194 protein-coding genes, 3 tRNA genes and 1 pseudogene (1 of these 198 running past the window's edge) are annotated in these 224,392 nt (G+C 67.2%); 79 read left to right on the top strand and 119 right to left on the bottom strand.

Translation table 11 applies throughout. From position 1 onward, the window contains the following. The first annotated feature begins 145 nt into the window (after positions 1 to 145). The 5 genes from AC5P9L_RS03210 to AC5P9L_RS03190 all read left to right on the top strand — a co-directional run bounded on the left by AC5P9L_RS03210 (position 146) and on the right by AC5P9L_RS03190 (position 4,323). Positions 146 to 559, top strand: coding sequence for a hypothetical protein (locus AC5P9L_RS03210; protein WP_141097972.1), 414 nt, complete (start codon positions 146 to 148; stop codon positions 557 to 559). Next, a complete protein-coding gene (locus AC5P9L_RS03205) occupies positions 556 to 900 on the top strand; it encodes a DUF596 domain-containing protein (RefSeq protein WP_024958502.1) in 345 nt (114 codons plus the stop codon). Before AC5P9L_RS03210 ends, AC5P9L_RS03205 begins: the two co-directional genes overlap by 4 nt. Positions 901 to 980: 80 nt before the next feature. Next, the gene (locus AC5P9L_RS03200; RefSeq protein WP_216655110.1) at positions 981 to 1,355 is read left to right on the top strand and encodes a hypothetical protein; all 375 of its coding nucleotides are present in this window, start codon (positions 981 to 983) and stop codon (positions 1,353 to 1,355) included. A gap of 210 nt (positions 1,356 to 1,565) precedes the next feature. Next, complete coding sequence (locus AC5P9L_RS03195; RefSeq protein ID WP_227416034.1) at positions 1,566 to 3,788, top strand: methyl-accepting chemotaxis protein; 2,223 nt, start codon at positions 1,566 to 1,568, stop codon at positions 3,786 to 3,788. 166 nt (positions 3,789 to 3,954) lie between these two features. Then, complete coding sequence (locus AC5P9L_RS03190) at positions 3,955 to 4,323, top strand: glycine zipper 2TM domain-containing protein (RefSeq protein WP_012479547.1); 369 nt, start codon at positions 3,955 to 3,957, stop codon at positions 4,321 to 4,323. A 128-nt stretch (positions 4,324 to 4,451) separates the two neighbouring features. On the opposite strand, the gene AC5P9L_RS03185 is transcribed toward AC5P9L_RS03190, so the two are convergent. The 5 genes from AC5P9L_RS03185 to AC5P9L_RS03165 all read right to left on the bottom strand — a co-directional run bounded on the left by AC5P9L_RS03185 (position 4,452) and on the right by AC5P9L_RS03165 (position 10,129). Continuing rightward, on the bottom strand, positions 4,452 to 5,579 hold the full coding sequence (locus tag AC5P9L_RS03185; RefSeq protein WP_227416030.1) for an ABC transporter permease: 1,128 nt from the start codon (positions 5,577 to 5,579) through the stop codon (positions 4,452 to 4,454). Beyond that, entirely contained in the window at positions 5,576 to 6,763 is a 1,188-nt protein-coding gene (locus AC5P9L_RS03180; protein ID WP_227416031.1) for an ABC transporter permease, read from the bottom strand. The genes AC5P9L_RS03185 and AC5P9L_RS03180 overlap by 4 nt, the downstream gene beginning before the upstream one ends. Further along, the gene (locus AC5P9L_RS03175; protein WP_005408651.1) at positions 6,748 to 7,761 is read right to left on the bottom strand and encodes an HlyD family secretion protein; all 1,014 of its coding nucleotides are present in this window, start codon (positions 7,759 to 7,761) and stop codon (positions 6,748 to 6,750) included. The genes AC5P9L_RS03180 and AC5P9L_RS03175 overlap by 16 nt, the downstream gene beginning before the upstream one ends. Further along, on the bottom strand, positions 7,754 to 9,154 hold the full coding sequence (locus tag AC5P9L_RS03170; protein WP_227416035.1) for a TolC family protein: 1,401 nt from the start codon (positions 9,152 to 9,154) through the stop codon (positions 7,754 to 7,756). Before AC5P9L_RS03170 ends, AC5P9L_RS03175 begins: the two co-directional genes overlap by 8 nt. A gap of 78 nt (positions 9,155 to 9,232) precedes the next feature. Then, the gene (locus AC5P9L_RS03165) at positions 9,233 to 10,129 is read right to left on the bottom strand and encodes a LysR family transcriptional regulator ArgP (protein ID WP_227416032.1); all 897 of its coding nucleotides are present in this window, start codon (positions 10,127 to 10,129) and stop codon (positions 9,233 to 9,235) included. 106 nt (positions 10,130 to 10,235) lie between these two features. On the opposite strand from AC5P9L_RS03165, the gene AC5P9L_RS03160 reads away from it, so the two are divergent. Beyond that, positions 10,236 to 10,850 carry a LysE/ArgO family amino acid transporter gene (locus AC5P9L_RS03160; protein WP_043035546.1) on the top strand — a complete coding sequence of 205 codons (615 nt, stop codon included), beginning with the start codon at positions 10,236 to 10,238 and terminating at the stop codon, positions 10,848 to 10,850. Here the strand turns inward: AC5P9L_RS03160 and map (AC5P9L_RS03155) are convergent. The 15 genes from map (AC5P9L_RS03155) to AC5P9L_RS03085 all read right to left on the bottom strand — a co-directional run bounded on the left by map (AC5P9L_RS03155) (position 10,847) and on the right by AC5P9L_RS03085 (position 23,492). After that, positions 10,847 to 11,629 (bottom strand): type I methionyl aminopeptidase, encoded by a 783-nt coding sequence (map, locus tag AC5P9L_RS03155; RefSeq protein ID WP_279915540.1) that lies wholly within the window; start codon positions 11,627 to 11,629, stop codon positions 10,847 to 10,849. The genes AC5P9L_RS03160 and map (AC5P9L_RS03155) overlap by 4 nt on opposite strands. 10 nt (positions 11,630 to 11,639) lie before the next feature. Further along, positions 11,640 to 11,852, bottom strand: coding sequence for a ParD-like family protein (locus AC5P9L_RS03150; RefSeq protein ID WP_005412680.1), 213 nt, complete (start codon positions 11,850 to 11,852; stop codon positions 11,640 to 11,642). Between the two features lie 68 nt (positions 11,853 to 11,920). Continuing rightward, the gene (locus AC5P9L_RS03145; RefSeq protein WP_043035544.1) at positions 11,921 to 12,280 is read right to left on the bottom strand and encodes a bleomycin resistance protein; all 360 of its coding nucleotides are present in this window, start codon (positions 12,278 to 12,280) and stop codon (positions 11,921 to 11,923) included. Between the two features lie 146 nt (positions 12,281 to 12,426). After that, complete coding sequence (locus AC5P9L_RS03140; RefSeq protein WP_062606834.1) at positions 12,427 to 13,311, bottom strand: hypothetical protein; 885 nt, start codon at positions 13,309 to 13,311, stop codon at positions 12,427 to 12,429. 3 nt (positions 13,312 to 13,314) lie between these two features. Next, complete coding sequence (locus tag AC5P9L_RS03135; RefSeq protein WP_062606836.1) at positions 13,315 to 14,379, bottom strand: GNAT family N-acetyltransferase; 1,065 nt, start codon at positions 14,377 to 14,379, stop codon at positions 13,315 to 13,317. Between the two features lie 29 nt (positions 14,380 to 14,408). Further along, entirely contained in the window at positions 14,409 to 15,809 is a 1,401-nt protein-coding gene (locus tag AC5P9L_RS03130; protein ID WP_062606837.1) for an aspartate aminotransferase family protein, read from the bottom strand. Between the two features lie 65 nt (positions 15,810 to 15,874). Then, a complete protein-coding gene (locus AC5P9L_RS03125; protein ID WP_062606838.1) occupies positions 15,875 to 16,591 on the bottom strand; it encodes an MtnX-like HAD-IB family phosphatase in 717 nt (238 codons plus the stop codon). A gap of 174 nt (positions 16,592 to 16,765) precedes the next feature. Further along, the gene (locus AC5P9L_RS03120; protein WP_005408665.1) at positions 16,766 to 17,968 is read right to left on the bottom strand and encodes a DegT/DnrJ/EryC1/StrS family aminotransferase; all 1,203 of its coding nucleotides are present in this window, start codon (positions 17,966 to 17,968) and stop codon (positions 16,766 to 16,768) included. Positions 17,969 to 17,978: 10 nt separating this feature from the next. Beyond that, positions 17,979 to 18,377: a DMT family transporter gene (locus AC5P9L_RS03115; protein ID WP_005408666.1), complete on the bottom strand. Its 399-nt coding sequence runs from the start codon at positions 18,375 to 18,377 to the stop codon at positions 17,979 to 17,981. Beyond that, the gene (locus AC5P9L_RS03110; protein ID WP_012479558.1) at positions 18,374 to 18,733 is read right to left on the bottom strand and encodes an EamA family transporter; all 360 of its coding nucleotides are present in this window, start codon (positions 18,731 to 18,733) and stop codon (positions 18,374 to 18,376) included. Before AC5P9L_RS03110 ends, AC5P9L_RS03115 begins: the two co-directional genes overlap by 4 nt. Before the next feature lies 1 nt (position 18,734). Beyond that, positions 18,735 to 19,571, bottom strand: coding sequence for an alpha/beta hydrolase (locus AC5P9L_RS03105; RefSeq protein WP_005412675.1), 837 nt, complete (start codon positions 19,569 to 19,571; stop codon positions 18,735 to 18,737). 79 nt (positions 19,572 to 19,650) lie between these two features. Continuing rightward, complete coding sequence (locus AC5P9L_RS03100) at positions 19,651 to 21,030, bottom strand: sensor histidine kinase (RefSeq protein ID WP_005412674.1); 1,380 nt, start codon at positions 21,028 to 21,030, stop codon at positions 19,651 to 19,653. Beyond that, a complete protein-coding gene (locus AC5P9L_RS03095; protein ID WP_005408670.1) occupies positions 21,027 to 21,710 on the bottom strand; it encodes a response regulator in 684 nt (227 codons plus the stop codon). The genes AC5P9L_RS03100 and AC5P9L_RS03095 overlap by 4 nt, the downstream gene beginning before the upstream one ends. Positions 21,711 to 21,841: 131 nt before the next feature. After that, positions 21,842 to 22,969: a metallophosphoesterase gene (locus AC5P9L_RS03090; RefSeq protein WP_062606839.1), complete on the bottom strand. Its 1,128-nt coding sequence runs from the start codon at positions 22,967 to 22,969 to the stop codon at positions 21,842 to 21,844. A 73-nt stretch (positions 22,970 to 23,042) separates the two neighbouring features. After that, positions 23,043 to 23,492 (bottom strand): winged helix-turn-helix transcriptional regulator, encoded by a 450-nt coding sequence (locus tag AC5P9L_RS03085; RefSeq protein WP_495230538.1) that lies wholly within the window; start codon positions 23,490 to 23,492, stop codon positions 23,043 to 23,045. A 75-nt stretch (positions 23,493 to 23,567) separates the two neighbouring features. On the opposite strand from AC5P9L_RS03085, the gene AC5P9L_RS03080 reads away from it, so the two are divergent. Continuing rightward, positions 23,568 to 24,785, top strand: a complete 1,218-nt coding sequence (locus tag AC5P9L_RS03080; protein WP_062606842.1) for an MFS transporter — start codon at positions 23,568 to 23,570, stop codon at positions 24,783 to 24,785. 82 nt (positions 24,786 to 24,867) lie between these two features. Here AC5P9L_RS03080 and AC5P9L_RS03075 read toward each other — a convergent pair whose 3' ends face one another. Continuing rightward, positions 24,868 to 26,283: a GGDEF domain-containing protein gene (locus AC5P9L_RS03075; RefSeq protein WP_062606860.1), complete on the bottom strand. Its 1,416-nt coding sequence runs from the start codon at positions 26,281 to 26,283 to the stop codon at positions 24,868 to 24,870. A 287-nt stretch (positions 26,284 to 26,570) separates the two neighbouring features. Here AC5P9L_RS03075 and AC5P9L_RS03070 point away from each other — a divergent pair, with 287 nt between their 5' ends. Beyond that, entirely contained in the window at positions 26,571 to 28,820 is a 2,250-nt protein-coding gene (locus AC5P9L_RS03070) for a TonB-dependent siderophore receptor (RefSeq protein WP_049397963.1), read from the top strand. Between the two features lie 45 nt (positions 28,821 to 28,865). Here AC5P9L_RS03070 and AC5P9L_RS03065 read toward each other — a convergent pair whose 3' ends face one another. Further along, the gene (locus AC5P9L_RS03065) at positions 28,866 to 29,792 is read right to left on the bottom strand and encodes a hypothetical protein (RefSeq protein WP_005408676.1); all 927 of its coding nucleotides are present in this window, start codon (positions 29,790 to 29,792) and stop codon (positions 28,866 to 28,868) included. 221 nt (positions 29,793 to 30,013) lie between these two features. Here AC5P9L_RS03065 and AC5P9L_RS03060 point away from each other — a divergent pair, with 221 nt between their 5' ends. Further along, the gene (locus AC5P9L_RS03060) at positions 30,014 to 30,994 is read left to right on the top strand and encodes a cation diffusion facilitator family transporter (protein ID WP_227416033.1); all 981 of its coding nucleotides are present in this window, start codon (positions 30,014 to 30,016) and stop codon (positions 30,992 to 30,994) included. A 222-nt stretch (positions 30,995 to 31,216) separates the two neighbouring features. On the opposite strand, the gene nfi is transcribed toward AC5P9L_RS03060, so the two are convergent. Beyond that, on the bottom strand, positions 31,217 to 31,891 hold the full coding sequence (nfi, locus tag AC5P9L_RS03055; RefSeq protein ID WP_049397958.1) for a deoxyribonuclease V: 675 nt from the start codon (positions 31,889 to 31,891) through the stop codon (positions 31,217 to 31,219). Between the two features lie 94 nt (positions 31,892 to 31,985). Here nfi and gpmA point away from each other — a divergent pair, with 94 nt between their 5' ends. Beyond that, positions 31,986 to 32,735: a 2,3-diphosphoglycerate-dependent phosphoglycerate mutase gene (gene gpmA, locus AC5P9L_RS03050; protein ID WP_138969740.1), complete on the top strand. Its 750-nt coding sequence runs from the start codon at positions 31,986 to 31,988 to the stop codon at positions 32,733 to 32,735. Between the two features lie 163 nt (positions 32,736 to 32,898). After that, positions 32,899 to 34,992: a M13 family metallopeptidase gene (locus tag AC5P9L_RS03045; protein WP_495230537.1), complete on the top strand. Its 2,094-nt coding sequence runs from the start codon at positions 32,899 to 32,901 to the stop codon at positions 34,990 to 34,992. Between the two features lie 762 nt (positions 34,993 to 35,754). Here AC5P9L_RS03045 and AC5P9L_RS03040 read toward each other — a convergent pair. The 4 genes from AC5P9L_RS03040 to AC5P9L_RS03025 form a co-directional block, all read right to left on the bottom strand. Continuing rightward, on the bottom strand, positions 35,755 to 36,372 hold the full coding sequence (locus tag AC5P9L_RS03040; RefSeq protein WP_005412694.1) for an HD-GYP domain-containing protein: 618 nt from the start codon (positions 36,370 to 36,372) through the stop codon (positions 35,755 to 35,757). A 44-nt stretch (positions 36,373 to 36,416) separates the two neighbouring features. Continuing rightward, a complete protein-coding gene (gene mfd / locus AC5P9L_RS03035) occupies positions 36,417 to 39,881 on the bottom strand; it encodes a transcription-repair coupling factor (RefSeq protein WP_062607465.1) in 3,465 nt (1,154 codons plus the stop codon). A 149-nt stretch (positions 39,882 to 40,030) separates the two neighbouring features. After that, the gene (locus AC5P9L_RS03030) at positions 40,031 to 40,576 is read right to left on the bottom strand and encodes a GNAT family N-acetyltransferase (RefSeq protein WP_004150340.1); all 546 of its coding nucleotides are present in this window, start codon (positions 40,574 to 40,576) and stop codon (positions 40,031 to 40,033) included. Positions 40,577 to 40,671: 95 nt separating this feature from the next. After that, the gene (locus AC5P9L_RS03025; protein ID WP_005408683.1) at positions 40,672 to 41,529 is read right to left on the bottom strand and encodes a 23S rRNA (adenine(2030)-N(6))-methyltransferase RlmJ; all 858 of its coding nucleotides are present in this window, start codon (positions 41,527 to 41,529) and stop codon (positions 40,672 to 40,674) included. 35 nt (positions 41,530 to 41,564) lie between these two features. On the opposite strand from AC5P9L_RS03025, the gene creB reads away from it, so the two are divergent. The 7 genes from creB to AC5P9L_RS02990 all read left to right on the top strand — a co-directional run bounded on the left by creB (position 41,565) and on the right by AC5P9L_RS02990 (position 49,407). Continuing rightward, positions 41,565 to 42,290: a two-component system response regulator CreB gene (gene creB, locus AC5P9L_RS03020; protein WP_227415598.1), complete on the top strand. Its 726-nt coding sequence runs from the start codon at positions 41,565 to 41,567 to the stop codon at positions 42,288 to 42,290. A gap of 3 nt (positions 42,291 to 42,293) precedes the next feature. Next, positions 42,294 to 43,754, top strand: a complete 1,461-nt coding sequence (creC, locus tag AC5P9L_RS03015) for a two-component system sensor histidine kinase CreC (protein WP_227415599.1) — start codon at positions 42,294 to 42,296, stop codon at positions 43,752 to 43,754. A gap of 81 nt (positions 43,755 to 43,835) precedes the next feature. Further along, positions 43,836 to 45,155: a cell envelope integrity protein CreD gene (gene creD, locus AC5P9L_RS03010; RefSeq protein WP_227415600.1), complete on the top strand. Its 1,320-nt coding sequence runs from the start codon at positions 43,836 to 43,838 to the stop codon at positions 45,153 to 45,155. A gap of 10 nt (positions 45,156 to 45,165) precedes the next feature. Continuing rightward, a complete protein-coding gene (locus AC5P9L_RS03005; protein ID WP_012479575.1) occupies positions 45,166 to 45,576 on the top strand; it encodes a hypothetical protein in 411 nt (136 codons plus the stop codon). 170 nt (positions 45,577 to 45,746) lie between these two features. After that, positions 45,747 to 47,324 carry a M20/M25/M40 family metallo-hydrolase gene (locus AC5P9L_RS03000; protein ID WP_049397508.1) on the top strand — a complete coding sequence of 526 codons (1,578 nt, stop codon included), beginning with the start codon at positions 45,747 to 45,749 and terminating at the stop codon, positions 47,322 to 47,324. Between the two features lie 153 nt (positions 47,325 to 47,477). Continuing rightward, positions 47,478 to 48,881 (top strand): glutamate--tRNA ligase, encoded by a 1,404-nt coding sequence (gene gltX / locus AC5P9L_RS02995; protein ID WP_012479577.1) that lies wholly within the window; start codon positions 47,478 to 47,480, stop codon positions 48,879 to 48,881. A gap of 34 nt (positions 48,882 to 48,915) precedes the next feature. Further along, positions 48,916 to 49,407 (top strand): Fur family transcriptional regulator, encoded by a 492-nt coding sequence (locus tag AC5P9L_RS02990; RefSeq protein WP_004150412.1) that lies wholly within the window; start codon positions 48,916 to 48,918, stop codon positions 49,405 to 49,407. A 111-nt stretch (positions 49,408 to 49,518) separates the two neighbouring features. Here AC5P9L_RS02990 and AC5P9L_RS02985 read toward each other — a convergent pair whose 3' ends face one another. From AC5P9L_RS02985 to AC5P9L_RS02970, 4 genes are all read right to left on the bottom strand, one after another. Then, positions 49,519 to 50,673 (bottom strand): HlyD family secretion protein, encoded by a 1,155-nt coding sequence (locus tag AC5P9L_RS02985; RefSeq protein ID WP_262101709.1) that lies wholly within the window; start codon positions 50,671 to 50,673, stop codon positions 49,519 to 49,521. Positions 50,674 to 50,683: 10 nt separating this feature from the next. Beyond that, positions 50,684 to 52,357 carry an MFS transporter gene (locus tag AC5P9L_RS02980; RefSeq protein ID WP_062607471.1) on the bottom strand — a complete coding sequence of 558 codons (1,674 nt, stop codon included), beginning with the start codon at positions 52,355 to 52,357 and terminating at the stop codon, positions 50,684 to 50,686. Continuing rightward, on the bottom strand, positions 52,357 to 52,923 hold the full coding sequence (locus AC5P9L_RS02975; protein WP_062607472.1) for a TetR/AcrR family transcriptional regulator: 567 nt from the start codon (positions 52,921 to 52,923) through the stop codon (positions 52,357 to 52,359). The genes AC5P9L_RS02980 and AC5P9L_RS02975 overlap by 1 nt, the downstream gene beginning before the upstream one ends. A 200-nt stretch (positions 52,924 to 53,123) precedes the next feature. Next, a complete protein-coding gene (locus tag AC5P9L_RS02970) occupies positions 53,124 to 55,331 on the bottom strand; it encodes a TonB-dependent receptor (RefSeq protein WP_005408693.1) in 2,208 nt (735 codons plus the stop codon). A gap of 136 nt (positions 55,332 to 55,467) precedes the next feature. Between AC5P9L_RS02970 and AC5P9L_RS02965 the strand changes: the two genes are divergently transcribed. Both AC5P9L_RS02965 and AC5P9L_RS02960 read left to right on the top strand, forming a co-directional pair. After that, on the top strand, positions 55,468 to 55,881 hold the full coding sequence (locus AC5P9L_RS02965) for a MerC domain-containing protein (protein WP_008264835.1): 414 nt from the start codon (positions 55,468 to 55,470) through the stop codon (positions 55,879 to 55,881). A gap of 110 nt (positions 55,882 to 55,991) precedes the next feature. Then, the gene (locus tag AC5P9L_RS02960) at positions 55,992 to 56,171 is read left to right on the top strand and encodes a 30S ribosomal protein THX (RefSeq protein ID WP_004150462.1); all 180 of its coding nucleotides are present in this window, start codon (positions 55,992 to 55,994) and stop codon (positions 56,169 to 56,171) included. Positions 56,172 to 56,274: 103 nt separating this feature from the next. On the opposite strand, the gene AC5P9L_RS02955 is transcribed toward AC5P9L_RS02960, so the two are convergent. The 3 genes from AC5P9L_RS02955 to AC5P9L_RS02945 all read right to left on the bottom strand — a co-directional run bounded on the left by AC5P9L_RS02955 (position 56,275) and on the right by AC5P9L_RS02945 (position 59,919). Further along, positions 56,275 to 57,525 (bottom strand): alkaline phosphatase family protein, encoded by a 1,251-nt coding sequence (locus AC5P9L_RS02955; protein ID WP_062607475.1) that lies wholly within the window; start codon positions 57,523 to 57,525, stop codon positions 56,275 to 56,277. 427 nt (positions 57,526 to 57,952) lie between these two features. Next, a complete protein-coding gene (locus AC5P9L_RS02950; RefSeq protein ID WP_021202265.1) occupies positions 57,953 to 58,444 on the bottom strand; it encodes a methylated-DNA--[protein]-cysteine S-methyltransferase in 492 nt (163 codons plus the stop codon). Then, positions 58,441 to 59,919, bottom strand: a complete 1,479-nt coding sequence (locus AC5P9L_RS02945; RefSeq protein ID WP_114618493.1) for a DNA-3-methyladenine glycosylase 2 — start codon at positions 59,917 to 59,919, stop codon at positions 58,441 to 58,443. The genes AC5P9L_RS02950 and AC5P9L_RS02945 overlap by 4 nt, the downstream gene beginning before the upstream one ends. 581 nt (positions 59,920 to 60,500) lie before the next feature. Between AC5P9L_RS02945 and AC5P9L_RS02940 the strand changes: the two genes are divergently transcribed. The 4 genes from AC5P9L_RS02940 (at position 60,501) to ubiM (ending at position 63,942) form a co-directional block, all read left to right on the top strand. After that, a complete protein-coding gene (locus AC5P9L_RS02940) occupies positions 60,501 to 61,664 on the top strand; it encodes a COG3904 family protein (RefSeq protein ID WP_005408698.1) in 1,164 nt (387 codons plus the stop codon). A gap of 58 nt (positions 61,665 to 61,722) precedes the next feature. Beyond that, positions 61,723 to 62,283: a DUF4019 domain-containing protein gene (locus AC5P9L_RS02935; RefSeq protein ID WP_043034835.1), complete on the top strand. Its 561-nt coding sequence runs from the start codon at positions 61,723 to 61,725 to the stop codon at positions 62,281 to 62,283. 11 nt (positions 62,284 to 62,294) lie between these two features. Continuing rightward, positions 62,295 to 62,684, top strand: a complete 390-nt coding sequence (locus tag AC5P9L_RS02930) for an MAPEG family protein (RefSeq protein WP_005412709.1) — start codon at positions 62,295 to 62,297, stop codon at positions 62,682 to 62,684. 79 nt (positions 62,685 to 62,763) lie between these two features. Further along, entirely contained in the window at positions 62,764 to 63,942 is a 1,179-nt protein-coding gene (ubiM, locus tag AC5P9L_RS02925) for a 5-demethoxyubiquinol-8 5-hydroxylase UbiM (RefSeq protein WP_495230536.1), read from the top strand. Between the two features lie 11 nt (positions 63,943 to 63,953). On the opposite strand, the gene AC5P9L_RS02920 is transcribed toward ubiM, so the two are convergent. Then, positions 63,954 to 64,175 (bottom strand): RNA-binding S4 domain-containing protein, encoded by a 222-nt coding sequence (locus tag AC5P9L_RS02920; protein WP_005408703.1) that lies wholly within the window; start codon positions 64,173 to 64,175, stop codon positions 63,954 to 63,956. Between the two features lie 267 nt (positions 64,176 to 64,442). Between AC5P9L_RS02920 and AC5P9L_RS02915 the strand changes: the two genes are divergently transcribed. The 6 genes from AC5P9L_RS02915 to AC5P9L_RS02890 all read left to right on the top strand — a co-directional run bounded on the left by AC5P9L_RS02915 (position 64,443) and on the right by AC5P9L_RS02890 (position 74,110). Then, positions 64,443 to 66,398, top strand: a complete 1,956-nt coding sequence (locus AC5P9L_RS02915; protein WP_262101706.1) for a DEAD/DEAH box helicase — start codon at positions 64,443 to 64,445, stop codon at positions 66,396 to 66,398. A gap of 218 nt (positions 66,399 to 66,616) precedes the next feature. Continuing rightward, a complete protein-coding gene (locus AC5P9L_RS02910; RefSeq protein ID WP_262101705.1) occupies positions 66,617 to 69,040 on the top strand; it encodes a putative bifunctional diguanylate cyclase/phosphodiesterase in 2,424 nt (807 codons plus the stop codon). 109 nt (positions 69,041 to 69,149) lie between these two features. After that, positions 69,150 to 70,814, top strand: coding sequence for a sensor domain-containing diguanylate cyclase (locus tag AC5P9L_RS02905; protein ID WP_262101704.1), 1,665 nt, complete (start codon positions 69,150 to 69,152; stop codon positions 70,812 to 70,814). Between the two features lie 34 nt (positions 70,815 to 70,848). Then, positions 70,849 to 71,571, top strand: a complete 723-nt coding sequence (locus AC5P9L_RS02900) for a pseudouridine synthase (protein ID WP_005408708.1) — start codon at positions 70,849 to 70,851, stop codon at positions 71,569 to 71,571. Between the two features lie 144 nt (positions 71,572 to 71,715). Next, positions 71,716 to 72,786 (top strand): sensor domain-containing diguanylate cyclase, encoded by a 1,071-nt coding sequence (locus AC5P9L_RS02895; protein WP_150359587.1) that lies wholly within the window; start codon positions 71,716 to 71,718, stop codon positions 72,784 to 72,786. A gap of 163 nt (positions 72,787 to 72,949) precedes the next feature. Beyond that, entirely contained in the window at positions 72,950 to 74,110 is a 1,161-nt protein-coding gene (locus AC5P9L_RS02890) for an AAA family ATPase (protein WP_150359588.1), read from the top strand. 45 nt (positions 74,111 to 74,155) lie between these two features. Here the strand turns inward: AC5P9L_RS02890 and AC5P9L_RS02885 are convergent, their stop codons facing one another. The 3 genes from AC5P9L_RS02885 to AC5P9L_RS02875 are packed head-to-tail and all read right to left on the bottom strand — an operon-like array spanning position 74,156 to position 76,396. Further along, a complete protein-coding gene (locus tag AC5P9L_RS02885; protein ID WP_012479593.1) occupies positions 74,156 to 75,103 on the bottom strand; it encodes a DMT family transporter in 948 nt (315 codons plus the stop codon). 34 nt (positions 75,104 to 75,137) lie between these two features. After that, positions 75,138 to 75,956: a DUF72 domain-containing protein gene (locus AC5P9L_RS02880; protein WP_262101703.1), complete on the bottom strand. Its 819-nt coding sequence runs from the start codon at positions 75,954 to 75,956 to the stop codon at positions 75,138 to 75,140. Next, positions 75,953 to 76,396 carry a VOC family protein gene (locus AC5P9L_RS02875; RefSeq protein ID WP_005408713.1) on the bottom strand — a complete coding sequence of 148 codons (444 nt, stop codon included), beginning with the start codon at positions 76,394 to 76,396 and terminating at the stop codon, positions 75,953 to 75,955. Before AC5P9L_RS02875 ends, AC5P9L_RS02880 begins: the two co-directional genes overlap by 4 nt. Before the next feature lie 110 nt (positions 76,397 to 76,506). Between AC5P9L_RS02875 and AC5P9L_RS02870 the strand changes: the two genes are divergently transcribed. From AC5P9L_RS02870 to agp, 3 genes are all read left to right on the top strand, one after another. Next, the gene (locus tag AC5P9L_RS02870) at positions 76,507 to 78,066 is read left to right on the top strand and encodes a serine hydrolase (RefSeq protein ID WP_099485267.1); all 1,560 of its coding nucleotides are present in this window, start codon (positions 76,507 to 76,509) and stop codon (positions 78,064 to 78,066) included. Positions 78,067 to 78,265: 199 nt separating this feature from the next. Then, a complete protein-coding gene (gene smrA, locus AC5P9L_RS02865) occupies positions 78,266 to 80,098 on the top strand; it encodes a multidrug efflux ABC transporter SmrA (protein WP_012479597.1) in 1,833 nt (610 codons plus the stop codon). Positions 80,099 to 80,165: 67 nt separating this feature from the next. Beyond that, positions 80,166 to 81,398: a bifunctional glucose-1-phosphatase/inositol phosphatase gene (gene agp, locus AC5P9L_RS02860; protein ID WP_262101702.1), complete on the top strand. Its 1,233-nt coding sequence runs from the start codon at positions 80,166 to 80,168 to the stop codon at positions 81,396 to 81,398. Positions 81,399 to 81,407: 9 nt separating this feature from the next. Here agp and AC5P9L_RS02855 read toward each other — a convergent pair whose 3' ends face one another. Next, positions 81,408 to 82,403: a polysaccharide lyase gene (locus tag AC5P9L_RS02855; protein ID WP_262101701.1), complete on the bottom strand. Its 996-nt coding sequence runs from the start codon at positions 82,401 to 82,403 to the stop codon at positions 81,408 to 81,410. Between the two features lie 145 nt (positions 82,404 to 82,548). Next, on the bottom strand, positions 82,549 to 84,357 hold the full coding sequence (locus tag AC5P9L_RS02850; protein ID WP_005408718.1) for a DUF885 domain-containing protein: 1,809 nt from the start codon (positions 84,355 to 84,357) through the stop codon (positions 82,549 to 82,551). 112 nt (positions 84,358 to 84,469) lie between these two features. Between AC5P9L_RS02850 and AC5P9L_RS02845 the strand changes: the two genes are divergently transcribed. Together AC5P9L_RS02845 and AC5P9L_RS02840 are read left to right on the top strand one after the other, a co-directional pair. Beyond that, on the top strand, positions 84,470 to 84,826 hold the full coding sequence (locus AC5P9L_RS02845; RefSeq protein WP_012479600.1) for a GFA family protein: 357 nt from the start codon (positions 84,470 to 84,472) through the stop codon (positions 84,824 to 84,826). 23 nt (positions 84,827 to 84,849) lie between these two features. After that, positions 84,850 to 85,638, top strand: a complete 789-nt coding sequence (locus tag AC5P9L_RS02840; protein ID WP_005412726.1) for a DUF4349 domain-containing protein — start codon at positions 84,850 to 84,852, stop codon at positions 85,636 to 85,638. A 31-nt stretch (positions 85,639 to 85,669) separates the two neighbouring features. Here the strand turns inward: AC5P9L_RS02840 and AC5P9L_RS02835 are convergent, their stop codons facing one another. Both AC5P9L_RS02835 and AC5P9L_RS02830 read right to left on the bottom strand, forming a co-directional pair. Continuing rightward, the gene (locus tag AC5P9L_RS02835) at positions 85,670 to 85,963 is read right to left on the bottom strand and encodes a hypothetical protein (protein ID WP_005408721.1); all 294 of its coding nucleotides are present in this window, start codon (positions 85,961 to 85,963) and stop codon (positions 85,670 to 85,672) included. Positions 85,964 to 86,031: 68 nt separating this feature from the next. Further along, positions 86,032 to 86,976, bottom strand: a complete 945-nt coding sequence (locus tag AC5P9L_RS02830) for a LysR substrate-binding domain-containing protein (protein ID WP_005408722.1) — start codon at positions 86,974 to 86,976, stop codon at positions 86,032 to 86,034. A 115-nt stretch (positions 86,977 to 87,091) separates the two neighbouring features. Here AC5P9L_RS02830 and AC5P9L_RS02825 point away from each other — a divergent pair, with 115 nt between their 5' ends. Continuing rightward, positions 87,092 to 87,964 (top strand): DMT family transporter, encoded by an 873-nt coding sequence (locus AC5P9L_RS02825; protein WP_099490393.1) that lies wholly within the window; start codon positions 87,092 to 87,094, stop codon positions 87,962 to 87,964. Between the two features lie 576 nt (positions 87,965 to 88,540). Here AC5P9L_RS02825 and AC5P9L_RS02820 read toward each other — a convergent pair. Beyond that, complete coding sequence (locus tag AC5P9L_RS02820) at positions 88,541 to 89,443, bottom strand: peptidylprolyl isomerase (protein WP_111117848.1); 903 nt, start codon at positions 89,441 to 89,443, stop codon at positions 88,541 to 88,543. A 136-nt stretch (positions 89,444 to 89,579) separates the two neighbouring features. Here AC5P9L_RS02820 and AC5P9L_RS02815 point away from each other — a divergent pair, with 136 nt between their 5' ends. Both AC5P9L_RS02815 and AC5P9L_RS02810 read left to right on the top strand, forming a co-directional pair. Beyond that, positions 89,580 to 89,945, top strand: a complete 366-nt coding sequence (locus AC5P9L_RS02815; RefSeq protein ID WP_005408726.1) for a PadR family transcriptional regulator — start codon at positions 89,580 to 89,582, stop codon at positions 89,943 to 89,945. Then, positions 89,942 to 90,931, top strand: a complete 990-nt coding sequence (locus AC5P9L_RS02810) for a sensor domain-containing protein (RefSeq protein ID WP_049395934.1) — start codon at positions 89,942 to 89,944, stop codon at positions 90,929 to 90,931. Before AC5P9L_RS02815 ends, AC5P9L_RS02810 begins: the two co-directional genes overlap by 4 nt. Positions 90,932 to 91,042: 111 nt before the next feature. Here AC5P9L_RS02810 and AC5P9L_RS02805 read toward each other — a convergent pair whose 3' ends face one another. Both AC5P9L_RS02805 and AC5P9L_RS02800 read right to left on the bottom strand, forming a co-directional pair. Continuing rightward, a complete protein-coding gene (locus tag AC5P9L_RS02805; RefSeq protein WP_005408728.1) occupies positions 91,043 to 92,350 on the bottom strand; it encodes a polyhydroxyalkanoate depolymerase in 1,308 nt (435 codons plus the stop codon). Positions 92,351 to 92,443: 93 nt separating this feature from the next. Continuing rightward, the gene (locus tag AC5P9L_RS02800) at positions 92,444 to 93,034 is read right to left on the bottom strand and encodes a class I SAM-dependent DNA methyltransferase (protein ID WP_005408729.1); all 591 of its coding nucleotides are present in this window, start codon (positions 93,032 to 93,034) and stop codon (positions 92,444 to 92,446) included. Positions 93,035 to 93,221: 187 nt separating this feature from the next. Here AC5P9L_RS02800 and AC5P9L_RS02795 point away from each other — a divergent pair, with 187 nt between their 5' ends. Then, positions 93,222 to 93,677 (top strand): CopD family protein, encoded by a 456-nt coding sequence (locus AC5P9L_RS02795; RefSeq protein WP_005408730.1) that lies wholly within the window; start codon positions 93,222 to 93,224, stop codon positions 93,675 to 93,677. Between the two features lie 173 nt (positions 93,678 to 93,850). Here the strand turns inward: AC5P9L_RS02795 and AC5P9L_RS02790 are convergent, their stop codons facing one another. The 24 genes from AC5P9L_RS02790 to AC5P9L_RS02675 form a co-directional block, all read right to left on the bottom strand. Further along, complete coding sequence (locus AC5P9L_RS02790) at positions 93,851 to 94,810, bottom strand: acetyl-CoA carboxylase carboxyltransferase subunit alpha (RefSeq protein ID WP_114618491.1); 960 nt, start codon at positions 94,808 to 94,810, stop codon at positions 93,851 to 93,853. 113 nt (positions 94,811 to 94,923) lie between these two features. Then, the gene (locus AC5P9L_RS02785; protein ID WP_106550365.1) at positions 94,924 to 95,793 is read right to left on the bottom strand and encodes a hypothetical protein; all 870 of its coding nucleotides are present in this window, start codon (positions 95,791 to 95,793) and stop codon (positions 94,924 to 94,926) included. A gap of 64 nt (positions 95,794 to 95,857) precedes the next feature. After that, entirely contained in the window at positions 95,858 to 99,448 is a 3,591-nt protein-coding gene (dnaE, locus tag AC5P9L_RS02780; protein ID WP_114618490.1) for a DNA polymerase III subunit alpha, read from the bottom strand. A 228-nt stretch (positions 99,449 to 99,676) separates the two neighbouring features. Further along, positions 99,677 to 100,348 (bottom strand): ribonuclease HII, encoded by a 672-nt coding sequence (gene rnhB / locus AC5P9L_RS02775; protein ID WP_087803316.1) that lies wholly within the window; start codon positions 100,346 to 100,348, stop codon positions 99,677 to 99,679. Continuing rightward, a complete protein-coding gene (lpxB, locus tag AC5P9L_RS02770) occupies positions 100,345 to 101,547 on the bottom strand; it encodes a lipid-A-disaccharide synthase (protein WP_043034888.1) in 1,203 nt (400 codons plus the stop codon). The genes rnhB and lpxB overlap by 4 nt, the downstream gene beginning before the upstream one ends. A gap of 53 nt (positions 101,548 to 101,600) precedes the next feature. Further along, entirely contained in the window at positions 101,601 to 102,392 is a 792-nt protein-coding gene (gene lpxA / locus AC5P9L_RS02765; RefSeq protein ID WP_005412736.1) for an acyl-ACP--UDP-N-acetylglucosamine O-acyltransferase, read from the bottom strand. Between the two features lie 16 nt (positions 102,393 to 102,408). Beyond that, positions 102,409 to 102,867 (bottom strand): 3-hydroxyacyl-ACP dehydratase FabZ, encoded by a 459-nt coding sequence (fabZ, locus tag AC5P9L_RS02760; RefSeq protein WP_005408737.1) that lies wholly within the window; start codon positions 102,865 to 102,867, stop codon positions 102,409 to 102,411. Then, positions 102,864 to 103,886 carry a UDP-3-O-(3-hydroxymyristoyl)glucosamine N-acyltransferase gene (gene lpxD, locus AC5P9L_RS02755; protein WP_005408738.1) on the bottom strand — a complete coding sequence of 341 codons (1,023 nt, stop codon included), beginning with the start codon at positions 103,884 to 103,886 and terminating at the stop codon, positions 102,864 to 102,866. Before lpxD ends, fabZ begins: the two co-directional genes overlap by 4 nt. Positions 103,887 to 104,326: 440 nt before the next feature. Further along, positions 104,327 to 106,690, bottom strand: a complete 2,364-nt coding sequence (gene bamA, locus AC5P9L_RS02750) for an outer membrane protein assembly factor BamA (protein WP_114618488.1) — start codon at positions 106,688 to 106,690, stop codon at positions 104,327 to 104,329. 74 nt (positions 106,691 to 106,764) lie between these two features. Further along, positions 106,765 to 108,123 (bottom strand): RIP metalloprotease RseP, encoded by a 1,359-nt coding sequence (gene rseP, locus AC5P9L_RS02745; RefSeq protein ID WP_005408740.1) that lies wholly within the window; start codon positions 108,121 to 108,123, stop codon positions 106,765 to 106,767. A 55-nt stretch (positions 108,124 to 108,178) separates the two neighbouring features. Then, positions 108,179 to 109,369, bottom strand: coding sequence for a 1-deoxy-D-xylulose-5-phosphate reductoisomerase (locus tag AC5P9L_RS02740; protein WP_005408741.1), 1,191 nt, complete (start codon positions 109,367 to 109,369; stop codon positions 108,179 to 108,181). Between the two features lie 2 nt (positions 109,370 to 109,371). Beyond that, entirely contained in the window at positions 109,372 to 110,208 is an 837-nt protein-coding gene (locus tag AC5P9L_RS02735) for a phosphatidate cytidylyltransferase (protein WP_005408742.1), read from the bottom strand. Next, the gene (gene uppS, locus AC5P9L_RS02730) at positions 110,205 to 110,972 is read right to left on the bottom strand and encodes a polyprenyl diphosphate synthase (RefSeq protein ID WP_005408743.1); all 768 of its coding nucleotides are present in this window, start codon (positions 110,970 to 110,972) and stop codon (positions 110,205 to 110,207) included. Before uppS ends, AC5P9L_RS02735 begins: the two co-directional genes overlap by 4 nt. Before the next feature lie 5 nt (positions 110,973 to 110,977). Further along, positions 110,978 to 111,532 (bottom strand): ribosome recycling factor, encoded by a 555-nt coding sequence (gene frr, locus AC5P9L_RS02725; protein ID WP_005408744.1) that lies wholly within the window; start codon positions 111,530 to 111,532, stop codon positions 110,978 to 110,980. A gap of 96 nt (positions 111,533 to 111,628) precedes the next feature. Continuing rightward, positions 111,629 to 112,357: a UMP kinase gene (gene pyrH, locus AC5P9L_RS02720; RefSeq protein WP_005408745.1), complete on the bottom strand. Its 729-nt coding sequence runs from the start codon at positions 112,355 to 112,357 to the stop codon at positions 111,629 to 111,631. A 121-nt stretch (positions 112,358 to 112,478) separates the two neighbouring features. After that, positions 112,479 to 114,017 carry a GGDEF domain-containing protein gene (locus AC5P9L_RS02715; RefSeq protein WP_005412741.1) on the bottom strand — a complete coding sequence of 513 codons (1,539 nt, stop codon included), beginning with the start codon at positions 114,015 to 114,017 and terminating at the stop codon, positions 112,479 to 112,481. 224 nt (positions 114,018 to 114,241) lie between these two features. Continuing rightward, complete coding sequence (gene tsf / locus AC5P9L_RS02710; protein WP_005408747.1) at positions 114,242 to 115,117, bottom strand: translation elongation factor Ts; 876 nt, start codon at positions 115,115 to 115,117, stop codon at positions 114,242 to 114,244. A 125-nt stretch (positions 115,118 to 115,242) separates the two neighbouring features. Then, positions 115,243 to 116,049: a 30S ribosomal protein S2 gene (gene rpsB, locus AC5P9L_RS02705; protein ID WP_005408748.1), complete on the bottom strand. Its 807-nt coding sequence runs from the start codon at positions 116,047 to 116,049 to the stop codon at positions 115,243 to 115,245. A 220-nt stretch (positions 116,050 to 116,269) separates the two neighbouring features. Beyond that, positions 116,270 to 116,968: a fimbrial biogenesis chaperone gene (locus AC5P9L_RS02700; RefSeq protein WP_062607492.1), complete on the bottom strand. Its 699-nt coding sequence runs from the start codon at positions 116,966 to 116,968 to the stop codon at positions 116,270 to 116,272. Continuing rightward, a complete protein-coding gene (locus AC5P9L_RS02695; protein ID WP_005412744.1) occupies positions 116,968 to 117,213 on the bottom strand; it encodes a hypothetical protein in 246 nt (81 codons plus the stop codon). The genes AC5P9L_RS02700 and AC5P9L_RS02695 overlap by 1 nt, the downstream gene beginning before the upstream one ends. Before the next feature lie 171 nt (positions 117,214 to 117,384). Continuing rightward, complete coding sequence (locus AC5P9L_RS02690) at positions 117,385 to 118,419, bottom strand: Csu type fimbrial protein (protein ID WP_150359597.1); 1,035 nt, start codon at positions 118,417 to 118,419, stop codon at positions 117,385 to 117,387. After that, positions 118,416 to 120,794 (bottom strand): fimbria/pilus outer membrane usher protein, encoded by a 2,379-nt coding sequence (locus tag AC5P9L_RS02685; RefSeq protein WP_150359598.1) that lies wholly within the window; start codon positions 120,792 to 120,794, stop codon positions 118,416 to 118,418. Before AC5P9L_RS02685 ends, AC5P9L_RS02690 begins: the two co-directional genes overlap by 4 nt. A 7-nt stretch (positions 120,795 to 120,801) precedes the next feature. Continuing rightward, positions 120,802 to 121,551 carry a fimbrial biogenesis chaperone gene (locus tag AC5P9L_RS02680; RefSeq protein WP_150359599.1) on the bottom strand — a complete coding sequence of 250 codons (750 nt, stop codon included), beginning with the start codon at positions 121,549 to 121,551 and terminating at the stop codon, positions 120,802 to 120,804. Beyond that, positions 121,551 to 122,081 (bottom strand): Csu type fimbrial protein, encoded by a 531-nt coding sequence (locus AC5P9L_RS02675; RefSeq protein WP_005412747.1) that lies wholly within the window; start codon positions 122,079 to 122,081, stop codon positions 121,551 to 121,553. Before AC5P9L_RS02675 ends, AC5P9L_RS02680 begins: the two co-directional genes overlap by 1 nt. Positions 122,082 to 122,320: 239 nt before the next feature. Between AC5P9L_RS02675 and map (AC5P9L_RS02670) the strand changes: the two genes are divergently transcribed. The 7 genes from map (AC5P9L_RS02670) to AC5P9L_RS02640 all read left to right on the top strand — a co-directional run bounded on the left by map (AC5P9L_RS02670) (position 122,321) and on the right by AC5P9L_RS02640 (position 132,434). Further along, on the top strand, positions 122,321 to 123,097 hold the full coding sequence (gene map / locus AC5P9L_RS02670; protein WP_010486307.1) for a type I methionyl aminopeptidase: 777 nt from the start codon (positions 122,321 to 122,323) through the stop codon (positions 123,095 to 123,097). A gap of 20 nt (positions 123,098 to 123,117) precedes the next feature. After that, entirely contained in the window at positions 123,118 to 125,727 is a 2,610-nt protein-coding gene (locus AC5P9L_RS02665) for a [protein-PII] uridylyltransferase (protein WP_446001643.1), read from the top strand. Beyond that, complete coding sequence (dapD, locus tag AC5P9L_RS02660) at positions 125,727 to 126,788, top strand: 2,3,4,5-tetrahydropyridine-2,6-dicarboxylate N-succinyltransferase (RefSeq protein WP_005408756.1); 1,062 nt, start codon at positions 125,727 to 125,729, stop codon at positions 126,786 to 126,788. Before AC5P9L_RS02665 ends, dapD begins: the two co-directional genes overlap by 1 nt. A gap of 433 nt (positions 126,789 to 127,221) precedes the next feature. After that, positions 127,222 to 127,593, top strand: a complete 372-nt coding sequence (locus AC5P9L_RS02655; protein ID WP_005412750.1) for an arsenate reductase — start codon at positions 127,222 to 127,224, stop codon at positions 127,591 to 127,593. Beyond that, complete coding sequence (gene dapE / locus AC5P9L_RS02650) at positions 127,590 to 128,717, top strand: succinyl-diaminopimelate desuccinylase (RefSeq protein ID WP_049395930.1); 1,128 nt, start codon at positions 127,590 to 127,592, stop codon at positions 128,715 to 128,717. The genes AC5P9L_RS02655 and dapE overlap by 4 nt, the downstream gene beginning before the upstream one ends. A gap of 537 nt (positions 128,718 to 129,254) precedes the next feature. Next, positions 129,255 to 130,946, top strand: a complete 1,692-nt coding sequence (gene asnB / locus AC5P9L_RS02645) for an asparagine synthase B (RefSeq protein ID WP_043034866.1) — start codon at positions 129,255 to 129,257, stop codon at positions 130,944 to 130,946. Between the two features lie 99 nt (positions 130,947 to 131,045). Beyond that, positions 131,046 to 132,434 carry a cation:proton antiporter domain-containing protein gene (locus AC5P9L_RS02640; RefSeq protein WP_043034867.1) on the top strand — a complete coding sequence of 463 codons (1,389 nt, stop codon included), beginning with the start codon at positions 131,046 to 131,048 and terminating at the stop codon, positions 132,432 to 132,434. 82 nt (positions 132,435 to 132,516) lie between these two features. Here the strand turns inward: AC5P9L_RS02640 and AC5P9L_RS02635 are convergent, their stop codons facing one another. After that, positions 132,517 to 134,844 (bottom strand): penicillin acylase family protein, encoded by a 2,328-nt coding sequence (locus AC5P9L_RS02635; protein WP_227415176.1) that lies wholly within the window; start codon positions 134,842 to 134,844, stop codon positions 132,517 to 132,519. A 124-nt stretch (positions 134,845 to 134,968) separates the two neighbouring features. Here AC5P9L_RS02635 and bfr point away from each other — a divergent pair, with 124 nt between their 5' ends. Further along, complete coding sequence (bfr, locus tag AC5P9L_RS02630; RefSeq protein ID WP_005408763.1) at positions 134,969 to 135,457, top strand: bacterioferritin; 489 nt, start codon at positions 134,969 to 134,971, stop codon at positions 135,455 to 135,457. 443 nt (positions 135,458 to 135,900) lie between these two features. On the opposite strand, the gene parC is transcribed toward bfr, so the two are convergent. After that, positions 135,901 to 138,144: a DNA topoisomerase IV subunit A gene (gene parC, locus AC5P9L_RS02625; RefSeq protein ID WP_227415177.1), complete on the bottom strand. Its 2,244-nt coding sequence runs from the start codon at positions 138,142 to 138,144 to the stop codon at positions 135,901 to 135,903. A gap of 59 nt (positions 138,145 to 138,203) precedes the next feature. Further along, positions 138,204 to 139,085: a helix-turn-helix domain-containing protein gene (locus AC5P9L_RS02620; RefSeq protein ID WP_005408765.1), complete on the bottom strand. Its 882-nt coding sequence runs from the start codon at positions 139,083 to 139,085 to the stop codon at positions 138,204 to 138,206. 172 nt (positions 139,086 to 139,257) lie between these two features. Between AC5P9L_RS02620 and emrR the strand changes: the two genes are divergently transcribed. The 4 genes from emrR to emrB are packed head-to-tail and all read left to right on the top strand — an operon-like array spanning position 139,258 to position 143,978. Further along, positions 139,258 to 139,701 (top strand): multidrug efflux system transcriptional regulator EmrR, encoded by a 444-nt coding sequence (emrR, locus tag AC5P9L_RS02615; RefSeq protein ID WP_005408766.1) that lies wholly within the window; start codon positions 139,258 to 139,260, stop codon positions 139,699 to 139,701. Next, positions 139,698 to 141,191 carry a multidrug efflux transporter outer membrane subunit EmrC gene (emrC, locus tag AC5P9L_RS02610; protein ID WP_062607513.1) on the top strand — a complete coding sequence of 498 codons (1,494 nt, stop codon included), beginning with the start codon at positions 139,698 to 139,700 and terminating at the stop codon, positions 141,189 to 141,191. Before emrR ends, emrC begins: the two co-directional genes overlap by 4 nt. An 11-nt stretch (positions 141,192 to 141,202) precedes the next feature. After that, a complete protein-coding gene (gene emrA / locus AC5P9L_RS02605; protein ID WP_005408768.1) occupies positions 141,203 to 142,384 on the top strand; it encodes a multidrug efflux MFS transporter periplasmic adaptor subunit EmrA in 1,182 nt (393 codons plus the stop codon). 7 nt (positions 142,385 to 142,391) lie between these two features. Beyond that, positions 142,392 to 143,978 (top strand): multidrug efflux MFS transporter permease subunit EmrB, encoded by a 1,587-nt coding sequence (gene emrB / locus AC5P9L_RS02600; protein ID WP_005408769.1) that lies wholly within the window; start codon positions 142,392 to 142,394, stop codon positions 143,976 to 143,978. Positions 143,979 to 144,089: 111 nt separating this feature from the next. Here the strand turns inward: emrB and AC5P9L_RS02595 are convergent, their stop codons facing one another. From AC5P9L_RS02595 to AC5P9L_RS02585, 3 genes are all read right to left on the bottom strand, one after another. Then, entirely contained in the window at positions 144,090 to 144,368 is a 279-nt protein-coding gene (locus AC5P9L_RS02595; RefSeq protein WP_049395927.1) for a hypothetical protein, read from the bottom strand. Positions 144,369 to 144,692: 324 nt separating this feature from the next. Continuing rightward, positions 144,693 to 144,777: transfer RNA gene (locus AC5P9L_RS02590), tRNA-Leu, on the bottom strand. Between the two features lie 50 nt (positions 144,778 to 144,827). Further along, positions 144,828 to 145,727 carry a LysR family transcriptional regulator gene (locus tag AC5P9L_RS02585; RefSeq protein ID WP_062607515.1) on the bottom strand — a complete coding sequence of 300 codons (900 nt, stop codon included), beginning with the start codon at positions 145,725 to 145,727 and terminating at the stop codon, positions 144,828 to 144,830. Between the two features lie 99 nt (positions 145,728 to 145,826). Between AC5P9L_RS02585 and AC5P9L_RS02580 the strand changes: the two genes are divergently transcribed. Next, entirely contained in the window at positions 145,827 to 146,573 is a 747-nt protein-coding gene (locus tag AC5P9L_RS02580) for a sulfite exporter TauE/SafE family protein (RefSeq protein ID WP_033834104.1), read from the top strand. A gap of 56 nt (positions 146,574 to 146,629) precedes the next feature. Here the strand turns inward: AC5P9L_RS02580 and AC5P9L_RS02575 are convergent. Next, positions 146,630 to 146,714, bottom strand: a tRNA-Leu gene (locus tag AC5P9L_RS02575). A gap of 205 nt (positions 146,715 to 146,919) precedes the next feature. Beyond that, positions 146,920 to 147,004, bottom strand: a tRNA-Leu gene (locus AC5P9L_RS02570). 128 nt (positions 147,005 to 147,132) lie between these two features. Here AC5P9L_RS02570 and rnr point away from each other — a divergent pair. The 3 genes from rnr to rlmB all read left to right on the top strand — a co-directional run bounded on the left by rnr (position 147,133) and on the right by rlmB (position 151,064). Then, positions 147,133 to 149,592, top strand: a complete 2,460-nt coding sequence (rnr, locus tag AC5P9L_RS02565; protein WP_062607517.1) for a ribonuclease R — start codon at positions 147,133 to 147,135, stop codon at positions 149,590 to 149,592. 94 nt (positions 149,593 to 149,686) lie between these two features. Next, positions 149,687 to 150,169 carry a GFA family protein gene (locus AC5P9L_RS02560; protein ID WP_005408774.1) on the top strand — a complete coding sequence of 161 codons (483 nt, stop codon included), beginning with the start codon at positions 149,687 to 149,689 and terminating at the stop codon, positions 150,167 to 150,169. Positions 150,170 to 150,320: 151 nt separating this feature from the next. After that, positions 150,321 to 151,064: a 23S rRNA (guanosine(2251)-2'-O)-methyltransferase RlmB gene (rlmB, locus tag AC5P9L_RS02555; RefSeq protein WP_005408775.1), complete on the top strand. Its 744-nt coding sequence runs from the start codon at positions 150,321 to 150,323 to the stop codon at positions 151,062 to 151,064. Positions 151,065 to 151,191: 127 nt separating this feature from the next. Here the strand turns inward: rlmB and AC5P9L_RS02550 are convergent, their stop codons facing one another. The 3 genes from AC5P9L_RS02550 to AC5P9L_RS02540 are packed head-to-tail and all read right to left on the bottom strand — an operon-like array spanning position 151,192 to position 155,827. Continuing rightward, positions 151,192 to 152,631 (bottom strand): efflux transporter outer membrane subunit, encoded by a 1,440-nt coding sequence (locus tag AC5P9L_RS02550; RefSeq protein ID WP_044569740.1) that lies wholly within the window; start codon positions 152,629 to 152,631, stop codon positions 151,192 to 151,194. After that, positions 152,628 to 154,586, bottom strand: a complete 1,959-nt coding sequence (locus tag AC5P9L_RS02545; protein ID WP_005412764.1) for a MacB family efflux pump subunit — start codon at positions 154,584 to 154,586, stop codon at positions 152,628 to 152,630. Before AC5P9L_RS02545 ends, AC5P9L_RS02550 begins: the two co-directional genes overlap by 4 nt. Further along, positions 154,583 to 155,827: an efflux RND transporter periplasmic adaptor subunit gene (locus AC5P9L_RS02540; protein ID WP_005408778.1), complete on the bottom strand. Its 1,245-nt coding sequence runs from the start codon at positions 155,825 to 155,827 to the stop codon at positions 154,583 to 154,585. The genes AC5P9L_RS02545 and AC5P9L_RS02540 overlap by 4 nt, the downstream gene beginning before the upstream one ends. Before the next feature lie 204 nt (positions 155,828 to 156,031). Between AC5P9L_RS02540 and AC5P9L_RS02535 the strand changes: the two genes are divergently transcribed. From AC5P9L_RS02535 to AC5P9L_RS02525, 3 genes are all read left to right on the top strand, one after another. Beyond that, entirely contained in the window at positions 156,032 to 156,760 is a 729-nt protein-coding gene (locus tag AC5P9L_RS02535; RefSeq protein WP_005408779.1) for a response regulator, read from the top strand. A gap of 6 nt (positions 156,761 to 156,766) precedes the next feature. Further along, entirely contained in the window at positions 156,767 to 158,176 is a 1,410-nt protein-coding gene (locus AC5P9L_RS02530; RefSeq protein ID WP_005408780.1) for an ATP-binding protein, read from the top strand. Between the two features lie 177 nt (positions 158,177 to 158,353). Further along, a complete protein-coding gene (locus tag AC5P9L_RS02525) occupies positions 158,354 to 161,380 on the top strand; it encodes a two-component regulator propeller domain-containing protein (protein WP_495230535.1) in 3,027 nt (1,008 codons plus the stop codon). 191 nt (positions 161,381 to 161,571) lie between these two features. Here AC5P9L_RS02525 and rnt read toward each other — a convergent pair whose 3' ends face one another. From rnt to AC5P9L_RS02450, 15 genes are all read right to left on the bottom strand, one after another. Continuing rightward, a complete protein-coding gene (gene rnt, locus AC5P9L_RS02520) occupies positions 161,572 to 162,222 on the bottom strand; it encodes a ribonuclease T (RefSeq protein WP_414486620.1) in 651 nt (216 codons plus the stop codon). A 167-nt stretch (positions 162,223 to 162,389) separates the two neighbouring features. Beyond that, positions 162,390 to 162,911 carry an HvfX family Cu-binding RiPP maturation protein gene (locus AC5P9L_RS02515; RefSeq protein ID WP_043034883.1) on the bottom strand — a complete coding sequence of 174 codons (522 nt, stop codon included), beginning with the start codon at positions 162,909 to 162,911 and terminating at the stop codon, positions 162,390 to 162,392. A gap of 26 nt (positions 162,912 to 162,937) precedes the next feature. Further along, complete coding sequence (locus AC5P9L_RS02510) at positions 162,938 to 163,693, bottom strand: HvfC family RiPP maturation protein (protein WP_279915920.1); 756 nt, start codon at positions 163,691 to 163,693, stop codon at positions 162,938 to 162,940. After that, entirely contained in the window at positions 163,686 to 164,561 is an 876-nt protein-coding gene (locus AC5P9L_RS02505; RefSeq protein WP_060380739.1) for an HvfB family MNIO-type RiPP peptide maturase, read from the bottom strand. Before AC5P9L_RS02505 ends, AC5P9L_RS02510 begins: the two co-directional genes overlap by 8 nt. Continuing rightward, positions 164,548 to 164,904 carry an HvfA family oxazolone/thioamide-modified RiPP metallophore gene (locus AC5P9L_RS02500; RefSeq protein ID WP_005408786.1) on the bottom strand — a complete coding sequence of 119 codons (357 nt, stop codon included), beginning with the start codon at positions 164,902 to 164,904 and terminating at the stop codon, positions 164,548 to 164,550. The genes AC5P9L_RS02505 and AC5P9L_RS02500 overlap by 14 nt, the downstream gene beginning before the upstream one ends. A 258-nt stretch (positions 164,905 to 165,162) precedes the next feature. After that, the gene (gene phoU / locus AC5P9L_RS02495; RefSeq protein WP_005408787.1) at positions 165,163 to 165,870 is read right to left on the bottom strand and encodes a phosphate signaling complex protein PhoU; all 708 of its coding nucleotides are present in this window, start codon (positions 165,868 to 165,870) and stop codon (positions 165,163 to 165,165) included. 65 nt (positions 165,871 to 165,935) lie between these two features. Beyond that, positions 165,936 to 166,766, bottom strand: a complete 831-nt coding sequence (gene pstB, locus AC5P9L_RS02490) for a phosphate ABC transporter ATP-binding protein PstB (protein WP_005408788.1) — start codon at positions 166,764 to 166,766, stop codon at positions 165,936 to 165,938. Between the two features lie 19 nt (positions 166,767 to 166,785). Next, positions 166,786 to 167,649 carry a phosphate ABC transporter permease PstA gene (pstA, locus tag AC5P9L_RS02485; RefSeq protein ID WP_005408789.1) on the bottom strand — a complete coding sequence of 288 codons (864 nt, stop codon included), beginning with the start codon at positions 167,647 to 167,649 and terminating at the stop codon, positions 166,786 to 166,788. Continuing rightward, a complete protein-coding gene (gene pstC, locus AC5P9L_RS02480) occupies positions 167,649 to 168,617 on the bottom strand; it encodes a phosphate ABC transporter permease subunit PstC (protein ID WP_005412771.1) in 969 nt (322 codons plus the stop codon). The genes pstA and pstC overlap by 1 nt, the downstream gene beginning before the upstream one ends. Before the next feature lie 82 nt (positions 168,618 to 168,699). Further along, positions 168,700 to 169,788, bottom strand: coding sequence for a phosphate ABC transporter substrate-binding protein PstS (gene pstS / locus AC5P9L_RS02475; RefSeq protein ID WP_111193295.1), 1,089 nt, complete (start codon positions 169,786 to 169,788; stop codon positions 168,700 to 168,702). A 489-nt stretch (positions 169,789 to 170,277) separates the two neighbouring features. Further along, positions 170,278 to 171,294 (bottom strand): phosphate ABC transporter substrate-binding protein PstS, encoded by a 1,017-nt coding sequence (gene pstS / locus AC5P9L_RS02470; RefSeq protein ID WP_005408792.1) that lies wholly within the window; start codon positions 171,292 to 171,294, stop codon positions 170,278 to 170,280. A gap of 222 nt (positions 171,295 to 171,516) precedes the next feature. Further along, positions 171,517 to 172,728 (bottom strand): OprO/OprP family phosphate-selective porin, encoded by a 1,212-nt coding sequence (locus tag AC5P9L_RS02465; RefSeq protein WP_005408793.1) that lies wholly within the window; start codon positions 172,726 to 172,728, stop codon positions 171,517 to 171,519. Positions 172,729 to 172,924: 196 nt separating this feature from the next. Continuing rightward, complete coding sequence (gene nth, locus AC5P9L_RS02460; protein WP_227415183.1) at positions 172,925 to 173,614, bottom strand: endonuclease III; 690 nt, start codon at positions 173,612 to 173,614, stop codon at positions 172,925 to 172,927. After that, complete coding sequence (locus AC5P9L_RS02455) at positions 173,614 to 173,967, bottom strand: hypothetical protein (RefSeq protein WP_005408795.1); 354 nt, start codon at positions 173,965 to 173,967, stop codon at positions 173,614 to 173,616. Before AC5P9L_RS02455 ends, nth begins: the two co-directional genes overlap by 1 nt. A gap of 4 nt (positions 173,968 to 173,971) precedes the next feature. Next, positions 173,972 to 174,754 (bottom strand): enoyl-CoA hydratase/isomerase family protein, encoded by a 783-nt coding sequence (locus tag AC5P9L_RS02450; RefSeq protein ID WP_227415184.1) that lies wholly within the window; start codon positions 174,752 to 174,754, stop codon positions 173,972 to 173,974. A gap of 167 nt (positions 174,755 to 174,921) precedes the next feature. On the opposite strand from AC5P9L_RS02450, the gene AC5P9L_RS02445 reads away from it, so the two are divergent. The 3 genes from AC5P9L_RS02445 (at position 174,922) to AC5P9L_RS02435 (ending at position 177,543) form a co-directional block, all read left to right on the top strand. Further along, positions 174,922 to 175,623, top strand: coding sequence for an FKBP-type peptidyl-prolyl cis-trans isomerase (locus tag AC5P9L_RS02445; RefSeq protein WP_005408797.1), 702 nt, complete (start codon positions 174,922 to 174,924; stop codon positions 175,621 to 175,623). Positions 175,624 to 175,840: 217 nt separating this feature from the next. Beyond that, complete coding sequence (locus tag AC5P9L_RS02440; protein WP_049395294.1) at positions 175,841 to 176,644, top strand: CoA pyrophosphatase; 804 nt, start codon at positions 175,841 to 175,843, stop codon at positions 176,642 to 176,644. Continuing rightward, complete coding sequence (locus AC5P9L_RS02435; RefSeq protein ID WP_227415185.1) at positions 176,641 to 177,543, top strand: sulfurtransferase; 903 nt, start codon at positions 176,641 to 176,643, stop codon at positions 177,541 to 177,543. Before AC5P9L_RS02440 ends, AC5P9L_RS02435 begins: the two co-directional genes overlap by 4 nt. A gap of 501 nt (positions 177,544 to 178,044) precedes the next feature. On the opposite strand, the gene AC5P9L_RS02430 is transcribed toward AC5P9L_RS02435, so the two are convergent. Next, the gene (locus tag AC5P9L_RS02430) at positions 178,045 to 178,611 is read right to left on the bottom strand and encodes an N-acetylmuramoyl-L-alanine amidase (RefSeq protein ID WP_133050721.1); all 567 of its coding nucleotides are present in this window, start codon (positions 178,609 to 178,611) and stop codon (positions 178,045 to 178,047) included. 72 nt (positions 178,612 to 178,683) lie between these two features. On the opposite strand from AC5P9L_RS02430, the gene AC5P9L_RS02425 reads away from it, so the two are divergent. Next, positions 178,684 to 179,211, top strand: a complete 528-nt coding sequence (locus AC5P9L_RS02425) for an alpha/beta hydrolase (RefSeq protein WP_133050720.1) — start codon at positions 178,684 to 178,686, stop codon at positions 179,209 to 179,211. 145 nt (positions 179,212 to 179,356) lie between these two features. Beyond that, on the top strand, positions 179,357 to 181,495 hold the full coding sequence (gene rlmKL / locus AC5P9L_RS02420) for a bifunctional 23S rRNA (guanine(2069)-N(7))-methyltransferase RlmK/23S rRNA (guanine(2445)-N(2))-methyltransferase RlmL (RefSeq protein WP_133050719.1): 2,139 nt from the start codon (positions 179,357 to 179,359) through the stop codon (positions 181,493 to 181,495). Positions 181,496 to 181,615: 120 nt separating this feature from the next. On the opposite strand, the gene AC5P9L_RS02415 is transcribed toward rlmKL, so the two are convergent. From AC5P9L_RS02415 to aptA, 6 genes are all read right to left on the bottom strand, one after another. After that, positions 181,616 to 181,945: a DUF3325 domain-containing protein gene (locus tag AC5P9L_RS02415; RefSeq protein WP_005408803.1), complete on the bottom strand. Its 330-nt coding sequence runs from the start codon at positions 181,943 to 181,945 to the stop codon at positions 181,616 to 181,618. Next, positions 181,942 to 183,579 (bottom strand): PepSY-associated TM helix domain-containing protein, encoded by a 1,638-nt coding sequence (locus tag AC5P9L_RS02410; RefSeq protein WP_227415186.1) that lies wholly within the window; start codon positions 183,577 to 183,579, stop codon positions 181,942 to 181,944. The genes AC5P9L_RS02415 and AC5P9L_RS02410 overlap by 4 nt, the downstream gene beginning before the upstream one ends. After that, on the bottom strand, positions 183,576 to 183,890 hold the full coding sequence (locus AC5P9L_RS02405; RefSeq protein WP_227415187.1) for a DUF3649 domain-containing protein: 315 nt from the start codon (positions 183,888 to 183,890) through the stop codon (positions 183,576 to 183,578). The genes AC5P9L_RS02410 and AC5P9L_RS02405 overlap by 4 nt, the downstream gene beginning before the upstream one ends. A 246-nt stretch (positions 183,891 to 184,136) precedes the next feature. After that, a complete protein-coding gene (locus AC5P9L_RS02400) occupies positions 184,137 to 185,423 on the bottom strand; it encodes a DUF445 domain-containing protein (protein WP_024958724.1) in 1,287 nt (428 codons plus the stop codon). A gap of 118 nt (positions 185,424 to 185,541) precedes the next feature. After that, positions 185,542 to 186,420 carry a ParB N-terminal domain-containing protein gene (locus tag AC5P9L_RS02395; RefSeq protein WP_111118093.1) on the bottom strand — a complete coding sequence of 293 codons (879 nt, stop codon included), beginning with the start codon at positions 186,418 to 186,420 and terminating at the stop codon, positions 185,542 to 185,544. 63 nt (positions 186,421 to 186,483) lie between these two features. Next, positions 186,484 to 187,836, bottom strand: coding sequence for an omega-aminotransferase AptA (aptA, locus tag AC5P9L_RS02390; protein WP_043034391.1), 1,353 nt, complete (start codon positions 187,834 to 187,836; stop codon positions 186,484 to 186,486). A gap of 103 nt (positions 187,837 to 187,939) precedes the next feature. Here aptA and AC5P9L_RS02385 point away from each other — a divergent pair, with 103 nt between their 5' ends. Continuing rightward, a complete protein-coding gene (locus AC5P9L_RS02385; RefSeq protein WP_111197316.1) occupies positions 187,940 to 189,436 on the top strand; it encodes an aldehyde dehydrogenase in 1,497 nt (498 codons plus the stop codon). Positions 189,437 to 189,551: 115 nt separating this feature from the next. Here AC5P9L_RS02385 and AC5P9L_RS02380 read toward each other — a convergent pair whose 3' ends face one another. Next, entirely contained in the window at positions 189,552 to 190,193 is a 642-nt protein-coding gene (locus AC5P9L_RS02380; RefSeq protein WP_111197313.1) for a hypothetical protein, read from the bottom strand. Positions 190,194 to 190,349: 156 nt separating this feature from the next. On the opposite strand from AC5P9L_RS02380, the gene AC5P9L_RS02375 reads away from it, so the two are divergent. Next, positions 190,350 to 191,642 carry an MFS transporter gene (locus tag AC5P9L_RS02375; protein ID WP_181453869.1) on the top strand — a complete coding sequence of 431 codons (1,293 nt, stop codon included), beginning with the start codon at positions 190,350 to 190,352 and terminating at the stop codon, positions 191,640 to 191,642. Here the strand turns inward: AC5P9L_RS02375 and AC5P9L_RS02370 are convergent. The 5 genes from AC5P9L_RS02370 to AC5P9L_RS02350 all read right to left on the bottom strand — a co-directional run bounded on the left by AC5P9L_RS02370 (position 191,623) and on the right by AC5P9L_RS02350 (position 198,295). Beyond that, on the bottom strand, positions 191,623 to 192,084 hold the full coding sequence (locus AC5P9L_RS02370) for a bacteriohemerythrin (protein ID WP_004151683.1): 462 nt from the start codon (positions 192,082 to 192,084) through the stop codon (positions 191,623 to 191,625). The genes AC5P9L_RS02375 and AC5P9L_RS02370 overlap by 20 nt on opposite strands. An 85-nt stretch (positions 192,085 to 192,169) precedes the next feature. Beyond that, positions 192,170 to 193,513: a diguanylate cyclase gene (locus AC5P9L_RS02365; protein ID WP_005408813.1), complete on the bottom strand. Its 1,344-nt coding sequence runs from the start codon at positions 193,511 to 193,513 to the stop codon at positions 192,170 to 192,172. Positions 193,514 to 193,609: 96 nt separating this feature from the next. Then, on the bottom strand, positions 193,610 to 195,163 hold the full coding sequence (locus tag AC5P9L_RS02360) for an MASE1 domain-containing protein (RefSeq protein ID WP_111193820.1): 1,554 nt from the start codon (positions 195,161 to 195,163) through the stop codon (positions 193,610 to 193,612). Positions 195,164 to 195,362: 199 nt separating this feature from the next. Further along, complete coding sequence (locus AC5P9L_RS02355; protein WP_227415188.1) at positions 195,363 to 196,967, bottom strand: MASE1 domain-containing protein; 1,605 nt, start codon at positions 196,965 to 196,967, stop codon at positions 195,363 to 195,365. A gap of 50 nt (positions 196,968 to 197,017) precedes the next feature. Then, on the bottom strand, positions 197,018 to 198,295 hold the full coding sequence (locus AC5P9L_RS02350) for an NAD(P)/FAD-dependent oxidoreductase (protein ID WP_012479655.1): 1,278 nt from the start codon (positions 198,293 to 198,295) through the stop codon (positions 197,018 to 197,020). A gap of 161 nt (positions 198,296 to 198,456) precedes the next feature. On the opposite strand from AC5P9L_RS02350, the pseudogene AC5P9L_RS02345 reads away from it, so the two are divergent. From AC5P9L_RS02345 to AC5P9L_RS02335, 3 genes and pseudogenes are all read left to right on the top strand, one after another. Beyond that, positions 198,457 to 199,214 (top strand): annotated as a pseudogene (locus AC5P9L_RS02345) (gamma-glutamyl-gamma-aminobutyrate hydrolase family protein). Beyond that, entirely contained in the window at positions 199,211 to 200,608 is a 1,398-nt protein-coding gene (locus AC5P9L_RS02340) for a glutamine synthetase family protein (protein WP_005408818.1), read from the top strand. The pseudogene AC5P9L_RS02345 and the gene AC5P9L_RS02340 overlap by 4 nt, the downstream one beginning before the upstream one ends. 91 nt (positions 200,609 to 200,699) lie before the next feature. Next, a complete protein-coding gene (locus AC5P9L_RS02335) occupies positions 200,700 to 201,809 on the top strand; it encodes a polyamine ABC transporter substrate-binding protein (protein ID WP_111193822.1) in 1,110 nt (369 codons plus the stop codon). A gap of 38 nt (positions 201,810 to 201,847) precedes the next feature. Here AC5P9L_RS02335 and AC5P9L_RS02330 read toward each other — a convergent pair whose 3' ends face one another. After that, complete coding sequence (locus tag AC5P9L_RS02330) at positions 201,848 to 203,248, bottom strand: flavin-containing monooxygenase (RefSeq protein WP_495230534.1); 1,401 nt, start codon at positions 203,246 to 203,248, stop codon at positions 201,848 to 201,850. 273 nt (positions 203,249 to 203,521) lie between these two features. Here AC5P9L_RS02330 and AC5P9L_RS02325 point away from each other — a divergent pair, with 273 nt between their 5' ends. The 4 genes from AC5P9L_RS02325 to AC5P9L_RS02310 all read left to right on the top strand — a co-directional run bounded on the left by AC5P9L_RS02325 (position 203,522) and on the right by AC5P9L_RS02310 (position 207,874). Next, on the top strand, positions 203,522 to 204,658 hold the full coding sequence (locus AC5P9L_RS02325) for an ABC transporter ATP-binding protein (RefSeq protein ID WP_005412791.1): 1,137 nt from the start codon (positions 203,522 to 203,524) through the stop codon (positions 204,656 to 204,658). After that, positions 204,655 to 205,587 carry an ABC transporter permease subunit gene (locus AC5P9L_RS02320; RefSeq protein WP_005408822.1) on the top strand — a complete coding sequence of 311 codons (933 nt, stop codon included), beginning with the start codon at positions 204,655 to 204,657 and terminating at the stop codon, positions 205,585 to 205,587. Before AC5P9L_RS02325 ends, AC5P9L_RS02320 begins: the two co-directional genes overlap by 4 nt. Then, on the top strand, positions 205,584 to 206,426 hold the full coding sequence (locus tag AC5P9L_RS02315; protein ID WP_005408823.1) for an ABC transporter permease subunit: 843 nt from the start codon (positions 205,584 to 205,586) through the stop codon (positions 206,424 to 206,426). Before AC5P9L_RS02320 ends, AC5P9L_RS02315 begins: the two co-directional genes overlap by 4 nt. 83 nt (positions 206,427 to 206,509) lie before the next feature. Next, positions 206,510 to 207,874, top strand: a complete 1,365-nt coding sequence (locus AC5P9L_RS02310; protein ID WP_005408824.1) for an NAD-dependent succinate-semialdehyde dehydrogenase — start codon at positions 206,510 to 206,512, stop codon at positions 207,872 to 207,874. A 189-nt stretch (positions 207,875 to 208,063) separates the two neighbouring features. On the opposite strand, the gene AC5P9L_RS02305 is transcribed toward AC5P9L_RS02310, so the two are convergent. From AC5P9L_RS02305 to AC5P9L_RS02270, 8 genes are all read right to left on the bottom strand, one after another. After that, the gene (locus tag AC5P9L_RS02305) at positions 208,064 to 209,086 is read right to left on the bottom strand and encodes a magnesium and cobalt transport protein CorA (RefSeq protein WP_076739110.1); all 1,023 of its coding nucleotides are present in this window, start codon (positions 209,084 to 209,086) and stop codon (positions 208,064 to 208,066) included. A 6-nt stretch (positions 209,087 to 209,092) separates the two neighbouring features. Next, a complete protein-coding gene (locus AC5P9L_RS02300; RefSeq protein WP_060380905.1) occupies positions 209,093 to 210,343 on the bottom strand; it encodes a lipoprotein N-acyltransferase Lnb domain-containing protein in 1,251 nt (416 codons plus the stop codon). After that, entirely contained in the window at positions 210,340 to 211,221 is an 882-nt protein-coding gene (locus AC5P9L_RS02295; protein ID WP_005408827.1) for a CorC family transporter, read from the bottom strand. The genes AC5P9L_RS02300 and AC5P9L_RS02295 overlap by 4 nt, the downstream gene beginning before the upstream one ends. Positions 211,222 to 211,285: 64 nt before the next feature. Beyond that, positions 211,286 to 211,873, bottom strand: a complete 588-nt coding sequence (locus AC5P9L_RS02290) for a hypothetical protein (RefSeq protein WP_172711786.1) — start codon at positions 211,871 to 211,873, stop codon at positions 211,286 to 211,288. Continuing rightward, positions 211,873 to 212,481 carry a hypothetical protein gene (locus tag AC5P9L_RS02285; RefSeq protein WP_114618479.1) on the bottom strand — a complete coding sequence of 203 codons (609 nt, stop codon included), beginning with the start codon at positions 212,479 to 212,481 and terminating at the stop codon, positions 211,873 to 211,875. Before AC5P9L_RS02285 ends, AC5P9L_RS02290 begins: the two co-directional genes overlap by 1 nt. Positions 212,482 to 212,556: 75 nt before the next feature. After that, a complete protein-coding gene (locus tag AC5P9L_RS02280; protein ID WP_049402731.1) occupies positions 212,557 to 213,165 on the bottom strand; it encodes a hypothetical protein in 609 nt (202 codons plus the stop codon). Positions 213,166 to 213,213: 48 nt separating this feature from the next. Continuing rightward, positions 213,214 to 213,699: an rRNA maturation RNase YbeY gene (gene ybeY / locus AC5P9L_RS02275; RefSeq protein WP_032966554.1), complete on the bottom strand. Its 486-nt coding sequence runs from the start codon at positions 213,697 to 213,699 to the stop codon at positions 213,214 to 213,216. Continuing rightward, on the bottom strand, positions 213,696 to 214,682 hold the full coding sequence (locus tag AC5P9L_RS02270) for a PhoH family protein (RefSeq protein WP_033834734.1): 987 nt from the start codon (positions 214,680 to 214,682) through the stop codon (positions 213,696 to 213,698). Before AC5P9L_RS02270 ends, ybeY begins: the two co-directional genes overlap by 4 nt. Positions 214,683 to 215,163: 481 nt before the next feature. Between AC5P9L_RS02270 and AC5P9L_RS02265 the strand changes: the two genes are divergently transcribed. From AC5P9L_RS02265 to AC5P9L_RS02255, 3 genes are read left to right on the top strand one after another with little or no spacing between them, the layout of a single operon-like run. After that, complete coding sequence (locus AC5P9L_RS02265; protein ID WP_049396220.1) at positions 215,164 to 216,120, top strand: HlyD family secretion protein; 957 nt, start codon at positions 215,164 to 215,166, stop codon at positions 216,118 to 216,120. 20 nt (positions 216,121 to 216,140) lie between these two features. Continuing rightward, the gene (locus tag AC5P9L_RS02260; RefSeq protein ID WP_109337215.1) at positions 216,141 to 217,064 is read left to right on the top strand and encodes an ABC transporter ATP-binding protein; all 924 of its coding nucleotides are present in this window, start codon (positions 216,141 to 216,143) and stop codon (positions 217,062 to 217,064) included. Further along, entirely contained in the window at positions 217,061 to 218,173 is a 1,113-nt protein-coding gene (locus tag AC5P9L_RS02255; RefSeq protein ID WP_109337214.1) for an ABC transporter permease, read from the top strand. The genes AC5P9L_RS02260 and AC5P9L_RS02255 overlap by 4 nt, the downstream gene beginning before the upstream one ends. Positions 218,174 to 218,491: 318 nt before the next feature. Here the strand turns inward: AC5P9L_RS02255 and miaB are convergent, their stop codons facing one another. Together miaB and AC5P9L_RS02245 are read right to left on the bottom strand one after the other, a co-directional pair. Further along, positions 218,492 to 219,910 (bottom strand): tRNA (N6-isopentenyl adenosine(37)-C2)-methylthiotransferase MiaB, encoded by a 1,419-nt coding sequence (gene miaB / locus AC5P9L_RS02250; RefSeq protein WP_005408836.1) that lies wholly within the window; start codon positions 219,908 to 219,910, stop codon positions 218,492 to 218,494. 148 nt (positions 219,911 to 220,058) lie between these two features. Further along, entirely contained in the window at positions 220,059 to 220,679 is a 621-nt protein-coding gene (locus AC5P9L_RS02245) for a glutathione S-transferase family protein (RefSeq protein ID WP_005408837.1), read from the bottom strand. Between the two features lie 80 nt (positions 220,680 to 220,759). Between AC5P9L_RS02245 and AC5P9L_RS02240 the strand changes: the two genes are divergently transcribed. The 4 genes from AC5P9L_RS02240 to AC5P9L_RS02225 form a co-directional block, all read left to right on the top strand. Beyond that, positions 220,760 to 221,728 (top strand): helix-turn-helix transcriptional regulator, encoded by a 969-nt coding sequence (locus tag AC5P9L_RS02240; RefSeq protein WP_033834738.1) that lies wholly within the window; start codon positions 220,760 to 220,762, stop codon positions 221,726 to 221,728. Between the two features lie 46 nt (positions 221,729 to 221,774). After that, complete coding sequence (locus AC5P9L_RS02235) at positions 221,775 to 222,695, top strand: lytic transglycosylase domain-containing protein (protein ID WP_049395455.1); 921 nt, start codon at positions 221,775 to 221,777, stop codon at positions 222,693 to 222,695. Between the two features lie 229 nt (positions 222,696 to 222,924). Next, entirely contained in the window at positions 222,925 to 223,545 is a 621-nt protein-coding gene (petA, locus tag AC5P9L_RS02230) for a ubiquinol-cytochrome c reductase iron-sulfur subunit (RefSeq protein WP_004151998.1), read from the top strand. Further along, positions 223,545 to 224,392: the 5' portion of a cytochrome b gene (locus tag AC5P9L_RS02225; RefSeq protein WP_005408840.1), read on the top strand. The gene runs 412 nt beyond the window's last position; the window shows 848 of its 1,260 coding nt (coding positions 1-848); the start codon lies at positions 223,545 to 223,547; the stop codon falls past the right edge of the window. The genes petA and AC5P9L_RS02225 overlap by 1 nt, the downstream gene beginning before the upstream one ends.

Below are 224,392 nucleotides of genomic sequence, written 5' to 3'. Positions count from 1 at the left end.
GCGGGCAACAGTGAACTGACTGCGGGCTCGCTGACATTCACCGACCTGCAGAACCACATGGACTATACGGCCAGCTCCGGCAGCATCAGTGGTGGTGCGGGCGGGCAGATGGATGGCTGGGCGCCCAAGCCGGGAACTGCCCGATTTGTCTCTCAAACAACCTGAATCCGTTCTTCAGGCGTACTCGCAAAAGCGAATTGATGACCTCGCACACCAATACAATAGCAAGTCATTGGATCCTAAGGATTTTCAGCTTAATCTTGGTTCAAAGGTCTTGAAGGCCGATGCTCAAGTCAGTACGGGTGCTCCGGTTTATATTGGTGCAAGCACATCCGATGTCATGCTGTATTTCAGACAGCTGACTGGAACTGATCGCATGCCTGTCGCGAAGGTCGTACCTGGAAAGGGTCTTCTTTATACGGCAACCACGAGCTCTGGTGCAAAGATAACTCTTAGAGATTTTTCAACGAGCGCGCAGAAGACTGGTGCTAGTTGGACAATTGATGTGCAGGATAAATCCATAAATAATGGAAAGCGAGTAGAGGTGAAGTTCAAATGAAAGACGGGATTCATTGTGCAGTGGTGACTTCTTCGTTTGGGTTATCAATGGGTGCCGTCTGGCAGCACATGACGATGGAAATGGGAGGTGTTGGGATCTCCGAAAGAAAAGACGCGTTCTTCGAGTTGATGGGTCGTTTGTTGAGGGAAGGGAAAGTGAGGCTTGCAACGGACGGGGTGTTCTTGCAAGGCGACTGGAGGGAGCAGCTGACGCTAATCTCAAACGCTTGGCCCGAAAATCCTGGTGAAGATGATATCGATGGATTCGGCCTCTGGTTCTTGACCGATGCTCCGGCGGGTCTGGTTTGGATCGGCGCAGATGGCCGTGAACAGTGGACGTAGTAGTCCGATTCATGTCGGTGGCGCCCGATGATCCTGACGAATGGGTCAGGGCTTGTAACGACACCGAGCTTTGATGAAGCTTGCTTGAGTCGAAGCCGGTGCCGATCTGGGTTTCGTGCTGCGCGCTCTGGACTCGATCCAGGCCGTACTCCGACGGTGCCGACGGCCTGCGTGGATATCTTCCAGCATCCAACACCGGCTTCGGATTCAGCATCGTCGACCCGCCGGAAGCTGTCGTTGCGGAAGGGATTGAAGCCAAGTGGCAGGTCGGCCTGCTCGGCTCGTTTCATTTCCGCGCGAGCGGGTTTGAAAGTGCCTGGGAGGAAATCTGCCGCTTCATCAATCGTTACGCTGCGGCGTGCGAGTTCCGGTTTGTGCTCTCCTTCCAGTTCGAGAGCATCTATGCGGCAAGGCTCGGGAAGGATCTGGTCTTCCCGGGGCCTGCTGCTCCGTAATGCTGGATGCCGGGGCGGCAGGCCCGGGCCTGATCCCATTCTCGGTACACATGGCGATATGCCTTATGGATATAACGCGTTCGTGGGTTTTCTGATTTCACACCTGTCTGCACAGTTCCAGAGTTTTAGATCGATATAATAATATCGACCCATAAAGTTTCCCCTGCCTGCGCCGCCATCGATCATACGGCCATGATCAAGGGAATTGAGATGCTCGCCTTACGCAACCTTCGAGTGGGATCCCGGCTGGGTGCCGGGTTCGGTTTGCTGCTGCTGTTCATCGTGGCCATCGTTGGCTTGGTGCTGTACGGGAATCACCTGAAGTCCGCCCAGTTCGAGAAAGTGGTGGACGTCAACATGGTGAAGATGCGGCTGTTGAACGACATGCTGGATACCAACAACGCGGTGCTGATGCATCGCCGGCTGATGGTGATCAAGCGCGGCGAGGATTTCGACAAGGATTATCAGAAGGCGCAGGAGCTGTCGCAGACCTACGACGGTATCTGGGCCAAGTACATCAAGATTCCGCGCGACGCCACCGGCGATACCCTTGTTGCGAAAATCGACGCGGCACGCAAGGCCACCGACGCCTCCACCCAGCATCTGCACGAGCGCATGAAGGCCGGTGATTTCGACGGTGCGGCCAAGGAACTGCTCGCCGAGCACGGCCTGGCCACCGCATGGAATGAGGCGATCTCGACCCTGCTGCGGCATCAGGAGACACTGACCGAGCGCAGCCGCGAGGAATACCGTTCAACCGAATCCTGGACCGGCACGCTGTCGATCGTGTTCGGCGTGCTGAGCCTGATACTGGGTTCACTGGCGGCGTGGGCCATCACCCGCAGCCTGACCCGCCCGCTGGAAGGTGCGGTGAAGCTGGCCGACGGCATCGCCAACGGGCGGCTGGACAGCAGCATCGACGCGTCCGGCAACGATGAGGTGACGCAGCTGCTCAGGTCGATGCAGCGCATGCAGGCGCAGCTGCAGTCGGTGATGGCGGCGCAGGGCGAGCTGGCCCGCCAGCACGATGCCGGCAGCCTCAGCTATCGCATGGATGAGAGTGCCTTCCCCGGCGACTACGGGCGCATGGTGCACGAGACCAATGCGCTGGTCGGCTCGCACGTGCAGGTGCAGAACCGGCTGATCGAAGTGATGAAGCATTACGCCCGTGGCGACCTGTCGGTGGACATGGATCCGCTGCCGGGCGAGAAGGCGGCGATCACCCAGGCAATGGACGAAACCAAGACCAGCCTGTCGGCGATCAACAGCGAGATCCGCCGGTTGGCGACAGCGGCCGCGGCAGGCGACTTCAGCCTGCGCGGTGACGAAGATCGCTTCGCCTACGATTTCCGCGACATGGTGGCAGGGCTCAATCGCCTGATGCAGACCACCGACCAGAACCTGGTGCAGGTGTCGAGCCTGCTGCAGGCGATCTCGCGCGGTGACCTGACCGTGCGCATGCAGGGTGACTTCCACGGCGTGTTCGCCCGCATGCGCGATGACTGCAATGCCACCGTCGATCAGCTCAAGCAGATTGTCGGCCGTATCCAGTCCAGCGCGTCCAGCATCAACCTGGCGGCAGGCGAGATCGCTTCGGGCAACACCGATCTGTCGCGTCGCACCGAGCAGCAGGCGGCGAACCTGGAAGAGACGGCGGCGTCGATGGAAGAACTGACCTCCACCGTGAAGCAGAACGCCGAGCACGCACGCCAGGCCAACCAGCTTGCCATCGGTGCGCATGGCGTCGCCTCGCAGGGCGGCGAGGTGGTCGGCCAGGTGGTCACCACGATGTCGGCCATCGAAGCCTCGTCGAAGAAGATCGCCGAGATCATTTCGGTCATTGATGGCATCGCATTCCAGACCAACATCCTGGCGCTTAACGCTGCAGTGGAAGCCGCTCGTGCCGGCGAGCAGGGCAGGGGCTTTGCGGTGGTTGCCAGTGAGGTGCGCACGCTGGCGCAGCGCTCGGCCGGTGCGGCCAAGGAGATCAAGGGCCTGATCGAGGATTCGGTCGGCAAGGTCGCCGATGGATCGGCGCTGGTTCGCCAGGCCGGCACCACGATGGGCGAGATCGTGGCCTCGGTGCAGCGCGTGACCGACATCATGGCCGATATCTCTGCCGCCTCGCAGGAGCAGAGCTCGGGTATCGAACAGGTGAACCAGGCGGTGGTGCAGATGGACGAGACCACGCAGCAGAATGCGGCGCTGGTGGAAGAAGCCAGCGCGGCGGCACGCTCCATGGAGGAGCAGGCCAACCTGCTGGCCGAAGCGGTGTCGGTGTTCCGCACCGGTGCAGCCGCGGCAGCCGTATCGGTCCCGCGCGCGCTTGCGGCGGTAGCGGCCTCGGTCACGCCGGTGAGACGCCCGGCGGTGCTGTCACCGCGCATCGAGCCGACGTTGGCTGCCAATGCGGGTGGCTGGGAAGAGTTCTAGCAAGGCAGCACGCCGGTAGGGAGACGGCGCCCATCACGATGGCTGATCGTGATGGGCGCGGATTCTCTTCCTGAACGCGCGATGGCCGATGAGGCGGTGGACACGCGCATTTCACTTCCGGTTGCCAACCGCAGGAGGACACTTGCGCCATACCGGAACTCAGGAGATGGCCATGAAGACCTCGACCCGATTGCTTGTGCTGGGCACGCTGCTGGCGGCTTCGCCGGTGGCCGGTGCGCAGACGTATGGGCCGCGCGATGAGGGACGCAAGTTCAATGACGGCAGCCGCGTGGTCTGCAAGAACGTGGAAGTGCAGCGCAACTCGCGCGATCCGAACCGCATCACGGGTACCGCTACCGGCGCAGTGATCGGCGGCCTGCTGGGCAACCAGGTGGGCGGCGGTAACGGCAAGAAGCTTGCAACCGTGGCCGGCGCCGTGGCCGGTGGCGCGGCCGGCCGCCAGATCCAAGGCAACCAGCAGCAGAAGAACGGTGACCGCGTGGTTGAACGTCGCTGCGAACGCGTCTACCGCTGATCGGTCACAGCCAGACCTCGTTTCCCCTTCCACACCGCAGTACCCGAACGCCGGCCCCACGCCGGCGTTCTTCGTTGCAGGAAAAAGGGGACGGAGGGAATTAAGTCGCAATCCCCCAAACCGGCCGTTTACGACTTAATCCCCTCCGTCCCCTTTTTTGCGAGGAGGCGCCAGGTGGCGAGGCTGCCGTAGAGCAGCAGCAGGACGGTGAGGGTGATCAGTTCGTGGCTGACGTCGGCCAGGCTGGCGTCCATCTGGTTCAGGCGCACCATCAGGTTGATACCGGAGGTGGTAGGCAGCAGCTGCGCCAGCCAGACCAGCGGTTGCGGCGTCATCACTGCCGGCCACGACAGGTTGGCCAGGAAGAACAGCGGGATCGAGGTGGCGATGATGTACTGGAAGGCGCGTTCGCGGGTGCGGAAGAAGCTGCCGACGAACAGGCCGAAAACCACGGTAGCGGCGATGAACAGGGTGCCGCCCAGCAGCTGGCCCAGTGGGTTTCCGCCGCGCGGATAGTCCTGCACCCAGGCGGTGAACCCGGCGTACCAGAACAGGCCGAACAGGCCGATCAGGCCGAAGCCCATCGCCATGCCGGCCAGGGTCGGCAGGTCGAAGCGCAGGCGCCGGCCGAGTGCAAGACGACGACTACCGAGCAGCACGCCGATGCCCATCAGCAGGGTCTGGTGCACGATCAGCTCGGCCACACCGGGCACGATGGCGCTGCCATAGCCTTCCTGAGTGTTGTACAGCGGGCGCTGCACCAGGGTGACCGGCGGCGCCTGTGGCGCGCCCATGAACGCGGCCTGGCCGACCACGGCGTCACGCCCGAACGCGCCCAGTGCATCGGCCACGCTGCCCAGCACCCAGCTGGCACGGCCCAGGTAGGCGCCGTTGCCGAGCAGCACCAGCTTGGCCGGGTGGCCGCGCAGGATGTCGCGCTCCAGGTTGGCCGGGATCAGCACGATGCCTTCGGCATGGCCGGCTTCCAGCTGCTGACGCGCACTGTCGATGTCCGCCGGTTGCCCGACCACGCGTGCAACGCGGAGCGCATCGAGCTTGCGCAGCAGCTCGCGGCTGGTCGCGCTGTGGTCTTCGTCCACCACCAGCACCGGCAGGTTGCCGGCCACCTGGTGACGGTACGCGGCCGGGTAGAAGAAGGAATACAGGATCACCGCGCCGACCATCACCACGATCGCGTAGCGGTCGCAGAGCACCGCCATCAGGGTCTGCCGCAGGCTGCGCCAGAGTGCGCTCATGCGTCGGCTCCCGCAGGCTGCGCGGCTTCCGGCCTGCGCGCGAAGGCGATCAGGCGCAGGCCGCCAATGCCTCCTGCCACCACCGCCATCAGCAGCAATGTGGCCAACGGCCACACCGAAACCTGCAGCGGCGAACCGATGAACTGCTGCTGGGTCTGCAGCTTGATGTAGGCGCTGAGTGGCAGCAGCTGATGCCAGATGCGGGTGAACAGGGGGCCATCCAGGACCGGGAAGGTAGCGCTGGAGAACGCCAGTGCGGTGCCGATGCTGAGGCCGACCGCGGACAGCGCGGTACCCATGTCGCGGGTGACGCCGACGAAGAACAATGCGTAGGCGGCCGTGGCCAGGTAGAACAGTGGCTGTGCGAGCAGCAGCAGGAGCACGCTGCCGGCCACACCATCGCCGCGCAGCCAGGCCAGGTAACCGATGCCGAGCGCGCCATACAGCGAAAACAGCAGGATGTACGGCGCGACCTTGCTGGCAATCGCCGACCACGGCGTTCGACCCAGCCAGGCGGGCAGGGTGCCGTCGCGGATCTCGCGGCCGAGGCTGCCGGCCACCGCAAGTGCGAGTACCAGCGACAGCACGGCTGGGAAGATCAGCGGCAGCAGGAACAACTCGTAGCTGCGCGCAGGGTTGTACAGGATGTCCGACTGCACCGCGATCGGTGCCGCACGCAGCTTGCCGGGGCCGACCTGCAGGCCGATGCGTTCGCGGAGCAGGCGTGCGTTCCAGGCCGAGACTGCGTCGCCGATATCGCGCGACGCAGATTGGCCGGTGGTCATGTAGGTGGCGTTGTAATAGGCGAACACCGTGCCCTGGCGTCCACGCAGCGCCTGCCGGGTGACATCGCGCGGCACCAGTACGATGGCAAACACATCCAGCCTGCGCAGCTGCGAACGCGCGTCCTCCAGGTCCGCCGGCTGGCTGGCGATGCGTACGCCGGGGCTGGCATCGAGCATGCGCAGCAGCAGGCGGCTGTCACTGCTGTGGTCGAGGTCGACCACGGCAATGGGGATGTCGCGCATCACCGACGGCGAGAACATCCACGCCATCACCGCCAGCATCAGCAGGGGCAGCACGGTGACCAGCAGCAGGTCGGCACGGTTGCCGCGCAGCGACTGCAGCTCGCGCCGCCACGAAGCAGCGAAGCCGTTGCGGTCCGGGCTCAGTGCTGGGGCCATGCGAACAGCACGCTCATGCCGGGGCGGAAGCCCTCGATGCGGCGTACCGGGCGCACCCGCACCTCGAAACTGCGGACGTCGTAGCCGGACGACTGGCGGGTGGTACGCCAGGTCGCATAGTCGCCGGCAGGGTTGATGAAGTAGACCTCGAACTCGCCGTCCAGGCCGAGTGCCGGCACGTTGCCCTGCAGCTTGCTGCCGACCTTCAGGCCCTGCATCTGTGATTCGCGCAGGTTCATCGCCACCCACATGCGATCAATGTCGACCAGGGTGAATACCGGGTAGCCGGCCGGCACCAGCTCGCCCGGGTCGGCCATGCGCTTGTTGATCTCGCCCGCCACCGGCGCGCGTCCTTCGACTTCGGCACGGGCGGCGTTGACTTCGGCCACCGCGCCCTGCGCCTGCTGCACCTGGCCCTGCGCGGCACGCTTGTCCTGCTCGCGTGCGCCGGCCAACGCCATGTCGTACTGCGCGCGCGCGGCACGGGCCAGTTCGCGCGAACTGGTGGCCTGGGCATGCGCTTCATCGCGCTTCTGCCGGGTCATCACCCCTTCGTTGAACAGGTTCTGCACGCGCTGGTAGGTGGCTTCGGCCAGCGTCGCACCGGCTTCGGCGCGCTTCCAGTTCGCTTCGGCGGCGCGGATGTCTTCGCTGCGCGCGCCTTCGTCGGCCTTGTCGGCCACCGCCTGTGCGGCGGCCAACGCGCCGTGGGCCTGCTGTTCCTTGGCGGCCACTTCGGGGCTGTCGAGCAGGAACAGCACCTGCCCGGGCTGCACGCGGTCGCCCTCGCGCACCTTCAACTCCGCCACGCGGGCGGTGATCTTGGCGGCCACGTTGATGGTGTCCGCGTCGGCCATGCCCTGGATCTGGTCGGCCGGGCTGCGCCAGGCCAGCCACAGGCCGAGCACCACCGCGACCAGCAGCGCCACTACCAGGATCGGGCCCAGGCGGCGCTTGGCCGGGGGTGTTGTCGCATCGTCGTGCAGCACATCACTCATGGTCGATCACCTCGTCCGCACGGCGCCGGAATTCTTCAAAACGGTCCATCTGTCCACTGACCTCCAGCAACTGTGCCAGCGCAATATCGTATTGGTAGGCGGCCTGTGCGCGCTCTACACGGGCACCGCCCAGGCCGAGCCGCGCGTCGATCACATCCAGCGAGGTGGCCTGGCCCTCGCGGAACGCCAGCTCCTGCAGGCGCAGGTTTTCCTGTGCCTGGGCAATGCTGCTGTCGAGCAGCACGTACTGCTGGCGCGCGGTTTCCAGTTCGTTCCAGGCCTTGCGCACGCCCAGCGCGACCTGGTTCTCGGCCTCGCGCAGGCCCGCTTCGGCCTGGTCCTGCTGCGCGCGCGCGGCGCTGATCTGCGCCGGCCGCGAGTTCGGCGACAGGAAGGTGTACTTCAGGCCGATGCCAAACGCCCAGTCCGGATCGGTCAGCATTTCGTCGCGGCGGCGGAAGTCGTACTGGCCGAAGGCAAAGATCTGCGGTTTCAGCTTGGCCTGCTGCACGCGCACGCCCTGTTCGGCCTGCGCCACCATGGCCCGCAGGCGTGCGATCTGCGGCTGGCGCGCCTGCGCAGTACGCTCGAAGCTGACCACCGGTTCCAGCGGCACGCGCTGCACGAACAGCGGCGAAACCGGCTGCACCTCGCCACCACTGCGCAGCAGCGTGGCCAGCGCGGCCTTCAGCGTTGCCAGGTCGTTCACCGTCTTCTGGTATTCGCGCTCGGCCTTGTCGCGGGCCACGGTGGCCTGCAGGCGCTGGGCGCGGGTGGCGAAACCCTCGCGTTCCAGCTTCTCCGCATCGGACAGGTGGCGGTTGAGGCCATCGCGCACGTCACGGCGCACGTCCACCGCCTGCTCGGCCAGGCGCTGCCCGAAGTAGGCCTGGGCCAGCTGCACGGTCAGCGATTGACGTTGTGCTTCGCGCTCGGCGCTGGCCTGTTCGTGGGCGGCACTGGCCGCACGCTGCGCGGCCGGAATCACGCCGCCGGTGTACAGCGGCAGCACCGCGGTGACCACTGGACGGGTGCGCCAGTCGCGCTCGGTGAACGACAGCGGCGAATCGATGCCGAAGGCTTCAGCCACCGGCGCCAGTGAGCCCAGCGGCAGAGTGAGCGTCTTCTGGAACTGCAGGCGGCGCACTTCGCCGGTGATCTCCGGCAGGCGCAGCAGCCGGGTGGCGTCCTGCAGGTCCTGCTTGTTGCGAACGGCTGCATCGGCAGCGGCCAGCGCATCGGAGACCTGCTCCAGGCGTTGCCGCGCCTGTTCCCAGTCCAGTGCGGGTGCATCGGCACTGCTCTGCGCTGCCGCCGCAAGCGGCATGCAGGCTGCCAGGGTCAACGCGACTTTCGCGCGGTGCATCCTTGTACGTCGGCCGATCACGCCCATGCCGTCCCAGTGGTAAAGAAGTGCGCAAACGGTAGTGCGCATGGTGTGAAGCCCGGGTCTGCGGTCATCGGTCTTTCCTCAACGAAGGGTGCCGCTGGCCGCAGTACGCAGCGCCTGGGTGATGTGCTGCAGCGTGCTTGAGCGCACGGCGGCATGCTGCCAGTACAACGGCACATCGAGCCAGCGGCGGGGTTCCAGTACCACCACGCGGCCGGCGAGCACAGCGGGCGCGGCCAGGGTTTCCGGGGCCAGGCCCCAGCCGAGTCCGCACGCGGCGGCTTCGACGAAACCGGTGGAGGAGGGCAGGTAGTGTAGCGGCGGCTGCAGCCTCGCGCGGGTCAGGCGACGCACGAAGCGCCACTGCAGTTCATCTTTGCGGTTGAACACCAGCATCGGTGCGCGTGCCAGCGCCGTGGCGTCCATGCCATCGCTGAAGTACTGGCGGGCGAAGCCGGGCGAAGCGATCGCTTGGTAGCGCATGGCGCCGAGCGGGTGCACGTTGCAGCCCTTCACCGGCTGGCTTTCGGCGGTGACCGCACCCAGCACGCTGCCGTCGCGCAGCAACCGCAGGGTGTGGTCCTGGTCGTCCATGCGCAGGTCGAACAGGTAGCCATGGCGCTGGTGCAGGTCGGCGATGGCCGGTACGAACCACGTATCGAGCGAATCATCATTGACCGCCAGCGGGATCGGGGTGCGCGCAGCGTCGCTGCTGCCACGCTCGGGTAGCAGCTCGGCCAATGCCTCGGCCTCCAGCGCCTGCATCGGTCGCACCCGGCGCAGCAGCGCCTCACCGGCGGCGGTGGGGCGGCATGGCGCCTGGCGCACCACCAGCACCTGCCCGAGCCGGTCTTCCAGAGCCTTGATCCGCTGCGACAGTGCTGATGGGCTGATCGACAGGCGGCGTGCCGCAGCCTCGAAGCTGCCTTCCTCCAGCACCGCGGCAAACGCGGCCAGTTGCGGGTGTACCAGGTCCATGCCGGTGCCTCTTCAGTTTTCCTGCACAGGATAAAGAAAAATCAGTTTGTCTAAACAAGGCTGTTGGCCGCACCCTGCGCGTCCCCTCGCTGCCTGGCCTGTCCCGATGTGGATTGCCGCTACCGTCGCCGGCCTCTTCGCGGGCGCCGGCCTGATCATCGCCATCGGCGCACAGAATGCCTTCGTGCTGCGCCAAGGCCTGCAACAACGTCATGTGGGCAGGGTGGTGCTGGCCTGCGCCGGCGCGGATATCGCGTTGATCCTGGCCGGCGTGGGCGGCATGGGCGCGCTGGTGCTGCAGTGGCCGTTGCTGCTGCAGGTGCTGCGCATCGGTGGTGCGGTCTTCCTGCTCTGGTATGGCCTGCAGGCCGGGATGCGTGCGTGGCGCGGTGGCAGTGCACTGGCGGCGGGTGACGTGGACGGTGGCGATCGACGGCAGGTGCTGCTGACCTGTCTGGCCTTCACCCTGCTCAACCCGCACGTCTATCTGGATACGGTGGTGCTGCTGGGCAGCCTGTCCACGCGCTACCCGGGCAATCTGCGCTGGGCCTTCGCCGCCGGTGCGTGCGTGGCCAGCGTGGCCTGGTTCTGCACATTGGGCTATGGCGCGCGCCTGCTGCAGCCGGTGTTCCGCAGGCCGGCTGCATGGCGGATGCTGGACACCGGCGTGGCGATCTTCATGTTCTGTCTCGCCACGCTGCTGCTGTTGCGCCCGCTCTAGGCCGCGTCCACCGCGCACTGCGGGGTTTCGCCGGGGCGCAGGGTCAGCACGCGCACGCCGCTGCGGGTGACCGCCACGGTGTGCTCGAACTGCGCCGACAGCTTGCCGTCGCGGGTGTAGACCGGCCATTCGTCCGGCTGCTGGCGGATCGCCGGCTTGCCCTGGTTGAGCATCGGTTCGATGGTGAACACCATGCCTTCTTCCAGCACCATTCCGGTGTTGGGATGGCCGTAGTGCAGGATCTGCGGTTCCTCGTGCATTTCCTGGCCGATGCCATGGCCGCAGTATTCCTTCACCACGCTGTAGCCGTGGCTGCGTGCGTGGCGGGCGATGGCGTGGCCGATATCGCCCAGGCGTGCGCCGGGGCGCACCGCGGCGATGCCTTTCCACATCGCCTGGTAGGCGGTCTGCACCAGCCGGCGCGCGGCGTAGTCGACCTCACCGACCAGGTAGGTGGTGCTGGAGTCGGCGATGTAGCCGTTCTTTTCCAAGGTGATGTCGAGGTTGACGATCTGGCCGTTGCGCAGCACGTCGGTGGTGCTGGGCACGCCGTGGCAGATGACGTTGTCGATCGAGGTATTGAGCACATACGGGAAGCCGTACTGGCCCTTGCTGGCCGGCCGTGCCTGCAGCTCATCGACGATCATGCGCTCGACGAATTCGTTGATCTCCATCGTGCTGCGGCCCTGCAGCGGCAGCTGGTCGAGCGCGGCGAACACCTGCGCCAGCAGGCGCCCGGATTCGGCCATCAACGCGATCTCGTCGGGGCGCTTGATGATGCCCATCGGCTCAGACCTGGCCCGGAGGCAACAGCGGCGGCTGCACGCCGGCCGCGCGCAGCTCGCTGGCGACGATGTCCTGGAAGCTCAGCGTCGGGTTCAGCTCGCAGAGCATGCCGACCCGGATCCAGAAGTTGGCCTGGGCGTTGATCGAGCGGCTGGAGACGGTACAGGCACGGCGCAGCTGGTCGTGCAGGGTGTCATCGATGTTGACGATGCCCATGGGTGGCCCTCGAAGTGTGAATATACGAATCGTATATGTTTCGTATATTCATCTCAAGCCGACGTCATTCAGTCCGTGTGGGTGGCGAAGCGCAGCCGGTTGCCGTCCGGGTCGCGCAGCAGCATTTCCCGGCTGCCCCATTCGGTGTCATGCGGGGGCTGCTCGATCGGCACGTTGGCGGCACTGAAGGCGCGGTGCAGGCTGTCGACGTCGTCAACGATGAAGTACACCGCGCCGCCGACCTCGCAGTCGCCGCTGTGTTCGGTGAGGAAGATCGTCTGGCCGTCGCGGGTGAGCTGGGCGAACAGCGGGAAGCCCGGTTCGAAGCGATGTTCCCAGTCGACCACGAAGCCCAGCCCCTGCACGTAGAACGGCAGGGTGGTGTCGGCGTGGCGCATGCGCAGTTGCGGGATGACGGTCTGGGGCATGGCGAGGGCTCCTGGGGTAGGCGCCCAGTGTAGTGCCGGCCGCTGGCCGGCATTGGTCTGGTAGATGCCAACCTCGGTTGGCATTGCCGGCCAGCGGCCGGCACTACCGAAGCCACGCCGGCCCGCGGCCGGCATTACCGGCGCGGTCAGCAGGCCGTCGGTACGGCGGCGATTGCCGCCAGCAGTTCGCGGTTCACCTGCTGGTGACGCGCCTGCCAGGCGGGAAGATCATCGGCGCTGATGTCCGGCTGGCCATCCAGCGACGACAGCCAGCGCTTGAAGCGGCTCTGGTAGGTGGCCAGCGACACCTCGCCGGTGATGTCACTGCCGACCAGGCCGCCGGCACGCAGCGCTTCGATCACCACCAGCGCGTCTTCCAGCTGGAATCGGCCCTGGTCCCAGTTGCTGCGCGCGACGTCCTCGGCGAACACGTCCTTGTCGATCGACAGGTAGGCCGGCTGCGGCGACTTGGCCTGTTCGGCAGCGAACGCGGCCACCAGCGCTTCGGGGTGCTCGAAGCGGCGGAACGCGTGGCCCATGCCGAGGCGATGGCCCCAGCTGACATCCACGTCCATGCACCAGTACGTCAAGCGACCGCCCAGCAGCGGGCGCCAGTGGTTCTCCCAGGCATGGCCGAGGCCGATGTCGCTGGAGGTAATGCCGAGCACATGGATGTGCGAGATCTGCGGCAGCTTGCTGGCTGCATTCACCCACGAGCCACAATGCATGCCGAACGGAAAACGCATGTTGTCCGGATGGTTGTCCAGCACTACCAGCTGGAACGGCGCCTGTGTGCGCATGCGGCACAACAGCGGCAGGCTGAGATGATGGAAGTCGCCACTGCCCAGCATCACGGTGCCGAGCTGCGCGGGCAGCGGCGCCAGCACTTCGGCGGCGAAACGGTGCAGGGTGGCAGTGCTGCAGGCGAAGCGCAGCGGGTCGTGCCACTGCGGCAGGGCCAGGGTCTGCGCCTGGGGCAGCGGCAGCACGCCACCGTCCAGGTCGAGGATCAACGGAGAACGCAACGGCATCGTTCAACCGCCTCCATCAGGTTCGCCCTGCAGATGCGGCGCCAGCTTGCGCAGGGCAGTGCGCAGCAGCGGGGAACGGGCGTGGATCGCGTGCCGGGTGGAGGTGAAGCGGGCGCCCAGTTCGGCCTTGATCCGCGAGTCGGTCCAGCCGGCCACGTAGTGGCTCAGGCCATGCAGCAGCGCGTACTCGAGGTTGTGCATCCAGCTCACCGCGTACAGGTTGTGCTCGCGTGACTGCGGGTAGGCCAGACCGATGTACTTGTCCACCAGCTTTCCGGCGTGGATGTAGCACAGGTTCCAGCCGATCAGCTGACCTTGGTGGCGGTACAGGAACATTCGTCCCTGGCCCTGGCTGTCGGCCAGCAGGTACTGGAAATAGGTCAGGTCGAGCTGGTCGAAATGCACCGCGCTCTGCGCATACACGCCCAGGTACAGCGCATACAGCTCGGCCTGCAGCCGTGGGTCGGCGAGGGCCGGATCGCCGGTGGCGATGCAGTCGATCTGCAGGTCATCACGCGAACGGAGCTTGCGCCGGATGTTCTTGCGGCGCGAGGGCGACAGGCGGCCGAGGTAGCCATCGAGCGAATCGAAATCGATCGCCACCCAGGCAAGCGGCATGCCTTCCAGTTCAACGAAGCCGCGCGCCAGCAAGGCCTGCAGGAACGCCGCGCTGTGCGCGTTGGCCGCGTCGTCCAGCAGCGGTGAATCGATGGCCAGGTCCTTGACCACCAGCAGCCGGGTATCGCCAATCGCGTGACGCGTCACGTCCTCGGCCAGCGCCTCCGGCGCCACGTGCGCCGGCAGCGGGGTGTACTCGGTGCTGGTGGCACCGACGAAACGGGTCTTCCAGGTGATCCATGGCCGCCACAGGCGCGACAGCGGCAGACCGAGCAGCTTGCTGCGCAGCGCGTCGTCCATCGTGGTGGTCAGGTCCAGCGGCGCACGGAAGGTCGGCAAGCCACTGGGAAGGCGGCCTGCCTCGAATCCGAGCGGCGGGTGGGCCAGGAAACCCTCCAGCAGCGCGGCCGGTTCCAGCGCGGTGCTGGATGCGCGTGACGTCATCTCCATCGGCACGGGAACCGGCAGCGCATCCAGCCTCAGCCCTTGGCCTTGGTCAGCGCCTGGTCGAGCAGGGTGATCGCCAGGTCGATCTCTTCGTAGCTGATGTCCAGCGACGGCGCGAAGGTGATCACGTTCTTGTACCAGCCACCCACGTCGAGCACGAGGCCCATGCGCTTGCCGTCGTGCAGGAGGTCACCGGCCAGGCCGATGTCGACCATGCGGTCCAGCAGTTCCTTGTTCGGGGTGTAGCCGTCGGCCTGGCAGATTTCGGCGCGCAGGGCCAGGCCCAGGCCGTCGACGTCGCCGATTTCCGGGTGGCGCTTCTGCAGTCCACGCAGGCCGTCGAGGAAGTACGCGCCCTTTTCCGGTACGATGCGCTCGTAGTCCATTTCCTTGCCCAGCTTCAACACTTCCAGGCCCAGGCGGGTGCCCAGCGGGTTGGAGTTGAAGGTGGAGTGGGTGGAACCCGGCGGGAACACGGTCGGGTTGATCAGCTCTTCGCGTGCCCACAGGCCCGACAGCGGGTTCAGGCCGTTGGTCAGCGCCTTGCCGAACACCAGCACGTCCGGGGTCACGCCGAAATGCTCGATCGACCACAGCTTGCCGGTACGCCAGAAGCCCATCTGGATCTCATCGACCACCATCAGGATGCCGTACTTGTCCAGCACGCGCTTGAGGCCGGTGAAGAAGTTGCGCGGCGGAATGACGTAGCCGCCGGTGCCCTGGATCGGCTCGACGTAGAACGCGGCGTACTCGGCCTGGCCGACCTTGGGATCCCACACGCCGTTGTACTCGCTTTCGAACAGGCGCTCGAACTGCCACACGCAGTGGTCGGAATACTCGTCCGGGGTCATGCCCTTCGGGCGACGGAAGGGGTACGGGAACGGGATGAACATCGCGCGCTCGCCGAAGTGGCCGTAGCGGCGGCGGTAGCGGTAGCTGGAGGTGATCGACGAGGCACCCAGGGTGCGGCCGTGGTAGCCGCCTTCGAAGGCGAACATCAGGCTCTTGCCGCCGCGCGCGTTGCGCACGATCTTCAACGAGTCTTCAATGGCCTGCGCGCCACCGACATTGAAATGCACGCGACCGTCGAGGCCGAACTTTTCGTGCATGTCCACGGCAATGGTCTTGGCCAGCTGCACGCGGGTCGGATGCAGGTATTGGCTGGCGACCTGCGGCAGGGTGTCGATCTGGTCCTTCAGCGCGTCATTCAGGCGCTTGTTGCTGTAGCCGAAGTTGCAGGCCGAGTACCACATCTGCAGATCGAGGTAGGGCACGCCCGCACCGTCGAACATGTAGCTGCCTTCGCCGCGCTGGAAGATCTTCGGCGGGTCGACGTAGTGGACGGTGTCGCCGAAGGAGCTGTAGCGGGCTTCGTCGGCCAGCAGCTGCGCATCGGAGGCAGCGGCGTCGGCGTTCTTGTCAAAAATGTTCATGCAGTTCGGTTCCGTGAAGGACGTTCGAAAGGGGGCAACGGGGGAGCGTGGCTGGAAGGGAGTGCTCAGGCGGTGGCCAGCAGCAGGGGCGGTACGGCGGGCTGCGGGGTGGCGTCGATGCGACGTGGCTGCAGCAGGCTGCCATCGAGCAGGCGCGGCAACAGTGCGACTGCATCGTGGAAGGTGTCGATGGCGGCATGCTCGATGCCGGCATTCGTGCAATGGGTAATCAGGCGGCGCTTGGCGAACACGAAGTCGGCGTCTTCGGACACGCAGAAATCCGAGCTGCCGTCACCGATCATCAGCACGCGCGGTGCTTCGTTGGCGCGCGCCTGCGCGGCGCAGGTGCACTTGCAGGTGCCACTGCGGCAGCCTTCGGCCTGGTAGGGCGACTCCAGTTCCCAATGGTCTTCGCACCAGCGCAGGTGGTTGGCCACCACCGGCAGCTGCGACAGGCCGTGGTTGGCCAGGATGCGGTGGATCGCATAGTCCAGGCCGTCACTGACGATGCGCAGCGGCAGGCCCAGCTGTTCGGCACGGCTGACAAAGGCGGCGAAGCCCGGATCGATCTGTACCTGGTCCAGATGGGCGTCGAGCGTGGCCGGGTCCAGCTTCAGCAGCCGCACCTGGCCCTGCATGCATTCACGCGAGCCGATCTTTCCCGCTTTCCACTGGTCTTCCAGTTCCTGCCAGCCCGGCTGGCCGTACTTTTCCAGCAGCGAGTCGATGACATCTTCGAGGCTGATGGTGCCGTCGAAGTCACACAGGATGCTCCAGTGCATGGGCAGGTCCGTCGATGAAAGAAACGCCCGGCCCGATGCCGGGGCAGGCTCAATGTAGGCAGGCCGCCTTTCTCGTTCCTTTCCTGTTGAAAGGCTCTTCTGACAGGCTGGGAAAACGTTCAGGAAGGTGCACGGATGAATGCGCGGAGGACAGGCCGCGCGTGCACGTTCGGGTCAGGCGCGGGCCAGGACCTGCAGTATTTCGGCAGTCTCTTCGCGGGTCTGCCAGGCGCTGTTGCCAAGGGTCAGCATGCGTGCGGCGAAGTCGCGTGCATTGGGCATGTCGTCCTGCGGCACGATGCCACGCAGGTACGCGTAGCCGGGCAGGGCATGGATGAACATGCGGCTGGCGCCGAGACCACGTGGCCACAGGTCCTTCAGCACGGCATCGCGGGCGCGCTGGCTGGGCAGGAGCAGCATCAGCAATGGCCAGGTGCCACCGCTACCGGCGAGGCCGTCGACCACCTCAACGGCTGGCAGCTGTGCCAGCTGCACGCGCAGCTGCAACGCACGCAGGCGACCGGCCTGCAGGAACGCCGGCAAGCGCCGCGCGGCATGCGCGCCGATGTTCTGCCGCCAGTGGCTGACCCGGTGCTGCGGTATATCAAGCGGGAAAATGTCGCCGACCGCTTCTTCCAGATCGTCGCGTTGAAGCGCACTGCGCAATGGATTGCCATACACCAGCGACAGCAGCGAAGGGCGATAGCAGGCAGCAAGGCCGATCAACTGCACGCTGCGCAGCAGCTCCCAGCGCAGGCTGGAGCGAACGTGCTGGACGGCATGTTCGGCCAGCGCAGCACGCAGTTCGTCGTCACGGCTGACCAGCAGGCCACCTTCATGCAGGCTCAGGCCCTTGCCAGCAGCCAGGCTGAAGAATCCGATGTCGCCACGCAGGCCGACACTGCTGTTGCCGACCCGTGCGCCGAGTGCCTGTGCGGCGTCCTCGATCACCCAGGCGCCGGCGTTGCGGGCGACTTCGCAGGCCAGTTCGACATCGGCGATGCGCCCGCCCAGGTGGGTCGGCAGGATCGCCAGCGTGCGCGCATCGGCCAGACGCCTGAGCTGGCCGGGATCAAAGTCGAAGTGACCACGACGGGTATCGCACAGTTGCACGCGCAGGCCCAGGCTGTGCACCGCGATCGGCACCAGCGGGCAGGTATAGGCCGGCATGATCACGGTGTCGCGCCTTGGCGCGCGCTTGCGCAGCGTACGCAGCGCGATCAGCAGTGCGTGCGTGCCGGAACAGGTCAGCTGCAGTGGCGGTGTGCCGAGCTGGCTGGCCAGGACTTCGCGCAGGTCGCCACCACCGGGCAGGAAATCGCTGGCCTGAATCGGCAGGCCAGCGGTAGGTGGCAGTTCGCGCGCGAACAGGCTCATCGCAGCCCACTCACGACGCGCTTTCGGCGGGACTGTGCGGGTCGTCCGCTTCAGCGCGGCCGAGGCAGACGATGCCGGCCACGATCAGTACCGCACCGAGCAGATGGTGCAGGGTCAGTGGCTCGTTCAACAGCCACGCCGACAGCAGCAGCACGCTGATCACTTCCAGGTGCGAGGCCGCGAACGCCGGGCCGATCGGCGCATGGCGCAGCAGGCTCATCCAGGTGAAGAACGCACCCACGTAGCCGAGGATGGCGCCATACACCCACGGCTGCGACAGCACGCGCAGCAGCCAGGCGGTGTTGGCCTCGACCGGCAGCGCGGCGTCACCGGCGTACTTGAAGCACAGCTGGGCCAGCGTGTCGAAGGCCATCAGCAGCGGGAAACCGATCACATACAGGCGCCTCATGAGCCGGCCCCCACCACCGCCACGCCCGCGGTGACCAGCAGCATGCCGGTCACCCGCAGCGGCGTGAGCTTCTCGCGGAACAGGAAACGACCGGCGATCATCAACGCAACGATGTTGATCGAGCCCAGCAGCACGCCCTTGGACAGCGGCACCAGCGACAGGAACGCAATCCAGGCCACGAACTCGAGCACGTAGCAGGCGATGCCGATCCACAGCCAGGGGCGGCTGAGCATGTGTTTCCAGCGTTGCAGTCCTTCGCCTTCCTGCGGATCGCTGGCGGCGGCCTTGAAGGCGAGCTGGCCACCGGTATCGAGTACCACATTGGCCAGCCACAGCAGGGTGGCGAGTGCCCCCATCTCAGGCCACCGCCTTGAGCACGCCCGTGCGTTCACCGATCTCGGTGAAAAAGCGCGCGCTGCGACGGATCACATCGCGGCGTTCGCGATCGATGGTGATCATGTGGTAGCTGTCTTCCAGCACCACCAGTTCCTTCGGGCCGCTGACCCGCGACATCACCAGCTCGGCGTTGCCCATGCTGGCCACATCGTCTTCGCGGGCGTGCATCACCAGGCACGGTGCGGTGACCTGGTGCAGGTGGCGGCGGGTCCAGTTGCTCAGCGCACGCATCTCGGCCAGCGCATGCCAGGGATTGCCCGGCAGGCCGGCAGCCGCGCTGTCGCCGGACAGCATTGCGGCGCTGACCTGCGCGCGCAGGCGCTCGTCGCGCAGGCCGTACGGCGGTTCTTCCATGAACATGCGGTCGCGGCCGATGTTGAAGCGCTTGAACCACGGCAGCAGGAACGAGAACCGGGCCACGGCGGGAATGTTCCAGCCGTCGTAACGGAAAGTGGCGCCGTACACGCCCACGCCGGACACCCACTCCGGGCGACGTGCCGCCAACGCCAGCGAAAGTACCGCGCCCATCGACAGTCCACCCACGAACAGCTGGTCGACCTTGCCGCGCAGGGCGGCCGCCGCATCTTCCACGCCCTGGTACCACTGTTCCCAGGTGGTCGCCAGCAGGTCATCCACGGTGCCGCAATGGCCGGGCAGCTGCACGCCGTGCACCGTGAAGCCGGCATTGTTCAAGCCCTTGCCCAGCATGCGCATTTCCGCCGGGGTGCCGGTCAGGCCATGGACCAGCAGCACGCCCTGGGGGCCACCGGGGAGGAAGAAGTCGTGCGATTCGGTCACCTGGCGGCTCCGGGACGGCAGTGGGGATGGCAGGATCGCAAGCGCGATTTTCACCAGCCTTTCAGCGCGCCGGGCCGGGTCAGGGGGCCTTCAGCAGCGGCAGCGTGATGGCGACCTTGAGCCCCCCGCCCGGGCGGTTGAGGAAGCTCAGGCGGCCGCCGAAGTGCTCTACCGCCTCGTGCGCGATGGCCAGGCCGAGGCCGGTGCCGCTGGCAGCGGTGCCCGGCGCCCGGAAGAAGCGCTCGCCCAGCCGTGGCATCACGTCGTCGGGCACGCCGGGGCCGTTGTCTTCCACATAGAGTTCGACATCATTGTCGTCCAGCGCGTGCACGCCCACCGTGACGGTCGCATTGCGGCCGGCATAACGCAGGGCGTTGTCGATCAGGTTGTCCAGCGCCTCCTGCAGCATGGCGCCGTTGCCAAGTACACGCAGCGGATGGGGGCTGCCGCGGTAGCCGAGGTCGATGCCATCGCGGATCGCCTCCGGCACGCGCATGCCAACCCACTGCGGCACCAGCTCGCACAGGTCCAGTGCTTCCACGGTATCGGGCACGGTCTGCGCCCGGCTCAGCGCCAGCAGCTGGGTGCTGACCCGGGCGGTGCGCTGGTTGAGCCGGCGGATGTGCTGCAGCGCCTCGCGCACCGTATCGGGGTCACCGTGTGCCAGCGCCTGGTCCACGTGCAGGGCCATGCCCGCCAGCGGCGAACGCAGCTGGTGCGCGGCATCGGCGATGAAGCGGTTCTGCAGGGTGATCATTTCCGCCTGGCGGGCAAACAGATCGTCGATGGTGCTGATCAGTGGCTGGATCTCCTCCGGTACGTCGGCATCGGAAATCGGTGCCAGTTCGCCACGGCGCTGCGCCAGGCGGGTCCTCAGCGGGGTCAGGATGCGCAGGCCGTAGGTCACGCCGAACCAGACCAGCGCTGCGGTGCCCAGCGCCAGCATGGTCATCAGCGGGATGATGATCATCAGGATCTCGCGCGCGCGCTGTCGGCGGTCGGCCATGCTCTCGGCCACGGTCACCGCCAGCTGGTCCTGCGGATCGTTCATCGCCTGCGTGCAGACCGTGGCCATGCGCACCTGCTGGCCATTGAGGTTGCCGTCGTACAGGGCCGGATGCACGCCGGTGCAGTCCTGAGAAGGGGCATACGGGCTGAAGTCGGCATTGCCGCTGAGCGTCCCCATGCGGCTGCTGTCGACATTGAAGTAACGATGGCCGTCGGGGTCGTACTCGATCAGGAAGCGCGCCTGCGGAGACAGGTCGCTGGTCACCGGCATGGTGCTCAGCATCTGCGCGAACGAATGCGTGTCGTCGATCAGGTTGCGGTCGTGGATGCGGTTGGAATAGTCCAGCGCAACGTAGTAGGCCAGGATCGTGTTGAAGGTGAGCAGGCCCAGCATCGGCAGCGCCAGGAAGGCGAGCAGGCGCCGGCGCAGGCTGGGCGGTCCACTGATCACGGGGTGCTGTCGTCCTGCGCGTCTTCCAGCATGTAGCCCAGCCCGCGCACGGTGCGGATGCCCATGCCGCCGGGCTGCAGCTTGCGGCGCAGGCGGTGCAGGGCGATGTCCAGGCCGTTGTCGGTCAGGTCCTGGCCCCAGTCGCACAGCGCTTCCACCAACTGCGCGCGTGACACGATTCGCTCGGCGCGCACTGCCAGTGCCGACAGCAGGCCGAACTCGCGTGCGGTCAGTTCCAGCGACTGGTCATCGATCCACACCCGATGCCCGGCCAGGTCGATGCGAAGGCGGCCGATGCGCAGGTCCGGGTTGCCATTGCTGGTGACCCGGCGCAGCTGGGCGCGCACGCGCGCTTCGAACTCGTCCAGCGCGAACGGCTTGACCAGGTAGTCATCGGCACCCAGGTCGAGCACACGCACGCGCTCGGCCAGGCCGTCACGGGCGGTCACCACCAGCACTGCGAGGCCATCACCGCGCTGGCGCAGGCGCTGCAGCACGTCGCGGCCATCCAGCTGCGGCAGCCCCAGGTCCAGTACCAGCAGCGCGTACTGCGTCGAGCCCAGTGCAGCATCGGCGTGCGCACCGTTGTCGACGTGGTCGACCACGTGCCCCTGCCGGCGCAGCGAGGCGCACAGGCCGGAGGCGATATCCGGGTCGTCTTCAGCAATCAGAACGCGCATGCGCGGGGCTCCTGTAACGGTCAGGCCCACCGGATGGACGGGGTGGGCCTCTCGGCTGCCGAGGGTAGCCGCAAACCGGCTGCAGGTGGAGCGCGCCGGCACCTCCCGGCACCGTCGCGCTGTCTCTCCATTCAGTCCTGCAGGCCCGGCTCACCGAGCGCCAGCGGCACCCGCGAACCATCCAGCAGGCCACGGCTGAGCTTGCCACCCTCGATGAACAGCAGTTCGCCGTTCTCGCCGTTCTTGATGCTGCTGTCGATGGCGATCACGCGGTCGCCGTGGAAGCTGCTGACGTGCGGCATCGAGGTATGGCCAACCACGATGCGCTTGAGCTGCAGGCGGTCGAGCACAGCCTGCACACCCGCGGTGTCGAGGCGGCCATCGAAATAGCCGCGGTACCAGATCGGGCTGGTCTTGCCGTCATACAGCGGTGCGGTGGCCGGGTCGGCCTTCACTTCGGCCTTGGGCAGGCCCAGCGAGGCCTGGTAGGCCGCGTTGGTGCGTGCCGGGTCCAGCGCCAGCTGCACCGCCTCGGGCGAGATGCCGCCGTGCAGGAACAGGGTATCGCCGATCTTCAGCAGCACCGGGCGGGTGCGCAGCCACTGGCCGATCACCGAGTCGGCGCCATACAGTTGCGGGTAGCTGCGGCCGAGCAGCTGGGCGCTGCGCAGGTATTTCGGGTTGACGTAGCGCAGGTCGTCGTACAGCACCATGGTCTCGTGGTTGCCGAGCACGAAGTGCACCGCGCCGCCGGCGGCGGCCGCCTGCTGCTGCAGGCCATACAGCAGCCAGAAGGCTTCGGTTACCTGCGGGCCGCGGTCGAACACATCGCCGGCGATGACCAGGGTGTCCTTGCCCAGCGCCCAGCGGTCCTGTGCGTCGATGACCTTGTGGGCACGCAGCAGGCGCACCAGCAGCCCGTACTGGCCGTGGATGTCGGACAGCGCCACGATGCGCGGCACGGCCGGCAGCACGGAGACCGAAGGTGCATTCGGGGCGGCCACGTGCACGCTGTGTTCGTAGCCGCAACGCGGGGCGATGTCGGCGCCTGCGGCCTGCGTGGCAAGTGTGTGCGACTCGACCTTGTCGTCGCAGATCCAACTGGCCTGCAGCTGGTTGCCCTGGCGGAACACATAGGGGCCATCGGCCTGCACGTGGTCGGCGGGCGCGGCAACCTCACGGGCCTGCGTGGTTGCTGTGGCGCAGGCCAGCAGCGGCAACAGCAGGGCGGTCAGCAGGGAAGGGCGACAGCGCGACATCGGCGGCATCCAGCGGCGGAAACATCCGATGCTAACCGGCGCGGGCGTCCGTCGGTGTGCGCGAATGGGCGGATCAGGTGTCGCGCCCGTCGCCCTTGAGCTTGCGCACGCGGGTGGCAGTGGGCTGAACCGGCTGGCCATCGCGCCCGCGCGGCTGCATGTAGGGCAGCGGCCGCCGCGTCGCCAATTCGATCAGCTGCGAATGGGCTTCGCCTGCACCGAAGCGATGGCGCTCCCCCCACTGGCGCAGTGCGACCAGCAGCGGGAACAGTTCCAGGCCTGCGGCGGTGAGCACGTACTCCTGGTAGGCCGATCCATCGGAGGCTGGCTGCAGCTGCAGGATGCCGGCCTCGACCAGCCGGCGCAGGCGGTCGCTGAGGATGTTGCGCGCCGCGCCGAGGCTGCGCTGGAAATCACCGAAGCGGGTGATGCCGTCGAAGGCGTCGCGGATCACCAGCAATGCCCAGCGGTCACCGAGCAGGTCGGCACTGCGGGCTACAGGGCAGGGGCTGTCGGCGTGCATGCTGGGTATCTCCGAATGTGGTTGCAGTTTAAAACCAATGGCGATAGCCTGCATCTGGTTTCAAATTGCAACCATATGGTGAGTGCCACATCGCTTCCCCGCCCGCTGCTGGTCCTGCTTGCGGCTGCCGCCGGCGCCAGCGTCGCCAACGTCTACTACGCGCAGCCGCTGCTGGATCAGCTTGCACGCGCCTTTGCGATGGACCGGGCCGTGGCCGGCGCAGTGCTGGCTGCCACCCAGGCCGGCAGCGTGCTGGCGTTGCTTGGCCTGCTGCCGCTGGCGGACTGCGGCGACCGGCGACGCCTGCTGCGGCTGCAGTTGATCGCGCTGGTGCTGGCCCTGTTGTGGCTGGCGGCGTCACGCACGGCGAGCTGGCTGTTGTCGGGCATGCTGCTGGCAGGCCTGTTGGGCACCGCGCTGACCCAGGGCCTGATTGCCTATACCGCCATGCTGGCACCGCCCGAGCAGCGCGGTCGCGTGGTCGGTGTGGTGCAGGGCGGCGTGTTCATCGGCCTGCTGCTGGCGCGCGTGGTGTCCGGTACGGTGGCGGCGGCCTTTGGCTGGCAGAGGGTCTACCTGCTGTCAGCGGTGGTGATGGCAGCGTTGGCGGCGCTGCTGTGGCGGCGCCTGCCCGCAGTACCGGTGCCGTCGGTCCCTCCACGCTGGCGCGAGCTGCTGGGCTCGATGCAGGGCATGCTGCGCCGCGATCGAACGCTGCGCGAGCGCGGGCCGCTGGCATTGCTGCTGTTTGCCGGCCTCAATGTGTTCTGGGCGGCGGCACCCTTGCCGCTGTCGGCACCGCCGCTGCACTGGTCAACCGCAGCCATCGGCGCGCTCGGCCTGGCCGGCGTGGTCGGTGCGCTGATGGCGGCGCGGGTCGGACACTGGATGGACCGTGGTTTCGCGCATCGGGTCAGCCTCGGCGCGCTGTTGTTGATGCTGGTCGCGTGGTGGCCGCTGCTGGGCCTGCCGCATTCGCTGTCCTTGCTGTTGCTGGGTGTGGTCGTGCTCGACCTGGGCGGCCAGGCACTGCATGTCTCGAACCAGGCATCGTTGCTGCGTGCACCGGCAGAACAGCATGGGCGCCTGGTGGCGTTGTACATGCTGTTCTATGCGGTGGGCAGCGGTGCGGGAGCGGCGGCGGGGCCCTGGATGCAGGTGCGGCATGGCTGGCCCGCTGTGTGCCTGCTGGGGGCAGGCATCGCGTTGCTGGCGCTGCTGTGGTGGGCAGCATGGCGGGTGGGGGCGGTGAAAGCAGCGGCTGGCGCGCGAACCGGTAGAGTCGACTGTTAGTCGACTGCTCTTCGTTCCGACGGCGAAAAATCCCGCGCTGCGCGCGATAGTCGACCAGCGGTCGACTCTACCTGTCCTGCCGTCATCGCCGCAGTGCACGCCGCCCCGGGGCTTCCTGCAGGTCCGCGCTGGCGACCACCACGCGGTTGCGGCCGCTGCGCTTGGCCTCGTACATCGCGGCGTCGGCACGTGCCATCAACCGCTCGTAGTCCGGATGACCATCGTGACCGGCCACGCCGATGCTGGCGGTCAGCTCCAGCACCTGGCCATTGGCCAGCGCAACGGGCGATTGCGCGATCTGCCGGCGCAGGCTCTCGGCGATCACGGTCGCCTGTGATTCGCTGGCCGCCACCAGCACCACCACGAATTCTTCGCCGCCATAGCGGAACAGGTAGTCGCTGCCACGCGTGAGCTGGCCGAGCAGGCCGGCCACGTGCTGCAACGCACGGTCGCCGGCATCGTGGCCATGGCCGTCGTTGATTGCCTTGAAATGATCCAGGTCGAGCAGCAGCAGCGAGAACGGTGTGCGGTTGCGCGTGGCCAGCTCGATTTCCCGGCGCAGCACGGTGGGCAGGAAGCGACGGTTGAGCAGGTTGGTCAGCGCGTCGCTGCCGGCATCCAGTTCGCCGATGCGCTCGAACAGCAGCGTCATCAGGGTGCGGATGGCGGCCAGGTCCTCGCGGATGGCCGGCAGCACCGCCAGTCGCTGCGCCGGAGCATCGCCACTCGCGCGCTGCAGGTGGCCGTCAATGCGGGCCATCAACTGGCCCACCTGCTGCGTTTCGCTGCTTTCGCCGAAGCTGGGGATGCCCTTGTGGGTGAACCACAGGCCGAACTCCGAGGTGGCCAGGCTGGCGTTGTCGCTGGCCTGCACGTGGCCGGCGAGTGCGTAGAGCAGGGCGTTCTCCCAGTCCAGCAGCAATGCGCGCTGGCGCTCGCGTTCGGTACCGACGTTCTGTACCAGCGAGAACAGCCGGTAGGCGGCGTCGGCACGGGTGGAGCGCTCGCGCGCATGGGTGTAGGCCAGGGTCATGCCTTCCATGGCGATGTCCATGATCGCGCTGAGGCAGGCGATGGCGGCGAACGCGGTCGCGCTGTCGGGCGCGTCGTCGCGCAGGCGCACGAACAGCTCGTGCTTGAGCACGCGCGCACCGCGCGTCACCAGGTCGACCGGGATGCCGACCCGTGCGTGTACGTCGCCGATCACCCGCTGCGAGGCGACCGTGGTGGCGATGCCAGCGGTGTCGGTGGTCAGCAGCTGTACCAGCCAGCGCTGCATGGCCGGCTGCAGGCGCTGCTTGACCTGGTCGTGGGACAGGAAGCGGCGTGCGCGCCCGTCCTGCAGCAGCACTTCGTAAAAGCGCTGGGCCAGCGCGGGTGGGGCATCGGAGGCAGCGGCCTTGAGCAGCGCGGTGGCGGCAGGGCCGGCCTGTAGCAGGCATTGCTGCCAGGCCTCGGCCAGCGGCTGGCTGGCATCGTCCAGTTGGGGTGGTTCCACGTCGATCTCTGACTGCGTACGGCAAACCACGGGTATCGGCCGCGGCGGCATACGGTTGATGGCGGGGTAGCCCGCCAGTTTACGCGCGGTGCAGGCTTGCACGGTGCGCAAAGCACATCGACGCCGCTGCGGCAATGAGTGAACGCATTTGAGAATCACTCGCATTGATGGGAGAATGCGCGCACGGAGCGGGCTGCAGGTGCCTGCAGGACGGCTCCGCCTCCCCCCTCGTCGTTGCCTCAAGCCCTTTGCCAGAGGCCCCGCAGCCCTGCCAGAAGGTCCTGATCATGTCTCCTGCCGTTGTCCATTCACCGCGCCCGCTGGCGCTTGCCGTCGCCGCCCTGCTGGCGGGCAGCGCCTTGACCGCCCAGGCCGAAACCGACGCCACCGATATCGACACGGTGCACGTCACCGCCTCGCAGATCGCGCGCCAGGCACTGGGTACCTCGACCATCACCGCCGAGGATATCGCCCGGCGCCCGCCAGCCAACGACATCGCCGAGCTGTTGCGGACCATGCCGGGCGTCAACCTGACCGGCAACAGCGCCTCGGGCCAGTACGGCAACAACCGCCAGATCGACCTGCGTGGCATGGGCCCGGAAAACACCCTGATCCTGGTCGATGGCAAGCGCATCGGCGCACGCGATGCCGTGCGCATGGGGCGCAGCGGCGAGCGCAATACCCGCGGTGACACCAACTGGGTGCCGGCGGAAATGATCGAGCGCATCGAAGTGCTGCGCGGCCCGGCGGCGGCACGCTATGGCTCCGGTGCCTCCGGCGGCGTGGTCAACATCATCACCAAGCGCCCGACCGGCGACCTGACCGGTGCGGTGGACCTGTATGGGCTGGTGCCCGAACACAGCGCCGAAGGTGGCAGCGAACGCGTCGGCCTGCAGCTGAGTGGGCCGATGACCGACACCCTGTCGTTCCGCCTGTACGGCAATCTCAACAAGACCGACGCGGACTCGCTGGAGCTCAACCGCCAGTACGCTACCAACCCCAACGCGGTGCCGCCGGCCGGCCGCGAGGGCGTCAAGAACCGCGATGTCAACGCGCTGCTGCGCTGGGACGTGACCGCCAACCAGGTGGTGGAGTTCGAAGCCGGCACCAGCCGCCAGGGCAACATCTACGCTGGTGATCGCGCGGTCAGCACCACCGGTACCTCGACCGGCGTTGACCTGGCGGCACTGGCCGAGGGCGAAGCGGAGACCAACCGCATGTACCGCAACACCGGCGCGATCACCCATCGTGGCCGCTGGGGCGACGTGACCTCGCGGGTGACAGCTGCGGTGGAGGCGGTGAACAACTCACGCATCAACGAAGGCCTGGCCGGTGGCCCGGAAGGCAGCTTCAACGGCACCGACTGGTCGACCTCGCGACTGCGCAACTACCAGTTGGACGGCGAAGTGAGCTTCCCGACCACGCTGGGTGGTGCCGAGAACATCTGGACGCTTGGCTTTGAATACCTGGACAGCCGCCTGACCGACCCGTACTCGATGAGCCAGTCCAGCAGCAGCGGCGGCGGCATCCCGGGGCTGTCGGGCGATCGTGCGCGGGGCAAGGCCGATGCGCAGACCACCGCCGTGTTCGTCGAAGACAACATCTACCTGGGTGAGCGCTGGATCGTTACCCCGGGCCTGCGCTTCGACCACCACAGCCAGTTCGGCAACAACACCAGCCCCAGCCTCAACGCGCAGTTCCGCATCAACGGCGACTGGGTGGTGAAGGGCGGCATCGCCCGGGCGTTCAAGGCGCCGAACCTGTACCAGTCGAATCCGGACTATCTGTATTACACCCGTGGCAATGGCTGCCCGAATGCACTGCCGAGCCTGGGCGCCGGCTGCTACATGCGCGGCAATGCGGACCTGAAGGCGGAAACCAGCCTGAACAAGGAACTCGGCATCGAGTGGGCACCGCAGAGCGGCTGGCAGGCCTCGTTGACGTACTTCCATAACGACTACAAGGACAAGATCCAGGCCGGCTACACCCAGATCGGCCTGACTGCCGACACCAGGGGCCGGATCTTCCGCTGGGAGAACGCGCCGAAGGCGATCGTGCAGGGGCTGGAAGGCAACCTGGTGATCCCGCTGCTGGGCGAGCAGGGCAACCGCCTGAAGTGGAGCAACAACTTCACCTACATGGTGGAGAACGAGAACAAGCGCACCGGCCAGCCGCTGTCGGTGATTCCGAAGTACACCGTCAACACGATGCTGGACTGGCAGGCCACCGACAAGCTGTCGCTGCTGCTGACCGGCACGTTCTACGGCAAGCAGAAGCCGGCCACCACCAACATCAACAATGATCCGCGCTGCACCGGCAGCTGCGACCCATCGATCGCACTGCAGGATCGCGGTGCGTACAACATCTGGGGCGTGAGCGCGCGCTACAAGGTGACCGAGACGGTCAGCTTCGGCTTCGGCGTGAACAACCTGGCCGACAAGCGCCTGTTCCGCGAGGCCAACAGCAGCGATGCCGGCGCGGCGACCTACAACGAGCCGGGCCGCGCGTACTGGGCCAGCCTGCGCTTCGGGTTCTGACCCGATGAGGCCTGCGCCGGGGCGTTCCCCGGCGCAGCCTGAAGGCTACTTCACCTGCCGGCAATCGCGCAGGTGGACGCCACCGGTGTCCATCTTGTCGACCACGCCTTCCAGTTTCACCCAGTCGTTCTCGCGCAGGGTGGCGCCCAGCGCCATCTGATCCGGCGCGAGCGCACAGTGCACGGTGAAGTTGGCGTTGTTGTCGTCGTTCGACTGGCGCCCGCCGATGCCACCGATGCCCTTCATCTTGGTGACCAGATAGCCCACCTCGAAGGTCTTGGCAAAGCGGTTGGGCTGGGCGGTGTAGACCTGGCCATCGATGATGAAACGACGGCCGAAATACTTGACGAGCAACGGCTGGTACATCGCATCGGTATCCGGCGGGGTGCTGGTGCCGGAGAACAGTGCCCTGAGCGGTGCGGTGTTGATTTCCCGCTGCAGCCGCTTGGCGTCCTTGCCCATTTCGGTGGACATGCCGACCGCAGTGGCCTGGATCGGCTTGTCGAAACCGCTGGAGACACGCACGGCTTCTGCGATCGCCTCGCCTTCCGGGCCGGTCTTGAGCTTGTCCAGCCAGCCACACAGCGCGCTGCGTGCGTCCTCTTCCTTGGCGGTCTGCCCGCGTGACAGCTTGGTGCCGACCACCACGTTGCCGCCATTGGAGGCGGTGATGATGCTGACCAGCGGCATCTTGGTGTCGGTCTGCAGCACGTACATCTGGCCTTCGGTCTCGGTGATGACATCTCCGCTGACGAAGTTGTTGCCCTCATCAAGCGCTGCCTTGCGCAGCTGGCCCAGGGCGCTGCGGGGCTTCAGGCCGGGGAGGGTGACTTCGGAGGTGAAGAACTGGCCATTGCGGGGATCGCCTACCGCCTGGAAATTCTGCTGGCAGGTCTTGGCCGAGGCGCTTGCGGCCGTGCCCAGCGCGCAGGCCACGGCGACGGCGACCCAGGGGGTCTTGGTAGTCCACATGTTCCGGATTCCTTGTGCTTGGGTGTCCATTGCGGGCCGCAACGCCGAAGCGGTCTGGCTGCCCGTTCCCCATCCAGAGGGGATGTGGTCATCATAGTGTGGCCCGGCACGGGCGCAAGCTGCGGCGAGCCGCGACGTGCAGTCTGCAATGTTATAAACACCGTGATAGTTTCCCCACGGCCGCCGGCGTAGCCTGCCTCCATCGCAAAGGAGCTGTTGCCATGGGCCACGACCACGATCACCTGCCATCCGAGATCCGCCACGAGAAACCCCTGTGGTGGGCGCTCGGCCTGACCTCCACCTTCCTCCTCGTCGAAGTGGTGGGCGCGTTCTGGACCAACAGCCTGGCGCTGTTGTCCGACGCAGCACACATGGCCACCGACGCGCTGGCCCTGATGATCGCGCTGGTCGCGGTGCGGCTGAGCCGGCGCCCGCCGGATGCGCGCCGCACCTACGGCTATGCGCGCCTGGAAGCGCTGGGCGCGATGATCAACGGCGCGATGCTGTTCGTGGTTGCCGGCTACATCCTGTGGGAAGCCGTCGGGCGCTTCAGCAAGCCGCAGGAGATCGCCTCCACCGGCATGCTGGTGATCGCCTCGGCCGGCCTGGTCATCAACCTGATCTCGATGCGCCTGCTGCAGGCCGGCAGCGGCGAGAGCCTCAACGTGAAGGGCGCCTACCTGGAAGTATGGGCGGACATGCTCGGCTCGGTGGCGGTGATTGCCGGTGCGGTGCTGATCCACTTCACCGGCTGGAAGCCGATCGATCCGATCCTGGCGGTGCTGATCGGCCTGTGGGTGTTGCCGCGCACCTGGGTGCTGATGCGCGAAGCGATCAACGTGCTGCTGGAAGGCGTGCCCAAGGGCATGGACGTGGCCAAGGTGCGCGACAGCCTGTCCAGCCATGCCGCGGTAATGGACGTGCATGACCTGCACGTGTGGGCGCTGGCCTCCAGCACGCCGGCGCTGACCGCGCATGTCGTGATGCGCGACGGCACCGATGCCGACGCGCTGCGCCGCGAGCTGGGAGCGCGCCTGCACGATGACTTCGGCATCGAGCACGTGACACTGCAGCTTGAAGCGGACCACTGCGGCGAAGCCTGTGGTGAGCCGGCGCCGGTGAAGGGCGGCGAGCACGAGGCCCATGAAGGCCATGACCACGGCGAGGACGCGCAGGGCCATCGCGGTCACGTGCATCGCTGAATGGGATATGCCGTCACGCGGATCGGGTGAAACCGGTCGGGCGAAACCGCATGGATGAAACCGACCGGGCGAAACCGCCTTGGTAGAGTCGACTGTCAGTCGACTGCTCTCCGGCGAGGCTGCGACGAAGCCCGCGCTGCGCGCGTTAGTCGACTGACAGTCGACTCTACCCTGTCGTCCCGACGCGACCGTGCAGGCTGCATCCGTCGAGAACAGCGAAGGTCATTCGTCCCGTCGCGAGGCCAGCCGATCCGCCAGCCGGGTCGGTTCCGGCAGCCGGTAACCGCGCAGCGTGCGCTGCACCCAGTCCAGCGCGGTATCGGCACTGACCCGATGGCCGCCGGCCACGAACAGCGGCTTGCAGCGCACCTTGCTGCGCAGCACCCAGCCGAGCTGCTCGTCACCGTCCATCAATGGCGTATGCGCGCCTGCTTCGGCACCTGGTTCGACGAACCGGCCCACCAGTTTCGACTTGGCCACGCCGATGCTCGGCAGGTCGGTGACCACGCCCAGATGCGCGGCCACGCCCAGTCTGCGCGGATGGCTGATGCCGTGGCCATCGACGAACACCAGATCCGGCGCCCGCGGCAGCAGTGCCAGCGCGGCCAACAACGCTGGCAGCTCGCGGAAGCTGAGCAGGCCGGGAATGTACGGCATCACCGTGGGAATGCGCGCTATTTCCTGCGCCACGGGCTGCAATGTCTTCGCATCCAGCAGGACCGCTGCGGCGCGGGTGGTGGCACCGTTGTCCTCAAAGCCCACATCCAGCCCGGCCAGCCAGCGCACGTCGTTGGGCAGGCGGTCCTGGCGCTCCACGCGGCCGGCCAGCTGGAGCTGCTGCGCGCGGGCCGCGGCGACGCTTCCTTCCCAGCGCCCGGGGTCGATCACCGTATTCATTGGCCACAGCATCGCATGGGTGGCGCCACGGCCCGGTGAGTGGCGGCCGGGGCTACAATGGCGGCCTGCCTTTCCTCGCGTTGGAGACCCTGCAGTGACCCGTAAACTCGTACTGTTGCGCCATGGCCAGAGCCAGTGGAACCTGGACAACCGCTTCACCGGCTGGGTCGATGTCGACCTGACCGAGCAGGGGTGCCGGGAAGCGGCCGCCGCCGGTCGTCTGATGCGTGAGGAAGGCCTGCAGTTCGACGTCGCCCACACCTCCGTTCTCAAGCGCGCCATCCACACCCTGCAGGGTGCACTGGCCGAGCTGGAGCAGGACTGGCTGCCGGTGAACAAGTCCTGGCGCCTCAACGAGCGTCATTACGGCGGCCTGCAGGGCCTGGACAAGGCCGAGACCGCCGCCAAGCACGGCGAGGAGCAGGTCAAGGTGTGGCGCCGTTCGTACGACATCCCGCCGCCGCCGATGGAGCTGGAAGATCCGGGCCACCCGATCCATGACCGCCGCTACGCCGGCCTGGACCGCAACGCGCTGCCGGGCACCGAATCGCTGGCCACCACCCTGGATCGCGTGCTGCCGTACTGGCACGACGCGATCGCGCCGCAGCTGAAGGACGGCAAGACCGTGCTGGTCACCGCCCACGGCAACTCGCTGCGCGCGATGTACAAGTACCTCAACAATGTCTCGCGCGAGGAAATCCTCGAGCTGAACATCCCGACCGGCATCCCGCTGCTGTTCGAACTGAACGACGACCTGACGGTGCAGTCGTTCCGCTACCTGGGCGACCCGGAAGCGGCGCGCAAGGCTGCTGAAGCCGTGGCCAACCAGGGCAAGGCGAAATAAGTAGATACCCACCGTTGGTGAGTATTCTTCTGCTGGGTGTGTGTGCGGACCAACGGTCTGCACACATCCGCTTGCGACCACGGGCGTTCCCCCTGTGACCTTTGGCCGGTCCCTGTCGTGGGCCTCCCCGGCTACCCTGTGAAATTACCCGCAGGAGAGCCTCATGAACGTCCGCAACCTGGTCCCGCTGGGCCTGACCATCGCCATCGCTGCCTCGCTGGCGGCCTGTGGCAAGAACGAAACCGCACCGGCGGCCGGTGCCGACGCCAAGCCGGCCTTCGACCTGTCGCAGATCAAGACGCCGCTGATCTCGCTCAACAGCGCCGACCTCGATCCGGCCATCTCGGCCTGTACCGACCTCAATGGCTTCGTCAACAGCAAGTGGCTGAAGGCCAACCCGGTGCCGGGTGACCAGACCACCTGGGGCAGCTTCGAGATCCTGCGCGAGCGCTCGCTGGAAGTGCAGCACGCGCTGGTGCAGCAGGCCGCCGCCAGCCAGGCCAAGGCCGGCTCGGTGGAAGCCAAGATCGGTGACATCTGGAAGACCGGCAATGACGAAGCCAAGATCGAATCCGCCGGCCTCGCGCCGCTGCAGCCGCAGCTGGACAAGATCACCGCGCTGAACGATACCGCCGCCATCACTCAGTACCTGCGCGACAGCCAGGCCGAGGGCAAGGGCGTGCTGTTCTCGCTGTTTGCCAATGCTGATTACAAGGATTCGGCCAACGTCATCGCCTACGTCGGCCAGGGCGGCCTGGGCCTGCCGGAGAAGGGCTACTACTTCGACGATGCGCAGGCCAAGATCCGCGACGCCTACGTGGCCTACATCGCGCAGGTGCTGACTCTGTCCGGCGTGGACGCCGCGCAGGCCGCCGAGCAGGCCAAGGCCGTGATGGCCTTTGAGACCCGCCTGGCCAAGGCCTCGATGTCGCGCATCGAAATGCGTGACCCGGCCAAGCGCTACAACCCGCTCAGCGCCGCAGACGCCGACAAGCTGACCCCGAACTTCAGCTGGACCGCGCTGTTCGACACCCTGAAGGTGCCGGCCGCACAGAAGTTCTCGCTGGCCCAGCCGGGCTTCTTCGGTGAAATGGACAAGATGCTGGCCGATGTGCCGGCCAGCACCTGGCAGGCCTACCTGCGCTTCCACACCATCGACGACGCCTCGCCGTACCTGAGCAGCCAGTTCGAGAAGGCCAACTTCGAGTTCTATGGCAAGACCCTGCGCGGCCAGCAGGAAATGCAGCCGCGCTGGAAGCGCGTGCTGGAGTCGGTCAACGGTGGCATGGGTGAAGCCCTTGGCCAGCTGTACGTCGACGCCGTGTTCCCGGCCGAGTCGAAGGTGGCCATGCAGCACCTGGTGGAGAACCTGTCGCAGGCGCTGAAGGCGCGCCTGGAGCAGCTGCCGTGGATGGGCGAAGAAACCAAGAAGAAGGCGCTGGAAAAGTGGGCCAGCTTCACCCCGAAGATCGGTTACCCGGACAAGTGGCGTGACTGGGCGGGCCTGCAGACCAACGGCGACAGCTACGTGGGCAACATGCAGGCAGCGCGTGCGTTCAACTACCGCTACATGCTGGACAAGATCGGCAAGCCGGTGGACAAGACCGAGTGGGGCATGACCCCGCAGACGGTCAACGCCTACTACAACGCCACCAAGAACGAGATCGTGTTCCCGGCGGCGATCCTGCAGGCGCCGTTCTTCGACGCCAAGGCCGATCCGGCGCTGAACTACGGCGGCATCGGTGCGGTCATCGGCCACGAAATGATGCACGGCTACGACGACTCGGGCAGCCAGTTCGCCGCCAACGGCAATTTCGACAACTGGTGGACCGACGCCGACCGCAAGGCCTTCACCGAGCGTACCGACCAGCTGGTTGCACAGTTCGATGGCTACGAGTCGGTGCCGGGCGTGTTCGTGAAGGGCAAGCTGACCCTGGGCGAGAACATCGGCGACCTGGGTGGCCTGACCGTGGCCTACGACGCACTGCAGATGGCGCTGAAGGAAGACCCGAAGGCGAATGTGGAAGTGGATGGCCACAGCCAGGACCAGCGCTTCTTCATGAACTGGGCCACCGTGTGGCGCCGCAACTTCACCGACGGTGAGCTGCGCGTACGCCTGAACACCGACCCGCATGCGCCGGCCAACTTCCGAGCCAACGGTGCACCGTCGAACATGCCGTCCTTCGCTGCGGCGTTCCAGTGCAAGGCAGGCGACGCGATGGTGCGTGCCGACGACAAGCGCGTGGTGATCTGGTAACCGATCACCCGTGATGCGTGATGCGAAAGGTCCGGCGAGCGCCGGGCCTTTTGTTTTTCAGGCCGACAGCGATGAGGGGACGGGTAGAGTCGACTGTCAGTCGACTATCGCGCGCAGCGCGGGATTTTCTCGATCCGAAGAGCAGTCGACTAACAGTCGACTCTACCGCCGGGTCGTTTCACGTGCCGGGAGTCGACCAACCGGTTCGACGGAATCCGCTTGGTAGAGTCGACCGTTGGTCGACTATCGCGCGCAGCGCGGGATTTCTCGATCTGGACGAAGAGCAGTCGACTAACAGTCGACTCTACCGCCGGGTCGTTTCACGTGCCGGGAGTCGACCAACCGGTTCGACGGAATCCGCTTGGTAGAGTCGACCGTTGGTCGACTATCGCGCGTAGCGCGGGATTTTCTCGATCTGGACGAAGGGCAGTCGACTAACAGTCGACTCTACCGGCGGGTCGTTTCACGTGCCGGGAGTCGACCAACCGGTTCGACGGAATCCGCTTGGTAGAGTCGACCGTTGGTCGACTATCGCGCGCAGCGCAGGATTTTCTCGATCTGGACGAAGAGCAGTCGACTAACAGTCGACTCTACCGGCGGGTCGTTTGACGTGCCGGGAGTCGACCAACCGGTTCGACGGAGTCCGCTTGGTAGAGTCGACCGTTGGTCGACTATCGCGCGCAGCGCGGGATTTTTTCGATCCGTGGAGCAGTCGACTAACAGTCGACTCTACCGCCGGGTCGTTTCACGTGCGGGGAGATCTCAGGCCAGCTCAGGTTCCTGCGCCAGCAGGCGATGGAAGCGTTGCAGAACGTAAGGGTCGATCAGACCACCGGATTGCTCGTCGATGATGCGCAGTGCCGTCTCGTGTTCCATCGCGGCACGGTAGGGACGCACGCTGGTCATCGCGTCATAGGCATCCGCAACGGTGACGATGCGTGAGCCCAACGGAATGCTCTCGCCGCGCAGCCCATCGGGATAGCCACTGCCATCGAACGCCTCGTGATGGGCGCGGATCAGCCGCGCAACCGGTGCCGCGTCGCTGCGGCCAGTGGCCAGGAAGATGTGTTCACCGCGCACCGGATGCTCGCGCATGATCGCGCGCTCCTCGTCGGTATGCCGGCGCGGGGCCAGCAGCACCTCATCGGGAATGCCGATCTTGCCGATGTCATGGAAGCGTGCGGCCAGGCCGATCTGCGCACTGGCCTCGTCATCCAGATCGCAGTGCGTGGCCAGGCGCTGCGCGAGCAGGCCAACGCGGTCGCAATGGTGGCGGGTGTAAGCGTCGCGCATCTGCAGCGACATCGAGAGGGCATCGATCAGGCAGGCCTGTGCATGCAGCAGGTCGGGGGCGGGTACGGCGTCAGGAAACATGGTCATCCGCCCGCACCGGGTGGGGACCGGTGCGGGGTGTTCGGGGGCGATCAACCCGGGGCGAGGGTGGTCAGAAGGGCGCGGGCCGCGTTGAAGCGGTCCTCCGGCAACGGCAGCGGATGCTTGATGCGAAGCTTGTCGGGCCCTTCCATGGCATAGAGGTTTGGCTGTTTCTGGATCAGCTGGATCACCGCCATCGGATCGATGTTCGGCTTGGACTCAAACACGATGCGGCCACCGTTCTCACCCAGGTCCAGCTTGCGGATGCCCAGCGCGTTGGCTTTCAGCTTCAGCTCGGCGATGGCGAACAGGTGCTTGGCCGCATCCGGCAGCAGGCCGAAGCGATCGATCATCTCCACCTGCAGTTCGCGCAGCGCATCGCTGTCGCGCGCGCTGGAAATACGCTTGTACAGGGTCAGGCGGGTATGCACGTCCGGCAGGTAGTCTTCCGGGATCAATGCCGGCACATGCAGCTCGACCTCGGCACCACGCACTTCCTCGCCGGCATCCAGGTCGGGCAGCTTGCCCTGCTTGATGCTGCGTACCGCGCGCTCCAGAAGCTCGGTGTACAGGCTGAAGCCGACCTCGGCCATCTGCCCGCTCTGGTCCTCGCCGAGCAGTTCGCCGGCACCGCGGATCTCCAGATCGTGCGTGGCCAGGGTGAAGCCGGCGCCCAACTCGTCCATCGAGGCGATCGCTTCCAGGCGCTTCTCAGCGTCGGGGGTGATCGCGCGGCGGTCGGGGGTGATCAGGTAGGCGTAGGCACGGTGGTGCGAACGGCCCACGCGGCCACGCAGCTGGTGCAGCTGGGCCAGGCCGAAGCGGTCGGCGCGGTTGATGATGATGGTGTTGGCGTTGGGGATGTCGATGCCCGATTCGATGATCGTGGTCGACAGCAGCACGTTGAAGCGCTGCTTCTGGAAGTCCAGCATCACCTTTTCCAGCTCGCGCTCGGGCATCTGCCCGTGGGCGATGCCGATGCGCGCTTCCGGCACCAGCTCGGACAGCTCGCGCTGCATGCGGCCGATGCTTTCCACGTCGTTGTGCAGGAAGTACAGCTGGCCGCCACGTGCCAGCTCGCGCTGGAAGGCTTCGCGCAGCAGCGCGTTGTCCCACTGGGTGATGAAGGTCTGCACCGCCAGCCGGTTCGGCGGCGGCGTGGCGATGATCGACAGGTCACGCAGGCCGGCCATGGCCATGTTCAAGGTGCGCGGGATCGGCGTGGCGGTCAGGGTCAGCAGGTGCACGTTGGCGCGCAGCGCCTTCAGGGCTTCCTTCTGGCGCACGCCGAAACGCTGCTCTTCGTCGACGATGACCATGCCCAGGTCCTTGAACTTCACGTCGGGCTGCAGCAGGCGATGGGTGCCGACGATGACGTCGATGGTGCCGGCGGCGACCTTTTCCAGCTCGGCCTTGATCTCCTTGGTGCTCTTGAAGCGCGACAGCACCTCGACCTTCAGCGGGTAATCGGCGAAGCGGTCGCGGAAGTTGCGGTAATGCTGTTCGGCCAGCAGCGTGGTCGGCACCAGCACGGCCACCTGCTTGCCGGCACTGGCGGCGGCGAATGCCGCACGCACCGCCACCTCGGTCTTGCCGAAGCCGACGTCGCCGCAGACCACACGGTCCATCGGCTGGCTGCTGGCGAGGTCGCGCAGGGTGGCGTCGATGGCGGCCAGCTGATCGGGGGTTTCCTCGAACGGGAATCCGGCTGCGAACGGCTCGTACATCGCACGGTCCACCTGCAGTGCCAGGCCGGCACGCGCCTGGCGACGGGCCTGGATCTCCAGCAGTTCGGCAGCGACGTCGCGAACCTTTTCGGCGGCCTTGCGCTTGGCCTTGCTCCACTGTTCGCCACCGAGCGAATGCAGCGGCGCGGTTTCCGCTGAAGCGCCGGAGTAGCGGCTGATCAGGTGCAGCTGGGCGACCGGCACATACAGGCGGTCGCCCTTGGCGTATTCGATTTCGAGGAACTCGCCGGGCATGCCGCCGACGTCCATCGCGATCAGGCCACGGTAGCGGCCGACACCATGGTCCTCGTGCACGATCGGTGCACCCTCGGTCAGTTCGCCGAGGTCGCGGATGATCGCTTCCGGCTCGCGGCCGGCACGACGCGTGCGGCGGGTGCTGCCGGCGCGCTCGGGGAACAGCTGGCGCTCGGTCAGCACCGCGATGCGCGGATCGTCCAGTGCGAAGCCATCTTCCAGCGGTGCCACCGCGATCGCGAAGCGCGCATCGTCGGCGAGGAAGCTGGGCAGGTCGGCCACCACCGGCGGCTTCAGTTCGGCGGCCTGCAGCACTTCCAGCAGGGCCTCGCGACGTCCGGGCGAATCGGCGGCGATCAGTACCCGGCCCGGATAGTGGCCGAGGAAGGATTTCAGCGCGTCGCCAGCGGGGGCCTCGCGCGCGGCCACCGGCAGCGGCGGCAGCGGCTGGTCACCCAGCGCATGGGCATCGGCGATGCGCGCGTGGTCAGCCGACCACACCTCGATGCGCGGGGCATCGTTCAGGCGCTCGCGCAGCAGCTCCGGCGACAGGTACAACGCCGAAGGCGGCAGCAGCGGGCGCTCCACATCATGGCGGCGCTGCTCATAGCGGTCCGCGGTCTGCGCCCAGAACGCGACGGACGCTTCATACGCACCGGTACAGACCACCGGCAGGCTGCCGTCGGGCAGGTAGTCGAACAGGGTTGCGGTGCGTTCGAAGAACAGCGGCAGGTAGTACTCGACGCCGGCCGGGGCCAGCCCGGACTTCAGATCCTGGTACAGCGAACTGCGCCGGGTATCCACATCGAAACGCTCGCGCAGCGTGGCCAGCACGCGTGCGATGCTGGCCTCGTCCATCGGCACTTCGCGGCCAGGCAGCATGTGCACCGCCTCGACCTTGTCCAGCGAACGCTGGCTTTCCGGATCGAAGGCACGGATCGAGTCGATGTCCTCGTCCAGTAGTTCTACCCGCAGCGGCTCGTCGGCGCCCATCGGGAACACGTCGAGCAGGCCGCCGCGCACCGCGAAGTCACCCGGGTCCATCACCTGCGGCACGTTGCGGTAGCCGGCGCTTTCCAGGCGACGCTTCTCGGCTTCCAGGTCCAGGCGCTGGCCCACTTTCAGGTCGAAGCTGCCACCGATCACATAGCTGCGCGGGGCCAGCTGCTGCAGCAGGGTCTGCACCGGCACGATCACCAGGCCGCGCTTCAGCGCCGGCAGGCGGTGCAGGGCGGACAAGCGCTGCGAGATGATGTCCGGATGCGGGCTGAAGCGGTCGTAGGGCAGGGTTTCCCAGTCCGGGAAGGCGACCACCGGCAGGGCCGGGTCACCGCCAAGCAGGGTCTGCAGGTCGGCTTCGAGCTGGTTGGCACCGTGGTTGTCACGGGCGATCACCAGCAGCGGGGCGTCATGCGCACGCGCGGCCTGGGCCAGGTACCAGGCCAGGGCGGTCGACGAGGCGGGGGCGCGCCACCAGGCGCGGAGCTGGCCGGCGCGCGGCAGCGGCGGGGCGGGGTATGAGGTACGCGACATGGACCCCGGATTTTAGCAGAAGCCCGATCGAAGCCCGGTGGGTCGTGCCGGCCGTTTGCCGACGGCCTCACGTGCCGTTGGGGGAACACAATGCCGGCCAGCGGCCGGCACTACCGGGAGGCATGGCCGGGCAGGGCCCGGCGCATCCGTCAGTTGTCCAGCTCCAGCACCATCCGCACCAGGCCTTCGGCACCGGTCGGGTGCGGCACCGGCTTGAAGCCCAGCGAGGCGGCCAGCTGCTTCATCGGCTCGTTCTCGGCGGCAACGTCGCCGTACAGGCGGTCGAGGTACTTGCCGCGGCCCCACTTCACCAGCTTGCGCATCAGCTGCCGGCCCAGGCCTTGGCCAATGAGGAAGCGGCTGATCAGGATCGCGTACTCGGCTTCACGGGTACCGGGGATGATCGAGGCCCGGGCGACCGCGCCGACCACCGCTTCGCCAGCGGGCAGGGACTCGGCTGCGACCAGGGTGATCTCGGTCTTGGGATTGGGGTGGGTCAGGCGCTGGGTGGTTTCCGGTGACAGCTCGGTCACCGCCTGCAGGAAACGATCACGGATTTCTTCCGGCCCGAACAGGCTGAACGCCGCTTGCAGCGGTGCGCCGTCTTCCGGGCGGATGGGGCGGATCAGCAGCTCGTGGCCGCTGGGAGCCTTGAAGATCTCATGCCAGGGCGGCATGCGGTTGCGAGTGGCCATACCGGGTGATTCCTTGGTGGTCCATCGATTGTGGCATCACCGGGGCTGCATTCCGTGAACGAAAGGCTCACGGCGGTACAGCCTCGTGAAGGCCGTTATTCGGGGGCTTTGAGCCAATCCAGGCGGGTGCTGGCCCCCGGTTCGCCCAGGTGCTGGCGCAGCGCCGGCAGGGCCGGGCCGACCACCCGGTCGAACTGCCACGGCGGGTTGAGCAGCAGCATGCCGCTGCCGTTGAGGCGCAGCGGCGAGTCGTCCGGGCGCACCAGGAACTCGATCGTCATCGCCGACTTGACCGGCAGGGCAGTGGCCTTGCGCAGGAAATGCAGGATGGTGCGGCGCTGCTTGATCGGGAACCAGACCGCACAGGTGGCCTGCGGCCAGCGTGCCAGGGTCTCGGCCAGGGCAGCCAGGATGTTCTGGTATTCGGCGTCCTGCGCCTCGTACGGCGGATCGATCAGCACCAGGCCACGACCGATCTTGCTGCCGTTGAACTTCGGCGGCAGCAGCGAGCGCAGCAGGGCATAGCCATCGCCAGCGCGCACATCGACGCGGCTGTCATGGGCAAACAGGGCCTTCAGCGTGGCCGTTTCGGCTTCCTGCAGCTCGCAGACCGCCATGCGGTCCTGAGCACGCATCGCCTGTGCGCTCAGCAGCGGCGAGCCCGGGTAGTTGGTCAGCGCGCCCACCGGGTTGTCGGCCTGGACCGCCTTCAGGTAGCGCTCGACTACCTCCGGCAGCTTGGGCTGGGCCATCAGCCGCATGATCCCGGATTCGGCCTCGAGGGTCTTGCGGCTCTCTTCGCTGGCCAGCAGGTAGCGGCCGGCACCGCCGTGGGTGTCGAGCACGAAGAACGGGCTGTCCTTGCGCTTGAAGCTGTCGATCAGGGCCAGCTGGACGATGTGCTTGAGCACATCGGCGTGGTTGCCGGCATGGAAGGCGTGGCGATAGTTCATGGGCGGCAGTGTACGGGGCGGCGGCCGCAGCGGCTATGCTGCGCGCCATGACAGCTCCCGTTGCCCATGTCCTGGTAGTCGAGGACGAAGCCGCCATCGCCGAAACCGTGCTCTATGCGCTGCGCAGCGAGGGCTATGCCGCCAGCCACTGCCTGCTGGGCGGGGAGGCGCTGCAGCGGCTGCAGGCCGGGGATATCGACGTGGTGGTGCTGGACGTGGGATTGCCCGACCTGGGCGGCTTCGAGGTCTGCCGACGGCTGCGCGCGCAGCCCGGGCCGGTGGCGCAGCTGCCGGTGATCTTCCTGACCGCCCGCAACGATGAAGTGGACCGGGTGCTCGGCCTGGAACTGGGCGCCGACGACTACATGACCAAGCCGTTCTCGCCGCGCGAGCTGGTGGCGCGGGTGCGTGCACGCCTGCGCCGTGCGGCGCCGGTCATCGCAGCGCCCAGCGCCGATGCAGGCTGGCAGGAACATGGCGCGTTCGCCATCGACCGCGAAGGCCGGCGCATCCGCTTCCGTGGCCAGGCACTGGACCTGACCCGCTACGAGTACGCGCTGCTGGAGGCGCTGCTGCAGCGACCCGGTGCCATCCTCAGCCGTGCCCAGCTGATGGACCGTGGCTGGGACAGCAGCGCCGACAGCGCCGACCGCACCGTTGATACGCATGTAAAGACGCTGCGCGCCAAGCTGCGCGCGGCCGGTGCCAGCGAAGACCCGATCCGTACCCACCGTGGCCTTGGCTACGCGCTGGAGGTCTAGCCGATGCGCCTGGTACTGAAGCTGTTCCTGGGCTTCTTCCTGATCACCGGCATCGCGGCGTTCTTCGTGATGCGCGTGTTCGTCAACGAAGTGAAGCCCGGTGTGCGCCAGGCGATGGAATCGACCTTGGTCGATGCGGCCAACGTGCTGGCCGAAATGGCCGCCGCCGACGTCAAGGCCGGCACCATCCGCAGCGGCAGCTTCACCCGCAACCTCGCCAAGGCACGCCAGCGTGACCTGAAGGCGATGGTCTGGCGCTTCCCGAAGCGCTCGCTGGATTACCGGGTGACCATCACCGATGCCAAGGGCATCGTCATCTACGACTCGCTGGGCCGCGATCTGGGGCGCGACAACTCGCGCTGGAATGATGTCTACCGCACCCTGCGTGGCGAGTACGGCGCCCGTTCCAGCCCCGAGATTCCGGGCGAGGAAGGCGATACGGTGATGCATGTGGCGGCGCCGGTATACGACCCGGCCGATGGCCGCACCCTGATCGGCGTGCTCAGCCTGGCCCAGCCCAACCGCAGCATCGATCCGTTCATCGCCGCCAGCCAGCGCGCCATCATCGAGCGCGGGGCCTGGCTGATCGGCTTGTCGGCGCTGGTCGGTGTGCTGGTAACGATGTGGCTGACCACCGGCCTCGGCCAGCTCAGCCGCTATGCGCGTGCGGTCAGCGCCGGCGAACCGGTGCCGCCGCCGCGCCGCCGCCGCGACGAGATCGGCGATCTCGGCCAGGCGCTGGAAACAATGCGCCGCAAGCTGGAAGGCAAGGCCTACGTCGAGCAGTACGTGCAGTCGCTGACGCATGAGATGAAGAGCCCGCTGGCGGCCATCCGCGGTGCCGCCGAGCTGCTGCAGGAGCCGCTGCCCGAAGCCGATCGCGTGCATTTCGCGCGTAGCATTGTCGACCAGCAGGAGCGGCTGACCGAGACCATCGACAAGCTGCTGGCACTGGCTGAAGTGGAACAGCACGGCTGGCTGCAGACCCGCGACCGGATCGCGCTGCCGGCATTGCTGGCCGATGCGGCCGCTGCCGCGCAGGTGCGCGCACAAGCGGCGGGCGTGCAGGTCCGCATCGGCAGCGTGCCCGACCTGCAGGTGCAGGGCGACGGCTACCTGCTGCGACAGGCACTGCACAACCTGATCGACAACGCGATTGCCTTCTCGCCGGCGGGCGCGGAGATCGCGCTGCAGGCCGAGGTGGACGGGCAGGGCGTGCGCCTGCAGGTGGCCGACCGTGGCGCCGGCATTCCCGACTACGCGCGTGAGCGGGTGTTCGAACGCTTCTATTCGCTGGCGCGCCCCGGCAGCGGGCGGCGCAGTTCCGGCCTGGGCCTGCCGTTCGTGCGGGAGGTCGCGCGCCTGCACGATGGGCGCGCCAATGTCGATGCACGCGACGGCGGCGGTACCGTAGCCAGCCTGTGGTTGCCGCTGGGTACACCGGGCCAGCGCCCGCGCCGCTGACTTCACACTCGCTTCAAATTCGCCACAAACCCTGCTCACTGCAGCGGTCCATCCTGCAGTCCTCTCCAACGAGGATGGACCATGAAATCCCTGAAGATGCTGCTGCGGTTCGCCATTGTCGGCGGGCTGATCCTGCTGCTGCTGATCCCGCTGACGATGATCCGCGGGGTCATCAACGAACGCAGTGCGTACCGCGATGAGGCCTTCTCGCGGGTGGCCGACAGCCGCGCCGGTGCGCAGCAGCTGGTCGGGCCGGTGCGGGTGGTGCCGTGGGTGGAGCGCAAGCAGGTTGAACTGGTCGATCCGCTGGGCGTCAAGAAGACCGAGGTGCAGGTCACCGAGGGGCACTGGTTGCAGATGCCGGCGTCGCTGGAGGTGGGCGGTGAGATGCTGCCGAGCCAGCGTGAGGTCGGGCTGTTCAAGGTGCCGGTCTACAGCTGGAACGGCCAGATGAAGGCGACGTTCGCCGAAGACGACTATCCGGTGAAGGCCGGCCGCAGTTACGGCCAGCCGTATGTAGCCGTGGGCATTTCCGATGTGCGTGGCCTGGTCGGTACGCCGAATCTGCGCGTGGATGGCAAGCAGCTGCGGCTGCTGCCCGGCGTGGGCGCTGCCAGCGAAGTCGGCCGCGGTCTGCATGCACCGGTGATCGGGTTTGCCGAAGACCACGGCGGCACGCTGGCCGCCAGCACCGTGGAGCTGGAACTGCGCCTGGACGGCAGCCGCATGCTGTCGGTGGTGCCGGTGGGCGACGATACGCATATCGCGCTGCGTTCGAGCTGGCCGCACCCGTCGTTCAGCGGGGCGTTCCTGCCCAATGAGCGACGCGTTGATGCGCAGGGCTTCGATGCACGCTGGGCGGTGTCCTCGCTGGCCTCCGATGCCCAGCGCCAGCTGCGCAATGATGGTGCGGTCGAATCGCAGGCGGTGACGGTGTCGCTGGTCGATCCGGTCGATACCTACACCCAGGCCGACCGTGCCTCGAAATACGGCGTGCTGTTCGTGCTGCTCACCTTCGTCGGCTTCATCCTGTTCGAGCTGATCAAGTCGCTGCGTATCCACCCGTTGCAGTACCTGATGGTGGGCCTGGCGCTGGCGATCTTCTTCCTGCTGCTGATCAGCCTGTCCGAGCACATCGCGTTCTGGAAGGCCTATCTGGTCTCGGCGGTGGCCTGTATCGGCCTGCAGGCGGTGTACCTGGCCAATGTGCTGGGCCACTGGAAGCGCGGCCTCGGCTTCGCTGCGCTGCTGACCGTGCTGTACGGCGCGCTGTATGGCCTGCTGGTGTCGGAGAACAACGCGCTGTTGATGGGTTCGCTGCTGCTGTTCGTGATCCTGGCGCTGGCGATGTGGGTGACCCGCCGGGTCGACTGGTACGCGCTCGGCGCGGAACTGAAGTAAGGAGCAGGCCATGGGCTGGCGCCAGGGATTGCGGCAACGGGCACGGCAGGGCATTCCGGCCCTGCTGGAAGTGGATGCGCTGCTGCAGGCACATGGCGTGCTGGCGGCCCTGCCGGGGGCACGGATCGCCCCCGGCCTGGTCCGCTTCCAGCTGGCGGCGGTGACCTGCGAAGGATTGCAGGGGCAGGGATTGCGCTGGCTGCAGGGCGCGCGGCAGGGACGCGGCGCGGTGGCTGGCCGGGTGCCGCGCTACCGGCCATGGAAGGCCGGGGCGGAGGCGCTGGCCGAGATCGGTATCGGTGGCCTTCCGGATGACTGGCCGGCACACGCGGCGGTGTACGGCTGCAGCAGCATCGACCGGCGGCACTGGTTGCTGCTGCTGCCGGAACGGGCGCAGTTGTGGCTGGGATGGAGTGGGTGATGTGGCGTGGCAGGTGCGAACCAACCACTCTCCTGTGGGTGCGAACCTTGGTTCGCACGCTTCCATCCCGCCCATGACCGATGGGACGGTATCCCCGCGCCCCCGCTGGCTAGACTCGACGAGTTGATGATCGAGCCGAAGGGCAGGGGTGCGATGTGTTGAAGTGGGGCATGCTGGCCGCAGCGCTGGCGATGGGTGGCAACGCAGGAGCGCAGCAGCGCGAGACGGTGGACCTGGACATGGTCAGCCGCATCCGCCAGGAGGCCTTCCACCGTTCGCAGGTGATGGACACCTTCAGCTATCTCACCGAGCGCATCGGCCCGCGCCTGACCAACTCGCCGGCCATGGGTCGCGCCAACGCCTGGACCCGCGGCAAGTTCAACGAATGGAAGCTGGACAACGTCCACGACGAGGCCTTCGACGACTTCGGGCGCGGCTGGGAGTTCACTTCGGCGAGCGTGGAGATGCTGGGCGACCGCGTGCAGCCGCTGCATGCATTGCCCAAGGCCTGGACGCCGGGCACCAAGGGGCCGGTTGAAGGCGAGCTGGTCCAGGTCGAGATCAAGAAGCCCGAAGACATCGAGAAGTACCGCGGCAAGCTGCGCGGCAAGATCCTGCTGCTGGGCGAGGCGCGCGAGTACAAGCGCGGCACCGAGGCGGATTCGCATCGCCACGACGCCACCTCGCTGGAAGGCCTGCAGGAATTCACCCTGCCCAAGGACAAGGACGCCACCGCCGAGCGCGCCAAGCGGGTCAAGGAGTACCAGGAACGCCAGCAGCTGGCGACCAAGGTCAATGCGTTCTTCGTGGAAGAAGGCGCGCTGGCCTCGATCAGCATCAGCAGCTGGGACAACGGCATCATCCGCGTTGCCGGTGGTGGTTCGCGCAAGGCCGGCGAGTCGGTGGGCATCCCCGAGCTGGCGATGATCAGCGAGCACTTCAATCCGCTGGTGCGCGCGCTGGAGGCCAAGCAGACGGTGCGCCTGCGCGTGGATGTGGCAGCACGCTTCACCGATGAGGCCGACCAGCCCGGTTACAACACGCTGGCCGAGATCCGTGGCAGCAGCAAACCCGATGAAGTGGTGATGATCGGCGCGCACCTGGATTCCTGGCACAGCGGTACCGGTGCGGCCGACAACGCGGCTGGCGTGGCGGTGATGATGGAGGCGATGCGCATCCTCAAGGCCACCGGCGCCAAGCCCAGGCGCACCATCCGCGTGGCGCTGTGGAGCGGTGAGGAACAGGGCCTGATCGGCTCGCAGGCTTATGTGGCCAAGCACTTCGGTCGTTTCCCGGAACCCACCGACCCGGCGCAGAAGGCGCTGCCGGCCTCGCTGCGCGAGCCCACCGGCGCGCTGCAGAAGACCCGCGATTACGGCAAGTTCCAGGTCTACTTCAACATGGACAACGGCTCGGGCCGCTTCCGCGGCATCTATGCGCAGGAAAACCTTGCGGCGATGCCGATCTTCGAAGCCTGGCTGGCGCCGTTCCATGACGTGGGTGCCACCACCGTGGCCACCCGCAACACCGGCAGCACCGACCACATCAGCTTCGACCGCATCGGCCTGCCGGGCTTCCAGTTCATCCAGGACCGGCTGGACTACTTCACCAATGTCCACCACAGCCACCTGGACACCTGGGACCACGCCGAACCGGAAGACCTGAAGCAGGCCGCAGCCATCGTCGCCTCGTTCGCCTACAACGCCGCGATGCGCGAGCAGCCGTTCCCGCGCAAGGTGGAACCGTAAAAGGGGACGGAGGGGATTAAGTCGTTTCTCCCCTCCGTTTCCCGGTTGCAGCGCCCCAGGCTGGGCAATCGCGACTTAATCCCCTCCGTCCCCTTTTTCCGTCGGGGGCGGAGGGCTGGTAAAATCGGGGGATTCCCGTTCCTCGAGCCGTCCATGACCTGCCGCACCCGCTTCGCCCCCAGTCCCACCGGCTACCTGCACATCGGTGGTGCCCGCACTGCGCTGTACTGCTGGCTGGAGGCCCGCCACCGTGGCGGCGAGTTCGTGCTGCGTATCGAGGACACCGACCGTGAGCGCAGCACCCAGGGCGCGATCGACGCCATCCTGGAGGCGATGGAGTGGCTGGGCCTGGACTATGACGAAGGCCCGATCTACCAGACCGACCGCGTCGCCCGTTACCTGGAAGTGGCCGAACAGCTGGTGGCCGACGGCAAGGCGTATTACGCATACGAGACCCGCGAAGAGCTGGACGCGATGCGCGAGGCCGCCATGGCCAGGCAGGAAAAGCCGCGCTACAACGGAGCCGCGCGTGACCTGGGCCTGCCGCGCAGGGATGATCCGAACCGCGTCATCCGCTTCAAGAACCCGCTGGAAGGTACGGTGGTGTTCGACGACCTGATCAAGGGCCGCATCGAGATCGCCAACAGCGAGCTGGATGACATGGTCATCTTCCGCCCGGACGGCTACCCCACCTACAACTTCGCGGTGGTGGTGGACGACTGGGACATGGGCATCACCGAGGTCATCCGCGGCGACGACCACATCAACAACACCCCGCGCCAGATCAACCTGTACGAAGGCATCGGTGCGCCTGTGCCGAAGTTCGGCCACATGCCGATGATCCTGGACGAGCAGGGCGCCAAGCTGTCCAAGCGCACCGGCGCGGCCGACGTGATGCAGTACAAGGACGCCGGCTACCTGCCCGATGCGCTGCTGAGCTACCTGGCCCGCCTGGGCTGGTCGCACGGTGACCAGGAGCTGTTCAGCCGCCAGGAGCTGATCGAGCTGTTCGACGTGAAGGACTGCAATTCCAAGGCCTCGCGCCTGGACATGGCCAAGCTGGGCTGGGTCAACCAGCACTTCCTGAAGACCGAGGACGTGGCCGCGATCGTGCCGCACCTGGTCTACCAGCTGCAGAAGCTGGGCCTGGACGTGGCCGCTGGCCCGGCCCCGGAGGACGTGGTGGTCGCCCTGCGTGAACGCGTGCAGACCCTGAAGGAAATGGCCGAGAAGGCCGTGGTCTGGTACCAGCCGCTGACCGAGTACGACGAAGCGGCGGTAGCCAAGCACTTCAAGGCCGGTGCCGAGGTGGCGCTGGGCAAGGCCCGCGAGCTGCTGGCCGCCCTGCCGGAATGGACCGCCGAGTCGGTGGGCGTCGCCCTGCACGACGCGGCCGCAGCGCTGGAAATCGGCATGGGCAAGGTTGCCCAGCCGCTGCGCGTGGCCATCACCGGCACCCAGGTCAGTCCTGACATTTCCCATACCGTTTACCTGGCCGGCCGCGAGCAGGCCTTGAAACGCATTGATGTGGCCATCACCAAGGTAGCAACGGCCTGAGGCATCCTTGCCAGGCCCGAACCGGAGAACACGCATGCCCGCCAAGACCGCCACCGCCTGTACCGCCCCGCACCACCACGTCCACGACGCATCGGACTTCGTGGCGGTGGTCGAGCGCGTCTCGCGCGAACGCGGGCTGCGCCTGACCCCGATCCGCGCCAACGTACTGAAGCTGATCGCCGAGGCCGGCAAGCCGGTCAAGGCCTACGAGCTGCTGGAGTGGGTGCGCAACGGCAAGGGCGTGGGTGCTGACGCCCCGCCCACCGTGTACCGCGCCCTCGACTTCCTGATGGCCAATGGCTTCGTGCACAAGCTGGAATCGGTGAATGCCTTCGTGGCCTGCCACCATCCCAGCAGCGCCGCGCATTCGGTGCCGTTCCTGATCTGCAACAGCTGCCACAGCGCGGTGGAGCTGGAAGACCGCGAGATCGTCACCCAGCTGGAGAAGCGTGCCAAGGAGCTGGGTTTCCAACCGCAGGCGCAGACCCTGGAAGTGCATGGCCTCTGCGCGCGCTGCGCCGGCTAACGGATCGGTAGTGCCGGCCGCTGGCCGGCATTTTGGAAACGGGGTCAGATCCCTTTGCCAGTGGCAAAGGGATCTGACCCCGTTTCATATCGGTGCGACAGGGCCTGCGTCCTACTCCATCGGCTTGGACCGGGTATCCACCCGCACGATCACCGACATGCCGGGGCGCAGCTGCGCGGCCAGCTTCTGGCCTTTGTTGATCGATATCCGCACCGGCAGCCGCTGCACCACCTTGGTGAAGTTGCCGCTGGCATTGTCCGGGCGCAGCACGCTGAATTCCGACCCGGTGGCGGGCGCGATCTCCTGCACGCGGCCCCGCAGCACCTGGCCTTGGAACGCGTCCACCGAGAACGTGGCCGGCTGGCCGATCGCCATCCCCCAGGTCTGGCCTTCCTTGTAGTTGGCCACCACCCACAGCGTGTCAGGTACCAGGAACAGCAGCTGCGAACCGGCGGCGACGTACTGGCCCACGCGTACGCTGGCTTCGCTGATCTGGCCGTCGCGCGGCGCGTGGATCACCGTGTTGGCCAGATCGATGCGCGCCAGTTCCAGCTGCGCCTGCGCGCTCTCCACCTGGGCCTCCAGGCTCTTGCGCGCTACCTGGGTCGATACCAGGGTCTCCTCGGCGATGCGGATCTGCGCCTGCGACTGCTGCACGCTGGCCTGCGCCGAGGCCTGCGCGGTGCGGAACTTGTCGCGATCGTTGATCGACACCAGCTGCTGCGCAGCCAGTTCCTCGTAGCGCTTGGTCTCGTTGCGTGAGCGTTGCAGCTCCGCCTGCCCGGCCGACAACGTGGCGCGGGCGGAGGCAATCTGCGCACGGTTCTGCGCCTGCGACTGGTCCGAGTTGGCCAGGGCCGCGCGTGCGCTGTCCAGCGTCGCCTGCGCCTGGGCGACCCGCTGCGCATAGATGCGGTCATCGATGCGCAGCAGCGGCTCGCCTTCCTTCACGTGCTGGAAGTCCTTCACCAGCACCTCGGTTACATAGCCGTTGACCTGTGGCGCCATCACCGTGATCTGTCCGCGTACATACGCGTTGTCGGTCACCATCACGCTGCTGGTGAACGGCCACAGGTGCCAGGCGCGCAGGATCAGCGCAATGCCCAGCAGGGCCACCACCGCCATTACCACCACGCTGCGCGCGCTGGGCTTGAGGTACTTCGGCGCGACAGCGGGTTCTACCGGCGTAGGGGCAGGCGCCGCGTCGGTCGGCGGCGGTGGGGTTACGTTGTCGGCGTCGTCGGGTCGGGGCGGGACGGGAGGCATGGTCGAGAACTCAGCGGGGCGCGGCCGGCGTGGCCACAGCGGGGGAAGTGGGGTGGCGCTTGCGCCATTGCTTGAGCACGGCGGTGCGCAGCGACAGCAGCAGCAACCAGCACAGGAAGCCGATGGCCAACCAACCGCTCAGCGTGAACACATCATTGAAGCCGCGTACGTTGGCTTCGCGGCGCGTCGTCTGCGCCAACTGCGCGCTGCCCTGCGCGCTGCGCAGCACCGGATCGGTGATCTGGGCGACGTACAGCTGCTGCTGGATGCGCAGGCGCTGTGCCACCACCGGGTCGGCCGGGTCGAGCTGGCTGGTCAGCGCGCTGGAATACAGCTGCTCGCGATGCAGCTGGAAGGTCCCCAGCACCGCCGAGCCGGCCAGGCCGCCCAGCGTCTGCGTGATCGACAGCGTCACCAGGAAGGTGATCATGTGGTCCACGCCCTGTTTCAGCGCGGCGGAAATGCCGAGCATGATCAACGGGCCCATGAACATGCCGGCACCGACCGAGGCCAGGAACTGGCTGGCGTAGAAGTCGTGCGGCCGATCCATGCTGGTGCGGTGCTGGTCGAAGAACGCGGCGGCGCCCAGCAGCAGGATCGCCATCAGCAGCTGCGGGATCAGCCGTTTGGGCCCGAAAGTCAGTGCAGTGCCGGCGATACCGGTGACCACGCCGGCGAGAATCACCACGAACAGCGGCCGCAACTGATCAGGGCCCATGCCGAGCGTGCGCATCAGGTTGACCACGCCGTAGGACTGCTCGGTGGTCAGAAAGCGGATCAGGAAGGCGCCGACGATGAAATGCAGTACGGGCAGGCTGGCCAGCCAGCGTGTCTGCAGCAGCGGATTGCGCCGGTAGTGCTCGATGATGAAGGCGGTGGTGGACAGCACGATCGAGGCGACCAGGGCCCAGCCCAGCCACGGCGTGTTGAGCCACCAGCGGGTGTAGCCCTGCGCCAGCACGATCACCAGCAGCGCGACGGCCGGTGCAAGCAGGGCGAACGTGAGGAAGTCCAGCGGTTCGAAGGCCTTCACCTGGATGCCGGGCGGCAGCTTCAGCACCACCACGGCGGCAAACGCGCACAGCGCCAACCCGGCTTCGAAGGAATACAGCTGGTGCCACTGGCCGGTATCGACCAGGCCTGGCGAGACGATCCAGGCGATCGGCACCGCCAGCTGCGAGAGGCCGACGCCGACCACCAGCAGATTGCCGGTAAAGCGGCGCGGCAGCGCCTGCAGCATGTACAGCGTGCCCAGTGTCGAACAGGCCGCACCCGCGAAGCCGCTGGCGGCGCGGGTCAGCATCGTGGTCTCGAAGCTGCCGACGAACAGGTGCAGCACCGCCAGTGCCGCGTACAGGCCCAGCCCGATCTCTGCGAACAGGCGGATGCCGTACTGCTGGCGGAACTTGAAGGCCAGCAGGTTGGCGGTGACATTCACCATGGCATAGGCGGCCACCAGCCAGCTGCCCTGGGTCGGGGTCAGCGCCAGCTGGCCCTGCAGGAACGGCAGGTTGGCGGTGACCAGCGCATTGCCGAGGCCGCCGGTGATCGCCACCAGCAGTGATACCAGCGCATAGGCCGCGCGCCGATACGGCGGGTGCCAGGGCATCGATGCCGAACCGGGCATGGTCGGCTTTTCGTGCTCCTCCCAATCCGGAACCGGCTTCAGATACGGCTGGACCATCAACGGGCCTCGTTGGCAGCTCCCTGGAGACCCCCACGCAGCAGCTGCAGGGCGCGCCCGGCCAACTGAGCACGCTCGTCGCGGGTCTTGCCGCGCAGGGCCGCACCCAGCATGCCCGAGATCAGTGAAATATCCGTCTTTTCCAGGTCGGCACGGCACAGCCCGGCGGCCTTGGCGCGCGCGATCGGTTCCTCCAGCAGGTCGCGCACGGTCTCGCGCGCGGCGCGCATGGACGGCACGTCCGAATCGACCGCACGCCAGTAATCGGCCAATGCCGGCGAATCAATGATGCGCTGGGCCATGCCTTCGAACACCTCGAACAGGGCGTCGTCGCGGTCACCGAGCTGTTCGACCTGGCGCCGGATGCGGTCGACCGTGCGCTGCAGCAGCGCCTGGATCAGCGCGGTGCGGTCGGGGAAGTTGCGGTACAGGGTGGCGCGGCCTACCTGGGCGCGTTCGACCACCAGGTCCAGCGGGGCGGTGACACCGTGTTGGCCGAACACATGATCGGCGGCGTCGAGGATGAGGGCACGGCGGGCGGCGGCATCGGCACGTTGGGCAGTCATGGAATTATTTTCGGACAGAAGTGTCCGATTGGCGAGACATTGGGTGACGGGATTGTCCGCTTGTTGTGGTACGCACATCTTTGTGACGGATGCGTGATGGAGTTGGTCGAAATGAAAACGGGGGCCCGAAGGCCCCCGCGGAATGGCGTGGGGGTCAGAGCCCTTTCCTTCGAAAAGGACTCCGACCCCGCCGTGCGCGATCAGAAGAACGCGCGGATGCCGAATGCGACACCACGGCCTGGCAGCGGCGAGTAGTCGCGCAGCAGCGAGGTATGCGGGCGCACTTCGCGGTTGGTCAGGTTGCTGCCATCCAGGAACACCTCGTAGCTGTTGCTGGCGTTGCGATCCCAGCGGTAGGCCAGGTGCGCGTCGACCAAGGTGTAGCCGTCGCTCGGGGCTTCGTTCTGGGCGACGTCCTTCTGGCGGCTGTAGCGCACCGCACCGACCGAAGCGCGCCAGCCGTCCTTCGACCAGCGCAGGTCGGCGCCGACGCGGGCCGGTGCGATGCGCGGCAGATAGCCGGTGTTGGCCAGTTCCACCGTGTAGTTGTGGTTGTGGTCGCCATGCGGCACGGCGATGTCCAGGTTGCGGCTGCCGCTGCCATCCAGCTTGGCCTTCACATAGTCGCCGAACAGGCGCAGGTCCCAGTCACCGGCGCCGCCCTCGAACAGGTGTACCAGCGCTTCGGCCTCGGCACCGCGGAATACCGCGTCCTGCTGCGTCCAGGTGCGCACTGGCAGGCCCTCGGTGATGCCGGTGTCGGCCAGGTAGATGAAGTCCTTGAACCTGGTCTGGTAGACCGACGCGGAGAAGTCCAGGCGCTCGCTGTGGGTGTGGATACCCAGTTCCACGCGCTGGCCGCGCTCGGTCTTCAGGTTGGCGTCGCCGATTTCCAGCGAACGGGTGGCGATGTGCGCGCCGGCGGCATACAGCTCTTCGTTGGTCGGTGCTCGCTCGGAGCTGTCCACGCCGATGCGCAGGTCAACGGCATCGTTGAGCTTCCAGATGCCAGCGGCAGACAGGTTGGTGGCGCCGAACGTGCGGCGGCGGTAGTCACCGCTCGGGTCCAGCTTGACCTGATCGTGGCGGCCGCCCAGTTCCAGCTTGAACGGGCCGAACTGCTTTTCCTGCAGCACGAACAGGCCGATGTTCTTCGTGCCGGTATCCGGAACGAACGCCTCTTCGCCCTTGGCACCGAAATCACTGTTGCCGAACTGCAGGCCGAAGGCGCCGTCCCAGCCGCCGATCTGCTGCTGCACCGCTTCCAGGCGCGCTTCGATGCCGCGGTTGGTGAAGCGGGTCGACGGCGTACCGGCTTCCAGCTCCACGTGTTCGTAGTCGGTGTAGGCCACGCGTGCGTTGATGTTCTTCAGGAACGAGACCGGGTTGTAGATGCCGGCCTTGGTCTCGAAGCGGTTCTGCACCATGTCGATGCGCACGTCGTGCTCGTCGCCGCCTTCCTCTTCGTCGCCATGGTCGTGACCGTGGTCATGGCCATGATCGTCACCATCGGCGTGCACGTGCGCGCCATTGGGAATGCCGTAGTTGGTGCGGTAGGTACTGGCCGATACGCCGAAGTAGCCGCCGTCGCCCAGCCACGTTGCGCCGACGCCACCGGCGCGGGTGCGGATCGAGCTGTTGTCGAGGCGGCCGCGGCGCGGCTCTTCGCCTTCCTCGCCCGCATGATCATGGTTGTGGTCGTCGTGGTGGTCTTCCAGGCTGTCGATCACCGCGTAGCCGGGAATGCGGTAGTCGTCGCCATTGCGGACCAGGCCATCCACATGGAGCACGACGTTGCCGCTGACGCCATCGAGGCGGAACATGCCGCTGCGCTCGTTGTTCACCGAATTGCCGCGCAGTTCGGCACGACCGCTGAGCGGCCGCTCCGGCAGCTCGCGCGCGATGCGCCCGTCGACCACATTGACCGCACCACCAATGGCGCCGCTGCCGAACAGCAGCGTGGCCGGGCCCTTCAGTACTTCGATCTGGTCGGCCAGGAACGGTTCGATGCTGGTGGCGTGGTCGGCGCTGACCGTGGAGGCATCCATGTTCCCCATGCCGTTGGACAGCACGGCCACGCGCGGGCCTTCCTGGCCACGGATGATCGGGCGGCCGACGCCGGGGCCGAAGAAGGTGCTCTGCACGCCGGGCAGCTTGGCCACGGTATCGCCGAGGGTGCCGGCCTTCTGCTCGTCCAGGCGTTCACCGGCCAGCACCTCCACCGGGCGCGCCAGCGATTCGGCATCACCCTGCAATGGCGACGCGGTGACCTGCACCGACGACAGCTCGGTCAGGTGGCGGTCACGATGGGCGGTGTCCTGGCCGGCTGCAAAGGCGACGGACGGCAGCAGGGCGGCGAGCGCCAGGGCCAGGGAATGCGGCTTGAGCCGTGGGGTATGGGCGGGCATGGACGGGTCCTTTGTTACAATGTATCAATCGCGGGGCGCACGAATCCCGTCGATGGGACAGGGGGGAGGGAAACCGTGCGGGTCGGAGAGGGATGTTATATTATTCCATAACGATTCGCCGACCCTGCTGGAAGTCATGTCCCTGTCCTCACGCCTGCGCCACCTGCTCGACCGTTTCGGCGCCACTGGTTCGATGCTGTGCGCGGTGCACTGCGCGGTGATCCCGGTGCTGCTGGCCGCAGCGCCTTCATTGGGGCTGTCGTTCTGGCTGAGCGACGGCGTGGAACAGGCGCTGGTGGTGTTCGTGACCCTGCTGGGGTTGTTCAGCCTGGTCTGGGGCTACCGCCGGCACGGTGCGCTGCGTGCGCTGGGCTTCCTGATTCCCGGTCTGGTCGCATTGTGGGCCGGCGTGCTGTATGACCCGCTGCACCACAATGCGGTGCCGCACGCGGTGGTGATGACCATCGGTGGCCTGCTGGTGGGTGTGGCCCATCTGGTCAACCTGCGCCTCAACCACGGTCACGTGCACGACGCCAGCTGCGCGCACTAGGCGCTCCGTGATAGGATTTTCGATCGTGCGCGGGGGCGCCCAGCAAGGCGGCCCCGCCGAACCCGTGTCAGTACGGGGTAACCAGATTTCACATTTGAGGAGTTGAAGACATGGGTAAGGGTGACCGCAAGACCGCCAAGGGCAAGCGCTACAACGCCAGCTATGGCAACGCCCGTTCGCACACCGCCAGCAAGGTCGCCGTAGGCGCCGCCGCTCCGGTTGCCAAGAAGACCGTGGCCAAGGCTCCGGCGAAGAAGGCTGTGGCGAAGAAGGCCGTCGCCAAGGCCTGATCCGGTCGAACGACCGGTTCAATGAAAAACGCGGCGCCTGGCGCCGCGTTTTTTTTTTATGCCTGTCCGGTGAGCCGAGCGTGGGTTCGGCTCTACAACCGCATCAGCGCAGTGTCTTCTTCAGCGTTTCCGGATTGCCATCGTTCGGCGCGGCCGGTACCTGCAGCAGGTGGGCCAGCAGCGGATAGACATCGACGTTGTCGAAGCCATCGATCACCAGGCCCTGGCGGAACGACGGGCCGCCGGCCACGAACACTGCGCGCATGGAAGGCAGTGCGTTGTCGTAGCCATGCGAACCTCGATCCTGCTTCGCACGCTTGGCGATCTTCTCCTGGTGCAGGGCATCCCAGCCTTCATCCATGACACAGACGATGGCCGGAACCCGCGGATGCGTGCCGTAGTGCCAGCGTGCCGGCAGGTTCTCCTTCTTCCAGCATTCGTAGTGCGCGTGGCGTCCGAGCAGGGCGCGTTCGGCTTCCGCTTCGCGGCCGGCGACCGGCGCAAAACCCACTGACTGGCCTTGGCTGATATTGCGTGCGATGGCCGGGTCGGCCATCGACTCGGTGGCGATCACGTTGCCGTCGGCGACGCTGGCCATGCCGTGGTCGGAGACGACGATCACGTTGGTGGTCTTGGCTAGATCGCGCTGCTGCAGCCCGTCGAGCACCTGGCCGACGATCTGGTCGGCGCGCACGATGGCGTCGGCGTACTCCTTCGACCCGGGGCCGTAGTTGTGGCCGGCCTTGTCCACGTGTTCCATGTACAGCGTGGTGAGGCGCGGTGCATCAGCATCGGTCTGTGCCAGCCAGTCGAGCACGATGCCGGCCCGCTGCTCCAGCGGTTCCTTGCCGTCGTATACGCGCCACTTGCTGGGGCGCACGCCGCGGATTTCAGACTCACTGCCCGGCCACGCCGTGGTGGCCGAACGTACGCCAGCGTTCTCGGCACTGACCCAGATCGGTTCGCCACCCCACCAGCCGCTGGTGGTGACCGCGTCGCGGTTGCTCAGTTCGAAACGGCCCAAGGTTGCATCGTCCATGCTGTTGTTGACGATGCCGTGGTGGTCCGGACGCAGGCCGGTGACGATGGTGTAGTGGTTGGGGAAGGTCAGCGACGGATAGGACGGCGTCATCCAGCGTGCACGCACGCCGCCGTCGATCAGTCGCTGCAGGTTCGGAGTGAGCCCACGGTCCAGCGCATCGGCGCGCAGGCCGTCGATGGAGATCAGCAGCAGCTTCGGAGGCGAAGCCGCAGCGGCGGAACCGGGAACGGAGGCGGAAGGGGCGGGCGCGGTGGTGCAGGCGGCCAATGGCAGCAGCAGCGCCAGCGCGCAGGTCAGGCGTACGGAAGTCATCCACGCATGATAAGCCCGCGCAATGACGCGCCCAAGACACGGCGCGCTATCGCGCCCCGTGTCCGCGCATTTTTCCTTATCGCCGCGCCTGTCGGCGCGCCCCCTTCAACAGGAAGGGGGGGCTTTTCTCCAGACATGTCCCTGATGCTTCCATCCACGCATGGCGTGGATCTACCGTGTCGACCAAGGTCGACACCTACCAACAGTTGCGCAGAATGACGTCCGGACAGATCGCCGGAACCTGTCGAAGCTGGGTGGGTCCGGTTGCAGGGGCGTGAGCGCCATGGATGGCGCGACCGAGCTTACAGGGACGTACTTGCAGCGTCCCCTGCAACTGAACCCACCCTGCCTCCCCGCAGGAAGCCCGCTGTTGCTGTTGCTGTTGCTCTAGCCTCTGCGGGTGCCGGGCGCAGCCCGGCCAGCCCTCTCAGGCGAACAGCGGGGCCTGGCGTTGTTCCAGCCGCAGCAGTGCCGCCTTGGTTTCCAGCCCGCCGCCGAAACCGGTCAATGCGCCGTTGCTGCCGATCACGCGATGGCAGGGCAGGATGATCGGCAGCGGATTGCGCCCGTTGGCCGCGCCGACCGCGCGGGTCGCACTGGGCTGGCCGAGGTGCTGCGCCAGCTGCAGGTAACTCCAGGTCTGGCCGAACGGAATCAGTGCCAGCGCCTGCCACACCCGCAGCTGGAACGGCGTGCCACGTGGCGCCAGCACAAGGTCGAAGCTGCTGCGTTCGCCGTGCAGGAACTGCAGCAGCTGTTCGCGCGCTTCCGGCAGCGCATCCGGTGCGTAGTGCCAGTCGTCGCGTCCGCGTGCCGGATGGCGGTTTTCCGGGAACAGCACATGTGACAGGCCACGCTCATCACCGGCGATGGTCAGCACGCCGATGGGGCTGTCGAAGCGATCAAACAACAGGGTCATGTCGGTTCTCCAACGAACGTGCCGGACAGGTGCCACAGGTGCAGCACGGCGTAGGCGCGCCACGGGCGCCACGGTTGCGAGCGCGCTTCAGTTGCACGTTCGCTCAGGCGCTGGCCCTGTGCGTGGCCGAGCACCTGCTGCAGCACCAGGTCGCCGGCGGGGAAGGCGTCGGGCTGGCCGAGCCCGCGCAGGGCGATGTACTGCGCGGTCCACGGGCCGATGCCGGGCAATGCCACGCAGCGCGCAACAAAGTCTTCCAGGGCCTGCCCGGGTCCGAAGTCGAGCTGGCCGCTGGCACATGCAGCGGCCAGCGCACGCACCGTGGCGGCGCGGCTGCGCGGCAGGCCGATCGATTCCAGCGGCGCCTCGGCCAGCACCTCGGGCGCTGGGAACTGGCGATCGAACTCGGACGGCATGCCCGGCAGATGCGCCCCATACGCATCCACCAGACGCCGCGCAAAGGTGGTGGCGGCGGCGACGCTGACCTGCTGGCCGAGCACGGCGCGTACGCCGACCTCGAAGCCATCCCAGCCGCCCGGAACGCGCAGCCCCGGGCGTTCGGCGATGCCGCGTGCCAGCAAGGGTTCTTCGCCCAGCGCGGCGTGCACCTGTTGCAGGTCGGCGTCCAGATCGAACACACGACGCACACGGCGCACGATGTCGGGGATCAGGCGCGGGTCGACCGCACCCAGCTGCAGACGCAGTTCCGGGCGCTTCGGGTCGGCGGTGACGCGCAGCAGGGTGGGGCGCTCGGGTGTGCCGAGCACGCGCTGGTAGCTGTCTTCGCCGATCAGTTCGATGCCAGGCAGGCTGCGCTTGCGCAGGAAGGCCAGCATGCGCGGGAAGTCCAACGGTGGGCGGTACACGAGCCGCAGTACCAGGCCGCCGTCATCGGCGGCCAGCGGCTGGTGCTGGCGACGCAGCGCCGTCGGTGCCATGCCGCAGCCCTGCAGGAAGGCGGTATTGAAGCGGCGCAGACTGTTGTAGCCGGCGGCCAGCGCAACATCGGTCACCGGCAGCGTGGTTTCGGTCAGCAGTTGCTTGGCCAGCAGCAGGCGGTGGGTGGCATGGATCTGTCCGGGTGTTGCGCCGAGATGTTCGACGAACAGGCGCTGCAGCTGGCGCGCGCTGAGGCCGATCTTCTGCGCGAGGTCTGCAACGGGCTGCTCCTGCAGGAAGCCGCCGTGGATGATGGCGAGGGCGCGCTGCACGGTTTGCCCGGCCAGTGCCTGCTGGGCCTGCGGTGCCAGTTCGGGGCGGCAGCGCAGGCACGGCCTGTAGCCGGCAGCAGCGGCCGCGGCAGCGGTCGGATAGTAGGTGATGTTGCGTGGCTTCGGCGGCGGCGCCGGGCAGACGGGGCGGCAATAGATGCCGGTGCTGCGCACGGCGGTGAAGAAAACGCCGTCGAAGCGTGCGTCACGGGCCAGGCGGGCGCGGTCGCAGGCGGCGGTGTCGAGGGCGAGGTCGGTGTCCATGGCGCCAGTCTAGGCGTGTGCGGGTAGGGATACTCGCCACATTCGGACATGGATGCTGAAGGGGGTCAGGCCGGGCTGCGCCCTGCCCCCGTGGTAGTGCCGGCCGCTGGCCGGCAACGGCAACAGCAGAAGCTGGTTTCCTGCGGCAGGGCGGGGTGGGTCCGGTTGCAGGGGACGCTGCAAGTACCCCTCCGGGGCCCGGCCCAGCCGCTGGCGGCTGTGCGTTCGGGCGCTTGCGAAGCAGTGCTTCGCAAGCAAAGCGCCCTCACCCATGTAGCTCGGTCGCCGCTTGCTCGTGTGCGCTGTCCTGCGCACACGGCAAGACCGGGGTTGGGCGTCCTGCCCAACCCGCCCGAGGCATGCCTCGGGCCCATGGCGCTCACGCCCCTGCAACCGGACCCACCCCGCCTTCGAGAGGTTCCTGCGACATGTCTTGCGGGCGTTCTGCGCTGCTGTTGGTGGGTGTCGACCTTGGTCGACACGCTTTTCCCAAGGGTCAGAAGGGGTTCAGTGCCACGCGCTGAATGCGTGCCCCGGACGGGTAGACTGTGGCTCTTGCTCACGTGAAGACCGGTTGCCCGATGTCCGCCAAACTCCGCTGGTTGCCCCTGTTGTGCCTTGCCCTGGCGGGCTGCAGCCAGCTGGAGAATCCGGGCAATGTCACCGCCGCCGACAAGGCCGCGCGGGCGCCGGCCAGCGATGGTGAGAACATGGTGTCGATCAATGCCGCCGATGCACCACCACCGCCGGCGCCGCCGCGCAGCCGGGCGGATCGGCCGTGGCCGCAGGCGCAGTTGGAGAATGGCCGCGCCTGGGTCAGCTGCAGTACCGAGTACGCCGGTGAGGCGGGCGATGGCGTCGAGCTGGAGGGCCTGCAGCGCGAACAGATCACCCAGGCACTGGCGCCGTGCGCCGAGCGCGGCCTGATGCGTGTGCGTTACGCCGGCAAGATCAATCCGGGCTTCGCCGAGATGATGTGGCGACTGGCCGTGGTCGCTGACGAGCAGAAGATCCACAAGCGCATCCTCGACTTGGATTCCAGCGGCGGCCAGGTGGAATCGGCGATTGTCGCCGGCGACAGCATCGGTGAATCGGGCTGGACGATCTGGGTGCGCGAGGGCTCGATCTGCCACAGTGCCTGCGTGTTCGTGCTGGCTGCCGGTGACAACCGCCTGCTGTCGGGCAAGGTCGGCATCCACCGCATGATGCGGATCAGCTCCAAGGCCACCTCGCGCGCGGAACTCAACCGCGAGCTGCACGAGGTCTACGACAACGTGAAGGACTACCTGCAGCGCAACGGCGTGGCGGTGGGTGTGGCCGACCTGATGATGACCGTGCCCAACCGCAGCCTGCGCCTGCTTACGCAGGATGAGCTGCGCCAGTACGGCCTGGACGGCACCAACGCGGTGCAGGACGATCTGGAACGGATCAAGCAGATGCGGGCCTGTGGTGACGACTTCGTGCAACGCAAGGACGCGTTCCTGATTGCCTTCGACCAGCAGTGCAAGCGCGAAGGCGCCGACATGGAATCGATCAACAGCTGCGGCCAGGCACTGAAGCAGCGCTTCGGTTTCCCGGATGCGGTGTGCCCGGAAGAAAGCCCACTGTCGGAGATCGATGTGGCAACGCTGCCACCGGCACCGTCGGAGCCGCCGCCGGTGGCCGAACAGGCGCCAGTGAACACCGCCGCGCCCGCCGCGCAGGCTGATGCGGCAGCGGTGGAGGGCAACGCCCCGGCACGCTGACGGCATAGTCACCGCGCTGGCGTAGACTGCGGTTCTCTCCAGAAAACCGGCGGTGTCCATGAAGCGCGTGCTCCTGCTGCTGTCCCTGCTGCCCCTGACCGCATTGGCGCAGGCACCTGCGCCGGCCACGCCTGCGCCGGCCACGCCTGCACCGGCTCCGGCACGCCCGGCCCCGGCCTCGCCAGCGGCTGCGAAGCCAGCCACCGCCGGTGCTCCGGCGTTGACCGCTGCACAGCAGGCCCAGGTGCAGAAACAGGATGCCGAGATGGGCGCTGCTGCACTGAAAGCCGCACAGCTGGTCGATGCCAACCGCGCCGGCGAACTGTGGGATGGCGCCTCCGCCGTCGCGCGCCGTGCAGTACCGAAGGCCGCATTCGTCAGCCAGCTGACCACCGAGCGCACGCGCCTGGGTGCGCTGGCTGGGCGTGGCCAGCCCACCATCACCCGGGTCAAGTACAGCGCAGGTGCCGCAGTGCCGGAAGGGCTGTACATCAACGTCAGTTTCCCGACCCGTTTCGCCAACAGCGCGCAGCCGGTGCGCGAGCTGGTCTCGTTCCGTTTCGACGAGGACCAGGTGTGGCGTCTGGCCGGTTACAGCCTGCGTGCGTCGGCACCCTGAGGAGATGAATGATGGCAACTGAATTGACGATGCTGGCCTGGTCGGTCCTGCTCGGCTTCGTTTACATCTTCGCCACCTCCACCGTGGTCACCCGCGAGCGCGGGATGAAGTGGAATGCCTCGGCACGCGATGGCGACGCAAAGCCGGTCAGCCCACTGGCCGGGCGCCTGCAGCGTGCGCAGGCCAATTTCCTGGAGACGTTCCCGTTCTTCGCCGCCGCCGCCATCGCGGTGGTCGTGGCCGGTCGCGGCAACGACACCACTGCACTGGCGGCGCAGGCCTACTTCTGGGCGCGTGTGGTCTATCTGCCCCTGTACGCCGCAGGCGTGCCCTACGTGCGCAGCCTGGTGTGGCTGGTGTCGCTGCTGTCGATCCTGGCGCTGGTGTTCGCACTTCTGTAAGTCGGCCTGATCCAGATCAAGGCCGCTCAGGTGCGCGGCGCTATGCTGGCGCGGACTGAATCAACGGCAGGAGGCGCGCATGCGCAGGATGGACGTGGTGGTGGTCGGCGCCGGACCGGCAGGTCTGTGCTTCGCGCGCGCGCTGGCCGGCAGCGGGCTGCAGGTCGGGCTGGTCGAAGTGCAACCGCGCCAGGCCCTGGCCGAGGCCGCCTTCGATGGCAGGGAGATCGCGTTGACCCATGCCTCGCGGCAGAGCATGGAGCAATTGGGTCTGTGGCAGCGCCTGCCGCAGGCCGAAGTCGCTGAACTGCGCGATGCCAAGGTGATGAACGGCGGCTCGCCGTTCGCGCTGACCTTCGCCAGCAGTCAGGTCGACGGCCAGCCGCTGGGCTGGCTGGTACCCAACCATCTGATCCGCCGTGCCGCATGGGATGCGGTGCAGGGCCAGGACGGCGTGGAACTGTTCGACGGGCGCAAGGTGCAGGGCGTGCAAGCCGATGCGCAGGGCCACGTTGTCAAACTCGATGACGGCAGCCAACTGCATGCGCGGCTGCTGGTGGCCGCTGACAGCCGCTTCTCCGCCACCCGCCGCATGCTCGGCATCGGTGCGCAGATGCGCGACTTCGGCAAGTCGATGCTGGTGTGCCGCATGCAGGTCGAGCGCGACCATCGCCACACTGCCTGGGAATGGTTCGGCTACGGCCGCACGATGGCGCTGCTGCCGCTCAACGAGGGCCAGGCCTCGGCGGTGATCACGCTGCCGCCGCGGCAGATCGACGCGCTGCTGGCGATGGACGAGGTGGCCTTCGGCGAGGCCATCAGTGCTTGCTTGGAACATCGGCTGGGTCGGATGCAGCCGGTGGCCACGCCGCAGGCGTATCCGCTGGTAGGTGTGTACGCGCACCGTTTTGTTGGCGAGCGTTCGGCGCTGATCGGCGATGCCGCCGTCGGCATGCACCCGGTCACCGCGCATGGCTTCAACCTGGGCCTGGCCAGCGCACAGCGGCTGGCGCAGGGCATCGTCGCGCAGCAGCGTCGCGGTGCCGACATTGCCGCCGCCGGCATGCTGGCCAGCTACCAGCGGGGTCACCGGCTGGCGTCGCGGCCGCTGTACGAGGCCACCAATGCGATCGCCAGCCTGTACACCGACGATCGCCGCCCGGCGCGACTGCTGCGGGCGGCCGGCCTGCGCCTGGCGCAGGGCGTGGCACCGTTCAGGCAGCTGATTGCCTCGCACCTGACCCAGGGCGTAGCCTGAACAGCCTCACATCAGCCGGCGGCCAGCACCCGGATCTGGCTGTCGGCGAACTCGACCACCTGGCCTGCGCGGATCTTGCAGGCCTTGCGCAGTTCGACTTCGCCGTCGACCCGCACCAGGCCTTCGCTGATGACCATCTTGGCTTCGCCGCCGCTGGTGACCAGGTCGGCCAGCTTGAGCAGCTGCTTGAGTTCGACGTAGTCACCGTCGAGGTCGAATTCGAGAATCTGCATGGAGCGGGGTTCCTGGGAAGAGGGGCGCAGGCCAGCGGCCGGGCCGGGAAGAGGGCGCGTATTGTGCGCCAGCACGGGGCATGACGGCACGCGCACGGAAAGCTGTACGCCTCGTTCAGGATCAATGCGGTATCATCCCGCTCTGAGCGAGTGAAATCTCCTCCGACCGAGCAGCGCCAGGGCACGCGATAAGAAGGGCGCCCAAAGCGCGGACCATCCCTTTTTTATCGCACTGCCAGGAAGACGGCAGTGCCTTCGGAGTTCCCCATGTCCCAAGATTCCCAAGCGCCGCTGCAGTTCGCGCAGCTCGGCCTGTCCGAGCCCGTGATGCAGGCGGTCACCGCCATCGGCTACGAAACCCCGTCGCCGATCCAGGCCGCCACCATCCCGGCGATGCTGGAAGGCCGCGACGTGCTGGGCCAGGCCCAGACCGGTACCGGCAAGACCGCCGCGTTCGCGCTGCCGGTACTGTCCAACATCGACCTGCAGCAGATCAAGCCGCAGGCCCTGATCCTGGCGCCGACCCGCGAACTGGCCATCCAGGTCGCCGAGGCGTTCCAGTCCTACTCGTCGAAGATCCCGGGCTTCCGCGTGCTGCCGGTGTACGGCGGCCAGCCTTACGGGCAGCAGCTGTCGGCGCTGCGCCGTGGCGTGCATATCGTGGTCGGTACCCCCGGTCGCGTGATCGACCACCTCGACCGCAGCACCCTGGACCTGTCCGAGCTGAAGACCCTGGTGCTGGACGAAGCCGATGAAATGCTGCGCATGGGCTTCATCGACGACGTCGAAGCGGTGCTGAAGAAGCTGCCGGAGCAGCGCCAGGTGGCCCTGTTCTCGGCCACCATGCCGCCGCAGATCCGCCGCATCGCGCAGACCTACCTGCAGGACCCGGTGGAAGTGACCATCGCGGCCAAGACCACCACCTCGGCCAACATCCGCCAGCGTTACTGGTGGGTGAGCGGCATGCACAAGCTGGATGCGCTGACCCGCATCCTGGAAGTCGAGCCGTTCGACGCGATGATCATCTTCGCGCGCACCAAGGCCGGCACCGAAGAACTGGCCAGCAAGCTGCAGGCCCGTGGCCTGGCCGCTGCCGCCATCAACGGCGACATGCAGCAGGCCCAGCGTGAGCGCACCATCGCCATGCTGAAGGAAGGCAAGCTGGACATCCTGGTTGCCACCGACGTGGCTGCGCGCGGCCTGGACGTGGAGCGCATCAGCCACGTGCTGAACTACGACATCCCGTACGACACCGAAAGCTACGTGCACCGCATCGGCCGTACCGGCCGTGCCGGCCGCAGCGGCGAGGCGATCCTGTTCGCCACCCCGCGCGAGAAGGGCATGCTGCGCCAGATCGAGCGCGCCACCCGCCAGCCGATCGAAGAGATGCAGCTGCCGAGCGTGGAAGCGGTCAACGACAACCGCATCAACAAGTTCACCACGCGCATCACCGAAACCCTCGGTGCCGGCGGCCTGGACTTCTACCGCCAGCTGCTGGAGCGCTTCGAGAACGAGCAGAACGTGCCGGCCATCGAGATCGCCGCCGCGCTGGCCAAGATGCTGCAGGGTGACACCCCGTTCCTGCTGCAGCCGCCGGTGCGTGCCCCGCGTGAAGAGCGCGCCCCGCGCGAGCGTTTCGACCGTGGCGACCGTCCGGAGCGTGGCGATTGCTTCGACCGCAACGAGCGTGGTCCGCGCTTCGAGCGTGGCCCGCGTCGCGACGACGCCGAAGGTGGTTTCGAGCAGCGTCCGCGCCGTGAGGTTCCGCCGCGTGGAGCACCGGAGCAGGGTATGGAGACCTACCGCATTTCGGTGGGCCACCAGCATGGCGTGAAGCCGGCCAACATCGTCGGCGCCATCGCCAACGAAGCGGGCCTGGAAAGCCGCTTCATCGGCCGCATCGACATCCACGACGACTTCTCGCTGCTGGACCTGCCGGCACAGATGCCGCCGGACGTGCTGTCGCACCTGCAGAAGGTGTGGGTGTCCGGCCAGCAGCTGCAGATGCGTGCGCTGGCTCCGGGTGAAGACACCAGCCCGGCCCCGCGTCCGTTCAAGCCGCGCTTCGACAAGCGTGGCCCGGGCGGCCCGGGTGGTCCGCGTCGTGGTGGCCCGGGTGGCCCGGGTGGTCCGGGTGGCCATGGTGGCGACCGCGGCGGTGACCGCGACAGCCGCCCGCCGCGTCGTGACGGCTTCAAGCCGCGCGGCCCGCGCAGCTTCTAAGCCGCACCCGCAGCCGTCCATAACAACGCCAGCCCCCGGGCTGGCGTACAGGAAAAGGGGACGGAGGGGATTAAGTCGTAAATGGCAGGCCATGCGCTTATGCCGAAAACGACTTAATCCCCTCCGTCCCCTTTTTCGCATGGCCCACACATTGCCGGTCATAGGCTGGGCCGGTTCCAAGGCAGGTTGTCACCGCAGCACATTCGGGGGGATCCGGGATGGGTAGAAGTGGCACGGACCAGCAGAGCCGGCGGGTGCCGATGACCCGTGGGCTGGGATTGCGCTTTGCGTTGTTGACGGGCATGGCGATCGGGTTGGTCGCGTTGTCCGCGTTGATCCAGGAACTGCAGGCAGCCTCGACCGCCTGGATTGCCGGCCAGGGGTACTGGTCACGAGGGCAGCAGGATGCAACCGCTGCGCTGAGCCGCTACCTGGCGCGTGGCCATGCCCAGGACCTGGATGACGCGCGCCAGGCGCTGCGGATTCCATTGGGCGATCTGCAGGCCCGGCTGGCGCTGGAACAGGCGGTACCGGACGAGGAAAAGGCCAGGCAGGGCTTCCTGCAGGGTGGCAACGCGCGCGCCGATATCCCACGCCTGGTGTTCTCGTTCCGCTATGCACGCGACATCGGTGCATTCCGGGAAGCAACCACGCTGTGGCGACAGACCGACGATGATCTGTTGGCCGTGCAGCGGCTGGTTGCCGAGCTGCGGTCGGGGCACGCCCAAGGCGTGCTGCCAGCGGCGGACCGCGATCGGTACCTGCAACAACTGCGTGATCTGGACCGGCGGCTGCAGGTGCAGGCGCAGGCATTTTCGCAAGCGTTGCTGCGCATGGCCACGATGGTACGGATCGCCACGCTTGTGGTCGGCGGGTTGTCGGTGCTGGCGATCAGCCTGATGGCGGTGGCCCTCGCGCGCCGCGTCGGCAAGGACCTGACCGAGCATGAAAGCCGCTTCCGTGCGGCCTTCTACCAGGCCAATGTCGGCATGCTCAAGCTCGACACCGACGGCAAGGTGATCGAAGCCAACCAGGCGATGGCCGACATCCTCGACTACCGACGCGACGTGCTGCTGCAGATGTCGCTCGGCGATCTGTTGATGGAAGGCGAACTGGTCATCGATGGCGTCGGCCGCATCGACTGGGACCGGCAGCTGCGGCCGAGTGAACTGCGCTTCTGCCGCCGCGATGGCAGCCTGGTGTGGGGGCGCTGGAGTGGCACCGGCGTGCGCAGCGCGGGAGGCGGCCTGTCGGTGTTTGCGATCATCGAGGATGTCAGCCAGAACCATGCATTGGCACGTGAGATCGAGCATCACGCCAGCCACGATCCGCTGACCGGCCTGATCAACCGCCGCGAGATCGAGCGGCTGCTGGAGCGTGCGCTGCTGCAGGTGCGCAGTGATGGCGGTACGCATGCGCTGTGCTACATCAACCTGGACCACTTCAAACTGGTCAACGACAGCTTCGGCCATGCCGCCGGTGACCAGATGCTGCGCAGTTTCGCCGACTATCTGGTGGCGGCCGTGCGTGACGGTGACTGGGTCGGCCGCCTGGGCGCCGACGAGTTCGCCGTGTTCCTCGCCCATGCCGGGCAGGACGAAGCCAAGCGGGTGCTGCAGCGGGTGATCCGCAACCTGGGCCAGGCCACGTTTCCGATCAGCGAGGGCAGCCCGCAGCTGAGCTGCAGCATCGGCGTGGTCGAGGTCAGTGCCGATGCGCCGGACGTGAACTGGTTGATGAGTGCTGCCGACAGCGCCTGCTATGCCGCCAAGCAGGCCGGGCGCAACCGCGTGCACTGCTTCAATGAGAACCGCATGGCGCTGGAGGAGCGGCGGCAGGAGGCCGAGCGCCTGCAGGGCGTCAGCCTGGCGATGGCCGAGAATCGCATGCTGCTGTATGCGCAGCGCATCGCCCGCGTGGGCGATCCGTCCTACCTGCACTACGAGGTGCTGGTGCGCATGCGTGGTACCGATGGCAGCCTGCATCTGCCCGGCCATTTCATGCCGGCGGTGGAGCGCTATGGCATGGCGGTGGCGCTGGACCGGCACGTGCTCGGGCTGCTGTTCCGCCACCTGCAGGTGTGCCCGGCGCACGTGCGCCAGCTGGGCCTGTGCAACGTCAACGTGTCCGCGCAGTCGATCGCCGAGCCGGGATTCCTCGCCTTCGTCTGCGACCTGCTCGAGCGCAACCGCGCGCTGGCCTCCAAGTTGTGCTTCGAGATCACCGAGACCGCGGCGATCAGCAACCTCAGCCAGGCCCGCGCCTTCATCGATGCGGTGAAGGCACGGGGGTGCCGGATGGCGCTGGATGACTTCGGCTCCGGCCTGTCTTCCTTCGGCTACCTGCGCCAGTTGCCGGCGGACATCCTGAAGATCGACGGCGCCTTCGTGCGCGACATGGATACCGACCCGGTCAGCCACGCCACGGTGCGCGCGATCAGCGAGCTCGGGCGCGAGCTGCAGATGGAAGTGGTGGCCGAGTGGGTGGAGACCGCCGAGGTTGCCGGTGCGCTGACCCGGCTTGGCGTGCAAGGGCTGCAGGGCTATGCCATCGAACGGCCGCAGCCGCTGGAGCGGCTGACCCTGGTCGATCTGCGCCCGGTACGGCTGGTCGCGGTGAAGGGGCCGCCGGCGGCTGGCTGAACCGCGGGCGCCGACTTTGGTCTACACATGCGCGGCGTGCCCGGCTGCGATAATGCGCGCCAGGGGCGGCGCGCAGTGGGCGCGGACGTAAGCAGGAACAGGACGTGGCGTGGGCGGCAGGCAGTGGCGGTATGGAACAGGAGCGGTGCTGGCCGTCCTGATGGTGTGGTTGGCGTTGCCGTGGCCGCTTCAGGCTGCAGAGGCCGTGTCGGGCCATGATTATCTCCTGGTCGGCGGCGCTACCGACGAGCCGACGCCGCACCGCGCATGCACGCCGCAGATGCTGTCCGGCGCCCGCCAGCAGGTGCTGGTACCGGCTCCGCCGCAGGGCTGGTCAGGGCAACCGCAGGCGCTGGACGTGTTCAACGTCTTTGCCGGTGAAGTGCGCGTCCAGCATGGCGACCGCGAGATCTGCGGCAACATGCACGATGCGCGCACCCGCGATTCACGTTTCCGGGCTGGCATCGGCCTGGTGGCCGTGCCGCCGGCCGGCAGCCATGAGCCGTTCCTGGTCTCCTGGCAGACACCGCTGAAGGCACGTTGGGTGCCGACCCTGCGGCTGGGCGCGCCCAGCCCGGTGCAGCAGAACGACACCGCCCGCCTGCTGGTGCGCGCGGCCTGCATCGCGGTGGCGATCGCGCTGGCGCTGTCGGCGTTGATGGCCTTCCTGACCACCCGGGACCGCAGTTTCCTGGTCTACATCGCCGGCACCACCGTGATGGTGCTGTGGCAGGCCATCCTCGGCGGGCTCAGCGGTTATCCGGAACCCTGGCTGCCGGTGGGCGAGCACGGCGCCTGGTGGCTGCTGGCGCTGACCGCTGCGACCCAGGCACTGGTGCTGCCGGCGCTGTGGCGGCTGAACGGAGGCGACCGCGTGCTGCCTCGATCGCGCCCGGCCCAACTGGCGGTGTTGTGGACCCTGATGGCGCTGGCCGTGCTGGTGCCGTGGCTGCGCTCGGAGCATCTGGCCTGGGTCGCGAAGGGCTTGCAGGTGTCCTATCTGTCCGGATGTGGCCTGGCACTGATGGTCGGCGTCTGGGCACGCTGGCGCGGCGACTGTTGGGCACAGGCGGGTCTGGCCGCGCTGGCACCGATGCTGGTACTGATCATCGCCGATGCCTGTGGTGCTGCGTGGCTGCTGGAATACCGGGTGGAGGCGCTGCAGCTGGCGGTGACCTGGCTGTTGATGATGGCCGCCTATGCGTTGAACCAGCGGCTGGGCCGGCTGCGCCAGCAGCGTGATGAACTTCGCCAGCTGGCCGAGACCGATGGCCTGACCGGGCTTCCCAACCGTCGCGCCGGACTGCAGCAGCTGGCCCGCCATCTGGAACGGGTGGACCGTGAGCGCGGCCCGTTGGTGATCGGCTTCCTCGACATCGACCTGTTCAAGGACATCAACGACCGCCACGGCCACGCAGTGGGCGACCAGGTGCTGGTGGCGGTGGCGCGTGCCCTGCGCGCGGCGGTGCGCAGCCAGGACGAAGTGGTGCGGATGGGCGGCGAAGAGTTCCTGCTGCTGATGCCCGGCATGCCGCGCGAGGCGGCGTCGGCACGGCTGGACCGCCTGCGCCAGCGCATCACCGAGGCTGGCCAGGCCCTGCAGGTGCCGGGGCTGGAGGTGACCGCCAGCATCGGCCTGGCGCAGTGGCGACCGGGCGAAGACGATCTGGCCGGGCTGCTGCGGCGCGCCGACCATGCCATGTACGTGGCAAAGCGGGCGGGCCGCAACCGGGTCTTCGACGGCGAGGAGCTCGATCCGCCCGCCCTGGCATGAAGCGCAGCGGGCGGCGATGCCGGATAATGGGCCGATGACCACCCGACTCAACAAACATATCGCCGACACCGGCTTCTGCTCCCGCCGCGAGGCCGATCGCCTGATCGCCGCGCGCCGCGTTACCGTCAACGGCCATCCGGCCGGTACCGGCGCGGTGGTGGGCGAGGAAGACCAGGTGCTGGTCGACGGCCAGCCGCTGCGCGCCCGCGTGGCACGCAAGCCCGGCGCCCGCCGCCACGTCTACATCGCACTGAACAAGCCGGTAGGCGTCACCTGCACGACCGAAACTTCGGTCAAGGGCAACATCGTCGACTTCGTCGGCCACGAACAGCGCATCTTCCCGATCGGCCGCCTGGACAAGGAATCCGAGGGGTTGATCCTGATGACCAGCAACGGCGACATCGTCAACCAGATCCTGCGCGCCGAAAACGGCCACCAGAAGGAATATCTGGTGGCGGTGAACAAGCCGGTCACCGATGAGTTCCTGCGCGGCATGGCGCGCGGCGTGCGCATCCACGACCAGATGACGCTGCCGTGCAAGACCTCGCGCATCGCCAAGTTCGGCTTCCGTATCACCCTGCAGCAGGGCCTGAACCGGCAGATCCGCCTGATGGCCGCCGAATTCGGCTATCGCGTGACCCAGCTGCGCCGCGTGCGCATCGACAACATCAAGATCGGCGCGCTGAAGCCGGGCCAGTGGCGCAACCTGACCGAGCAGGAACTGCAGGGCCTCCTGCCGAAGCAGCTGGACTGGTAACGCGCGGTAGTGCCGGCCGCTGGCCGGCTGCTCCAGGCATCGAGAGAGCGCGGGATGCCGGCCAGCGGCCGGCACTACCCGTTGTGCGGTTTACGCGCCGGCATCAGCTAGACTTTGCAGTGACCTGCCGGAACGTGACGCTGCATGATCAAGCCCGACAAGCCTGCCAACGAAGCCCTTCGGCTCCAGGCGCTGTACCGCTACCGGATCCTTGATTCGCAGCGCGAGAAGTCATTCGACGACCTGGTGGCGATCGCCAAGGCGGTCTGCGGTACCTCGATGGCAGCGGTGACCCTGATCGACGTCGAACGGCAATGGTTCAAGTCGATCCAGGGCATCGACGCGGCGGAAAACCTGCGCAGCGAATCGATGTGTGGCCACGCCATCCTGCAGCCGCACGAAATCATGGTGGTCGAGGATGCGTTGCAGGACATCCGCTTCCACGACAACCCGGTGGTGACCGGCGACCCGCACATCCGCTTCTACGCCGGTGCGCCGCTGATCAGTTCCGATGGCCTGCCGCTGGGTACGCTGTGCGTGTTCGATGCACAGCCGCAGCACCTGCCCAGCGACAAGGCCGAGGCGCTGGCCGCGCTGTCACGGCAGGTGATGCTGGTGATGGAGCTGCGCCGTTTCGCGCTCGACATCCAGAAGCACATGCTGGAACGCGATGACTACGAGCGCCTGCTGTCGGAGTACCAGGACGTGCTGCTGGCGCAGAATGCCGACCTGGCCGAACAGAGCCGCACCGATGCGCTGACCGGCCTGCCCAACCGCCGCGCGATGGCAGCGGCACTGGAAGAGGCGGTTGCGGAGATCGACGGGCAACCGGGAGTAGCCTGCGTGGCCCTGCTGGACATCGATCATTTCAAGCACATCAATGACTTCCAGGGCCACGCCACCGGCGACCGGGTACTGGCCGAGCTGGGCGTGCTGCTGCGTTCGCATTTTGCCGGCCGTGGCATGGCCGCGCGCTATGGTGGCGAGGAGTTCGTGGCGGTGATGCCGGGCACTGATCTGCGCACGGCCGAACTGCAATGCGAGTTCCTGCGCCTGGCCGTGGCGGATCTGCCGCTGGGATTCCCGGTCACGATCAGCATTGGTGTGGCCCAGCACCACCCCGGTGAAAGCGTGGATGAGATGCTGGCGCGCGCCGACAAGGCGCTGTACCGGGCCAAGGGCAACGGTCGCAACCGGGTGGAGCTGGCGGGCTGAAACACGGCGGTTCGCGCGTTGAACGCATGCGACGCGTGAATGATTCGACGCCGCTCCAGTAGATCCACGCCATGCGTGGATGCTCTTCCTGTTTCACTTGGCGTCGCAGCTCCTGCGATCAGAACCGGCCAGCATGACGTCCTTGTTTCCACGGACACCAGCCATGCTGCAGACCCTGGCCATCGCCCACTATCGCTCGCTGCACGGGCTGGTACTGCCACTGCAGCCGTTGAACGTGGTCACCGGCGACAACGGCAGTGGCAAATCCAGCCTGTACCGCGCGCTGCGCCTGCTGGCGGAAACCGCCCAGGGCGGGGTGGCGGCGGTGCTGGCCCGCGAAGGCGGGCTTGGTTCGGCGCTGTGGGCCGGCCCCGAATCCATCGATCGCCGGGTCGCGGCCGGCGAGATCCCGCTGCAGGGAGGGCCCCGGCAGGCGTCAGTGGGGCTGAAGCTGGGATTCACCACCGACGAGTTCGGCTATGCCATCGACCTGGGCTACCCGCCACCCAGCCGTTCCGCGTTTGCACTGGATCCGCAGATCAAGGCGGAGGCGATCTGGGCCGGGCCGTTCCTGCGCAGCGCCAACCTGCTGGTCGATCGCCGTGGGGCAATGGTGCGGCAACGCCATGCGCACGGCTGGGATCTCGTGGATGACCGGTTGTCACTGTTCGACAGCCTGTTCACCCAGGTCGGCGATCCGCAGCGCATGCCGGAAACCATCGCCCTGCGTGAGTACATCCGTCGCTGGCGCTTCTACGATCATTTCCGCAGCGACGCCGATGCCCCGGCGCGACAACCGGCGATGGCAACGCGCACGCCGGTGCTGCATCACGACGGCCGTGATCTGGCGGCGGCCTGGGTGACCGTTCTCGAGATCGGAGATCCGGCCGCATTGGCACGCAGCGTCGATGATGCCTTCCCCGGCGCCACGGTCGGCTTCGAAGAACTGGACGGTCGACTGGCCCTGCGCTTCCACCAGCCCGGGCTGCTGCGGCCGTTGTCGATGGCCGAATTGTCTGACGGTACCCTGCGATTCCTGCTTCTGGCCGCGGCACTGCACACGCCGCGGCCACCGCCGCTGCTGGTGCTGAACGAGCCGGAGACCAGCCTGCATCCGGACCTGCTGCCGGCGCTGGCGCGGCTGATCATCGCCGCCAGTGCGCGCAGCCAGGTGTGGGTGGTGTCACACGCCAGCCGGCTGATCGCGGCGTTGGAGCAGGCGCCGGGCTGCCACTCGCTGCATCTGCACAAGGAGCAGGGCCGCACGCTGCTGAGCGGGCAGGGCCTGCTGGATGCGCCGGCCTGGCATTGGCCGCAGCGTTGAGACCTCGATCCGGATCCGGTAGATCCACGCCATGCGCGGATGCACTCAATCGGCGATGTTGCGTGCTTCGGCCGTGCCAAGGATTTCCGGGTGCTGCACCGGCTTGCGGCGATTCAGCAGCGGATGCAGGAACACCGCGCCGACGATGATCGCCACGCCCAGGTAGAACCACGGGGTGACCTCGTGCTGCTCGCGCAGCAGCACCACCGCCAGCACCACCGCATAGACCGGCTCCAGGTTGGTCACCAACTGCACCGTATAGGCGCTCAGGTGGCGCAGCGCGACCAGGGCCAGGGCGAACGGCAGCAGCGTGCAGAACCCGGCCAGCACCAGCAGCAGGATGCCATCGTGCAGATTCGGGACCACCCACAGCGGGCTGGCCAGTGCTGGCAGCAGGTAGGGCATCAGCGGTGCCAGCAGGGTCAGGGTGAGGGTGCCGGCACCCAGCTCCAGGGCGGTGACCGTGAGCGGATCGGCGTGGCTGACCATGCGCTTGTTGAGCGAGCCGAACACCGCCACCAGCAGCGCCGATATCGCGCCGATCAAGACACCCAGGCGCATGCCATCGGGCACGCCACCGACCACCAGCGCAACACCCGGCAGCACCGCCAGGCCGAACGCCAGTTCACGTAGCTGGAACGGCCGCTTGGCGACCCAGGGTTCGATGATCGAGGTGAACACCGGGGCCAGTGCAATGCAGGTGGCGGCCACCGAGGCATTGGCCAGTTTCACCGCGCCGTAGAAGGTCAGCCAGTGCAGGGCGACCAGCGCACCGATGCCGGCGTAACCGGCCACCAGTCGCAGGGGCAGGGTGCGCAGCCCGCGCCAGACCCGCGGCAGCAGGGCCAGCATCGCCGTCACCAGCAGCATGCGCCACCACACCAGCGGCAATGCGGGCAGGGTGATCAGCTTGCCGAGGATGGCGGTGACGCCCCACAGCAGGACACAGAAGTGGATCTGCCACAGCGCTTTGCGGGTGTCGGGTGTGCTCATCCGCCTATTGTGAGGCAAGGCGAACGTCGCAGCGCTACCCGCGTGTGGGATCGCTGCCCTGGTCAACCCGCCGCTGCAGGGCCATCGCCGCCGCCGGGTTGCGTGCCTTGCCCGCGCCGATGCACAGCAGGTAGACCTCGCGCGGGGTTTCCGGCGCTGGCGCGGCCAGGCAGGGCAGGTCATCCACCGGTTCGCCGCGTGACCAGCGGCGTGCGCGTTCGGCCCAGCGCTGCTGCACGGGCGCCGGCAGGCCCTCGTTCGAGCGCGCCTGGCTGCGCTTGATCCGCGCATAGACGAAGCCGGCACTGACATCGCCGTGCAATGGCGCCTCGTCGCTGTCCTCGATCACCAGCGCTACGCCGTGGCGGCGGGCGGCGTCGACCAGTGCCGGGCCATGTGCCTCGGCGTTGCGGACCTCCAGCGCATGCTGCAGCGGCACCCCTTCCAGATGCTTCGGCAGCTGTGCCATCAGCCGTTCCAGTGCTTCGGCGTCGGCCGGATGCCGTGGATCGAACTGCCACAGCAGCGGGCCCAGCCGGTCACCGAGCGCGGTCGCCGCCTGCAGGAAGGGCGCGGCCGCCTCGACCGTGCTGGACAGGTCGCGGCGCTGCACCAGGTAGCGTGGCGCCTTCATCGAAAACCGGAAGCCTTCCGGCGTCTGTGCGGCCCACTGCGCGCACTGCGCTGCAGTGGGCGTGCGGTAGAAGGTGCCGTTGATTTCGATGCAACGCAGCGCACGGCTGGCATGGGCCAGTTCTTCACGCTGCGGCAGGCCCACGGGGTAGAAAACGCCGCCGCGCCATTCGGGAAACACCCAGCCACCGATGCCGCAGCGGATCGCTCCGGCGGTCACTGGCCGTGGTCCGCGCGCCACGGGTCGTAGCTGCCGAACCACCACAGGTAGCCTTCCGGGTCGGCGCAGGCATAGCCACGGCCGCCGTAGTCCTGGTCGGCGATGTCGATGACGATTCGGGCACCGGCGGCCTTGGCCCGGGCGTAGTGCGCGTCGGCATCGGTGACGATCACGCAGGCACTCTGCGTCTGGCGGCCGCCGACCTCATCAGGCATCGCCGCATGCTCGCTCCACGCGCTCTGGTTGCTGGCCGAGCCCAGCATGATCATGCCGGTGCCGAAGGTCAGCTGCGCATGGAACACCGTATCGCCATCGGCGTAGACGGCCTGGGCATGGAAGCCGAAGGCGCGCTGCAGCCAGTCGATGGCAGCCTGCGCATCGCGGTAGCGCAGGCACGGAATGATGGTGGAGCCGCTGCTCGGTTGGCCGTTCTCGCCCATGACACCCCTCCTATGGCACAGGGCAGGGTGCAACGCAGAACGTTACCATCCCGCGAAACCCCGGTGACGGCCTGCACATGGCCGCCACCCCTGTTCGGAGATCGTGCTGGATGAAACCCTGGATTGGAGGAGCCGTGCTGCTGGCGTGCACGACCATGGCGAGCGCTGCCACCCCGGCGCAGCTGCAGGAGCTGGATGCAACCGTCGAGCGCGTGCGCGCGCAGTTCGACGTGCCCGGTATTGCGGTGGCGGTGGTCAAGGATGGCGAGGTGGTGCTGGAGCGCGGCTGGGGCGTGCGCGAGCAGGGCAAGCCGGAACCGGTGCAGGCCGATACGCTGTTTGCCATTGCGTCCAACACCAAGGCGTTCACCGCTACCTCGCTGAACCTGCTGGCCGAGGACGGCAAGCTGAAGATGGACGACAAGGTGATCGACCACCTGCCGTCGTTCCGCATGTCCGATCCGTTCGTGACCGGCCAGATGACGATCCGCGACCTGCTGTCGCATCGCAGCGGACTAAGCCTGGGCGCCGGTGACCTGTTGTTCTGGCCGACCACCTCCTACAGCAATGCCGAAGTGGTGGAGCGGCTGGGCAAGGTGCCGCTGAAGGGTGGATTCCGCGAGGGCTATGCGTACGACAACATCCTGTACGCGGTCGCCCAGCAGGTGATCGAGCATGTTTCCGGCATGAGTTACCAGCAGTTCCTGCAGACCCGCATCTTCGACAAGGTGGGCATGGCCGGCACGCGCTACAACGCCGATCACCTGAAGCCGGGCGACAAGGCCGCGGTCGGCCACGCCAAGTACGATTTCAAGGACCTGCGCACCGTCGCGCCGCTGACCTGGTCGAACAATGCCGGCGCCGGCGGCATCTATTCCAGCGCGCACGACATGGCGCGCTGGATGCAGGTGCAGCTGGCCGAAGGCAAACTGGCCGACGGCACGCCGTTGTTCTCCGAGAAGAGCCAGCAGCAGATGTGGCGGATGATCACGCCGCAGTCGATCCCGGCGCCGAGCGTGCCGGAGCTGGCACCGGCGCGGGCCAACTTCGCCGGCTATGGCGAAGGCTGGAGCCTGAGCGACTACCGCGGGCAGAAGCTGGTCTGGCACACCGGTGGCTGGCCGGGCATGGTTTCGCGGCTGACCCTGGTACCGGGCGAGAAACTGGGCGTGGTGGTGCTGACCAATCAGGAAGTGGGCGCGGCGTTCAATGCGATCACCCTGAGTGTGCTCGATGCCTACCTGGGCGGTGAAAAGCATGACTGGGTGGACGCCTATGCCAAGGCCGTGGCCAAGGGACAGGACAAGGCCGACGAGGCGTGGGCCAAGCACCAGAGCGCGCGCGACAAGGGCAGCAGGCCGTCGCTGGCGCTGGCCGGCTACACAGGCATGTTCCGCGACCGCTGGTATGGCGACATGCAGGTCAGTGCCGGGGGCAAGGGACTGCGCCTGCGCTTTGCCAGGACCGCGCAGCTGAGCGGACGCCTGGAGCACTGGCAGCACGACACCTTCATCGTGCGCTGGGACGACCGTTCGCTCAACGCCGACGCGTTCGTGAACTTCAGCCTGGACCCGGACGGCAAGGTGCGCGAGGTGCGCATGCAGCCGATTTCCGACCTGACCGATTTCAGTTTCGATTTCCAGGACCTGCTGTTCACCCCAGTGAAATGACGCCGCCGGGCGTGGCCCGGCGCTGACGTTTGACGAATCCGATGGGTAGTGTCGGCCGCTGGCCGGCAACCTCATGATCCCCGGATGCGTCGCAAGGGTGCCGGCCAGCGGCCGGCACGACCGCAGCCGCAGCGATCGTCGGCCGGCGTACACATGCGGCATGGGATACTCCGCCAGCTAAAGATGGCGAGGGAATGCGATGTTCCGTTGGTTTGAATCCCTGATTCCGGTGTTCCCGCCCGTGGACGGGCGGATGCCTCCGCGCAAGGTGCTGCCGTTCTACCTGCACTACCTGCGCCCGGTGTGGCCGGTGCTGCTGGCCACGCTCATCGCCGGCCTGCTGCTGGCGCTGGTGGAAGTGGCGATGTTCGATTACCTGGGCCGCATCGTCGACATGGTCGCCGAGCAGCCCGGTGCCGACTTCTTCAAGCGCCATGCCAACGACCTGGGCTGGATGCTGTTCATCACGGTCATCGCGCGTCCGATCCTGGTCGGCCTGCACAACCTGCTGGTCAACCAGGCCATCGTGCCCGGCCTGAGCAACCGCTCGCGCTGGTTGATGCACAACTATGTGGTGCGGCAGAGCCTGAGCTTCTTCCAGAACGACTTCGCCGGCAGCGTCGCCAACCGGGTGATGCAGACCGGTACCTCGCTGCGCGAGTCGGCGGTGCAGATGGTCGATTCGCTCTGGTACATCGTGGTCTATACCGGCACCGCGCTGTACCTGTTCGCGCAGGCCGACTGGCGGCTGATGGTGCCGCTGATCCTGTGGCTGCTGGCCTATGCGGTGATCATGGTCTACTTCGTGCCGCGCGCGAAGGAACGGGCCTGGATTGCGTCCGAAGCGCGTTCCAAGGCGATGGGCCGCATCGTCGATGGCTACACCAACATTCCCACGCTGAAGCTGTTCGCCCATGGCGGGCGCGAGCAGGCCTACGTGGCCGAGTCGATCCAGGAACTGGCGGTCAAGCACCGCGCGCAGACCCGGGTGACCACCGGCATGGACCTGACCATCGCCATCGTCAACGGTTTCCTGATCGCCGGTACCTGTGGGCTGGCGCTGTGGCTTTGGAATGGCGGCCACATCACCGTCGGTGCGATCACGCTGGCGACCGGCCTGGTGATCCGCATCCACAACATGTCCGGCTGGATCATGTGGACCATCAACGGCATCTTCGAGGACATCGGCACGGTGCAGGATGGCATCACCACCATCGCCCAGCCGCTGACCGTGCAGGACCGCGAGGATGCAGTGCCGTTGCAGGTGACCCGTGGCGGCGTGCATTTCCAGGACATCCACTTCCACTACGGCAAGAAGGGTGGCGTGATCGCAGGCCTGGACCTGGTGGTGAAGCCGGGCGAGAAGATCGGCCTGGTCGGTCCTTCGGGGGCCGGCAAGTCGACCCTGGTCAATGTGCTGCTGCGCCTGTACGACCTGGAAAGCGGCCGCATCCTGATCGACGGCCAGGACATTGCCTACGTCACCCAGGAAAGCCTGCGCCAGCAGATCGGTGTGGTCACCCAGGACACCTCGCTGCTGCACCGCTCGATCCGCGACAACCTGCTGTACGGCCGTCCAGACGCAACCGATGAGCAGCTGCGCGCTGCGGTGGCCAAGGCACGTGCCGAAGCCTTCATCGATACGCTGGTGGACGGGCAGGGGCGTCGTGGCTACGACGCACATGTCGGCGAGCGCGGCGTGAAGCTGTCCGGTGGCCAGCGCCAACGCATCGCCATTGCCCGCGTGCTGCTGAAGGACGCCCCGATCCTGGTGCTGGACGAAGCAACCTCGGCACTGGACTCGGAAGTGGAAGCGGCCATCCAGGACAGCCTGGATGAGCTGATGGGCGGCAAGACGGTGATCGCGATCGCGCACCGGCTGTCGACCATCGCGCGCATGGACCGGCTGGTGGTGATGGACCAGGGACGCATCGTGGAGACCGGCACCCATGCCGAGCTGATTGCGGCCGGTGGCCTGTACGCACGGTTGTGGGCGCGGCAGACCGGTGGATTTGTTGCTGCCGATCAATGATCGCTTCGGGGTCGGATCCCTTTCCGCAGGAAAGGGCTCTGACCCCAGCGTGTTTCCGGAGACCTGCATGATCCGCCCCCTGCGCTCCCTGTTGCTGGCACTCAGCCTGGTTGCCACGGTTGCCACGGTTGCCACGGCTGCGCCGGCACCCATGGACGGCGACCAGCTCGAGCAGGTCGTCCTGCTCAGCCGTCACAACCTGCGCGCGCCGGTGGTAGCCTCCGGCGCGCTCGCCAACGCGACGCCCGAGACCTGGCCGCGCTGGGAGGTGGCACCGGGCGAGCTGACCACCAAGGGAGGCGTGCTGGAGGTCTACATGGGCCGCTACGTCGCCCAGTGGCTGCGCCAGGCGCAGCTGCTGCCGGGGTCGGGTTGCCCGCAGCCGGCTGACTTCCACGCCCATGCCAACAGCCTGCAGCGCACCCAGGCCACCGCGCAGTTCTTCGTTGCCGGTGCTTTTCCGGGCTGCCATGTTGCGGTCGAACAGCGCATGCCGCTGGGCTCGATGGATCCGTTGTTCGATCCGGTGATCCACAACGGTGACACGACCTTCCGCACGCGCGCGCTGGAATCAATGCAGCGAGCGCTGGCCGCAGCGGACCTGGCACCGGCTCTGTCCGTGGTGGAAGAGATCACCCGCTATCCGCAGTCGGCGGCATGCAAGGGGCACAGCGACTGCCATCTGGCGCTGGCCGATACGACCTTCAGTACGGAACCGGGCAAGGAGCCTCGCGCGTCCGGATCACTGGCGCTGGCCAGCGGGCTGGTCGATGCCTTGTTGATGGAGCACTACCAGGGCAGTGGCATCCCCCGCGAAGGCTGGGGCCGGTTGACCACCGAGGCGCAATGGCAGGCGCTGGCGCAGATCCGCAACCGCTACCAGGACATCCTGTTCGGAACGCCCGAGGTGGCGCGGGATGTGGCCGCTCCGCTGCTGACAAGAGTGAATGCGTTGTTCGACGACCCGGCGTCGCCGAAGGTGACCCTGCTGGTCGGTCACGATTCCAACATCGGCTCGGTGCTGGCGGCGTTGGGAATCAGCGACTACAGCCTGCCGGGGCAGTACGAGAAGACACCGATCGGTGGCCTGCTGCAGTTCGAACGCTGGCGTGATCGCCACAGCGGGGTGGAACGGATCCGCCTGGCCTACGTCTACCCGACCACCGCGCAGCTGCGCGATGCGCTGCCGCTGGCCAACGCGCAGCCGCCGGGCCGCGTCGTGCTGCGTGTGCCGGGGTGCGCGACTCAGGGGTGCACCGTCGCCGAGTTCCAGCGCCTGCTGCATCCGAAAGCCCGCTGAGGCGCGCTGCTAACGCAGCGGCGTGCGCACGATGCCATGCGTGGCCATCAGCGTAAGGTCGCCGCCCAGCCGTGGCGAGTGGAACGGGCCGCGTGCATGCGCGGCATCGAACAGGCCGCTATCCGGTGATCGCAACCGGTAGAACTCGACCCAGCCGCTGGCCTGCAGGGGCAGCTGTGCAACGCCGGTGTGCTGGTTGAACCATGCAGGGTCCTTGCTGCCTTCGATGACGCGGAGGGCAAGGCGGTCGATCGCGTGGTTCCTGCTGGCATACCAGTCCTGGCCGCGCAGACGCGCCAGCTCGGCCATCATCACCAGTGGCGCCAATGCGTAGTCGTGGTAGTGCAGGGCCCGTTGCCCGCGGGCCATCTCCAGCGGCAGGCTGCCATCGTCCTGGATGTCATCGATGCCCTTCTGGAACGCGGCGTGGCCGGCCTGCCACAGGGCATCGTCGTCGGTGGTCAGGCCGGTGGCCAGCACGCCCAGCCCGCCCCAGTAGTAGTGGTTGTTGCGGCGCCGTTTCGGATTGTCCCAGTACGCCAGATTGGCCCGTGCCAGCTTCTGCAGCCACGGATCGATACGCGCACGCTGCTGCGGGTTGGCCTGGTCATGCACTTTCAGGTAGGCCATGGCTACCGCATCGAGCATCCACTGCCGCATGTAGAACGACTGATCGTTATTGACCCGGATCATCTGCCCGAGCATGGCGCCGTCGTCGGCCCACGCACCCAACCAGCTCAGCGTGCACTGTGCCGCTTCCGGGTCACTGGTGCGCAGGTAGTCATCGCTCATGCGCGCCACGTCGGCGGCATAGCGGTCCAGCGGTGCAGTGGCGTCCTTGTTCTGCTGCTGCAGTGCCGGGTCGATCACCGAGCCGACCTTGTCGGTGTAGTAGCCAATCGCGCGGATGTCCGGCTGGCCGGGCGGCGGCGCGGGGCAGGCGGCGAAGGCACTCGCACTGGCCAGCAGCGTGGGCAGCAGGGCGAGGCGCAAGGGGAGAGACATTGGAAACCGGCGGAAGGGGGAATCCGGCGAACGATGCGCCTGGCCATGTTGCCGGCATGTGATGCGGAGATGGCTTGGCGATCCCCCACATACAGATCGGCCCGGGTTTCCCCGGGCCGCTCCGCTTCAACTCACACCACCCCGATCACTCGATCGGCTGGTCCAGCATCAGCTGGCGTGCGAAACGCACCGGGGGTGCGCCGTAGGACAGTACCTGGTCGTGGTACGCCTTCAGGTTGAACTTGTCGCCCAGCTTCTCCTGCACCGCCTTGCGGGTGTCGAAGTGTTCCTGCGCACCGACGAAGTAGGTCGGTAGCTGCGCCGAGGTCAGCTGTGCACGCACCCACTTGCCCGCCGCTTCGCTTTCCTGCTGGAACGCGTCGTGGGTCATCAGGTGCATTGCCTTCTCGCGATCCCAGTTGTCCACGTGCACGCCCTGGTCGAGGATCGCGTTGGAGATCGTGCGCAGGTAGAACTTCAGCTGCACCAGGTGGAACAGCGGGTCGTTGTTGAGGTAACCCTGCTCCTGCATCATGCGCTCGGTGTAGACCGCCCAGCCTTCGGCGAACAGGCCCGAACGCAGCACCGCACGCAGGGTGGAGGGGAACTTGGCCGAATGCCAGCCTTCCAGGTAGTGGCCCGGGGTGCCTTCGTGGATGCTCAGCAGGTGGATCATGCGCGAGTTGTACTCACGCAGGAACGAGTCGACCTGCTTGTCGTTCCAGTCGTCCGGAATCGGCGACACGGCGTAGAAGGTCTTCAGGTTCTTGTCCAGCGGACCCGGTGAATCACAGTAGGCCACGGCCACGCCACGCTGGAATTCCGGCATCAGGATGATGTCCACCGGCGCGTCGGGCAGCGTCATCAGATCGTGCTCGCGCACGAACGCGGTGGACTGCTCCAGTGCGGCCTTGGCATCGTCGACGACCTTGTCGCGTGCCGGCTTGTCGGCGTAGGCCAGCTCCAGCGCAGCTTCAATGGCCTTCTGCTGCTGCTCGTCGGTCGGCTGGGCCGGCATCTCCGGCGCACCCGGCTTGTCCTTCAGCACGGTCTGCGCGATGCCGTACATGTCTTCGCGCACGCGCTTGAGTTCGGCGCGTGCACGCTCACCGATCTCCTGGCGCGACAGCGAGGAGCTCAGCGCGAACTTCAGCTTCTGGTCGTACTTTTCCGCACCGATGCGGAAGTCGCCCTTGGCATTCGGCACCAGGGTCTTGTCCAGCCAGGTCTGCTGCTCGTCCACCGCCTTCTTCAGGCCGTCGATGGCGGCCTGCAGGCGCTGCTGGTCGGCCTGCGGCAGTTCACCGATGTGCGGGGTGATGAAGGTATCGACGATGCTGAGGATGCCCTTGTTCTGCTTGGCCACCGTTTCGGCGTGGATCTTCGGCACCCGTGCCGGATCCAGGTTCTCGCGGGCCTGGGCGAAGATCGCCGGCAGCTTTTCCATGCGCGCGGTGGCCGACTTCAGGCGCTCCGGCAGCGGCGCGAACTCGCGCGCCATCAGGCCGTAGATCGCGCTGCCGGCAATGCCGTTGTACAGCTGCGGGTCCCACTTGCCGGACTGCAGCACTTCGGCGTTCCATATTTCCGACTGCAGCTGGTTGCGCAGGATCGCTGCGTCCACCTGGTTCTCGCGGCCCAGCTTGGCCACCTCGATCTTGTCCAGCTCGCCCAGCAGCGCCTTGTAGGCTGCCAGGGTCTTCTGCTGGCCGGCGGCACTGAGGTCGTCCAGCTCGCTGTCGTAGCGGTGGTCACCGATCTGGGTAGCGCTGACCGGCGACAGCTGCATCCAGGTGTCCAGGGCGCGCTTGGACAGGTCGGCGAAGGCGGCATCGACCGCCGCGTCACCGGCCTGCTGGCTGGTGGCCGGGGTGGAAGCGTTGGTCGGGGCGTCGGCCGGCTGGCAACCGGCCAGCGCGGCGACCAGGGCGAGGGCAAGAAGATGCGGGCGCATCGGCGTTCCTGTACAGGGTCAAACCCTGAGCATAGGGCCGCGTGGCTGCTTTGTCCCCGTGCCATAGGATTACCATGGGCGCAGACAAGGACCCTCCAAAGGAGCGCAGAACATGGAATACCAGGGAAGCTGCCATTGCGGCAGGATCGCATTCACCGTACAGGCCGGGGCGCCGATCAGCGACGTCATCGACTGCAACTGCTCGATGTGCCGCCGCCGTGGCAGCCTGCTGTGGTTCGCCCCGCGCGAAGCGTTCCAGCTGAGCACCGATCCGGCGGACGTGGCCACCTACCACTTCAACAAGGCCCACATCGACCATCACCATTGCCGCGAATGCGGCATTGCCCCCTACAGCGAGGCGGTGGATCCACGCAGCGGTATGCCGATGGTGGCGGTGAACGTGCGCTGCGTGCCTGCAGTGGATCTGGCCACGCTGGCGGTGACCTCCTACGACGGGGCCGCACTGTGAGGCCGGTGCGCGCGTGGACGTGCATGGCAGCAATGCCGGTGCTGCTGCTGGCGCTGGGCGCCTGCGCCAAGCAGGGCGACATGGCGGCGGATGCGGGCGCCACGGCGGCCGAGGCTGCCATCGCTTCACCGGAAGGCGCATTCCTCGCCTACGAACACGACGTGCAGGTGCAACTGGAAGCGGCGCAGATCGCACCGCGCATCCAGCAGGTGGCACAGGCCTGCCAGAGCGCGAAGTTCGGTGACTGCGCGGTGCTGCAGGTAGACCAGCGCAGCGGCGAGCAGCCCAGCGGCGAGGTCAAGGTGCGGATTGCACCGAAGGGCACCGAGCCGTTGATCGCGTTGGCCGGTGAGGGCGGCACGCTGCAGTCGCGCAACACGCGTGCCGAGGACCTCGCGCAGGCCGTGGCCGACACCGCGCTGACCAAGGCGCGGCTGGAGAAGGAACACGCGCGGCTGCTGGCCTACCAGGACCGCAAGGACCTGAAGATCGAGGACCTGATGGCGATCACCACGCGGCTGTCCGAGATCGAGGCGGGTGTCGAGCAGGCCAGCAAGGATGCCGCGCAGCAGCGCCGGCGCATCGATACCCAGCTGGTGACGATCCATTTCGATACCACGTCCGGCCAGCGCAGCCGCAGCGAGATCGGCGAGGCGCTGAGCGAGTCGGGCAGCATCCTCAGCACCAGCGTTGCGTTCCTGATCCGAGCCGTTGCCGCGCTGCTGCCGGTGGCGGTGCTGGCCTTGATCGCGGCCTGGGGTGTGCGGGCATGGTGGCGCCGCCGCCGTCGCAAGCTGCCGCCCAACCTCTGAGATGGGGGCTGATGCCGGCAGCCCGCCGGCATCAGCCCTCGTCGGTCTCGTACTCGACGAACACATCCAGCTCCAGCGCCAGTTCCTGCACTGCGTCGCGCACCTTCTGCGCGGTGCTTTCATTGCCGACTTCCACTTCCAGCTCATGGATGCCCGGGCCGATGTCGTCGGACAGCCCGGCCGAGCTGGAATCGTCGTCGTCCATGTGCGGCATCAGATCGTCGGTTTCCTCGACATGCTCGATGCCCTCCAGGCCGAGCAGCAGGTCGCTGATGGCACGGGCGTCGTCTTCAGTTCCGGTGATGCGCAGTCGCAGCATGGCCATGGCGTAGGTACGTTGTGGAGTTGCCTGCAGCCTAGCCAGCGCCGGGCAAAGAACGGGTGAGGGTGCAGTCAGGCGCGTGTGGCCGGGCGTCCGAGCAGGCTGTCCGGCAATGCGGGAATCGGTGTGCGTTCGTCCTGCGCCTGCTCCAGCAGCCAGTCGATGAACAGGCGTGCGGCCGGGCTGGGCGGTTGTCCTTCGGCATGCACTACGTGATACGCATAGCGCGCCTTCAGTGCCGGGCCGGGCAGGCGCACCACCTCGTAGCGCTGCAGATAGGGCTGGGCGATGTGGGTTCGCGCCAGCACCGCGCCCATGCCATACACCGCTGCACGCATCGCATCGGTGCTGTCGGCGAAGGTGTGCATGGGCGGCAGCGGCGACGGCGTGCGCACGCCGGCGTGGCGGAACCAGTCGCGCCAGCCCTGCGGCGACAGGTCGGTGAGCAGCGGCAGGTCGGCGATGCGCGCCGGATCGACCAGCGTTTCGACGCCGGCCAGTGCCGGTGAGGCGACCGGGAACAGGTAGTCATCCATCAGGTGCTGCGCACGCAGGCCGGGCCATTGGCCCAGGCCGTAGCGGATGCCCACTTCCGGGCCGTTGTCGTCATAGCGATCCAGCCCGCTGCCGGTATGCAGTTCGATGCGGATGTGCGGGTAGGCCTGGGTGAAGCGCGGCAGCCGTGGCAGCAGCCAGCAGTAGGACAGCGAGCGCAGCGTGGTGATCCGCAGCGGCACGCTGTCGGCATCCGGCTGCAGGTGATGGGCGACGGCCGCGACATCGGTGAAGGCGGCGCTGGCGGCGTCGGCCAGTTGCCGGCCCTCGGCAGTCAGGCGCACGCCACGCGCGTGGCGCAGGAACAGGCGCACCTCGAGCACCTCTTCCAGGCGGCGCACGTGGTGGCTGACCGCGCTGGCGGTCAGGTGCAGCTCCTGCGCGGCCTGGGCGAAGTTCTGGTGGCGCGCGGCGACCGCGAACACGGCCAGTGCGGGTAGCAGGGAAGGGCGTAGCAGCATGTCGAGCCTCAAACCATATTTGTGGCTGGCAGCGATACTACGCGCTTGTGCGGCGGGCGTCTGCGCCTGATCCTATTCCCCTTGGCGAGGAATTGACGATGTACGGAGGCAAGGCATGAATGCGGTCCCACAGGCGGCCGAGCGCGATTGGCGCACGCCGCTGGAATTGACCCTGTTGGGCGCCATCTGGGGCTGCTCGTTCCTGTTCATGCGGGTGGCGGTGCCGTCGTTCGGCCCGTTCGCGCTGGTCGAGGTGCGGCTGGTGCTGGGTGCGCTGGTGCTGCTGCCGTTCCTGTGGCGCGCCCGCGCGCAGTTCCCGCCGCGGCGCTGGCTGTGGCTGGCGCCGATCGGCCTGATCAACTCGGCGTTGCCGTTCGTGTTGTTCGCCTATGCAGCGGAACAGGCGCCGGCGGCGATCGGCGCGATCTGCAATGCGATGACCGTGCTGTTCGCCGCGCTGATCGCCTTCCTGTTCTTCGGCGAGAAGATCGGCATGCGCCGCGCCGGTGCCTTGCTGGTTGGCTTCGCTGGCGTAGTGGTGCTGGCCACCGCCAAGGTTTCCGGCCTGAGTATCGGCACCGCGGTGCTGGCCGGTGCGGCGGCTTCGCTGCTGTACGGCCTGGGCGTGAACCTGGTGAAGCGGCACATGACCGGCCTGCCGTCGGCGGCAGCGGCGGCGGCAACGCTGTCGTGTGCCTCGCTGTGGATGCTGCCGATGGCGGTGAGCCACTGGCCGCAGGCGGCGATTCCGCTGAAGGCCTGGGGCGCGGCCGTCGCACTGGGCGTGGCCTGCACCGGGCTGGCGTTCCTGATGTTCTACCGCCTGATCGGCCGTATCGGCCCGTCACGGGCGTCGACGGTGACCTACCTGATTCCGCTGTTCGGCGCGGCGTTTGCGTGGTTGTTCCTGGGGGAGGCGGTGACGGTGCAGATGTTGATTGCGGGTGTGTTGATTCTGGGTAGCGTGGCGGTGAGCCAGAAGGGCTGAGGAATTGGCGTTTTGCGCGTTGCGCGTGCTGAAGGTGCTTCACTGTTCATGGGCGTTACTTTTCTTTGTACGCAAAGAAAAGTAACCAAAAGAAACGTTCCGCCGGCCGCGAGCCGGTGCTGCGCACCGGTGCCCTGCGCTCCTCGGCCCGTCGAGGGACGGCGCGGGAACTCGCTGCGCTCAGACACCCGCGCCTCTTCGCCCTCGCCGGACCTGCGGTGCTCGGCTCGCTCAAGGCGGATCCAAGATCAAAGGCAGAAGCGGTCGCTTCGCTCGCCGGGCCCGGCCCGGCACTACCATGCATCGTCGTGCAGCTGTGGCTCTTGACCTTGGGTCCGCCTTGAGTGAGCCGAGCATCGCAGGGGAATCAGGGGCGAAGAGGTGCCGATGTCTGAGCGCAGCGAGTTCGGCACCGTCCCCTGATTCACCGAGAAGCGCAGGGGACCGACGTGCGAAGCACGGCGGCTCGCGACCTGGCGGCGCGTTTCTTTTGGTTACTTTTCTTTTCGCGCGAAAAGAAAAGTGACGCCCATGAACAGTGAAGCACCTTCAGCACGCGTCACGCGCAGGAAACCATCAGCGCACCGGCACCGGAATATTGCACAGATCGATATGCCCGGCCGGACGCTTGTAGAAATCATCCACGCGGTTGCGCCGCGCCTCCACCGTATCGGCGAAGGTCTTCGAGTCGGTACGCAGTACCTGGATCGGCGTGCGCTCGGCTGCCGGCACATCGCTGGCGCGGCGGATCGACACGATCGGCGTGCGCAGTTTCGGGTCTTGGTAGAAGCCCATCGGCGCGGGCCCGCGCGGTGTTGCGCTGAGCAGTTCCATGCCCTTCAGCACGCGGCCGACCACAGTGATGTTGCGGTCCAGCTGGCGCGGCGACTGGCCGGTCACCACGTACAGTTCGGCACCGATGCTGCTGTCTTCCTCGTTGCTGCGGCCGGCGCCGAGCATGCCGTAGCAGTGCGCCAGCCAGGCCTTGCCGGCCTGCGGGTCCTGGCCCACCGGGAAGCCGTCGACGAAACCGGTCTGCGCGGCCCAGCCATCGCGGTCGGGCAGCACGCTTACCTTCAGGCCCGCGCTGGCACGTTCGAATTCGGCCGGCAGCTTGCGCGCGGCACTGCCGAACGGCCTGGCCTTGGCCGCGTCATCGGCGTCGGCATCGCCGAACTGCACCACGAAGTTGTCCTGTGAGCGGTAGATGCTGGTGCCGTCCCAGAAGTGCTCATGGGCGAAGGTCTGGATGTTGGCGACATGGCGCGGGGCGAACTGCGGCGCCAGCTCGATGATCACCCGTCCAGCCGGCAGGTCCATGTACAGCAGGTTGGCCGGGTCCGGGGTACGCCAGTCGCTGGCCGCGGAGGCATCAAGGATCTGCTGCGGGCTGCGGTAGGGCGTTGCCGCGCTGGCCAGCGAGGGCAGCAGGCAGGCCAGGGCGAGGGCGGTCAGGGCAAGACGGCGACGGTGCGGCATGGGATCCCCGGAACATGAACGAGGCTTCGATTCTGCGCGAGCGGCCCGGCCACGCCAACCGGCACGATGACTAACGACACATTCGCTATACCGAACTTCGTACTACTGTGGACTTCAACGTAGTGGAGGGCCGGTCATGTCCGAGGACGATGTCCAGCTGAAGAAGTTCCAGAAGGAGCTCAGCGCCGGAACGGTGTCGCTGGCCCTGCTGGCGGTGCTGGCCCGGGCCGGGGAGCCGCTGTACGGCTACCTCATTGCCAAGGAGCTGGAGCGGGTGGGCGAGGGCGTGCTGAGCGGCAAGCAGAGCGCGCTGTACCCGGTGCTGCGCAACCTGGAGGCTGCCGGTCTGCTGGAAAGCCACGTGGAGCCGTCCAGCAGCGGTCCGCCGCGGCGCTACTACCGCATCAATGAACGTGGCCGCGAGGTGCTGGCGCAGTGGCGCCACGCCTGGCAGGCCACCCGCGATTCCGTCGATTCCGTGTTGGAGGGGGTACCGCAATGAACGACCCGAGCCTGGCAGGCCGAGCCCTGCCCACGACCATCCCGCAGTACCTGGCGCAGCTGCGTGTGGCGCTGGAAGGTGCCGACCCGGCGATGGTGCAGGACGCGCTGTACGACGCCGAGGAATACCTGCGCTCGGAGCTGGCGGCGCAGCCCGGCCGCAGCGAGGCCGAGGTGATCGCCGACGTCGCTGGCAGCTATGGCGCCCCGGACGAAGTGGCCGAGATCTATCGCGAGACCGAAGTGACGGTGAACCGCGCGCTGCGTACGCCACGTGCAGATACCGCGCCGGTGCTGCGCGCGGCGGCGGAAGCCAGTGGCGTCGAGCCGGCCGCACCGCCGCCGGCGCCGGTGCAGCGCTCGCTGCTGGCGCGCTTCTTCGGTGTGGTGACCGATCCGCACACCTACGGTGCGCTGTTCTACATGCTGCTGTCGCTGGCCACCGGCATCTTCTTCTTCACCTGGGTGGTGACCGGCCTGTCGCTGTCGCTGGGCCTGCTGATCCTGATCGTGGGCATTCCGCTGACCGTGCTGTTCTTCGGCTCGGTGCGCGGGCTGGCGCTGCTGGAAGGGCGGCTGGTGGAAGCGCTGCTGGGAGAACGCATGCCGCGCCGTCCGCGTTACACCGATCGCAGCCGCACCTGGCTGCAGCGCATCGGCGACATGTTCACCGATGGCCGCACCTGGCTCACCCTGCTGTACTTCGTGCTGATGCTGCCGCTGGGCGTCATCTACTTCACCCTCGCGGTGACGCTGCTGTCGCTGTCGCTGAGCCTGATCTGGGCGCCGGTCGCGGCGATCTTCAGTGGTGACATTCCGGGCGTGTACGTCGATGGCGTGAACGTACTGCCGATGGCTGCATCGCCGCTGGTGGCGATCACGGTTGCTGCGGCGGGCGCGCTGCTGCTGCTGCTGACGATGCATCTGGCACGCGGCATCGGCAAGCTGCACGGGCTGATCGCCAAGAACCTGCTGGTGCGGTTGTAACAGGCCAGGGGTCGGATCCCTGTTCGCAGAACAGGGCTCTGACCCCGGATCCCATCATGCTGGGGTCAGAGAGCCCTTTCCGTTGGAAAGGGATCCGACCCCTGCCGGGAATCAGCCCGCCTTTCGCCGCAACGGGGTGACGTTGCTCTTCTTCTTCGTGGCCTTCGCCGCCGGTGCTTCGGCATGCGCGGCGAAGAAGTCGCGCACCTTCGGGTACACCACTTCGCGCCAGCGACGGCCGCTGAAGATGCCGTAGTGGCCGGCACCTTCGACGATGAAATGCTCACGGCGGTCCGCAGTGATGCCGGTGCACAGCGCCTGTGCGGCTTCGGTCTGGCCGAGGCCGGCGATATCGTCCAGCTCGCCCTCGATGCTCAGCAGCGCGGTATCGCGGATCGCCGACGGATCGACCTTCTCGCCGTTGACCACCCACTCACCACGCGGCAGCAGGAAGTCCTGGAACACCACGCGGATCGTATCCAGGTAGTACCTGGCCGGCATATCCAGCACCGCGTTGTACTCGTCGTAGAAACGACGGTGCGCGTCGGCGTCTTCCAGGTCGCCCTTGACCAGGTCGGTATAGAAATCCCAGTGCGAACTGAAGTGGCGGCTCGGGTTCATCGACAGAAAGCCGGCGTGCTGCAGGAAGCCCGGGTACACGCGGCGACCGGCGCCGGGATAGCTGGCCGGCACGGTGTGGATGACGTTGTTCTCGAACCACGACAGCGGGTTCTGCGTGGCCAGGTTGTTCACTGCGGTCGGGCTGCATCGCGCATCGATCGGGCCACCCATCATCACCAGCGTGCGCGGCGTCGGTTCGCCACGGCTGGCCATCAGCGAAACCGCGGCCAGCACCGGTACGGTCGGCTGGCACACGCTCACCACGTGCAGGCGCTCCACGCCGAGGTGGCGGATGAATTCCTGGATGTAGGCGATGTAGTCGTCCAGGCCGAATTCGCCTTCGCTGGCTGGCACCATGCGCGCATCCACCCAGTCGGTAACGTACACGCGGTGGTCGCGCAGCAGCGTGCGCACGGTATCGCGCAGCAGCGTGGCATGGTGGCCTGACAGCGGCGCAACGACCAGCACGAACGGCTGGTTGAGCATCGTGTGCAGCTGGTCGGCTTCATTGCTGTGGCGCTTGAAGCGCAGCAGCTTGCAGAACGGCTTGCTTACTTCCTCGTGCACGACGATCGGCACGCGTTCGCCATCGACGTCGATTTCGTTGATGCCCCACTCGGGCTTCTCGTAATCCTTGCCGATGCGGTGGAAGAGTTCATTGACCGCCGCCAGGCGATCAGCGCCGGGCATCTGCGACCACCAGTGCCCCTGGTTGGCGAAGAACCTGGCGTTGGCCTGGGCCTGGTGCACCCAGGGGGCGAGCAGGTTGCGGGTCAGTTCGTGCAGTTGATAGAGCATGACGACCGAATATGTATGGTCATATGTTGCCGCGCAGCATATCCCATCCGGGTGTCCCGCAGGTTAAGTCGGCTGAAAATAATGAATCTGGATTCACATCCGTTCCAGCGCGGCCGCATCGCCTGCCAGGGCGGGGCCGAGCCAGCAGTGCGACCCCACCGGCTGCAGGCCATGCCGGGCCAGCGTGCGGCGGTACCAACGCGCCGGGCGCGCCTGGAAGCCGTCGTGGTCGCCTTCGAACGCGTCCTCGGCGGCGAAGGTCTCCAGGAAGGCCACGCCGCCCGTCAGCTCTGCCACGCCGGCCAGTCCGGCGCGCAGCTCGCGGTCGGGCACGTAGTGCATCACGTCCGAGCAGACCAGCAGGTCGACCGGGGCACAGGGCCGCAGCCAGGCGAAATCGCCGAAGCGGGCCATGTGCAGGTTGCGGGTCCTGCCGTAGCGGCGCACAGCGTACTCGCTGCTGTCGAAGCCGAGGTATTCGACCTTCGGACGCAGCTTCAGCAGCGGTGCGCGCCAGGCGCCTTCGCCGCAGCCGATGTCCAGCACGCTGCGGATCGGTCGTTCCAGGTAGTACTCGGCACTGGCCACGGCCAGGGCGACCTTTCGCGCCAGGCGGGCGCTGCCGCCGATGTCGGCACGGCGGTACCAGCGTTGGAAATAGGCGGCGTCGTAGGTCTTGTCCATGGGGCGGTGCGCGATCGGGGAAAACGGCGCCTATCGTACGGTGTTACGCCCCCGGGTGTGGCGGGCCTGCAGTAGAGCCACGCCATGGGTGGCTGCCATGCTGCGGCGATTGGACGCGGCAGCCACCCATGGGGTGGCTCTACTGCGACAATGGGTACCCATCTACGCCAGCCGCCGGAGCGAGCGCATGCAGAGCTACTACTGGGTCAAGACCTTCCACATCGTGTTCGTGGTGGCGTGGATGGCCACGGTGTTCTACCTGCCGCGCATCCTGGTGAACCTGGCCGAGACTGCGGGCCAGCCGGCGGTGACCGAGCGCCTGCAGCTGATGGGCCTGCGCCTGTACCGCTTCGGCCACTCGATGTTCGGCCTGGCATTCCTGCTGGGCCTGGTGCTGTGGCTGGGCTACAAGGTCATCCCCGATTTCCCGACCATGGTCGCGCCTGGTGGCGCCGGCTGGCTGCATGCCAAGCTGGGACTGGTGGTGCTGCTGCTGGTGTACTTCGGCTGGATCGGCCGCCTGCTCAAGGGCGTGGCCAAGGGCAGGGCGCTGCCGTCGTCGCGCGCGCTGCGCTGGATCAACGAGATCCCGCTGCTGGCCTTCATTCCGATCGTATGGCTGGTGCTGGCCAAGCCGTTCTGAGGCGGGGTCATCTGCACCCGGTAGATCCACGCCATGCGTGGATGCCGTCAGGGCGCAAACGAAAGCGCCGGGCAAATGCCCGGCGCTTTCGTTTCTGCAATCACCTGCGTGTTGCCGGCCAGCGGCCGGCTCTACCAGGCCTACCTGCATGCTGGCCAGCGGCCGGCACTACCTCAGGCGGCTTCGTAGGTGCCGTAGCTGCGCAGGCGCGCGTAGCGCTGCTCCAGCAGCTGCTCGGTGGACAGCTTGTCCAGCGCATCCAGTTCGTTCAGCAGCACGGCCTTCAGGCGCTTGGCCATCTGCGTCGGGTTGCGGTGGGCGCCACCTGTCGGCTCGCGCACGACCTTGTCGACCAGGCCCAGGCTCTTCAGGCGCGGGGCGGTCAGGCCCAGCTGCTCGGCAGCGTCCTTGGCCTTGCCGGCGTCCTTCCACAGGATCGAGGCGCAGCCTTCCGGGGTGATGGTCGAGTACACCGAGTACTCCAGCATCACGGTGCGGTCGCCCACGCCCAGCGCCAGCGCGCCGCCGGAGCCGCCTTCACCGATCACGGTGCAGATGATCGGCACCTTCAGTTCGGCCATCTCGATCAGGTTGCGTGCGATCGCTTCGGACTGGCCGCGCGATTCGGCGTCGATGCCCGGCCAGGCGCCGGCGGTGTCGATCAGGGTCAGCACCGGCAGGCCGAAACGCTCGGCCATCTTCATCAGGCGCAGGGCCTTGCGGTAGCCCTCCGGCTTGGGCATGCCGAAGTTGCGCTTGATCTTTTCCTTGGTGTCGCGGCCCTTCTGGTGGCCGATCACCATCACGGAACGGCCATTGATGCGGGCCAGGCCGCCCATGATGGCCTTGTCGTCGGCGAAGGCGCGATCACCGGCCAGTTCCTGGAACTCATCGCAGATGATGCGCAGGTAGTCGGCGGTGTACGGGCGCGACGGGTGGCGGGCCAGCTGCAGCACCTGCCACGAGGTCAGGTTGCGGAAGATCTGCGCGGTGCGCATGCGCAGCTTGTCCTGCAGCGCGTGCACTTCCGCCTCGACATTGACCGCCGGCCCGGCACTGGCGTTGCGCAGTTCCTGGATCTTGGCTTCCAGGTCGGCGATGGGTTGCTCGAAGTCGAGGTAGTTCGGATTCATCGGAAGCCGTCGTGTAAAGAAGAGGGGAATTCTAGCCGAATGCGTGCAAACCACCCGTACGCCCTCGTCTGGAAGGCGACGGTAGCGCAGCCAGGCAGGGGGCGCCAGTCAGTTCAGGGCACCACCAGGGCGCTGCGGCCCATCAACTGGCTGCGCTGGGAGACGAAGTCGTTGTAGGCCTCGTTGGCCTCCCGGCCCAGCCCGCTGCCCAGCGTGGCGGTGGCCGAGGTGAAGGCCATCTGCGCGGCGAAGTCCTGCTTGCGCAGGGCCTTCTGTTCATCGGCGGTGGTGGCCTTCAGCCAGTGCGCATAGACCTCGCGCAGCGGCCCGGCGTGGGTCTCGAAGGCCGGTACCAGCGCCGGCAGGCTGGCCGGGGCCGGTTCCAGGCTGTAGGCCGGGGCCACGTAGCCGGCCGGCTGCTCGCGCTTGAACGCACCCGGCTCGCCCATGCCTTCTTCGACGTAGGCGATGAAGTCGGGGGCGGTGAACACCTTGGCCACGATCTGGCCACCGCTGGAGTCGACGTGGGCCACCACCTTTTCCTTCGGGAAGGGCTCGCGCACGCCGTAGGTCCAGGTCTTGTCGATGAACAGTTCGTGGTGCTTCTCGAACGGGCCTTCGAAGTCGACGCCACCCAGCTCGATGCCGGCCTTGCCGGTGCCGAAGTTCTTCAGCTTGCTCTCGTCGGTGACGTAGATCTCGCGGGCGACCACGTACTCGCTCAGGGTCGGGTTGATCAGTCCGCCGCGGCCATCGACGTAGACGATGAAGCGCACGTCGCCCAGTTTGTCGGTGTGCAGGCGGTGCTCACCGACGGCGAGCGAGATCGGGCGCGAACCCTGTGCGGCCACCGGCAGGTCCTTGCCATCGATGCTCAGTGCCAGCGGCGTGTCGGTCGGGTTGTCGATCTGGAACTCGATCTTCGACGGCGAGCAGGCGGCCAGGGCCAGAGCGGCGGCAAACGGGAACAGCAGGGTCTTCATGGGCAATCGTCCTTGATACTTGGAACGGGGAAACAGGGGGTTCAGGAAAACCAGGGAGCCAGCCTCAGCTGGCCCACGGTGGGCTGTAGCGCACCTTCAGCGTGCGCACGGCCGGGTCGGCGCGCAGCGCCTCCATCAACTTGGAATCGATGCGCACCGCGCTTTGCCCGGAGACATCGAGCATGCCGGCGACGCCGCCCTGCGGACCCTTCAGCAGCAGGTCCAGGCGCAGGGGGGTGCGTCCGGGGCGATGGCGGTCGAGCAGGGCGTCGATGCGCTCCCAGACCGGGCGCTGCTGGCGCAGGTCCAGGCGCAGCGACAGCCGCGTGGCGTAGTTGGCGCAGACCTCATCGAAGTCCCAGCACTGGCGGATGCGCAATGCGTAGCCGCCGTTGAATTCGTCCTCGCGCAGGCCACCCTTGACCACCAGGATGCGGTCCTTGGTCATCAGGTGCCCGAACTCGGCCATCGCGTCGGAGAACGCGCTGCACTCGACGCGGCCGCGGCCATCTTCCAGCTGGATGAAGATCTGGCTCTCGCCCTTGCGGCGCACGCCGACCACCTGGCCGGCCAGCACGGTCTGCACTTCCGGGCGCCAGCGCTTTTCGCCGCCACCGCCGCCACCGCTGTTGGCGCTCCAGATCTTCTCCACCGAGCCCAGATCGTTGCCGACCAAGTCGCGCACATCATCGCGCCAGGGATCGAACGGGTGGCCGCTGAGGTAGAAGCCCAGCGTGTCGCGCTCGCCGTTCAGGCGCTGCAGCAACGGCCATTCCTCGGCCTCGGGCAGGTCCAGCTGGATTGTGGTCGCGCTCGGGTCCGGGCCGCCGAACAGCGAGTTCTGCCCCGAAGCACGCTCGCGTGCCATCTGGTCGGTGGCCTTGATCACCTCCGGCAGCTGCAGCATCAGCGAGGCACGGTTGCGACCGAGCTCGTCCAGCGCACCGCAGTTGATCATCGCTTCCAGCGTGCGCCGGTTGAGCTTGGCCGAGCCGACGCGGGTGCAGAAGTCGAGCAGGTCCTTGAACGGGCCGCCCTTCAGCCGCTCCTCGACCACCGCCTCGCAGGCACCCTGGCCGACGCCCTTGATCGCACCGAGGCCGTACTGGATGGTGTCCGGGGTGACCGCTTCGAACATGAAGGCCGATTGGTTCACCTTGGGCGGCAGCACGGTCAGGCCAAGGTTGCGCACCTCGTCGAGGAAGCCGACCACTTTGTCAGTGTTGTCCAGGTCGGACGACAGCGTGGCCGCCATGAACTCGGCCGGGTAGTGGCGCTTCAGCCACGCGGTCTGGTAACTGACCAGCGCGTAGGCGGCCGCGTGCGACTTGTTGAAGCCGTAGCCCGCGAACTTCTCCATCAGGTCGAAGATGGCATCGGCCTTGGCTTCGTCCACGCCGTCCTTGGCCGCGCCCTCGCGGAAGATCTCGCGATGCTTGGCCATTTCGGCCGGCACCTTCTTGCCCATCGCACGGCGCAGCAGGTCGGCGCCGCCCAGCGAGTAGCCGCCGACGATCTGCGCCATCTGCATCACCTGCTCCTGGTACACCATGATGCCGTAGGTGTCTTTCAGGATCGCTTCGGTGCGCGGATCGGGATAGATGATTTCTTCCTGGCCATGCTTACGCGCATTGAAGGAGGGAATCAGGTCCATCGGGCCGGGGCGGTACAGCGACACCAGCGCGATCAGGTCTTCGAAACGGTCGGGACGCGCGTCCTTCAGCAGGCGGCGCATGCCCGAGGATTCGAACTGGAACACTGCGCCCGTATTGCCGTTGGCGAAGATGTCCTTGTAGGTGGGCGTGTCGTCCAGCGGAATCGCGGCGATGTCCACCGGCGGGATGCCGGCGCGCTCATGGCGCTTGTTGATCGCCTTCACCGCCCAGTCGATGATGGTCAGCGTGCGCAGGCCGAGGAAGTCGAACTTCACCAGGCCCACTTCTTCCACGTCGTTCTTGTCGAACTGGGTGACGGGGTTCTTGCCGAGACCGTTCTCGTCGTGTTCGGCGTACAGCGGGCAGAACTCGCTCAGCGGTTCGGGCCCGATCACCACGCCACCAGCGTGCTTGCCGGCGTTGCGGGTCAGGTCTTCCAGCTGCAGCGCCAGGTCGATCAGGTCGCGGACATCGTCCTCGGTCTCGTAGCGCTGGATCAGTTCCGGCGACGCCATTTCCGAGCTGGGGCCTTCCTTGCCCTTGCCCAGTGCATCCTTCAGGTGGATGCCGAGGATGTTCGGGATCAGCTTGGAAACACCGTCGACCAGGCCGTACGGGAAGCCGAGCACGCGGCCGGAGTCGCGCACCACCGCCTTGGCGGCCATGGTGCCGTAGGTGATGATCTGGCTGACGCGCTCGCGCCCGTACTTGCGCGCGACGTAGTCGATCACCTCGTCGCGGCGGTCCATGCAGAAGTCGATGTCGAAGTCGGGCATCGACACGCGTTCCGGGTTCAGGAAGCGCTCGAACAGCAGGTTGTACGGCAGTGGGTCCAGATCGGTGATCTTCAGCGCCCACGCCACCAGCGAACCGGCACCCGAACCACGGCCCGGGCCGATCGGGATGCCCTGGTTCTTGCCCCACTGGATGAAGTCGGCCACGATCAGGAAGTAGCCGGGGAAACCCATCTTGATGATGGTGTTGAGCTCGAACTCCAGGCGCTCGAAATAATCTTCGCGGGTCTTGCCCGGCGCCAGCGGATTCTTCTCCAGGCGCTCTTCCAGGCCGTCGCGCGACATCTTCTGGATCCAGGTGTCCAGGGTCTCGTCGTCGGGCACCGGGTAATTGGGCAGGAAGTAGGTGCCCAGCCGCATCTCGATGTTGCAGCGCTCGGCCAGCGCCAGCGTGTTGTCGATGGCATCGGGAATGTCGGCGAACAGCGCACACATCTCTTCGGCCGATTTCAGGTACTGCTGGTCGCTGTACTCGCGCGGGCGCTTGGGGTCGTCCAGCACGCGGCCGGTGGAAATGCACACGCGCGCTTCGTGCGCGCTGAAATCGGTGGGCGCCAGGAAGCGCACATCATTGCTGGCCACCACCGGCAGGCCACGCTGGCCGGCGGCCATCAGCGCGAACTGGTTGAAGGTTTCCTCGCCCTCGCGGCCGGTGCGGGTCAGCTCCAGGTGCAGGCCATCGCCGAACACGCGCTGCCAATCGGCCAGCTGCTGCTCGGCCAGTTCATGCTTGCCGTCCAGCGCCAGGCGCCCGGCCAGGCTCTGCCGGCCGGCCAGCGCGAACAGGTTGGCGTTGCCGGCCTTCAGCCAGTCCGGATGGATGGCCACGCCGCCTTCGGGGCGATGGCCTTCCATCCACGCGCGGGTCAGCAGCCGCGACAGGCTCAGGTAGCCCTCGCGGTCGCGGCACAGCAGGGTCATCCGCCACGGATCCTGCCCTTCCTCGGCGATCAGCACGTCGGCGCCGGCGATAGGCTTGATGCCCACGCCTTCGGCCGCCTTGTAGAACTTGACCAGGGCGAACAGGTTGTTGAGGTCGGTCACCGCCAGCGCGGGCAGGCCGAGTTCGACCGAGCGTGACAGCAGGTTGGCCTGCTTGGCCTTCTTCGGGTCCGCCTGGTCCGGCTTGGCCGGCACACGGATGGTGGAGTCCGCCAGCGAGAACTCGGTGTGGACGTGGAGATGTACGAAGCGGGAGTTGGACATGCCGGACCAGGTTGGAGCGCGCGGGCCCCGGGTGCTGACGGGGGAATCGTCGCCGGGGTCGGGAAGCGCTGGAGTGCCCGGTCAGGGTAGCGAGGGCTGGAGGGCGCGACAAGCTCTTGACGGCATGCGATATCGCATCCGCGCTATCGCTCCCCACGGTTCGCAGGCGAACCGCGGGCCCCGCCTGACCCTGCTTTCGCAGCCGGGTGCAGCGACCGTTCAGGCGATTCAGGCGATTGCGGTGTCTGCGGTCACAGCTGCCGGGTTTTCCAGGCACTCGCGCACCGGGGCGAAGCTGCGCCGGTGCTCCATGCAGGGGCCGTGCTCGCGCAGGGCGGCCAGATGGGCCGGGGTGCCGTAGCCCTTGTGCTGCTCGAAGCCGTACTGCGGGTGGCGGGCATGCACGTCCTGCATGTAGCGGTCGCGCGAGACCTTGGCCAGGATCGAGGCGGCCATGATCGCGCGGTCGATGCCATCACCGCCGACCAGCGCCTGCGCCGGCAGTACCAGGCCCTTGGGCACCACGTTGCCGTCGATGCGGGCGAAGCCGGCCACGTGGGCGACCGCTGCAACGACGTCACGCATGCCCTGCAGGGTGGCCTGGTAGATGTTCAGGCGGTCGATGGTGTCCACGTCCACCAGCACCACGTGCCAGGCCAGGGCACGTTCGATGATGCGGTCATGCAGTTGCTCGCGGCGGGCTGCGGTGAGTTGCTTGGAATCGTCCAGCCCGTTGATGCGTGGCCGTGCCGGGTCGAACACCACCGCCGCCACCGCGACCGGTCCGGCCAGCGGACCGCGGCCGGCTTCGTCGACGCCGGCGACCAGACGCTCCGGCTCGACCACGGCAGCACCGTCGAACAGGGCCAGGCTGGCCGCTGCGGCGTGGCGGCGGCTCATGCCTGGGCCTGGTCGCGCATCAACAGCTCGCCCACAGCGTCGGCCGCGCGGGCCGAGGCATTGCGGCGCAGTCGTTGATGCAGGCGGGCATAGGTGTCCTGCAGGTCGGTCACCCGCTGCGGGTGGTCGAACCATTGCTGGATGGCCGCCGCCAGCTTGTCCGGCGTGCAGTCGTGCTGCATCAGTTCCGGTGCCAGGTCCTGGCCCGCCAGGATGTTGGGCAGGGCAAAGCGGTCGACCTTGATCAGGCCCAGCGCCTTGACCAGGCGGTAGGTCAGCTCGTTGACGCGGTAACCGACCACCATCGGCCGCTTGACCAGCATCGCCTCCAGCGTCGCGGTACCCGAGGCCAGCACCACCACATCGGCGGCGATCATCGCGTTTCGCGCCTCACCGTCGAGTACATGCGAGAAGGCTACCGGCAGCGCCGAGCGTGACAGCTGTTCTTCGATCAGGCGCTTGCAGGCCGGGTTGGCGGCAGGCACTACCACGTGCAGGCCGGGGATGCGCTCGGAGACCTGCCAGGCGGCCTCGAAGAACGGTTCACCGAGGCGCGAGATTTCGCCCAGGCGGCTGCCTGGCAGCACCGCCAGCACCTTGGCCGAGGTCGGCAGGCCAAGCGCGGCGCGCGCTTCCTCGCGGTTGCCCTGCAGGGGGATGTCATCGGCCATCGGATGGCCAACGAAGCGCGCGTCGATGCCGTGCCTGGCATAGATCGGGGGTTCCATCGGGAACAGGCACAGCACCAGGTCGGCGCTGCTGCCGATCTTCTCGGCGCGCTTCTCGCGCCAGGCCCAGACGGAGGGGCTGACGTAGTGCACGGTGCGCACGCCGCGCTGCTTCAGCCAGCGTTCGATGCCCAGGTTGAAGTCGGGCGCGTCGATGCCGATGAACACGTCCGGCTGCCATTCCAGTGCACGCTGGCGGAACGCGGAACGCAGTTTCAGCAGGCGTGGCAGGTGGCGCAGCACTTCGGTCAGGCCCATCACCGCCAGCTCGCTGGCATCGTGCCAGGTCAGGCAGCCGGCGCTGCGCATGGCATCGCCACCGATGCCGGCGAATTCGGCATTCGGAAAGCGTGCCTTCAGCTCGCGCACCAGGCCCGCACCCAGCAGGTCACCGGAGGCCTCACCGGCCACCAGAGCGATCCGCAACGGGCGCTCGCTGAGCACCCGCTGCGCGGGGACGCTGCCGGCCATCGAGGCCAGCGGAATCACGGCGGCGCCGGCCGGCGCCTGGCCGGTCGTGCTGCTCATCGCAGCAAGGGCCTCTCAGCGTGCTCGATGAAGTCCAGCATGGCCTTCACGTCATCGCTGTCGCGTGCCTGTTCGGTCAGCTGCACCTTGGCTTCGGCCAGCGGCAGGCCCGCCACGTACAGGGTGCGGTAGGCGCGCTTGATGGCGGAGATGCGCTCGGCGTCGAAGCCACGACGCTTCAGCCCTTCGCTGTTGATGCCGCGCGGGCGGCCCAGCGAATCGGTGCCGACCATGGTGAACGGCGGAACGTCGCCGTTGGTCAGCGCGCCCATGCCGAGGAAGGCGTGGGCACCGATGCGGCAGAACTGGTGGGCACCGGCGAAGCCGCTGATGATCACGTAGTCGCCCACGGTCACGTGGCCGGCCAGGGTGGTGTTGTTGGAGAACACGCAGAAGTTGCCGACATGGCAGTCGTGCGCCACGTGCGTGTAGGCCAGCATCCAGTTGTCGTTGCCGATCGTGGTGATGCCGCCGCCGCCGCCGGTGCCACGGTTCAGGGTGACGAACTCGCGGAACACGTTGCGGTCGCCGATCACCAGTTCGGTGCGTTCGCCGGCAAACTTCTTGTCCTGCGGCTCGCCACCGATCGCGGCGTGACCGATGAAGCGGTTGTCACGGCCGATCCTGGTCGGGCCGTGGATGCTGCAATGGGGGCCGACCACTGTGCCGGCGCCGATTTCCACATCGGCACCGATCAGGGTGAACGCGCCGACCTGGACGTCGTCGGCCAGGCGCGCGGCCGGATCGATGACGGCAGTCGGGTGGATCCGTGGTGCGTTGTCAGTCATTGCTGCCTCCCGTGGATCAGCCCTTGGCACCGGCGCACATGACCTCGGCCGAGGCAACGACTTCACCGTTGACCTTGGCCTCGCCGTAGTACCAGCCCATGTTGCGGATCAGGCGCTTCATCTGCACATCCAGCATCAGCACGTCGCCGGGCACGACCTGCTTGTTGAAGCGGGCGTTTTCCACCTTGACCATGTAGAACAGCTTGGACTGCGCATCGCGGCCAAGCGTCAGCTGGGTCATCACGCCACCGGCCTGGGCCAGCGCTTCGATGATCAGCACGCCGGGCATGATCGGGCGGCCCGGGAAGTGACCCTGGAAGAACGGCTCGTTGATGCTGACGTTCTTCTGCGCCAGGATGCGCTTGGCGTCGATGTCGAGCTCAAGCACCCGGTCCACCAGCAGGAACGGGTAGCGGTGCGGGAGCAGTTCCTGGATCTGGCAGACGTCGATCGGAAGCTGCAGCGTGTCGTTCATTCTTTCTCCTTGCCAGCAGCCAGGACGCGGCGAGCCAATGCGTCCAGCTGCTTGAAGCGCGCGGCGTTCTTGCGCCACGTGCGGTTGTCGGTCAACGGGGTGCCGGACGAGTACTCGCCCGGCTCATGGATGGAATTGCGGACCACCGACTTGCCGGTGATCACGACCTTGTCGCAGATCTCGAGGTGGCCGACCACGCCGACGTGGCCACCGAGCAGGCAGTAGCGGCCGATCCTGGCGCTGCCGGCGATGCCGGTGCAGCCGGCGATGGCCGAGTGCGCGCCGATCTGCACGTTGTGCGCGATCTGTACCAGGTTGTCCAGGCGCACGTCTTCGTCCAGCACGGTGTCTTCCAGTGCACCACGGTCGACGCAGGTGTTGGCGCCGATTTCGCAATCGTCGCCGATGCGCACGCCGCCGAGCTGCGGCACCTTGATCCACTTGCCGGCGTCCATCGCCAGGCCGAAGCCATCGGCACCGAGCACGGCACCGGGGTGCACGCGCACGCGCTTGCCGAGCTTGACCCGGGTGACCAGGGTGACCCGGGCGATCAGTTCGCAGCCGCTGTCCAGGCTGCAGTCTTCGCCGATCACGCTGCCGGTGCCGATGATGCAGTTCTCGCCGACCACGCTGCGCGCGCCGATGGAGACGAAGGGGCCGATGTGGGCGCTGGCGGCGACCTGGGCGCTGGGATCGATGACGGCGCTGGGGTGGATGCCCGGTGGGCGCGTGGGCGCGATGTCGAACAGCGCGGCGATCTTGGCGAAGGTGGTGTACGGGTCCTTGGCCACGAGCGCGGCGCCGGGGGCGGCTTCGGCGTCGTCGGCGCGCAGCACGACCAGCGAGGCCTGGCTGTCGGCCAGCTGGGCGCGGTAGCGTGGATTGGCGAGGAAGGTCAGCTGGCCAGGACCGGCGTGGGCGAGGGTGGCCACGCCGTGGATGGCGGTGGCGGGGTCGCCATGGACCTGCAGGCCGAACTGCTCGGCGAGTTGCTGGGCGGTGTAGGTGGGAGTATTCACGGCGGGAGTTTAACGTGTGACGCCATTGCGGTCATGCGGGGGGCATATGCAGCCAACGGCAGGGCCCCTCGCGGCCGGCAGAGCCAGTGTCATGGGCTGGGTCGGACGGGGCGGGACTGCGGGGGGCGGCGCAAGTACGTCCATGTAGCCTTGGTCGCCGCATCCATGCGGCTCACACCCCCGCAGCCCCACCCCGTCCGACCTCCGACGGCCTGGCGCGAGTGCCAGCCACGGAAAAACAGAAAAAATCAAAAGCGGGGTGCGCGCTTCCCGCATCCGGACTAAACGAAAACGCCGGGCAATGCCCGGCGCTTCGCGCCCCGTCTGGTGGAGAGCCCCCCTTCTGTTAAGGGGGGCGCGCCAATGGCGCGGGGGATAGGAGGTAGGTCGGGACCCGCTGCTTGCACAGCAAGCCGCGGCGCACCTTCGGTGGTCAGTTCTTAGAACTGACCGCCGAAGGTAAATTGCAGGCGTTCGATCTTGTCGCCGTCTTCCTTCTTCAGCGGGAACGCGTAGCTGATCGAGATCGGGCCGACCGGGGCGCGCCACAGCAGGGCCACACCGGTGGAGACGCGCAGTTCGTTGGCCTTGAAGTTCTTGGTGCCGTTGTAGACGTTACCGAAGTCGACAAAGGCCGACACGCGGGCCGATGGGCTGTCGAACAGGCGCGGGAAGTAGGCTTCGACCGAACCGACGGTCTTCAGCGAACCACCCAGCGGCTGGCCTTCCGGATAACCCTGGGTTACTTCGCGCGGACCGAGGGTGTTGTCCTCGAAGCCACGTACCGAGTTGGTACCACCGGCGTAGAAGTTCTCGAAGAACGGCAGGCCGCTGGCGGTGACGGTACGGGTTTTGCCGTCGGCGTCGGTGATCGTACGGGTGTAGTCCTTGCCGTAGGCATCGCCGTAGCCCACTTCGGCGCGGGTGTTGATCACCAGCGACGGCATGATCGGCCAGTACTTGCTGATCTGGTAGTTCAGCTTGTAGTACTCGATGGTCGAGCCCGGCAGCGTGGTTTCCAGACCGACGCGCTGGTAGGTACCGCGGGTCGGCATGAAGTAATCGTTGCGCGAGTCGCGCGCCCAGCCCAGCTCGGTACGCCAGGCATGGAAGGTGCGCGAACCGACCGCATCGATGTAATCGATGATCGAGGCCGGGGTCGAGCCACGGTAGGTCGTGATCTGGTTGCTGTCGATGCCGAACATCAGCGAGACGGTGTCGGTCTCGGTCAGCGGCACGCCGAATACCACCTGCGCAGAACCATTGGTGCTGTTGTACTGCGCGGTGTTGAAGTCGGAGTAGTCCAGTTCACGCCAGGACAGGTTGTAGCCCAGCGAAACGCCGTCGTCGGTGAAGTACGGGTTGGTGTAGCTGAAGCCGTAGCGCTGCAGGTAGCTGCTGCGCGAGGCTTCGACCGACACGCGGTTGCCGCCGCCGAGGAAGTTGTTCTGCGACAGCTGCACCGAGGTGGTCATGCCGTAGGACTGCGAATAGCCCAGGCCGAACACGAAGCTGCCGGAGGTGGTTTCCTTGACGTTGTAGACGACGTCGACCTGGTCGTTGCTGCCGCTGACGGCCGGGGTCTCGACGTCCACCGACTCGAAGTAGCCCAGGCGCTGCAGGCGGATCTTGGAGCGGTCGATCGCGGCCTGCGAGTACCAGCTGTTCTCGAACTGGCGCATTTCGCGACGCATCACTTCGTCGGAGGTGCGGGTGTTGCCACGGAACAGGATACGGCGCACCGACACGCGCGGGCCGGGCACGACCTGCATGTTGATGCCTACCGTCTGTTCGGCACGGTTGGTGGTCGGGATCGGGTTCACCTTGGCGAACGCGTAGCCGATGTTGGACAGCGAGTTGGTGATGGTGTCCGAGCTGAATTCCAGCAGGGCACGCGAGAACGTGTCGCCCGGCTTCTGGATCACCATGCGCTCGACGTCCTCCTGCGGAAGGATGGTGTCGCCGCTGACCTTGATCTCGGAGATCTTGTACTGCGCACCCTCGGTCACGCCCGCGGTGAGGAACATGTCGCGCTTGTCGGGGCTGATCGAGACCTGGGTGGAATCGATGCTGAAGTCGACGTAGCCGCGGTCCAGGTACCAGGAGTTGAGCTTTTCCAGGTCGCCGGACAGCTTTTCCTTGGAGTACTGGTCGTCACGGCGGTACCACGATGCCCAGTTGTGCTCCTTGGACTCCCAGGTCTCCAGGATGTCCTTGCTCTCGAACTTCTCGGTGCCGACCAGGTTGACGTGGCGGATCTTGGCCGCCTTGCCTTCCTTGATGGCGATCGCGATGTCCACGCGGTTGCGGTCCAGCGGGCTCACGGTCGGGGTGATCTCGACGGTGTACTTGCCGCGGTCGTTGTACTGGCGGCGCAGTTCCTGGGTCACGCGGTCCAGGCTCAGGCGGTCGAAGGTGCCACCCTCGGTCAGGCCGATGTCGGACAGGCCCTTGAGCAGCTGCTCGGACTTGATGTCCTTGTTGCCGGTCACGGTCAGCTTGTTGATCGCCGGGCGTTCCTTGACGGTCACCACCAGGATGCTGCCCTGGCGGTCCAGCTGAACGTCTTCGAAGAAGCCGGTCTTGTACAGCGCGCGGATGGTCTCGCCGATCTTGTTGTCGGTGATCGTCTCGCCCCGTTCCACCGGCAGGTAGGTGAACACCGTGCCCGAGCTGATGCGCTGCAGGCCATCGACGCGGATGTCGCTGACAGTGAAGGGCTCGGCTGCCTGGGCCAGGGCGGGAGCGCCGGTGACGGCGGCGAGGGCGAGGGCCAGCAGGCGGCGATTGGGGAGTCGCGTCATGTCACGTCCGGTAGGAAGGTCGATTTCATTGGTGCGGGATGCCGACGCTGTAGACGGCAACAACGTGGAAAAGTTCATCGCGGGACCAGGCCGAGGATGTCGTTGTAGAACGCCAACCCCATCAGCCCGGCCAGCAACGCCAGGCCGATGTATTGGCCGGCGGCGATGGCACGCTCGCTCAGCGGGCTGCCCTTGACCAACTCGATAAGGTAATACAGCAGGTGCCCGCCGTCCAAGATCGGGATCGGCAACAGGTTGATGATGCACAGGCTGAGTGACAGCAGGGCAAGGAACTGCAGGAACCAGTCGAGGCCGCGTTTGGCCGAGACATTGGCCACGCGGGCGATGGTGACCGGCCCGGAAACGTTCTGCAGCGAGGCTTTGCCGGTGACGATGCGGGCCATCATGCCCAGCGAATCGGCGGCAAGCCGGCCGGTTTCACGTACGGCGACGGTCACTGCATCCAGCGGCCCATAGCGCAGCAGGGTGTCGTAGGAGGGGCTGTAGGTGGTGGGGAAGCCGACGCCGATCTGCCAGACCGGGTTGCCCTTGCCATCCTTGCCCTGGCGGGGCGTGACTTCCAGTGCAAGGCGTTCACCGCCTCGCAGGACCTCGATCATGCCGGGGCCTCCGGCACGGCCGAGGGCCTGGATCTCGCCGATCACCTGGTCGACGCTGTCGATGCGCTGGCCGTCGATCGCCACGATCAGGTCGCCCGGCTGCAGCAGCCCGGTGACCACCGAATCGGCGGTGAGCGAGTCGACCAGTGCCGGCTGCAGCCACGATTGCCAGTACAGGCCGGCCAGGATCGGTACCCGTCGTTCATCGAAGCCGGCGGGCAGCTGCGACAGCGGCAGGGTGCGCACGCGCACCTGGTCCGCAGGGTCGAGTACCTCAAGCGTGACGTCGCGGCGATCCATCGCGGCGGCGGTCAGCGCCATGCTGGCCTCGCCCAGGGTGGCGACCTGGCGCTCATCTACCCGCAGAACGCGGTCACCGCTGAGCAGACCGGCGCTGGCGGCGATGCCGTCAACCCGGCCGATCGTCGGCGAGTAGTCCTGCTTGCCGATCACGAACATCGCCCACAGCAGCAGGATGCACAGCAGCAGATTGGCGATCGGTCCTGCAGCAACAATGGCGATGCGCTGCCACACGGTCTTGTGGTTGAAGGCCTGGCCGCGCTCGTGGGGATGGACCTCGACCTCACGTTCGTCGAGGAACTTCACGTAGCCACCCAGCGGGATGGCGGCAATGGCGAACTCGGTGCCGTGCCTGTCGCGGCGCGACCACAGCGGACGGCCGAAGCCGACCGAGAAGCGCAGGATCTTGACCCCACAGAGGCGGCCGACCCAGTAATGCCCGAACTCGTGGAACGTGACCAGCAGCCCGAGGCTGACAATCATCCACCAGACCGATCCGAGGAAGTCAGTCATGCAGGCTCACAGTGGCGGGCAGGGGCGGCGGCGTCATGCTGGGCGAGGCGGTCGTTCAGGCGGCGTCGATGGCGTTCAGGGTGAGCTGGCGTGCCCGCTGGTCGGCGGACAACAGGACCTCCAGTGTATCGGCTGGCTGGGTCGGCAGTGTTGAAAGAGCGTTAGCAACCAGCTCCGGGATGGTCAGGAAACCGATCCGGCCCTGAAGAAATGCTGAAACCGCCTCTTCATTGGCGGCGTTCAGCACCGCCGGGGCAGTACCGCCGGCCTGCATGGCCTGCCAGGCCAGCGCCAGGCAGGGGAAGGCGTCGGTGTCAGGCGCCTCGAAATCCAGCCGGCCCTGCGCCAGCAGGTCCAGCCCGGCCACGCCCGATTCGATGCGCTGCGGCCAGCCCAGGCCGACCGCCAGGGTGGTGCGCATGTCCGGCAGGCCCATCTGGGCCAGGGTCGAGCCGTCGACGAATTCGACCAGCGAATGGACCAGGCTCTGCGGGTGCACCAGCACCTCGATGCGCTCGCCGGGCACCGAGAACAGATGGTGCGCCTCGATGACTTCCAGGCCCTTGTTCATCAACGTCGCCGAATCGACCGAGATCTTCGGGCCCATCGACCACTTCGGGTGAGCCACGGCCTGGGCCGGGGTGACCTCGGCCAGCTCGGCGCGGCTGCGGCCGCGGAACGGGCCGCCCGACGCGGTCAGCAGGATCCGGCGCACGCCGGCGCCGTCGATGCTGGCGTCGCGCGAACGCAGGCACTGGAAGATCGCGCTGTGCTCGCTGTCGATCGGAATGATCTCGGCGCCGGCGCGCTCGGCGGTGCGGGTCAGCAGCTCGCCGGCCAGTACCAGCGATTCCTTGTTGGCCAGCAGGATGCGCTTGCCGGCCGCAGCGGCGGCGAGGGTCGAGGACAGCCCTGCAGCACCGACAATGGCCGCGACGACCGTGTCGCAGGCATCGCTTGCTGCCAGCTGGTCCAGTGCGGCATGACCGGCGTGGGCCTCGGTCGACAGCCCGGCATCGCGCAGGCCGTCGCGCAGTTCGGTGAACAGCGCTTCGTCGGCGATGACCGCGTGCGCCGGCTTGTGCTGGCGGCACAGGGCCAGCAGTGCCTGCACCTGGCGGCCGGCGGCCAGCACCGTGGCCTGGTAGCGCTGCGGGTGGCGGGCGATCACGTCCAGCGTGGAGGCACCGATCGAGCCGGTGGCGCCGTATACGGCGACCCGGCGCAGGTCTGCGACAGCATTCATGGTCAGAACCCGAAGATTTCCTTGCCCAGCGCGAACACCGGCACGGCGGCGAGGACGCCGTCGACGCGGTCGAGCACGCCACCATGGCCCGGAATCAGGTTGCCCGAGTCCTTGGCACCGGCGTGGCGCTTGATCAGGCTTTCGAACAGGTCACCCAGCACCGACGCGAATACGGCCACCACCGAGGTGATCAGCAGGCCCGGCAGGTGCGCGATGTCGATGCCGGCCAGCCAGCCCAGTCCGAGGGCCACGGCGACACCGGCCAGCAGGCCGCCGAACAGGCCTTCCCAGGTCTTGTTGGGGCTGATCCGCGGCGCCAGCTTGTGCTTGCCGAAGTGACGGCCGGCGAAATAGGCGCCCGAATCGGCTGCCCAGACCAGTGCCAGTGCCGCCAGCAGCCACAGGTGGCCCTGCTTGCCTGGCGGGTCACCGCCAGCGTGGATCAGCACCAGCGCTGCCCAGGCAGGAACGATGGCCAGGGTGCCGGCCAGCATCTTCACGATCCGGGAGGGGGCCGTCGGCTGGGCGCCAAAGTTGAAGAAGCGCAGCCAGGCCAGCGCCGCCAGCCACCAGGCAACGCCTGCCAGTGTGGTGATCTGGAACAGCACCAGCGTGCTGCCATCGGCCCACACCAGCAGCACCATCAGCAGCAGGTTCAGCACCAGCAGCACGGTGCGCGCGAGGGTGTCTTCGATGCCGGCCAGCTTCAGCCATTCCCACAGGCCGATCAGCAGCACGGCGGCGGCGGCGGCGGCCAGCCATTGCGTCGGCAGCAGCAGGATCGCGGCAATGGCGAGCGGCGCCATGATCAGCGCGGCGAGGACTCGGGTCTTGGTCATGGGCTGGAGGTCTCGGTGGCCAGTGCGGCGATCTGGGCGCTGGTCAGGCCGAAACGACGCTCGCGGCTGCCATAGGCATCCAGCGCCTGCTGCAGCAGGGCGGCATCGAAGTCCGGCCACAGCGCCTCGGTGAACCACAGCTCGGTGTAGGCCAGTTGCCACAGCAGGAAGTTGCTGATGCGGGTGTCGCCACCGGTGCGGATGAACAGATCCGGCGGCGGCAGGTCGGCCAGGGCGACCTGGCTGCCCAGCAGCGATTCGTCGATCTGTTCGGGCAGCAGGCGTCCTGCGGCGACTTCAGCGGCCAGTGCGCGCGCGGCACGGGCGATGTCCTGGCGACCGCCGTAACTGGCGGCGATCGACAGGGTCAGGGTGGTGTTGTCGGCGGTGCGCTGCTCGGCCAGCTGCATGCGGCTGACCAGTCCGGCACCAAAGCGCTCGCGTTCGCCGATGAAGCGTACGCGCACGCCGCGTCGGTGCAGTTCGTCCACTTCGCGGTCGAGCGCGCCGAGGAACAGCTTCATCAGGGCGTCGACTTCTTCCTGCGGCCGGCCCCAGTTCTCGCTGGAAAACGCGAACAGGGTCAGCGCCGGAATGCCCAGTTCAAGGCAGCGCTCGATGGTGCGGTTGACCGCGCGCGCGCCGGCACGATGGCCGATCACGCGCGGGCGGCGGCGCTGCTGTGCCCAGCGCCCGTTGCCATCCATGATGATGGCGACGTGGCGGGGCAGGGTGGCCGGCAACGGAGGCGGGACTGAAGGCATCGACTTCAGACCGACAGCAGTTCTTTTTCCTTGTCGGCAACGACCTTGTCGACGTCCTTGATGTTGGTGTCGGTCAACTTCTGGATGTCGTCCTCACCGCGCTTCTTCTCGTCCTCGCTGATCGCCTTGTCCTTGACCAGCTTGGCGATTTCCTTGTTCGCGTCCTGACGGATGTTGCGGATCGCGATCTTGGCGCCTTCGCCTTCCTTCTGCACCTGCTTGACCAGCTCCTTGCGGCGCTCTTCGGTCGGCGGCGGCATGTTGATGCGGATCGCGGTGCCCAGCGTGTTCGGGGTGAACTCGGCGTTGTAGAGACCCTTCTCGATCTCCTTGATCATGCCCTTGTCGAACGGGGTGACCAGCAGCGAGTGCGCATCGGCGTTGGAGATCGAGGCAACCTGGTTCAGCGGGGTGCTGGCGTTGCCGTAGGCATTGACCGTCACGCGGTCCAGCAGGGCCGGCGTGGCACGCCCGGTCCGGATGGAGGTGAGGGTGTGCTTCAGAGCGTCGATGCTCTTGGCCATGCGCGTCTGCGCGTTGTTCTTGATGTCGTTGAGCATCGCCCGGTCCTGGATGTATCTGGAATCGGGCGATTATAGGCGAATACGGGACGCTGCCGGGCCTGAATCGGCCCGGTTGTCGCCGCGCGCTCAGGCTCAGGCCGGATCGCGGCCCTGGACCAGGGTGCCGATGTTCTCGCCGTTGAGGATCTTCAGCAGCTCGCCCGGCTGGCCCATGTCGAACACGCGCATCGGCAGGTCGCTGTCGCGGGCCAGTGCGAAGGCGGCGGTATCCATCACTTCCAGGCCGCGGCGGATCACTTCGTCATAGCTCAGGCTGTCGAAGCGGACCGCATCGCTGTGCTTGTTCGGGTCCTTGTCGTACACGCCATCGACCTTGGTGGCCTTCAGCAGCAGGTCGGCACCGATCTCGATCGCGCGCAGGGCGGCGCCGGAGTCGGTGGTGAAGAACGGGCTGCCGACGCCGGCGGCGAAGATCACCAGGCGGCCCTTTTCCAGGTGGCGGATGGCGCGGCGGCGGATGTAGTCCTCGCACACGTCGTTGATCTTGATCGCGCTCATCACGCGCGCCTTGGCGCCCAGCTTCTCCAGGGCGTCCTGCATGGCCAGGGCATTGATGACCGTGGCCAGCATGCCCATCTGGTCGCCGGTGACCCGGTCCATGCCGCCTGCGGCAAGGCCGGCGCCGCGGAAGATGTTGCCGCCGCCGATCACCAGGGCCACTTCGGCACCGGCCTGCTGGGCTTCGATGACCTCACGGGCCAGGCGGTTGATGATCTTCGGGTCGATGCCGTAGTCCTCATCTCCCATCAGCGCCTCCCCGGACAGTTTCAGAAGGATGCGGCGATAGGCGAGCTTGGACATGGGGACCTCGGGTGCGTGGAAATCGCGGGCGATTCTACGCGCATGCGGCGTCGGGCCATAGTGTTTTGTGCACTGCGGCGTAAAATCCTGGCGTTCGCCCCGGTCATCCGGGGCTTCCGGTTCAGCCCAGCTCGGCGCCCGCGGTCGCTGACAGCTCGTCGTGGCCGAGGGCGCCGGGGGAGCGCGCGATCACCCGGTTGCGGCCGAGGTTCTTGGAGCGGTACAGCACGTCGTCGGCGGCGCGCAGCAGGTCCTGCACGTCGGCGAAGCGTTCGTAGCCGCCCTGGGTGGCCACGCCGGCGGAGAAGGTGACGAACAGCGGGCCGCCCTCCAGTTCGGCCATCGGCGTGGCAACGATGTTGGCCAGCACCCGGCGGATCACGTCCAGTGCTACCGTTTCGCTGGTGTTGGGCAGCAGCGCGACGAACTCCTCGCCGCCGAAGCGGGCCACGGTGTCGCTGTGGCGCAGCTGGCCCTGCAGTTTGCCGGCAAAGGCCCGCAGCACCTCGTCGCCGGTCAGGTGGCCATGGGCGTCGTTGATCTTCTTGAAGTCGTCCAGGTCGATGAAGGCCACCGACAGCGGCCAGCCCTGGCGACCGGCGCGCAGGAATTCCTGCTCCAGCACGGCTTCCAGCTGGCGCCGGTTGAGCACGCCGGTGAGGGCATCTCGATGGGCCTGGTCGGCCAGGCGCTTGGCCCGGGCTTCGAATTCGTCAGCGCGGCGACGGGCCTGGTCGGCATCCTGCAGTTCGCGCAGGTTGCGCAGGGTGGCCAGCTCCTGCGCGTGGTCGATCAGCTCGCGCACCCGCGAGGGGGAATTCAGGCCGGCCTCGAACAGGCTGGCGATGTCCGGCAGGGCCTCGCTGATGCGGGTCAGGACCTGGTCGAAACGGGCGCTGTCCAGTTCAAGGCGGTCATGCACCTGCTGCAGGGCGCGCTCGCGGGCGGCATCGGCGTCATCGTCCAGCCAGATGTCGGCCACGGCACCGGACAGCTGCACGCAGGCCTGGAACGGCGACTCCGCGGCGTCCAGGTCTTCGCTGTGGCTGATGCTCTCCACCAGGTAGCGCGGCAGGCCCCACTGCTCGGCCACCCAGGCGCCGACCTCGGCGTGGCTGCAGCCCAGTTCGTCGCGCTCGCGCGCGACCAGATCGATGTTGTCGCGTGCTTCGCGCAGCAGCGGCAGGTAGCGCTCCGATTCGGCCTGGGCCAGGCACAGTACGCCCAGGTCCTGCAGCAGGCCGGCCAGCATCAGTTCTTCCAGCCGGCGCAGGCCGCGTGCCTGGCCCAGCTGGCTGGCGGCCAGCGCGCTGAGGATGCTGCGCTTCCAGGCGCGTTGGCGCAGGTCGTGGTCGGCGCCGGTGCCGCCGGTCAGTCCCTGGGTGACGGTGAAGCCGAGGGCCAGGCTGATCGTGGCATTCAGGCCGAGCATGGTCAGTGCCTGGCCGAGGTTCTCGATCCGACGGCGGCTGGCGTACAGCGGCGAATTGGCGATGCGCAGCATGCGAGCGCTCAGCGCCATGTCGATGGCGATGATGTCGGCGGCGGTGGCGATATCCGCTTCCGGGTCCTGTGCCAGTTCGATGATGCGCAGGGCAATACCGGGTGGCGAGGGCAGGTTGCGGCAGAGCGCCAGGGCAGCTGTCAGCTCGGGAGGCATGTCGGGTCGTTCAATTCCATTGGGACAAGAATACCTAGGAATGCATCACAGTCCGCGATTTTCGTTCCTGCTAAATGACTGTTGATTCCCTGTGCCGAGTATCGGCTTGATTCGCGCGCAACGCAAAGGTGCCGCTGTGCGCACCCCACAGGGCCGCCGGCATAAAAAAAGAGCCGCGGTCTCCCGCGGCTCCTTCTGGTTGCTTCACAGCCGGAAGGCTGGAATCAGACCTGCATCGCCTTGGCAACTTCGGCGGCGTAGTCTTCCACCACCTTCTCGATGCCTTCGCCGACGATCAGCAGCTTGAAGCCAGCAACATCGGCGCCAGCGGCCTTGACCACCTGCTCGACGGTGGTGTCGCCCAGCACGTAGGTCTGGCCGTACAGGGTCACGTCGCTGACGATCTTGTTGATCTTGCCGCTGATGATCTTTTCCAGGATGTCGGCCGGCTTGGCCTTGTCCTTTTCGGACATCTTGGCCAGCTCGATTTCCTTTTCCTTCTCGACGAAGTCGGCCGGAACGTCCGCAGCCTTGTTGTGCGGCGGCTTCAGCGCAGCCACGTGCATGGCCAGGCCACGGGCCAGCTCGACGTCGCCGCCGATCAGATCGACCAGAACGCCGACCTTGCCGTTGGTGTGGACATACGCACCGATGTTGCCGGTGGTGTCGACATTCACCATGCGACGGATCTGGATGTTCTCACCCAGGGTCTGCACGGCGGTGGCGCGGGCTTCTTCAACGGTGCGGCCATCGGCCAGCTTGGCAGCCTTCACGGCTTCGACGTCGGTGGCGCCCGATGCCAGGGCGGCAGCGGCAACGGCATTGACGAAGGACTTGAAGTTGTCATCGTTGGCGACGAAGTCGGTTTCCGAGTTGACTTCGACCAGCACGGCCTTGCCGCCATCCTGGGCCAGGCCCAGACGGCCTTCGGCGGCCACGCGGTCAGCCTTCTTGTCGGCCTTGGCGGCGCCGGACTTGCGCATGGCTTCAGCAGCAGCGTCGATGTCGCCGTTGGCTTCGGTGAGCGCCTTCTTGCATTCCATCATGCCGGCGCCGGTGCGCTCGCGCAGTTCCTTGACCAGGGAAGCAGTGATTTCCACGGGATTACCTCACGAAAGAAAGGGGTTGGGCCGGCATGGTGGCCGGCCCGTGTGACACGGTCCTGTCACGCGCCAAAGGCTGCGCGCAGGGAGGGTGGACGCCGGGCGTCCACCCCGGGCCTGGATCAGGCCTGGGCGTCGTCGCCCTTCTTGGCAGCCTTCTTGGCCGGAGCGCGGCGGGCCGGCTTCTCTTCGCCTTCAGCAGCGGCTTCAGCGAACTCTTCCTCACGCACCGAAGCAGCGTGCGGAGCAGCAGCCTTGCCTTCCAGCACGGCGTCGGCAGCGGCGCGGGCGTACAGCTGCACAGCGCGGATGGCGTCGTCGTTGCCCGGGATGGCGTAGTCCACCAGTTCCGGGTTGTAGTTGGTGTCGACCACGGCGATGACCGGGATGCCCAGCTTCTTGGCTTCCTTGATCGCGATGTCTTCGTGGCCGATGTCGATCACGAAGATGGCGTCCGGCAGGCGGTTCATGTCCTTGATGCCGCCCAGCGAGGCTTCCAGCTTGTCGCGCTCGCGACGCAGGCCCAGCACTTCGTGCTTGACCAGCTTCTCGAAGGTGCCGTCGGTTTCACCGGCTTCCAGTTCCTTCAGGCGGGCAACCGACTGCTTGACGGTACGGAAGTTGGTCAGGGTGCCGCCCAGCCAGCGCTGGTTCATGAACGGCATGCCGCAACGCTCGGCTTCTTCCTTGATGGTTTCGCGGGCGCTGCGCTTGGTGCCCAGGAACAGGACGGTGCCGCGCTTCTGGGCAACCGACGAGATGAAGTTCATCGCGTCGTTGAACAGCGGGACGGTCTTTTCCAGGTTGATGATGTGGATCTTGCCGCGGGCGCCGAAGATGTACGGAGCCATCTTGGGGTTCCAGTAGCGGGTCTGGTGGCCGAAGTGGACGCCGGCTTCCAGCATCTGACGCATGGTGACCTGGGGCATTGCAATACTCCTGATATGGAACCAGCGATTCCGCCCGCGGGGATAGGTATGCGGGACGCGTGGAAGCGCGATCGGTTCCGGGGTTGGGCTTCCCTGTTGCCTCCGTGGCCGAACTCCTTGCGGAGCACCCCGGCACGGATGGGGGCAGCAGGTGTGGATTCACCGGTGACGTCCGGTGTGGACGGGTTCCCGCGCACGCAGGCGGCAGGAATCCGGTCGATTATAGCCCGCTCGGTGCGCTGGCTGCAATTGCCGGGCCTGGAGCGACCAGATCGATCACGCGGCCATCCTGCAGCCGGGCCTGGAAATGACCGCCGGCGTAGCCATCAGCGCGGGCGGGCAGGGCCCAGCGGCGCTCATGGCCGGCCAGCAGATACCCGGCCAGGCCGGGCAGCAGCAGGGTGCGCTGACCGCCGCTGGTGATGTAGGCGAGATCGTTCAGGCGTGCGTGCAGGGTACCGGTGTTGCTCAGTCGCAGGAAGGTATGTGACTGGCCGGGTTCGATCCCTGCATGCAGCCGCGATTGGGTCATTGGCGTGGCGTGCCCGCGGAACAACGGCAGCGAATAGCGCTGCAGGCCTGGCGTAGTGGGGGCCAGGACGACCCGATAGGCCTGTTCGCCGACAGCGGATGCCGGCTGGCGTGGCAGCAGCCAGATGCGCTGTCGGACGCCGGGCGGGATGTCGAGCAGGGTGGGGCTGGCGAGCACCTGGTCGGTGGGACGCAGCATGTCCGCGTCGGTCTGCTGGTCCCACGCAAGGATCTGTACCCGGCCCTGCCAGCGGCCGGGACCGGGGTTGAAGAGCCAAAGTTCGCCCTGGCCACCTTCGGCGGGCAGCTGCAGTGTGGTCGGCAACAGGTCCAATGCCGCGGCAGGCAACGCCAGCAGCATCGCCAGCAGGGTCAGAAGTGCCCGCATCAGTAGATGACGGTCACGGCGGACGTCGTGTCTTCGCCGTCGGCGGGAGGCGCGAGCTCGCGGACCTGGGGCGGAAGTTGCGGTGTGTCGCTGCGCTGGTGGGGGGCGGGGCAGTGGGTGCTGCCGGGGTCATCGCGGCAGGCTTCGACCACGGTCAGGCGGATCTGCAGGTTGCTGGGGCCGGGTTCGGCCCACGCCGATGTGCTGGCGAACAGTATCGCCCCTATCAGAAATGCGCGAGCCACCTGGCAACCACCGTGCTGAAAGATCTCGCTGCGCGGTATCGGCTGGATCGGCCGAATCTGTAGCGTCGACTGTCAGTCGACTGCTCCTGGCACAGGAATGATGCGCGCATCCACGCATGACGTGGATGTGCCGAAACCCCGGTGGGTGTCGACCGTTGGTCGGCATGCAGGTCAATAGGTGATGGTCACCTGCACCACATCGTTATAGATGCCGGCCGGGGGCTGGCCGGTGACCGGCGGCACCCGGCCATAGATGGTCAGCTGCTGCGCGCTGCCACTTCCGGTGCCGCCAACGGTATCGACGTTGAGGGTGTTGCCCCAGCGCAGGCTGCGCGCGGCATTGCGGTACAGCTCGTAGGTGAGGTAGTAGGTGCTGCCGCCGATGGTGGTGGCCATGCGCCGCGTGCTGGTGGCGGTGGGATTGTTCTGGCCGTTGTTGAGGCTGACCTGGTAGGCCGTGTTCTTCAGGCAGGTCAGGGTCAGGGTGGCGGTCCGGTCGATGTTGGCGGGAATGCCGCCGGTGACGTTGCCGAAGTCCATGTTGGTGGTGACGTAGCTGCCGCACTGCGGCAACACGTTGGCGGTGGCGGTGAAGCTGAAGGCGTTGCTGATGCTGTTGGTGCCGGTGGCGCCGCCGTTGCAGTTGGCGGGCACCGTGGCATTGCCGAGCAGGACCTCGTTCCAGGCCCAGGTCAGCACCACGTTGGCGCCGTTGAAGGTGCTGCTGTAGGCGCCTGACGCCAGGATCTGATTGGCGGGGATCTGTGCGGACAGCTGCGTGGTCTGCGTGCCGCTGCCGCCGGTCAGGGGCACGTTGTAGGTCAAGGTCAGCTCCTGCGCCGGCGGCGAGCCGCGCGGGGTCAACCCGGTCACCTGGCTGAAGTTGGAGGTGTTGTAGAGCTGGAAGTTCATGCTGTCGCTGGTGCTGGTCTTCATCGTCCGCCAGCTGGAGCTGCTGCCGCCGCCGCTGCCGGCGCCGATGCCCACGCAGACCCGCACGCCGGTAGTGGCCAGCACGCTCAGCGCGGCAGTGGTGCAGGTCACGGTGATGTTGAGCGTACCGGTGGTTGCACCGGGCGCATTGCTGTTGACGTTGCCAAAAGGCAGCGTCGGGTCGGCGACGGCGGCGCACACCGCGACGGCCCGGGCGGGTGCCGCCGCCAGCAGGCCGGCGACCAGCAGCAGGCCGAGCAGCAACGTCCTCATGGCGCTACCTCCGGGATGCACGCCAGCGGTGCCGGCTTCGGCCGCGCGCCGGAAGCCACCACCTTGGGCACGTCCGGTACCTTCACCCTGCATTGCCCGCGGCTGGTGGTGATGTACAGCACGCTGCCGGCGGACACGTCTTCCAGGTACAGCAGCCCGTCATAGCCCACCAGCGCCTGTCGCCCGTCCGGCAGCTGCACCTCGCTGCCGACCTCCAGCGGTTGCCCGTCCATGCCGTGCAGGGTCAGGTTCAGCGACGGCCGCGAACGCAGCGCAAAGGTCACGCGGGTACCGGCGCGTTGGCGGGGTGTCACCCAGTCTTCGATGCGATCGGCGCGCATGTCCTCGGGCAGGTCCAGGGTGTCGATGGAGACGCGGTTGCGCTGCCAGGACAGCAGTGGGCTGACCAGCAGCAGGCCGCGATCATCGGTCACGCCGATCAGCCGGTTTTCCAGCCGCACCGGCACGCCGCCCACGCCGTTGGTGCTGATGACTGCGAACGCGTCGGAGACTTCGCGGGTGGCGAAGGCATGCCCGCCCATCCACACCAGGCTGCCACTGGCGCTGGCGTAGGCATAGTTCAGGCCGCCCTGGCGCGAGGCGCCGAATGAGTAGCGACCGACGTCATTGAGGATGCCGACTTCGGCCAGGCCGCCATTGCCGTCCTCGCCATGGCGCACCTGCGCGCGCCAACCGACGCCGCCGGCGCTGCCGTCGCCGGGCACCGGCTGGGTCACGTCCGCTACCCAGCTCTGGCTGTCGCCGTTGCGCTGGCTGGAGAGGCTGGCCTGGCGGTTGTTGCCCAGGCTGGCGGTGACCGACAGGTAGATGCTGCGGTCATCGCTCTTGTCCAGGTTCTGGTTCACCGACAGGTAGGCCGACCACCGCTGGCTCCAGGTGCGTGACCAGAACAGACTGGCGTAGCGGTTGTCGTCTCCGTCGGGATAGCGCAGGCGCAGGTAGCTGGCGCTGAGCGTGCCCAGCCGCAGCAGATCGGCGCCGACCGTGGCCTGTTCACTGATGCTCGGCGGCAGGTTGCCCTGCAGTGCGCCCAGGTCGCGGTAATCGCCATGGCTGCGCACGCTGCGCAGATTGAAGTTGAGTCGGCGGTTGTTCCAGCTGTAGCCCAGTGCCCATTGCCCGCCCTGCAGGCCGTGATAGTCACTGTGCGCATAGGCGGCGTTGAACACGCCCGCGCCGCCGAGCAGCCACCAGCCGCCGATGCCGGCCTGGGCCAGGCCGCCGCCGCCTTCGGCATGTGCTTCGCCGGTAAAGGTGTCGCTGATACCGCCTCGCCAGCTGGCACTGGCCACGGTGCGATCGTCGTAGGCGAAGGAACGCTGGCCGAAATCCTCACGCAGGCGGCCAACGCCGGCCGACCAGTCCGACAGGCCCTTGGCCAGCAGCTGCTGGGTGCCATAGAAACTGAAATCCAGCGTCTGCATGCGCCCGAATGCATCGGTCACCACCACCTGTGCGCTGCCGGTGCCGCTGATGCCGGGTTGCGCGGCCAGCTGGAACGGACCGACCGGCACCTGCCCGCTGTACTGGCGCAGGCCATCGACGTACAGCTCGACCGTGGACGGCACCACCGCCTGGCCGAGGAAGCTGGGCGTGGGGGTGAGTACGCGATACGGCTGCAGGCCGTAGTTGCGGCCGATCTGCAGGCCGCCCAGGCGCACCGGACGGGTCCAGTCGACGAAGCCGCTGTAGAAATCGCCGACCTCCAGCGTCATCGCCTTGCCGGGGAAATCCAGGCTCCAGCGCGTATCCAGACGCACGCTCTCACCGCGCCAGCGACGGTCGCCGGGCTGCTGGTAGCGCCGGCTGATCGCTGTGTTCTCGACGGTGCCGTTGCCGATCCCGAACAGGCGCAGCTCCGAGCTGAGGCTGAGGTTGCCGAGCATGTCGACCCGGCTGCCATACAGGTCGTAGTTCAGCAGCAGGCCGGGCGAGGCGGTGCTGGCCGGTGCCCGGGTCTGCGGCTGGCTGAGCACGGTGGTCGGCAGGGTCAGCTGGTCCAGCGGCACGTCCAGGGCCAGGGTCTGCATATGTGCGTCGTAGCGCACAACGGCCCCGCTGATCTGGTCCAGATAGACCGGCGCATCGCCGCGGGCGCTGAAGCCGAGCTGGCGCAGCACTTCCGGACTGGCCTGCAGCCGGCCACGGGTTTCAGTGAATGGCAGCAGGCCGCGGGGCGTGCTGTTGAGCGAGACGTCCAGGTACAGGGTCTGGCTGGCGGTCAGGGGCGTGGGGGCGGGCAGGATCGCGTCGGCCGACACCCCGGAGACGTCCGCAGCCCCGGCGGCAGCCACGCCGGACACATCGGCGGCTTCGGTCGCCGCAGGAGCCAGGGCAGCAAACAGCGCGCCCATCAACGCCTCAGCGAGCCGGTGGCGGCGACAGCGGCGTCTGTTCCGACTCGCCATTGAGCTTGGCCGTGATCTGGTCGTTGTCGCGGTCGATGGCCGTGCGCTCGATCGGCCAGCGCATCACCTGCCCGGGCAGTACATAGCCCAGCAGGCCGGGGTGCACGATGCGCGGGCGCTGGACGCTGCCCAGCGCCAGGTCGGCGATCTGTGCATAGCTGTTGCCAGTGTTGGCCACCTCCACGCCGTTGCGTCCGTCCTGCAACCGGACCAGGCTGGCCTGCAGGCGCGGCGCCAGCTTGCCGCCCGAGGGTTGCACGAACACCGGAATCGAATAGCGCAGCACGAACTGCATGCCGTTGGCGCGGGTCGTCAGATCAGGCACCTCGTCGACGATCAGCCGGTAGTACTGCTGTGCCGCAGGCGGTTCGTGGTTCGGGCGCATGACCCGTACCAGCTGCTGCTGGCCCGCGCCCAGTTCCTGCATCGGAGGGGTGGCCAGCAGTTCCTCGGTGGGCAGCAGTTGTTCCTGGCCATCCTGCTGTACCCAGCGGAAGACCCGCACCTGCAGCCTGACCGGCGAGGTGCCACTGTTGGTCAGCCACAGTTCGCCAGCGCGCTGGCGGGCCTCAAGCTGCAGGCTGGTGGGGGCGACCTGGAGGCTGGTGGCACCGGCAGGGGCTGCGGCCAGCAGGGAGAGGGCGAGCAGCGCCACGCCGGTGGCGCGCCACGGGCGGGGTCCGGCCATGCGGGCGTGCTCCATCAATAGGTGATCGTGGCGGTGACCGTATCCAGGTAGTTGCCGGTGGCCGGGTTGTTGGTGCTCAGGTTCAGGATCTGGCCGTAGACGATGTAGGGCACGGCCAGGCCAGTGCCGATGCCGGCCTGGGTGTTGGTGCCCGAGGTCGCACCCCAGACCAGGGTATGTGCGGCGTCCTGGTAGAGCTGGTAGCCAACGAAGTTGTTGGCGGTCACCGCGGCGTTGGTGTTCTTCATCCGGCGGGTGGTGACGTCGTTGGCGGTGCTGGCATTGGCGCCAGCGTTCAGCGAAATCGTGTACGGGGTCAGGGCCGAGCATTGGGCGGTCACCGTGCCCTGGCCCAGGGTGGGGGTCGCCGTGGTCGAGGCCGCCGTGCCGAAGTCAACGTTGGTGGCCGCCGCCGCCGTGATGGTGCAGGCCTTGGTGACCACCAGGGTCACGTTGAAGGTCGTGGTGTCGGCGGCCAGTGCGGGGCCGGCCAGCAACAGTCCGGTCAGGACCCAGGCGAGCGGTGAGCGGAACGTGGATCGCATGGACAACCTCCCTGACCCGAAGGTCTGTTGAACAAGGCGAAGGCGGCAGGTTCGGGCCGCTTTGACAACGGTCGTGGCCAGCTTCTGCGGGTAAGTGTCTGTAATCCGTGATAAACAGGCGTGCGAAAGGGTGGATATCGTCACGCTTTCACTTTCCTTGCCGGAACCGTGCATGCCCCCGGATCGCCAGTTGGGTGGCGTTCGTTCAGATTGCAGCGGGATCGGCGATAATGGGCGCCATGAGCGTGAATCTGAAAACCCCGCAGGAAATCGAGATGATGCGCATCGCCGGCCGCCTGGCCAGCGAAGTGCTCGACATCGTCACCCCCCACGTCAAGCCCGGTGTCACCACCGAGGAGCTGGACCGCATCTGCCACGACCACATCGTGAACGTGCAGGGCGCGATTCCGGCCAACGTCGGCTACCGCGGCTTCCCGAAGACCGTGTGCACCTCGGTCAACAACGTCATCTGCCACGGTATTCCCAGCGAAGGGAAGGTGCTGAAGGATGGCGACATCATCAATATCGACGTTACCGTCATCAAGGACGGCTGGCACGGCGACACCAGCCGCATGTACTTCGTCGGCACGCCCTCGGTGATGGCCCGCCGCCTGGTGGAAACCACCTACGAAGCGATGTGGCGCGGCATCCGTGCGGTGCGTCCGGGCGCAACCCTGGGCGACATCGGCCATGCCATCCAGAGCTATGCCGAAGGCGAGCGTTTCAGCGTGGTGCGCGAGTACTGCGGCCACGGCATCGGCAAGGTCTACCACGACGAGCCGCAGGTGGTGCATTACGGCCGCCCGGGCCAGGGCCTGGTGCTGCAGCCGGGCATGACCTTCACCATCGAACCGATGATCAACGAGGGCACCCGTTACAACAAGGTGCTGCCGGATGGCTGGACCGTGGTGACCAAGGACCGCAAGCTGTCGGCGCAGTGGGAGCACATGATCGCGGTCACCGAGACCGGCGTCGACGTGCTGACGCTGTCGCCGGGCGAGTCGCAGGTCTCCTGAGGATGCTGCCGGCGAGTTCGCTGCTGGACACGCCGGCCGCGTCGCTCAACGACCCGGACTGGGCTGCTGCCGCGCGCCAGGCGCTGCAGCAGGCCGACGCGCGCCTGTACCGCCGCTTCGACCAGGGCGACAACATCGAGCGCCTGCTGGCGCTGCGCGCGCGTGCCGCCGACCATCTGATCCGCCTGGCGTGGCAGCGCTGCCTGCCAGTCGAGAGTGGCCTGTCGCTGTTCGCGGTGGGCGGCTATGGGCGCGGTGAGCTGTTCCCGCGCTCGGACATCGACCTGCTGGTGTTCGGCGGCCCGCCGGCACAGCTGGCGCACGAAGCGGCACTGGCGCGCCTGTTTGCGCTGCTGTGGGATTGCGGGCTGGCGGTCAGCCATGCGGTGCGTTCTGCATCCCAGTGCCGCGAGGCGGCGACGGACCAGACCGTGCTGACCGCGCTGATCGAGGCGCGCCCGATCCTGGCTGATGATGCGGCGCGCCGCGCGCTGCGCGAGGCCATCGACGACCGCGAACTGTGGCCGGCACGCGCGTTCTTCCTGGCCAAGCTGGAAGAGCTGCGCAACCGGCACCAGCGTTTCGGCGATACCGCCGACAACCTGGAGCCGGACCTGAAGGATGGCCCCGGTGGCCTGCGCGATCTCAACACGCTGGGCTGGATGGCACTGCGCGCCTTCGGCGTGCGCGACCTGGAAGCCCTGGTCGGGCTCGGCCATCTGGGTGCCGACGAAGCCGCGGCGCTCAAGCGCGAACGTGCGGTGCTGGCGCGGTTGCGCTTCGGCCTGCACCTGGTAGCACGTCGCCCGGAAGAGCGCCTGCGTTTCGATTACCAGAAGACCCTGGCCGCGCGCCTGGGCTTCGAAGACGACGCCGAGAACCTCGGTGTCGAGAAGATGATGCAGGGCTTCTACCGCGCCGCGCTGGTGGTGCGGCGGATCAGCGACCGCCTGCTGCAGCGCTTCGAGGAACAGTTCGATGGCGAAGCGCAGCCGGAACCGCTGACCGTGGGCTTCTCCCTGCGCCGCGGCTACCTGGCCGCCAACGAGGCCGACTGGCCGCGTGGCGATATCGGCCAGGTGTTTGCGCTGTTCTCCAGCTGGGCCAACAATCCGCAGGTACGCGGCCTGCATTCGCTGACCGCGCGCGCGCTGGCCGAAGCGCTGCCGCTGCTGCCGGCCTACGACCAGGCCGACACCGACGCGCGCGAGCAGTTCATGACCCTGCTGCGTGGCCAACGCCCGGTCGATACGCTTTCGCGCATGGCGCGGCTGGGCGTGCTCGGCCAGTGGATTCCCGCGTTCGCCCAGGTCAGCGGGCGCATGCAGTTCGACCTGTTCCATGTCTATACCGTCGACCAGCACACGCTGATGGTCCTGCGCAACATCGGCCTGTTCGCCAGCAGCCGTGCCGACGAACGCTTCTCGATCGCCCATGAAGTCTGGCCGCGCCTGCGCAAGCCGGAGCTGCTGCTGCTGGCCGGCCTGTTCCATGACATTGCCAAGGGCCGCGGCGGCGACCATTCCGAACTGGGCGCGGTCGATGCGCGCGCGTTCTGCCAGGCGCATGCGCTGAGCACGTCCGATACCGAACTGGTGGCGTGGCTGGTCGAACAGCACCTGCGCATGTCGGTGACCGCGCAGAAGCAGGACATCGCCGACCCGGTGGTGATCCATCGCTTCGCCACCCTGGTGGGCAGCCGCGACCGCCTCGACTATCTGTACCTGCTGACCTGCGCTGATATCGCCGGCACCAGTCCGAAGCTGTGGAACGCGTGGAAGGACCGCCTGCTGGCCGATCTGTATTTCGCCACCCGGCGCGCGCTGCGCGAAGGGCTCGAGCATCCGGTACCGGCGGCCGAGCGCGTGGCAGAGGCGCGCGACAGCGTGCGCGCACTGGTGCGCGAGCAGGGTTACGACGACGCCACCATCGACCGCCAGTTCGCCGTGATGCCGGATGAGGGCTTCATTCGCCTGCGCCCCGAGCAGCTGGCCTGGCAGGCCGCCGCGCTGGTACCGGTGAAACAGGGCCAGACGCTGGTGAAGGTGCGCCGCATCAGTGTCGACGACCCGGCACTGGAAGTGTTCGTGCATTCGCCGGACCGCGACGGCCTGTTTGCCGCCATCGTGATGACCCTGGACCGCAAGGGCTACGGGATCCATCGCGCGCGCGTGCTGGATGGCCCGGCCGACACCATTTTCGATACCTTCGAAGTGAATCCGGCCGACAGCTTCGCCGATGGCAGCAGCGCCAACCTGGAGGCCGCGCTGCGCGAGGCACTCAGTGGTGACCTGTCGCGCCTGCGCCCGTCGCGTCGGGTGGTGCCACGCCAGCTGCGCCATTTCCGCTTCGCGCCGCGCATCGAGTTCCGCGATGAACCGGGCGCAACCCGTTTTGCCCTGGTCGCACCCGACCGCCCCGGCCTGCTGGCCGACGTGGCGTTCGTGCTGCGCAACCAGGGCCTGCGCGTGCATGATGCACGCATTGCCACGTTCGGCGAACGCGCCGAAGACACCTTCGTGATCAGTGACGAACACGACCTCCCCCTGACTGAACCTGCCCGGCAGCAGCTGCATGACGCGATGCTGGCCTGCCTGGACCCTGATCGAAACGCCGGAGACCCCGCCTGATGGCCACCAAGCCTGTTAAGAAGACTGCTGCCACCGCCAAGAGCGCAGCGGCCAAGAAAACTGCCGCCGTGCCGGCCGCGAAGAAGGCCGCCGCGCCGAAGAAAGCCGCGGTGGTGAAGGCGCCGGCGAAGAAGGTGGCGGCACCGAAGAAGGCCCCGGCCAAGAGCGCAGAAGCCGCACGCGCCGAAACCATCGCCCGCAAGTCGCTGCGCAAGCCGGCCGCGCCGGGCGTGGAAGAACTGAAGTTCGGCATCGAAAGTGCCTTCGAACGCCGCGCCACGCTGACCCTTCACGAACTGGAAGGCTCGACCAGGCCGCTGGTCAACCGTGTGATCGATGGCCTGGAAAGCGGCGAATTCCGCGTTGCCGAACCGGACGGCCACGGTGGCTGGAAGGTCAACGAGTGGCTGAAGAAGGCCGTGCTGCTGTATTTCCGCGTCAACGACATGGCCGTGGTCGACGCACGTCCGGCGCCGTTCTGGGACAAGGTCGAATCGCGTTTTGCCGGTTATGACGAAGCGAAGTTCCGCCGTGGTGGCGTGCGCGTGGTGCCGGGCGCCATTGCCCGCCGCGGTACGTACTTCGGCAAGGACGTGGTGCTGATGCCGAGCTTCACCAACATCGGTGCCTATGTCGGTGAGGGCACCATGGTCGATACCTGGGCCACCGTGGGTTCGTGCGCGCAGATCGGCCAGCACTGCCACCTGTCCGGCGGTGCCGGCATTGGCGGCGTGCTGGAACCCCTGCAGGCCAGCCCGACCATCATTGAAGACCACTGCTTCATCGGTGCGCGTTCGGAAGTGGTGGAAGGCGTGGTGGTCGGACACCACAGCGTGATCGGCATGGGCGTGTTCCTCAGCCAGAGCACCCGCATCTACAACCGTGCCACCGGCGAGATCACCTACGGCTACATCCCGCCGTACAGCGTGGTGGTGTCCGGCTCGCTGCCGAGCAAGGACGGTACGCATTCGCTGTACTGCGCGGTGATCGTCAAGCAGGTTGATGCCAGGACCCGCAGCAAGACCAGCGTCAACGACCTGCTGCGCGGCCTGGCCGACTGAAGGTGGCTGCGCCGGAGGATCTGGCGCAGTCCGCGATCTACCGGCATCCGTCCGACACCCTGTTGGGGCGGATGCTGCCGCGCCTGCTGCACGCCTGCGCTGGACCCGACTGCGCCGCGCACTGTCGCGGCGCTGGCCGATGCCGGCGCCGCCTTCGGTGGCCATCAGGCCCTCCTGCGTTTCCTCACCTGCCAGGACGAGGCCATCGCCCGCACCTGCGACTGTCGCTGGGCCAGCACCCGCGTCGCGCTGCCGGTAGACCTCGACAACCTGCAGCCGCTGCGCCTGGAACGCGAGCTGCAGTGCCCGCGCCTGCAGGCGATGGGCGTGGCGCTTGCATCGGGCCTGGCCTTCCGCTTGCCGAGAGTGCCGTTCCGGGTCGTGTCCGAGCGCCTGTTGTGAGATTCTGGCCCTCTGTTTTCCAGCATCACAGATGGCCATGAGCACCACTGTCTACGGTTTGAAGAACTGCGATACCTGCAAGAAGGCGACCAAGTGGCTGGACCGCTTCGGCGTGCCGTACACCTTCGTCGACTACCGCGAGAACAAACCCAGCCCGGAAATGCTGCTGGAATGGGCCGCGCAGCTGGGGGGACTGGCGGCGATGGTCAACAAGTCCTCCACCACCTGGCGGCAGCTGCCGGACAACCGCAAGGCTGCGGACTCCGAGGCCGAATGGAAGCTGCTGCTGCGCGAGTATCCGCAGCTGATCAAGCGCCCGCTGGTGGTCACCGCCGATGGCAAAGCCAGCCAGGGTTTCAGTGACAATGGTTTCAAGGCACGCTTCGGCGTGGGCGACGCATGAGCGCGGTCCTCGACCTGACCTGCGAGCTGATTGCGCGACCTTCGGTAACGCCGGACGATGCTGGTTGCCAGGCGCTGTTGGCGGCGCGGCTGAAGCAGGCCGGATTCCAGTGCGATCATCTGCGCCTGGGCGACGTTGACAATCTGTGGGCGACCCATGGCCAGGGCGCGCCGGTGCTGGTTCTGCTGGGCCACACTGACGTGGTGCCCACCGGCCCGCGCGAGTCCTGGACCAGCGACCCGTTCACCCCACATATCCGCGATGGCGTGCTGTATGGGCGCGGTGCCGCCGACATGAAAGGCAGCGTGGCGGCGTTCGTGGTGGCCGCCGAGCAGTTCGTCGCCGACCATCCCGACCATCCCGGCACGCTGGCGGTACTGCTGACCAGCGACGAGGAGGGCGATGCCATCGATGGCGTGCGCCACGTTGCACGCCTGTTCGCCGCACGCGGGCAGCGCATCGACTGGTGCATCACCGGTGAGCCGTCGTCGACCGCGACGCTGGGCGATCTGCTGCGCGTGGGACGTCGCGGCAGCCTGTCGGCCAAACTGCGCGTCCAAGGCGTGCAGGGCCACGTGGCGTATCCGGAAAAGGCACGCAACCCGATTCACCAGGCGGCGCCGGCCCTGGCAGAACTATGCGCGCGGCGCTGGGACGAAGGCTACGAGAGTTTCCCGCCGACCAGCCTGCAGATCTCCAACATCCACGCCGGCACCGGTGCCAACAACGTGATTCCCGGTGAGCTCGACGTGGATTTCAACATCCGCTACAACCCGCACTGGGATGCGCCGAAGCTGGAGGCGGAGATCACCGCACTGCTGGAACGGCATGGCCTGCAGTACACGCTGAAGTGGCATCGCAGCGGCGAGCCGTTCTACACCCCGGAAGGCACGCTGCGCGCCATCGCCCGTGCGGTGCTGGCCGAGCACATCGGCCGCGCGCCAGAAGAAAGCACCGGCGGCGGCACCTCCGATGCACGCTTCATCGCGCCATTGGGCGCGCAATGCATCGAAGTAGGCCCGGTCAATGCCAGCATCCACCAGGTGGACGAGAACGTGCGCGTGGACGATCTGGAAGCGTTGCCGGGGCTGTACCAGCGGCTGGTGGAACGGCTGCTGGTGTGAGGATGGTGGATGCCGATCGTCGGTCGGCACACCTTCCGCAGGACTGCAGCCGGGCCCTGGTCCGAAAAGATGAGTAACGGCGGCATGATCGCCTTTTCCCAGTAGCTTGGCGCGGCCATGTAGGAGCGCTGCGCCTGGGGCCTGGCGAACAAGCCGGCCGCCGCTGGCAGGGCCGAAGGCGGGTGAGGGTCTGGCAGGCGCCAGGCCCAGGCAGGGCAGGGCAGGGCAGCCAGTGCCCCGGTGCCTCGGTTGCCGACGCAACTGTTGCGCCGCGCTGGAAACCGGGGTAGGGTCGATGCCATGTCGATCCGCCAAGCCACCGCCGTCAACAACAACCGCAATAATCTGCGCGCGAATAATCGTGCGCGGCCGATGCGGGACTGCGCCCTGGGTAGATAGACAGCAACACACGCCCGGACACCAGAAAACCCGCATCAGCCGATGCGGGTTTTTTTGTGCCCGGGCGCAGCCTGCCCGGGCCTGGATGGCCGGTCGAACACCTTCCCACCCGTGAAATTCCCCAACAGGAGCTCCCCCATGTGTTCGATCTTCGGAATCTTCGGCCTGCAGGCCGGTGACGATCTTCCCACCCTGCGCCGCCACGCGCTGGAACTGTCGCAACGCCAGCGCCACCGTGGCCCGGACTGGAGCGGCGTGTACCTCGACGAAGGTGCGCTGCTGGTCCATGAACGGCTGGCCATCGTCGATCCGGCCGGTGGTTCGCAACCGCTGCTGTCGGCCGATGGCCAGCTGGCGCTGGCGGTGAACGGCGAGATCTACAACCACCAGGCGTTGAAGGCGGCGCTGACCACCCCCTACGACTTCCAGACCGGCTCGGACTGCGAGGTGATCAACGCGCTGTACCGCCAGGGCGGCGCGCCGGCGCAGTGGCTGGAACAGCTCAACGGCATCTTCGCCTTCGCGCTGTGGGACCGTGACAGTGGACGCGTGCTGGTGGCGCGCGACCCGGTCGGTGTGGTGCCGCTGTACTGGGGCCACGACGCCCAGGGGCGCTTGCGCGTGGCCTCGGAAATGAAGGCGCTGGTCGATACCTGTGCCGATGTCGCGCAGTTCCCGCCGGGCCACTATTTCGACAGTGCCAGCGGTGAACTGGTGCGCTACTACCAGCAACCGTGGCGTGACTATGCCGACGTGCAGGGTCGCCAGGCCGATCTGGCCGAACTGCGCCAGGCCTTCGAGCACGCGGTGGAACGCCAGTTGATGAGCGACGTGCCGTACGGCGTGCTGCTGTCCGGTGGCCTGGACTCGTCGCTGGTGGCGGCGGTAGCCGCGCGCTATGCACGTCGCCGCATCGAGGATGGCGGGCAGACCGAAGCCTGGTGGCCGCGCCTGCATTCGTTCGCGATCGGCTTGAAGGGCTCGCCCGATCTGGCTGCCGCTGCCATTGCTGCCGAAGCGCTGGGCACCGTGCATCACGGCTTCGAATACACCTTCGAGGAAGGCCTCGATGCGCTGCCGGAAGTGATCCGCCACATCGAAACCTACGACGTCACCACCATCCGCGCCTCCACGCCGATGTTCCTGCTGGCGCGGCGGATCAAGGCGATGGGGGTGAAGATGGTGCTCTCCGGCGAGGGCAGCGATGAGATCTTTGGTGGCTACCTGTATTTCCACAAGGCACCGGATGCGCGTGAGTTCCACGAGGAGCTGGTGCGCAAGCTCGACGCGCTGTACAACTACGACTGCCTGCGTGCCAACAAGTCGATGATGGCCTGGGGCGTGGAGCCGCGCGTGCCGTTCCTGGATCGTGAATTCCTCGACGTGGCGATGCGCTTCGATGCCGCGCACAAGATGGTGGGCGCCGGGTTCGGTGGCCGTCGCATCGAGAAGGCGGTGCTGCGCGAGGCGTTCGACGGCTACCTGCCGGACAGCATCCTGTGGCGTCAGAAGGAGCAGTTCAGCGATGGCGTCGGCTATGGATGGATCGACGGCCTGAAGGCGCATGCCGAGGCGCAGGTAAGTGACCGCGTGCTGGCGGCGGCCGACAAGCGCTTCCCGCACAACCCGCCGCAGACCAAGGAGGCGTATTACTACCGCCACCTGTTCGAGCAGTTCTTCCCCAGCCGTGCGGCCGCGGAGACCGTGCCGGGCGGCAAGTCCATCGCCTGCTCCTCGCCGGCGGCCATTGCCTGGGACGCCAGCTTCGCCGCCGCTGCCGACCCTTCGGGACGCGCGATCGCCGGCGTGCACGAGCAGGCACTGGCCTAAGCCCCCAAAAGGGGACGGAGGGGATTAAGTCGTAAGTGGCACAAACGACTTAATCCCCTCCGTCCCCTTTTTGTATGATCGCCCCCTGCGCATTGGGGAATGTTCATGGACGTACAGGCAGGCGGCAACGCGCCGCCCACGAAATGGGGATGGCGTTATCTGGCGTGGGCCGGGGTGCCGTTGCTGGCCGGCGTGCTGCTGGCGCGGTATGCCGGGCCGGCGGCGCCCGAGATGGTCGCCCGTGCCACGGTTGCTGCCGAAGGCAGCTGGGCGCAGCATCTGGCGTCACCGCTGGGCCTCTTCCTGCTGCAGCTGCTGGTGCTGTTGCTGGTAGCCAAGGGCGCCGGTGCATTGCTGAAGCGGCTGGGCCAGCCGGCGGTGATTGGCGAGATGGCGGCCGGCCTGATGATGGGCCCGCTGGTGCTCGGCAGCCTGCTGCCGCAGTTGCATGGTGCGCTGTTCCCGGCCAGTTCGCTGGGCCCGCTGGGCATGCTCAGCCAGCTGGGCGTGCTGATGTTCCTGCTGGTGGCCGGTGCCGAGCTGGACCTGGCGGCACTGCGCGGCCGCCGGCGTTTCGCCTTCACGGTCAGCCATGCCGGCATCGCGGTGCCGTTCGTGCTCGGCGTCGCGTTGGCGATCTGGCTGTATCCGCAGCACGGCCCGCAGGGCGTGGGCTTCACTGCCTTCGCACTTTTCGTCGGCATCTCGATGAGCATCACCGCGTTCCCGGTGCTGCTGCGCATCCTTGCCGACCGCGGCATCGCGCAGACGTCGCTGGGGCAGACCGCCATCGCCTGCGCGGCATTGGGCGATGCCACCGCATGGTGCCTGCTGGCACTGATCGTGGCGGCTGCACAGGCCAGTGGATGGCTGCCGGCCAGCCTCAACCTGCTGTGCGTGGTCGCCTTCGTGGCGCTGATGCTGGGGCTGGTGAAGCCGTGGTTTGCCCGCCAGCAGATCGCGCCGGGCCGTGAGGGGCGCTGGCTGCTCGGCATCCTGCTGCTGTCGCTGGGTAGTGCCCTGATCACCGAAATGCTGGGCATCCACGCGCTGTTCGGTGCCTTCGCGGCGGGCGTCGCGGTATCGTCCAACGCGCAGCTGCGCGACCTGTTGATGGCCCGCGTCGAACCGTTTGCGGTGACCCTGCTGCTGCCGTTGTTCTTCGCCATGACCGGCCTGCGCATGCGTGCCGATGCGCTGCAGGCCAGCGACATCGTGTTGTGCGGGGTGGTGATCGTGGTGGCCACGGCCGGCAAGCTGCTGGGCACCTTCAGTGCTGCACGCAGTGCCGGCATGCCCACGCGCGAGGCGTGGCGGTTGGGCGCGTTGATGAACACCCGTGGCCTGATGGAGCTGATCGTGCTCAACCTGGGTTACGAGCTGGGCCTGCTCGGCGACCGCCTGTTCGCGGTGCTGGTGGTCATGGCGCTGGTGACCACGGCGATGACCGGGCCGCTGCTGAATCTGATCGAGCGTCGCAGGGCTTGAGCGTTGAACGGTGGTGCCGGCCGCTGGCCGGCAACCTCATGATGCTGGACACACCTGCATCGATGCCGGCCAATGGCCGGCACTACCGCGCCGGCACCAGTGTCATCACGTGCTTTGCCTTGCCGGGCAGGAAGGGCGTCGGCCGTCCATGCACCCAGTCCTCGTGGCCGGCGCCCCAGTAGGGTGACAGTGGATGGCCGCTCTGGCCGCCCGGCATGTGCACGATGCCGTCGGCCTCGTGGCCGGGCGAGACCACCATGCGCTCGGAAGCACCGAAGTTCGGCGTCTGCACGCGTGGCATGTCACGGTCGCCGGGCAGCTGGTCGGCGGGCATGCACAGCCAGCGCTTGGCGATGCCCGGCAGCGCCTGTGCGATGGGGTGGCAGATCGCCGCAGTGTTGCGTTCGCCCCAGGTGCGTTTGGACAGCGGTCCCTGCTTGGCCAGCTCGCTCTCGGTACGGCGTGCCGCGTCGATCAGCAGCGCATCCCAGCTGTCGAAGGCCGGTGGCAGCAGATGGGCCGGACGCTGTTGCAGCATCGGCCAGGCCACGCCTTCCAGCTGCGCCAGTCGTGGGTCGAGGTAGTCATCACCCAGCTGCGCATTGGCCGGTGCCAGCAGTGCATCGGACAACGTCTCCATCACCTGGGTGCGGAATTCACGTACTACCCGGTAGCTGACCGAACTGGCCGCGGCACGACCGCCCCATTGATGGCTGACTTCCTTCAAACGCTTCAGTGCAGGGTCGTCACTGCGCTCGATGACGTCGTGCAGCAGGGCCCACCAGCGCTGCAGGAACACCGCGCGATCGTCGAGCTGGATCGCCAGCAGATCGTGCTCGTCGAAACGGTCCTGGATGGCGAGCAGATCGCGGATCTGCCGCGCACGAGCCCCCAGGTCGTAACCGCCGTTGCCGACGGTGGCCAGCGCCTCGCCGTCGAGGACGCGACCGTTGGCGGTCCACAGGCGATGGGTGGGGGGATCGATCAATGCCGGCGAGGCGTCGCTGCGGATCGGCCAGGGGGCGCAGTCGTGGTTGTTGGCGGCGGTGAAGCCGGCCGGTGCACAGCCCGGACCGCGGTCGGGGCGGGCGCCGATCAGGCGCCAGGCGATGCGTCCGCTGCGGTCGCCGACCACCAGGTTCTGTGCGGGGATGCCGGCGTGGTCGGCGAATTGCAGGGCACTGTCCAGGTCACCGGCGCGGGCCAGGTCACCGAAGTCCAGGCGCACCGCGCCGGGCAGGTGGGCGACCCAGCGCAGCGCGTCGCCGCTGCCATCGGCATGCGTGTGCAGGATCGGCCCCCAGTCGGTTTCGCGCACCGGGAACAGCACGTCGGCCTGGCCGGCCACCGCAATCCGCTCTTCATGCACGGTCACTGCGGCGTTGGCTGGTTCAGTGCGGTAATCGGCGGTGTCTATGTAACTGTTGGTGAAGCCCCAGGCGACGTGGCCGTTGCTGCCGACGATCACCGCCGGCAGGCCGGGCAGCGAGAAACCGGTGACGTCGACCTGGCCGCCAGCGGCCTGTGGATCGGGGTAGCGCAGGCGCACGCGGAACCACAGGCCCGGCGCGCGCAGGCCCAGGTGCATGTCGTCGGCGACGATCGCGCGACCGTCCGCGGTAAGCGCACCGGCCACCGCGAAGTTGTTGCTGCCGACGGCGTCGACCTCTTCCTGCGCGGTGCCGGATTTTCCCTTCAATGTGCGCAGATCCAGCTGGCTGGCATCGGGCAGGGCAGCGTTGCCGGTGGGTTCGCCGAACAGCGGCGCATCCCATTCGGTGCCGTCGTGGGCGATCAATGCGTACAGCGCCGGCGGCACCACTGCGCGGATGCGGCTCAGTGCAAGCTCGGTCTGGTTGCCGGGGTCCTGCAGGTCGGCGTACATGGCCAGCCCGGTCAGCACGCTGTCGCTGGCCTGCCACGGTTGCGGCGACTGCCGCAGCAGCAGGTAGGCCCATGGCCGCACGGAGAGGCCGGCCAGGCCCTCATTGACCCCACCGACATAGGCGCTCACGGCGTCGACGTTGTCGCCCAGCGCAGCCTGCATGTTCGCCTCGGTGCGCGCGCGCAGCCGATGCACGCGCATGCGCTTGTCGGCATCGATCGCCTTCGGGCCAAACAGTGCGGACAGTTCGCCGGCGGCGCTACGGCGCATCAGGTCCATCTCGAAATAGCGTTCCTGCGCATGCACGCGGCCCAATGCGCGCATCGCGTCGGCCTGGCTGGTGGCGGTGATGGTGACCACGCCCAGCGCATCGCGCTCGATGGTGACCGGCCTGGCCAGGCCGGGCAGCGCATGCTCGCCGTCCAGGTCGGCCAGGCTGCCGCGCAGCAGCAGCCACAGGACCAGTGCGGTGACCAGCACGATGGCGACCAACACGCCCAGCACCCAACGCCATATACGTCGCATCGCACGTCCTTTCCGAACTCGTGGGCCGATTGTAGCCGCAGGCGCAACTGCGACTGATTCCGATTAGATCACCGTATTTTGAAATGCGGCACCCTATGCCGCATCGATTCACAGGAGCCCCCCCATGAAAGGCAACCCGGACGTCATCGCCTGCCTGAAGGAACTGCTGCGCGGCGAGCTTGCTGCCCGCGACCAGTACTTCATCCATTCCCGCCGCTACGAGGACCAGGGCCTGTTCGCGCTGTACGAACGCCTGAACCACGAGATGGAAGAGGAAACCCAGCACGCCGATGCGCTGCTGCGCCGGATCCTGTTCCTGGGCGGCGACCCGGACATGCGCCCGCATGCCACCGAGCCGGGCAAGACCGTGGAAGAGATGCTGCAGAAGGATCTCGACACTGAATACGCGGTTCGGAACAATCTCGCCGCCGGCATGAAGCTGTGCGAGGAGAAGGGTGACTACGTGAGCCGCGACATCCTGCTGGCCCAGCTGAAGGACACCGAGGAAGACCACGCCTGGTGGCTGGAGCAGCAGCTGGGCCTGATCAAGCGCATCGGCCTGGAGCTGTACCAGCTGAGCAAGATCGACGGCAACGGCGCCCCGGCGCACTGAGCCGACGTCGCTCTTTTTGGTAGAGCCGACCCGGTAGAGCCAACCCGGTAGAGCCGACTGTTAGTCGGCTGCCTTTCGGCAGAGCAGCCGACTAACAGTCGGCTCTACCAGGAGCAAAGGAGCAGCCGACTGACAGTCGGCTCTACCAGGAGCAAAAGAGCAGCCGACCAGCGGTCGGCTCTACCAGCAGCACAGCGTTCTGTCGCCCGCCAGCACCGGAGCACCGCCAGCCAGCCTTCGCCAGCCAGCTGCTCCATCGCCCGCCAGCCGACAACGAAAAAGCCGGGGAATGCCCCGGCTTTTTCGTGTCCGGGGTCGGATCCGTTTTCAACGAAAACGGCTCTGACCCCATTGGGATCGAAAACGCCAACCGAGGTTGGCGTTTGCCGGGGTTAATGCGTGTCAACCAAGGTTGACACCCGCCAGGGGCAGGGCCCCAGCCCTTACTCCACCGACAGCCCTTCCACCTTCTGCCAGCCGCGCGGCAGCAGGTGGCCGCGGGTGGCGCGGGCGCCGAGGTAGGCGTCGAGCTCGTTGAACTTCAGCCCCATCGTGCGCTGACCGCTGCGCACCTGCAGGGTCTGGCCCGGGCTGATCGCCACGATGGCGACCACGCGTTCGGTGGCGAGCTTGGCCTTTGGGATCTCGATGATCTTGTTGCCCTTGCCCTTGTCCAGTTCCGGCAGGTCGTTGGCGGCAATTGCCAGCAGGTTGCCCGAACTGGTCACCGCGACGATGCGGTCGGTGGCCACATTGGCCACCACCGACGGGGTCAGCACTGATGAGCCGGACGACAGGTTCAGCATCGCCTTGCCGGCCTTGTTGCGGCCGATCAGGTTCTCGAAGCGGGTGACGAAGCCGTAGCCGTGGCTGGAGGCCAGCACGAAGCGGGTGTCCGGCTCGGCGCTGGCCAGGGTGACGAAGCTGGTGCCCGGCGCCGGCGAGAAGCGGCCGGTCAGTGGCTCGCCGTTGCCGCGCGCCGAGGGCAGGGTATGCACCGGCGTGGAATAGGCGCGGCCCTCGCTGTCGAGGAACGCGACCTGCTGGGTGCTGCGTGCACGCACGGCGCCCTGCAGCGCGTCGCCATCGCGGTAGGACAGCGCGGACGCATCGACGTCGTGGCCCTTGGCGGCACGGATCCAGCCCTTCTCCGACAGCACCACGGTCATCGGCTCGCTCGGTACCAGCTCGGTCTCGTCGATGGCCTGCGCGGCCTGGCGCTGCACCAGCGGCGAACGGCGGGCGTCGCCGAACTTCTTGGCATCGGCGGTCAGTTCGTCGCGGATCAGCTTCTTCAGCTTGGCCTTGCTGTCGAGGATGCCGAGGATCTTCTCGCGTTCCTTGGCCAGCTCGTCCTGCTCGCCACGGATCTTCATCTCTTCCAGGCGGGCCAGCTGCTTCAGCTTGGTTTCCAGGATGTACTCGGCCTGTTCCTCGGACAGTTCGAAGCGCGCGATCAGCGCCGCCTTCGGTTCGTCCTCGGTACGGATGATGTGGATCACCTCGTCCAGGTTGAGGAAGGCGACCAGCAGGCCTTCCAACAGGTGCAGGCGGCGCTCGACCTTCTGCAGGCGGTGCTGCAGGCGGCGGGTGACGGTGTTGCTGCGGAAGGTCAGCCACTCGCTGAGCAGCATCTTCAGGTTCTTCACCTGCGGACGGCCGTCCAGCCCGATCACGTTGAGGTTGACGCGGTAGCTGCGCTCCAGGTCCGTGGTCGCGAACAGGTGGCCCATCAGCTGCTCGGCGTCGACGCGGTTGGAGCGCGGCACCAGCACCACGCGCACCGGGTTGGCGTGGTCGGACTCATCGCGGATGTCCTCCAGCCACGGCAGCTTCTTGGCGCGCATCTGCGCGGCGATCTGCTCGATCACCTTCGACGGCGACACCTGGAACGGCAGCGCCGTCACCACGATGTTGTTGGCTTCCTTGTTGAAGGTCGCACGCGCACGCACGCTGCCGTTGCCGGTCTCGTAGATGTTCCGCAGATCGTTGGCGGCGGTGATGATCTCGGCGCTGGACGGGTAGTCCGGGCCCTGCACGTGCTCGCACAGGTCGCGCACGGTCGCATCGGGGTTGTCCAGCAGGTGCAGCAGTGCGCTGACGATCTCGTTGAGATTGTGCGGCGGCACGTCGGTGGCCATGCCCACGGCGATGCCGGTGGTGCCGTTCAGCAGCAGGTGCGGCAGCCGCGCTGGCATCCAGGTCGGTTCCTGCAGGGTGCCGTCGAAGTTCGGTGCCCAGTCGGTGGTGCCCTGGCCCAGTTCGCCCAGCAGTACTTCGGCGATCGGGGTCAGCTTGGATTCGGTGTAACGCATGGCCGCGAACGACTTCGGGTCATCGCTGGAGCCGAAGTTGCCCTGGCCCTCGATCAGCGGGTAGCGGTACGAGAACGGCTGCGCCATCAGCACCAGCGCCTCGTAGCACGCGCTGTCGCCGTGCGGGTGGTACTTGCCGATGACGTCACCGACGGTGCGCGCGGACTTCTTCGGCTTGGACGCAGCATTCAGGCCCAGCTCGCTCATCGAATAGATGATGCGGCGCTGCACCGGCTTCAGGCCGTCGCCGATGAACGGCAGGGCGCGGTCCAGGACCACGTACATCGAGTAGTCGAGGTAGGCGCGTTCGGCGTACTCGCGCAGCGGCAGTTGTTCGAATCCGTGGAACACGGGGCGGGCAAGTTCGGTCATGCGGCGTTGTTACCTATGTCGGGAGGCGGCGACGGCGGTCGCCGCTCGCAATCCTGTGATTATCCGGATGCGGCGGGGGATGCCAAGCCACGTGCAGGGTCCAGCCCGGTTTCGAGGCCATGCCCGGCCCGCGCCAGGTAGCGCCCCGGTGGCAGCCCGAAGTGGCGGCGGAACACGGTGACGAAGGCACTGGCGCTGCTGAAGCCCAGTGCATGGGCGATGTCGGCCACGCTGCGGCCATCGGTCAGCTGGCGCAGGGCTTCGGACAGGCGGGCCTGTTGCCGCCACTGGGCGAAGCTGAGCGTGGTCTCGTCGCGGAAGTGACGGGTCAGGCTGCGCGGCGACAGGCCGGCCCAATGCGCCCATTCGGCCAGGCTGCGCTCGTCGGACGGGTCGGCCAGCAGCTGCGAGGCGATCTTCAGCAGGCGCCGGTCGTGCGGCATCGGCAGGTGCATGCGCTGGCGCGGCGCGGTGCGGATCTCGTCCAGAAGCACCTCGATGATGTGCTGGCGCTCGGGCGTGGTGTCATAGCCCAGCGGCCATTCGCAGATGCGGTCGGCCAGCGCCTGCGCCAGCTTGGACAGGCCCAGTACGCAGGGATCGGCGGGCAGGGTGGCGCAGGCCGGCGCGGCCAGCGCCATGCCCCAGCCGCGCAGCGGACCGTCCAGGGTCACCGTATGCGGCTCCAGCGGCGGCATCCAGCCGGCCGAACCCGGCGCCAGCGACCACGTCCCGTGCGAGGTGCGGGTGGTCAGCAGGCCACGCTCGACACAGATCAGCTGGGCGCGCTGGTGGTGGTGCCAGTCCACTTCCCGGACCAGCCCCTGCGGGCTGTCGAAGCGGAAAGCGACCACCGGTGGGCCATCGTTGCGCTCGAACCAATCCAGTGCGTCGTCCCTGAGCAGGCGCTTGGGAGCGGGAATTTCTGCCTTGTTCATCATGTCCGCTGGCTGAAATGTGTCATCCATTGGCTGAATTGTACTACCGGGCCACCTGACCAGATCATTAAGGTAGGCGCCTTCATTGATCCAGCCCACTGCTGCAACACAGCATTCGATGCCAGATCGAATATTTCCATTGAGAAATATTTTTTTTGGAAGAGAATGCTCCCCCATGATCTGTCCTGCAACCACTCCCCCCAGTTTTGGCCTGCTGCTGCGCCAGGTGCGCGACGGCCTGGTCCGGCAACTCGACGCGTCCATGGCTGAAGAAGACCTGGGTATCGGCTTCACCCACTACATCGGGTTGAAGGTGCTCTCGCACATGGCCCCGTGCACGGCCAACGAACTGGCCCAGGCCATCGACCAGGTACCCAGCGCAGTCACCCGCCTGCTGGACAAGCTCGAGGCACTGGGCTGCGTCCGCCGCGAACCGCATGCGCAGGACCGGCGTGCGCTGCAGATCGTGCTGACCGATGAAGGCCGCGCATTGTGGGCGCGGTTGAAGCTGCGTGGCGACGCGGTGATGGATTACGCCCTGCGTGATCTTTCCGCCGACGAGCGCACGCTGCTGCTGTCCCTCCTTACCCGAATCCGCGATTCCCTGACGACCCCATGAACCCGATCCCGCATTCCACTCTCCGCCGGTCCGGGCGCGCGCTGCTGGTGTCAGCGCTGGCCCTGGCCCTGGCCGCCTGCGCCAGCAGTCGTGGTCTCAACCCGCAGGGCCACGTGCTTGACGTGGACAGCCTGCACAGCGAACGCACCCTGGCCGACACCGACCTCAGCGCCACCGGCTTCCCGGCGCAGGACTGGTGGAAGGCGCTGGGCGATGCGCAGCTGGACGCGCTGGTCGCCGAGGGCCTGGCCGGCCACCCGAGCCTGGACGCCGCCGACGCGCGCCTGCGCCAGGCCCAGGCCCAGGTCGGCACCGCACGTGCCGATGAGCTGCCCAGCCTGTCGGTGTCCGGTGGCTATACCGGGCTGCGCCTGCCTGAGTCGATGGCAGGCAGCGAGATCGGTGGCCATTACGCCGGCAGCAGCCAGGTCGCCTTCGACTTCAGCTATGGCGTGGACCTGTGGGGCGGCAAGCGCGCCGCCTGGGAAGCCGCCGTGGATGGCGCGCATGCGGCCACCGTCGAGGCCCAGGCCGCACGCCTGAACCTGTCCACCGGCATCACCCAGGCCTATGCCGACCTCGCCTATGCGTGGCAGCTCAACGATGTGGCCGAGGAAGAGCTGGCCCGTTCGCAGAAGTCGCTGGAACTGACCCGCCAGCGCCGCCGCGCCGGCATCGACAGCGATCTGCAGGTGCGCCAGGCCGAGGCCCGCGTACCGGCCGCGCAGCAGCAGGTGCAGGCCGCACAGCAGCGGATCGACGCGGCCCGCACCGCGCTGGCCGCGCTGGTCGGCAAGGGTCCGGACCGCGGCCTGTCGATCCAGCGCCCGCAGCCGCTGAACCCGCTGGCGCTGCAGCTGCCGGGCGTGCTGCCCAGCGAACTGCTGGGCCGCCGGCCCGACATCGTGGCCGCACGCTGGCGCGTTGAAGCGGCCGACAAGCAGATCAAGGTTGCCAAGACCAGGTTCTACCCGAGCTTCAACCTGACCGCGCTGGCTGGCGTGGTCGCCCCGAACGTGGGCGACCTGCTGAAGAGCAGCTCCACCTTCGCCTACATCGGCCCGGCGCTGAGCCTGCCGATCTTCGAAGGTGGCAAGCTGCGCGCCAACCTGGCCAACACCGATGCGCAGTACGACCTGGCGGTGGCCAACTACAACCAGGCCGTGCTCGACGCACTGCGCGACGTCGCCGACCAGGTCAACGCGGTGCGCTCGCTGGCGCAGCAGGCGCACTCGCAGCAGCAGGCGGTCGATACCGCACGCTCGGCCTTCGACCTGGCCCAGCAGCGTTACCGCGCCGGCATCGGCAGCTACCTGGACGTGCTGACCGCGCAGTCCACCCTGCTGCAGTCGCAGCAGCAGCTGGCCGGCCTGCAGTCGCAGCAGGTGCAGTCCTCGGTGCGCCTGAGCAAGGCGCTGGGCGGTGGTTTCCAGCCCGCTGACGCCGACCGCGCACCGATCGCCTCCCATTCCGATTCCTCGCATTCCTGAAGACGCCCGCCATGAGCCAGACCCAAGACACCGCGGCCCCGGCCGCCCCCAACCGCCGCGGCAACCTGCTGCGCGGCCTGTTCGTGATCGTCGTGCTGCTGCTTGCCGCACTGGCGCTGTGGTACTTCATGTTCGGCCGTTGGTTCGAAGAGACCGACGATGCCTACGTGCAGGGCAACCAGGTGCAGATCACCCCGCTGGTGGCCGGTACCGTGGTCGCCATCAACGCCGATGACGGCATGCGCGTGGAGCGCGGCCAGCTGCTGGTCCAGCTGGACCCGTCCGACACCGCGGTGGCACTGCAGCAGGCCGAAGCCAACCTGGCCAAGACGGTGCGCCAGACCCGTGGTCTGTACCGCAGCGTGGAAGGCGCCCAGGCGGACTTGAACGCCCGCCAGGTGACCCTGAAGCGCGTGCGCGAAGACTTCGCCCGCCGCAAGGACCTGGCCGCCACCGGCGCCATTTCCAATGAAGAACTGGCCCATGCCCGTGACGAGCTGGCTGCCGCCGAAGCGGCCGTGGCCGGCTCGCGCGAGACCGTCGAGCGCAACCGCGCGCTGGTCGACGACACCGTGATCGCCACCCAGCCGGACGTGCAGGCGGCTGCCGCGCAGCTGCGCCAGGCCTTCCTCAACAACGCCCGCGCCGGCATCGTCGCGCCGGTCACCGGCTACGTCGCCCGGCGTTCGGTGCAGGTGGGCCAGCGCGTGCAGCCGGGCAATGCCCTGATGGCCGTGGTGCCGACCGAGCAGATGTGGGTCGAGGCCAACTTCAAGGAAACCCAGCTGCGCCACATGCGCCTGGGCCAGGAAGTGGAGCTGAAGTCGGACCTGTACGCCGGTGACGTGAAGTACAAGGGCCGCATCCAGAGCCTTGGCCTGGGCACCGGCTCCGCGTTCTCGCTGCTGCCGGCGCAGAACGCCAGCGGCAACTGGATCAAGATCGTGCAGCGCGTGCCGGTGCGCATCGCCATCGATGCCAAGCAGCTGGCCGAACACCCGCTGCGCATCGGCCTGTCGATGAAGGCTGAAGTGAGCCTGCGCGACCAGAAGGGCGAAGTGCTGCCGAGCACTCCGGCCAAGGGCACGGTGTTCGACACCGACGTGTATGCCAAGCAGCTGCATGATGCCGACGAGGTGATCCACACGATCATCCAGGGCAACCTGCCGCAGCAGCAGGCGAAGGTGGGCTGAGGTCGCCATGTCCGCACAAGCTCCAGCCGCGCCCGGCGCTCCGGGCGCACCGGCGGCGCCGGGTGCGGCCTCCGGGTTCCTGCCGCCCAGCGTCGCACTGTGCACTGTGGGCCTGGCGATGGCCTCGTTCATGCAGGTGCTCGACACCACCATCGCCAACGTCTCGCTGCCGACCATCGCCGGCAATCTCGGCGCCAGTTCGCAGCAGGCGACCTGGGTCATCACCTCGTTCGCGGTCAGCACGGCCATCGCGCTGCCGCTGACCGGCTGGCTCAGCCGCCGTTTCGGCGAACGCAAGCTGTTCGTCTGGGCCACGCTTGCCTTCGTCATCACCTCGCTGCTGTGCGGCCTGGCGCAGAGCATGGGCATGCTGGTGCTGTCGCGTGCGCTGCAGGGGTTCGTTGCCGGCCCGATGTACCCGATCACGCAGTCGCTGCTGGTCTCGATCTATCCGCGCGAGAAACGCGGGCAGGCATTGGCACTGCTGGCGATGATCACGGTGGTTGCGCCGATCTGTGGCCCGATCCTCGGTGGCTGGATCACCGACAACTACAGCTGGGAGTGGATCTTCCTGATCAACGTGCCGCTGGGCATCTTCGCTGCGCTGGTGGTGGGCAACCAGCTGAAGGGGCGCCCGGAGCAGATCGAGAAGCCGAAGATGGACTACGTCGGCCTGGTCACCCTGGTGATCGGCGTCGGTGCGCTTCAGCTGGTCCTCGACCTGGGCAACGACGAGGACTGGTTCTCGTCGATGAAGATCGTGGTGCTGGCCTGCGTAGCGGTGGTGACGCTGACGGTGTTCCTGATCTGGGAGCTGACCGACAAGGATCCGATCGTTGACCTGAAGCTGTTCCGGCACCGCAACTTCCGCGCCGGTACGCTGGCGATGGTGGTGGCCTACGCGGCGTTCTTCAGCGTGGCGCTGCTGATCCCGCAGTGGCTGCAGCGTGACATGGGCTACACCGCGATCTGGGCGGGCCTGGCGACGGCGCCGATCGGCATCCTGCCGGTGATCATGACCCCGTTCGTGGGCAAGTATGCGTCGCGCTTCGATATGCGCATGCTGGCCACGGTCGCGTTCATCGTGTTGTCGATGACCAGCTTCCTGCGATCGAACTTCAACCTGCAGGTGGACTACATGCACGTGGCCGGCGTACAGCTGATCATGGGCATCGGCGTCGCGCTGTTCTTCATGCCGGTGCTGCAGATCCTGCTGTCGGACCTGGATGGACGCGAGATCGCGGCGGGCTCCGGCCTGGCCACGTTCCTGCGTACGCTGGGTGGCAGTTTCGCGGCGTCGCTGACGACGTGGCTGTGGGCGCGGCGCACCCAGGTGCACCATGCCGACCTGACCGAGCATATCTCGGCCTATCAGCCGGGCATGCAGGACCAGGTCACGGCGATGGGGCAGGGCGACCTGCAGCACGGCGCAGCGGTACTGAACAACATGATCAACCACCAGGCATCGCAGATGGGCTTCAACGACATCTTCTTCCTGCTGGGCTGGATCTTCCTGGCGATCATTACGTTCCTGTGGCTGGCCAAGCCGCCATTCGGCGCAGGTGCGGGTGCAGCCGCCGGTGGTGGACACTGAAACTCCCTGGAAACACCGTGCTGTATTTTGACCCCGCCGCGAGGCGGGGTTTTTGTTGGGGCGACGCTGGTCGCGCGGGCATTGCCCTCGGGGTGGTGCAACGGCGCAGGTTCAGCGCGTGCGATAGACGCGTTTGAACACCACCCGGTCGGAAGACAATCGGGAAATGGCCCAGATCCCCGCCGCAAGTACGGCGCCGCATGCGAGCCAGCCGGCAGTGGCCTGAAATCGGCTGCCGACAAGTGCGCCGCAGATGATGGCGGCGACAAAGACAAGCATTACGGCCTCCTTTGATGCGCCGTAATGGACCTCGGCCTGGCATCCCACGCATACGCTTACGCCGTGGTTCGAGCCGGTATGGCAGTGTGGGCAGATGATGCTGCGCTGCATTGGTGCGTCCTTTGGGGGAGAGGAGGGGCGCTGGTCAGGTCGTGGCGATACACCTGCAACCGGCTCCCGCAAATCTGCCTCCCACCGAAAAGGAATCGGGTGGATCTCGACTAGGAAAAGTACGAATTGAACGGGGAACGTGAAATGCGCCCCAAAAGGGGGCCGTTCAAGGTCCGGTGACGACGCGCCGGGAGGAGGTATGCACCCGCAGACGACGCCCTGACGGTGCGAGATACGACAGTCCGAGTGGCGGTTGCGATGCCAGGATCGCCAAACCCCGGAAACGAAAAAACCCGCTTTCGCGGGTTTGATCATCTTGAGTCGTGGTGCCCAGGAGAGGACTCGAACCTCCACGGTTTTACCCGCTAGTACCTGAAACTAGTGCGTCTACCAATTCCGCCACCTGGGCGACTCAGGAGATGAATTGTGCGGGACGGCAGAGAGTGTGTCAACAACATTTCACACATTTTTCTGCGGCTGCACGCCCAGGTGAAGCAGCAGGCTGCGCATCGCCGGTGACAGCTGCGCCCATTCGGCGAAACAGGCGCACAGGCGTCGCTGTGCCCAAGCATCTGCAAGCGGAACCGCAACAGTACGCGTATTGCGTCGATGCTGGCGGGCGATGGTACGCGGCACGATGCCGACACCAATGCCGTGGCCGACCATGATGCACACGCCTTCGAACGTCTTCATGCGGATGCGCACGTCCAGGCGTCGCCCGATGTCGCGTGCCTGGTCTTCGATGTAGGCCTGCAGTGCATTGCCGTCGGCCAGCGCGACGAAGGTCTCGCCGGAAACATCGGCGAAGGCCACGCTGCGCCGCGATGCGAAGCGGTGTTCCGCGGGCAGCAGCATCACCAGTGGATCTTCGGCGACCACGTGCTGCTGCAGGCCGGCAGCGTCGACCGCATCACTGATGATGCCGGCTTCGGCCTGGCCAGCGTTGATCGCACGCACGACTTCGGGGCTGGTGCGCTCCAGCAGTTCCACGTGCAGGCGCGGGCGTTCGGCCAGCCACGGTGCCAGCCGCGAAGGCAGGTAGTTGGTCAGTGCTGCGGTGTTGGCATACAGATGCAGTGTGCCGCGCGCGCCGTGCGCGAACGCCTGCAGTTCACCGCGCAGCTGCGCCTGCTGCTGCAGGATCAATCGTGCATGGTGGGCGAGGGCGGCGCCGGCTTCGGTCAGGCTGACGCCGCGGGGGTGCCGGTTCACCAACGCGGTGCCGGCATCGGCTTCGATCGTGCGCAGGCGTTCGCTGGCCGACGCCAGTGCCAGGTTTGCCTGCGCTGCGCCGGCCGTGATGCTGCCCGCCTCGGCAATCGCCAGGAACAGGCGCAGGTCGGCGATATCCATCCGCATGTGATGCCCTCATCGCAACGGCTGCGCCTTCGGATCAGCCGAAGGCAAGGCCGGAAACACCGCATTGTGCGCCGAGCGGCCGGCCGATCCAATGAAGGCATGAATGAATCAATGTACTTCTACGTGCTGCTGGTGGCGGTGTTCGTGCTGGCCGGTGTGGTCAAGGGTGTGACTGGCATGGGGTTGCCGACGGTGGCGATGGGGCTGCTGGGCAGCACGCTGTCGCCGGTGGCGGCAGCGTCGATGCTGTTCATTCCCACTTTCGTCACCAATGCGTGGCAGCTGTTGTCCGGGCCGTCACTGGACCGTATCGTGCGGCGCCTGTGGCCGATGATGCTGGCCGTGGTGGTGGTGACGCTGGGCTCGGCGGCGCTGCTGGTGCGGGTCGATCGCACTTGGTCGCGCGTTGCGTTGGGCGTGGCATTGGTGGTCTATGCCGCCTATGCGTTGCTTGCGCCGGTGTTCCGCGTGCAGCAGCGGCGCGAGCGTTGGCTGGGGCCGCTGGTGGGGGCGTTGTCGGGCGTGGTGACCGGCGCCACCGGCGTGTTCGTGATGCCGGCGGTGCCGTACCTGCAGTCGCTGGGGTTGCAGCGCGAGGAGCTGGTGCAGGCGCTGGGGCTGGCGTTCACGGTGTCAACGATTTCGCTGACCGCCGGTCTGGTGCTGCACGGCGCATTCGGCATCCAGCAGCTGGGGCTGAGTGCGCTGGCGGTGCTGCCGGCATTGCTGGGCATGTGGCTGGGGCAGGTGATCCGGCAGCGCATCAGTGCGCGGGTGTTCCGGGGCTGCTTCCTGGGTTTCCTGCTGCTGCTCGGGCTGGAACTGGTGCTGCGGCCGCTGCTCTGATGCCGGATTCCGGGCATGAAAAAACCCGCTCTCGCGGGTTTTTCTCATTCTCGACGTGGTGCCCAGGAGAGGACTCGAACCTCCACGGTTTTACCCGCTAGTACCTGAAACTAGTGCGTCTACCAATTCCGCCACCTGGGCGTCGAGGAGCGATATTATGGGGTGTTGTTACGGGGGTGTCAACACTTTTTCTGGATCCGGTGTCGGCCCCCGTTTCGCGTGCGGAGCGGGCTCTGACCCCATCTCACTCGCTTGGGGTCGGAGCGCTTTCCTTCGGAAAGAAATTCGGCCCCGTTGCTGGATTGCAGGCAAAAAAAATCCCCGCCGAAGCGAGGAGTTTTTTCGTTGGTGCCCAGGAGAGGACTCGAACCTCCACGGTTTTACCCGCTAGTACCTGAAACTAGTGCGTCTACCAATTCCGCCACCTGGGCGTTCCAGAGGCGCAATTGTGAAGATGAATCCGCAGGCTGTCAACGACTTCCTGAATATTTTTCACGCAAGGCCGTCAAGACGGCCACTGACCCGTTCTGCACGCCGTCAACGGCTACCATGTAGGGCGATGACTACCAAAAAACCAAGCAAGGGCGGGAGCACCTCCCGCGGCCAGGCCCCGAAGAAGGGCGCCAAGGCGGGCACGGCCCGCACCACCAAGCCGGGCAAGCCGTTGCCGGGCTGGTTCCCCGAATTGAATGAAGGCGGCGCACCGCCGCGTGGCCGCAAGGTCCGCAGCAGCGACGCACCGGGCCCGGCCCCGGGCCGCAAGTTGCCGCCGACCGGCAAGGTGATCGACGATCCCTATGCCGCCCGCGAAGCAGAGAAGTACGAACAGCCCATCGCCAGCCGCGAAGCCATCCTGGCCCTGCTGGAGCGTTGCGAAGGGCCGCAGACGGCAGAGGAACTGGGCGCACGCCTGGGCCTGACCGCCCCGGACCGTGCCGAAGCACTGTCGCGCCGGCTCGGCGCCATGGTCCGCGACGGCCAGCTGGTGCAGAACCGCCGCGGCGGCTTCGCCCCGATCCAGACCCTGAACCTGGTCACCGGCGTGGTGATCGCCAACCCGGAGGGGTTCGGCTTCCTGCGCCCGGTCGAGGGCGGCGACGACCTGTTCCTGCCGCCGTATGAAATGCGCAAGGTCATGCACGGCGACAAGGTGCTGGCCCGCGTGACCGGCATCGACCACCGTGGCCGACGCGAAGGCAGCATCGCCCGCGTGCTGGAGCGCGGCATGACCCGTCTGATCGGTCGCTTCAGCGTCGAGATGGGCATCAACTACGTGGTGCCCGACGACAAGCGCGTGCAGCGCAACGTGCAGGTGCCGCCGGACCAGACCGGTGGTGCGCGCGACGGCCAGCTGGTGGTCTGCGAACTGACCCAGGCGCCGGACAGCCGTCGCCCGCCGATCGGCCGCATCATCGCCGTGCTCGGCGACAAGCTGACCGCCTCGCTGGTGGTGGAGACCGCCATCCACGGCCATGAACTGCCGTTCGAGTTCCCGCAGGAAGTGCTGGACGAAGCCGCCTCGGTGCCGCTGGTGGTCGAGCCGGCGATGATCGGCGACCGCGTGGACCTGCGCAGCATGCCGCTGGTCACCATCGACGGTGAAGATGCCAAGGACTTCGACGACGCGGTGTACTGCGAGCCGAACGCCGATGGCTTCCGGCTGGTGGTGGCGATTGCCGATGTCTCCAACTACGTCCGGCCCGGCACGCCACTGGACGAAGAGGCGCAGAAGCGTGCCACCTCGGTGTACTTCCCGGGCTTCGTGGTGCCGATGCTGCCGGAGACGCTCTCCAACGGCATCTGTTCGCTGATGCCGAAGGTCGACCGCATGTGCTTCGTCTGCGACATGCAGATCGACCGCGACGGCCTGGTCACGCATTCGCGCTTCTACGAAGCGGTGATGAACTCGCATGCGCGCCTGACCTACACCCAGGTGTGGAAGGCGGTGGGCGAGGACGATGCCGATACCAAGGCCTGGATGGGCGACCTGCTGCCGCAGGTGCAGCGCCTGCACCAGCTGTACAAGGTCCTGTCCAAGGCGCGTGCCAAGCGTGGCGCCATCGAGTTCGAAAGCAGCGAAGTGCGCTTCGTGCTGGACAACCGCGGTGAAGTGACCCAGGCCGGCATGCTGGTGCGCAACGACGCGCACAAGCTGATCGAGGAATGCATGATCGCGGCCAATGTGGAGGCGGCGAAGTACCTGCTGTCGCGCCATGTGCCGGCCCCGTACCGCATCCACGAGAAGCCGCCGGAAACCAAGTACGCCGACCTGCTGGAATTCCTCAAGGAGTTCAAGCTGAGCCTGCCGCCATGGTCGAAGGTGCGCCCGGGCGATTACACCAAGCTGCTGAAGAAGATCCGCGACCGCCCCGATGCCACGCTGCTGGAATCGGTGCTGCTGCGCAGCCAGAGCCTGGCGATCTACAGCCCGGAAAACCACGGTCATTTCGGCCTGGCACTGGAGGCGTACGCGCACTTCACCTCGCCGATCCGTCGTTACCCCGACCTGCTGGTACACCGCGCGATCAAGCACGCGTTGTCCGGCAAACCGCTGGACAAGTTCACCTACAACGCGCGCGAAATGGCTGCGCTGGCGCTGCAGTGCTCCGAGCGCGAGCGCCGTGCCGATGAAGCCGAGCGCGAGGTCGACGAGCGTTACCGCGCGGCGTGGATGGAAAAGCACGTGGGTGGCCAGTTCGATGGCGTGATCAGCGGCGTGACCAGCTTCGGCCTGTTCGTGGAACTGGACGAGTCGAAGGTGCAGGGCCTGGTGCACGTGACCCAGCTGCCGCAGGACTATTACAAGTTCGACGCCACGCGCAAGACGCTGACCGGCGAGCGCCGCGGCAGCAGCTACCGTCTGGGTGACCGCGTGCGGATCCTGGTGCTGAAGGCCAGCATGGAAGAGCGCAAGATCGACTTCCGCCTGGTCGAGCACAAGGGCGAGGACGAAGGCGATGGCCTGCCGCCGCTGCCCGAGCGTGGCAAGCCGGCCAAGCGGAAGAAAGAGAAATACTGATGACCGTGGTAGTGCCGGCCGCTGGCCGGCATCCATGGCACCCTCGGCACCGACGGGTTGCCGGCCAGCGGCCGGCACTACCAGGAGACATCGCATGCAGGGCCAACCCGAATACAGCGGCGGCTGCCAGTGCGGCGCGATCCGCTTCCAGGTGCGTGGCGCGCTGACCGACAGTTCGATCTGTCATTGCCGGATGTGCCAGAAGGCCTTCGGTGCCTACTACGCACCGCTGGTGTCGGTGCGCGGCGTGCAGTTCAGCTGGACCCGCGGCCAGCCGCGCTATTTCCAGTCCTCCAACGTGGTGCGGCGTGGCTTCTGCGCCGACTGTGGTACGCCGCTGAGCTACGAGGCGCCGGACGGCGTGGCGGTGGCGGCCGGCGCCTTTGACGAACCCGAGCGCCTGCCGCCGACGATCCAGTACGGGGTCGAGCGCAAGCTGCCGTTCGTCGATACGCTGGCCAGCCTGCCGGCCCGTCGTACCGAGGAAGACATCGCGGCGCTGGAGTTCCTGGCCACCATCGTGTCCCATCAGCACCCGGACCACGACACGCCGCACTGGCCGCCGCGCAGCCGGTAACGCCCCTGTAGCGCCGAGCCCAGGCTCGGCTGGCAGGTCGCCGCGGCCTCAGCCCGGCAGCGAGCGCAGGCTCGGCTCAACAGGGGCCCCGCCGCAGCGCCCGGCCCGCCGATGCTCTACCATAGCCACCCCCTTTCCGGTCCCCGCCCGCATGAGCAAGAACAGCCAGTGGATCGTCGGCGTCAACGCCGTCGCCTCCTCCATCGAGAACGACGCCGAGAACGTCCGCGAAGTGCTGGTCGAGGCCGGTGCGAAGAACCCGCGCCTGACCGAGATCGAGGAAAACGCCCGCCGCAAGGGCATCGACGTGCGCAAGGTGAACAGCCAGGCGCTGGACGGTGTCGGCGGTTCGGTACGCCACCAGGGCGTGGCCGCGCGCTATGCCGCCGCCCGCACTTACAGCGAGAACGAGCTGGAGGGCCTGGTCACCGCAGCCGAGGGCAAGGCCCTGCTGCTGGTGCTGGACGAAGTGCAGGACCCGCACAACCTTGGCGCTTGCCTGCGCTCGGCGGCTGCCGCAGGCGCCACTGCCGTGATCATCCCCAAGGACAAGTCGGCCACGGTGAACGCGACCGTGCGCAAGACTTCGGCCGGTGCCGCCGATCTGATCCCGGTGGTGGCGGTGACCAACCTGTCGCGTTGCCTGAAGGACCTGCAGAAGCAGGGCGTGTGGATCTACGGCCTGGCCGGCGAAGCCACTGCGTCGCTGTACCAGCTGGACCTGAAGGGCAACATTGCCCTGGTGCTGGGTGGCGAGGCCGATGGCCTGCGCCGCCTGACCCGCGAGAACTGCGATGGCCTGGTCAAGATCCCGATGCCGGGCGAGATCGAGAGCCTGAACGTTTCCGTCGCCGCCGGCGTCAGCCTGTTCGAGGCCGTGCGCCAGCGCGGTTGATTTCGGGGTCGGATCTCTTTTCCATGTGCCGTGTCGACCAAGGTCGACACCTACCGGGCCGTTGCTGTGTCGACCAAGGTCGACACCCACCGGGCAGTCGCCAACCTGGGTTGGCGCCCTTGCCGCCTCACCCCGCGCTGCCGCCCAGTGCCTTGAACAGGGTGACGTCGTTGTTCAGCTGGCCCTGGCGTACGCGCGCCAGCGACAGCTCGGCATCACGCCGGGTCTGCTGGGCCTCCAGCCAGGTGCGCAGGTCGGTGGCACCTACGCGGTAGCGCACTTCCTGCGCGCGCTCCACTTCCACTGCTTCGTCGTACGACGCCTGCGAGGCCGCCACCTGGCGCGCCAGCTGCTCGCGTGCCGACAGCGCGTTGTCCACTTCCGACAGCGCGGTGTACAGCGTCCTGCGGAAATTGGTCGCGGCGATCTGATAGCTGGTGCCGGCGATGTCGGTATCCAGCTGTGCGCGCTGCAGGTTGAGGAACGGCAGCGACAGGCCGGCGCCCAGCGTGGCCACCGGGTTGCGCAGCACGTCACCCAGCGACGTTGCACTGGAGCCGAGGCTGCCGGTCAGGCTCAGCGCCGGGTAGTACTGGGTAGCGGTCACCTTGATGGTCTTCAGGCTGTTGCGCAGGCGAAGTTCGGCCGCGCGCAGGTCGGGACGGCGGCCGAGCAGCTCGGCCGGCAGGCCTTCGTTGATCCCGGGGCTGCGTGCGCCCAGCAGGTCCTGCGGTTCGTCCTGCTGCGGCCAGGGCGTGCCGTCCAGCAGCACGGTCAATGCATTGCGCACCTCCACCCGCTGCTGTTCCAGCGCGCTCTGCGAGGAACGCTGCGACTGCAGGTTCTGCAGCGCCTGGCGCACTTCCAGGCGCGATACCGCACCAGCGTCGAAGCGGGCCTGCACCAGGTCGCGGGTGCGCTCCAGCCGCTCCAGGTTGGCCTGGCCGGTGGCGATGGACTGGTTGAGATAGGCCAGGTTCCAGTACTGGGTGATGGTGTCGCCGATCACCAGCAGCGCGGTGTTCTGCCGGTCTTCCTCGCTGGCCTCGGCTTCCCAGCGGGCGATGTCGCGCTGGGTGCGCAGACGGCCCCACAGATCGACCTCCCAGCCCAGCGAGACGCCGGTGGAATAGCTGCGGCGCCAGTCGTCGGCCTGATCGGTGGCGCGGCTGGCATTGCCGCTGACGCCGGACGACGAAGGCTGCGGCCACAGCGCATTGCTGGCCAGGCCGGCCTGCAGGCGCGACCGCTGCACGGCCAGGCCAGCGGCGGCCAGATCGCTGTTGGCGGCCAGCGCCTGCGCCACCAGGCGGTTCAGTCGTTCATCGCCGAAGCCCGTCCACCAGCTGTCCTGGCGGATGTCGCGGCCCGGTGTATCCAGGCTGCTGCGCGGGTCGTCGGCCGGTGCGTTGAGGGTGGCATCGCCACGGCCGTAGCTGGCCGCCACATCGGGGGCCTGCACCGGGTAGCGGCCCACCGAGGCACAGCCTGAGAGGGCAAGCAGAACAGCGCCCACCAGCAGCAGGCGCGAGGGAGCAGGGAAGGGCAGTCGGGTCATCATCTTCATTCGCGGGCCAGGGCCTCCACCGGGTCCAGCTGCGCGGCGTTGCGCGCGGGCAGGAAGCCGAATGCCACGCCGATCAGGGTCGAGCAGGCGAACGCGGCAACGATCGAGGCGGTGGAGAACAGCACCTGGAAGTCACTGGCGAAGCGGCCGATCATCGAGCCCAGCAGCAGGGCCAGGCCGATGCCAAGCAGACCACCGAGCAGGCACACCAGCACCGCTTCGATCAGGAACTGCTGGCGGATGTCACTCTGCCGTGCCCCCACCGCCATGCGCACGCCGATTTCGCGGGTACGCTCGGTGACCGAGACCAGCATGATGTTCATCACGCCGATGCCGCCGACCAGCAGCGCGATGGCGGCGATGGCGCCGATCAGCAGGGTCATCGTGCGCGTGGTCTGCTCGATGGTCTGGCGGATCTCGGCGCTGTTGCTGAGGAAGAAGTCCTCGGTGCCGTGGCGCAGGGTCAGCAGGCGGGTGATCGCTTCCTGCGCCGCATCCATCGGCGTGTCGTCGTCCACGCGCACGGTGATGCTGGAAACGTGGCTCTGGCCGAGCATGCGCGACATCACCGTGGTGTAGGGCACCCACACGCTGAGGCTGGTGCTGCCACCAAAGCCGAAGCTCTGGCGCTTGGCCACACCGACTACGCGTGCCGGTACGTTGCCGAGCAGGATCACCTGGCCGACCGGATCGACATCGGGGAAGAACTGGGTCTGGGTGTTCTCGTCGATCACCGCCACCTGGCCGAGGCCCTTCACCGCGTCGGTATCGAAGAAGCTGCCGCTGAGCAGGGTCACGCCCTTGACCCGGAAGAACTGCTCGCCGACGCCACTGACCTGGGCGGTGGAGGACTGGTTGCGGTAACGCGCGGTGACCGAGGTCGACACGCTGGGCGTGGCGCTGTCCACGTAGCTCTGCTTTGCCAGTGCATCGGCATCGCTGGCCTTGAGCGTCTGTACCCGCGCCGAGCGCATGTCACCGAAACCACGGCCGGGATAGACGTCGATGGTGTTGGTGCCGAGCGCGCTGATGTTCTGCAGGATCTGCTGCTGCGAGCCATTGCCCAGCGCCACCACCGAGACCACCGAGGCGATGCCGATGATGATGCCGAGCATGGTCAGGAAGGTGCGCAGCCGATGTGCGTTCATCGCCAGCAGGGCCATGCGGAACGCTTCGGTGAAGCGGTCACGGGCCGCGCGCCAGCTGTTGCCGCGGGCCACGCCGGTGCTGGCCTCGCGCTGCGCGCGGTAGGTCGGTGCGTTCGGATTGGTGCGGTCGGCGATGATCTCGCCATCGCGGATTTCGATGATGCGCTGCGCGTGTTCGGCCACGCTCATGTCGTGGGTGACGATGATGATGGTGTGGCCTTCGGCGTGCAGCTCGCCGAGGATCGCCATCACTTCCTCGCCGGATTTCGTGTCGAGCGCGCCGGTCGGTTCGTCGGCCAGGATCACCTCGCCGCCGTTCATCAGCGCACGTGCGATCGACACGCGCTGCTGCTGGCCACCGGACAGCTGGCCCGGCTTGTGGTGCATGCGGTCGCCCAGGCCCAGCCGCTGCAGCAGCTGCTCGGCACGCGCGTTGCGCACCGGGCCGGGGCTGCCGGCATACACCGCCGGTACCTCCACGTTGCCGCGCGCATCCAGGTCGCCCAGCAGGTGGTAGCGCTGGAAGATGAAGCCGAAATGCTCGCGGCGCAGTTCGGCCAGTTCATCCGGCGCCATCCTGCCGGTTTCGCGGCCGGCCACCTGGTAGCTGCCGCGGGTAGGGCGATCGAGGCAGCCGAGGATGTTCATCAGCGTCGACTTGCCCGAGCCGGACTGGCCGACGATGGCCACCATCTCACCGGCGTGGATATCCAGGTTGACGTCGCGCAGGACGGCGATCACATCATCGCCAGCCGGGAATTCGCGTCGCAGGTCGCGCAGGCGCAGCAGCGGCGCCTTCGTGCTCATCGGCGCGGACCCATGCCCGGGCCGCCGACCCGCATCTGCATGCCGCCGCGGTTGCCGCCGCCGGCGCTGGCACCGGCCGCACCGGCTTCGCCCACCACCACGCGTTCGCCTTCCTTCAGCCCGGACAGGATTTCGGCCGAGGCGCCGTTGTTGATGCCCACGGTGACCTTGCGCGGTTGCGGCTGGCCCTTGTCGTCCAGCACCCTCACCATGCGCTCGTCGCCGCGGCGCTTCGGTCCCAGTGCCACCGCCGGCACCATCAGCACGTCCTTGGCCTGCTTCAGCAGTACCGAGACCTGCGCGGTCATGTCGATGCGCAGGGTGCCGTCCGGGTTTTCCACGTCGAACAGCGCGTTGTAGTAGACCGCGCTGCTGGAACTGGAGCTTGACGAACTGCTGGAGCTGGACGAATTCTCGTTGGCGATCGAGGCCGGCGCCGGATTGATCTGGCGCAGCGTGGCGTGGTACTTGCGGTCGGGGTCACCCAGGGTGGTGAAGTACACCGGCATGCCCGCCTTGATCTTGACCACGTCGGCCTCGGAGATCTCGGCGTTGACCGTGACCACGTCCAGCCGCGCCAGCATCACGATGGTGGGCGCGGTCTGGTTGGCGTTCACGGTGCGGCCTTCCTCGGCCACCACCGCCACCACGGTGCCATCCATCGGCGCGGTGATGCGGGTGTAGGCCAGGTTGGCGCGGGCGGTGCCCAGCTCGGTCTGGCGGCCCTTGATCTGCGCCTCGTAGGACTGCAGCTGGGCGCGGGCAGTTTTCAGCTGTGCTTCGGCGGCATCGTATTCCTGGCGCGAGGTGGCCTCGGCCGCCAGCATCTGCTGCTGGCGTGCGAACTCCAGTTCGGCCTGGCGCAGGGTGGCCTGCTGCACGGCGCGCTGGGCGGTGACCTGGTCCAGCGAAGCCTGCGCGTTGAGCACTTGGTTCTGCTGGGTGGTGGCATCGATCTCGGCGATCAGGTCGCCTTCCTTCACGGTATCGCCCAGCTGTACCTTCAGCGACTTGATCTGGCCCGAGGCCTGCGCGCCGACGCTGACCAGCTTGTAGGCGTCGATCACGCCGGTGGCTTCCACGGTCTGCTCGATGTCGCCGCGGCTGACCGGCGTGGTCGCCACCGCCGGGGCGGCGGGTTTGCGCAGCAGCCACCAGGCGGCGACGGCCACGATGAGGGCGAGCAGGGCGATCAGTATCAGGCGACCACGGCGGGTCGCGGGCAACAGGCGGAACGTCACGTCGTGGCTTCACTCTCGGGGCCGCGGCGGCGGCGTTGGTGGGCATTGTGAAGACCGGGCGACAGGCGGCTCAATCCTCGGGGTATGTCTCTATGTAACACTGTCGGTGAATACGCGTAACCACAGGTATCCCGCTCATGGCTGGATACACTGGTACGCATTGCCCCGGATGCGGTTCAGCTGCCGACACGGGATGATCGCGACATGGAGACTGAAAACACGATGCATCGACTGCTGATCGTCGACGACGACAACGACATCCGCACCCTGCTGGCCGAGCAGCTCGGCCGTGCCGGCTACCAGGTGAGCACGGCCGCAGACGGCACCGCCATGCGCCAGCTGCTGGACCGCGAGCACGTGGACCTGATCGTGCTCGACCTCAACCTGCCGCGCGAGGATGGCCTGACCCTGTGCCGCGACCTGCGGGCGCGCTCGAACACCCCGGTGATCATGCTGACCGCGCGCGCCGAGCCGATCGACCGCGTGCTCGGCCTGGAAATGGGCGCCGACGACTACCTGGCCAAGCCGTTCGAACCGCGCGAGCTGCTGGCGCGCATCCGCAACGTGCTGCGCCGGACCGAGGCGCTGCCGGCCAACCTGGAGCCGCTGGCGGTGCGCCGTGCGCGTTTCTCGCGCTGGGTGTTCGACCTGGAGCATCGCCACCTGGTCGATCCGGACGACCGCGTGGTGGTGCTGTCCGGTGCCGAGTTCCGCCTGCTGCGCGTGTTCATCGCCCATGCCAACAAGGTGCTGTCGCGCGAACAGCTGGTCGCGCTCAGCAGCGGCCGCAACTACGAGGCGCAGGATCGCGCGATCGACCTGCAGGTCAGCCGCCTGCGCAACAAGCTGGGCGATGACGGTGGGCCGGATGGCTTGATCAAGACCGTGCGCAACGAAGGCTACGTGCTGGCCTCCTCGGTGAACCTGGAATAAGCCGTCATGAAGCGCCTGCGCCATTTCCTGTCCTCGATGGTCGGGCGGTTGTTCGTCATCCTGCTGTTGGGCATGAGCGTGGCTGCGATCGGCGCGACCATGCTGGCCACCTCCAAACGCCAGCAGGAGTTCGAGCGGCAGAACCTGAACCGCATCGCCGACCGCCTGCAGGGCTACGTCAACCTGCTCGATGGCAATCCCGAACTGCGCGAGCGACTGCTTGAGATCGGTGGGCCCAGCGTGCGTGCGCTGCAGCCCGGCGCGCGCCTGGGGCGGGCGGATACCGCACTGATGGAAGTCCTGGATGACCGGCCCGGCCCGGTGTCGCGCGCGCATGTGCACTTCACCTCGTTCCGTTCCTGCATTCCCAAGCTGCAGGATCTGCTGCCGCCACCGCCGCCGGGGCACCGACGGCATCCGCGTGAGCGCGATCCGGCCTTCATTCCGCCCAAGTGCCGCGCGGTCGATGTGACGCTCAACGACGGTACGCTGCTGAAGCTGGCGCTGGATTCGCCAGCAGTGGCCCACAACGGCATTCTGGCCGTGGACCCGTGGTTCCTGACCCTGCTGGTGCTGGCCATCGCGGTGCTGGCCTACATCGTCGCGCGCATGGCCAGTGCGCCGCTGCAGGAGCTGGCGGCAGCCGCGGAGGATCTCGGCGACGATCTGCAGCGCGATCCACTGCCGTTGCGCGGGCCGCGCGAGGTGCAGCGCGCCGCCGAGGCCTTCAATGCCATGCAGCACCGCCTGCAGCGGCACCTGGCCGAACGCACGCAGATGCTGGCGGCGATCACCCATGACCTGCAGACCCCGTTGACCCGCCTGCGCCTGCGCCTGGAGAACGTCAGCGACGAGGTGCTGCGCGAGCGCCTGATCGGCGATCTGGCGGCGATGCAGGCACTGGTGCGCGAAGGCCTGGAGCTGGCCCGGAGCGCCGAGAGCGCCGAGCAGCGCGCCGCGCTGGATCTGGATTCGCTGCTGGAAAGCATCGTGGAAGACGCCGCAGAGGGTGGCGCCGACGTGGTCTTCGAGGGCGGCACCGGTGCGGTGCTGATGTTGCGCCCGCTGGCCATGCACCGGCTGTTCTCCAACCTGGTGGATAACGCCGTGATGTATGCCCACCGCGTGCGCGTGCGGGTGGAACGCAGCGGCGGCACGATCACGGCGATGGTGTCCGACGATGGCCCGGGCCTGGCGGAAGACCAGCTGGAGGCCGTGTTCGACCCGTTCGTGCGGGTGGAAACCTCGCGTTCGCGCGAAACCGGCGGCGCCGGGCTGGGCCTGACCATCGCGCGCGCCCTGGCCGAGAAGGATGGCGCGCGGCTGTGGCTGCGCAACCGTGCCGAGGGCGGTCTGGAGGCGGTGGTGCAGTGGCCGGCCAGTGCGCAGGTGGTGCCGCCTGGCCGGCCCGGCTGAGCCCCTCCGGACGCACGCGATGACGCCGGGGCCAGGGTTTGGCCTATCATCTGCGCATCTCCCCAGTTTCTCCCCGATGAGTCAGCCCGTTCCTGACGGCACGCCGTTCCGCGTTGCCCGGTCGTTCCCGCTTGCTGTCATGCCCTGCAGCCGCTACCGGCCACTGCCGCCGAGCTGATGGGCAGGTCAGGGGACAACGGGTGCTGGGTGGAGCGCCGCGTTTCGAAGGCCAGGCAGGCACTGCAGCGCGGTCTGCTGTGGCTGTTGCTGGTGCTGGCGCTGCCGCTGGCCGCGCAGGAGGGCGCGCCGCCGCTGCGCGACTACGCCATCGACGTGTGGACCTCGCGCAATGGCCTGCCGCACAACTCCCTGCGCGATATCGCGCAGACCCCCGAGGGGCACCTGTGGTTTGCCACCTGGGAAGGCCTGGTCCGCTACAACGGCCTGGATTTCACCGTGTTCGACCGCAGCACCCGCCCGGGGCTGCGCGACAACGGCATCGGCGCACTGCTGGTCGATCGGCAGGGAGGGCTGTGGATCAGTGATTCGCGCGGTAACGTCAGCCATCGTGGCAACGACGGCCAGTGGCGGGTCTGGGAGCATCAGGCCGACACCCCGCAGGTGCTGATCCAGTCCATGCAGATGGACAGCCAAGGGCGCCTGTGGCTGCTGTACGAAGGCAAGGGCATCGGCTATCTCACGCCGGACAAGGGCATCGTCTACCAGGCGCCGGCGGCCGACCTGCCGATGGCGATGAGCTTCACCAAGCTGGTGGTCGATGCGCAGGACCGGGTCTGGGTTGGCACGCTTGACGGGCTGGTGCTGCGCGACAACGACGGCGTGCTCAAGCGCGCGCCCGCGGCGTGGGGCCTGGGTGCCGGCACCGGCCTGTCCTGGCCGTACCGGGCTCCTGATGGCGCGCTGTGGATCGTCGCTGGCGAGCGCCTGTACCGCGTGGAGGACGATCAGCTGGTGCTGGTGCACCGGCTGCCGGGACAGCTGCACATGACCTCGATGCTGCAGGACCGGCACGGCGACCTGTGGCTGGGAACCGAGAACCAGGGCCTGCTGCGGATCTCGGCGCATGGCCTGGAACGATTGCCGGCCGGCCTGAACCTGCCGGGCGGGCGCGTGGTCAGCCTGCGCGAGGATGCCGAAGGCAGCATCTGGGTGGGGGCCAACGGTGGCCTGTATCGCCTGCGCGAAACACTGTTCAGCAGCTACACCGAGCGCGATGGCCTGAGTGGCGACTATGTGCGCACGGTGCTGGAGGACCGCGACCGCCAGTTGTGGGTCGGTAGTGCCAGTGGTCTCGATCTGCAGACACCCGATGGCCGCTTCCGCGCGGTTCCGCTGCACAACCGCGGCGGCAAGGCGCCATCGGTATTGAGTCTGGCGCAGGGGCCGGACGGCGACCTGTGGGTCGGTACGTTCGGCGATGGCGTTTACCGGCTGGGCCGCGATGGCAGTCTCCGCCACAACTATGCGGCGGCCGACGGCATGCCGGGTGGCAACATCCGCGCGATCAGTGTCGACCCGCGGGGCAGGGTCTGGGCGGGTACGCAGAAGGGCGTGGTACGCATCGACAGCGACCGGGTGCAGGTGCCGAATGCCCCGGGCATGCCCGGTGGCCTCATCACCGCACTTGAGCATGACCACCAGGGCAACCTGTGGATCGGCACCATCGAGGGCATCCGCGTGCTGCGTGGCGACCACGTGCAGTCGATCGACCTGGCACCGATGGGCGGGGGGCGCAGCGTGTTCGGCTTCCATCAGCTGGGCGATGCGATGTGGGTCAGCAGCGACCGCGGCCTGTACCGCTGGCGCGACGGAAAGCTGGCACGCGTCGGCCTGGAGCAGGGCATGCCGGTGGATGCGGTTTTCCAGCTGGTGCCGGATCGTCTTGGCAACGTGTGGATCAGCAGCAACCGTGGCGTGCTGCGCACCGACATGGCGACCCTCAATGCCGTGGCCGATGGCCGCGCACCACGAGTGGTGGTGGAGCGCTACAACGAGATCGACGGCATGGCCAACGCGCAGGCCAACGGCAGCTCCGGGCCATCGGCCATCCTGCGCCAGGACGGCACCTTCTGGGTGGTCACCGCCGGAGGCCTGAGCACCGTCGACCCGCAACGCCTGCAGCGCTTCCGCGAGCGTCCATCACCGCCGGCAGCGATCGAGAGCGTGCAGGTGGATGGCGCACCCGTGCATTGGGAGGGCCCGGATCGCAACTACATTCCCGGCGGCCGACGTCTGGCGGTGAGCTATGTGGGCCTGAGTTACCTGATGTCGGACCGGATCCGCTATCGCACGCGGCTGGATGGCCTGGACACCGGCTGGGTTGAGCGCGGCCCGCAGCGCAGCGTCGAGTTCGTCGGCCTGCCTCCGGGTGACTACACCCTGCACGTGTCGGCGGCGCATCCAGGCGGGGCCTGGGGCCAGCAGGAAGCCGTGTGGAGCTTCACGGTGGAGCCGTTCTGGTGGCAGCGCCGCAGCGTGCAGCTGCTGGGCGGGTTGTTGCTGCTGGCTGGGCTGGTGGTGCTGTACCGCCTGCTGCTGCAGCAGCTGAAGGCCAGCAACCTGCGCCTGGCACGGCGCGTGGACGAGGCAACCTTCAACCTGCAGGCCAAGACCGTCCACCTGCAGGCGCTGAACCAGGAAAAGACCGAGCTGGCCGAGCGCCTTGCACGGCAGGCCGAGGCCTTTGAACGGCAGGCGCGCGAGGATGCGCTGACCGCGCTGGCCAATCGCCGTGCCTTCGATGAAACGCTGGCGCGCGACTTCGCCCGTTCACAGCGCAGCGGCCACCCGCTGTGCCTGGTGGTGCTGGACATCGACCACTTCAAGGACGTCAACGATCGCCACAGCCACAGCATCGGCGATGCGGTGCTGGTGCAGGTGGCCAGGCTGATCGCCGCGGCCTGCCGCGATTCGGACCTGCCCGCGCGGACCGGTGGCGAGGAGTTCGCGCTGCTGCTCAACGACACCCGCCTGGAAGAAGCCGCGCAGCTGTGCGCGCGTCTGCGCGGCCTGTTCCATGACCACCCCGACTGGGCCGGTGTAGCGGACCTGCGCGTGACCTTCAGCGCAGGCCTGGTGGAACTGGATGCCGATGACCGCACCCCGGCGCTGCTGTACCAGCGCGCCGACCGCGCGCTGTACCGCGCCAAGAGCGACGGCCGCGATCGTACGAGTATTGGTTGATCGCATCCACGCATGGCGTGGATCTACTGGTGTTGTCGTACCAACCGGCGGTGCCGACCAACGGTCGGCACCCACCAGAGAAGTGCGGCTAAGCCCCCAGGGACGGGTTCACGGCGTCCCCCGCGAACCCACCTTGTCCGGCCCGACCGCTGATTTGCTTCACGCCACGAGGGGCTCCGCCGTTGGACGCTTCACCGCGGCCAGGCGTTGGCGATGGTGCAGAACAATCGTGCGGTCTGTTCGGTGTCATACACCGCGCTGTGTGCTTCGTTCGCATCCCAGCCCAACCCGGCGGCCGTGGCTGCACGCGCCAGCACCGTCTGCCCGTAGGCGATGCCGGCCAGGGTGACGGTGTCGAACACGCTGAACGGATGGAACGGATTGCGCTTGTGGCCGGTCCGGGCCACGGCGGCGTTGACGAAGCCCAGGTCGAAATGGGCGTTGTGGCCGACCAGGATCGCGCGCTGGCAGCCGTACTTCTTCATCGCCGCGCGTACCGGGGTGAAGATGTGGTCCAGTGCGGCCTTCTCTTCCTTGGCCAGCCGGAACGGGTGGTCGAGGATGATGCCGGTCACTTCCAGCGACTTCGGGTCGATCTCCAGGCCCTCGGCCGGCACCACATGGGCACTGGCGGTCTGGCCGGGGTAGAGCAGGCCGTTCTCGTCCATCTCGATCGGCACCGCGGCGATTTCCAGCAGGGCGTTGCGCTGGCTGTCGAAGCCGCCGGTTTCCACGTCCACCACCACCGGCAGGAAGCCGCGGAAGCGTTGTGACATCGCGCGCTGCGCCTGGGGGATTGCGGAATCGGGGGCGGCGGCAGGTGCGGGGGTGGGGTCAGTCATGCGTGGATTCTAGCAGAGCGACCCTGAGCGCCCGGCCAGCCTGTGGCGCACGGGTTCCCTGCGCAGGAGCGTGTCGACCAAGGTCGACACCCACCGGTGCACCGCGCGCCCAGGATTCCGGTAGGTGCCAACCTGGGTTGGCACGGTGCGCCGACCAGGGTCGCCATTTACCGGACTGCGGGCCGTGCCGTCGTGCCCGATGGCTGCCACCGTGCCAACCACGCATCCACGCTCAGCCTGCCGGCGCCGCTGAAAATCAACGGCAGCAGCATCGCCATGAACAGCACCGGCAGCTTGAAGTTGCCGAAGCCCTGGTCAGTGATCGCATAGCCCATCGCGAGGTCACCCAGCGAGTCCCATTGCATCGGCCAGTGCACGGCGTAGGTGGCCACCACGGTCAATATCAGCAGGCTGGCGGCGGCGAAACGCGTACCGAAACCCAGCAGCAGGCAGGCCGCGCCGACCAGTTCGAACCAGGTCGCCAGCTGCCAGTTCAGCGTGCTCGGCAGCTGATCGAACGGGAACGGAAAGGCATCCTGCAGGTCGGCGAACCAGTTCTGGCCGTGCAGTTTCTCGCGGCCCGATTCGAAGTATTCCCAGGCCAGCAGCAGGCGCAGGCCGAGCGGGGCCAACCAGGGGGCGAGACGGTCCAGCTGGCCACGCGCGGTGGCCAGGGTCGGAAGGTTCATCAGGGGGTCTCCGCGAATGAGGTGTGTCAGGGAGGGGCTGTGATCGGGCCGATCACGCCGGCCTGCAGGAACTGCCGCAGCAGCGCGGCACCGGGTCCGGCCAGCGCATCCTCGGCCAGGCCGTGCGCAGCGGCCAGACGCTGCAGGTAGGCCTGTCCATCAAGGCCGGGCTGTTCGCCGATGCTGGACAGCAGGAACACCGCCAGAGGGCTGAGCGCGGCGAATCGCACCTCGCCGTCGGCATCGCGGCGCACCAGAAGGCCAGTCGGCTCGGCCGGCGGCTCGGTCGGTGCGTCCTCGGCACCGAGCCGGTGCACCGGCCACTGATACAGCAGCGGCCATGCCAACGGCGAGCGCTGCAGCGGCACCCGCAGCGGGTCGGTGTCGTCCTGCGCCGGCAGCGGTTCGGCATCCAGCTGGTACAGCGCGGTTTCCACCCACTCGTAGTGGGCCAGTTCGGCCAACGCCGGATGCGGCAGCTGTGGCTGCGCCTGCAGCCACTGCACGAATTCGGCGGCCAGTTCGGTGAACAGCGGTGTCTGGCAGCGATGGGTCGCGAAGTAATGGCGCACCAGTCCGCTCCAGGCCGGCTCGCCGAGCAGGCGCACGCAGACCGGGAAGCCGTTGCTCAACAGGCCGAGCAGGTTGTTGAACAGCAGTCGTTGGTATACCGCGACCCGGCGTGATTCCAGCCCGGCCGGTGGCGGCACGCCCTGTGGATCACGCAGATGGGCAGTGAATGCGTGCTGCTGCGCGCGCAGCGTGTCGGGAGCATCAGCCATGTGCGCCCCCGGCGTGCGTCGCCTGCAGGCGCCGGATGGTCTGCAGCTCGCCCTGCAGTTCGGCGTAGGGCGGGAAGTTGAAATCGCGCTCAAGCAGGGTGGGGCGCGGGCCGATGCGCGCATAGGTGCGTGCCAGCAGCGCCCAGACCGGGTCGATCACCGCACTGCCATGGGTATCGATCTTCAGGTCCGGTGCCTCGTCCAGGTGCCCGGCCACGTGCAGGCAGACGATGCGATCTGCGGGCAGCCCGGCAATGAAGGTGTCGGCGTCGTAGCTGTGGTTGCAGGCGTTGACGTAGACGTTGTTGACGTCCAGCAGCAGGTCGCAGTCGGCCTCGGCGAGCACGGCGTTGGTGAAGGCCAGCTCGTCCATCGCCGGCTCCGGCGCCACGTAGTAGGACACGTTCTCCACTGCGATGCGGCGACCCAGCAGGTCCTGCACACGGGCGATGCGTGCGGCGGTATGGCGCACCGCTTCGTCGGTAAATGGAATCGGCAGCAGGTCGTACAGGTGGCCGTCGTCGCTGCAGTAGCTCAGGTGCTCGCTGTACAGCGGCACGCGGTGCTTTTCCAGGAACTGGCCGACCTGTTCCAGCAGTCGGGTATCCAGCGGCGCACTGCCGCCCAGCGACAGGGACAGGCCGTGGCAGCTGAGCGGATGGCGCTGTGCCAGCTCGGCCAGTGCATCCCCGGCAGGACCACCGACATGGATCCAGTTCTCCGGCGCGCATTCGAGGAAATCGAAGTCGCCCGCCGGTGCATCGCGCAGCTCCTGCAGCAGCGCCCTGCGCAGCCCCAACCCGGCGGCCGCCGCACGAAGCGGCGACCGCGGGCTGACGACGCTGGCGCGGACGTCAGTGCTTGCCACCGCACTTGCCTTCGCCACACTTGCCTTCAGCCGCCTTCTTGTCGCCGGACGTGGCCTTGGCGCCTGCCGCAGCGCCGGCAGCCTTGCCCTTGTCGGCGCCGCACTTGCCTTCGGCGGTCTTGCCGTCGGCGCCACACTTGCCTTCGGCATGCTTGGTCGCGTCAGCGGCCATCTTGGTGTCGGCGGCCTTGGCGTCGGTACTGGCCTTGGCTGCCTGTCCGGCAACCAGGTAGCCCTGGGCGAGGTCGCTCATGCTCAGGGCCGAGGCACTGGCGGTCATGCCCAGGCCGGCGGCCAGGGCGGTAGCAGTCAGCAGGGACAGGGTCTTGTTGGAACTGCTCATCGGTCGTGCTCCTGGGTGGTGTGGGCGGGTGCCCGGATGGCCGGCAGGGATGCCGGTGGAATCGATGGTGCAGCGATCCTACTCAACGAATCCTCGCCAAGACCTCAAATTTTCGTGAGGTTTGTTACAGAAGCATCCGGAAGGTTCGCACCGGGCAAGCCCGGCGCCCACAACGCGGGTGGAACACCCCAAAAAAGAAGGCCGCTGTCACCAGGACAGCGGCCACCTTGGAGTCAACTCCGGTGTTGCAGTGCAGCGTCAGGGCTGGCCGGTGCTGGAGGTCTCGTCGCGCTTCTCGCGCGGCGGCAGCGGCTGCTCCCCGTGCACCAGGAACCACACGTTCTCGGCGATGTTGGTGGCGTGGTCGCCCACGCGCTCCAGGTTCTTGGCCATGAACAGCAGGTGCGTGCACGGGGTGATGTTGCGCGGGTCTTCCATCATGTAGGTCAGCAGCTCGCGGAACAGCGCGGTGTACTGCGCGTCCAGGCGGGCGTCGTCCTCGCGCAGTTCCAGTGCGGCGTCGGCGTCGTTGTCGCGGTAGGCGGCAATGGCACGACGGACCTGCTGCGCGGCCAGGCGGCCCAGCGCACGCAGGCCCTGGATCTGCGGCAGCGGCGGCACCTTGCCCAGCGCGATCGAACGCTTGGCCACGTTCGCTGCATAGTCGCCGATGCGTTCGATGTCGGCCGGGATGCGCAGGCCGGCGAGGATCTCGCGCAGGTCGCGCGCCATCGGGCCGCGCAGGGCCAGGCGCATCACGTCATGGCTGATCTGCTGCTCCAGCGCATCAATGGCTTCGTCGTTGGCGATGATGCGATGGGCGGCGTTCTCGTCGCGCTTCTCGATCACGTCCATCGACGCTTCGAGCTGGGCGACGGCCATCTCGCCCATGCGCACGATCTCGGCCACCAGGCGCTGCTGCTCTTCGTCGTAGCTCTTGACGATGTGGTCGTTGGGAAGGTTCATGGTCTGCAATCCGGGTAGAGCCAGGCCGTGCCTGGCTGGGACATGTGGCGAAGGATCAGCGTCGATCAGCCGAAGCGACCGGTGATGTAGTCCTCGGTCTGCCGCTGCGACGGCTGCGAGAAGATCACTTCGGTGCGGTCGTGCTCGATCAGGTCGCCCAGGTACATGAAGGCGGTGTAGTCGGAAACGCGCGCGGCCTGCTGCATGTTGTGGGTGACGATGACGATGGTGTACTCGTGCTTGAGTTCTTCCACCAACTGCTCGATGCGGCTGGTCGAGATCGGATCCAGCGCCGAGGTCGGCTCGTCCAGCAGCAGCACCGACGGGCGCAGCGCCACGGCACGGGCGATGCACAGGCGCTGCTGCTGGCCACCGGACAGGCCCAGCGCGCTCTGCCCCAGCTTGTCCTTCACTTCGTCCCACAGTGCGCCCTGGCGCAGTGCCTGCTCGACGCGGTCGGCCATGTCGGCCTTGCTCAGTTTCTCGTGGTGGCGGATGCCGTAGGCCACGTTCTCGAAGATGGTCATCGGGAACGGCACCGGCTTCTGGAACACCATGCCGACCTTGCTGCGCAGGCGGTTCATCGGGTACTTCGGCGACAGGATGTTCTCGCCGTCCAGCAGCACTTCACCGCGCGCTTCCAGCTTCGGGTACAGCGCGTAGATGCGGTTGAAGATGCGCAGCAGGGTCGACTTGCCGCAACCGGAGGGACCGATCAGCGCGGTCACGCGCTTTTCCGGAATCTCCAGGTTGATGCCCTTCAGGGCGTGGAACTTGTCGTAGTAGAAGTCCAGTCCACGTGCAGCCAGCTTCACCGGCGACGGCGTGTGCAGGCTCTCGTGCGAGGACGGCACGGCGATGCGCTGCATCGGCACGGCGTTGGAAAGGTCGTTCATGGCGTTGTCCACGGAAAGGTCAGTCATGGGAGATACGGTTGCGCAGCAGGATGCCGCGGGCGGCAAGGCTGACCAGCAACACGAAGACAGTCAGCACCAGGGCACCGGCCCAGGCCAGCACCTGCCAGGATTCATACGGGCTGCCGGCGAACTGGTTCATCACCACCGGCACCGAGGCCATCGGCTGGAAGATGTTGTTGTTCCAGTACTGGTTGCCGAAAGCGGTGAACAGCAGCGGAGCGGTCTCGCCGGAGATGCGGGCCAGCGCCAGCAGGATGCCGGTGATGATGCCGGCCGACGCGCTGCGGTACAGCACCTGCACGATCACCTTCCACTGCGGGATGCCCAGCGACAGGGCCGCTTCGCGCATCTGCGAGGGCACCAGCCGCAGCATCTCGTCGGTGGTGCGCACCACCACCGGCAGCACGATGAAGGCCAGCGACAGGGCACCGGCGAACGCCGAGAAGTTGCCGCCGGTCTGCATCACGTACAGGGTGTAGACGAACAGGCCCAGCACGATCGACGGTGCCGACAGCAGGATGTCATTGACGAAGCGGACCACGGTGCCGGCCTTGCGGGCGTTGCCGTACTCGGCCAGCCAGGTACCGGCCAGCACGCCCAGCGGCGTGCCGATGCCGATCGCCAGCGCACACATCACGGCACTGCCGAAGAAGGCGTTGGCGAGGCCACCGTCCTGCATCGGCGGCGGCGTCATCTTGGTGAACAGGTCCCAGTTGATGCCGGCCAGGCCTTTCGAGGCCAGGGTGAACAGGATCCAGCCCAGGAAGAACAGGCCGAACAGCGCGGTGGCGCAGGAGGCGGTGATCGCAACGACGTTGCCGATGCGGCGGCGCAGGTACAACGAATCAGCGGTGGTGGACATCAGTTGCCCTCCTTGCGGGACAGGCGCATCAGCATCAGGCGGGCGATGGCCAGCACCACGAAGGTGACGATGAAGAGGACGAAGCCGAGCAGCAGCAGGGCCGAACGGTAGGTTTCAGTGGCTTCGCCGAAATCGTTGGCGATCAGCGCGGCGATGGTGGTGCCCGGCTCCAGCAGCGACGGCGACAGGCGCACGCTGTTGCCGATCACGAAGGCCACCGCCATCGTCTCGCCCAGGGCGCGGCCGAGGCCGAGGAAGATGCCGCCGATCACTGCCGAGCGGGTGTAGGGCAGGACGATGTCCCAGCTCACTTCCCACTTGGTGGAGCCCAGCGCGTACGCCGACTCCTTCAGGCGGGTCGGCACGGTCAGGAACACTTCGCGCATCACCGAGGAGATGAACGGAATGACCATGATGGCCAGCACGAAACCGGCGGTGAGCATGCCGATGCCGAGCGGCGGGCCCTGGAACATCGGGCCGATGATCGGCCATTCGCCCAGGGTCTCGTTGAGGAACGGGGTGACGTACTCGGTCATCACCGGCACCAGCACGAACAGGCCCCACATGCCGTAGATGATCGAGGGAATGCCGGCCAGCAGTTCGATGGCGGTACCGACCGGGCCACGCAGCCAGCGCGGCGCGACTTCGGTGAGGAAGAAGGCGATGCCGAAGCTGACCGGCACGGCGATGACCATCGCGATGACGGCGGTGACCAGGGTGCCGTAGATCGGGGCGAGCGCACCGAACTTGTTTTCGACCGGATTCCAGTCGGCGGAGAAGAAGAAGCTCAGGCCCTGCATCTGCAGGGCATGGCGGCCGCCCCACAGCATCGACAGCGCGGCGCAGGCCAGGGCGATCAGGACGAAGATGACGGTGCCGACCAGCACCCATCGGAACAGTTTGTCGTTGCGGGCATCACGCGCATCACGCGTGGACGGGGCGGCTACAGGCTGGGCGATGGCATTCATGGGGACGGCAGGGCCAGGAAGGGGCGGGGCGGCACGGCGTGGAAGAAGCGGTGCCCGCGTGGGGCGGGCACCGTCGTGTCCATCACTTCAGGACGGTCGCCCAGTAGGCCTCGATCTGCTTGACCAGTTCGGCCGGCAGCGGCACGTAGTGCAGCTCGTTGGCCTGCGCCTGGCCGTTCTCGAAGGCCCACTTGAAGAAGGCCAGGGTGTCCTGGTTGCGCTCGGCGTCCTTCGGCTTCTTCTGCATCAGCATGAAGTTGGTGGCGGTGATCGGCCACGCCTGCTCGCCCGGAGCGTTGGTGATGACCAGGTTGAAGTCCTTGGCGCTGGCCCAGTCGGCGCTGGCGGCCGCGGCGGCGAAGGTTTCCGCGCTCGGCTCGACCCAGTTGCCGGCCGCGTTCTGCATGGCGGTGTACGGCATGCCGTTCTGCAGCGCGTAAGCCAGTTCGACGTAGCCGATCGAGCCCTTGATCTGCTTCACGTAGGAAGCGACGCCTTCATTGCCCTTGCCACCGACGCCGTCCGGCCACTGCACCGAGGTGCCTTCGCCGACCTTGCTCTTCCACTCCGGGCTGACCTTGGACAGGTAGTTGGAGAAGTTGAAGGTGGTGCCCGAACCGTCCGAACGGTGGACCAGGGTGATCTTGCCGTCCGGCAGCTTCACGCCCGGGTTGGCGGCGACGATGGCCGGGTCGTTCCAGGTCTTGACCTTGCCCAGGAAGATGTCGGCCAGCAGGGCGCCGCTCAGGCGCAGCTTGCCGGCTTCCAGGCCTTCGATGTTGACCACCGGCACCACGCCGCCGATGGCGGACGGGAACTGCGCCAGGCCGGCCTGGGCCAGCTCTTCGCTGCTCAGCGGCTTGTCGGAGGAACCGAAGTCGACGGTGCCGGCCTTGATCTGGGCAATACCGCCGCCGGAGCCGATCGACTGGTAGTTGATCTTGGCGCCGGTGCTGGTGTTGTAGTCAGCCGACCACTTGGAGACCAGCGGGAAGATGAAGGACGCGCCTGCGCCGGACACTTCGGCGGTCACCTTGGCACCGGCAGCGGCCGGGGCGGCGGCGCCGTCGGCAGCCGGCTGCTGCGCGGCCTGCTTGTCGCCACCGCAGGCCGACAGGCCCAGGGCGATGGCCAGGGAAAGGGCGGCGAGGCCGGCCGAGTGCAGTTTCATGGTCACTCCATAGCGGGGAAGAGCCGACGTGGTCGGCGGATGCGGCTATGAAATGATGTTTTTGTTACAGCCGTATTACGACCATGACAGGGGTGTCCTGGATCACGTTCTGACAAGGGTTTCACAGGATTGGCGCCGATCCAGCAGGTGCCCGGAAACCCCCGATCTGCGCACCGATATGACGGTCGGTTGGCCCTTGTAGAGTTGAGCCATGCTCGACTGCTCCCTGTTCTCGGTAGGTGCGGACCGTTGGTCCGCACGCTCCAGCCCCCAGCCGAGCGTGGGCTCGGCTCTACACGCGCTCCTGCCTTTGCTCCTGCCTTCCATGACCCCACCGACTCCCCCATGGATCAGCGCAGGCGCAACGCTCTTCACGACCAATCCCCCAAAAACAAGAAGAGCGCGAGATCTCGAGGATCTCGCGCCCGGGTGGGAGCGGCGGGGGAGAGAGGACCCGCCGCCCCCGTTCCTGCGGGGGAACGCGCTTGCTTACTTCAGGTTCTGCGACCAGTAGGTCTCGATCTGGCGGACCAGGCTGTCCGGCAGCGGCACGTAGTCCAGCTGGCGGGCCTGGGCGTCGCCATTCTTGTAGACCCAGCGGAAGAACTCCTGGGTCGCCTTGCCATTGGCAGCATTCTTCGGCGTCTTCTGCACCAGGATGAAGTTGGTGGCGGTGATCGGCCAGGACTCGGCGCCCGGCGCGTTGGTCATCACCAGGTAGAAGTCGCGGGCGTTGGCCCAGTCGGCGCTGGCGGCAGCGGCTGCGAACGAGGTGTCGCTCGGCTGCACGAACTTGCCGGCGGCATTCTTCATCGCGGTGTAGGAGAGCTTGTTCTGCAGCGCGTAGGACAGTTCGACATAGCCGATGCCGCCCTTGATCTGCTTCACATAGGCGGCAACACCTTCGTTGCCCTTGCCGCCGATGCCGGCGGGCCACTGCACCGAGGTGCCTTCACCGACCGAGCTCTTCCACTCCGGGCTGACCTTGGACAGGTAATTGACGAAGTTGAAGGTGGTGCCCGAGCCGTCCGAACGATGCACGACGGTGACCTTGGCGTTGGGCAGGGTCACGCCCGGGTTCAGCGCGGCGATGGCCGGGTCGTTCCAGGTCTTGATCTTGCCCAGGAAGATGTTGGCCAGCACCGCGCCGTCCAGCTTCAGCGCGCCCGGCGCGATGCCGGCCACGTTGACCACCGGCACCACGCCGCCGATCACCGACGGGAACTGCGCCAGGCCCGCAGCAGCCAGGTCTTCCGGCTTCAGCGGCGCGTCGGAGGAGCCGAAATCAACGGTCTTGGCCTTGATCTGGGCAATGCCGCCGCCGGAACCGATGGACTGGTAGTTGACCTTGTTGCCGGTTGCGGTGCTGTAGTCGGCCGACCACTTGGACATGACCGGGTAGATGAACGATGCGCCCGCGCCGGTGATATCGGCGGCGTTGGCGGCGAACACGGACGATGCGGCCAGGATGGCGACAGCGGCGCGCGACTTGAAGGCGTGGATCACGGGGAGACTCCTGGGGTGGTGGTCGAAGGGCGGTTGCCCGACGTTTCGGTGCACATTCCATAACGGTTGCGTGACACCCCCGCGTCTGTCATATGACGCGGGCGTGACACGCGTCATTAGCGATGTCACGTCCGCTGCGCCGGCAGGGCAGCGCGGCTGCCGATGCAACGACGAAGGCACGGCCGGGGCCGTGCCTTCGCGGGTCAACGCAGGGGGCTGGACTTACCAGAAGAACTGCGCGCGGGCTTCCAGGATGTTGGGATCGTCGTTGACGAAACCGCGCGCCGTGGAGCTGTACTTCTTGCTGTCGACCATCACGTAGTTGAGCATCAGCTTGAAGTTGGAACGCAGGTACCAGTTGGCGCCCACGGTCCAGATGTCCATCTTGCCACCCAGCACGCCATCGACGATCGGCGGGCGACCGGCAACCGGGTTGGCGGCGAGGTTGCCGTCATTGAGGTCCATGTGGTCGTAGCGCACGCCCAGCTGCCACTGGCCGCCGGCCGGGTTGTTCGGCAGGCCGGTGCCCGGGGTGCCGCCCTTGTAGCTCCAGGTCTCGCCGGTGACGTTCCACACGCCGCTGATGTAATAGCCGTCGCTGGTGTAGTTGTCGTGGTCGTAGCGCTTGGCCTTGCTGGTGTAGTACTCGGCCTGGGCCTTGAATGGGCCCTGGAAGTACATCGCTTCGGCACCGATGGTGCTGACGCGGTCGGTGTCGGTCAGGTTGCCGCTGTCGACCAGGCGGGCCGTGGCGAGGTCGGCATTCGGACGTGCACGCACGCGCAGGGTGTCGGCGTCGGTGTCGTAGTTGACGTAGCTCAGTCCGAAGTGCAGGACCTGGCCCTTTTCATTGATCGGGGCCCAGGTGCCACGCGCGCCGTAGCCGCTGCCGTGGGCCAGGTTGCGGGTCAGCTCGCGGCCGAAGGCGCTGGCAGTCACCGACCAGTTGTCCTGGCCGTAGCTGTACGCGCCGCCCAGGCGGCGGGCGATGGCATAGGTGTTGGTGACCGCTGCCTTGGAAATGAAATCGTTGTTCTTGGTGCTGGACAGTTCTTCCAGGCTGTTGGGCTGCTTGAACTGGCCCAGCTGCAGGAAGTGGTTGGCGTTGCCCAGCAGCTTGTACTTCACGTTGGTGTCGAGGAACTTGTCGGCCTTGGCGTCATAGCCGACCACCCACTCCACGTTGCCCGGGCCCTTGCCCTTCAGCACGAGCTCGGCGCGACGCAGTTCGAATTCGCTGTTCTTGCCGTTGCCGGCGTCGCCACCGTTGAGGTCGACCACATCGTTGTGGAACCAGTTGCCATCGGCCTGGACCAGGCCTTCGAAGGTGATTTCCGAACCGCCGATCACGTCGATGGCGACTTCGGCGTGTGCAGCCGGCACATACAGCGCAGCAGCCACGGCCACCGTCAGGAGTTGGTGATGCAGTTTCATGGAGAGGAGCCTTGCAGGCAGGTGGGAAGATGCGCGCAGGCTAGAAGGTAAAGATTGCGTAAATGTGACAGTTCACGCGCGGCAGACATCCACCGCAGGCCCCGTCACGGCAGGGCCTGCCATTGAACCCGCTTGCGTATGACGCCCGGATTGCGCCTTGGTTGCAGTCGATCCACGCCCTGCATGGATGCGGCCGTCACTCGGCCGGGGTCTTGTCCTTGAACCGGCACAGATCGGCGATCACGCATCCCGGGCAATCCGGCTTGCGCGCCTTGCACACATAACGTCCGTGCAGGATCAGCCAGTGATGCGCGTCGAGCAGGAATTCGGCGGGGATCACCTTCACCAGCTTGTCTTCCACTTCGCGCACATTCTTTCCCGGGGCCAGGCCGGTGCGGTTGGAGACGCGGAAGATATGCGTGTCCACCGCCATCACCGGCTCGCCGAACGCGGTGTTGAGCACCACGTTGGCGGTCTTGCGGCCCACGCCCGGCAGTGCTTCCAGCGCATCGCGATCGCGCGGCACTTCACCGCCATGCTTTTCCAGCAGGATCGCGCAGGTGGCGATCACCTTCTTCGCCTTGGCGTTGAACAGGCCGATGGTGGCGATGTACTGCTTCAGTCCTTCTTCGCCAAGCGCGAGGATCTTCGCCGGCGTGTTGGCCACCGGGAACAGGCGGCGCGTGGCCTTGTTGACGCCGACGTCGGTGGCCTGCGCCGACAGCGCCACCGCCACCAGCAGCTCGAACGGCGAGCTGTACTCCAGTTCGGTCTTCGGGTGCGGGTTGAGTTCGCGCAGGCGCGTGAACATCTCCACCACGTCGGCGCGCGGCATCGTGCCGCCACGCCGCGCCGGGGCGCGTGCGGTCTTCTTCGTGGTGGCCATTACTGCTCCTTGCCGCTGGCGCGGGCCTTGGCCCGGGCGAGGATGGCGGCCGCTGCGGCGGGCAGGGCGGGTTTCACGTCCGGCGCCGGGGCGGGCGTGCGCCGCGCGTCGCGTTCGGCTTCGCGGCGGGCCAGTCGCACCGCACGCGCGCGGTAGCGTTCGCGTGCCGCCCAGGCGGCCTGAAGCTGCTGCTGGGCCTGCTGCAACCGCTGCGGGAGTTCCGGGTGGCCGGGCAGCAACTGCGCGTCGTCGGCGCGGGCGACATAGTCCATCAGCCCGGCCTGCAGGGCGCCATCGAGATCGTCTGCCTGGACCCGGGCAAACAGCTGCGCGGGGTTGGGTCGGGATGCCATGGCGTCAGCGGTTCTGGAAGGCTGGCGGGCGGCGCTGCAGGAAGGCGCTGGTTCCCTCGCGCATGTCCTCGGTGGCGAACAGCAGGCCGAACTGTGCGCCTTCGTATTCCAGCCCGGCTTCCAGGCTGCATTCGCCGCCCACGTGCACCGCATCGAGCAGGCCGCGCAGGGCCAGCGGCGCCGAGCGTGCCAGCTGCCGGGCGATGTCCTGCACGCGGTTGTCCAGCGCGTCGGCCGGTACCACCTCGTTGACGATCCCCAGTTCCAGCGCACGTGCGGCATTGATCGGTGCACCCAGCAGGCATAGCTCCAGGGTGGCGGCGCGGCCGCACAGGCGCAGCAGGCGCTGGCTGCCGCCGAAGCCGGGAATCAGCCCGAGATTGATTTCCGGTTGGCCGACTTTGGCGGTATCGGCGGCAATGCGCAGGTGGCAGGCCATGGCCAGTTCCAGGCCGCCGCCCAGGGCAAAACCGTTGACGCGGGCGATGACCGGTTTGGGCATGCGCTCGATCTGGCGCATCAGGGCCTGGCCCAGCAGCGAGAAATCACGTCCCTGAACCGCGCTGAGTGTGTTCATCTCGGCGATGTCAGCGCCAGCCACGAACGCCTTCGGGCCGGCACCGGTCAGCACCACCACGCGGATCTCCGGGTCTGCGGCGGCGGCGCTGAAGGCCTCGGCCAGGGCCTGCAGGGTCGCGGCGTTCAGGGCGTTGAGCTTGTCCGGGCGCTGGACGGTCACGGTGCGGATGGCGCCGTCGTCGGTGACAGCGATCAAGGCATCGGCCACGGGGAAACTCCTGGAACGTTAAAAAAAAGTGATATTGAACTCCGCGAACGCAGACGGGTCATAGCCTGCATCGTGAGTAGCGGTTACACGTTGCGCCCGTTATCCTAACCCGTCGCCTCAGGGCGGCGCAGAACGTCCCTGAGTTACCACCCCTGGAGAACTGTTTGATGAAGTTGCGTTCTATCGCGGTCGCCGTCGCGGCCCTGGCCCTGACGGGCAATGCCTTCGCCCAGGACGTCTCGTCCGAAAAGGGCAAGCTGAGCTACTACTTCGGTTACGACTACGGCAACAACCTGGCGGAGCTGACCGGTCGTGGTGAGCAGCTGGACATCAACTCGGTGGTGAAGGGCCTGCAGGATGCCTACGCCAAGAAGCAGCCGGCGATCACCGCCGAGCAGCTGAAGCCGGCCGTTGAAGCGTTCCAGAAGCGCGAGCAGGGCCGTGCCCAGGCTGCCAAGGCCGAGTACGAGAAGGCTGCTGCCGAAAACAAGACCAAGAGCGATCAGTTCATCGCGGCGAACAAGGCCAAGGCCGGCGTGCAGTCGCTGCCGAGCGGCGTCCAGTACCGCGTGATCGAAGCCGGCAAGGGTGCCAAGCCGACCCAGGCCAGCACCGTGCAGCTGGAAGTGGCCGGTCCGTTCCCGTACGGCCAGCGCCCGACCGAAGCCCGCCCGGCCCAGCAGATCCCGTCGATCAAGGTCAGCGAAGTCGAAATGAAGGCCATGCGCGAGACCCTGCTGCAGATGCCGGCCGGCTCGAAGTGGGAAGTCACCCTGCCGCCGGACCAGGCCTACGGTGCGGACCCGCGCACCCCGTTCCCGCCGAACGTGGCTGTGCAGTTCGAGATCAAGCTGGTCAGCGTCAAGTAAATCGAAGCAGTAAACCAAACGCGCCGGTGATCCCACCGGCGCGTTTTTGTTTGCGCAGTGCCTGACGGTAGAGTCGACTGTCAGTCGACTGCTCTTGGGTCACATCGGGGAAACGCCCGCGCTGCGCGCGCGAGTCGACTGACAGTCGACTCTACCGTCCGACCGGCCGACCCGCGCAAATTCAGCCCGTTCGCGCTACTGTTGCCGGGTGCAAACAATGGAAGAAACGGCGCGTGTTGTCGCAAGTCCCTGCATCGGAGTGTGCACGCTGGATCCGCACCGGCGGTGCACCGGCTGCGGACGTCATATCGATGAAATCGCACGGTGGCCGTCGATGAGCAACGACGAACGCAGTCGCATCCTGCATCGCGTGCAGCCGTTGCGGGCGCAGCTCCAGCAATCACTGCGCGGCTCGCTGGCCGACCACGAACGTTTGATGCGCGCGCTGCATCCGTTGGCCGATCCGCCGGCCGGCGATGGCTGGAACCGCAGCGAACTGATCGATCTGCTGCCGCCCGGGCCTCCGGTGGAAGCGGCCGTGCTCGCGGGAATCGTGCCCCGCGCCAGTGGCGCGCAGGTGATCCTCACCCGTCGCACCGAAACCCTGCGCACGCACGGTGGCCAGGTCGGATTCCCCGGCGGCCGCACCGAGCCCGACGACCGCGACGCACTGGCGGCAGCATTGCGCGAGAGCCAGGAAGAAATCGCCTTGGCTCCGGGCCAGGTGCAGGCGCTGGGCTATCTCGATCCCTTCGTGACGATCACCGGCTATCGGGTCACCCCGGTGGTGGCGGTGGTCGATCCGGACTTCGTGCCGGTGCCGCAGCCCAGCGAAGTGGCCGAGGTGTTCGAGGTGCCGCTGGACTACCTGATGGCGGCGGACAACCTGCGCCAGGTCGAAATCAACCATCGCGGCCGCATCCGTCACGTCCTTGAGTACAGCTGGCCCGGCCAGCGCATCTGGGGTGCCACCGCGGCCATTCTCTACAACCTGCGTCGCCGCCTGGAGCAAGTGCAATGAACCCGATCGATCCGCCGTGGACCACCCTGGTCGATGTCGCCACCCTGGCTGCCGCGTTGGGCGAGGGCATCCGCGTGGTCGACGCACGCGCCACCGCCAGCACCGCGGTGCGCGTGGTTGATGCGCGTTCCTCGCTGGCCGATCCGCAGGCGGGTAGCGGCCAGTACCTGGCAGGTCATATCCCGGGTGCGGTGTATGCCGATCTGAATCGTGACCTGTCCGATCTGTCGCGCGTCGGCCATGGTCGCCATCCGCTGCCGGACAGCGATGCCTTCGCCGCGAAGCTCGGCCAGTGGGGTATCGGTCCTGACACGCAGGTGGTGGTCTACGACGGCAGCGACGGCAGCATGGCCGCTTCGCGCCTGTGGTGGCTGCTGCGCCTGATCGGGCACAGCAAGGTGGCCGTGCTCGATGGTGGTATCGCCGCGTGGCAGGCCGCAGGGCAACCTTTGGCGACGGGGCCGGACGAGGTGACCGCGCTGCCGGCTTACCCGGGCCGTTTCGACACCGCCCAGATCGCCAATGCCGAGGAGATCAGCGCACGCCTGAAGCACGCGCCGGGCTGGCTGGTCGACGCACGCGCGGGCGAACGCTTCCGCGGCGAAGTCGAGCCGCTGGACCCGGTCGCCGGCCACGTACCCGGCGCGGTCAACCGTCCGTTTGCGTTGAACGTGGCCGACGGCCGGCTGCGCGATGCACAGGAACTGCGCGTCGAGCTGCAGGGTGTGATCGGCAACCGTGATCCGCAGCAGGTGGTGCTGATGTGCGGCTCCGGCGTGACCGCCTGCCACCTGCTGCTGGCGATGGAAAGCGCAGGCCTGAGCGGCGCACGCATCTACGCCGACTCCTGGAGCGGTTGGGTGAGCGACAGCAGCCGCCCGGTGACGACCTGCGCCTGAGAAGCGCGGGGTCGGATCCGTTTTCCAACGAAAAACGGCTCTGACCCCATCGAGCGTAAATTGGGGGTCAGAGCCCGCTGCGTGGCAACGGGACCCGACCCCGTGCCGACCAACGTCGGCACCCACGAACAGCGGCAGAAATCTGTCGAAGGCGGGGTGGGTCCGGTTGCGGGGGCGTGAGCCGCATGGGCCCGAGGCATGCCTCGGGCGGGTTGGGCAGGACGCCCAGCCCCGGTCTTGCCGTGTGCGCAGGACAGCGCACACGGGCAAGCGGCGACCGAGCTTACATGGGTGAGGGCGCTTTGCTTGCGAAGCACTGCTTCGCAAGCGCCCGAACGCACAGCCGCCAGCGGCTGGGCCGGGCCCCGGAGGGGGACTTGCAGCGTCCCCCGCAACCGGACCCACCCCGCCATCCCCCGGAATGCCAGCTCTTGACGTTGACGTTGACGTTGACGTTGACGTTGACGTTGCTTCTGCGGGTGCAGGGCGCAGCCCTGCCGCTTACCCAACCGGCTGCAGTGGCACCTTCGCCAGCACCCGCGCCCACGGGAACAACGGCCCCGGATCACGCTTGCGCGCCACCATCAGCGTCGGATCATCGCTGGCCGGCACCTGCTCCCGATCAAGCTGGTCATGCCCGGCAATCCGCTGCAGCAACGGATAGCGTGCCACCAGCGCCAACAGCAGCCGCTCCAGCGCTTCCAGCTGCGCCTCGGTGTAGGCCTCGTCCATCGCCTGGTGACGGCTGTCGAACCAGTGCGGGTAGCGCCCGGTATTGACCAGCTCGATGCCCAGCGTATGTGCGTTCATGCCGCGCACGTGGTGGGCCACCCGTTCCGGTGCCACGTACTGCACCACGCTGCCATCGCGGTCGATGTAGAAATGCCCGCTGTTGCCGGCACCACTGTCGTACAGCACACGCTCGCCGTACTCGCGGGCCATCGCCAGGTCGGGCAACTCGGTGCAGTGGATCACCACCATCTCCAGCGTGGCCGGGTCGCGCAGTGGCAGGCGGTCTTCGTAGGGCAGGGGCTGCAGCTGCAGGCCGGGCAGGAGCGGGTTGGGCATCCGACGATGCTAGCATTGCGGCATGAACCTGCCTTCCCTTTCCTTGTCGGCCCGTTCGTGCGGAGCGCACGCATGAGCCGCGGCCACTGCATCCTGTCCCACGGCTTCGAGAGCGGCCCGGAAGCGACCAAGGTCACCGCGCTGGCCGAGGTGGCACAGCGCCTGGGCTGGACCCACGAGCGCCCCGACTACACCGACCTGGACGCGATGAGCGAGGTCAGCCGGGTGGGCGACGTGCCGACCCGCCTGCGCCGCCTGGTCGAGTGCGCCGCCATCGCTGCCCGGCAGGGGCCGGTGGTGCTGGCCGGCTCCAGCCTGGGCGCCTACATCTCCGCCATCGCCTCGTTGCAGGTGCCGGTGGCCGGCCTGTTCCTGATGGTGCCGCCGACCACTATGGGCCCAATGCCGGCGCTGGATGCCGCCGCCGTGCCGACCACCGTGGTGCAGGCCTGGCATGACGATGTGGTCCCGGCCGCCGGGGTCATCGCCTGGGCGCAGGCGCGTTCGGCGCAGCTGCTGCTGGTCGACGACGGCCATCGCCTGGAACGCCACGTGGAGGCCTCCGCGCAGGCCTTCGAGCGCCTGTTGCGGCAACTGTGAAGCCCGGGCGCACGGCGCGCCTGCCCGCATTGACTACAATGGCAACCCCGCCGCCCCCGGCGCGGGCCTGCCGGCCGTGCCTACGGCCCTCCTTTCCGACCGGCCCGGCCCCTGTGCCGCGCCCGACCACCTGCGAACCGATCCCGTGAAATTCTTCGTCTCCTGCGCCAAGGGCCTGGAATACCTGCTTGCCGATGAACTGTCGGCCCTGGGCCTTGGCAAGGCCACTGCCACCATTGCCGGCGTCAACGCCGAGGGCGAACTGGAGCAGGCGCTGCGGATCGTGATGTGGTCGCGCCTGGCCAGCCGCGTGCTGTGGCCGATCGCCGAGTTCGAGTGCCCGGACGAGCAGGCCCTGTATGACGGCGTGCGTGCGCTGCCGTGGCACGAGCACATCAAGCCGGAGATGACCCTGGCGGTGGACGCACACGTGTCCGGCGACAAGATCACCCATGCCCGCTTCGCCGCGCAGCGGATCAAGGACGCCATTGTCGACCGCATGCGCGATGAAGGCCTGGAGCGTCCCTCGGTCAACACCGACCTGCCTGATGTGCGCGTCAACCTGTCGCTGCGCAAGGGCCGCGCCTCGCTGTCGATCGACCTCGGCGGTGGCCCGCTGCACCGCCGTGGCTGGCGCGGTGCTGCCCACGAGGCACCGCTGAAGGAGAACCTGGCCGCCGCGCTGCTGCTGCGCGCGCAGTGGCCGCGCCTGCACGCCGCCGGTGGCGGCCTGCTGGACCCGATGTGCGGCAGCGGCACGCTGCTGATCGAAGGCGCGCTGATGGCCGCCGACGTCGCCCCGGGCCTGATGCGCCACGGCAGCCTGCCGCCGAGCCGTTGGCTGGGCTTCGACAAGGCGGCCTGGAAGACCCTCCAGAGCGAAGCACGCGATCGCGAGGCCGCCGGCCTGGCCGCGCTGAAGCCGGTCATCCACGGCAGCGACATCGACCCGACCGCGATCCAGGCGGCACGCGAGAATGCCGAGGTCGCGGGCGTCGCCCACGCGATCCGTTTCACCCGTGCCGACGTTGCCGACCTGGCCGCGCCCGAACAGGAGATCGGTGCGGTGGTCTGCAACCCGCCGTACGACGAGCGCCTGGCCGCCGATCCGGCGCTGTACCGCGCACTGGGCAACGCCCTGCAGAAGGCGGTGCCGCAGTGGCGTGCCAGCTTGCTGTGCGGCAACGACGAACTGGCCTTCGCCACCGGCCTGCGCGCGGGCAAGAAGTACCAGATGTTCAATGGTGCGCTGGAATGTGCGCTGATCGTCTGCGACCCGATCGCCGTGCCGGGCCGTGATCCGGCACAGCCACGCGAGCTGAGCGAAGGCGCGCAGATGGTGGCCAACCGCCTGCGCAAGAACCTGAAGAAGTTCAAGAGCTGGCGTGCCCGCGAAGACATCACCTGCTTCCGCGCCTATGACGCCGACCTGCCGGAGTACGCGGCCGCCATCGACGTCTACGAGGAAGACGGCGGCAAGCGCCGTACCTTCCTGCACGTGCAGGAATACGCCGCACCGGCTGCCATTCCCGAGAACGACGTGCGCCGCCGCCGCAACGAGCTGCTGGCCGCTGCGCGCGAAGTGTTCGGCGTGCCGCCCGAGCAGGTCTCGATGAAGTCGCGCGAGCGCGGCAAGGGCGGCAGCAAGTACGGCCGCTTCGAGCAGCGTGACGAATTCATCGTGGTGCGCGAGAACAATGCACTGCTGCAGGTGAACCTGTTCGACTACCTGGACACCGGCCTGTTCCTCGACCACCGCCCGCTGCGCCGGATGATGGCCGAGCAGGTACGTGGCAAGCGCTTCCTCAACCTGTTCTGCTACACCGGCGTGGCCAGCGTGCAGGCCGCGGTCGCTGGTGCCGCCAGCACCACCAGCGTCGATCTGTCGGCGACCTACCTGCAGTGGTGCTACGACAACCTGGCGTTGAACGGGCAGGGCGGCAACCAGCACCTGCTGGTGCAGGCCGACGCGATGGCGTGGCTGGAGGGCGACCGTGGCCAGTACGACGTGATCTTCTGTGACCCGCCGACCTTCTCCAACTCCGCACGCGCCGATGACTTCGACGTGCAGCGCGAACAGCTGAAGCTGCTGCGTGCGGCGGTGGCGCGGCTGGCCCCGGGGGGCGTGCTGTACTTCTCGAACAACTTTCGCCGCTTCAAGCTGGAAGAAAACGCCATTGCCGAATTTGCCCAGTGCCGCGAGATCACCGCGCGCACCATCGGCCCGGACTTCGAACGCAACGCGCGCATCCATCGCGCGTGGGAGCTGAAGCGGTTGGGGTAACACGACGCCCGGGGTCGGATCCCCTGCGCGAAGCGCAGGGGCTCTGACCCCATCTGGATCTACGTACCAGGGGTCCGAGCCCTTGCGCTTCGCGAAAGGGATCCGACCCCGGTGGCCCGGCTACAGCAACGCCACCACCAGCCCCAACACCGGCAGCGCGATCGCCAGTGGCACGATCCACTTCGGCTGGTACGGATACAACCCGAACGACAGCGCCAGACCGCCCAGTGTCATCGTTCCCAGCCACAGCACCGGGCCAATCGCCCAGCCGTGGTCGGCCACGCACAGTGCGAACGCTACCGCCAGCAGTACCCAGCCCAGTACCCGCCACTGCGTGCGCCGTGCCGGGGGGGCTGCAGCCTTGCCGTGCAGATCGTGCTGGTGCTTTTCCATCGCCAGCGACAACGCGGTGAACGCAGAGAACGACAGGGTCAGCGCCAGCAGCATCATGCGCTGGCCTCCGCTTCGGCCGCTTCTGCAGTGTTCACCGATGCCTTCGGCGCAGCCGCAGCGGCCGCACGCTTCTTCTTCTCGGCCGCACTCAGCGGTGGCGTCCAGCGCTGCATGCGCCAACCGCACAGCGCCAGCATCGCGCCGAACGCGATCATCGACAGATCGAAGCCAGCCAATACCCAGTCGCCGTTGCGCAGGGTGTTGCCCAGGTGCGCATGCGTGGTCAGCGCATTGACCACCGGTACCAGTGCGAACGCGGCCGCGCCCAGGTAGAGCTGCCACGCCCACATCATCCGCTTCGGCCAGATGAAGGCGGCCAGCAGCGCGCCGGCCCAGGCGTAGAAGAACACGTTGGCCTCCGCACTCGAGCGCTCGGCGATGTCCAGCGGCAGCAGGCGGTTGCCCCAGAAGTAGGCGGCGAAGGCGATCGGCAGGCCGGCCACGGTGCCGATGTTCAGCGCATCGACCAGGCGCAGGCCGAAGCCGGTGCGGCCACTCTTGGCGTGCCTGGGCCGTTCCTTCACCGCCCACAGCACCACGCCGCTGGCCACCATCAGGCAGCCGACCAGGCCGGACAGGAAGAACAGTGCACGCAGGCCCCAGTCGGCAAAACGCGCCAGGTGCAGGCCGTACAGCACGCCGCGGGTGGCGGTGGCACCGCCGGAAGGCGGCGTTTCCTCAAGCAGAGCACCGCTGACCATGTCGTAACGCACGGCCGGGGTGTCGATGGACAGGCGCTTGCCGTCGCGCTGGCGGATGTCGATCACCGCATTGGCCGCGCCCGGATTGGACACGGTGAAACCGGCCACCTCCACGCCGTGCCAATGCGCGCGCGCGCTGTCCAGCAGTTGTGCGATCGGCAACGGCGTGGCGTGGCCCTCGGCGGGCGCGGTCACTTCCGGGAGGCCGCCGAAGGCCTCGAAGACGAACGCGTCCTCGTCCTGCGGGTAGGCCACCTTCACCCCCCACGGCAGGTACATGATCATCAACGTCACAATGCCGGTGTAGGTGATCATCGCGTGGTAGGGCAGGGCCATCACCGCGCTGACGTTGTGGAAATCAAGCCAGGAACGCAGGCCCTTGTCCTTGCGGAACGTGAAGAAGTCCTTGAAGATTTTCTTGTGGGTGATGACGCCGGTGATGATCGCCACCAGCATGAACATCGCGCAGAAGCCGACCAGATAGCGTGCCCACAGCACCGGGATGTAGTGCAGGTCGAAGTGCAGGCGGTAGAAGAAGTCGCCGCCGCGGGTCTCGCGCGCCTTCAATGCCTGGCCGGTGTTGGGGTCCAGCGTGGCGTCGCCGAAGCCACCGCGGCGGCCACGGCTGGGATCGGCCAGTTCCGGCGGCAACCGCCAGAACATCTGCATGGCCGGGTTGCGCGGCTGCGGCAGTGTGACGAACCATTTTTCGGCCTGCGCGGCGTTGGCCTGCAGGTAGTCCACCGCGCGCTGTGCGGCGACGTCGATGCTGACGTTGCTGGGCGGCAGTTCCGGACGCATCCAGCGGCTGATTTCCTCGCGGTAGTAGCTGGCCGTGCCAGCCATGAAGATCAGCAGCAGCAACCAGCCAACCAGCAGCCCGGTCCAGGTGTGCAGCCAGGCCATCGACTGGCGGAATCCGTTCTTCATGCCCAGGCCCCCATCAGGCGCGCAATGGCGGCCATCAGCAGCGCGGGCGCGAGGATGCCGACCCAGGCGCGCAGCGCGCTGCGGGTGGCGAATGCCCACAGTGCCGCACAGGCGGCGACCAGGATGGCCAGCAGCATGCCGGTCAGCACGGTCTGGCCACGTGCGCCGGGCAGGGCCACGGCGCAGAACACGCTGGTCACCGAAGCCAGCGCGTAACCGCCGAAGATCGCGGCCAACGAGCGTGACAGCACGCCCCAGCGCGGGTTGGAAAAGAAGGTGCGGGGGCTGGGGGTTGCGGGCGAGCGGTCCACGGCATTCCTGCAGGTAGGAGAGGGGATGGAACGCGTCCGCGGCCCCCTTGCGCCCTGCGCATGTCGCCCAGCGTGTCCCATCGACAAAGCACGGCCCGCGCAGACGGGCAGTCCAGAGGTCGGGGATGTACACGGGCGATGGGTGCGTCTCCCGCACCCGATTGGCTAAGCGTACAACCGATCAGTAAATGATAGGCATTCGCATTTTATGAATCAAGCGTGATGACCCGAGGGGCGCGTTGAGGCCTAGAACCTGAACACCACTGTCGCCGCATGCAGCAGCAGGCCGATCAGGCCACCCACCAGGGTGCCGTTGAACCGGATGAACTGCAGGTCGCGGCCCACGCTCAGTTCCAGCTGTTCCACCAGATGGCGCTCGTCCCAGCCCTTCACGGTCTGCGCGATATGCGTGGTCACGCCTTCGCGCAGGCGGCCGGTCAGGCGTTGCGCGCCTTCCAGCAGGTGCTGGTTGAGGGCCTCGCGCAGCGCCGGGTCGGCCTGCAGGCTGGCACCGAGCGAACCCAGGCTGCGCTGCAGGTGGCCGACCAGCGCCGAGTCCTCGCGCTGCAGGTCCGCGCGCAGGCTGGCGTGGATGCGCGCCCACAACCCCTGCACGTAGTCCTGCAGGGCCGGATGGTCGATCATTTCCTGCTTGAGCTGTTCGATGCGCTCGGCCAGGGCCGGGTCCTCGCGCAGGCGCTGCACGTAATTCTGCAGCCAGCTCTCGTAGTCCTGGCGCAGCGGATGCTGCGGCTCGGCCAGTACCTGCTGCAGCTCTTCCAGTACCGCGCGGGCCAGGCGCTCGGCCAGGCTGTCGCCGATCTCGTCAATCGGCTTGACCCAGTTCACCGTGCTCGACAGCGTCGGCCATTCGCGTTGGATGTAACGCACGATCAGCTGCGAGGCGCGTTCTTTCACCTCGGGCTGCTCGAGCCAGCGGCCCAGCCGCTGCAGGCCTTCGTCCAGCACGCGCTGGTGGCGACCATCGGCGGTCAGCAGGGCCAGCAGTTCACCGGCAGTGGCAGCGGCATTCCACTGCCGCAGCTGCTGCACAACGAAGCCGTGCAGCTGCCGGCGCACGGCGGTTTCGTCGAAGAAATCCAGTGCCTGCAGCGCCCAGCCGCGGGCCATGTCGGCCAGCATGCGCGAGCGTGCCGGGTCGGCCAGCCAGCTGCCGAGGCGGCTGGCCGGATCGAACACCTGCAGCTTGGCCAGCAGCACGCCCGGCTCCAGGAACTGGTCGCGCACGAACAGCGCAAGGCTGTCGCCGATGCGTTCCTTGCTGCGCGGGATGATCGCGGTGTGCGGGATCGGCAGGCCCATCGGCCGCCGGAACAGCGCGACCACGGCGAACCAATCGGCCAGTGCGCCCACGGCTGCGGCCTCGCAGAACGCCGAAACCCAGGCCCAGATGCCGCGCTCGCCCTGCCAGTGGCTGACCGCGAAACCGGCCAGCATCAACAGCAGCAGGCCCAGCGCGAGGGCTTTCAGGCGCCGCAGCTGAGCGCGGCGCGGATCGTTGGCAGACGTCATGCCGGAAGTCTAACCGGCACGGCATGAGCATCTGGTAGTGCCGGCCGCTGGCCGGCATCCTCAACGCACCCGATACGTTCATGGCGTTGCCGGCCAGCGGCCGGCACTACCCCTTGGTTCAGAGCGCTTCCAGTTGCTTGCGCAGCGCGGCCAGTTGCGCGCGCAGGGTGTCGTTCTCGCGGGTCAGCGCGACCACCCGACGGCGCAGCGCCGGTGCGTCCTCGCCCAGCTGCTCCAGCGCCGACAGCACCTCGGCATCGCGGCTGGCGATCTCGTCCTCATTTACCTCCTCGAAATCCATCTCGGCTGCTTCCGGCTTCGGCGCACGCGGCTTGCGCTTGGACTCGCGCACGCGCTTGGCGGCCTGCTTCAGCTCGTCCTTGCCACCGGCGGCGGCGGCGCGCTGCTCTTCTTCCGGCAGGTCAGCCACGGCGGCGGCGGCGCTGATCGAGATCACGCCGGCCTTGACCGCTTCCACCACCTCGGCCGCGGCCTGGGCGTGGATGCGCTCGATCATGCCAACCTGGCTGGTGCTCAGCTTGGCTTCGCGGGCCAGCTCGGCGCGGCTGATCTTCGGCGCCGGTTCCCACGGCGGGCTGTCTTCACCGGCCTCATCGGTGACGTCGGCAGTGCCATCGCTCTCGCGCTGCAGCTGCGCCTGCTCGATCTGCTTGCGGGCGGCCAGGATGTCGCGCTTGCGCAGCGCCAGCACGCCGCGCTGGAAGTCGGACACGCTGCGACGGCCCAGGTGCTGCTCGATCATCCACAGGTGCACGTCTTCCATGCTCTGGAAGCGGGTGTTCTGTACGGTGTTGAAGGGCAGGCCATGCTTCTGGCAGATGCCGAAGCGGTTGTGGCCGTCGACCAGTACGTTGCCCCACAGGACCAGCGCGTCACGACAGCCCTCGGCCAGGATGCTGCGCTCCAGCGCGTCATGTTCGTCCGCAGTCAGCGGGTCGATATAGGCCTTGAGTTCTTCTTTGACGACGATATCCATGGGCACGGCAGCGAGCAGGAGCGGAACCGCCCATTGTACCCGCTCGCCGCCGCCGGCCAGGGCTCAGGCAGTGGCCCGGATCATCTCGCCCAGCGTGCCGGTGATCTGGTCGATCTGCGCCTTGTCCACGATCAGCGGGGGCGACAGCGCGATGATGTCACCGGTACAGCGCACCAGCAGCCCGCCGTCGTGGAAGCAGCGCCGATAGACCTCGTAGCCCCGGCTGCCCGGCGCATCGCGGCGAGGCGCCAGCTCGACCGCGCCGACCAGGCCGAAGTTGCGGATGTCGATCACGTTGGGGAGGCCCTGCAGCGCATGCAGCCGTTCCTGCCAGTACTCGCCCAGCTCGATGGCGCGCTCGAAAAGGCGCTCCTCGGCGTAGACCTCCAGCGTGGCCAGTGCGGCCGCGCAGGCCAGCGGATGCCCCGAACAGGTATAGCCATGGAACAGCTCGATGGCCTGTGGCGGTGCCTGCATCAGGGTTGCATGCACCGCGTCGCTGGCCAGCACGCCGCCCAGCGGCACTGCGCCGTTGCTGACCGCCTTGGCGAAGGTCAGCAGGTCGGGGGTGACCCCGAAGCGCTGTGCGGCGAATGGCATGCCGACCCTGCCGAAACCGGTGATGACCTCATCGAACACCAGCAGGATGCCGTGGTGGTCGCACAGCTCGCGCAGGCGCTGCAGGTAGCCCGGCGCCGGCAGAATCACCCCGGCGGAACCGGCAATGGGTTCGACGAAGACCGCCGCGATGGTTGAGGCATCATGCAGTGCGATCAGTCGTTCCAGGTCATCGGCCAGCTCGGCGCCCTGGCGCGGCAGGCCTTTGCTGAACGCATTGCGCTGCAGGTCCAGGGTGTGGCGCAGGTAGTCCACGCCGCCCAGCTGCAGGCCGAACGCCCTGCGGTTGTTGGGCAAGCCGCCCAGCGCCATGCCGCCGAAGCCCACGCCGTGGTAGGCCTTCTCGCGGCTGATGAAACGCGTGCGCTGGCCCTCGCCACGCTGGCGGTGGTAGGCCAGCACGATCTTCATCGCGGTATCCACCGCCTCCGAGCCGGAGCTGGTGAAGAACACATGGTTCAGTGGCGTCGGCGCCAATGCGGCCAGTCGCTGCGCCAGCGCGAAGGCCGGCGGTGAGCCCATCTGGAAGGCCGGCGAGTAGTCGAGCGTGCGTGCCTGCTCGACGATGGCCTCGACGATGCGTGGGCGGGCATGGCCCGCGTTGCAGCACCAGAGGCCGGCGGTGCCATCGAGGATCTGGCGGCCGTCGACATCCTCGTAGTGCATGCCCTCGGCACGCACCAGCAAACGCGGCGCGGCCTTGAACTGGCGGTTGGCGGTGAACGGCATCCAGTACGCCTCCAATGACTCCGGGCGTTGGGTAGCCAGATCGTGCAGGTCGCTCGCGGAACGCTTCATGCCAGCTCCATCGGGTCCGATGGGGGAAATGTAGCGCAGCCACGTCACGGCGGAGTCGCGGCCGCGCCGGTATAACCGGGGAAACTGTTCCGAGGAGCCCGACATGGCCGACTTTCCCGACCGCAGCCACTGGCAGGTGCTGGCCCAGCAGCTTTCGATGCCCGCACAGGCCTTCATTGATGGTCGTTACACCGACGCTGCCAGCGGCGCGCGCTTCGACTGCATCAGCCCGATTGATGGGCGCGTGCTGGGGGTGGTCGCCGACTGCGATGCAGAGGACGTAGAGCGCGCAGTGCGGTCGGCGCGGCGTGCCTTCGATGCGGGCCACTGGTCAGAGGCCAGCCCGGCCCATCGCAAGCGGGTGTTACTGGCCTTGGCGGCATTGGTGGAAAAGCACGCTGATGAGTTGGCCCTGCTGGAAACCCTGGACATGGGCAAGCCGGTGCGCGACGCACGCCGTATCGACCTGCCCGGCGTGGTGCGCTGCCTGCGCTGGACCGCCGAAGCGGTGGACAAGCTGTACGGCGAAGTCGCACCGACTGGCCCACACGAGCTGGGCCTGGTCACGCGCGAGCCAGCCGGCGTGGTCGCAGCGATCGTGCCATGGAACTTTCCGTTGCTGATGGCCTGCTGGAAGATCGCGCCTGCGCTGGCCATGGGCAATTCGGTGGTGCTCAAGCCTTCCGAGCGGTCGCCCTTGAGTGCGTTGCGATTGGCCGCGCTGGCCGCTGAGGCGGGCCTGCCGGACGGCGTGCTGAACGTATTGCCAGGCCACGGTACGCGCGTCGGTGAACCGTTGGCGCTGCACATGGATGTGGACGTGCTGGCCTTCACCGGTTCCACCGCCACCGGCGCGAAGCTGCTGGAGCATGCGGGACGGTCCAACCTCAAGCGGGTCTGGCTGGAATGCGGTGGCAAAAGCCCGCACCTGGTGTTCGCCGACGCACCGGACCTGGACGCAGCGGCCAAGGCCGTGGCGCAGGGCATCTTCTTCAACCAGGGCGAAGTCTGCACCGCCGGCTCGCGGCTGCTGGTGCAGCGCTCGATCCGTGAGGACTTCGTGCACCAGGTGATTGCTTACGGCCAGCATATGCAGCCGCAGCATCCACTGGAGGCCGATGCACCGATGGGCGCGCTGGTCGATGCCGCGCACGCGGACAAGGTGCTGGCCGATATCGCACGGGCCGAAGGCGAGGGCGCCCGCCTGCTGCTCGGCGGCCATCGGGCCGAGGTGGAGGCCGGCGGCTGCTATGTGCAGCCCACGGTGTTCGACCAGGTGCGTCCGGACCACGCGTTGGCACGCGAGGAGGTGTTCGGCCCGGTGCTGGCGGTACTTGGTTTCGAGGATGAAGCGGAGGCAGTGCGCGTGGCCAATGACAGCCGCTATGGGTTGGCGGCGGGCCTGTGGACACGCGACCTCGGCCGCGCCCATCGCGTCGCACGCCAGCTGCGCGCCGGCAGCGTGTGGGTGAACGGCTGGGATGGTGGCGACATGACCGCACCGTTCGGTGGCTACAAACAGTCCGGCAATGGGCGCGACAAGTCACTGCATGCGTTCGACAAGTACAGCGAGATCAAGGCCACCTGGATCCAGCTGTAACGACGTGGCTGCTTGACCGCTGTTCGTTCTTTGTAGCGTCGAGCCCTGCTCGACTGCTTCTCGCGAAGAGCAGTCGAGCCTTGCTCGACTCTACAGAAGGCAGACAGCCGTCGAGCTACCGGCAGCGGGCACTCACCTGCAGCACTGCCGCACGCAGCATGTCGCGGTCGGCTTCTTCGACGGCATTCTGGAAGTAATCCATGTCCTGCCGGCCCAGTTCGCACGGGTCGACGATGTATCCCGGCGGCCAAAGCCCCAGCAGTTGCGCAACGCCATGCACGATCTGCTCGGGGCTCATCTGCCGACGGATCCGGAAGTAATTGCGGCGAGGCCCGAACGCAGGATGGACCTCTCGCCGACCGATCAGGCGAGGCGCCACGCCAGCTGCGCTGATGCCGTCACCGCCGTCGATGCTGCCCGCAGGCAGGCTCAGGATCAGTGGCGCCACTGCAGCCACGTTCCCCGGGGCAGGCAGGGCGCTCTCTGCCTGTGCAACCGGGGCAGGGCGGGGCATCATCGATGCGGCCGGACGCATCATCTTTGCGGAGGGCAAGGCGGGCTGTTGAGGTACCGGCGCCGGCGGTTCCGGTGGCAGCCAATGCAGCGAGATCCGCGGGCCCTCACCGCTACGCAGTTCGATCCGGCCGCTGTCCAGCATCCACAGAGCGAGCCCGCCATGCACCAGCAGTACCACCAGCCATGCCGCCATCCGCGGCAGCTTCGGCGAATCGGAGCATGACAACGCAACTGCAGCCATGGGCAAGGCATCCATGCAGGGACCGGTGGCGCAGCCTAGCCGGCGGCCGGAAAAATTCCGTTGGCATCGGTGTCGGCTGAAACCATCGTCCCGTGCGGCCATCGGCCCGTGGCAGAATCGGGCGATCCGCCGTTACCCGTGTTGCCGATGTCGACGATCACTGCTGCCGCGCCGCCCGTGAACTCCCCCCGTCGTGTCCTGCTGGCCAGCCTGATCGGCACCACCATCGAATTCTTCGATTTCTATATCTACGCCACGGCCGCCGTGCTGGTGTTCCCGCACCTGTTCTTTCCGGACAGTAGTGAGCAGGCGGCCCTGCTGCAGTCACTGGCGACCTTCGCGGTGGCGTTCATCGCGCGTCCGGTCGGCTCGGCGGTGTTCGGCCATTTCGGCGACCGCATCGGCCGCAAGGCCACCCTGGTCGCCGCGCTGCTGACCATGGGCCTGTCCACGGTGCTGATCGGCCTGCTGCCGACCCATGCGCAGATCGGGCTGTGGGCGCCGGCGCTGCTGGCGCTATGCCGTTTCGGCCAGGGCCTTGGGCTGGGCGGCGAGTGGGGTGGGGCGGTGCTGCTGGCCACCGAGAATGCGCCGCCGGGCAAGCGCGCCTGGTACGGCATGTTCCCGCAGCTGGGTGCGCCGCTCGGCTTCCTGCTGTCGGCCGGCATTTTCCTCGTGCTCGGCCGCTGCCTGAGCCAGAACGACTTCCTGCAGTGGGGCTGGCGCATTCCGTTCGTGGCCAGCGCGCTGCTGGTCGGCCTTGGCCTGTGGGTGCGCCTGAACATCCACGAGACGCCGGACTTCAAGAAGGCGCTGGAGCGCAGGGCGCCGGTGCGGTTGCCGATGTGGACGGTACTGCGTGACCACCCGGTACCGATGCTGCTCGGCACGCTGGGTGCGTTCGCCACCTTCGTGCTGTTCTACCTGATGACGGTGTTCAGTCTCGGCCATGGCACCGCGGTGCTGGGCTACAGCCGCGAGCAGTTCCTGCTGATGCAGATGGCCGGCATGCTGTTCTTCGCGCTGGGCATCCCGCTGTCGGCGCGCTATGGCGACCGTTGGGGCACGCGGCGCACGATGATTGTTGCCAGCGTACTGATCGTCGGCTTCGGCGTACTGTTCGCACCGTTGTTCCAGCCGCACAGCCCGTGGCTGGTCACCGCCTTCCTGTGCCTGGGCCTGTTCCTGATGGGGCTGACCTACGGCCCCTGCGGTACCTTCCTGGCCGAGATCTACCCGGTGGAGGTGCGCTACACAGGTGCCTCGCTGTCCTTCAATCTGGCCGGCATCCTCGGTGCGGCACCGGCGCCGTACCTGGCCACTTGGCTGGCCGAGCGCTTCGGCCTGGTTGCGGTGGGTTACTACCTGTGCCTGACCGCGGTGGCCACCCTGTGCGCGCTGGTGGCACTGCATCGGCGCGCGCTGCGGCTCAACCAAAGAAGCGCTTGAGCGTGCGACCCAGCCAGCCGCCGCCCTGGTGTTCGCGGGCGAACTGGTTCAGGTGCGCCTTGACCTGTTCGGCATAGGCCTGGTCGTCGCCACGGATGTGGTTGAACAGCCAGCGCGAGAGCATGGTGCGCAGCTCGTCACTGATGTCCTCGCCGGCCTGGAAGCGCATGCGGTACTCCGAGACACGCTTGATGAAGACCTCATGCACGCGTTTGTGCGCGGCACAGAACGGGTAGCCCGCTTCCTCCATCAGCTCTTCCTCGAACGCGAAGTGCGACATGGTGTAGTCCACCACCTCGTCGATCACTTCACCCACTGCGGCACGCTGCATGCTGGCCTGGGCCACGTGCAGGTGGTTGAGCATTTCGATGATGCGGCGGTGTTGTTGGTCGATCACATCGATGCCGATGTTCAGATCGTCCTGCCAGACCAGTAGTGCCATCCCCGGCTCCCCTTCATGCGTATGTCGGGGCCGACTGTAGAGCCGCCCTGCGCGGGCGGCGTTGATCTGGATCAAAGCGTACCGGTCAGGGCAGCGCCGGCTCGCGTGGGCGCAGCGGGCTGGCGACCGTGGTGCAGCTGACCCGGTTGCGGCCACCGGCCTTGGCCAGGTACAGCTGGCGGTCGGCTTCGGAGATCAGCCGGTGCAGTGCATCGCGCTGCGGGCGCAGGCAGCACAGCCCGATGCTGACCGTCATGCGCAGCGTGGCGGTGCCGATGTCCACCTCCAGCGCGGCGATGCGCTGGCGCAGCTCCTCGAAGTACAGCAGCGCCTCGTCCTGCTCCATGTCCGGCACCAGCAGGCAGAATTCCTCGCCGCCGAAGCGCGCGATCAGGTCGTGGCTGCGTGCATGCGTGGCCACCGCGCCGGCCACCGCGCGCAGCGCATCGTCGCCGGCTTCGTGGCCATGGGTGTCATTGATGTGCTTGAAGTGGTCGATGTCGATCATCGCCACCGCCACGCACTGGCCGTGCAGCTGCAGCTGCGGCAGCTGGCGCTGGCTCTGCTCCAGGAAGCAGCGGCGGTTGGGCAGGCCGGTGAGGAAATCGCGGGTGGCCAGATCCTGCAGGGTGCCGATCAGCTCCAGCTGGTCCACATTCTGCGAGACCCGGCAGAAGAATTCCTCGCGCGAGAACGGCTTGCGCAGGAAATCGTTGGCGCCGTTCTTCAGGAAGCGCGGAATCAACGATGCATCGGTATTGCCGGAGATGCCGATTACCGCCACCTTGTCGCGCGAGCGCAGGGTGCGCAGGCGGCGGGTGAACTCCACGCCCTGCATGCCCGGCATTTCCTGGTCGACCACGGCCAGGCGGATTGCCGGATGCGCCTCGATCGCGGCCAGGCCTTCGTTGCCATCGGCCGCTTCGTGCACCTCATGGCCGTACATGCGCAGCAAGGCTGCGGCGTAACCGCGCGCGGACGGTGAGTCGTCCACCACCAGCGCGGCGATGCGCCGGTTGCGCTCCAGCCGCTGCACCAGCCACACCAGGTAATCGATGCTGCCGGGAGTGTTCTTCAGCACGTAGTCGATGATCTGCTGCTGCAGCACGCGCTTGCGCAGGTCCTCGTCGTAGACGCCGCTGACCACCACGGTGGGCAGGTCGCGCTTGAGGAAGAACTCGACCACCGCGTCGCGGTCGCCATCGGCCAGGACCAGCCCGGTCAGTACCAGGAACCAGCCGCCACCTTCGCTCAGCAGGCGGTCGGCCTCGGCCAGGGTGGAGGCGATCACCACCGGCAGTTCCAGGCGCTGCTCGATGGCCTCGCGGAGCATGCCGGTGAAGGCGCGGGAGTTTTCGACCAGCAGGATCCGCTGCGGCAGCGGATCGGCCAGGTCGCCATCGACGGCGGCCTGCGGCAGGACGGGCATGATGCGGTGGCTCACGAGGGAGGGGCTCGGCACGGATAACGGCGGTTTCGGGTGTAACTTTAGCGGCGAACGTTGCGCGCCGGGCCAGATTCCGCGTCAGGCCGCCGCTGGCGACGCGTGGGTGATCGGTTCATGCAGGACCAGCCGCAGCCGATTGCCGCGGCAGTGGACCGTTCCGCCGTAGGCAAGCATCCGCCCGGCCAGGCGCTCGACGGCCTGTTGGGTGGTACGCGTGGAAAGCGGGCAACCACGGTCGAGCAGGCTCACCACGGCAACAATGCCGCGATGCTTGCCTGCCCGACCGCTTCGGGCGCGCACGCAGACCTGCCCGGTTTCCAGTTCCAGCAGAAGTGAAACCGCCTCGATCAGCGAGCGATAGATGGCCAGTTGCAGATCCACGGTCAGCAGGCAGGGATTGCCCGCCAGCCTGGGTGGAATGACGCGATGCGTGTTGTTCCAGATTTCGCATGCACCGCCGGCTTGCAGCGCGATGTAGAGCCCGACCTGCTCCAGTCCGGTGGGATAGACCAGGCTGGCCTGTTCGCGAAACAGCCGTGAATGTACCGACGACGCGTGCTGCAGGCTGTTTGCGACCGCATGGTGGCCTTGGGACTTCAGCCAGCTGACCATCTCGCTGAGCGAATTGTCCATGCCCTCGCCCAGGTGCTTCAGGTGGACGGCCCGTTCACGCAGCTCACGCTCGCTGGTCTGAAGTGAGCCGCGTGCCAGGCGCAGCGTGGTTGCCTCGGCCAGGCCGCGGGACCGGGCGCGCTGATGGTGATAGCTGATGCTGGAACCGAGTGCCAGCAGTGCGACACTCATCACCGCCATGTTCTGTTGGGTGGCGAACGTGCCCAGGTCGAACGAGGAAGGCAGGCCAGTGCTGGGCGTTGCGCCGTGCAGGGGGAGGTTCAACAACGGAATCGCGATGGCTGCGCCGCGCCACCCGTGCATGAAGGTCAGGGCGATGGCGGGCAGGGCGGCCAGCAGCACCATGTGTGTCCGCGTCGTGTGGGCGTCGGCGCGTGTCAATTGCATGCACAGGCCCAGCACCAGCATCACCAGGATCGCCGAGGCGGTAGGGGCGACGAAACGGTCTGTCCAACCGGGGTCGGCCTGCCGCCGCGACCAGAGGAATGCCAACGGCACCAGGGTGATGATGGCGGCGAAGTGGCCAAAGATCGTCCGGTCGACCGCGTCCAGCAGGTTGCTGGGTGGTGGGTTCGACCATAGGACATATGAAATGCCCAGGTTGAGACCCGGCACGAACAACGCTGTGCAGAACGACAGCGACAGAAGCCACAGACCGGTGGCTGCTTCGGACGGCATGCTCATCCGATGCAGGTAGACCACTAGCATCGCCATCGGCATCAGCAGCGTCGAAGCCAGGATGACCCAATCCAGGCCGTAGGTGTCGATCATGGGGATGCGCAGCGTTGCAAAGTACGCGTACTCGCCCAGCAGCAGGTAGGGCCACAGGCGGGTCGGGACGATCAGCAGTGCCGCTGCGCGGATGCCCGCTGGCAGGAAGAACTGATCCAGCGAGAACTGACGCGAGCCGAGGCAGCTCAGTGCATAGACGGCCGCGAGTGCGATGCCGGCTGGCCGGATACGGAAGCTCAGTTCAACTGCCTTCTTGAATCGGTCCAAACCCGAGCCTCCCTTGCTCGTGACATGGCAGCGGCCGTGCGGATTGCTTGAACGCGCCATGACGCGCCATTGGACGACAGTATCGATGGAAGCAGGGGGGGCGCAATTGCACGCCGGCGCCAGATCCTGACGGGGTGGGTTCGGCGCCGACCAAAGATCACTTTCGCGCAATGATCTGCAGCTCCTTTCACCGGGATAGTCAGATCGCGGCCCGGGGGGCGCCAGTGTCCATGGAGCGTGTGCTTTCCCTCAAGGCTTCAGTAGTGCCTGCCTGGCGGGGAGCGTCCCGTGCTTCGGTCAACACCATCCTGAGCCTGTTGCCACTCAGGTCCATGTGGCCCGCGTGTGCGAGCACTCGGCCCAGCAGCTGCTCGTTTGCCAGCGCCTTTGCACGGCTTCCCAGTGATGCGTGGCGGTCCAGAAGAGCCACGCAGATGAAGGCACCACGCTTCCGGAAGGAGCTTCCGCAGCGGATACTGACCGAGATCTGTCCACACTCGCACTTCAATAGAAGCGAGACCGCATCGACCACGAGTCGATAGGCAGCAAGCTGCAGGCCGACCTCGAGTGCACAGGGGTCACCCGTCAACCTCGGCTGGCCGATGCGATGCGTAGCATTCCATGCCTCGCGCACACCGCCAGCCTGCAACGCCACGTACAGGCCCAGCTGTTCCAGGGCGGCGGGATAGATCATGCTGGCCTGGGCCCGGAACAGGCGCGAATGCACCTCCGAGGTATGCCGCAGGCTGTCGGCCACGGCGTGATGACCCTGCGCATGCAGCCAGTTCACCATTTCGTTCAGCGACAGGTCCATGCCATCGCCCAGTTGGCGCAGGTGTGCCGCCCGTTCGCGCAGGTCCATCTCGCTGGCCAGGTGTGAACTCCGCGCAAGCTGCAGGGCCGTTCTGCCATCTTCCTCGCGCAACCGGTGCTGGTTCTGGAAGTGGGTGATGCGCGCGCCCAGCAACAGCAGGGCGATGCTGGCGATGGCCATGGCCTGCTGGGTAGCGAAGGTAGCCGGGTCGAATGCCGTCGGATGGTCGGCGGGGGTGCTGAGGCCAAGAATCATGTTGACGGCGGCGACACCGATGGCCGCACCGCGCCATCCCAGCAGGCAGGTCAGGGCGATCGCGGGAATAGGCAGGATCAACAGCAGCTGCAGCGAGCCGGGGGCCGTGATCGAGGCCGGTACCGGCGTCGCCTGCAGGCCAATGACCAGCATGGCGCCGAGTGCTGTGACCGTGGCCGCGACAGACCCGGTTGTCCATTTTTCCTCGGCGCGGCGGATCCACAGCAATGCCAGGGGTGCCAGGATCAGGATGCCGGTGAAGTCGCCCAGCGCATAGCGCAATACGTTGGTGATGAATGACGCGTTCTGCAACGGCTCCCAGAGCAGGTACGAGATTCCCAGGTTGAGCAGACTGATGACCGTCGCGGCGCATACCGCAATGGAGATCACGCCGACGATCGTGGTGCGTGCCAGCAGTTTCCGGTGCAGGCGCACGATCAGCATCACGGCAGGCATCAGGAACACCGAGGCCAGGATTACCCAGGTCAGGTTGTATTTGCTGATCAGGGGGATGCGCAGATGCGCGAAGTAGGCGTATTCACCCATCAGCAGGTAGGGCCAAAGACGGGGCGGGCACAGCAACAGCGCGGCCACCCGCACGCCGGCAGGCAGGAAGAACTGGTCCAGTGACAGCTTGCGCGCACCCCAGCAGGCGAGGGCATAGAGCAGCGCCAGCGCCAGCCCTTCTGGGCTGACCCGTATCCTCACCAGCAGGCCGTCCTTCCACCGCTGCATCCACGTGCTCCCCAGCTCCTGCGCCGATTATGTGGCTGGGAAGGGCCCCGCTACCACAACGCATCCCGCAGCTTGTACCACGACATCGCCGCCACCAGCAGGGGCGTGCGCAGCAGCCGGCCGCCGGGGAAGGGCGCATGCCGCAGGCGCTGGAACACGTCCAGGCGCTCGCTCTGGCCGGCGATGGCGGCGGCGATCACCTCGCCGGCCAGTCCGGCGGCGGCCACCCCATGGCCGGAGAATCCCTGCGCGAAGTACAGGTTGCCGTCCAGCCGGCCCCAGTGCGGGGCGCGGTTGCGGGTGATGTCCACGTAGCCACCCCAGACCTGGTCCAGCACCACGTCGGCCAGCTGCGGGAAGACGTCGTGCATGCGTCGCTGCATCACCCCGCGCAGGCCGGGCGGGGGCAGTGCCGAGTAGCTGGCGCGGCCGCCGAACAGCAGGCGGTGATCGTGGCTGAGGCGGAAGTAGTCCAGTGCCCAGGCGGTGTCGGCCACGGCCATGTTGTTGCCGATCAGGGCGCGGGCACGTTCTGCGCCCAGTGGCTCACTGGCACCGATATAGGTGCCCACCGGCATGATCCGCCGTTCCAGCTCGGGCAGCAGGCCCTGCAGCCAGGCATTGCCGGCCACCACCAGATGCATGGCGCGCACGCTGCCCTGGGCAGTGTGCAGGCTCGGCCGTGGCCCGCGCTGGATGCGCACGACGGGCGAATCCTCGTGGATGACCACACCTGCCGCGCGCGCTGCATCGGCCAGACCGCGTGCATACGCCAGCGGGTGCAGGTGTGCGCTGAGCGGGTCGAACATCGCGGCGCGGTAGCGCGGGCTGTCCAGCTGCGCGCGCAGAGCGTCACGGCCCCACCACTGCATGGGGTAGTCGTAGTGGCGTTGCAGGTGCTCGCAGTTGGCGTGCAGGTCACGCTCGTGGCGTTCACGGATGGCCACGCTGGCGTGGCCTTCAACCCAATGGCAGTCGATGCGGTGGCGATCGATGCGCGTGCGCATCGCCTGCACCGCGTCGCGCGACCAGTCGAACAGGTGGCGTGCATCATCACGACCCAGCTGACGCTCCAGTTCGTCCACCTCGCAGCCGTAGCCGACCAGCGCCTGGCCACCATTGCGGCCGGACGCGCCCCAACCGATCCGCTGCGCCTCCAGCACCACCACGCGCTGGCCACGTGAGGCCAGTTCCAGGGCCGCGGTCAGGCCGGTGTAGCCCGCACCAAGCACTGCGACATCGGCCTGAACCTCGCCCTGCAGCGGGGGCAGCGCGGGTGGTTCGGGCAGGCTGGCGGCATACCAGCTGGGCGGGAACGCGGCACTCACCGCAGGCCTCGCGGGCGCAGTGCGGTGGAGGAGAGCGGGGGAGGACGATCAGCATTCACCCGAGTAGTTTCGCCGATGCGTGACAGCCATGGTGTGACGGCGACGACTTGCCGCCTTCGCCGGACGGCGGGTAACGTGTCGGCACGCCAAGGAGTTTTCCCATGCGCCGCCTGCCCTGGGTGGGCCTGCCCACCGACAGCACCGTGCTCGGCCATCACCGTTTCGCGGTGGCCGGCGAGAAGTACGTGCGCGCGCTGGCCGAGGCCGCCGAGGTGACCCCGGTACTGTTGCCGAGCATGCAGCCGCCGCTGCCGGCCAGCGACTGGCTGCAGGGGCTCGATGGCCTGCTGTTGACCGGTGCGGTCAGCAACATCGAACCGCAGCATTACGACGGCGGTCGCAGCTGGCCGGGCAATCCGCATGACCCGGCCCGTGACGCCAACGCGTTCGCGCTGCTGCACGAGGCGCTGGCGCTGGACCTGCCGGTGCTGGCGATCTGCCGCGGCCTGCAGGAGCTGAACGTTGCGCTGGGTGGCACGTTGCATCCGCAGGTGCACGCGGCGCCCGGTCTTTCGGATCATCGTGAAAACCCGAAGGCGCCGGTTGATGTGCAGTACGGGCCGGCCCATGCGGTCGCCCTGGCGGCGGATGGCTGGCGCAGTGGCAAGGCGGTGACCGCGCACAGGTCAATTCGGTTCACGGGCAGGGCATCGACCGACTGGCACACGGGCTGCAGGTCGAGGCCAGGGCCGATGATGGACTGGTCGAGGCAGCGCGCAGCCCACGCCATCGTTTCGTGCTCGGCGTACAGTGGCACCCGGAGTGGCGTGTCATGGACTCGCCGTTCTATCACGCTATTTTCCGTGCGTTCGGCCAAGCTTGCCGGCAGCACCAACAGAACCGACTGGATTCCCGATGAGTTCCCGAACGCGCCCGCGCAAGACGGCTACGCCCCCCGCACCGCAGGAAAGCAGCCTGCTGCGCTGGCTGAAGGAGCGGCGCATCACCGAGGTCGAATGCCTGGTGCCGGACATCACCGGCAACGCGCGCGGCAAGATCATTCCCGCCGACAAGTTCTCGCATGATTACGGTACGCGGCTGCCCGAAGGCATTTTCGCCACCACCGTCACCGGCGAGTTCCCTGATGACTACTACGAGCTGACCTCGCCGTCGGACTCGGACATGATGCTGCGTCCTGATCCGGACACGGTGCGCATGGTGCCGTGGGCGGCCGACGCCACCGCGCAGGTCATCCACGACTGTTACACCAAGAACGGTGAGCCGCACGAGCTGGCGCCACGCAACGTACTGCGCCGCGTGCTGGCGGCCTACGCCGAGCTGGGCCTGCGCCCGGTGGTGGCGCCGGAGCTTGAGTTCTTCCTGGTGCAGAAGAACACCGACCCGGACTTCCCGCTGCTGCCACCGGCCGGCCGCTCCGGGCGCCCGGAAACCGCGCGGCAGTCGTACTCGATCGATGCGGTCAACGAATTCGACCCGATCCTCGACCTGATGTACGACTACGCCGATGCGATGAAGCTGGATGTGGACACGCTGATCCACGAATCCGGTGCGGCGCAGCTGGAGGTCAACTTCACCCATGCCGATGCGATGGACCTGGCCGACCAGGTGTTCCTGTTCAAGCGCACCATGCGCGAGGCGGCGATGCGCCACGGCGTGTATGCCACCTTCCTGGCCAAGCCGATGGAGAACGAGCCGGGCAGTGCCATGCACATCCACCAGAGCCTGGTGCGGGTGAGCGACGGCAGCAATGTGTTCGCTGGCGATACCGATGCCGAAGGCGAGTTCAGCCCGGTGTTCGGCCACTATCTGGGCGGCCTGCAGAAGTACGCGCCGCAGGCGATGGCGTTCTTCGCGCCGAACGTGAATTCCTACCGCCGGCTGGTGTTCGGCGAAGTCTCGCCGAGCAACGTGCACTGGGGCTTCGACAACCGCACCTGTGGCCTGCGCGTGCCGCTGGACACGCCGGAAAACATGCGCGTGGAGAGTCGTTTCGCCGGTTCCGACGCCAACCCCTACCTGGCGATGGCGGCGACCCTGGCCTGCGGCCTGCTGGGCATCCGCGAGCGGTTGGCACCGGATGCGCCGGTGACCGGCAGCGCCAAGGAACTGGGCTACAACCTGCCGCGCTCGCTGGGCGAAGCGCTGGATGGGCTGGAGCAGTGCAGCGAACTGCAGGCCCTGCTGGGCGAGCGCTTCTGCCGGGCCTACATCTCGGTGAAGCGCAAGGAATACGAGACCTTTTTCCGTGTCATCAGCTCGTGGGAGCGCGAGTTCCTGCTGCTGAACGTCTGAGCATCCGGAATAGAAAAATCCGCCGCCGGGGGGTAGGCTGGCACCCGTCGCCGGCCCCGCCGGCCCCCCTTCCCGCATTCTGGAGCACCCGATGAAGCTGCGTATCCTCACGCTCGGCCTGGCCTCCGCCATGCTCGCCGCCTGTGGCGGTGGCAATGGCGGCGCGCAGGACAGCCAGGTCCTGAACGTCTACAACTACAGCGATTACATCGCCGAGGACACCATCCCGACCTTCGAGAAGGAGAGCGGCATCAAGGTGACCTACGATGTGTTCGACAGCGATGAGATGGTCGAGACCAAGCTGCTGGCCGGCAACAGCGGCTACGACGTGGTGGTGCCGACCCTGAACTTCTTCGGTCGCCAGATCCAGGCCGGTGTGTTCCTGCCGCTGGACAAGAGCAAGATCCCGAACCTGGCCAATCTCGATCCGGCGGTGATGAAGCGCATCGCCACCCAGGACCCGGGCAACCAGTACGGCGTGCCGTACATGATCGGCACCACCGGCATCGGCTACAACGTGGAGATGCTGAAGCAGCGTTTCGGTGGCAGCACCGACATCGCCAACAGCTGGGACCTGGTGTTCAAGCCGGAGAACATCAGCAAGATGAAGGACTGCGGCGTGACCATCCTGGACACGCCGGCCGACATGATCCCGATCGCGCTGCATTACCTGGGCCTGGACCCGCACAGCGGTGACCCGGCCGAGCTGCAGAAGGCGGCCGACCTGCTGAAGTCGATCCGACCGTACGTGCAGAATTTCCACTCCTCGCAGTACGTGGGTTCGCTGGCCAATGGCGGCACCTGCCTGGTGGTCGGCTGGTCGGGTGACATCATCCAGGCCCGCGACCGCGCCGAGGAAGCCAGCAATGGCGTGCACGTGGCCTATTCGATCCCGAAGGAAGGCGCCCCGCAGTGGTTCGACATGCTGGCGATCCCGAAGGACGCCAAGCATCCGGAGGCCGCTTACGCCTTCATCAATTACCTGCTGCAGCCGAAGGTTGCCGCGGCAAACACCAACTTCATCCACTACGCCAACCCGGTGCCGACCGCGACCCCGCTGGTGGATGAGGCGATCCGTACCGACCCGACCATCTACCCGCCGGCCGACGTGGCCACGAAGATGTTCACGTATTCGATCAACACGCCGGAGACCGACAAGCTCTACACCCGGCTGTGGACCGAGGTGAAGACCGGCCGTTGAGCCGGCCTGGTGCCGCCGGGTCATGCCCGGCGGCTGCCTTACCCTGGGTCGATGCCGGTACTCCCGCTTCGGCCCAGGTGCCGCAGGATGGCAGGCAGCAGGTCGCGTGCATCGCGACCGCCGTTGCACAGGAACGATGAACTCATCCGCTGCAGGTTGTGCATGCCGATGAAGAACAGCCCCGATTGCGGGGAAACACCGAATTCGCCGAGCGGGTAGCCATGTGCATCCAGCGCGCCCGGTACGTCGAGCCAGGGCCATTCGGCGACGAAGCCGGTGGCCAGCACCACCGAGCGGATGCCTTCCGCCTGCAGATCCAGTTCACGCGGGGCGGCGTCCGGCTCCCAGTGCAGATAGACCTCCTCCGGAATGTAGCGGGCATCGTCGGTGCGTGGCTCGGGACGCGTGGCGTAGTACGCGCTGGCCAGCGAATCGAGATAGGCGTACTCGGCCTGCGTGGCCTCGATCGCGGTACGCAGCTGCGGGCGCACATCGGCGAAGCGGGCGACGTTTCCATCGAAGCCCTGCAACCGGCCCAGCAGCCTGATGCCCGCGCGGTGCATCGCCAGCAGGCTGATCGAGCTGCCCAGGCCACCGTTTCCCTTGCCGGAAATAAGCGGGAACTCCGCGGTGCGGGCCTTGCGCAGTGCATCCGGTTCCCCGGCAAGTACGCCCGCCGCTTCACTCACATGTTGATGGATGCGCCCGGCCATGTCCCACCAGGTCATCGAGTCCTTGCCGCGCAGCCGGCGGGTATGCGAATGCCGCTGGGCCAGTGACCAGTTCACGCTGCGACCGCTGTCGCGCAGGTCCTGGGCGATCTGCGCGCCGGACTGCCCACCCCCGATGACCAGCACGGCGCCATCGGGTAGCTGACGGGCACTGCGGTAGTCGCCCGAGTGCAGCACGGTCAGGCCTGGCGCGGGCGCGAACGGGACCCGGGGCATCCGTGCGCGGCGGTATTCACCGGTGGCGACCACCACTGCGCGGGCATGGATCAGCCCCTGGCTGCTGTGGATGGCGTAGCCACCGGGCCCAGGCCCAACCCGATGCACCCCGCATCCCTCGTTGATCGGCAGGGAACGCTCGTGGGCATAGTCGCGGAGGTGCCGGATCACCTCCGGGGCGCCCATGAAGCCATCCGGGTCATCGCCGGAATAGGCATGACCATGCAGGGCCATCGTCGCGTTGGCGGTGTTGGTCTGGAACGACTCCCAGCGCCGCTGCCAGCTGGCGCCTACGGTTTCGGCCTCCAGCACGCGATGCTCGACGCCGGCTTCCTGCAGGAGCGCGCTGAGCGACAGCCCGGCCTGGCCGGCGCCGATGATGACCAGCGGCAGTCTTGCAGGCAGGGAGCCCGGCAGGCGGGGCGGGAAAGGGGAGGGGCTGTCCGGGGAAATCACCAGTGTGGGTCCATGCAAGGCCTTGATCAGGGCCATTGCGCGGGGAATGCCCCGGGCCTTCAACAGATCCGGTTCTGAAAAACGTTGCAGATCGAGGCGTCGCCTGTGGTGTCTGGCCGGGACGACCGCAGGGTCGTCCCGGGGAGCCCGGGCCTTTGCGCGGGCAGGCCACCATGGCGGGGGAAAACCGACACTCCTGGGGCCCCCGGAGCCGGCCAGCGGCCGCTTCCGCCTGCCGCCGTCATATCCCCTGGGCCCCCCGGCCGTTAGAATGGCGGCCGCTGTCCACCGCCCGCTCCCGGAGCCCCCATGCCCGTTGAAGCCCAGCCGGTAGCCGCCGTCGTCGACACGACCGGTGTGCCCGGCTATCTCTCCATTCGTGACCTGCGCAAGGAATTCGACGGTTTCGTCGCCGTCGACGACGTCAACCTGGACGTGCGCAAGGGCGAGATCTTTGCCCTGCTCGGTGGCTCCGGCAGTGGCAAATCGACCCTGCTGCGCTGCCTGGGCGGCTTCGAGACGCCCACCAAGGGCAGCATCACCCTCGATGGCCAGCGCCTGGACGCGCTGCCGCCGTACCAGCGGCCGGTCAACATGATGTTCCAGTCCTATGCGCTGTTCCCGCACATGACGGTCGAGCAGAACATTGCCTTCGGCCTGAAGCAGGATGGCCTGGGCAAGGATGCGATCGGCAAGCGCGTGGGCGAGATGCTCGACCTGGTGCAGATGGGCCACCTGGGCAAGCGCAAGCCACACCAGCTGTCCGGCGGCCAGCAGCAGCGCGTGGCGCTGGCGCGGTCGCTGGCCAAGGGGCCGAAGCTGCTGCTGCTGGACGAGCCGATGGGCGCGCTGGACAAGAAGCTGCGCTCGCAGATGCAGCTGGAACTGGTCAGCATCATCGAATCGTCGGGCGTGACCTGCGTGATGGTCACCCACGACCAGGAAGAAGCGATGACCATGGCCACCCGCATCGCGGTGATGGATGCCGGCTGGATCCAGCAGGTCGGCAAGCCGGACGAGGTCTACGAGCAGCCGGCCAACCGCTTCGTCGCCGAGTTCATCGGTTCGGTCAACCTGTTCGACGGGGTGATCGACGAGGACCTGCCGGAGTACGTGACCGTACGCTCGCCGCTGTTCCCGGCGCCGATCTACATCGCCCATGGCATCACCGGCTATGAAGGGCAGCCGGTCGCGTTCGCGCTGCGCCCGGAGAAGGTGATGATCGGCAAGGACGAACCGGAAGGGCACACCAACAAGGCCCAGGGCGTGATCGAGGACATCGCCTACTTCGGCAGCCATTCGGTCTACCACGTGCGCCTGCCCAGCGGCGCCAAGGTACTGGCCAACTTCGCCAATTCGCAGCGCTGGGCCAGTGATGGCCTCACCTGGGGCGACGAGGTGTGGGTGCACTGGCGCGACAACGACGGCGTGGTGCTCACCTCATGAGCACCGCCGGCCTGAAGCGCTGGCTGCCGGGGCTGCGTGCCACGGTGATCGGCATTCCGTACCTGTGGCTGCTGCTGTTCTTCGCAGTGCCGTTCCTGATCGTGCTGATGATCAGCTTCTCGCTCAGCCGGGTCGGCTCGCCGCCGTACACCTGGCTGTTGCAGTACGCCGACGGCGGTTTCTCGCTGAAGCTGAACCTGGAAAACTACCTGGCGCTGTTCCGCGATTCGATCTATGCCCAGGCCTTCCTGAGCTCGATCAGGATCGCGGCGATCTCGACCTTCCTGACGCTGCTGATCGGCTATCCGATGGCCTATGCCATCGCGCGCCTGTCGCCCGCCGCGCGCAACGTGGCGATGATGCTGGTGGTGCTGCCGTCGTGGACCTCGTTCCTGATCCGCGTGTATGCATGGAAGGCGATCCTGGACCGCAACGGCCTGCTCGACCAGTTCCTGCAGTTCACCGGCCTGCAGACGCTGATGACGTCGATGGGCCTGCCGAAACTGCAGCTGATCGACACCCCGACCGCCGCCTACATCGGCATCGTCTACTGCTATCTGCCGTTCATGGTGCTGCCGCTGTACGCCAATCTGGTCAAACATGACCACCGCCTGCTGGAGGCGGCCTACGACCTCGGTGCCAAGCCGTGGCAGGCGTTCCTGCGCATCACCCTGCCGTTGTCCAAAGCGGGCATCATCGCCGGCTGCATGCTGGTGATGATTCCGGCCATCGGTGAATTCGTGATCCCGGAAATGTTGGGTGGCTCGGAGACGCTGATGGTGGGCCGCCAGCTGTGGAACGAGTTCTTCAACAACCGCAACTGGCCGGGCGCCTCGGCGATGGCGGTGGCGATGATCCTGTTGCTGCTGGTGCCGATCCTGCTGTTCAACCGTTCCCAGCAGCGCCTGCTGGAAGGGAAGCAGGCATGAGCCCGCGTAGCGCAAAGGGCCTGGGGCTGGGCGTGCTGCTGCTCGGCTTCGCCTTCCTGTACCTGCCGATCCTGCTGTTGATGTTCTATTCGTTCAACAGCTCGCGGCTGGCGATGGTCTGGGCCGGGTTCTCCACCCGTGCCTACAGCGACCTGTTCGCCGACCGCGCGCTGATGGATGCGATGTGGACCAGCCTGGTGGTGGCGTTCTGGACTGCCTGCACGGCCACCGTGCTGGGCACGCTGGCAGCGATGGTCATGACCCGCTTCAAGCGCTTCCGCGGCAAGCCGCTGTTCGGCGCGCTGGTGACCGCACCGCTGGTGATGCCGGATGTGATCCTGGGCTTCTCGCTGATGGCGCTGCTGGCCTCGATGGGCGCGATTCCCGGCTTCCCGGCACGCGGCCTGGCCACCATCTGGATCGCCCACGTCACCTTCACCCTGTGCTTCGTCACCGTGGTGGTGTCCTCGCGGCTGCAGGAAATGGACCTGTCGCTGGAAGAAGCGGCGATGGATCTGGGCGCCAGCCGGCTGACCGTGTTCGGCCGCATCACCCTGCCGATCATCGCGCCGGCGCTGGTGGCGGGCTGGCTGCTGGCGTTCACCCTGTCGCTGGATGACGTGGTGGTGGCCAGCTTTGTCGCCACGCCGGGCTCGACCACGCTGCCGATGAAGGTGTTCGCCTCGGTGCGCATGGGCATCAGCCCGAAGATCAACGCGTTGGCCACGCTGCTGGTGTCGGCGGTGTCGATCGCCGCGGTGATCGGCTGGTACATCAACGCCCGCGCCGAGAAGCGGCGCCAGCGCGACCTGCAGCTGGCGCGGCAGGACAACGGCTGAGCACACGGTCTGCCGACAACGCCGGCAACACCCGGCTCACAGCCGGCGGCGCACAATGGGGGTCTTCCAGATGGAGATCCCCCATGACTGTCGAGATCGTCGACCCGGCCACCGGACAGGTGACCTACCGCCATGAACTGATGGGCGCAGCCGACATCGAGCAGCGCCTGCAGGCCGCTGCCGATGCATTTCCGGGCTGGGCAGATCGCTCGCTGCAGGACCGCGGCGCCATCCTTCGCCAGATTGCTGCGCAGCTGCGCACGCGTCGCGACGACCTGCAGCAGGCGATGACGCACGAGATGGGCAAGCTCAAGGCCGAGGCGCTGGCCGAGATCGACAAGTGCGCTGCCGCCTGCGAGTACTACGCCGACCACGCGGCCGACTATCTCAAGCCGCAGCTGATCGATACCGAAGCCCAGCGCAGTTACGTGCGCTACGAGCCGATCGGCTGCGTGTTCGCGGTGATGCCGTGGAATTTCCCGATCTGGCAGGTGTTCCGTTTCCTCGCCCCGGCGTTCATGGCTGGCAACGTCGCCCTGCTCAAGCACGCCAGCAACGTGCCGCAGTGCGCCGACCTGATCCTGGCGGTGTGCCGTGACGGCGGCCTGCCTGATGGCGTGTTCGACGTGCTGCACATCGACAACGACCAGGCCGCCGACGTGCTTCGCGACGCACGGGTGAAGGCGGTGACGCTGACCGGCAGCGAGCGGGCAGGGCGCTCGATCGCCTCCAATGCCGGCAGCCAGCTGAAGAAGTCGGTGATGGAGCTGGGTGGCAGCGATGCCTTCGTGGTGCTCGACGATGCCGACCTCGACAAGACCGTGGCTGCGGCAGTGAAGTCGCGCTTCGACAACAGCGGGCAGACCTGCATCGCGGCCAAGCGCTTCATCGTGGTCGAGGCGGTGGCCGATGAATTCACCCGTCGCTTTGTGCAGGCGGCAGGCGAGCGCCAGTACGGCGATCCCGATGAGCGCGGTACCACGCTGGCGCCGATGGCTCGCGCCGACCTGCGTGACGAACTGCACAAGCAGGTGCAGGCCAGTGTGGCCAAGGGCGCGCGGGTGCTGATCGGTGGTGAGCCGATTGCCGGCACCCATGCCGGCTATCCGGCCACGGTGCTCGACCAGGTCGGCCCGGGCATGCCGGCGTATGACGAGGAGCTGTTCGGGCCGGTGGCCGCGGTGATCCGGGTCAAGGATGAGGCCGAGGCACTGCGCGTGGCCAACGACACCCGCTTCGGCCTGGGCGGCAGCGTGTGGACCGGCGATCCGGTACGCGGCGAGCGCTTCGCGCAGCGCATGGAATGCGGTGCGGCGTTCGTCAACGCCATCGTCAAGAGCGACGCGCGGCTGCCGTTCGGCGGCAGCAAGCAGTCAGGCTTTGGTCGGGAGCTGGCTGACCATGGCATCCATGAGTTCATGAACATCAAGACCGTCTACGTGGCTTGATCCCGAACGGTTGCCGGCCGTTGGCCGGCATTGCCGGGTTGCCGGCCAGCGGCCGGCACTACCAGAAGCGGGGCATGTGCCACGACCAACGGTCGTGGCCTACCGGATTGCAGGGTATCGACGCCCCCCGTGCATGGTGGGTATCGACGCCCACGTGCATGGTGGGTATCGACCGTTGGTCGATACGCGCTACAACCACTTCGCGCGCTTGAACAACCGATACAGCCCCACGCACACACCGCCCACGCCAACGATCATCAGCGGGTACGACCAGGGTTCGCTCAGCTCCGGCATGTGACTGAAGTTCATGCCGTACCAGCTGGTGATCAGCGTCGGCGCGGCGAGCAGGGCAGCCCAGGCGCCCAGCCGCTTGACCGTCTCGCCCTGCGCCAGTGTCACCAGCGAAAGGTTCACGCTCAGCGCGGTGCCCAGCATCTCGCGCAGGGTGTCGATCACATCGCTGATGCGCACCGCATGGTCATGCACGTCACGCACGTAGAGCTTCACTTCATCGGGAATCAGTTCGCCCTGGTAGCGGCGCAGCTGCGCCAGCACGTCCTGCAACGGCGCCACCGCCATCCGCATCTTGTTCAGTTCGCGCTTGAGCTCGTACAGCCGCACCACCGTGCTGCGCTTGTAGGTGTCGGCGAAGATGTCCTTTTCCAGCAGGTCCAGGGTGTCGCGGAAGCGGTGCACGATCGGCAGGTAGTTGTCGACCACGAAGTCGGTCACCGCGTACAGGCAGTACGACGGGCCCATCTTCAGCAGCTGCGGCTCGCGCTCGACGCGTGCGCGCACCGGCGCGTAGGACAGCGAGGCGCCGTGGCGGACCGTCACCAGGAAGCGCGGGCCGAGGAAGGCATGGGTTTCGCCATACTGGATGCGTTCGTCGACCATCTGCGCGGTGGTCACCACCACGAACAACGAGTTGCCATAGGTCTCGACCTTGGGCCGCTGGTGCGCGTTGCGCGCATCCTCGATGGCCAGGTCGTGCAGGTAGAATTCTTCCTGCAGTTTCAGCAGCACGTCTTCGTTGGGGTCGTACAGGCCGACCCAGACGAAGCCGTTGCCGCTGGCAATGACATCGCTGATGGCATCCAGGCTGATGTCGTGGCGCTTGCCCTCGTCATCGTAGTGGACGCAGTTGATGACGCAGGTAGGGTTGGCCGAAGCGGGGGCGGAAGCGGAGGCGGGCAATGACATGCCCGCCATCGTGCGTCAGGGCCGTGTTTCGGACAAGTGAGGACGACGCGCCAGCACCCACGCCAGTGCCACGTGCACCGGCAGCAGCAGCACGATCCACTGCACGTTGTACTGCGCCTGCAGGCTCAGCCAGTGCAGCACCAGCGCGGCCACCGCCTGTACCGCCAGCAGCCACAGCACGATCCTGAACATGGGTCCCGGCACGCGCCGGCGCAGCAGTGCGATCGCGCCCGGCAGCAGCAGCACGGCCAGTGGCGAAAGCAGCAGCAGGTTGCGGTTGGCCCATGCGGCGTAGTGGATGCTGAAGCCCCACAGGAACACCAGCACGCCACCGAACAGGGCGCACAGCAGCCAGAACGGCAGGGCCAGCCCGGCCAGCAGGCGCGGGCGGTTGCGCAGCGCCAGCACGCCAGCGGCGATCACCAGGCCACATAGCAGCCACGGCCACCAGCGGCGTGCGAACTCCTTCGGCTCCGGATCGATACGGTGCGGCAACAGTTCCTGTTCGGACTGCACCAGCGGCCGGCCATCGCTGTTGCGTGCCTGGCGCAGGGCATCGGCCAGGCGCATCGGAACGAACGCTTCCTGCCAGCGCGACAGCGGCTGGTCGGCGAACGGTCCGAGGCCTACATCGAAGCCCAGCCACATCCATGGTGCCGGCGAGGCCAGACGGACCGATTCACTGCGATAGGTGTTGCCACGCGAGCGCCCCGACAGCTGCGACTGCAGGCCGCCGCCGAGCGCCTTGTCCAGCGTGTCGCGCACCATCGTGGCGCAGTTGGCGGTGTAGTAATCGTAGTGGTAACGCGCGTTTTCCGGCTTGGCCCGCTCGGCCAGGCCGGCGGCCAGCGAGCGCGCCTGGTCCGGGCGCAGGTCCAGCCATTGCACGCTGGCGCCACGGCCGGTCTCGTCGTAGTACGACAGGTCCTGCTGCAGCGGCAGCGCCACCAGGTAGTACATCATGTCGCCGCGCGCGAAGCGGCTGATGAAATCGTCCTCGGACGGATCGAAGTAGCCGAAGTTGTACGAGGTCGCTTCACCGCTGAGCGGATCGACCACCACGATGGCGTCATGGCCGAAGCGTTCGAAGAACACCGTGCCCGGCTGCATGGTCACCACGCCGATGCGCGGAGCAGGGGCTTCAGCGCTGGCCGCGGGCACGGCAGGTGTGGCCGGCGCCGGCTGCGCGAAGGCGGCCAGCGGCAGGGCCATGGCCAGCACGTAGAGTGCCAGCCACACCATGAGGATCAGGCCGCGGCGCTTCAAGCGTCGTCCTGCGCGTCCGGCGGCAGCACGGTCACGTGGAAGGCCTGTACCCGGCGCGCATCGGCGCGGGCCACGCGGAACATGAAGCGGTCCAGCGCCAGCTCGTCACCGACTTCCGGCAGGTGGCCCACGGCCTCGGTGACCAGGCCACCGATGGTGTCGTAGTCCTCGTCGGAGAACGTCGCGCCGAAACGCTCGTTGAAGTCGCCGATCGGGGTCAGCGCGTCGACCACGTACTGGCCGTCGGACTGGATCGCGATCTGCGCCGAGGGATCCTCGGCCTCGTCATGCTCATCGTCGATCTCGCCGACGATCTGTTCCAGCACGTCCTCGATGGTGACCAGGCCGGCGACACCGCCGTACTCGTCCACCACGATGGCCATGTGGTTGCGCGACAGGCGGAACTCCTTCAGCAGCACGTTGAGCTTCTTCGCTTCCGGGATCAGGACCGCCGGGCGCAGCAGCTCGCGCACGTTGGCCGGACCGTTGTCGGCGACCACGCCGCGCAGCAGGTCCTTGGCCAGCAGGATGCCAAGGATGTCGTCCTTGTTCTCGCCGTGCACCGGGAAGCGTGAATGGCCGGATTCGACCACCTGCTTCATCAGTTCCAGGAAGGGCGCTTCAACCGGCAGCGAGACCATCTGCGAGCGCGAGATCATCACGTCGCCCACGGTCAGCTCGGCCACCGAAATGGCCCCTTCCATCATCTTCAGGGTATCGGCGGCGATCAGACCCTCTTCCTGCGCGGTGTGCAGGACAGCGACCAGCTCGTCGCGGGTATGGGGTTCGCCGGAGAAGGCGGAGGTCAGGCGTTCAAGCCAGCCGCGCTTCTTTTCACTGTGCTCCGCAGGGGAGCTACTACTGTCGTCTTCTGACATCTCTGGAAAAAAGGCACCCGGCAGGCCGGGCGTTGACCCAAGTCTAGCAGGATGTGATGGCCTGTCAGTGACTGCCGGTGGCCGGGGCTGGGGCGGCCGCGGCCGGCGCCTCTTCGGGCAGGTCCAGGCTGTAGGTGCAGCCGGCCAGGGTCTTGCCCGGGTGGGAGGCCACGGTGGAGACGCTGAGGATGATCGACTCGATCTGGGCCTCGCCGGTCTTCGGGTCGGTCACGTCGCGGCTGACCAGCTCGCGGCCGGCCATGAACTTGCCGTCCTGGTCGTAGCCGGTCTCCAATTCCAGCCGTTTGGCCAGCGGGCGTGGGTCGGCCTGGTCGAGGACGGCCATGACGCTGGCGCCGGCCACCGCCACCCGATCGGTCTGTTGGCCGAAGACGGTGATCGGGCTGGCCAGCCGGAACTCGCTCATGAACTGGTTGCCCTGCGGCAGCGGCTGCAGGCCCTGGGCCACGGCCTTCAGCGGATCGGCCAGCAGCGGCGCCAGCGCGGCCTGCTCGGCCACGCCCTGGCGGCATTCGATCAGGGCCGGCAGGTCCAGGCGGGTGGCGAAGGCGGAGGGAGCGGCGAGGGCACAGAGCAGGGGCAGACAGCAGCGCAGTGACACGGTCGGTTTCCGCAGGCGAGGGGCCGCCATCATAGCCCCGGCGAGCGCCGGAACAGCCCGCTGATAAGGCGCAGGAAACCGGTCATCGCCCGCCGTACGACCATCAGTGAGAGAGTCAGCACGACCGCAAGCATGGCGACCTGCATCGATTGCCCCGCGATGCGCGCCACCGCCGGCCACAGGCCCGGGCTGGTCAGCCAGGGCATCAGTTCCGCCGCGGCTGTCCTGGCCACTTTCATGTAGATCACGGCCAGCACGAACAGCACCAGCAGCGAGGTGCGGCTGGCGTGGAAGAACGGGAGTGCATTGGCCGGCCTGCCAAGCCACTGCTGCAGCAGCGTTCGCCACAGCACTGGCAGGGTCAAGGCACCGACCAGTATCAGCACCATCGACGTTTCCCACAGCCCCGGCAGGTGGGCGGGTTCCGCTCTACCTGTGAGGTGCGGGCCGAACATGCCGATCGCCAGCCCGGCCAGCAGGCACACGGGCGACAGCAGGGCCAGGCTGCGCGGCAGCCAGTGCCTGCCGCCGGGGTCGCGGGCGCTGATGCGGCGCAAGGTGTAAGCGCCCAGCACCAGCAGGCCCGCGAGCAGGCCTGCGGCCATCGCAAACGTCGTGAAGCTGTTCCCTGGGTTCATCCTTTTTCCTTCCGCGTCCTGGCCGGTGTTGAACAATAGCTCAGCGCATGGGCTGGCACTCCAGCCGTGGCGCAGTCAGGGCGGATTCCAGCGCGTGGCCGCTGGGTACCAGCGCAGCCTGACCGGGTAGCCCAGTCGCGCCTGCAGGTGGTCACGCACGGCCGCCGCCGTCGCGCGGTTGGCTGGGGTATCCCGCAGCTCCACCTCCAGCTCCCCGGTCTTGACATCCAGGCCATGGCCGAACAGGTCAGGCAGCTGGGCCCGCAGCCAGTCCTGCTGTGCGTGCAGCCGGCGCGTCATCTCCGCTTCGGTCATCGCGGCGCCGGTGATGTAGCGCACACGTTGCGGGCCATCCGCCCCTGGATGTGTCTCATCGGCCTCGGGTGCGGCGCCTGTCAGTCGCACGACAACGTTCCAGCCCCTCGCATTGTCCACCCAGATGCCGGCCAGACGTGCCGCGTGCCGCGCTTCCAGGCGCTCGATCAGTGCCCGTTGCTGGGCAGTGGCGACGATGTTGCGGGTGTCGCGCTCGCTGCTGCCGAAGAACGCCCGTAATTCGGCGATCTTTGCGGCGATGTCGGCCTCGCTGTCGCTGGCGGGGAACGGTGAGGGACGGTCAGGATCGGGCATCAGGCCTGCCCCGGACTGCAGTAGCGCGGCAAGCACAAGTGCGGGCAGGGTCATGCTGCGCTCCTCTTCCGTGAGTGCGTGGGCTCGGAACAGGGCCCGGTGTCAGCGCTCGCCCGCGTAGGGGTCGTCGATGCCCAGCTCGGCCAGGATCTCCCGTTCCAGCTGTTCCATCGCTTCGGCTTCCTTGTCGTCCTCGTGGTCCCAGCCGAGCAGGTGCAGCACGCCGTGCACGGTCAGGTGCGCGTAGTGGGCGTTGAGCGCCTTGCCCTGTTCGTCGGCCTCCCGCGCTACGACCGGTGCACAGATCACCAGATCGCCGAGCAGCGGGAACTTGACGCCCTTGGGCAGGCCTTCGGGCACTTCGGCCGGGAAGCTGAGCACGTTGGTGGCGTAGTCCTTGCCACGGTAGTGGCGGTTCAACGACTGGCCTTCCTTGGCGTCGACCACGCGGATGGCCAGGTCGGCCTCGCGGATGCGGCCCTTCAGCGCGGCAGCCACCCACCTGCGGAAGCTCACTGCCGCCGGCAGGCCGGCACGCGGCAGGGCGTAACTGACGGCGACGTCCAGTCGCACGGGACCACGGGTCATGGAGTTGCTCCAGGTTGGATCTGATGCAGGTCGCGGCGGTCGTAGGCGCTGACGATGCGCGCCACCAGCGGGTGGCGGACCACGTCGCGGGATTCGAAGAAGGTGAAGCTGACACCCTCCACGTCGCGCAGCACATCGATGGCATCGCGCAGGCCCGACTTCACGTGCTTGGGCAGGTCGGTCTGGGTCAGGTCACCGGTGACCACCGCGGTGGAGCCGTAGCCGAGGCGGGTCAGGAACATCTTCATCTGCTCGATGGTGGTGTTCTGTGCTTCGTCCAGGATCACGAACGCATCGTTGAGCGTGCGGCCGCGCATATAGGCCAGCGGCGCGATCTCGATGACGTTCCTTTCCAGCAGCTTGACCACCTTTTCCACGCCCATCATCTCGTACAGGGCGTCGTACAGCGGTCGCAGATAGGGATCGACCTTCTGGCTCAGGTCGCCGGGCAGGAAGCCCAGCTTCTCGCCGGCTTCCACCGCGGGGCGGACCAGGATCAGCCGCTGCACCCGCGATTCGTTCAGCGCTTCGACCGCGCTGGCCACGGCCAGGAAGGTCTTGCCGGTGCCGGCCGGCCCGATGCCGAAGTTGATGTCGTGGGTTGCGATCTGGTGCAGGTAGCGGGCCTGGTTGGCACCGCGCCCGCGTACCGTGCCGCGCTTGACCTTGATCGCCACCTCCTGCGCTTCGTAGGAGCGTTCGGCGATCTGCTCGACATTGGCCTGCGCCAGGCGCAGGTGGATGGCGTGGTTGTCGAAGGTGGTTTCGCCGGCTTCGGCGTACAGCGCTTCAACCAGCTTCTGCGCCTCGACGATGGCTTCGTTCGGCCCGCTGATGCGGAACACGAAGCCACGGTTGGCGATTTCCACGCCGAGTTTCAGTTCGATCTGCCGCAGATGCCCGTCGAACGGGCCACACAGGTTGGCCAGCCGTTCGTTGTCTTCCGGCGACAGGGTGAAGTCTCGATGCTCGATGCTTTTCATTGCTTCGGGTGGGGCGGACGCCTTCCACCGCAGTGTATTCAGGGGAGACAAGGGTAGCGCGCGTGCGGGGCACACGGCCAGCAGACGGTCGATACAGCGTTTTCCACACCCGGTGTGGACGGGGGGCGCGAAAACCTGTGGATAGACCTTCGCAATGCTTGTGCCACAAGGCCCATGAGGTCCTGGTGAAAAAAACGTCATGGTCGCTCGTCGCTTCGGCAGCACTGCCGCGGGGGCCTGCACGGGGGCATTCATCGTGACGACAGTGCAGGTTTCGTTGCCGGGTGAGCAACAAAGCCGGGCGCTGGCGGATTTCCACAACGGTTGTGGAATGATGCCGAATCAACCTGTGGATAGGTGGTGCGGAGCCTTGCAGCAAAAGGCGTGCCGGCGCGTGGCGAAAAAACCGCCAGGGCTGATCGGAATCATTGAGGGTGCACGGGGCACATGGCACCGTGTCGCCGTCGCAGGAGGGGATGGCATGGGCATCGGCAACGGGATGCGAGGAATCGGACTGGCGGGCATCGGCCTGCTGGCCGGGTGTGTGCAGTCAACACCGACTGCACTGGGCACGCTGGAGTGGGACCGGATCACGGTGCCGGCGCCGGCGGCCGAAGTGATCGCCACGGTGGAGGTGCGCGAGGGACAGCAGGTCAAGGCCGGCGCCGTGCTGATGCAGCTCGACCCGGCCCGCGGTGACGCGCAGTTCGCCGCAGCGCAGGCTGATACGGCGCGTGCGCAGGCGCAGCTGGAAGAACTGAAGATCGGCCCACGCCAGGAGCAGATCGCGCAGGCCCAGGCGCAACTGGCCGCGCTGCGCGCACAGGCTGCCGAAGCAAGTGCCTATTACCGGCGGGTCCAGCCGTTGGCACAGCAGCGCTTGATTGCCGCCGCTGAGCTGGATCGTGCACGTGCCGCCGCCGGCAATGCCGAGGCCAGCGTGCGTGCTGCCGAGCAGGCCTGGCTGGAGCGGGTGCACGGCAGCCGTGTGCAGGATATCGCCCAGGGCCAGGCGGCCGCCGATGCCGCGCAGGCGCAACAGGCAGTGCAGGCCGTGAACCTGCAGAAGCTGCAATTGCGTGCGCCGCGCGACGGCGTGGTCGATGCCTTGCCTTACCGGCAGGGCGACCAGGCGCCGGTCGGCGCGCCGCTGGCGGTGATGCTGGTCGGCGAGCGCCCCTATGCGCGCGTCTACCTGCCGCAGCCATTGCGGTTGCAGGTCAAGGTCGGGCAGGTCGCGCAGGTGCACCTGGAAGGGCAAGGCACTGCGTTGAAGGGGCATGTGCGCTCGATCCGCAGCGAGCCTTCATTTACTCCGTACTACGCACTGACCGGTGACGACGTCGCGCGCCTGAGCTACCTCGCCGAGATCGAAGTGGACGCTCCCTCCGACATGCAGAAGCTGCCGGCGGGAATGCCGGTGCAGGTGAGCTTCTGAACACCGGCAACGACATCGCGGTGCATGCCCAGGGCCTGACCCGCCGCTTCGGCGATCTGCTGGCCGTGGACAATGTCGACCTGATCGTGCCGCGTGGCCAGGTCTATGGCTTCCTGGGCCCGAACGGGTCGGGCAAGTCAACCACCATCCGCATGCTGTGCGGCCTGCTGGAACCGGGCGCCGGCCAGATCGAGGTGCTCGGCCTGGCCGTGCCGGAGCAGGCCGAGGCACTGCGCCGGCGCATCGGCTACATGACCCAGCGCTTCTCGTTGTATGAAGACCTTTCGGTGCGCGAGAACCTGGAATTCCTCGCCGCCATCCAGGACCTGCCGCGTACGCGGGCCCGGCAGCGGGTCGACGAACTGCTGCAGCAGTACCGTCTCCTGGACCGGCAGCCGCAGCTGGCCGGCACCCTCAGTGGTGGCCAGAAGCAGCGCCTGGCGCTGGCCGGCGCCGTCGTGCACGCGCCCGAGCTGTTGTTCCTGGACGAGCCGACCAGCGCGGTCGACCCGGAGTCACGCCGCGATTTCTGGGAGGCCCTGTTTGAACTTGCCGACGCCGGTACCACCGTGCTGGTATCGACCCACTACATGGACGAAGCCGAGCGCTGCCACCGGCTGGCGATCCTCGATCGAGGCGCGCTGGTCGCCGATGGCACGCCGGCCGAACTGTGTGCACGGCTGGACGGCCGCACGCTGCAGGTCACGTCGGCGCAGCCGCGGCAGGCCAGCCGCGCGTTGTCTGAGCTGCCCGGCGTGCTGAGCGTGGCACAGATCGGCACGCAGCTGCGCGTGCTGTGCAGCGAGGCGGCCGCCGATGCGCCAGCGTTGCGGCGCGCGCTGGCCAGCGCCGATCCGCAGGCCCGCATCGAGGCGGTGGCGCCGAACCTGGAAGACGTCTTCGTCGCCGCCACCCGCGGCCGTGGCCGGGAGCCAGCGGCATGAACCTGCGCCGGCTGTGGGCGATCATGCTCAAGGAATTGCGCCAGCTGCGCCGCGACCGCATCACGCTGGCGATGATCGTCGGCATTCCGGTGATGCAGCTGCTGCTGTTCGGCTACGCGATCAATCTCAACCTGCGCCACCTCGACGCCGGTGTCGCCGACCAGGCCAACAGTGCGGCGTCACGCGCGCTGGTGCAGGACATGGTCGCCACCGGCGTGATCACGCCGCGCAGCGAAGCCTATACGCCCGACCAGCTGATGCGGGCGCTGCGGCGTGGCGAGATCAGTGTCGGCATCGTGGTGCCGGCCGACTTCGAGCGCCGTCGCTTCGATGGACGCGAGGCGGTGCAGGTACTGGTTGATGGCAGCGACACCGTGGTGCAGAGCGCGGCGATCCAGCTGGCGCAGGTGCCGCTGGAGACGCGACCGACCAGCAACACGCGGCCGCTGCGCGAAGGCAGCATCGCCGGTGGTCCAATCAGCGTGACCAGCTTCTACAACCCGCAGCGGCGTTCGGCGGTGAACATCGTGCCAGGCCTGATCGGGGTGATCCTGACCATGACCCTGGTGATGTTCACGGCGGTGGCGGTGGTGCGTGAACGCGAGCGCGGCAACATGGAGCTGCTGATCGCCACGCCGGTGTCGCGCAGCGAACTGATGGTGGGCAAGGTGCTGCCCTATGCAGCCATCGGCCTGCTGCAGACCACGCTGGTGCTGGTGCTGGGCACCTGGCTGTTCCAGGTGCCCATTCGCGGCAGGCTGCTGGACATCTACCTGGCCGCGGTGCTGCTGGTGCTGGCCAACCTCGCACTGGGGCTGCTGATTTCCACGCGCGCGCGCTCGCAGTTCCAGGCGATGCAGATGACCCTGTTCCTGTTCCTGCCGTCGATCCTGCTGTCGGGCTTCATGTTCCCGTTCGCGGGCATGCCGCGGCCGGTGCAATGGCTGGCCGAAGTACTGCCGCTGACCCACTTCCTGCGCCTCGTGCGCGGCATCATGCTGCGCGGCGCCTCGCTGTGGGAGCTGTGGCACGACGCGCTGGCGCTGCTGGCCTTCATCGCGGTGATGATGACCCTGGCGATCCTGCGTTTCCGCAAGCGTTTGGATTGAGGCATGCCGACCAACGGTCGGCATCCACCCTGGTAGGTGCCGACCGTTGGTCGGCATCCACCCTGGTAGGTGCCGACCGTTGGTCGGCATCAATTCGGTGGGTGCCGACCGTTGGTCGGCATCAATTCGGTGGGTGCCGACCGTTGGTCGGCATCAATTCGGCAGGTGCCGACCGTTGGCCGGCATCAACTCCGGTGGGTGCCGACCGTTGGTCGGCATCAATTCGGTGGGTGCCGGCCGCCGGCCGGCATTAATTCGGTGGGTGCCGACCGTTGGCCGGCATCAATTCGGTGGGTGCCGACCGTTGGTCGGCGCACTTTATTCCGCCACCACGCGCGCGCGCAGCGAATTGGTCAGCGCCTCGGTGATCACCACATCCACGAACTGGCCGATCAGCCGCGCCGGCGCCGGGAAGTTCACCGAACGCATGTTCTCGGTCTTGCCGGTCAGTTCGTTCGGGTTCTTGCGCGAAGGGCCTTCCACCAGCACGGTCTGCACGGTGCCGACCATCTTCTCGGAGATGCCGGCGGCGTGCGCATTGATGCGCTCCTGCAGGCGCGACAGGCGCGCGTGCTTCTCGGCATCGCTGATCGTGTCCTCCAGGTCGGCCGCCGGGGTCCCCGGGCGGCGCGAATAGATGAAGGAGAAGCTGTGGTCGAAGCCGATGTCCTCGATCAGCTTCATGGTCTTCTCGAAATCGGCATCGGTTTCGCCGGGGAAGCCGACGATGAAGTCCGAGCTGATCGAGATGTCCGGGCGCACCGCGCGCAGCTTGCGGATCTTCGACTTGAATTCCAGCGCGGTATAGCCGCGCTTCATCGCCGACAGTACGCGGTCGCTGCCGGCCTGCACCGGCAGGTGCAGGAAGTTGGCCAGCTGCGGCACGTCGCGGAACGCATCGATCAGCGAGTCGCTGAACTCCAGCGGGTGCGAGGTGGTGAAGCGGATGCGGCCGACGCCGTCGATCTCGGCGATGGTCCGGATCAGCAGGCCGAGATCGGCGAACTCGCCATCTCCATAGGGGCCGCGATAGGCATTGACGTTCTGCCCGAGCAGGTTGATTTCGCGCACGCCCTGCGCGGCCAGCTGCGCCACTTCCACCACCACGTCCTCGAACGGGCGGCTGACTTCGGTGCCGCGGGTGTAGGGCACCACGCAGAACGAGCAGTACTTCGAGCAGCCTTCCATGATCGACACGAACGCCGAAGCGCCTTCGGCACGCGGTTCCGGCAGGCGGTCGAACTTCTCGATCTCGGGGAAGCTGATGTCCACCTGCGGGCGCTTCTGCTCGCGGCGGGCGCGGATCAGCTCCGGCAGCCGGTGCAGGGTCTGCGGGCCGAACACAAGGTCCACGAACGGCGCACGCTTGATGATCGCCTCGCCTTCCTGCGAGGCAACGCAGCCGCCCACGCCGATGATGACCTCGCGGCCCTTGTTCTTCAGGCCCTTCCAGACGCCCAGCTGGCTGAACACCTTCTCCTGCGCCTTCTCGCGGATGGAACAGGTGTTGACCAGGATGACGTCGGCGTCTTCCGGGGTATCGGTCAGTTCCAGGCCATCGCTGGCGGCGAGCACGTCGGCCATCTTGGCCGAGTCGTACTCGTTCATCTGGCAACCGTGGGTCTTGATGTACAGCTTGCCTTTCACCTGGTCGGGCTTGCGCGGACCGGCGGGCAGGGCAACGAGCGGGGCACCGCCCGGCGGGGCGGGCGGAAAGACGTCTGGCGTCCCGGTCATGGCGCTTAATCCATTCGGGTGGCGGGAAAGCCGGCAATTCTACCTGCATCCCGGCGCGTACGCCGCGCTGTGCGCTCGCGGGGCACGGCCCCGCGCTACCCGCATCCCGCCGGCCCCGGTAGCGCCGGGCGGTGCCCGGCGGGCGCCCTTACGCCGCCGCCAGCTCCGCATCGATCTGCCGCGAACGGTCGAACGCGGTCATCGCGCTCATCCGTGCGATGTAGTCAGCCGTGGCCGGCGCCGGCTGTACCAGGCCAAAGGCCGTGGTCCACGCCAGTGCATTGCCCCACAGCACGTCGGCGGCGCTCATGACCTCGCCCAGCAGGTACGGGCCCTGCGCCAGCTGGGCCTCGACCACCTGCAGCACGGTCTCGGCATCGTTGTACGGCGACATCAGGCGCGGCGGCGGCTCGCGGTGCATCGCCTTGTCGATCATCGCCGGCTCGAAACAGGCGCCATAGAAGGCCATCCAGCGCAGATAGGGCCCGCGCAGGGCGTCACCGATCGGCGGCGCCAGCCCGGCTTCCGGATACAGGTCGGCCAGGTACAGGTAGATCGCCACCTGCTCGGTCACCAGTGCGCCGTTGTGGACGATGGCCGGCACCTTGCCCATCGGGTTGATAGCCAGGTAGGCCGGGGCCAGGTTGGCGCCGGCTTTCAGGTCCAGCACCTGCATGCGGTAGTCGGCACCCAGCGCTTCGAGCAGGGCCACGGCGCCGCTCGAGCGGGAACGGGCGGCGTGGTACAGGGTGATCTGGCGTGAATTCATGGCATTGCTCCTTGCGGTGGGTGGTGAACTGGAGGCCATCCTGGGGCACTATTGCGGACGACTTCTGTCCTCGATCCTTCATGCGCCATACCGCCCATCGTCTGCTGCGCCTGATCGCCCTGCTGCAGGCCCGCCGCCAGTGGTCCGGGGCCGAGCTGGCCGAGCGCATGGGCGTGGACCGGCGCAGCATCCGCCGTGATATCGAGCGCCTGCGCGAGCTGGGCTATCCGGTGCAGGCCTCGTCCGGGGTCGGCGGCGGCTACCAGTTGGGGGCCGGGGCCCCGGTGCTGCCGATGCTGCTGGACGAGGAGGAGGCGACCACCCTGGCCATCGCCCTGCGCGCAGCCTCGGCCACCGTTGCCGGGATCGACGACACCGCGCGTGGCCTGTTGTCCAAGCTCGATCCGCTGGTGCCGACCCGTCGTCGCCAGCAGGCCGGCGAGGTGCATGCAGCGACGGCCACCCTGTCCGACCTTCCGTCCACCGACGCACGCCTGCTCGGGCGGCTGGCCCAGCACTGCCGACAGGCGTCACGGCTGGCCTTCGAATACCGCAGCGCGCAGGAAGCCGTCACCCAGCGCGAGGTCGAGGCCCAGCACCTAGTCAACTACGGGCGACGCTGGTATCTGCTTGCCTGGGACCTGGGGCGGCAGGACTGGCGCACCCTGCGCGTGGACCGCATGGGCGCCGTACGTGAGTGCGCCGGGCCGGGCCTGCACCGGCGCACCCCGGCGCCGCCCGATGTGATGGTGCGGCAGGCGGTCAGCCAGGCGCCGTTCGCGCTGCAGGCCATCCTCCGCCTGTCCGGCAGCCATTCCGAGCTGGAAGGCCGCATCCCGCCGTGGTGTGGAGTACTGGAAGCGGATGGCCCCGACCACTGCCTGCTGCGCATGGGCGCCGAGAGCCGCGGCATGATGCTGGCGCAGATTCTCAGCCTGGACCGCCTACCCGTGGCGCTTTGGACCACCCCGCCGGGCCTGCGCGACGAACTGGCGCAGCGCCTGGCGGGCCTCGGCCAGCTGCTGGCTGTGCCGCCGGTCACAGGCTGAGCCACGTCGCTTGGCAAGCCCCGGCGAAGCTGGGACACTCGCCGCCATGAAGGGGATACTGGGGACAACGGCGATCATCATCGCTGCGCTGACCGCTGCGCCGGCCAGCGCTGGAACCCTGTACAAGTGCCAGGGCGCTGACGGCGTCACCAGTTATGTGAGCAAGCGGGTGGCCGGCGCGCGCTGCAGCACCATCAGCTACACCCGTGACACCCGCCCGGCACCTCGACCGGTGGTGGCCGCGCCCAGGCCGGCACCGACAACGGTGGCCAGCATCGAACGCAACCCGGTGGCCGTTGCTGCGAGTGCCGCAGCGCCGGCAACGGTCGCGCCTGCGTCCGTGCCGGCATCCGGTCCCGCACAGCCGGTCGCCTCGCGCAGCGGGCGCATGGTCAGTGGCCAGGTGTATTCCTTCATGAAGGATGGCGTGCGCCACTACACCAGTGCGCGCCCGGCACAGGTGGCCAGCCTCGGCCCGGTCCGGACCATCCGCTACAGCTTCATGGAGCGCTGCTATGCCTGCGGGGTCAATCCACGCGTGGACTTCGGCACCGTGCGACTGAACACCTCGGCCTTCCAGGCCGAGATCACCTCGGCCGCGCGCGAGTTCGGCGTGGAGGAGGCGGTGGTGCGCGCCATCATCCATGCCGAGTCGGCCTACAACCCGACCGCGCTCAGCCGTGCTGGCGCGCAGGGCCTGATGCAGCTGATGCCGCCGACCGCCGCGCGCTTCGGCGTAAGCGATTCCTATGACGCCGGGCAGAACATCCGTGGCGGCGTGCAGTATCTTGCGTGGTTGCTGAAACGCTTCAATGGCGACCTGACCCTTGCCGCAGCCGGCTACAACGCTGGCGAAGGCGCGGTCGACCGCCACGGTGGCGTGCCGCCCTACAGCGAGACCCAGTACTACGTGCGCCGGGTCGGGCAGCTGGCCGAACGTTACCGCACCGCCCTGAGTCACCAGTAGGCGCCGACCGTTGGCCGGTACTCCTTGAACGGTAGGTGTCGACCGTTGGTCGGCACTCCTTTGAAAGGTAGTGCCGGCCGCTGGCCGGCAACCCCGCAATCAATGTTGTTGCAATGCGTTGTGTGGCGCGCGACGGTTCCGCTACACTCGACCGTGATTCAATGCGGCTCTGGCCCCCACCGGATCCGCTGGCAGCCTTAAAGCTACCTAATCAATATCGGAGTGCCGGATGGCCAACGATGGGGTACACGATCCAGTCAACACCGGACGTCGGCGTTTTCTTTCTGCCACCACAGCCGTGGTGGGCGCCGTCGGCGTCGGATTCACCGCAGTTCCTTTCATCAAATCCTGGAACCCCAGTGCCCGCGCCAAGCTTGCCGGCGCACCGGTGGTGGCCGACATCAGCGCCCTGCAGGAAGGTCAACGCCTGATCGTGGAATGGCGTGGCCAGCCGATCTGGATCGTCAAGCGGTCCAAGGCCATCCTCGATGCGCTGCACGGGCTGGACGGCCGTCTCAAGGACCCCGAGTCCGGCGAGAAGGACCAGCAGCCGGACTACGTGCTGAAGCAGAACCCCGAACTGCGCTCGATCAAGCCGGATATCTCCGTACTGGTCGGCCTGTGCACGCACCTGGGCTGCTCGCCGGAAATGGTCGCCGAAATCCGGCCTGAGCCCTACGACCCGCAGTGGAAGGGCGGTTACTTCTGCCCGTGCCACAAGTCGCGCTTCGACATGTCCGGACGCGTCTTCAAGGACGTGCCGGCGCCGATCAACCTGAAGGTGCCCGCGCACCATTACCAGGACGACAACACCATCATCATCGGTGTCGATCCGCAGGGGGCTGCCTGATGGCCAATATCCTCAGCCGTACCGCCAGCGGCGTGGCCGACTGGGTCAACGCCCGCGCGCCCGGCCTGATGCCGGTCTACCGGAAGCACGTCAGCGAGTACTACGCGCCGAAGAACTTCAACATCTGGTACTACTTCGGTTCGCTGGCGCTGCTGGTGCTGGTCAACCAGATCGTCACCGGCATCTTCCTGACGATGCACTACAAGACCAGCGCCGCCGAGGCGTTCGGCTCCATCGAATACATCATGCGCGATGTGGAGTGGGGCTGGCTGATCCGCTACATGCACTCCACCGGTGCCTCGCTGTTCTTCATCGTGGTCTACCTGCACATGTTCCGTGGCCTGCTGTACGGCAGTTACCAGAAGCCGCGCGAGCTGGTGTGGATCCTCGGCATGCTGATCTACCTGGTGTTGATGGCCGAAGCCTTCATGGGCTACGTGCTGCCGTGGGGCCAGATGTCGTTCTGGGGCGCCAAGGTGATCATCTCGCTGTTCGGCGCGATACCGGTGATCGGCAACGGCCTGACCGAATGGATCATGGGCGATTACCTGCCCAGTGACGCCACGCTCAACCGTTTCTTCGCGCTGCATGTCATCGCTCTGCCGCTGGTGCTGTTGCTGCTGGTGGTACTGCACCTGGGCGCGCTGCACGAAGTGGGTTCGAACAACCCCGATGGCGTGGAGATCAAGAAGGGGCCGAAGGGCAACCGCTGGTCGCCGAACGCACCGGCCGATGGCATTCCGTTCCACCCGTACTACACGCTCAAGGATGGCGTCGGCGCCGGTTTCCTGCTGATCATCGCCGCCTTCATCATCTTCTTCGCGCCCGGTTTCGGCGGCCTGTTCCT

The organism is Stenotrophomonas sp. YJH_SMC_64 (assembly GCF_059371375.1).
The sequence above is the reverse complement of the archived record's forward strand: the minus strand, read 5'-3'. Positions and strand labels throughout refer to the sequence as shown.

What these genes read in the sequence shown, in the direction of transcription:
- AC5P9L_RS03205 (WP_024958502.1), top strand. Translation starts at nt 556, where the DNA reads ATGAAAGACGGGATTCATTGTGCAGTGGTGACTTCTTCGTTTGGGTTA.
- AC5P9L_RS03195 (WP_227416034.1), top strand. Translation starts at nt 1,566, where the DNA reads ATGCTCGCCTTACGCAACCTTCGAGTGGGATCCCGGCTGGGTGCCGGG.
- AC5P9L_RS03190 (WP_012479547.1), top strand. Translation starts at nt 3,955, where the DNA reads ATGGCCATGAAGACCTCGACCCGATTGCTTGTGCTGGGCACGCTGCTG.
- AC5P9L_RS03185 (WP_227416030.1), bottom strand. Translation starts at nt 5,579, where the DNA reads ATGAGCGCACTCTGGCGCAGCCTGCGGCAGACCCTGATGGCGGTGCTC.
- AC5P9L_RS03180 (WP_227416031.1), bottom strand. Translation starts at nt 6,763, where the DNA reads ATGGCCCCAGCACTGAGCCCGGACCGCAACGGCTTCGCTGCTTCGTGG.
- AC5P9L_RS03175 (WP_005408651.1), bottom strand. Translation starts at nt 7,761, where the DNA reads ATGAGTGATGTGCTGCACGACGATGCGACAACACCCCCGGCCAAGCGC.
- AC5P9L_RS03170 (WP_227416035.1), bottom strand. Translation starts at nt 9,154, where the DNA reads ATGGGCGTGATCGGCCGACGTACAAGGATGCACCGCGCGAAAGTCGCG.
- AC5P9L_RS03165 (WP_227416032.1), bottom strand. Translation starts at nt 10,129, where the DNA reads ATGGACCTGGTACACCCGCAACTGGCCGCGTTTGCCGCGGTGCTGGAG.
- AC5P9L_RS03160 (WP_043035546.1), top strand. Translation starts at nt 10,236, where the DNA reads ATGTGGATTGCCGCTACCGTCGCCGGCCTCTTCGCGGGCGCCGGCCTG.
- AC5P9L_RS03150 (WP_005412680.1), bottom strand. Translation starts at nt 11,852, where the DNA reads ATGGGCATCGTCAACATCGATGACACCCTGCACGACCAGCTGCGCCGT.
- AC5P9L_RS03145 (WP_043035544.1), bottom strand. Translation starts at nt 12,280, where the DNA reads ATGCCCCAGACCGTCATCCCGCAACTGCGCATGCGCCACGCCGACACC.
- AC5P9L_RS03140 (WP_062606834.1), bottom strand. Translation starts at nt 13,311, where the DNA reads ATGCCGTTGCGTTCTCCGTTGATCCTCGACCTGGACGGTGGCGTGCTG.
- AC5P9L_RS03135 (WP_062606836.1), bottom strand. Translation starts at nt 14,379, where the DNA reads ATGGAGATGACGTCACGCGCATCCAGCACCGCGCTGGAACCGGCCGCG.
- AC5P9L_RS03130 (WP_062606837.1), bottom strand. Translation starts at nt 15,809, where the DNA reads ATGAACATTTTTGACAAGAACGCCGACGCCGCTGCCTCCGATGCGCAG.
- AC5P9L_RS03125 (WP_062606838.1), bottom strand. Translation starts at nt 16,591, where the DNA reads ATGCACTGGAGCATCCTGTGTGACTTCGACGGCACCATCAGCCTCGAA.
- AC5P9L_RS03120 (WP_005408665.1), bottom strand. Translation starts at nt 17,968, where the DNA reads ATGAGCCTGTTCGCGCGCGAACTGCCACCTACCGCTGGCCTGCCGATT.
- AC5P9L_RS03115 (WP_005408666.1), bottom strand. Translation starts at nt 18,377, where the DNA reads ATGAGGCGCCTGTATGTGATCGGTTTCCCGCTGCTGATGGCCTTCGAC.
- AC5P9L_RS03110 (WP_012479558.1), bottom strand. Translation starts at nt 18,733, where the DNA reads ATGGGGGCACTCGCCACCCTGCTGTGGCTGGCCAATGTGGTACTCGAT.
- AC5P9L_RS03095 (WP_005408670.1), bottom strand. Translation starts at nt 21,710, where the DNA reads ATGCGCGTTCTGATTGCTGAAGACGACCCGGATATCGCCTCCGGCCTG.
- AC5P9L_RS03090 (WP_062606839.1), bottom strand. Translation starts at nt 22,969, where the DNA reads ATGTCGCGCTGTCGCCCTTCCCTGCTGACCGCCCTGCTGTTGCCGCTG.
- AC5P9L_RS03085 (WP_495230538.1), bottom strand. Translation starts at nt 23,492, where the DNA reads ATGCACGCCGACAGCCCCTGCCCTGTAGCCCGCAGTGCCGACCTGCTC.
- AC5P9L_RS03080 (WP_062606842.1), top strand. Translation starts at nt 23,568, where the DNA reads ATGGTGAGTGCCACATCGCTTCCCCGCCCGCTGCTGGTCCTGCTTGCG.
- AC5P9L_RS03070 (WP_049397963.1), top strand. Translation starts at nt 26,571, where the DNA reads ATGTCTCCTGCCGTTGTCCATTCACCGCGCCCGCTGGCGCTTGCCGTC.
- AC5P9L_RS03065 (WP_005408676.1), bottom strand. Translation starts at nt 29,792, where the DNA reads ATGTGGACTACCAAGACCCCCTGGGTCGCCGTCGCCGTGGCCTGCGCG.
- AC5P9L_RS03060 (WP_227416033.1), top strand. Translation starts at nt 30,014, where the DNA reads ATGGGCCACGACCACGATCACCTGCCATCCGAGATCCGCCACGAGAAA.
- nfi (WP_049397958.1), bottom strand. Translation starts at nt 31,891, where the DNA reads ATGAATACGGTGATCGACCCCGGGCGCTGGGAAGGAAGCGTCGCCGCG.
- AC5P9L_RS03045 (WP_495230537.1), top strand. Translation starts at nt 32,899, where the DNA reads ATGAACGTCCGCAACCTGGTCCCGCTGGGCCTGACCATCGCCATCGCT.
- AC5P9L_RS03040 (WP_005412694.1), bottom strand. Translation starts at nt 36,372, where the DNA reads ATGACCATGTTTCCTGACGCCGTACCCGCCCCCGACCTGCTGCATGCA.
- mfd (WP_062607465.1), bottom strand. Translation starts at nt 39,881, where the DNA reads ATGTCGCGTACCTCATACCCCGCCCCGCCGCTGCCGCGCGCCGGCCAG.
- AC5P9L_RS03030 (WP_004150340.1), bottom strand. Translation starts at nt 40,576, where the DNA reads ATGGCCACTCGCAACCGCATGCCGCCCTGGCATGAGATCTTCAAGGCT.
- AC5P9L_RS03025 (WP_005408683.1), bottom strand. Translation starts at nt 41,529, where the DNA reads ATGAACTATCGCCACGCCTTCCATGCCGGCAACCACGCCGATGTGCTC.
- creB (WP_227415598.1), top strand. Translation starts at nt 41,565, where the DNA reads ATGCTGCGCGCCATGACAGCTCCCGTTGCCCATGTCCTGGTAGTCGAG.
- creC (WP_227415599.1), top strand. Translation starts at nt 42,294, where the DNA reads ATGCGCCTGGTACTGAAGCTGTTCCTGGGCTTCTTCCTGATCACCGGC.
- creD (WP_227415600.1), top strand. Translation starts at nt 43,836, where the DNA reads ATGAAATCCCTGAAGATGCTGCTGCGGTTCGCCATTGTCGGCGGGCTG.
- AC5P9L_RS03005 (WP_012479575.1), top strand. Translation starts at nt 45,166, where the DNA reads ATGGGCTGGCGCCAGGGATTGCGGCAACGGGCACGGCAGGGCATTCCG.
- AC5P9L_RS03000 (WP_049397508.1), top strand. Translation starts at nt 45,747, where the DNA reads ATGCTGGCCGCAGCGCTGGCGATGGGTGGCAACGCAGGAGCGCAGCAG.
- gltX (WP_012479577.1), top strand. Translation starts at nt 47,478, where the DNA reads ATGACCTGCCGCACCCGCTTCGCCCCCAGTCCCACCGGCTACCTGCAC.
- AC5P9L_RS02990 (WP_004150412.1), top strand. Translation starts at nt 48,916, where the DNA reads ATGCCCGCCAAGACCGCCACCGCCTGTACCGCCCCGCACCACCACGTC.
- AC5P9L_RS02985 (WP_262101709.1), bottom strand. Translation starts at nt 50,673, where the DNA reads ATGCCTCCCGTCCCGCCCCGACCCGACGACGCCGACAACGTAACCCCA.
- AC5P9L_RS02980 (WP_062607471.1), bottom strand. Translation starts at nt 52,357, where the DNA reads ATGGTCCAGCCGTATCTGAAGCCGGTTCCGGATTGGGAGGAGCACGAA.
- AC5P9L_RS02975 (WP_062607472.1), bottom strand. Translation starts at nt 52,923, where the DNA reads ATGACTGCCCAACGTGCCGATGCCGCCGCCCGCCGTGCCCTCATCCTC.
- AC5P9L_RS02970 (WP_005408693.1), bottom strand. Translation starts at nt 55,331, where the DNA reads ATGCCCGCCCATACCCCACGGCTCAAGCCGCATTCCCTGGCCCTGGCG.
- AC5P9L_RS02965 (WP_008264835.1), top strand. Translation starts at nt 55,468, where the DNA reads ATGTCCCTGTCCTCACGCCTGCGCCACCTGCTCGACCGTTTCGGCGCC.
- AC5P9L_RS02960 (WP_004150462.1), top strand. Translation starts at nt 55,992, where the DNA reads ATGGGTAAGGGTGACCGCAAGACCGCCAAGGGCAAGCGCTACAACGCC.
- AC5P9L_RS02955 (WP_062607475.1), bottom strand. Translation starts at nt 57,525, where the DNA reads ATGACTTCCGTACGCCTGACCTGCGCGCTGGCGCTGCTGCTGCCATTG.
- AC5P9L_RS02950 (WP_021202265.1), bottom strand. Translation starts at nt 58,444, where the DNA reads ATGACCCTGTTGTTTGATCGCTTCGACAGCCCCATCGGCGTGCTGACC.
- AC5P9L_RS02945 (WP_114618493.1), bottom strand. Translation starts at nt 59,919, where the DNA reads ATGGACACCGACCTCGCCCTCGACACCGCCGCCTGCGACCGCGCCCGC.
- AC5P9L_RS02940 (WP_005408698.1), top strand. Translation starts at nt 60,501, where the DNA reads ATGTCCGCCAAACTCCGCTGGTTGCCCCTGTTGTGCCTTGCCCTGGCG.
- AC5P9L_RS02935 (WP_043034835.1), top strand. Translation starts at nt 61,723, where the DNA reads ATGAAGCGCGTGCTCCTGCTGCTGTCCCTGCTGCCCCTGACCGCATTG.
- AC5P9L_RS02930 (WP_005412709.1), top strand. Translation starts at nt 62,295, where the DNA reads ATGGCAACTGAATTGACGATGCTGGCCTGGTCGGTCCTGCTCGGCTTC.
- ubiM (WP_495230536.1), top strand. Translation starts at nt 62,764, where the DNA reads ATGCGCAGGATGGACGTGGTGGTGGTCGGCGCCGGACCGGCAGGTCTG.
- AC5P9L_RS02920 (WP_005408703.1), bottom strand. Translation starts at nt 64,175, where the DNA reads ATGCAGATTCTCGAATTCGACCTCGACGGTGACTACGTCGAACTCAAG.
- AC5P9L_RS02915 (WP_262101706.1), top strand. Translation starts at nt 64,443, where the DNA reads ATGTCCCAAGATTCCCAAGCGCCGCTGCAGTTCGCGCAGCTCGGCCTG.
- AC5P9L_RS02910 (WP_262101705.1), top strand. Translation starts at nt 66,617, where the DNA reads ATGGGTAGAAGTGGCACGGACCAGCAGAGCCGGCGGGTGCCGATGACC.
- AC5P9L_RS02900 (WP_005408708.1), top strand. Translation starts at nt 70,849, where the DNA reads ATGACCACCCGACTCAACAAACATATCGCCGACACCGGCTTCTGCTCC.
- AC5P9L_RS02895 (WP_150359587.1), top strand. Translation starts at nt 71,716, where the DNA reads ATGATCAAGCCCGACAAGCCTGCCAACGAAGCCCTTCGGCTCCAGGCG.
- AC5P9L_RS02890 (WP_150359588.1), top strand. Translation starts at nt 72,950, where the DNA reads ATGCTGCAGACCCTGGCCATCGCCCACTATCGCTCGCTGCACGGGCTG.
- AC5P9L_RS02885 (WP_012479593.1), bottom strand. Translation starts at nt 75,103, where the DNA reads ATGAGCACACCCGACACCCGCAAAGCGCTGTGGCAGATCCACTTCTGT.
- AC5P9L_RS02875 (WP_005408713.1), bottom strand. Translation starts at nt 76,396, where the DNA reads ATGGGCGAGAACGGCCAACCGAGCAGCGGCTCCACCATCATTCCGTGC.
- AC5P9L_RS02870 (WP_099485267.1), top strand. Translation starts at nt 76,507, where the DNA reads ATGAAACCCTGGATTGGAGGAGCCGTGCTGCTGGCGTGCACGACCATG.
- smrA (WP_012479597.1), top strand. Translation starts at nt 78,266, where the DNA reads ATGTTCCGTTGGTTTGAATCCCTGATTCCGGTGTTCCCGCCCGTGGAC.
- agp (WP_262101702.1), top strand. Translation starts at nt 80,166, where the DNA reads ATGATCCGCCCCCTGCGCTCCCTGTTGCTGGCACTCAGCCTGGTTGCC.
- AC5P9L_RS02855 (WP_262101701.1), bottom strand. Translation starts at nt 82,403, where the DNA reads ATGTCTCTCCCCTTGCGCCTCGCCCTGCTGCCCACGCTGCTGGCCAGT.
- AC5P9L_RS02850 (WP_005408718.1), bottom strand. Translation starts at nt 84,357, where the DNA reads ATGCGCCCGCATCTTCTTGCCCTCGCCCTGGTCGCCGCGCTGGCCGGT.
- AC5P9L_RS02845 (WP_012479600.1), top strand. Translation starts at nt 84,470, where the DNA reads ATGGAATACCAGGGAAGCTGCCATTGCGGCAGGATCGCATTCACCGTA.
- AC5P9L_RS02840 (WP_005412726.1), top strand. Translation starts at nt 84,850, where the DNA reads ATGGCAGCAATGCCGGTGCTGCTGCTGGCGCTGGGCGCCTGCGCCAAG.
- AC5P9L_RS02835 (WP_005408721.1), bottom strand. Translation starts at nt 85,963, where the DNA reads ATGGCCATGCTGCGACTGCGCATCACCGGAACTGAAGACGACGCCCGT.
- AC5P9L_RS02830 (WP_005408722.1), bottom strand. Translation starts at nt 86,976, where the DNA reads ATGCTGCTACGCCCTTCCCTGCTACCCGCACTGGCCGTGTTCGCGGTC.
- AC5P9L_RS02825 (WP_099490393.1), top strand. Translation starts at nt 87,092, where the DNA reads ATGAATGCGGTCCCACAGGCGGCCGAGCGCGATTGGCGCACGCCGCTG.
- AC5P9L_RS02820 (WP_111117848.1), bottom strand. Translation starts at nt 89,443, where the DNA reads ATGCCGCACCGTCGCCGTCTTGCCCTGACCGCCCTCGCCCTGGCCTGC.
- AC5P9L_RS02815 (WP_005408726.1), top strand. Translation starts at nt 89,580, where the DNA reads ATGTCCGAGGACGATGTCCAGCTGAAGAAGTTCCAGAAGGAGCTCAGC.
- AC5P9L_RS02810 (WP_049395934.1), top strand. Translation starts at nt 89,942, where the DNA reads ATGAACGACCCGAGCCTGGCAGGCCGAGCCCTGCCCACGACCATCCCG.
- AC5P9L_RS02805 (WP_005408728.1), bottom strand. Translation starts at nt 92,350, where the DNA reads ATGCTCTATCAACTGCACGAACTGACCCGCAACCTGCTCGCCCCCTGG.
- AC5P9L_RS02800 (WP_005408729.1), bottom strand. Translation starts at nt 93,034, where the DNA reads ATGGACAAGACCTACGACGCCGCCTATTTCCAACGCTGGTACCGCCGT.
- AC5P9L_RS02795 (WP_005408730.1), top strand. Translation starts at nt 93,222, where the DNA reads ATGCAGAGCTACTACTGGGTCAAGACCTTCCACATCGTGTTCGTGGTG.
- AC5P9L_RS02790 (WP_114618491.1), bottom strand. Translation starts at nt 94,810, where the DNA reads ATGAATCCGAACTACCTCGACTTCGAGCAACCCATCGCCGACCTGGAA.
- AC5P9L_RS02785 (WP_106550365.1), bottom strand. Translation starts at nt 95,793, where the DNA reads ATGAAGACCCTGCTGTTCCCGTTTGCCGCCGCTCTGGCCCTGGCCGCC.
- dnaE (WP_114618490.1), bottom strand. Translation starts at nt 99,448, where the DNA reads ATGTCCAACTCCCGCTTCGTACATCTCCACGTCCACACCGAGTTCTCG.
- rnhB (WP_087803316.1), bottom strand. Translation starts at nt 100,348, where the DNA reads ATGAGCCGCCGCCACGCCGCAGCGGCCAGCCTGGCCCTGTTCGACGGT.
- lpxB (WP_043034888.1), bottom strand. Translation starts at nt 101,547, where the DNA reads ATGGCCGGCAGCGTCCCCGCGCAGCGGGTGCTCAGCGAGCGCCCGTTG.
- lpxA (WP_005412736.1), bottom strand. Translation starts at nt 102,392, where the DNA reads ATGACTGACAACGCACCACGGATCCACCCGACTGCCGTCATCGATCCG.
- fabZ (WP_005408737.1), bottom strand. Translation starts at nt 102,867, where the DNA reads ATGAACGACACGCTGCAGCTTCCGATCGACGTCTGCCAGATCCAGGAA.
- bamA (WP_114618488.1), bottom strand. Translation starts at nt 106,690, where the DNA reads ATGACGCGACTCCCCAATCGCCGCCTGCTGGCCCTCGCCCTCGCCGCC.
- rseP (WP_005408740.1), bottom strand. Translation starts at nt 108,123, where the DNA reads ATGACTGACTTCCTCGGATCGGTCTGGTGGATGATTGTCAGCCTCGGG.
- AC5P9L_RS02740 (WP_005408741.1), bottom strand. Translation starts at nt 109,369, where the DNA reads ATGAATGCTGTCGCAGACCTGCGCCGGGTCGCCGTATACGGCGCCACC.
- AC5P9L_RS02735 (WP_005408742.1), bottom strand. Translation starts at nt 110,208, where the DNA reads ATGACCAAGACCCGAGTCCTCGCCGCGCTGATCATGGCGCCGCTCGCC.
- uppS (WP_005408743.1), bottom strand. Translation starts at nt 110,972, where the DNA reads ATGCCTTCAGTCCCGCCTCCGTTGCCGGCCACCCTGCCCCGCCACGTC.
- frr (WP_005408744.1), bottom strand. Translation starts at nt 111,532, where the DNA reads ATGCTCAACGACATCAAGAACAACGCGCAGACGCGCATGGCCAAGAGC.
- pyrH (WP_005408745.1), bottom strand. Translation starts at nt 112,357, where the DNA reads ATGTCCAAGCTCGCCTATCGCCGCATCCTTCTGAAACTGTCCGGGGAG.
- AC5P9L_RS02715 (WP_005412741.1), bottom strand. Translation starts at nt 114,017, where the DNA reads ATGCCTCCCGAGCTGACAGCTGCCCTGGCGCTCTGCCGCAACCTGCCC.
- rpsB (WP_005408748.1), bottom strand. Translation starts at nt 116,049, where the DNA reads ATGCCCCAGGTCACCATGCGTCAGATGCTGGAAGCCGGCGTCCACTTC.
- AC5P9L_RS02700 (WP_062607492.1), bottom strand. Translation starts at nt 116,968, where the DNA reads ATGCGGGCACTTCTGACCCTGCTGGCGATGCTGCTGGCGTTGCCTGCC.
- AC5P9L_RS02690 (WP_150359597.1), bottom strand. Translation starts at nt 118,419, where the DNA reads ATGAGGACGTTGCTGCTCGGCCTGCTGCTGGTCGCCGGCCTGCTGGCG.
- AC5P9L_RS02685 (WP_150359598.1), bottom strand. Translation starts at nt 120,794, where the DNA reads ATGGGCGCGCTGTTTGCTGCCCTGGCTCCTGCGGCGACCGAAGCCGCC.
- AC5P9L_RS02680 (WP_150359599.1), bottom strand. Translation starts at nt 121,551, where the DNA reads ATGGAGCACGCCCGCATGGCCGGACCCCGCCCGTGGCGCGCCACCGGC.
- AC5P9L_RS02675 (WP_005412747.1), bottom strand. Translation starts at nt 122,081, where the DNA reads ATGCGATCCACGTTCCGCTCACCGCTCGCCTGGGTCCTGACCGGACTG.
- map (WP_010486307.1), top strand. Translation starts at nt 122,321, where the DNA reads ATGAGCGTGAATCTGAAAACCCCGCAGGAAATCGAGATGATGCGCATC.
- dapD (WP_005408756.1), top strand. Translation starts at nt 125,727, where the DNA reads ATGGCCACCAAGCCTGTTAAGAAGACTGCTGCCACCGCCAAGAGCGCA.
- AC5P9L_RS02655 (WP_005412750.1), top strand. Translation starts at nt 127,222, where the DNA reads ATGGCCATGAGCACCACTGTCTACGGTTTGAAGAACTGCGATACCTGC.
- dapE (WP_049395930.1), top strand. Translation starts at nt 127,590, where the DNA reads ATGAGCGCGGTCCTCGACCTGACCTGCGAGCTGATTGCGCGACCTTCG.
- asnB (WP_043034866.1), top strand. Translation starts at nt 129,255, where the DNA reads ATGTGTTCGATCTTCGGAATCTTCGGCCTGCAGGCCGGTGACGATCTT.
- AC5P9L_RS02640 (WP_043034867.1), top strand. Translation starts at nt 131,046, where the DNA reads ATGTTCATGGACGTACAGGCAGGCGGCAACGCGCCGCCCACGAAATGG.
- AC5P9L_RS02635 (WP_227415176.1), bottom strand. Translation starts at nt 134,844, where the DNA reads ATGCGACGTATATGGCGTTGGGTGCTGGGCGTGTTGGTCGCCATCGTG.
- bfr (WP_005408763.1), top strand. Translation starts at nt 134,969, where the DNA reads ATGAAAGGCAACCCGGACGTCATCGCCTGCCTGAAGGAACTGCTGCGC.
- parC (WP_227415177.1), bottom strand. Translation starts at nt 138,144, where the DNA reads ATGACCGAACTTGCCCGCCCCGTGTTCCACGGATTCGAACAACTGCCG.
- AC5P9L_RS02620 (WP_005408765.1), bottom strand. Translation starts at nt 139,085, where the DNA reads ATGATGAACAAGGCAGAAATTCCCGCTCCCAAGCGCCTGCTCAGGGAC.
- emrR (WP_005408766.1), top strand. Translation starts at nt 139,258, where the DNA reads ATGATCTGTCCTGCAACCACTCCCCCCAGTTTTGGCCTGCTGCTGCGC.
- emrC (WP_062607513.1), top strand. Translation starts at nt 139,698, where the DNA reads ATGAACCCGATCCCGCATTCCACTCTCCGCCGGTCCGGGCGCGCGCTG.
- emrA (WP_005408768.1), top strand. Translation starts at nt 141,203, where the DNA reads ATGAGCCAGACCCAAGACACCGCGGCCCCGGCCGCCCCCAACCGCCGC.
- emrB (WP_005408769.1), top strand. Translation starts at nt 142,392, where the DNA reads ATGTCCGCACAAGCTCCAGCCGCGCCCGGCGCTCCGGGCGCACCGGCG.
- AC5P9L_RS02595 (WP_049395927.1), bottom strand. Translation starts at nt 144,368, where the DNA reads ATGCAGCGCAGCATCATCTGCCCACACTGCCATACCGGCTCGAACCAC.
- AC5P9L_RS02585 (WP_062607515.1), bottom strand. Translation starts at nt 145,727, where the DNA reads ATGCGGATGGATATCGCCGACCTGCGCCTGTTCCTGGCGATTGCCGAG.
- AC5P9L_RS02580 (WP_033834104.1), top strand. Translation starts at nt 145,827, where the DNA reads ATGAATGAATCAATGTACTTCTACGTGCTGCTGGTGGCGGTGTTCGTG.
- rnr (WP_062607517.1), top strand. Translation starts at nt 147,133, where the DNA reads ATGACTACCAAAAAACCAAGCAAGGGCGGGAGCACCTCCCGCGGCCAG.
- AC5P9L_RS02560 (WP_005408774.1), top strand. Translation starts at nt 149,687, where the DNA reads ATGCAGGGCCAACCCGAATACAGCGGCGGCTGCCAGTGCGGCGCGATC.
- rlmB (WP_005408775.1), top strand. Translation starts at nt 150,321, where the DNA reads ATGAGCAAGAACAGCCAGTGGATCGTCGGCGTCAACGCCGTCGCCTCC.
- AC5P9L_RS02550 (WP_044569740.1), bottom strand. Translation starts at nt 152,631, where the DNA reads ATGAAGATGATGACCCGACTGCCCTTCCCTGCTCCCTCGCGCCTGCTG.
- AC5P9L_RS02545 (WP_005412764.1), bottom strand. Translation starts at nt 154,586, where the DNA reads ATGAGCACGAAGGCGCCGCTGCTGCGCCTGCGCGACCTGCGACGCGAA.
- AC5P9L_RS02535 (WP_005408779.1), top strand. Translation starts at nt 156,032, where the DNA reads ATGGAGACTGAAAACACGATGCATCGACTGCTGATCGTCGACGACGAC.
- AC5P9L_RS02530 (WP_005408780.1), top strand. Translation starts at nt 156,767, where the DNA reads ATGAAGCGCCTGCGCCATTTCCTGTCCTCGATGGTCGGGCGGTTGTTC.
- AC5P9L_RS02525 (WP_495230535.1), top strand. Translation starts at nt 158,354, where the DNA reads ATGGGCAGGTCAGGGGACAACGGGTGCTGGGTGGAGCGCCGCGTTTCG.
- rnt (WP_414486620.1), bottom strand. Translation starts at nt 162,222, where the DNA reads ATGACTGACCCCACCCCCGCACCTGCCGCCGCCCCCGATTCCGCAATC.
- AC5P9L_RS02515 (WP_043034883.1), bottom strand. Translation starts at nt 162,911, where the DNA reads ATGAACCTTCCGACCCTGGCCACCGCGCGTGGCCAGCTGGACCGTCTC.
- AC5P9L_RS02510 (WP_279915920.1), bottom strand. Translation starts at nt 163,693, where the DNA reads ATGGCTGATGCTCCCGACACGCTGCGCGCGCAGCAGCACGCATTCACT.
- AC5P9L_RS02500 (WP_005408786.1), bottom strand. Translation starts at nt 164,904, where the DNA reads ATGAGCAGTTCCAACAAGACCCTGTCCCTGCTGACTGCTACCGCCCTG.
- phoU (WP_005408787.1), bottom strand. Translation starts at nt 165,870, where the DNA reads ATGAACCTTCCCAACGACCACATCGTCAAGAGCTACGACGAAGAGCAG.
- pstB (WP_005408788.1), bottom strand. Translation starts at nt 166,766, where the DNA reads ATGAACGACCTTTCCAACGCCGTGCCGATGCAGCGCATCGCCGTGCCG.
- pstA (WP_005408789.1), bottom strand. Translation starts at nt 167,649, where the DNA reads ATGTCCACCACCGCTGATTCGTTGTACCTGCGCCGCCGCATCGGCAAC.
- pstC (WP_005412771.1), bottom strand. Translation starts at nt 168,617, where the DNA reads ATGAATGCCATCGCCCAGCCTGTAGCCGCCCCGTCCACGCGTGATGCG.
- pstS (WP_111193295.1), bottom strand. Translation starts at nt 169,788, where the DNA reads ATGAAACTGCACTCGGCCGGCCTCGCCGCCCTTTCCCTGGCCATCGCC.
- AC5P9L_RS02465 (WP_005408793.1), bottom strand. Translation starts at nt 172,728, where the DNA reads ATGAAACTGCATCACCAACTCCTGACGGTGGCCGTGGCTGCTGCGCTG.
- nth (WP_227415183.1), bottom strand. Translation starts at nt 173,614, where the DNA reads ATGGCCACCACGAAGAAGACCGCACGCGCCCCGGCGCGGCGTGGCGGC.
- AC5P9L_RS02455 (WP_005408795.1), bottom strand. Translation starts at nt 173,967, where the DNA reads ATGGCATCCCGACCCAACCCCGCGCAGCTGTTTGCCCGGGTCCAGGCA.
- AC5P9L_RS02445 (WP_005408797.1), top strand. Translation starts at nt 174,922, where the DNA reads ATGAAGTTGCGTTCTATCGCGGTCGCCGTCGCGGCCCTGGCCCTGACG.
- AC5P9L_RS02440 (WP_049395294.1), top strand. Translation starts at nt 175,841, where the DNA reads ATGGAAGAAACGGCGCGTGTTGTCGCAAGTCCCTGCATCGGAGTGTGC.
- AC5P9L_RS02435 (WP_227415185.1), top strand. Translation starts at nt 176,641, where the DNA reads ATGAACCCGATCGATCCGCCGTGGACCACCCTGGTCGATGTCGCCACC.
- AC5P9L_RS02430 (WP_133050721.1), bottom strand. Translation starts at nt 178,611, where the DNA reads ATGCCCAACCCGCTCCTGCCCGGCCTGCAGCTGCAGCCCCTGCCCTAC.
- AC5P9L_RS02425 (WP_133050720.1), top strand. Translation starts at nt 178,684, where the DNA reads ATGAGCCGCGGCCACTGCATCCTGTCCCACGGCTTCGAGAGCGGCCCG.
- AC5P9L_RS02415 (WP_005408803.1), bottom strand. Translation starts at nt 181,945, where the DNA reads ATGATGCTGCTGGCGCTGACCCTGTCGTTCTCTGCGTTCACCGCGTTG.
- AC5P9L_RS02410 (WP_227415186.1), bottom strand. Translation starts at nt 183,579, where the DNA reads ATGAAGAACGGATTCCGCCAGTCGATGGCCTGGCTGCACACCTGGACC.
- AC5P9L_RS02400 (WP_024958724.1), bottom strand. Translation starts at nt 185,423, where the DNA reads ATGACGTCTGCCAACGATCCGCGCCGCGCTCAGCTGCGGCGCCTGAAA.
- AC5P9L_RS02395 (WP_111118093.1), bottom strand. Translation starts at nt 186,420, where the DNA reads ATGGATATCGTCGTCAAAGAAGAACTCAAGGCCTATATCGACCCGCTG.
- aptA (WP_043034391.1), bottom strand. Translation starts at nt 187,836, where the DNA reads ATGAAGCGTTCCGCGAGCGACCTGCACGATCTGGCTACCCAACGCCCG.
- AC5P9L_RS02385 (WP_111197316.1), top strand. Translation starts at nt 187,940, where the DNA reads ATGGCCGACTTTCCCGACCGCAGCCACTGGCAGGTGCTGGCCCAGCAG.
- AC5P9L_RS02380 (WP_111197313.1), bottom strand. Translation starts at nt 190,193, where the DNA reads ATGGCTGCAGTTGCGTTGTCATGCTCCGATTCGCCGAAGCTGCCGCGG.
- AC5P9L_RS02370 (WP_004151683.1), bottom strand. Translation starts at nt 192,084, where the DNA reads ATGGCACTACTGGTCTGGCAGGACGATCTGAACATCGGCATCGATGTG.
- AC5P9L_RS02365 (WP_005408813.1), bottom strand. Translation starts at nt 193,513, where the DNA reads ATGCCCGTCCTGCCGCAGGCCGCCGTCGATGGCGACCTGGCCGATCCG.
- AC5P9L_RS02355 (WP_227415188.1), bottom strand. Translation starts at nt 196,967, where the DNA reads ATGCAGCGGTGGAAGGACGGCCTGCTGGTGAGGATACGGGTCAGCCCA.
- AC5P9L_RS02340 (WP_005408818.1), top strand. Translation starts at nt 199,211, where the DNA reads ATGAGTTCCCGAACGCGCCCGCGCAAGACGGCTACGCCCCCCGCACCG.
- AC5P9L_RS02335 (WP_111193822.1), top strand. Translation starts at nt 200,700, where the DNA reads ATGAAGCTGCGTATCCTCACGCTCGGCCTGGCCTCCGCCATGCTCGCC.
- AC5P9L_RS02330 (WP_495230534.1), bottom strand. Translation starts at nt 203,248, where the DNA reads ATGGCCCTGATCAAGGCCTTGCATGGACCCACACTGGTGATTTCCCCG.
- AC5P9L_RS02325 (WP_005412791.1), top strand. Translation starts at nt 203,522, where the DNA reads ATGCCCGTTGAAGCCCAGCCGGTAGCCGCCGTCGTCGACACGACCGGT.
- AC5P9L_RS02320 (WP_005408822.1), top strand. Translation starts at nt 204,655, where the DNA reads ATGAGCACCGCCGGCCTGAAGCGCTGGCTGCCGGGGCTGCGTGCCACG.
- AC5P9L_RS02315 (WP_005408823.1), top strand. Translation starts at nt 205,584, where the DNA reads ATGAGCCCGCGTAGCGCAAAGGGCCTGGGGCTGGGCGTGCTGCTGCTC.
- AC5P9L_RS02310 (WP_005408824.1), top strand. Translation starts at nt 206,510, where the DNA reads ATGACTGTCGAGATCGTCGACCCGGCCACCGGACAGGTGACCTACCGC.
- AC5P9L_RS02305 (WP_076739110.1), bottom strand. Translation starts at nt 209,086, where the DNA reads ATGGCGGGCATGTCATTGCCCGCCTCCGCTTCCGCCCCCGCTTCGGCC.
- AC5P9L_RS02295 (WP_005408827.1), bottom strand. Translation starts at nt 211,221, where the DNA reads ATGTCAGAAGACGACAGTAGTAGCTCCCCTGCGGAGCACAGTGAAAAG.
- AC5P9L_RS02290 (WP_172711786.1), bottom strand. Translation starts at nt 211,873, where the DNA reads ATGGCGGCCCCTCGCCTGCGGAAACCGACCGTGTCACTGCGCTGCTGT.
- AC5P9L_RS02285 (WP_114618479.1), bottom strand. Translation starts at nt 212,481, where the DNA reads ATGAACCCAGGGAACAGCTTCACGACGTTTGCGATGGCCGCAGGCCTG.
- AC5P9L_RS02280 (WP_049402731.1), bottom strand. Translation starts at nt 213,165, where the DNA reads ATGACCCTGCCCGCACTTGTGCTTGCCGCGCTACTGCAGTCCGGGGCA.
- ybeY (WP_032966554.1), bottom strand. Translation starts at nt 213,699, where the DNA reads ATGACCCGTGGTCCCGTGCGACTGGACGTCGCCGTCAGTTACGCCCTG.
- AC5P9L_RS02270 (WP_033834734.1), bottom strand. Translation starts at nt 214,682, where the DNA reads ATGAAAAGCATCGAGCATCGAGACTTCACCCTGTCGCCGGAAGACAAC.
- AC5P9L_RS02265 (WP_049396220.1), top strand. Translation starts at nt 215,164, where the DNA reads ATGGGCATCGGCAACGGGATGCGAGGAATCGGACTGGCGGGCATCGGC.
- AC5P9L_RS02255 (WP_109337214.1), top strand. Translation starts at nt 217,061, where the DNA reads ATGAACCTGCGCCGGCTGTGGGCGATCATGCTCAAGGAATTGCGCCAG.
- miaB (WP_005408836.1), bottom strand. Translation starts at nt 219,910, where the DNA reads ATGACCGGGACGCCAGACGTCTTTCCGCCCGCCCCGCCGGGCGGTGCC.
- AC5P9L_RS02245 (WP_005408837.1), bottom strand. Translation starts at nt 220,679, where the DNA reads ATGAATTCACGCCAGATCACCCTGTACCACGCCGCCCGTTCCCGCTCG.
- AC5P9L_RS02240 (WP_033834738.1), top strand. Translation starts at nt 220,760, where the DNA reads ATGCGCCATACCGCCCATCGTCTGCTGCGCCTGATCGCCCTGCTGCAG.
- AC5P9L_RS02235 (WP_049395455.1), top strand. Translation starts at nt 221,775, where the DNA reads ATGAAGGGGATACTGGGGACAACGGCGATCATCATCGCTGCGCTGACC.
- petA (WP_004151998.1), top strand. Translation starts at nt 222,925, where the DNA reads ATGGCCAACGATGGGGTACACGATCCAGTCAACACCGGACGTCGGCGT.